189 protein-coding genes, 1 other RNA gene and 1 pseudogene (1 of these 191 running past the window's edge) are annotated in these 202,415 nt (G+C 65.5%); 118 read left to right on the top strand and 73 right to left on the bottom strand.

Annotated features, from left to right (window positions below; genetic code table 11):
* Positions 1 to 110: 110 nt before the first annotated feature.
* Entirely contained in the window at positions 111 to 656 is a 546-nt protein-coding gene (locus tag AC56KW_RS07450; protein ID WP_497170097.1) for an SRPBCC family protein, read from the bottom strand.
* A 231-nt stretch (positions 657 to 887) separates the two neighbouring features.
* Here AC56KW_RS07450 and AC56KW_RS07445 point away from each other — a divergent pair, with 231 nt between their 5' ends.
* The 3 genes from AC56KW_RS07445 to AC56KW_RS07435 all read left to right on the top strand — a co-directional run bounded on the left by AC56KW_RS07445 (position 888) and on the right by AC56KW_RS07435 (position 4,193).
* Positions 888 to 1,289: a GFA family protein gene (locus AC56KW_RS07445; protein ID WP_497170096.1), complete on the top strand. Its 402-nt coding sequence runs from the start codon at positions 888 to 890 to the stop codon at positions 1,287 to 1,289.
* Positions 1,290 to 1,375: 86 nt separating this feature from the next.
* Positions 1,376 to 1,807: a hypothetical protein gene (locus AC56KW_RS07440; RefSeq protein ID WP_497170095.1), complete on the top strand. Its 432-nt coding sequence runs from the start codon at positions 1,376 to 1,378 to the stop codon at positions 1,805 to 1,807.
* Between the two features lie 70 nt (positions 1,808 to 1,877).
* A complete protein-coding gene (locus AC56KW_RS07435; protein WP_497170094.1) occupies positions 1,878 to 4,193 on the top strand; it encodes a UvrD-helicase domain-containing protein in 2,316 nt (771 codons plus the stop codon).
* A 46-nt stretch (positions 4,194 to 4,239) separates the two neighbouring features.
* Here AC56KW_RS07435 and AC56KW_RS07430 read toward each other — a convergent pair whose 3' ends face one another.
* Genes AC56KW_RS07430 through AC56KW_RS07420 form a run of 3 tightly spaced genes read right to left on the bottom strand, consistent with a single transcriptional unit; the run spans position 4,240 to position 6,558 of the window.
* The gene (locus AC56KW_RS07430) at positions 4,240 to 5,019 is read right to left on the bottom strand and encodes a BPSS1780 family membrane protein (protein WP_497170093.1); all 780 of its coding nucleotides are present in this window, start codon (positions 5,017 to 5,019) and stop codon (positions 4,240 to 4,242) included.
* Positions 5,020 to 5,988: a homoserine kinase gene (locus AC56KW_RS07425; protein WP_497170092.1), complete on the bottom strand. Its 969-nt coding sequence runs from the start codon at positions 5,986 to 5,988 to the stop codon at positions 5,020 to 5,022.
* Between the two features lie 60 nt (positions 5,989 to 6,048).
* Positions 6,049 to 6,558 carry a hypothetical protein gene (locus AC56KW_RS07420; RefSeq protein ID WP_497170236.1) on the bottom strand — a complete coding sequence of 170 codons (510 nt, stop codon included), beginning with the start codon at positions 6,556 to 6,558 and terminating at the stop codon, positions 6,049 to 6,051.
* A gap of 197 nt (positions 6,559 to 6,755) precedes the next feature.
* Between AC56KW_RS07420 and polA the strand changes: the two genes are divergently transcribed.
* From polA to AC56KW_RS07400, 4 genes are all read left to right on the top strand, one after another.
* Positions 6,756 to 9,527 (top strand): DNA polymerase I, encoded by a 2,772-nt coding sequence (gene polA, locus AC56KW_RS07415; protein ID WP_497170235.1) that lies wholly within the window; start codon positions 6,756 to 6,758, stop codon positions 9,525 to 9,527.
* An 18-nt stretch (positions 9,528 to 9,545) separates the two neighbouring features.
* Positions 9,546 to 9,959: a PPC domain-containing DNA-binding protein gene (locus AC56KW_RS07410; RefSeq protein ID WP_497170091.1), complete on the top strand. Its 414-nt coding sequence runs from the start codon at positions 9,546 to 9,548 to the stop codon at positions 9,957 to 9,959.
* A gap of 423 nt (positions 9,960 to 10,382) precedes the next feature.
* Positions 10,383 to 11,267: a dienelactone hydrolase family protein gene (locus AC56KW_RS07405; RefSeq protein WP_497170090.1), complete on the top strand. Its 885-nt coding sequence runs from the start codon at positions 10,383 to 10,385 to the stop codon at positions 11,265 to 11,267.
* Between the two features lie 152 nt (positions 11,268 to 11,419).
* Positions 11,420 to 12,154 (top strand): ZIP family metal transporter, encoded by a 735-nt coding sequence (locus AC56KW_RS07400; RefSeq protein ID WP_137175510.1) that lies wholly within the window; start codon positions 11,420 to 11,422, stop codon positions 12,152 to 12,154.
* Positions 12,155 to 12,189: 35 nt separating this feature from the next.
* Here AC56KW_RS07400 and AC56KW_RS07395 read toward each other — a convergent pair whose 3' ends face one another.
* The 3 genes from AC56KW_RS07395 to AC56KW_RS07385 all read right to left on the bottom strand — a co-directional run bounded on the left by AC56KW_RS07395 (position 12,190) and on the right by AC56KW_RS07385 (position 15,163).
* Positions 12,190 to 13,044 carry a sulfurtransferase gene (locus AC56KW_RS07395; protein WP_497170089.1) on the bottom strand — a complete coding sequence of 285 codons (855 nt, stop codon included), beginning with the start codon at positions 13,042 to 13,044 and terminating at the stop codon, positions 12,190 to 12,192.
* 15 nt (positions 13,045 to 13,059) lie between these two features.
* Entirely contained in the window at positions 13,060 to 13,980 is a 921-nt protein-coding gene (locus tag AC56KW_RS07390; protein WP_497170088.1) for a DMT family transporter, read from the bottom strand.
* Positions 13,981 to 14,062: 82 nt separating this feature from the next.
* Positions 14,063 to 15,163 (bottom strand): aromatic ring-hydroxylating oxygenase subunit alpha, encoded by a 1,101-nt coding sequence (locus tag AC56KW_RS07385; RefSeq protein ID WP_497170087.1) that lies wholly within the window; start codon positions 15,161 to 15,163, stop codon positions 14,063 to 14,065.
* Positions 15,164 to 15,518: 355 nt separating this feature from the next.
* On the opposite strand from AC56KW_RS07385, the gene AC56KW_RS07380 reads away from it, so the two are divergent.
* From AC56KW_RS07380 to dxs, 3 genes are read left to right on the top strand one after another with little or no spacing between them, the layout of a single operon-like run.
* A complete protein-coding gene (locus AC56KW_RS07380; protein WP_497170086.1) occupies positions 15,519 to 15,779 on the top strand; it encodes an exodeoxyribonuclease VII small subunit in 261 nt (86 codons plus the stop codon).
* A gap of 11 nt (positions 15,780 to 15,790) precedes the next feature.
* Positions 15,791 to 16,690 (top strand): polyprenyl synthetase family protein, encoded by a 900-nt coding sequence (locus tag AC56KW_RS07375; protein WP_497170234.1) that lies wholly within the window; start codon positions 15,791 to 15,793, stop codon positions 16,688 to 16,690.
* Entirely contained in the window at positions 16,691 to 18,565 is a 1,875-nt protein-coding gene (gene dxs, locus AC56KW_RS07370; protein WP_497170085.1) for a 1-deoxy-D-xylulose-5-phosphate synthase, read from the top strand.
* An 88-nt stretch (positions 18,566 to 18,653) separates the two neighbouring features.
* Here the strand turns inward: dxs and AC56KW_RS07365 are convergent, their stop codons facing one another.
* Positions 18,654 to 19,544: a DMT family transporter gene (locus AC56KW_RS07365; protein ID WP_497170084.1), complete on the bottom strand. Its 891-nt coding sequence runs from the start codon at positions 19,542 to 19,544 to the stop codon at positions 18,654 to 18,656.
* 94 nt (positions 19,545 to 19,638) lie between these two features.
* On the opposite strand from AC56KW_RS07365, the gene AC56KW_RS07360 reads away from it, so the two are divergent.
* A complete protein-coding gene (locus tag AC56KW_RS07360; protein ID WP_497170083.1) occupies positions 19,639 to 20,577 on the top strand; it encodes a LysR family transcriptional regulator in 939 nt (312 codons plus the stop codon).
* Positions 20,578 to 21,080: 503 nt separating this feature from the next.
* Here the strand turns inward: AC56KW_RS07360 and AC56KW_RS07355 are convergent.
* Positions 21,081 to 21,635 (bottom strand): cob(I)yrinic acid a,c-diamide adenosyltransferase, encoded by a 555-nt coding sequence (locus AC56KW_RS07355; protein WP_005668037.1) that lies wholly within the window; start codon positions 21,633 to 21,635, stop codon positions 21,081 to 21,083.
* Between the two features lie 81 nt (positions 21,636 to 21,716).
* Between AC56KW_RS07355 and AC56KW_RS07350 the strand changes: the two genes are divergently transcribed.
* The 6 genes from AC56KW_RS07350 (at position 21,717) to AC56KW_RS07325 (ending at position 27,414) form a co-directional block, all read left to right on the top strand.
* Positions 21,717 to 23,222: an FAD-linked oxidase C-terminal domain-containing protein gene (locus tag AC56KW_RS07350; RefSeq protein WP_497170082.1), complete on the top strand. Its 1,506-nt coding sequence runs from the start codon at positions 21,717 to 21,719 to the stop codon at positions 23,220 to 23,222.
* Positions 23,223 to 23,234: 12 nt separating this feature from the next.
* Positions 23,235 to 24,305, top strand: coding sequence for a glycolate oxidase subunit GlcE (glcE, locus tag AC56KW_RS07345; protein WP_497170081.1), 1,071 nt, complete (start codon positions 23,235 to 23,237; stop codon positions 24,303 to 24,305).
* Between the two features lie 2 nt (positions 24,306 to 24,307).
* Complete coding sequence (gene glcF, locus AC56KW_RS07340) at positions 24,308 to 25,534, top strand: glycolate oxidase subunit GlcF (protein ID WP_497170080.1); 1,227 nt, start codon at positions 24,308 to 24,310, stop codon at positions 25,532 to 25,534.
* Between the two features lie 79 nt (positions 25,535 to 25,613).
* Positions 25,614 to 25,928 (top strand): hypothetical protein, encoded by a 315-nt coding sequence (locus AC56KW_RS07335; protein ID WP_497170079.1) that lies wholly within the window; start codon positions 25,614 to 25,616, stop codon positions 25,926 to 25,928.
* A gap of 104 nt (positions 25,929 to 26,032) precedes the next feature.
* Positions 26,033 to 26,494, top strand: a complete 462-nt coding sequence (locus tag AC56KW_RS07330) for a hypothetical protein (RefSeq protein ID WP_497170078.1) — start codon at positions 26,033 to 26,035, stop codon at positions 26,492 to 26,494.
* Positions 26,494 to 27,414, top strand: coding sequence for a DUF2145 domain-containing protein (locus AC56KW_RS07325; protein ID WP_497170077.1), 921 nt, complete (start codon positions 26,494 to 26,496; stop codon positions 27,412 to 27,414). The genes AC56KW_RS07330 and AC56KW_RS07325 overlap by 1 nt, the downstream gene beginning before the upstream one ends.
* A 19-nt stretch (positions 27,415 to 27,433) precedes the next feature.
* On the opposite strand, the gene AC56KW_RS07320 is transcribed toward AC56KW_RS07325, so the two are convergent.
* Complete coding sequence (locus AC56KW_RS07320) at positions 27,434 to 27,919, bottom strand: glutathione peroxidase (RefSeq protein ID WP_497170233.1); 486 nt, start codon at positions 27,917 to 27,919, stop codon at positions 27,434 to 27,436.
* A gap of 186 nt (positions 27,920 to 28,105) precedes the next feature.
* Here AC56KW_RS07320 and AC56KW_RS07315 point away from each other — a divergent pair, with 186 nt between their 5' ends.
* Entirely contained in the window at positions 28,106 to 30,358 is a 2,253-nt protein-coding gene (locus tag AC56KW_RS07315) for a TonB-dependent receptor domain-containing protein (protein ID WP_497170076.1), read from the top strand.
* Positions 30,359 to 30,471: 113 nt separating this feature from the next.
* A complete protein-coding gene (locus AC56KW_RS07310) occupies positions 30,472 to 32,649 on the top strand; it encodes a TonB-dependent receptor plug domain-containing protein (RefSeq protein ID WP_497170075.1) in 2,178 nt (725 codons plus the stop codon).
* A 476-nt stretch (positions 32,650 to 33,125) separates the two neighbouring features.
* Here AC56KW_RS07310 and AC56KW_RS07305 read toward each other — a convergent pair whose 3' ends face one another.
* Both AC56KW_RS07305 and AC56KW_RS07300 read right to left on the bottom strand, forming a co-directional pair.
* A complete protein-coding gene (locus AC56KW_RS07305) occupies positions 33,126 to 34,262 on the bottom strand; it encodes a PilT/PilU family type 4a pilus ATPase (protein WP_497170074.1) in 1,137 nt (378 codons plus the stop codon).
* A gap of 8 nt (positions 34,263 to 34,270) precedes the next feature.
* On the bottom strand, positions 34,271 to 35,314 hold the full coding sequence (locus AC56KW_RS07300) for a type IV pilus twitching motility protein PilT (protein WP_497170073.1): 1,044 nt from the start codon (positions 35,312 to 35,314) through the stop codon (positions 34,271 to 34,273).
* A gap of 76 nt (positions 35,315 to 35,390) precedes the next feature.
* Here AC56KW_RS07300 and AC56KW_RS07295 point away from each other — a divergent pair, with 76 nt between their 5' ends.
* Positions 35,391 to 36,092, top strand: coding sequence for a YggS family pyridoxal phosphate-dependent enzyme (locus AC56KW_RS07295; protein WP_497170072.1), 702 nt, complete (start codon positions 35,391 to 35,393; stop codon positions 36,090 to 36,092).
* Positions 36,093 to 36,137: 45 nt separating this feature from the next.
* Entirely contained in the window at positions 36,138 to 36,950 is an 813-nt protein-coding gene (gene proC, locus AC56KW_RS07290) for a pyrroline-5-carboxylate reductase (RefSeq protein ID WP_497170071.1), read from the top strand.
* Positions 36,951 to 36,980: 30 nt separating this feature from the next.
* On the opposite strand, the gene AC56KW_RS07285 is transcribed toward proC, so the two are convergent.
* The 4 genes from AC56KW_RS07285 to ubiA are packed head-to-tail and all read right to left on the bottom strand — an operon-like array spanning position 36,981 to position 38,868.
* Complete coding sequence (locus AC56KW_RS07285; protein ID WP_497170070.1) at positions 36,981 to 37,280, bottom strand: hypothetical protein; 300 nt, start codon at positions 37,278 to 37,280, stop codon at positions 36,981 to 36,983.
* On the bottom strand, positions 37,267 to 37,647 hold the full coding sequence (locus AC56KW_RS07280) for a phage holin family protein (RefSeq protein WP_497170069.1): 381 nt from the start codon (positions 37,645 to 37,647) through the stop codon (positions 37,267 to 37,269). Before AC56KW_RS07280 ends, AC56KW_RS07285 begins: the two co-directional genes overlap by 14 nt.
* A gap of 1 nt (position 37,648) precedes the next feature.
* On the bottom strand, positions 37,649 to 37,969 hold the full coding sequence (locus AC56KW_RS07275) for an ElaB/YgaM/YqjD family protein (RefSeq protein ID WP_497170068.1): 321 nt from the start codon (positions 37,967 to 37,969) through the stop codon (positions 37,649 to 37,651).
* 44 nt (positions 37,970 to 38,013) lie between these two features.
* The gene (ubiA, locus tag AC56KW_RS07270) at positions 38,014 to 38,868 is read right to left on the bottom strand and encodes a 4-hydroxybenzoate octaprenyltransferase (protein WP_497170067.1); all 855 of its coding nucleotides are present in this window, start codon (positions 38,866 to 38,868) and stop codon (positions 38,014 to 38,016) included.
* A gap of 309 nt (positions 38,869 to 39,177) precedes the next feature.
* Here ubiA and AC56KW_RS07265 point away from each other — a divergent pair, with 309 nt between their 5' ends.
* From AC56KW_RS07265 to AC56KW_RS07240, 6 genes are all read left to right on the top strand, one after another.
* The gene (locus tag AC56KW_RS07265; RefSeq protein WP_497170066.1) at positions 39,178 to 40,680 is read left to right on the top strand and encodes a PhoX family protein; all 1,503 of its coding nucleotides are present in this window, start codon (positions 39,178 to 39,180) and stop codon (positions 40,678 to 40,680) included.
* A gap of 30 nt (positions 40,681 to 40,710) precedes the next feature.
* Entirely contained in the window at positions 40,711 to 41,283 is a 573-nt protein-coding gene (locus AC56KW_RS07260) for a PEP-CTERM sorting domain-containing protein (RefSeq protein WP_497170065.1), read from the top strand.
* A gap of 214 nt (positions 41,284 to 41,497) precedes the next feature.
* Positions 41,498 to 41,815, top strand: coding sequence for a prolyl oligopeptidase family serine peptidase (locus tag AC56KW_RS07255; protein ID WP_497170064.1), 318 nt, complete (start codon positions 41,498 to 41,500; stop codon positions 41,813 to 41,815).
* Positions 41,812 to 41,967 carry a hypothetical protein gene (locus AC56KW_RS07250; RefSeq protein ID WP_497170063.1) on the top strand — a complete coding sequence of 52 codons (156 nt, stop codon included), beginning with the start codon at positions 41,812 to 41,814 and terminating at the stop codon, positions 41,965 to 41,967. Before AC56KW_RS07255 ends, AC56KW_RS07250 begins: the two co-directional genes overlap by 4 nt.
* Positions 41,964 to 42,176, top strand: coding sequence for a prolyl oligopeptidase family serine peptidase (locus AC56KW_RS07245; RefSeq protein WP_497170062.1), 213 nt, complete (start codon positions 41,964 to 41,966; stop codon positions 42,174 to 42,176). Before AC56KW_RS07250 ends, AC56KW_RS07245 begins: the two co-directional genes overlap by 4 nt.
* A 137-nt stretch (positions 42,177 to 42,313) precedes the next feature.
* On the top strand, positions 42,314 to 44,038 hold the full coding sequence (locus AC56KW_RS07240) for a mechanosensitive ion channel family protein (protein ID WP_497170061.1): 1,725 nt from the start codon (positions 42,314 to 42,316) through the stop codon (positions 44,036 to 44,038).
* Here AC56KW_RS07240 and AC56KW_RS07235 read toward each other — a convergent pair.
* A complete protein-coding gene (locus AC56KW_RS07235) occupies positions 44,016 to 44,963 on the bottom strand; it encodes a hydrogen peroxide-inducible genes activator (protein WP_497170060.1) in 948 nt (315 codons plus the stop codon). The two genes, AC56KW_RS07240 and AC56KW_RS07235, sit on opposite strands and share 23 nt — an antisense overlap.
* A 154-nt stretch (positions 44,964 to 45,117) precedes the next feature.
* Here AC56KW_RS07235 and AC56KW_RS07230 point away from each other — a divergent pair, with 154 nt between their 5' ends.
* Together AC56KW_RS07230 and rfaE2 are read left to right on the top strand one after the other, a co-directional pair.
* The gene (locus tag AC56KW_RS07230; RefSeq protein WP_497170059.1) at positions 45,118 to 46,302 is read left to right on the top strand and encodes a PilT/PilU family type 4a pilus ATPase; all 1,185 of its coding nucleotides are present in this window, start codon (positions 45,118 to 45,120) and stop codon (positions 46,300 to 46,302) included.
* A 17-nt stretch (positions 46,303 to 46,319) separates the two neighbouring features.
* A complete protein-coding gene (rfaE2, locus tag AC56KW_RS07225; RefSeq protein WP_497170058.1) occupies positions 46,320 to 46,793 on the top strand; it encodes a D-glycero-beta-D-manno-heptose 1-phosphate adenylyltransferase in 474 nt (157 codons plus the stop codon).
* A 26-nt stretch (positions 46,794 to 46,819) separates the two neighbouring features.
* On the opposite strand, the gene AC56KW_RS07220 is transcribed toward rfaE2, so the two are convergent.
* Positions 46,820 to 47,734 (bottom strand): LysR family transcriptional regulator, encoded by a 915-nt coding sequence (locus tag AC56KW_RS07220; protein WP_497170057.1) that lies wholly within the window; start codon positions 47,732 to 47,734, stop codon positions 46,820 to 46,822.
* Between the two features lie 97 nt (positions 47,735 to 47,831).
* Between AC56KW_RS07220 and AC56KW_RS07215 the strand changes: the two genes are divergently transcribed.
* From AC56KW_RS07215 to AC56KW_RS07160, 12 genes are all read left to right on the top strand, one after another.
* On the top strand, positions 47,832 to 48,941 hold the full coding sequence (locus AC56KW_RS07215; protein ID WP_497170056.1) for a muconate/chloromuconate family cycloisomerase: 1,110 nt from the start codon (positions 47,832 to 47,834) through the stop codon (positions 48,939 to 48,941).
* Between the two features lie 14 nt (positions 48,942 to 48,955).
* Positions 48,956 to 49,246 carry a muconolactone Delta-isomerase gene (gene catC, locus AC56KW_RS07210; RefSeq protein ID WP_497170055.1) on the top strand — a complete coding sequence of 97 codons (291 nt, stop codon included), beginning with the start codon at positions 48,956 to 48,958 and terminating at the stop codon, positions 49,244 to 49,246.
* Positions 49,247 to 49,274: 28 nt separating this feature from the next.
* Positions 49,275 to 50,195, top strand: a complete 921-nt coding sequence (gene catA, locus AC56KW_RS07205; RefSeq protein ID WP_497170054.1) for a catechol 1,2-dioxygenase — start codon at positions 49,275 to 49,277, stop codon at positions 50,193 to 50,195.
* A gap of 10 nt (positions 50,196 to 50,205) precedes the next feature.
* Positions 50,206 to 51,576 (top strand): benzoate 1,2-dioxygenase large subunit, encoded by a 1,371-nt coding sequence (gene benA, locus AC56KW_RS07200; protein WP_497170053.1) that lies wholly within the window; start codon positions 50,206 to 50,208, stop codon positions 51,574 to 51,576.
* Positions 51,573 to 52,064, top strand: coding sequence for a benzoate 1,2-dioxygenase small subunit (gene benB / locus AC56KW_RS07195; RefSeq protein WP_497170052.1), 492 nt, complete (start codon positions 51,573 to 51,575; stop codon positions 52,062 to 52,064). The genes benA and benB overlap by 4 nt, the downstream gene beginning before the upstream one ends.
* Positions 52,065 to 52,091: 27 nt before the next feature.
* Entirely contained in the window at positions 52,092 to 53,111 is a 1,020-nt protein-coding gene (gene benC, locus AC56KW_RS07190; protein ID WP_497170051.1) for a benzoate 1,2-dioxygenase electron transfer component BenC, read from the top strand.
* A gap of 4 nt (positions 53,112 to 53,115) precedes the next feature.
* Positions 53,116 to 53,901, top strand: a complete 786-nt coding sequence (locus AC56KW_RS07185; RefSeq protein WP_497170050.1) for a 1,6-dihydroxycyclohexa-2,4-diene-1-carboxylate dehydrogenase — start codon at positions 53,116 to 53,118, stop codon at positions 53,899 to 53,901.
* 2 nt (positions 53,902 to 53,903) lie between these two features.
* Complete coding sequence (gene pcaD / locus AC56KW_RS07180) at positions 53,904 to 54,683, top strand: 3-oxoadipate enol-lactonase (RefSeq protein ID WP_497170049.1); 780 nt, start codon at positions 53,904 to 53,906, stop codon at positions 54,681 to 54,683.
* 55 nt (positions 54,684 to 54,738) lie between these two features.
* Complete coding sequence (locus tag AC56KW_RS07175) at positions 54,739 to 55,989, top strand: benzoate/H(+) symporter BenE family transporter (RefSeq protein ID WP_497170048.1); 1,251 nt, start codon at positions 54,739 to 54,741, stop codon at positions 55,987 to 55,989.
* A gap of 45 nt (positions 55,990 to 56,034) precedes the next feature.
* Positions 56,035 to 57,378, top strand: a complete 1,344-nt coding sequence (locus AC56KW_RS07170; protein WP_497170047.1) for an MFS transporter — start codon at positions 56,035 to 56,037, stop codon at positions 57,376 to 57,378.
* A gap of 76 nt (positions 57,379 to 57,454) precedes the next feature.
* Positions 57,455 to 58,540, top strand: coding sequence for a porin (locus AC56KW_RS07165; protein WP_497170046.1), 1,086 nt, complete (start codon positions 57,455 to 57,457; stop codon positions 58,538 to 58,540).
* A 144-nt stretch (positions 58,541 to 58,684) separates the two neighbouring features.
* Positions 58,685 to 59,857: an SGNH/GDSL hydrolase family protein gene (locus AC56KW_RS07160; RefSeq protein WP_497170045.1), complete on the top strand. Its 1,173-nt coding sequence runs from the start codon at positions 58,685 to 58,687 to the stop codon at positions 59,855 to 59,857.
* Between the two features lie 583 nt (positions 59,858 to 60,440).
* Here AC56KW_RS07160 and trmL read toward each other — a convergent pair.
* Positions 60,441 to 60,911 (bottom strand): tRNA (uridine(34)/cytosine(34)/5-carboxymethylaminomethyluridine(34)-2'-O)-methyltransferase TrmL, encoded by a 471-nt coding sequence (trmL, locus tag AC56KW_RS07155; protein WP_497170044.1) that lies wholly within the window; start codon positions 60,909 to 60,911, stop codon positions 60,441 to 60,443.
* 30 nt (positions 60,912 to 60,941) lie between these two features.
* Entirely contained in the window at positions 60,942 to 61,661 is a 720-nt protein-coding gene (locus AC56KW_RS07150) for a ComF family protein (protein ID WP_497170043.1), read from the bottom strand.
* Between the two features lie 60 nt (positions 61,662 to 61,721).
* Here AC56KW_RS07150 and AC56KW_RS07145 point away from each other — a divergent pair, with 60 nt between their 5' ends.
* The 6 genes from AC56KW_RS07145 (at position 61,722) to AC56KW_RS07120 (ending at position 67,648) form a co-directional block, all read left to right on the top strand.
* Positions 61,722 to 62,639, top strand: coding sequence for a methyltransferase domain-containing protein (locus AC56KW_RS07145; protein WP_497170042.1), 918 nt, complete (start codon positions 61,722 to 61,724; stop codon positions 62,637 to 62,639).
* A gap of 350 nt (positions 62,640 to 62,989) precedes the next feature.
* Positions 62,990 to 64,186 carry a cytochrome c oxidase subunit II gene (gene coxB / locus AC56KW_RS07140; RefSeq protein WP_497170041.1) on the top strand — a complete coding sequence of 399 codons (1,197 nt, stop codon included), beginning with the start codon at positions 62,990 to 62,992 and terminating at the stop codon, positions 64,184 to 64,186.
* Positions 64,187 to 64,201: 15 nt separating this feature from the next.
* On the top strand, positions 64,202 to 65,821 hold the full coding sequence (ctaD, locus tag AC56KW_RS07135) for a cytochrome c oxidase subunit I (protein ID WP_497170040.1): 1,620 nt from the start codon (positions 64,202 to 64,204) through the stop codon (positions 65,819 to 65,821).
* A 140-nt stretch (positions 65,822 to 65,961) separates the two neighbouring features.
* Complete coding sequence (locus AC56KW_RS07130) at positions 65,962 to 66,537, top strand: cytochrome c oxidase assembly protein (RefSeq protein WP_497170039.1); 576 nt, start codon at positions 65,962 to 65,964, stop codon at positions 66,535 to 66,537.
* Positions 66,524 to 66,733 (top strand): DUF2970 domain-containing protein, encoded by a 210-nt coding sequence (locus AC56KW_RS07125; protein ID WP_497170038.1) that lies wholly within the window; start codon positions 66,524 to 66,526, stop codon positions 66,731 to 66,733. The genes AC56KW_RS07130 and AC56KW_RS07125 overlap by 14 nt, the downstream gene beginning before the upstream one ends.
* Positions 66,734 to 66,775: 42 nt before the next feature.
* Entirely contained in the window at positions 66,776 to 67,648 is an 873-nt protein-coding gene (locus AC56KW_RS07120; RefSeq protein WP_497170037.1) for a cytochrome c oxidase subunit 3, read from the top strand.
* Between the two features lie 3 nt (positions 67,649 to 67,651).
* Here AC56KW_RS07120 and AC56KW_RS07115 read toward each other — a convergent pair whose 3' ends face one another.
* On the bottom strand, positions 67,652 to 67,852 hold the full coding sequence (locus AC56KW_RS07115; RefSeq protein WP_497170036.1) for a twin transmembrane helix small protein: 201 nt from the start codon (positions 67,850 to 67,852) through the stop codon (positions 67,652 to 67,654).
* Positions 67,853 to 67,885: 33 nt separating this feature from the next.
* Between AC56KW_RS07115 and AC56KW_RS07110 the strand changes: the two genes are divergently transcribed.
* The 8 genes from AC56KW_RS07110 to AC56KW_RS07075 all read left to right on the top strand — a co-directional run bounded on the left by AC56KW_RS07110 (position 67,886) and on the right by AC56KW_RS07075 (position 73,848).
* Positions 67,886 to 68,629 (top strand): SURF1 family protein, encoded by a 744-nt coding sequence (locus AC56KW_RS07110; RefSeq protein WP_497170035.1) that lies wholly within the window; start codon positions 67,886 to 67,888, stop codon positions 68,627 to 68,629.
* Positions 68,607 to 69,224: an SCO family protein gene (locus AC56KW_RS07105; protein ID WP_497170034.1), complete on the top strand. Its 618-nt coding sequence runs from the start codon at positions 68,607 to 68,609 to the stop codon at positions 69,222 to 69,224. Before AC56KW_RS07110 ends, AC56KW_RS07105 begins: the two co-directional genes overlap by 23 nt.
* Positions 69,225 to 69,264: 40 nt before the next feature.
* On the top strand, positions 69,265 to 70,431 hold the full coding sequence (locus tag AC56KW_RS07100; protein ID WP_497170033.1) for a COX15/CtaA family protein: 1,167 nt from the start codon (positions 69,265 to 69,267) through the stop codon (positions 70,429 to 70,431).
* Complete coding sequence (gene cyoE / locus AC56KW_RS07095) at positions 70,432 to 71,325, top strand: heme o synthase (protein WP_497170032.1); 894 nt, start codon at positions 70,432 to 70,434, stop codon at positions 71,323 to 71,325.
* Position 71,326: 1 nt separating this feature from the next.
* Entirely contained in the window at positions 71,327 to 71,941 is a 615-nt protein-coding gene (locus AC56KW_RS07090) for an SCO family protein (protein ID WP_497170031.1), read from the top strand.
* Between the two features lie 29 nt (positions 71,942 to 71,970).
* Complete coding sequence (locus AC56KW_RS07085; protein WP_497170030.1) at positions 71,971 to 73,038, top strand: AI-2E family transporter; 1,068 nt, start codon at positions 71,971 to 71,973, stop codon at positions 73,036 to 73,038.
* A gap of 151 nt (positions 73,039 to 73,189) precedes the next feature.
* Positions 73,190 to 73,624, top strand: coding sequence for a hypothetical protein (locus AC56KW_RS07080; RefSeq protein ID WP_497170029.1), 435 nt, complete (start codon positions 73,190 to 73,192; stop codon positions 73,622 to 73,624).
* Between the two features lie 23 nt (positions 73,625 to 73,647).
* Positions 73,648 to 73,848, top strand: coding sequence for a hypothetical protein (locus AC56KW_RS07075; protein ID WP_497170028.1), 201 nt, complete (start codon positions 73,648 to 73,650; stop codon positions 73,846 to 73,848).
* 23 nt (positions 73,849 to 73,871) lie between these two features.
* On the opposite strand, the gene AC56KW_RS07070 is transcribed toward AC56KW_RS07075, so the two are convergent.
* The 5 genes from AC56KW_RS07070 to AC56KW_RS07050 all read right to left on the bottom strand — a co-directional run bounded on the left by AC56KW_RS07070 (position 73,872) and on the right by AC56KW_RS07050 (position 79,047).
* Positions 73,872 to 74,231, bottom strand: a complete 360-nt coding sequence (locus tag AC56KW_RS07070; RefSeq protein WP_497170027.1) for a hypothetical protein — start codon at positions 74,229 to 74,231, stop codon at positions 73,872 to 73,874.
* Positions 74,232 to 74,259: 28 nt separating this feature from the next.
* On the bottom strand, positions 74,260 to 75,816 hold the full coding sequence (locus tag AC56KW_RS07065; protein ID WP_497170026.1) for a hybrid sensor histidine kinase/response regulator: 1,557 nt from the start codon (positions 75,814 to 75,816) through the stop codon (positions 74,260 to 74,262).
* Positions 75,817 to 75,822: 6 nt separating this feature from the next.
* The gene (locus AC56KW_RS07060) at positions 75,823 to 76,626 is read right to left on the bottom strand and encodes an alpha/beta fold hydrolase (RefSeq protein WP_497170025.1); all 804 of its coding nucleotides are present in this window, start codon (positions 76,624 to 76,626) and stop codon (positions 75,823 to 75,825) included.
* 101 nt (positions 76,627 to 76,727) lie between these two features.
* On the bottom strand, positions 76,728 to 78,080 hold the full coding sequence (locus AC56KW_RS07055; RefSeq protein ID WP_497170024.1) for a hemolysin family protein: 1,353 nt from the start codon (positions 78,078 to 78,080) through the stop codon (positions 76,728 to 76,730).
* A gap of 58 nt (positions 78,081 to 78,138) precedes the next feature.
* Complete coding sequence (locus tag AC56KW_RS07050; RefSeq protein ID WP_497170023.1) at positions 78,139 to 79,047, bottom strand: LysR family transcriptional regulator; 909 nt, start codon at positions 79,045 to 79,047, stop codon at positions 78,139 to 78,141.
* A gap of 118 nt (positions 79,048 to 79,165) precedes the next feature.
* Between AC56KW_RS07050 and AC56KW_RS07045 the strand changes: the two genes are divergently transcribed.
* From AC56KW_RS07045 to AC56KW_RS07030, 4 genes are all read left to right on the top strand, one after another.
* Positions 79,166 to 80,215, top strand: coding sequence for a DUF475 domain-containing protein (locus AC56KW_RS07045; protein ID WP_497170022.1), 1,050 nt, complete (start codon positions 79,166 to 79,168; stop codon positions 80,213 to 80,215).
* 141 nt (positions 80,216 to 80,356) lie between these two features.
* Positions 80,357 to 80,932, top strand: a complete 576-nt coding sequence (locus AC56KW_RS07040; protein WP_497170021.1) for a TerD family protein — start codon at positions 80,357 to 80,359, stop codon at positions 80,930 to 80,932.
* Between the two features lie 72 nt (positions 80,933 to 81,004).
* Entirely contained in the window at positions 81,005 to 81,700 is a 696-nt protein-coding gene (locus tag AC56KW_RS07035) for a TIGR00266 family protein (RefSeq protein WP_497170020.1), read from the top strand.
* A gap of 12 nt (positions 81,701 to 81,712) precedes the next feature.
* Positions 81,713 to 82,297 (top strand): TerD family protein, encoded by a 585-nt coding sequence (locus tag AC56KW_RS07030; RefSeq protein ID WP_497170019.1) that lies wholly within the window; start codon positions 81,713 to 81,715, stop codon positions 82,295 to 82,297.
* A gap of 48 nt (positions 82,298 to 82,345) precedes the next feature.
* Here AC56KW_RS07030 and AC56KW_RS07025 read toward each other — a convergent pair whose 3' ends face one another.
* Together AC56KW_RS07025 and AC56KW_RS07020 are read right to left on the bottom strand one after the other, a co-directional pair.
* Positions 82,346 to 82,645 carry a hypothetical protein gene (locus AC56KW_RS07025; protein WP_497170018.1) on the bottom strand — a complete coding sequence of 100 codons (300 nt, stop codon included), beginning with the start codon at positions 82,643 to 82,645 and terminating at the stop codon, positions 82,346 to 82,348.
* A gap of 16 nt (positions 82,646 to 82,661) precedes the next feature.
* Complete coding sequence (locus AC56KW_RS07020; RefSeq protein ID WP_497170017.1) at positions 82,662 to 84,824, bottom strand: TonB-dependent receptor; 2,163 nt, start codon at positions 84,822 to 84,824, stop codon at positions 82,662 to 82,664.
* A gap of 150 nt (positions 84,825 to 84,974) precedes the next feature.
* Between AC56KW_RS07020 and AC56KW_RS07015 the strand changes: the two genes are divergently transcribed.
* From AC56KW_RS07015 to AC56KW_RS06995, 5 genes and pseudogenes are all read left to right on the top strand, one after another.
* On the top strand, positions 84,975 to 85,373 hold the full coding sequence (locus tag AC56KW_RS07015; RefSeq protein WP_497170016.1) for a GntR family transcriptional regulator: 399 nt from the start codon (positions 84,975 to 84,977) through the stop codon (positions 85,371 to 85,373).
* A complete protein-coding gene (locus tag AC56KW_RS07010; protein WP_497170015.1) occupies positions 85,370 to 86,119 on the top strand; it encodes an ABC transporter ATP-binding protein in 750 nt (249 codons plus the stop codon). Before AC56KW_RS07015 ends, AC56KW_RS07010 begins: the two co-directional genes overlap by 4 nt.
* Complete coding sequence (locus tag AC56KW_RS07005) at positions 86,116 to 87,525, top strand: hypothetical protein (protein WP_497170014.1); 1,410 nt, start codon at positions 86,116 to 86,118, stop codon at positions 87,523 to 87,525. The genes AC56KW_RS07010 and AC56KW_RS07005 overlap by 4 nt, the downstream gene beginning before the upstream one ends.
* A gap of 106 nt (positions 87,526 to 87,631) precedes the next feature.
* A pseudogene (locus AC56KW_RS07000) lies at positions 87,632 to 88,600 on the top strand (IS1595 family transposase).
* A 207-nt stretch (positions 88,601 to 88,807) separates the two neighbouring features.
* Positions 88,808 to 90,430: a methyl-accepting chemotaxis protein gene (locus AC56KW_RS06995; RefSeq protein WP_497170013.1), complete on the top strand. Its 1,623-nt coding sequence runs from the start codon at positions 88,808 to 88,810 to the stop codon at positions 90,428 to 90,430.
* 85 nt (positions 90,431 to 90,515) lie between these two features.
* Here the strand turns inward: AC56KW_RS06995 and AC56KW_RS06990 are convergent, their stop codons facing one another.
* Positions 90,516 to 91,406, bottom strand: a complete 891-nt coding sequence (locus tag AC56KW_RS06990; RefSeq protein WP_497170012.1) for a bile acid:sodium symporter family protein — start codon at positions 91,404 to 91,406, stop codon at positions 90,516 to 90,518.
* Positions 91,407 to 91,612: 206 nt separating this feature from the next.
* On the opposite strand from AC56KW_RS06990, the gene AC56KW_RS06985 reads away from it, so the two are divergent.
* Positions 91,613 to 94,123 (top strand): PAS domain-containing hybrid sensor histidine kinase/response regulator family protein, encoded by a 2,511-nt coding sequence (locus AC56KW_RS06985; protein WP_497170011.1) that lies wholly within the window; start codon positions 91,613 to 91,615, stop codon positions 94,121 to 94,123.
* On the opposite strand, the gene AC56KW_RS06980 is transcribed toward AC56KW_RS06985, so the two are convergent.
* Positions 94,120 to 94,707, bottom strand: coding sequence for a TetR/AcrR family transcriptional regulator (locus AC56KW_RS06980; RefSeq protein WP_497170010.1), 588 nt, complete (start codon positions 94,705 to 94,707; stop codon positions 94,120 to 94,122). The two genes, AC56KW_RS06985 and AC56KW_RS06980, sit on opposite strands and share 4 nt — an antisense overlap.
* 124 nt (positions 94,708 to 94,831) lie before the next feature.
* On the opposite strand from AC56KW_RS06980, the gene AC56KW_RS06975 reads away from it, so the two are divergent.
* Both AC56KW_RS06975 and AC56KW_RS06970 read left to right on the top strand, forming a co-directional pair.
* Complete coding sequence (locus AC56KW_RS06975; RefSeq protein WP_497170009.1) at positions 94,832 to 95,593, top strand: SDR family NAD(P)-dependent oxidoreductase; 762 nt, start codon at positions 94,832 to 94,834, stop codon at positions 95,591 to 95,593.
* Positions 95,594 to 95,611: 18 nt separating this feature from the next.
* Positions 95,612 to 96,580 (top strand): SDR family NAD(P)-dependent oxidoreductase, encoded by a 969-nt coding sequence (locus AC56KW_RS06970; RefSeq protein ID WP_497170008.1) that lies wholly within the window; start codon positions 95,612 to 95,614, stop codon positions 96,578 to 96,580.
* 72 nt (positions 96,581 to 96,652) lie between these two features.
* Here AC56KW_RS06970 and AC56KW_RS06965 read toward each other — a convergent pair whose 3' ends face one another.
* Complete coding sequence (locus AC56KW_RS06965) at positions 96,653 to 97,009, bottom strand: winged helix-turn-helix transcriptional regulator (RefSeq protein ID WP_497170007.1); 357 nt, start codon at positions 97,007 to 97,009, stop codon at positions 96,653 to 96,655.
* A 109-nt stretch (positions 97,010 to 97,118) separates the two neighbouring features.
* On the opposite strand from AC56KW_RS06965, the gene AC56KW_RS06960 reads away from it, so the two are divergent.
* Positions 97,119 to 98,222 carry an alkene reductase gene (locus AC56KW_RS06960; RefSeq protein WP_497170006.1) on the top strand — a complete coding sequence of 368 codons (1,104 nt, stop codon included), beginning with the start codon at positions 97,119 to 97,121 and terminating at the stop codon, positions 98,220 to 98,222.
* Positions 98,223 to 98,226: 4 nt separating this feature from the next.
* Here AC56KW_RS06960 and ggt read toward each other — a convergent pair whose 3' ends face one another.
* Complete coding sequence (gene ggt, locus AC56KW_RS06955; RefSeq protein WP_497170005.1) at positions 98,227 to 99,996, bottom strand: gamma-glutamyltransferase; 1,770 nt, start codon at positions 99,994 to 99,996, stop codon at positions 98,227 to 98,229.
* Positions 99,996 to 100,442 carry a hypothetical protein gene (locus AC56KW_RS06950; RefSeq protein ID WP_497170004.1) on the bottom strand — a complete coding sequence of 149 codons (447 nt, stop codon included), beginning with the start codon at positions 100,440 to 100,442 and terminating at the stop codon, positions 99,996 to 99,998. The genes ggt and AC56KW_RS06950 overlap by 1 nt, the downstream gene beginning before the upstream one ends.
* 136 nt (positions 100,443 to 100,578) lie before the next feature.
* Between AC56KW_RS06950 and pstS the strand changes: the two genes are divergently transcribed.
* The 4 genes from pstS (at position 100,579) to AC56KW_RS06930 (ending at position 106,314) form a co-directional block, all read left to right on the top strand.
* The gene (gene pstS / locus AC56KW_RS06945) at positions 100,579 to 101,607 is read left to right on the top strand and encodes a phosphate ABC transporter substrate-binding protein PstS (protein WP_497170003.1); all 1,029 of its coding nucleotides are present in this window, start codon (positions 100,579 to 100,581) and stop codon (positions 101,605 to 101,607) included.
* A gap of 106 nt (positions 101,608 to 101,713) precedes the next feature.
* On the top strand, positions 101,714 to 102,376 hold the full coding sequence (locus AC56KW_RS06940; RefSeq protein ID WP_497170002.1) for a winged helix-turn-helix transcriptional regulator: 663 nt from the start codon (positions 101,714 to 101,716) through the stop codon (positions 102,374 to 102,376).
* Positions 102,377 to 102,546: 170 nt separating this feature from the next.
* A complete protein-coding gene (locus AC56KW_RS06935; RefSeq protein WP_497170232.1) occupies positions 102,547 to 103,524 on the top strand; it encodes an IS1595 family transposase in 978 nt (325 codons plus the stop codon).
* Between the two features lie 90 nt (positions 103,525 to 103,614).
* Positions 103,615 to 106,314 carry a bifunctional diguanylate cyclase/phosphodiesterase gene (locus AC56KW_RS06930; RefSeq protein ID WP_497170001.1) on the top strand — a complete coding sequence of 900 codons (2,700 nt, stop codon included), beginning with the start codon at positions 103,615 to 103,617 and terminating at the stop codon, positions 106,312 to 106,314.
* 56 nt (positions 106,315 to 106,370) lie between these two features.
* On the opposite strand, the gene yghU is transcribed toward AC56KW_RS06930, so the two are convergent.
* On the bottom strand, positions 106,371 to 107,213 hold the full coding sequence (gene yghU / locus AC56KW_RS06925) for a glutathione-dependent disulfide-bond oxidoreductase (RefSeq protein ID WP_497170000.1): 843 nt from the start codon (positions 107,211 to 107,213) through the stop codon (positions 106,371 to 106,373).
* 214 nt (positions 107,214 to 107,427) lie between these two features.
* Between yghU and AC56KW_RS06920 the strand changes: the two genes are divergently transcribed.
* Complete coding sequence (locus tag AC56KW_RS06920; RefSeq protein WP_497169999.1) at positions 107,428 to 108,468, top strand: GlxA family transcriptional regulator; 1,041 nt, start codon at positions 107,428 to 107,430, stop codon at positions 108,466 to 108,468.
* On the opposite strand, the gene AC56KW_RS06915 is transcribed toward AC56KW_RS06920, so the two are convergent.
* The 3 genes from AC56KW_RS06915 to AC56KW_RS06905 form a co-directional block, all read right to left on the bottom strand.
* A complete protein-coding gene (locus AC56KW_RS06915; protein WP_497169998.1) occupies positions 108,446 to 109,198 on the bottom strand; it encodes an SDR family oxidoreductase in 753 nt (250 codons plus the stop codon). The two genes, AC56KW_RS06920 and AC56KW_RS06915, sit on opposite strands and share 23 nt — an antisense overlap.
* Positions 109,199 to 109,332: 134 nt before the next feature.
* Positions 109,333 to 109,833 carry an Ohr family peroxiredoxin gene (locus AC56KW_RS06910; protein WP_497169997.1) on the bottom strand — a complete coding sequence of 167 codons (501 nt, stop codon included), beginning with the start codon at positions 109,831 to 109,833 and terminating at the stop codon, positions 109,333 to 109,335.
* Positions 109,834 to 109,959: 126 nt separating this feature from the next.
* On the bottom strand, positions 109,960 to 110,934 hold the full coding sequence (locus AC56KW_RS06905; protein ID WP_497170231.1) for a LysR family transcriptional regulator: 975 nt from the start codon (positions 110,932 to 110,934) through the stop codon (positions 109,960 to 109,962).
* Positions 110,935 to 111,239: 305 nt separating this feature from the next.
* Here AC56KW_RS06905 and AC56KW_RS06900 point away from each other — a divergent pair, with 305 nt between their 5' ends.
* A complete protein-coding gene (locus AC56KW_RS06900; RefSeq protein ID WP_497169996.1) occupies positions 111,240 to 111,650 on the top strand; it encodes a cupin domain-containing protein in 411 nt (136 codons plus the stop codon).
* Between the two features lie 49 nt (positions 111,651 to 111,699).
* On the opposite strand, the gene rpoH is transcribed toward AC56KW_RS06900, so the two are convergent.
* The 5 genes from rpoH to AC56KW_RS06875 form a co-directional block, all read right to left on the bottom strand.
* Positions 111,700 to 112,590 (bottom strand): RNA polymerase sigma factor RpoH, encoded by an 891-nt coding sequence (gene rpoH, locus AC56KW_RS06895; protein WP_497169995.1) that lies wholly within the window; start codon positions 112,588 to 112,590, stop codon positions 111,700 to 111,702.
* A 587-nt stretch (positions 112,591 to 113,177) separates the two neighbouring features.
* On the bottom strand, positions 113,178 to 114,107 hold the full coding sequence (ftsX, locus tag AC56KW_RS06890; RefSeq protein ID WP_497169994.1) for a permease-like cell division protein FtsX: 930 nt from the start codon (positions 114,105 to 114,107) through the stop codon (positions 113,178 to 113,180).
* The gene (locus AC56KW_RS06885) at positions 114,104 to 114,775 is read right to left on the bottom strand and encodes a cell division ATP-binding protein FtsE (protein WP_497169993.1); all 672 of its coding nucleotides are present in this window, start codon (positions 114,773 to 114,775) and stop codon (positions 114,104 to 114,106) included. The genes ftsX and AC56KW_RS06885 overlap by 4 nt, the downstream gene beginning before the upstream one ends.
* An 8-nt stretch (positions 114,776 to 114,783) precedes the next feature.
* Positions 114,784 to 115,905, bottom strand: coding sequence for a signal recognition particle-docking protein FtsY (gene ftsY, locus AC56KW_RS06880; protein ID WP_497169992.1), 1,122 nt, complete (start codon positions 115,903 to 115,905; stop codon positions 114,784 to 114,786).
* Between the two features lie 443 nt (positions 115,906 to 116,348).
* Positions 116,349 to 118,049 (bottom strand): thiamine pyrophosphate-binding protein, encoded by a 1,701-nt coding sequence (locus AC56KW_RS06875; protein WP_497169991.1) that lies wholly within the window; start codon positions 118,047 to 118,049, stop codon positions 116,349 to 116,351.
* A gap of 186 nt (positions 118,050 to 118,235) precedes the next feature.
* On the opposite strand from AC56KW_RS06875, the gene AC56KW_RS06870 reads away from it, so the two are divergent.
* From AC56KW_RS06870 to AC56KW_RS06850, 5 genes are all read left to right on the top strand, one after another.
* Positions 118,236 to 119,375 carry a S41 family peptidase gene (locus tag AC56KW_RS06870; RefSeq protein WP_497169990.1) on the top strand — a complete coding sequence of 380 codons (1,140 nt, stop codon included), beginning with the start codon at positions 118,236 to 118,238 and terminating at the stop codon, positions 119,373 to 119,375.
* A 111-nt stretch (positions 119,376 to 119,486) separates the two neighbouring features.
* Complete coding sequence (locus tag AC56KW_RS06865) at positions 119,487 to 119,786, top strand: lysozyme family protein (RefSeq protein ID WP_497169989.1); 300 nt, start codon at positions 119,487 to 119,489, stop codon at positions 119,784 to 119,786.
* 195 nt (positions 119,787 to 119,981) lie between these two features.
* Positions 119,982 to 120,329, top strand: an RNA gene (gene rnpB / locus AC56KW_RS06860) — RNase P RNA component class A.
* Positions 120,330 to 120,445: 116 nt separating this feature from the next.
* On the top strand, positions 120,446 to 121,951 hold the full coding sequence (glpK, locus tag AC56KW_RS06855) for a glycerol kinase GlpK (RefSeq protein WP_497169988.1): 1,506 nt from the start codon (positions 120,446 to 120,448) through the stop codon (positions 121,949 to 121,951).
* Between the two features lie 17 nt (positions 121,952 to 121,968).
* Entirely contained in the window at positions 121,969 to 122,220 is a 252-nt protein-coding gene (locus AC56KW_RS06850; RefSeq protein WP_497169987.1) for a hypothetical protein, read from the top strand.
* A gap of 160 nt (positions 122,221 to 122,380) precedes the next feature.
* On the opposite strand, the gene AC56KW_RS06845 is transcribed toward AC56KW_RS06850, so the two are convergent.
* From AC56KW_RS06845 to AC56KW_RS06805, 9 genes are all read right to left on the bottom strand, one after another.
* Entirely contained in the window at positions 122,381 to 123,148 is a 768-nt protein-coding gene (locus AC56KW_RS06845) for an ABC transporter permease (RefSeq protein WP_497170230.1), read from the bottom strand.
* Between the two features lie 2 nt (positions 123,149 to 123,150).
* Positions 123,151 to 124,377: an ABC transporter substrate-binding protein gene (locus AC56KW_RS06840; RefSeq protein WP_497169986.1), complete on the bottom strand. Its 1,227-nt coding sequence runs from the start codon at positions 124,375 to 124,377 to the stop codon at positions 123,151 to 123,153.
* Positions 124,378 to 124,433: 56 nt separating this feature from the next.
* Complete coding sequence (locus tag AC56KW_RS06835) at positions 124,434 to 125,204, bottom strand: ABC transporter ATP-binding protein (RefSeq protein WP_497170229.1); 771 nt, start codon at positions 125,202 to 125,204, stop codon at positions 124,434 to 124,436.
* Entirely contained in the window at positions 125,204 to 126,289 is a 1,086-nt protein-coding gene (locus tag AC56KW_RS06830) for an acyl-CoA dehydrogenase family protein (protein WP_497169985.1), read from the bottom strand. Before AC56KW_RS06830 ends, AC56KW_RS06835 begins: the two co-directional genes overlap by 1 nt.
* The gene (locus AC56KW_RS06825) at positions 126,289 to 126,843 is read right to left on the bottom strand and encodes a carboxymuconolactone decarboxylase family protein (RefSeq protein ID WP_497169984.1); all 555 of its coding nucleotides are present in this window, start codon (positions 126,841 to 126,843) and stop codon (positions 126,289 to 126,291) included. Before AC56KW_RS06825 ends, AC56KW_RS06830 begins: the two co-directional genes overlap by 1 nt.
* Positions 126,844 to 126,887: 44 nt before the next feature.
* Positions 126,888 to 127,922 carry an AraC family transcriptional regulator gene (locus tag AC56KW_RS06820; protein ID WP_497169983.1) on the bottom strand — a complete coding sequence of 345 codons (1,035 nt, stop codon included), beginning with the start codon at positions 127,920 to 127,922 and terminating at the stop codon, positions 126,888 to 126,890.
* Positions 127,923 to 127,999: 77 nt separating this feature from the next.
* On the bottom strand, positions 128,000 to 128,257 hold the full coding sequence (locus AC56KW_RS06815; protein ID WP_497169982.1) for a hypothetical protein: 258 nt from the start codon (positions 128,255 to 128,257) through the stop codon (positions 128,000 to 128,002).
* A gap of 289 nt (positions 128,258 to 128,546) precedes the next feature.
* Entirely contained in the window at positions 128,547 to 128,912 is a 366-nt protein-coding gene (locus tag AC56KW_RS06810) for a response regulator transcription factor (protein ID WP_497169981.1), read from the bottom strand.
* A gap of 113 nt (positions 128,913 to 129,025) precedes the next feature.
* Positions 129,026 to 129,655 (bottom strand): response regulator, encoded by a 630-nt coding sequence (locus tag AC56KW_RS06805; RefSeq protein WP_497169980.1) that lies wholly within the window; start codon positions 129,653 to 129,655, stop codon positions 129,026 to 129,028.
* 528 nt (positions 129,656 to 130,183) lie between these two features.
* Between AC56KW_RS06805 and mraZ the strand changes: the two genes are divergently transcribed.
* The 18 genes from mraZ (at position 130,184) to lpxC (ending at position 150,144) form a co-directional block, all read left to right on the top strand.
* On the top strand, positions 130,184 to 130,612 hold the full coding sequence (mraZ, locus tag AC56KW_RS06800) for a division/cell wall cluster transcriptional repressor MraZ (RefSeq protein ID WP_497169979.1): 429 nt from the start codon (positions 130,184 to 130,186) through the stop codon (positions 130,610 to 130,612).
* Between the two features lie 7 nt (positions 130,613 to 130,619).
* Positions 130,620 to 131,579 carry a 16S rRNA (cytosine(1402)-N(4))-methyltransferase RsmH gene (gene rsmH, locus AC56KW_RS06795; protein WP_497169978.1) on the top strand — a complete coding sequence of 320 codons (960 nt, stop codon included), beginning with the start codon at positions 130,620 to 130,622 and terminating at the stop codon, positions 131,577 to 131,579.
* A complete protein-coding gene (ftsL, locus tag AC56KW_RS06790) occupies positions 131,576 to 131,848 on the top strand; it encodes a cell division protein FtsL (RefSeq protein ID WP_497169977.1) in 273 nt (90 codons plus the stop codon). Before rsmH ends, ftsL begins: the two co-directional genes overlap by 4 nt.
* A complete protein-coding gene (locus AC56KW_RS06785) occupies positions 131,845 to 133,623 on the top strand; it encodes a peptidoglycan D,D-transpeptidase FtsI family protein (protein ID WP_497169976.1) in 1,779 nt (592 codons plus the stop codon). The genes ftsL and AC56KW_RS06785 overlap by 4 nt, the downstream gene beginning before the upstream one ends.
* Complete coding sequence (locus tag AC56KW_RS06780) at positions 133,623 to 135,155, top strand: UDP-N-acetylmuramoyl-L-alanyl-D-glutamate--2,6-diaminopimelate ligase (protein WP_497170228.1); 1,533 nt, start codon at positions 133,623 to 133,625, stop codon at positions 135,153 to 135,155. The genes AC56KW_RS06785 and AC56KW_RS06780 overlap by 1 nt, the downstream gene beginning before the upstream one ends.
* A complete protein-coding gene (locus tag AC56KW_RS06775; RefSeq protein ID WP_497169975.1) occupies positions 135,155 to 136,540 on the top strand; it encodes a UDP-N-acetylmuramoyl-tripeptide--D-alanyl-D-alanine ligase in 1,386 nt (461 codons plus the stop codon). Before AC56KW_RS06780 ends, AC56KW_RS06775 begins: the two co-directional genes overlap by 1 nt.
* A gap of 1 nt (position 136,541) precedes the next feature.
* Positions 136,542 to 137,711 carry a phospho-N-acetylmuramoyl-pentapeptide-transferase gene (gene mraY, locus AC56KW_RS06770; protein WP_497169974.1) on the top strand — a complete coding sequence of 390 codons (1,170 nt, stop codon included), beginning with the start codon at positions 136,542 to 136,544 and terminating at the stop codon, positions 137,709 to 137,711.
* Between the two features lies 1 nt (position 137,712).
* Positions 137,713 to 139,209 (top strand): UDP-N-acetylmuramoyl-L-alanine--D-glutamate ligase, encoded by a 1,497-nt coding sequence (gene murD / locus AC56KW_RS06765; RefSeq protein WP_497169973.1) that lies wholly within the window; start codon positions 137,713 to 137,715, stop codon positions 139,207 to 139,209.
* Positions 139,209 to 140,426, top strand: coding sequence for a putative lipid II flippase FtsW (gene ftsW, locus AC56KW_RS06760; RefSeq protein ID WP_497169972.1), 1,218 nt, complete (start codon positions 139,209 to 139,211; stop codon positions 140,424 to 140,426). The genes murD and ftsW overlap by 1 nt, the downstream gene beginning before the upstream one ends.
* The gene (gene murG, locus AC56KW_RS06755; protein WP_497169971.1) at positions 140,423 to 141,502 is read left to right on the top strand and encodes an undecaprenyldiphospho-muramoylpentapeptide beta-N-acetylglucosaminyltransferase; all 1,080 of its coding nucleotides are present in this window, start codon (positions 140,423 to 140,425) and stop codon (positions 141,500 to 141,502) included. The genes ftsW and murG overlap by 4 nt, the downstream gene beginning before the upstream one ends.
* The gene (gene murC, locus AC56KW_RS06750) at positions 141,499 to 142,887 is read left to right on the top strand and encodes a UDP-N-acetylmuramate--L-alanine ligase (RefSeq protein WP_497169970.1); all 1,389 of its coding nucleotides are present in this window, start codon (positions 141,499 to 141,501) and stop codon (positions 142,885 to 142,887) included. The genes murG and murC overlap by 4 nt, the downstream gene beginning before the upstream one ends.
* Before the next feature lie 3 nt (positions 142,888 to 142,890).
* Positions 142,891 to 143,862 carry a D-alanine--D-alanine ligase gene (locus AC56KW_RS06745; protein ID WP_497169969.1) on the top strand — a complete coding sequence of 324 codons (972 nt, stop codon included), beginning with the start codon at positions 142,891 to 142,893 and terminating at the stop codon, positions 143,860 to 143,862.
* 6 nt (positions 143,863 to 143,868) lie between these two features.
* Positions 143,869 to 144,717: a cell division protein FtsQ/DivIB gene (locus tag AC56KW_RS06740; RefSeq protein ID WP_497169968.1), complete on the top strand. Its 849-nt coding sequence runs from the start codon at positions 143,869 to 143,871 to the stop codon at positions 144,715 to 144,717.
* Positions 144,718 to 144,730: 13 nt separating this feature from the next.
* On the top strand, positions 144,731 to 145,963 hold the full coding sequence (ftsA, locus tag AC56KW_RS06735; RefSeq protein ID WP_005668243.1) for a cell division protein FtsA: 1,233 nt from the start codon (positions 144,731 to 144,733) through the stop codon (positions 145,961 to 145,963).
* A gap of 160 nt (positions 145,964 to 146,123) precedes the next feature.
* Positions 146,124 to 147,323 carry a cell division protein FtsZ gene (gene ftsZ / locus AC56KW_RS06730; protein ID WP_497169967.1) on the top strand — a complete coding sequence of 400 codons (1,200 nt, stop codon included), beginning with the start codon at positions 146,124 to 146,126 and terminating at the stop codon, positions 147,321 to 147,323.
* 331 nt (positions 147,324 to 147,654) lie between these two features.
* The gene (locus tag AC56KW_RS06725; protein ID WP_497169966.1) at positions 147,655 to 148,158 is read left to right on the top strand and encodes a peroxiredoxin; all 504 of its coding nucleotides are present in this window, start codon (positions 147,655 to 147,657) and stop codon (positions 148,156 to 148,158) included.
* 113 nt (positions 148,159 to 148,271) lie between these two features.
* Positions 148,272 to 149,114 (top strand): DMT family transporter, encoded by an 843-nt coding sequence (locus tag AC56KW_RS06720; RefSeq protein WP_497170227.1) that lies wholly within the window; start codon positions 148,272 to 148,274, stop codon positions 149,112 to 149,114.
* 94 nt (positions 149,115 to 149,208) lie between these two features.
* Positions 149,209 to 150,144 (top strand): UDP-3-O-acyl-N-acetylglucosamine deacetylase, encoded by a 936-nt coding sequence (gene lpxC, locus AC56KW_RS06715; RefSeq protein WP_497169965.1) that lies wholly within the window; start codon positions 149,209 to 149,211, stop codon positions 150,142 to 150,144.
* Between the two features lie 84 nt (positions 150,145 to 150,228).
* Here the strand turns inward: lpxC and AC56KW_RS06710 are convergent, their stop codons facing one another.
* The gene (locus AC56KW_RS06710) at positions 150,229 to 150,720 is read right to left on the bottom strand and encodes a DciA family protein (RefSeq protein ID WP_497169964.1); all 492 of its coding nucleotides are present in this window, start codon (positions 150,718 to 150,720) and stop codon (positions 150,229 to 150,231) included.
* A gap of 196 nt (positions 150,721 to 150,916) precedes the next feature.
* On the opposite strand from AC56KW_RS06710, the gene AC56KW_RS06705 reads away from it, so the two are divergent.
* The 3 genes from AC56KW_RS06705 (at position 150,917) to secA (ending at position 156,497) form a co-directional block, all read left to right on the top strand.
* Positions 150,917 to 152,305 (top strand): MBOAT family O-acyltransferase, encoded by a 1,389-nt coding sequence (locus AC56KW_RS06705; protein ID WP_497169963.1) that lies wholly within the window; start codon positions 150,917 to 150,919, stop codon positions 152,303 to 152,305.
* Between the two features lie 3 nt (positions 152,306 to 152,308).
* Positions 152,309 to 153,547 (top strand): alginate O-acetyltransferase AlgX-related protein, encoded by a 1,239-nt coding sequence (locus AC56KW_RS06700; protein WP_497169962.1) that lies wholly within the window; start codon positions 152,309 to 152,311, stop codon positions 153,545 to 153,547.
* Positions 153,548 to 153,710: 163 nt separating this feature from the next.
* Positions 153,711 to 156,497 (top strand): preprotein translocase subunit SecA, encoded by a 2,787-nt coding sequence (gene secA, locus AC56KW_RS06695; RefSeq protein ID WP_497169961.1) that lies wholly within the window; start codon positions 153,711 to 153,713, stop codon positions 156,495 to 156,497.
* A gap of 66 nt (positions 156,498 to 156,563) precedes the next feature.
* Here the strand turns inward: secA and AC56KW_RS06690 are convergent, their stop codons facing one another.
* Positions 156,564 to 156,914: a Dabb family protein gene (locus AC56KW_RS06690; RefSeq protein WP_497169960.1), complete on the bottom strand. Its 351-nt coding sequence runs from the start codon at positions 156,912 to 156,914 to the stop codon at positions 156,564 to 156,566.
* A 120-nt stretch (positions 156,915 to 157,034) separates the two neighbouring features.
* Between AC56KW_RS06690 and argJ the strand changes: the two genes are divergently transcribed.
* The 4 genes from argJ to AC56KW_RS06670 are packed head-to-tail and all read left to right on the top strand — an operon-like array spanning position 157,035 to position 160,915.
* Positions 157,035 to 158,273 carry a bifunctional glutamate N-acetyltransferase/amino-acid acetyltransferase ArgJ gene (gene argJ, locus AC56KW_RS06685; RefSeq protein WP_497169959.1) on the top strand — a complete coding sequence of 413 codons (1,239 nt, stop codon included), beginning with the start codon at positions 157,035 to 157,037 and terminating at the stop codon, positions 158,271 to 158,273.
* Between the two features lie 4 nt (positions 158,274 to 158,277).
* Complete coding sequence (locus tag AC56KW_RS06680; protein ID WP_497169958.1) at positions 158,278 to 159,192, top strand: ATP-binding protein; 915 nt, start codon at positions 158,278 to 158,280, stop codon at positions 159,190 to 159,192.
* A gap of 1 nt (position 159,193) precedes the next feature.
* Positions 159,194 to 159,610, top strand: a complete 417-nt coding sequence (locus tag AC56KW_RS06675; RefSeq protein WP_497169957.1) for an NUDIX domain-containing protein — start codon at positions 159,194 to 159,196, stop codon at positions 159,608 to 159,610.
* Positions 159,611 to 159,619: 9 nt separating this feature from the next.
* The gene (locus tag AC56KW_RS06670; protein WP_497169956.1) at positions 159,620 to 160,915 is read left to right on the top strand and encodes a D-amino acid dehydrogenase; all 1,296 of its coding nucleotides are present in this window, start codon (positions 159,620 to 159,622) and stop codon (positions 160,913 to 160,915) included.
* Here the strand turns inward: AC56KW_RS06670 and AC56KW_RS06665 are convergent.
* From AC56KW_RS06665 to AC56KW_RS06650, 4 genes are all read right to left on the bottom strand, one after another.
* Positions 160,912 to 161,094: a DNA gyrase inhibitor YacG gene (locus tag AC56KW_RS06665; protein WP_497169955.1), complete on the bottom strand. Its 183-nt coding sequence runs from the start codon at positions 161,092 to 161,094 to the stop codon at positions 160,912 to 160,914. The genes AC56KW_RS06670 and AC56KW_RS06665 overlap by 4 nt on opposite strands.
* A gap of 31 nt (positions 161,095 to 161,125) precedes the next feature.
* Complete coding sequence (zapD, locus tag AC56KW_RS06660) at positions 161,126 to 161,881, bottom strand: cell division protein ZapD (RefSeq protein WP_497169954.1); 756 nt, start codon at positions 161,879 to 161,881, stop codon at positions 161,126 to 161,128.
* A gap of 87 nt (positions 161,882 to 161,968) precedes the next feature.
* On the bottom strand, positions 161,969 to 162,577 hold the full coding sequence (gene coaE / locus AC56KW_RS06655) for a dephospho-CoA kinase (RefSeq protein ID WP_497169953.1): 609 nt from the start codon (positions 162,575 to 162,577) through the stop codon (positions 161,969 to 161,971).
* A complete protein-coding gene (locus AC56KW_RS06650; protein ID WP_497169952.1) occupies positions 162,574 to 163,443 on the bottom strand; it encodes a prepilin peptidase in 870 nt (289 codons plus the stop codon). The genes coaE and AC56KW_RS06650 overlap by 4 nt, the downstream gene beginning before the upstream one ends.
* A 224-nt stretch (positions 163,444 to 163,667) precedes the next feature.
* On the opposite strand from AC56KW_RS06650, the gene AC56KW_RS06645 reads away from it, so the two are divergent.
* Entirely contained in the window at positions 163,668 to 165,038 is a 1,371-nt protein-coding gene (locus tag AC56KW_RS06645) for a hypothetical protein (protein WP_497169951.1), read from the top strand.
* A gap of 349 nt (positions 165,039 to 165,387) precedes the next feature.
* Here the strand turns inward: AC56KW_RS06645 and AC56KW_RS06640 are convergent, their stop codons facing one another.
* From AC56KW_RS06640 to AC56KW_RS06630, 3 genes are all read right to left on the bottom strand, one after another.
* Positions 165,388 to 165,582 (bottom strand): DUF2970 domain-containing protein, encoded by a 195-nt coding sequence (locus AC56KW_RS06640; RefSeq protein WP_497169950.1) that lies wholly within the window; start codon positions 165,580 to 165,582, stop codon positions 165,388 to 165,390.
* A 69-nt stretch (positions 165,583 to 165,651) separates the two neighbouring features.
* Positions 165,652 to 165,897 carry a hypothetical protein gene (locus tag AC56KW_RS06635; protein WP_497169949.1) on the bottom strand — a complete coding sequence of 82 codons (246 nt, stop codon included), beginning with the start codon at positions 165,895 to 165,897 and terminating at the stop codon, positions 165,652 to 165,654.
* Between the two features lie 412 nt (positions 165,898 to 166,309).
* Positions 166,310 to 167,692: an aminotransferase-like domain-containing protein gene (locus AC56KW_RS06630; protein ID WP_497170226.1), complete on the bottom strand. Its 1,383-nt coding sequence runs from the start codon at positions 167,690 to 167,692 to the stop codon at positions 166,310 to 166,312.
* Between the two features lie 166 nt (positions 167,693 to 167,858).
* Between AC56KW_RS06630 and AC56KW_RS06625 the strand changes: the two genes are divergently transcribed.
* Positions 167,859 to 168,323, top strand: a complete 465-nt coding sequence (locus AC56KW_RS06625; protein ID WP_497169948.1) for a cytochrome ubiquinol oxidase subunit II — start codon at positions 167,859 to 167,861, stop codon at positions 168,321 to 168,323.
* A gap of 405 nt (positions 168,324 to 168,728) precedes the next feature.
* Here the strand turns inward: AC56KW_RS06625 and AC56KW_RS06620 are convergent, their stop codons facing one another.
* From AC56KW_RS06620 to uraH, 5 genes are all read right to left on the bottom strand, one after another.
* Positions 168,729 to 169,961: a type II secretion system F family protein gene (locus tag AC56KW_RS06620; protein ID WP_497169947.1), complete on the bottom strand. Its 1,233-nt coding sequence runs from the start codon at positions 169,959 to 169,961 to the stop codon at positions 168,729 to 168,731.
* A 34-nt stretch (positions 169,962 to 169,995) separates the two neighbouring features.
* The gene (gene pilB, locus AC56KW_RS06615; protein ID WP_497169946.1) at positions 169,996 to 171,723 is read right to left on the bottom strand and encodes a type IV-A pilus assembly ATPase PilB; all 1,728 of its coding nucleotides are present in this window, start codon (positions 171,721 to 171,723) and stop codon (positions 169,996 to 169,998) included.
* A 277-nt stretch (positions 171,724 to 172,000) separates the two neighbouring features.
* Positions 172,001 to 172,363: a hypothetical protein gene (locus tag AC56KW_RS06610; protein WP_497169945.1), complete on the bottom strand. Its 363-nt coding sequence runs from the start codon at positions 172,361 to 172,363 to the stop codon at positions 172,001 to 172,003.
* A 194-nt stretch (positions 172,364 to 172,557) separates the two neighbouring features.
* Positions 172,558 to 174,411 (bottom strand): DUF4153 domain-containing protein, encoded by a 1,854-nt coding sequence (locus tag AC56KW_RS06605; protein WP_497169944.1) that lies wholly within the window; start codon positions 174,409 to 174,411, stop codon positions 172,558 to 172,560.
* Positions 174,412 to 174,485: 74 nt separating this feature from the next.
* Positions 174,486 to 174,839: a hydroxyisourate hydrolase gene (uraH, locus tag AC56KW_RS06600; RefSeq protein ID WP_497169943.1), complete on the bottom strand. Its 354-nt coding sequence runs from the start codon at positions 174,837 to 174,839 to the stop codon at positions 174,486 to 174,488.
* Positions 174,840 to 175,134: 295 nt separating this feature from the next.
* On the opposite strand from uraH, the gene puuE reads away from it, so the two are divergent.
* From puuE to AC56KW_RS06565, 7 genes are all read left to right on the top strand, one after another.
* Positions 175,135 to 176,103 (top strand): allantoinase PuuE, encoded by a 969-nt coding sequence (puuE, locus tag AC56KW_RS06595; protein WP_497169942.1) that lies wholly within the window; start codon positions 175,135 to 175,137, stop codon positions 176,101 to 176,103.
* A 108-nt stretch (positions 176,104 to 176,211) separates the two neighbouring features.
* The gene (gene xdhA / locus AC56KW_RS06590; protein WP_497169941.1) at positions 176,212 to 177,675 is read left to right on the top strand and encodes a xanthine dehydrogenase small subunit; all 1,464 of its coding nucleotides are present in this window, start codon (positions 176,212 to 176,214) and stop codon (positions 177,673 to 177,675) included.
* Positions 177,676 to 177,685: 10 nt separating this feature from the next.
* On the top strand, positions 177,686 to 180,013 hold the full coding sequence (gene xdhB, locus AC56KW_RS06585; RefSeq protein WP_497169940.1) for a xanthine dehydrogenase molybdopterin binding subunit: 2,328 nt from the start codon (positions 177,686 to 177,688) through the stop codon (positions 180,011 to 180,013).
* Positions 180,010 to 181,008 carry a xanthine dehydrogenase accessory protein XdhC gene (xdhC, locus tag AC56KW_RS06580; RefSeq protein ID WP_497169939.1) on the top strand — a complete coding sequence of 333 codons (999 nt, stop codon included), beginning with the start codon at positions 180,010 to 180,012 and terminating at the stop codon, positions 181,006 to 181,008. The genes xdhB and xdhC overlap by 4 nt, the downstream gene beginning before the upstream one ends.
* Entirely contained in the window at positions 181,008 to 182,324 is a 1,317-nt protein-coding gene (guaD, locus tag AC56KW_RS06575; protein WP_497169938.1) for a guanine deaminase, read from the top strand. The genes xdhC and guaD overlap by 1 nt, the downstream gene beginning before the upstream one ends.
* Before the next feature lie 71 nt (positions 182,325 to 182,395).
* Entirely contained in the window at positions 182,396 to 183,901 is a 1,506-nt protein-coding gene (locus AC56KW_RS06570) for an adenosine deaminase family protein (RefSeq protein ID WP_497169937.1), read from the top strand.
* 510 nt (positions 183,902 to 184,411) lie between these two features.
* A complete protein-coding gene (locus tag AC56KW_RS06565; protein ID WP_497169936.1) occupies positions 184,412 to 187,831 on the top strand; it encodes a TonB-dependent receptor in 3,420 nt (1,139 codons plus the stop codon).
* Between the two features lie 77 nt (positions 187,832 to 187,908).
* Here the strand turns inward: AC56KW_RS06565 and AC56KW_RS06560 are convergent, their stop codons facing one another.
* Entirely contained in the window at positions 187,909 to 188,886 is a 978-nt protein-coding gene (locus AC56KW_RS06560; RefSeq protein WP_497170225.1) for an IS1595 family transposase, read from the bottom strand.
* Positions 188,887 to 189,117: 231 nt separating this feature from the next.
* Between AC56KW_RS06560 and AC56KW_RS06555 the strand changes: the two genes are divergently transcribed.
* Together AC56KW_RS06555 and AC56KW_RS06550 are read left to right on the top strand one after the other, a co-directional pair.
* The gene (locus AC56KW_RS06555; protein ID WP_497169935.1) at positions 189,118 to 190,800 is read left to right on the top strand and encodes a bifunctional metallophosphatase/5'-nucleotidase; all 1,683 of its coding nucleotides are present in this window, start codon (positions 189,118 to 189,120) and stop codon (positions 190,798 to 190,800) included.
* Between the two features lie 32 nt (positions 190,801 to 190,832).
* Positions 190,833 to 191,894 carry a S1/P1 nuclease gene (locus tag AC56KW_RS06550; protein ID WP_497169934.1) on the top strand — a complete coding sequence of 354 codons (1,062 nt, stop codon included), beginning with the start codon at positions 190,833 to 190,835 and terminating at the stop codon, positions 191,892 to 191,894.
* Positions 191,895 to 192,158: 264 nt separating this feature from the next.
* On the opposite strand, the gene AC56KW_RS06545 is transcribed toward AC56KW_RS06550, so the two are convergent.
* Positions 192,159 to 192,353, bottom strand: a complete 195-nt coding sequence (locus AC56KW_RS06545) for a hypothetical protein (protein ID WP_497169933.1) — start codon at positions 192,351 to 192,353, stop codon at positions 192,159 to 192,161.
* Positions 192,354 to 192,708: 355 nt separating this feature from the next.
* Here AC56KW_RS06545 and AC56KW_RS06540 point away from each other — a divergent pair, with 355 nt between their 5' ends.
* Complete coding sequence (locus AC56KW_RS06540; protein WP_497169932.1) at positions 192,709 to 193,572, top strand: MipA/OmpV family protein; 864 nt, start codon at positions 192,709 to 192,711, stop codon at positions 193,570 to 193,572.
* Between the two features lie 47 nt (positions 193,573 to 193,619).
* On the opposite strand, the gene AC56KW_RS06535 is transcribed toward AC56KW_RS06540, so the two are convergent.
* The 6 genes from AC56KW_RS06535 to AC56KW_RS06510 form a co-directional block, all read right to left on the bottom strand.
* Positions 193,620 to 195,239, bottom strand: coding sequence for a methyl-accepting chemotaxis protein (locus tag AC56KW_RS06535; RefSeq protein WP_497169931.1), 1,620 nt, complete (start codon positions 195,237 to 195,239; stop codon positions 193,620 to 193,622).
* Between the two features lie 248 nt (positions 195,240 to 195,487).
* Positions 195,488 to 196,453 carry an ABC transporter permease gene (locus AC56KW_RS06530; RefSeq protein WP_497169930.1) on the bottom strand — a complete coding sequence of 322 codons (966 nt, stop codon included), beginning with the start codon at positions 196,451 to 196,453 and terminating at the stop codon, positions 195,488 to 195,490.
* A 3-nt stretch (positions 196,454 to 196,456) separates the two neighbouring features.
* Positions 196,457 to 197,551, bottom strand: coding sequence for an ABC transporter permease (locus AC56KW_RS06525; protein WP_497169929.1), 1,095 nt, complete (start codon positions 197,549 to 197,551; stop codon positions 196,457 to 196,459).
* Positions 197,548 to 199,077: an ABC transporter ATP-binding protein gene (locus AC56KW_RS06520; RefSeq protein ID WP_497169928.1), complete on the bottom strand. Its 1,530-nt coding sequence runs from the start codon at positions 199,075 to 199,077 to the stop codon at positions 197,548 to 197,550. Before AC56KW_RS06520 ends, AC56KW_RS06525 begins: the two co-directional genes overlap by 4 nt.
* Before the next feature lie 94 nt (positions 199,078 to 199,171).
* Positions 199,172 to 200,188 (bottom strand): BMP family lipoprotein, encoded by a 1,017-nt coding sequence (locus AC56KW_RS06515; RefSeq protein WP_497169927.1) that lies wholly within the window; start codon positions 200,186 to 200,188, stop codon positions 199,172 to 199,174.
* Between the two features lie 380 nt (positions 200,189 to 200,568).
* The gene (locus tag AC56KW_RS06510; protein WP_497169926.1) at positions 200,569 to 201,507 is read right to left on the bottom strand and encodes an alpha/beta hydrolase; all 939 of its coding nucleotides are present in this window, start codon (positions 201,505 to 201,507) and stop codon (positions 200,569 to 200,571) included.
* A 183-nt stretch (positions 201,508 to 201,690) separates the two neighbouring features.
* Between AC56KW_RS06510 and AC56KW_RS06505 the strand changes: the two genes are divergently transcribed.
* Together AC56KW_RS06505 and AC56KW_RS06500 are read left to right on the top strand one after the other, a co-directional pair.
* Positions 201,691 to 201,993: a YciI-like protein gene (locus tag AC56KW_RS06505; protein WP_497169925.1), complete on the top strand. Its 303-nt coding sequence runs from the start codon at positions 201,691 to 201,693 to the stop codon at positions 201,991 to 201,993.
* A 77-nt stretch (positions 201,994 to 202,070) separates the two neighbouring features.
* Positions 202,071 to 202,415, top strand: partial view of a DUF969 domain-containing protein gene (locus AC56KW_RS06500; protein ID WP_497169924.1) — the beginning only. Its footprint extends 384 nt past the window's final position; only the first 345 of its 729 coding nucleotides appear in the window; its start codon is at positions 202,071 to 202,073; its stop codon lies beyond the right edge, outside the window.

Genomic DNA, 202,415 nt, shown 5'->3' with positions numbered 1-202,415 from the left:
TGTGGTTGTCCCGGCCCCGCCCTAGGGCTAAAACCCCCCGGCGGCTGTCTTCCGGCGGGGGTGGCGTGTGGCCGCCCGGCCCCCCACCACGACAGGGGATCGGACGTCGATCAATGCTGGTCGATCTTCCCGCGCCAGCCGCCAGTCTCGCTGCCACGCTTCTCGAGCAGCTCCTTGAAGTTGGCCAGGTTCGAACGTGCTTCCATGCGCACGGCGCCCAGGGCGTCGCCCAGGGTTTCGAGCGGGCCTTCCGGCTCGTAGTCCATCTGCAACGCGATGCGGGTGACGGTGTCGGAGATCTTGTGGAAGGTGACCACGCCACCGTTCTTGACGCCGGTGACGCTGCGCCACGCGATGCGGTTGTCCGGGATCTGCTCGGTGATCTCGGCATCCCATTCCTTGTCCTCGCCGGCCACGTTGGCCTTCCAGTGCAGGTGCTTGTCGTCCAGCTGGCGAATCTCTTTCACGCTCTTCATGAATTGCGGGAAATCCTCGAACTGGGTGAACTGGTTGTAGGCAGTACGCACAGGCACGTTGACTTCGATCGTTTCGACGATCGACGAGCTGGCGCCAAAGCCACGGTTTTGCTTGAACTTCTTCGACAGCAGGACGCCGCCAGCGGCCAGTGCGGCCACGGTAATTACACGACTCAACATAGTGTTCTCCTTGGTGGTGGGCCGCGACCATGTTCGACCAAGCCAACATGAAACGCAGCCCGTGGAATGCACATACGACGGGTTTCGCGACCTTGTCGCGAATCTGTCATTAAAATAAGCGAAAAGACAAGGGAGGGGCGCGCGGCTGGGAAATGGCATTTGAGAGAAGTTGCGCGATATTAATACGGTTTCCTGAGTGAAATCAAAGACGATGCGGCAGGAGGAGGTCAGATGAGCTTGCAAGGGGGATGCTTCTGCGGGGCGGTGCGCTACGAGGCGCATGGCGACCCTTTCAACAGCACGCTGTGCCATTGCTCGGATTGCCGCAAGGCGTCCGGCGCCCCGGCCATTGCCTGGTTCAGCGTCAAGACGACAAGCCTGCATTGGACCGCCAGCGCGCCGCAGCGGTTCCGCTCCAGCGAGCACGCGCTGCGCAGCTTTTGCCCTTCCTGCGGCACGACGCTCACCTGGCACGATGAACGCTGGCCCGACGAGATCGACCTCGCCACTGCCAGCCTCGACGATCCAGAGCTGGTTCCGCCGGCCGACCATACCTATGCGCGCAGCCGGCTGAGCTGGTTGATGCTGCAGGACGGCCTGCCCCAATACCAGAAGACGCGCGCGGAAGGCTGACAACCTCAATTCATGCGGACGGCATTGTTCTCCGGGAAGCAAGGTGCGATGATGGGATCATCCTGAAACCCCTGAGAGTGACTTCCATGAGCGCAACATCCGCCAACGGCATGCGCCGTCGACTTTGCCTCGCCCTGCCGCTTCCCGCATTGGCAGGCATGGCCGGTTCCGCCGCGCAAGCCCGCCCCTGGCCTCCGGCCGGGATCGGTCACACCAACCAGCATACGGGATTCGAAGTCGCGCTCAAGCTGGACATGTTCGGCGAGGTCAGCGAGCCGGTGGTGGTCGCGCAGAATGCCGAGCGCATCAAGCTCCACGGCGTGCATGCCGGCACGCCATGGAGCCTGGAATTCACGATCGTCCGCGTGGACCATGGCGGCCACCTGCGTGTGCTGACCAGGTTGACCAGCGGCGACGACGTCCTGGCCGCACCGGTACGCACCGCGGTGGTCGGCCAGCGGGTCGTCGTGCGCGCCGATGACGCGTTCAATGTCGCCATGTTGATCAGGCGCGTATAAGCCGCCTGCGCGCCGCTCGCGCAACGAAACTGGATGGGCATACAGTAAATCACGGCGGTATAATGGCCGGATGCAGACCCTCCTTCACAACCTCAATCCCGAACAACTTGCCGCGGTTACACTGCCTTCGCAGAGCGCGCTGATCCTTGCCGGCGCCGGTTCCGGCAAGACGCGCGTGCTGACCACGCGCATCGCCTGGCTGATCCAGACCAACCAGGTCTCGCCGGCCGGCATCATGGCGGTGACGTTCACGAACAAGGCCGCGAAGGAGATGCTCACGCGCCTGTCGGCCATGCTGCCGATCAATACGCGCGGCATGTGGATCGGCACCTTCCACGGCCTGTGCAACCGCCTGCTGCGCACGCACTACCGCGACGCCGCGCTGCCGCAGACCTTCCAGATCCTCGACTCGCAAGACCAGTTGTCGCTCATCAAGCGCATGCTCAAGGCGCACAACGTCGACGACGAGAAGTACCCGGCCAAGAACCTGATGTACTTCATCAACAACGCCAAGGACCAGGGCCTGCGCGCCTCGCAGGTCGAGGCCTACGATCCGATCGAGCGCCGCATGGTCGAGCTGTACGAGTTGTACGACCAGCAGTGCCAGCGCGAAGGCGTCGTCGACTTCGCCGAACTGCTGCTGCGTTCCTACGAGCTGCTGGCGCGCAACGGCCCGCTGCGCCATCATTACCAGATGCGTTTCCGCCACATCCTGGTCGACGAGTTCCAGGATACCAACGACCTGCAATACAACCTGCTGAAACTGCTGGCGGGGCAGGGCGAGACCGGCGGCGGCGCCATCTTCGCCGTGGGCGACGACGACCAGAGCATCTATGCCTTCCGCGGCGCCAACGTCGGCAATATGTCGGCCTTCGAGCGCGACTACCAGGTCAAGAACCTGATCAAGCTCGAGCAGAACTACCGCTCGCACGGCCATATCCTCGACAGCGCCAATTACCTGATCGCCAATAACACCAAGCGCCTGGGCAAGAACCTGCGCACGGATGCGGGCCAGGGCGAACCGGTGCGGGTCTACGAAGCCTCGTCCGACCTCGAAGAAGCGCAGTGGATCATCGAGGAGGCAAAAAGCCTCATGCATGAAGGCATGCCGCGCAACGAGATCGCGGTGCTGTACCGCAGCAATGCCCAGAGCCGGGTGATCGAGCATGCGCTGTTCGCTGCCGGCATTCCCTACACCGTGTACGGCGGCCTGCGCTACTTCCAGCGCGCCGAGGTCAAGCACGCCATCGCCTACCTGCAGCTGATGGACAACCCGCACAACGATTCGGCCTTCCTGCGGGTGGTGAACTTCCCCACCCGCGGCATCGGCGCGCGCTCGATCGAGCAGCTGCAGATGGCGGCCGACAGCCATGGCATCTCGCTGTACGCCGCGGTGCCCTACATGACCGGCAAGGCCGGCACGGTGCTGGGCGGCTTCGTCAAGCTGATCGAAGGCGCCCGTTTCGAGACCCAGCAACTACCGCTGCCCGAGCTGGTGCGCGTGGTGCTCGAGCGCAGCACGCTGCTCACGCATTACGCCAACGAGAAAGAAGGCGCCGACCGCATCGAGAACCTGGAGCAGATGGTCAACGCGGCGACCCAGTTCGTGCAAGAAGAAGGGTTCGGCATTGGCGCCCCGGCCCACCTCGGCCCGCCATCCCAGGCCCAGGCCGGCGAGGCGGTGGTCTACCAGGATGGCATCGAGATCCTCGACGGCGGCGCGCCGCTGCCGACCGTGATGTCGCCCCTGTCGGCCTTCCTGTCGCATGCCTCGCTCGAGGCGGGCGACGCCCAGGCCCAGGCCGGGCAAGAGGCGCTGCAACTGATGACGGTGCACTCGGCCAAGGGCCTGGAATTCGACGCGGTCTTCATCACCGGCCTCGAAGAAGGCCTGTTCCCGCACGAGAGCAGCGCGCGCGAGGCCGAGGGTGTCGATGAAGAACGGCGCCTGATGTACGTGGCGATCACGCGCGCGCGGCGCCGCCTGTACATGAGCTTTACCCAGCAGCGCATGCTGCACGGCCAGACCCGCTTCAACATGAAATCGCGCTTCTTCGACGAACTGCCCGAAGAAGCGCTCAAGTGGCTGTCGCCGCGCGTGCAAACCGCCTGGTTCGGCGGCCGCAAGCAGACAACGGCCTGGGACGACGCCAAGTTCCGCGACGGTGGCAGCGATAACAAGATCGCGCAGCAGATCACGCAAAAATCGGGCAATGGCACCGGTTGGCGCGTGGGCGAGTCGGTGGCCCACGCCAAGTTCGGCGAGGGCGTGATCGTCAATATCGAAGGCGGCGCCGGCGCGGCGCGGGCCCAGATCAATTTCGGTTCGGCCGGCATGAAGGTGCTGGACCTGTCGATCGCCAAGCTCGAGAAGCTCGGCCGCTGAAACGACGCAGGGTCGGCGGCGCAGCCACCGACCCTGCGTCAACCCATCACTTTTCCAGGCTGACCTTGTCGGCGGGCGCCGACTCCGGCTTGCCGAAAATCTCCCGATACCCCGCATACATCGCGCACTGCAGCAGCAGGATGAACAGGAAGATCACCCACATGATCACCACCCGCGCGAGACTATTCCCACCCAGCAGCATGGCGATCACCATGCACACTGCAAAGAAGATCGCGAACCAGGCCAGCAGCAGCACCAGGAACACGCCCGCGCTGCGTTTCACGGCAAAGAAGCTGTAGAACACCGCCTTGAACGGCGGCATCTTCTGCCAGTAGGTCAGCGGGGCCGCGAAGCACAGCGAAATGAGCGCCGCCACGTCGAGCGCGAAGATCAGGAACATCGCCAGTACGTCCGAGCCCGCCAGCACCGCCGGGGTGCCGGTCGTGCCTTGCGCCCGCACCTGCTCCCAGAATCCGGGATCGACGGCGAAGCGGGTGACCAGCGCCAGCACCAGCGACACGCCCAGGTAGACCACGCCGACCTTGCACAGTTCGCGCAGCACCGGCTTGCGGAAACCCGTCAGCAGCACGGCGGGCGAGACCCGCTGGCCGCTCTCGATCAGCGAGCACGCCATCATGAACGCCATCGAGAACGACGGGATCAAGACCACCGCCACCATCGGCCCCAGCAGCGGCACGGCGCTGATCAGGATGCTGACCAGGATGTTGGCGAACAGCAGCGTGGTCAGGGCCGCGGGTTGTTGACGGAACAGGCTGGCGCCGCGTTTGAGCCAGATCCAGCCGGTAATAGCAGGCAAATTGTTCATTTAGGGCAAGTTCGGCGCCGGGCAAGCGATGCGCTCGCGCAGGATGCGTTCGAAATGGGTCGGATCGTGCGGCGTGAGCAGCTCGGCCGCACGGGGAAGATGCAGATCATACAGGCGCGACAGCCAGAAGCGAAGGGCGCCGGCGCGCAGCATCGGCTGCCAGGCGACTTGCTCGTCGCTCGTGAATGGTCGCACCGCATGATAGGCCGCCAGCAGCGCGCGCACGCGGGCTTCGTCGAGAGTCCCGGTGGCCAGGTCGACGCACCAGTCGTTGACGGTCACGGCGACGTCGTACAGCCAGGTGTCGACGCCGGCGAAATAGAAGTCGAAGCAGCCGCTCAGGCGCTCGCCCTCGAACATGACGTTGTTACGGAACAGGTCGGCATGCACGGGACCGCGTGCGAGCCTCGCATAGGTCGCGCCAGCGGCGAATTCGGCCTGGTAGCTGACCTCGCTGCGCAATAGCGCGGCTTCGGCCCCGGTCAGGAACGGCAGGACGGTGGGAGCGGTGTCCACCCACCAGTCGAGGCCACGCAGGTTCGGCTGGTGCAATGCGAAATCCTGGGCCGCCAGGTGCATGCGCGCCAGCATGCGGCCGACTTCGCCACAGTGCACCGGCTGCGGGTCGAGCTGCGAGCTGCCTTGCAGGCGGCTGACGATGATCGCCGGCTTGCCCTGCAGGGTCACGACGAGCTCGCCGTCCACATTCGGGACGGGCGCCGGCACGGGAATGCCGCGCTCGGCAAGGTGGGCCATCAGCTTGACGTAGAAGGGGAGCTGGTCGAAGCGCAGGTTCTCGAAGATCGTCAGCACATACTGGCCGGACTGAGCACCCTGCGCCGTATTCAGGAAAAAATTGCTGTTGTCGATGCCGGAGGAAATGCCTTCGAGCCCGACGGCTTGGCCGAGCGGGTACTGCTTGATCCACTGGTGAAGGTCATCCAGCGAGATCGCGGTAAATACTGCCATGTGCTAGCAAAAGAGTAGGTGAGAGCCCGCCGCCGCGGCCTTGCGCCGCGGCTGTTGGGATCATTGTTTGGTGGTCGGCTCCAGCGCGGGCGGCGGCGGCACGTCGGCGCGGGCGGGAACGCCCGGACGAGCGGGCGCCGGCGCGACCGGCTGCTCGGCTGTGTCCTGCTTCTTGGGATTGCCAAAGTCGAATTCCATCACCGTCCATTGTGGGGCACGGATATTGTTGCTGGTGGCATCGCCGGGTTGGGCATTACCAGGTGCAACGTTAGGCTTCATGATGTAGCGGCTCGGACCGCTCTCTACCTCGACCTGGGTGACCGTACCATCGTTGCTGCGACGCTCGTTGATCTTGGTGCGCTCGCGCGGTGGAATCGTGGTGGCCGGTGTATCGCTGCCCGGCTCGATGCGCTCGAGCTGGGGCGGTGCATCGCTGGGACGCTGCTGGTTCTGCGGCGGCGTCGGCGTCGGTTGCGTCGGGGGCAGCGTCGACTGCTGGGCCGCGGCGAAGCCGGCGTGGGCGAGCAGGCAGAGCGCCAGGAGGGCAAAGCGGGGTGTCGAGCGCAGCATGATAGTCACCTAATGTCGTTTAATCCATTGTAGCAAACAGCGCCGCTTCCCTGTGAAAAGTGTGCCAAAAGCCTATGTTTGCGGCAGCGAAATGACATCAAGGCACAGGCGCGGCCGCTCATGCGGATTCTGCGATAATGAGGGTTACCCTGGCGCCACCAATGGCGCCGCCTGCCGAATCCTGAATGTCACCCCCTATGGACAATACCCTGCTGCTCGTTGACGGTTCCAGTTATCTCTATCGCGCCTACCACGCGCTGCCCGACCTGCGCAGCCCCGATGGCTTCCCGACCGGCGCCATGCATGGCATGGTCAATATGCTGCGCCGCCTGCGCGCCGATTTCCCGGCGGCCTATATCGCCTGCGTCTTCGATGCCAAGGGCAAGACGTTCCGTGACGACCTGTATCCCGAATACAAGGCGACGCGCGCGTCGATGCCGGAAGACCTGGGCAAGCAGATCGAACCGATCCACGAAGTGGTGCGCTATATGGGCTGGCCGATCCTGATGGTCGATGGCGTCGAAGCCGATGACGTGATCGGCACCCTGGCCGTGCAGGCGACGGCGCGCGGCATGAAGACCGTGGTTTCGACCGGCGACAAGGACCTGGCGCAATTGGTCAACGATAAAGTCATGCTGATCAATACCATGACCAACGAGCGCATGGACGAGGCCGGCGTGCTGGCGAAATTCGGCGTCGCGCCGAACCGCATCATCGACTACCTGACCCTGGTCGGCGACACCGTCGACAACGTGCCGGGCGTGGCCAAGTGCGGCCCCAAGACGGCGGTCAAGTGGCTCACCCTGCACGGCTCGCTGGATGGCGTGATCGAGAATGCGGCCAGCATCGGCGGCGCCGTCGGCGCCAACCTGCAGGCGGCCCTGGAGTGGCTGCCGAAAGGCCGCGAGCTGATCACCGTCAAGACCGACTGCGACCTGGTCAAGCACGTGATTTCGTTCGAAGAGTCGCTGGTCGCCCGTCCGGAAGACGCCGAGGCGCTGCGCGACTTTTTCCAGCGCTACGGCTTCAAGACCATGTTGCGCGACCTGGGCGGCGCGAAACCGGGTGACGGCAGCGTGCGTCCGGCCGCCGGCAGCGCGCCGGGGGGCGGGCCGCTGAACTCGCCGGAAGGCGCGGCCACGCTGGCCGGCATGCCGGTCATCAAGGGCGAATACGAAACCATCCTGACCGACGAACAGCTCGACAAATGGCTGGCGCTGGTGAATGCGGCGGCGCTGACCTCGGTCGATACCGAAACCACCTCGCTCGACCCGATGACGGCCGAGATGGTCGGCATCTCGCTGTCGGTCGAGACCGGCAAGGGCGCCTACATCCCGGTGGCGCACCGCTATGCCGGCGCGCCCGACCAGCTGTCGCGCGAGCACGTGCTGGACAAAATGCGCGCCTGGCTCGAGAATCCGGCCAAGCCGAAGCTGGGCCAGAACCTCAAGTACGACATGCATATCTTCGCCAACCACGGCGTGACCCTGAAGGGCATCGTGCACGACACGCTGCTGCAGTCGTATGTGTTCGAATCGCACAAGCCGCACGATATGGACACGATGGCGATGCGCCATTTGGGCTACACCACGATTCCCTATGTGGACGTGTGCGGCAAGGGCGCCAAGCAGATCTGCTTCGACCAGGTCGAGCTGGCGCGCGCCACCGAATACGCGGGCGAGGATTCGGACATCACCCTGCGCCTGCACCAGAGCATGCTGCCGGAGGTCGAGAAGGACAAGGGCCTCGCCTATATCTACCGCGAGATCGAGATGCCGACCATGGAAGTACTGCACAAGATCGAGCGCAACGGCGTGCTGATCGACAGTGCGCTGCTCGACGTGCAGTCGGGCGAACTGGGCAAGCGCATGATGGAGCTGGAACAGCAGGCCTACGAAGCGGCCGGCGGCCCGTTCAACCTGGGTTCGCCGAAACAGATCGGCGAGATCTTCTTCGGTAAGCTCGGCCTGCCGGTGATCAAGAAGACCGCGACCGGCGCGCCGTCGACCGACGAGGAAGTGCTGCAGAAGCTGGCCGAGGATTATCCGTTGCCGAAGATCCTGCTCGAGCACCGCGGCATGTCCAAGCTCAAGTCGACCTATACCGACAAGCTGCCGAAGATGGTCAACCCGAACACGGGCCGCGTGCACACCAATTACGCGCAGGCGGTGGCCATCACCGGACGCCTGTCCTCGAACGAACCGAACCTGCAGAACATCCCGGTGCGCAACGCCGAAGGCCGCCGCATCCGCGAGGCGTTCATCGCCGCGCCGGGACACGTGATCGTCTCGGCCGACTATTCGCAGATCGAGCTGCGCATCATGGCGCATATCTCGGGCGATGCGGCGATGTTGAAAGCGTTTGCCGACGGCGAGGACATCCACCGCGCCACCGCCGCCGAGATCTTCGGCGTTCCGCCAAGCGACGTGCAAAGCGAACAGCGCCGCTACGCCAAGGTCATCAACTTCGGCCTGATCTACGGCATGAGCGCCTTCGGCCTGGCCGGGAACCTGGGCATCGAACGCGCCGCGGCCGCCAACTATATCGAGCGTTATTTCGCGCGCTTTTCGGGCGTGAAGCAGTACATGGACAACACGCGCCTGGAAGCGAAGGCGCGCGGCTATGTCGAGACCGTGTTCGGCCGCCGCCTGTGGCTCCCGGAGATCAATTCGCCGAACGGCCCCCGCCGCGCCGGCGCCGAACGCGCCGCGATCAATGCGCCGATGCAGGGCACGGCGGCCGACCTGATCAAGCTGGCGATGATTGCCGTCCAGGGTTGGCTGGAGGCCGACAAGCTGGGTACCCGCATGATCATGCAGGTGCACGACGAACTGGTGCTCGAGGTGCCGGAAGGCGAGCTGGAACTGGTGCGGGTCAAGCTGCCGGAACTGATGGCGGGCGTGGCCAGGCTGAATGTTCCGCTGCTGGCCGAGACCGGCGTCGGCAAGAACTGGGAAGAGGCGCACTGAGTTCGCCGGTCCGTTCCCATGCAAGCGCTCCCGATTCGCCTTCGCCCGCAACAAGACCTGCGCACTGCGCTCGATGCGATCCTGCTCGACGCAGGGCTTGGCGCCGCGTTCGTGGTGCAGGGGATCGGCAGCCTGAGCGTCGCCCGGATTCGATTGGCTGGCAAGGATGACGCCATCGAATTACGCGGCGACCTTGAAATCCTCACCCTGGCCGGATCCCTGTCGCCCGACGGCGGACATCTGCACGTCTCGGTAGCCGATGCGCAGGGTCGCGTGGTGGGCGGCCACGTGGCGCCAGGCTGCATCGTTCGCACGACAGCAGAGATCCTGCTGGCGGTCTTGCCCGGTGTTCGCTTTGCGCGCGAACCCGATGCCGAGTCAGGCTGGAACGAGCTGGCGATCCACAGCTTGCCCCATGCGCCAGGCAGCTGAATCGTCGTCGCGCGCCGCGTCGAAGCGATGGCGCGGCTGATCGAACATGACTGTCCGGGGAGCGCCGGTGTTTTCTCAACTACTTGTTGGCAGCAGCACTCGACCGTATATGCCAGTTTCATGCGGCGCATCCCTCCCAGGGCTTGATCACGACGAGCGGGACGATGGCTGACAGGCAGCCATGATCCCGGCGCCGGCGTGGCGTGGCGGCATGAACGAGGATGGCATGCACGCGTCCGACGGCGTCACGGTATGCGGCGCGGCGCGATCCCTCGTCGTCGCTGGCGCTGCGGGTGGCGCGCTCCCGCCCCTGGGCCTCTGCATGGACCGGGCTTGTGCCATCCATCCCTGGCGCGCGTACAAGCGCCCACAAGCGATGCTAAACTGGCAAGCCTGTCCAACACTGTCCAGAAGGGGAAATCCATGAAAGATCTCGTCAACGACGGCAACAGCCTGCTGGGCGCCAGCGCCTACGACGACGGCGTGCAGCGGCGCGACTTTTTGAAGGCCGCGGTCGGCGCCGGCTTCGCCGCGGCCGCGCTGCCGGTGGTCGCGCAGACCCAGGTCCAGACCGATACCGAAGGGCTCGATGCGGCCGACAGCATCCTGGTCATCGAGGGCCAGGACGTGCCGGTGTATCGCGCCCAGCCGCGCGGCAAGACCGATGTCCCGGTCATCCTGGTCATTTCCGAGATCTTCGGCGTGCATGAACACATCAAGGACGTGGCGCGCCGCTTCGCCAAGCAGGGCTATATGGCGATCGCGCCCGACCTGTTCGTGCGCCAGGGCGATGCAAGCAAGGTCGAGGCGATCCCAGACCTGATCAAGAACATCGTCTCGAAGACGCCGGACGCGCAGGTCATGTCCGACCTCGACAGGGTCGTCGACTGGGCCAAGCAGCGTGGCGGCGATACCACCAAGCTGGGCATCACCGGCTTCTGCTGGGGCGGGCGCATCACCTGGCTGTACGCGGCGCACAACCTGGACGTCAAGGCCGGGGTGGCCTGGTACGGCCGCCTGGTGGGCGAGGCGACGTCGTTCACGCCGAAGCACCCGATCGACGTCGCCCAGAACCTGAAAGTGCCGGTGCTGGGCCTGTACGGCGCCAAGGACACCGGCATCCCGCTGGAGACGGTCACGCGCATGCAGGCCGCTCTCGACAAGGGCAACAGCCGCTCGACCATCCATGTCTATCCGGAGTCGGGTCACGCCTTCCATGCGGACTATCGGCCAAGCTTCAACGCGGCCGACGCGGCGGACGGCTGGAACCGCACACTGGCCTGGTTCCGCAAGAACGGCGTCGCCTGACGCCTGAACCTGGCCTGTCTCTTCAGCCTTAGACGGCCGCGGGCCGGGAGCGGTACAATGCCCGGTTTGCGGATCGTCGCAAGAACAGAACACGAGGCTTTCAAATCGACCCGCTTTTCGACCCGACCCTGAGTTCCATCCTGCTGGCGACCGTGATCGCCGGCGTCGTCAGCATTTCCGGGGCTGCCCTTTTCTCGTTTGCCCTGCTGTCGAAAGTGGTCGAGAAGATGGTCAGCCTGTCGGTCGGCATCATGCTGGCGACCTCGCTGCTGCACGCACTGCCCGAGGCCTTCGAATCGGGCGCCGACATCAAGAGCCTGTTCGCCACCCTGCTGGCGGGCCTGCTGGCGTTCTTCCTGCTCGAGAAAGTGGCGCTGCTGCGCCATTCGCATCACCACGAAGGCGATGGGCACCACCACGCCCACGGCCATGACGCGCGCGAGGCCGGCAAGTCGGGCTGGATGATCCTGCTCGGCGACGGCATGCACAATTTCACCGACGGCATCCTGATCGCGGCGGCCTTCCTGGCCGACCCGGAGGTTGGCATCGTGACCGCGCTGGCCATCGTCGCCCACGAGATCCCGCAAGAAATCGGCGACTTCATCGTCCTGCTCAACGCCGGTTTCTCGCGCCTGCGCGCCTATGTGTTCAACCTGCTGTGCAGCCTGCTGGCGGTGGCGGGCGGCCTGCTGGGCTACTTCACGCTGGACCAGGCCAGCGGCCTGATTCCCTACGTGCTGGTGTTCGCCTCGTCGGGCTTCATCTATATCGCGGTGAGCGACCTGATGCCGCAGATGCAGCGCCGGGCGACATTGAAGGAGACGGTGCCGCAGGTGTTCCTGATCGGCCTGGGCGTGGCGATCGTGGTGGCGCTGCACGCCTTCTGAAACAACAGGGCTTCACGAAGAAGCCCTTTTGTATATCAATCAGCACCTTTTGCGACCGGCCGCGCCGGATCGCCGACCCACTCGCTCCACGATCCCGGGTACAGGCTGGCGCCCGGCATGCCGGCCACTTCCAGCGCCAGCAGGTTGTGGCAGGCGGTCACGCCCGAGCCGCACTGCATGATGGCTTGCCGCGGATCGTCGACCAGCGCACCGAATTCCGTGCGCAGCTGCTGCGCATCCTTGAACCGGCCATCGGCCTGCAGGTTGTCCTTGAAGAAGCGGTTTTTCGCGCCCGGGATGTGGCCGCCGACCGGATCGATGGTCTCGTTCTCGCCGCGGAAGCGGTCGGCAGCGCGGGCGTCGATCACGATGCGCTGGCCGCTGTCCAGGTTGTCCATCACCTCGCGCACCGTCACGGTCGGCACGAAAGGCGCGCGCACGCTCAGCGAACCGCGCGGCCTGGCGGGGGCCTCGGTCGACAGGGGCTGACCCAGCGCCTGCCAGGCCGCCATGCCGCCGTCGAGCACGGCGACCGCCTCGTGGCCCAGCCAGCGCAACAGCCACCACAGGCGCGCCGCGAACATGCCGCCGTGGGCGTCGTAGGCCACCACCTGCGTGTCGTCGTCGACGCCGAACGAGCGCAAGGCGTCGGCCAGCGCTTCTTTTTCGGGCAGCGGATGGCGGCCCAGGAACACGCCATCCGGGCCGCGCTTGGCGCCCGACAGCACGGTCTCGATGTCGGCGAATACCGCGTTCGGCAGGTGGCCGACGGCATAGCCGTCGCGGCCGGCGGCGAGGTTCATCAGGTCGTGGCGGCAGTCCGCCACGACCCACTTCGGGTCGTCGATGCGGGCGGCCAGCTCGCTGGCCGAAATCAGGGTCTTGAACATGGGTAAGGGCTCCTTCTACGATTCGCTGACCACGGGGTCCTGGTCCTTGACGACGGCGCCGCGCGCCGTCTTGCGGGTATTGTAGAACGTCGCGGCCAGTCCCGAGACCAGGATCACTCCGATGCCCAGCCAGACATGCCAGTCGAAGGCGTCGCCCCACAGGATCAGGCCCCACAGCGTGGAGAACACGATGCCGGTGTATTGCAGGTTGGCCACCACCAGCACCTTGCCGACGCGGTAGGCGCGGGTCATGCACATCTGGGCGATCAGGGCGGCGCCGCCGATCCCCAGCAGCAGCAGGAAGCCATACAGCGTGTGCGCGTGGAACAGGGCGCCCTGCGGGCCGTCGCCGGCCACGGTGGCGAACAGGCCGACCAGGGTCGTGGTCAGCGAAAAATAGAACACCACGCGGTATTCGGGCTCGCCCAACTGGCCAAGTTTACGCACCTGCATATAGGCCATGGCCGAGATCATCGACGAACACACGCCGGCCAGGCCGCCCAGCCACTGGTTGGTCTGGACCGCCGGCTGCAGCACCATCGTCACGCCGAAGAAGCTGGAGGCGATCGCCAGCACGAGCGGCCACTCGGCGTGTTTCGTCCTGGTCCACCAGCCCATCGCAAACATCCCGGCCGCGATCCAGATCGGCGCCATGTAGTTGAGCGTCATGGCGGTGGCCAGCGGCAGGCGGCCGATGGCGAAGAACCACAGCCACAGCGAGACCACGCCGACCAGGCTGCGCCACAGGTGGGCCTTGCCGAAATTGGTCTTGAAGGTGCCGCCCTGGTGGCGCACCATGACCAGCAGGATGAGGGTGCCGATCAGGCCCCGGTACATCAGCAGTTCGGAGGTGGAATAGAACTCGGAAGCCAGCTTCACGCCCGCGCCCATGGCGGCGAACGCGAAGCTGGCGTACAACATCCAGAGGGAAGCCATCGGATTTCCAGTGAAGGACCGTGCGGCCTGGAGGTCGCGCGGTCCGTGGGCGCCGGGGCGGCGCCGGTTTTACAACCTAGGGTTACAACGAGATTTTGCTGCGGTACCACTCATGGAAGTGCTGCATGCCGTCTTCCATGGGCGACTGGTAAGGACCGACTTCATTGACGCCGCGCGCCAGCAGGATCTTGCGGCCGGCGTCCATGCGCAGGCCGATTTCATCGTCCTCGACCGCGGTCTCCATATAGGCGGCGCGCTCGGCCTCGACGAATTCGCGCTCGAACAGCACGATCTCTTCGGGGTAGTAGAACTCGACCACGTTGCGGGTCTTCTGCGGGCCGTCCGGCCACAGGGTCGACACCACCAGCACGTTCGGGTACCACTCGACCATGATGTTCGGGTACAGCGTCAGCCAGATCGCGCCGTACTTGGGTGGCTGGCCGTTGTTGAACTTCAGGACCTGCTCCTGCCAGCGTTTGTACGCCGGCGAGCCGGCTTTCTGCAGCGCGCGGTTCACACCCACGGTCTGCACGCTGTAGTCGCTGCCGAATTCCCATTTCAGGTCGTCGCACGAGACGAAGTTGCCCAGTCCCGGATGGAAAGGTTCGACGTGGTAATCCTCGAGATAGACCTCGATGAAGGTCTTCCAGTTGTAGTCGCACTGGTGGACTTCGACGTGGTCGAGCATATAGCCCGTGAAGTCCAGGTCCTTCGTCACCGACATGCGGCCCAGCTTCTCCATCACGTTGTAGCCGTTCTGTTCGAACAGCAGGCCGTTCCAGTTCTGCAGCGGCGTCCTGGACAGGTTCAGGCACGGCGTGTCCGCGAAATGCGGTGCGCCGATCAATTCGCCCTTCAGGTCATAGGTCCAGCGGTGCAGCGGGCACACGATGTTCTTCGCATTGCCGCGGCCATTGAACATCAACGCCTGGCGGTGACGGCAGACGTTGGACAGCACTTCGATGCCGCCGGCGTTACGCACCAGCATGCGGCCTTCGTGTTCGGAGGCGAGCGTCGCGAAATCACCGGTTTCCGGCACCATCAATTCATGGCCGATGTAGCGCGGGCCATTGTGGAACAGTTGCTGCATCTCGCGCTTGAGCAGCGCATCATCAAAGTACACATTTACCGGAAGCTGTGCGTTAGAGCGCGCCAGCTTGGCGTGGGTAGCCAGATCGGACATCCCAACCCCCCTTTAAGTAAGCTTCCAAAGAAGAGAAAGAATCCAAAGACCAGTATTTAAGTAGAGGAATACGGTATTTCGGACAGAACCGGAGATTATACTGTGGAACAGGCCCTACCGTCTCGGGCCGGCGCGAGATTGTGGTGTGCAGATATTGATATATTGCCCTGAAGGCATCGTTTTCATGATGAAAATGAGCAGGTGAGGGGCGTCCGCCGGATTCTCGACGCGCTTGTTAATTGCGAATGCTGCAATGTGCGCCCCCCGTGGGGTGGGATTGATCTAAAATACGCGATTGGATTGACCCACGGCGCACAACTGGGCGCCCTCACGATACCGACTTATGGCAAAGAATATGACAGCGGACAGCGCGCCGGCAGCAGCGGCTGCTGTGGCAACTGCACCGCAATCCTTCGAGCAGGCGATGGCCGAACTGGCCCAGCTCGTGACACAGATGGAATCCGGCGCCTTGCCGCTGGAAGCCTCGGTCGCGGCGTATGCGCGCGGCTCCGAACTGGTCAAGTATTGCGCGGCGCAGCTCGAGAAAGTCGAGTCCCAGGTCAAGGTACTCGAAGGCGACATGCTCAAGCCATTCAGCGACGAGGAGGCGCAGTGAAGCCCGAGCTGATGATGGCCCAGGATTTCAGCGCCTGGACCCGCGAGGTCCAGGCCAGGGTCGAACAGGCGCTCGAGGCCTTCCTGCCTCCAGCCGAGCGGGTGCCCCACAAGCTGCACGAAGCAATGCGCTACACCACGCTGGGCGGCGGCAAGCGCGTGCGCCCGCTGCTGGCGTATGCCGCCGGCGCGCTGTTCGACGCCGATCCCTCGGCGCTGGCCCGGGTCGCGAGCGCGGTCGAGATGATCCACGTGTATTCGCTGGTGCACGACGACATGCCGTGCATGGACGACGACGCCCTGCGCCGCGGCAAGCCGACGGTGCACGTGGCCTATGACGAAGCGACCGCGCTGCTGGTCGGCGACACCCTGCAGGCGCAGGCCTTCGAGGTGGTGGCCGGCACCGACACCGCGACCGTGCCGCCGGCGCGCCAGCTGACGATGGTGCGCCTGCTGGCCGAGGCCGCGGGGTCGAGCGGCATGTGCGGCGGCCAGGCAATCGACCTCGATAGCGTCGGCCTGTCGCTCACCCGTGAACAGCTCGAGCGCATGCATCAACTGAAGACCGGCGCCATGCTGCGCGTCTCGGTGCTGCTCGGCGCGCTCGCCGGGCGCGACCTGGCGCCGCACGAACGCGAGGCGCTCGATGCATACTCGAGCGCGGTCGGCCTGGCGTTCCAGGTGGTCGACGACGTGCTCGACGCCACCGCCGATTCGGCCACGCTCGGCAAGACCGCCGGCAAGGACGCGGCCGATAACAAACCGACCTATGTGTCGATCCTCGGCCTGGAGCCATCGCGCGCGCTGGCCGAGCAACTGCGGCGTGACGCGCACGAAGCGCTGGCGCCATTTGGAGACAAAGCACAGCGTCTGCGCGAACTGGCAGACCTGATCGTGCAGCGGAAGGCCTAAATGAACCTGCTAGAAAAAATCAACGACCCATCCGACCTGCGCAAGCTGCCGCGCACCCAGCTCACGCCATTGGCGCACGAGCTGCGCCAGTTCCTGCTCGAGTCGGTGTCCAAGACCGGTGGCCACCTGTCGTCCAACCTGGGCACGGTGGAACTGACGATCGCGCTGCACTATGTGTACGACACACCGCGCGACCGCATCGTATGGGACGTCGGCCACCAGACCTATTCGCACAAGATCCTCACCGGTCGCCGCGGCCGCATGCCGAGCCTGCGCCAGCTGAACGGCCTGTCGGGCTTCCCGAAGCGCGACGAGAGCGAATACGACACCTTCGGCACCGCCCACTCGTCGACCTCGATCTCGGCCGCGCTGGGCATGGCCGCCGCGGCCAAGCTGAAAGGCGAGGACCGCCACGCGATCGCCGTCATCGGCGACGGCTCCATGACCGCCGGCATGGCGTTCGAGGCGCTCAATAACGCGGGCGTGCAGGAAGACGTCAACCTGCTGGTGATCCTGAACGACAACGACATGTCGATCTCGCCGCCGGTCGGCGCCCTGAACCGCTACCTGGCGCGCCTGCTGTCGGGCCAGTTCTATGCCGCCGCCAAGAACGTGGGCAAGAGCGTGCTGCCCGCGCCGGTGCTGGATCTTGCCCGCAAGCTCGAGGAGCACGCCAAGGGCATGGTGGTCCCGGCCACGATGTTCGAGGAATTCGGCTTCAACTACATCGGCCCGATCGACGGCCACGACCTCGAGTCGCTGATCCCGACGCTGGAAAACATCAAGAAGCTCAAGGGCCCGCAATTCCTGCACGTGGTGACCAAGAAAGGCCAGGGCTACAAGCTGGCCGAGGCCGAGCCGATCCTGTACCACGGCACCGGCAAGTTCAACCACCTCGAGGGCATCAAGCCGTCCACCGCGCCGAGCAAGATCACCTATACCGAGGTATTCGGCAACTGGCTGTGCGACATGGCCGCCGCCGACAAGCGCCTGGTCGGCATCACGCCCGCCATGCGCGAAGGCTCGGGCATGGTGCGCTTCCACCAGCAGTATCCGGAGCGCTACTTCGACGTCGGCATCGCCGAGCAGCACTCGGTGACTTTCGGGGCCGGCATCGCCACCGAGGGCCTCAAGCCGGTGGTCGCGATCTATTCGACCTTCCTGCAGCGCGCCTACGACCAGCTGATCCACGACGTGGCGCTGCAAAACCTCGACGTGACGTTCGCGCTCGACCGCGCGGGCCTGGTCGGCGCCGACGGCGCGACCCACGCCGGCAACTACGACCTGGCCTACCTGCGCTGCATTCCGAACATGGTCGTGATGGCCGCATCAAGCGAAAACGAATGCCGCCAGATGCTGACCACCGCTTACCACTATCCGGGCCCGGCCGCGGTGCGCTATCCGCGCGGCGCCGGCGTGGGCGCCCCGATCGTCGAGGCCCTGACCTCGATCGAGATCGGCAAGGGCGAAGTGCGCCGCACGGGTAAAGAGGTCGCGATCCTGGCCTTCGGTTCGATGGTGGCGCCGAGCCTGAAGGCCGGCGAGGAGCTCGATGCGACGGTAGCGAACATGCGCTTCGTGAAGCCGCTCGACGTCGAGCTGGTCAAGCGCCTGGCGCAGGAACACGACTTCCTGGTGACGGTGGAAGAGGGCTGCATCATGGGCGGCGCCGGCGCCGCCGTGATGGAAGCGCTGGCCGCGGCCGGCATCGCCAGGCCGGTGCTGAACCTCGGCCTGCCGGACAACTTCATCGACCAGGGCGATCCAGTGGCGCTGCTGGCGTCCGTCGGCCTGGATGCGACGGGCATTGCGGCGTCGATCCGCGCGCGCCTGGTGGCGCAGGGCGAACCGCGGCTGGTGGTCAATAACGGCTGACCGATCTGCTGGATGCAGAGCAGACAAGCCCTTCGTTCGCAAGAACGAGGGGCTTCTTGCTTTTTCAGGCCCCGCCTGGGTAGTTTCTCTACCGCGTGGTACGGGTACAAAAATGCACGGCGGCGGCCGTGACGGCGAAGCCGGCCAGCGTCATGGCCCCGAGCCGCTCGTCCAGGATCACGAATCCCATCAGGGCCGTCGTTCCCGGGACCAGGTAGAACAGGCTGGCGACCTGGCTCGCCTGGCCCTTGCGCATCATGAGGAACAGCAGGCTGACGGCGCCGATCGAGTTGACGATCGACAGCCAGCTGGACGCCAGCAGCAGCGTGGGTGTCCAGACGGCCTGGAAGTCTTCGACCCACCAGGCGAGCGGCGGCGCGACGCCGCTGGCGACGGCCAGCTGGATGAAGCCGCCGGTGCGCAGGTCGGCGTCGGCGCAGAATTTTTTCTGGTAAAGGGTGCCCAGCGTGATCCCGGCCAGGGCCAGGACGAGCGCGCCAAGGCCAAGGAGGCTGGCGCCACCCAGGCGGTCCGCGACCACCAGCGCCACGCCGGCCACGCCCCCGGCCAGGCCGAGCCACTGGCGGCCGCTGACTGTTTCGTGCAGGAAGACGTTGGCGCCAAGCGCGGTGAACAGCGGCATGGTGCCGACGATCAGGGCCGAGACGCCGGCGCTCACGCCCAGCTTCAGGCCGGTGTACAGGCCGGAAAACTGCAGGGCCTGCACCAGCAGGCCGACCACGACCAGGTGCGCCGCAGGCTTCCAGCCCGCCGGCCACGGCGCCCGGGTCACCAGCGCGATCGCCAGCAGCACCAGCGCCGCCAGCGCGAAGCGCAGCAGCAGCAGGGTGAACGGACCGGCGTGCGGCAGCGCCAGCTTGCCGACCACATAGCCCGAGCTCCACATCAGGATGAACAGGAAGGGCAGGGTGGATGCAGGTACTGCGAACCCTGGCCTGGCAATGCTGGATGTCGTCATGGTCTTCTCCGGTAGTGAGAAGACCAGCTTACTGCCGTGTATTTACAGATACAATACATTCAACCGATGACATATTGTTTCCAATGGGGATGCCATGAGCGAGTTGGCGCCGCGCGACTTTTCTGATCTCTGGCCGTTCGTCCAGGTCGTCGACACCGGCAGTTTCTCCGAAGCGGCGCGCCGGATGGGCACGACCAAGGCCAGCGTCAGCAAGGCGGTGGCGCGGCTCGAGAAGGCCTTGCAGGTCAAGCTGCTGAACCGCTCGACGCGCCGCGTCGCCCTTTCTGACGCGGGACGCGACATCTACCAGCACGCGCTGCGCATGATCGAAGAGGGCCGGGCCATCGAGGCCGCGGCGGCGGGCATGCAGTCGGGGCCGGGCGGCACGCTGCGCGTGAGCACCTCGATGGCGTTCGGCAACACGCAACTGGCCGCGCTGCTGCCCGGTTTCATGGCGCGCTACCCCGCCGTGCGCGTGGTGCTGGCGCTGACCGATCGCCACGTCGACCTGGCCGAAGAAGGTATCGACGTTGCGCTGCGGCTGTCGCCCAGGATCGACCTGATGAGCGTCGTCGCGCGTCCGGTGGCGCGGCTGCGCTATGTGCTGGCGGCGTCGCCCGACTACGTGCGGCGCTCCGGCCAGCCGCTTGACGTCGACGCGCTGGCCGGCTTTCGCTGCCTGACCTTCGCACAGGCCGGAACCGGCGCGCGCTGGGACTTCGAGGTGGGCGGTTCGACCGTCCAGTTCACGCCCGCCGGCGGGCTGGCGATCAACAGCAGCCAGGCGCTGCGCGAAGCCATGCTGGGCGGCGCCGGTATCGCGCTGCTGCCGACCTTCGTGGTGGGCGAGGATATCCGCGCCGGTCGCGCAGTGCAGGTCCTGCCGGCGGCGCGGCCGATCGGCATGTTCGGCGGCCAGGTGCTGGCCGTGTATCTCGAAAACCGCTTCTTGCCGCCGAAGGTCAGGGTGTTCATCGACTACCTGCTGGAACAGTGGGGCGAGGATCCGCCCTGGGATGCCTTCCAGGCCTAGGGCCCGGCGCCTATTGCGGCTGGCATTCTGCGGATAGATCTCGGAATGCCAGTGGTGGTAGCCGCCGCTGCCTTGCAGGTATTTCTGCAGATTGATGGTGCCGGGCCGGTACGGCGTGCGCAGCAGGGTGTCGACGCAGGGCGTGCCCACGTCGTCGAAGTTGTCCATCGATAGCGCCGTCGGCACGCCGGTATCCGGATGTTCGAGGGTCGGCGACAGGGAACCCATCAGCAGCATGCGGTAGCGCTGGGCGTAGTCGGCCAGGTGGCGCGTCATCGTCTCGAGCAGCAGCCGGGTGACGTCGTCCCACTCGCGGTGCAGGTTGATGGTGATGTTGTGGCTGTCCTTCTTCTCGACGTCGACGCCGTTGCCGGTGCGGCCGCGCACGACCTTGTCGCTGGCGTCAAAGCGCGCCAGCAGGGCGTCGCACTGCTGCGCCGTCAGGGCATCGTCGTAGACACCGATGAAGTCATCCATCCTGTCTCCATGCTGCCGGCCAGGATTTATCCGCGCTTGCGTTCGTGCTGCCACAGCACGTCGCTGCCGCCCGCGTGGCGGTTCAGCACCCGCGCCAGCACGAACATCAGGTCGGACAGGCGGTTGACGTACTGGCGCGGGTGGGCGTGGATCTGCTCGGCCTTCGACAGCGCCACGATGGCGCGCTCGGCGCGCCGGCACACGGTACGGCACACGTGGGCGGTGGAAGCCGCGCGCGAGCCGGCCGGCAGGATGAATTCCTTCAATACGGGCAGGTCGGCGTTGTATTTCTCGAGCAGGCCGTCGAGGCGCGCCACGTGTTCTTCCTTGATCATCTGGTAGCCCGGGATACACAGCTCGCCGCCCAGGTCGAACAGGTCGTGCTGGATCGAGACCAGCTCTTCGCGCAATGCGGCCGGCATGTCTTCGCACAGCAGCAGGCCGACGAAGGAATTGAGTTCGTCGACTTCGCCCAGCGCGTGGATGCGCGCGCTGTCCTTGCCGGTGCGGCTGCCGTCGCCCAGGCCGGTGCTGCCGTCGTCCCCGGTGCGGGTCGCGATTTTAGAGAGTCGGTTGCCCATGATGTTGTCTTATGCGTTGGTGAGAAAAAACGATGGGACGAGCATACGACAAAACGTGGTGATTGTGCTTACAATCGAATCATGCACGACCTCGTCTCCCATCCAGGCCCTGTCACTACGCGCGACCCCACCGAGCGGCGCGCTCAGGTGGCGGCGGCCCTGCGCGCGCGCCTGCCGGCGGGCTGCGTCCTGTCCGACCCCGAGGACACCCGGCCCTATGAATGCGACGGCCTGGCGGCGTATCGCCAGCTGCCGCTGGTGGTCACGCTGCCCACCGACGAACGGCAGGTGCTGGCGATCCTGGACGTCTGCCGTGAATTGAACGTGCCGATCGTGCCGCGCGGCGCCGGCACCGGCCTGTCGGGCGGCGCGCTGCCGATCCACGACGGCGTGGTGCTGTCGACCGCGCGCATGAGCCAGATCAAACGGGTCGACCAGCTGGCGCGCACGGCCGTCGTCCAGCCGGGCGTGCGCAACCTGGCGATCTCCGAGGCGGCGGCGCGGTTCGGCCTGTACTACGCGCCCGACCCGTCGTCGCAGATCGCCTGCACCATCGGCGGCAACGTGGCCGAGAACGCGGGCGGGGTGCACTGCCTCAAATACGGCCTGACGGTGCACAACGTGCTGCGGGTGCGGGTGGCGACCATCGAGGGCGAGATCGTCGAGCTGGGCGGCGAGGCGCTCGATGCGCCGGGCCTGGACTTGCTTGCCGTATTCATCGGCTCCGAGGGCATGCTGGGCATCGTCACCGAGGTGACCGTCAAGTTGGTGCCCAAGCCCGCGCTGGCCCAGGTCATCATGGCCTCGTTCAACGACGTGGTCACCGCCGGCAATGCGGTGGCCGACGTGATCGCGGCCGGCATCATCCCGGCCGGCCTCGAGATGATGGACCGCACCTCGGTGCGCATGGTCGAGCCCTTCGTGAAAGCCGGCTACGACCTCGACGCCGCCGCCATCCTGCTGTGCGAGGCCGATGGCACCGCGCTCGAAGTGGCCGAAGAAATCGCCCGCATGAGCGCGGTGCTCGAACGCGCCGGCGCGACTGCGCTCGCGGTGTCGCGAAGCGAGGCCGAACGGGTGCGCTTCTGGTCGGGCCGCAAGAACGCCTTCCCGGCGGCGGGCCGCATCTCGCCCGACTACTACTGCATGGACGGCACCATCCCGCGCAAGCAGCTGGCGCGGGTCCTGGCCGGCATCGCCGATATGGAACACACCTACGGCCTGCGCTGCTCGAACGTATTCCATGCCGGCGACGGCAATATGCATCCCTTGATCCTGTTCGACGCCAGCGCGCCCGGTGAATTCGAGCGCGCCGAAGCCTTCGGCGCCGCGATCCTGGCGCTGTGCGTCGAGGTGGGCGGCACCATCACCGGCGAGCATGGCGTGGGCAAGGAAAAGATCGGATCGATGTGCGTGCAGTTCGGGCGCAAGGAGCTCGATGCCTTCTTCGCGGTCAAGCACGCCTTCGATCCGGTCGCGCTGCTCAATCCGGACAAGGCGATTCCAACCCCGCACCGCTGCGCCGAATTCGGCAAGCTGCACGTGCACCACGGCCAGGTCCCGTTCCCCGACCTGCCGCGTTTTTGAACGAGCATCGACATGGGAACGATAGAACGATTCCAGGAGCGTGTACGGGCCGCGGCGGCCGACGGCCAGCCGCTGTGCATCCGCGGCGGCGGCAGCAAACACTGGTATGGCGGCGTGCCGCAAGGCGCCATCCTCGACACCCGGGAACATGCCGGCATCGTCGACTACGAGCCGACCGAACTGGTGATCACGGCGCGCTGCGGCACGCCGCTGGCGGAGATCGAGGCGCTGCTCGCCCGACACAAGCAGATGCTGGCATTTGAGCCGCCGCATTTCGGGCCGGACGCCACCGTCGGCGGCACGGTCGCGGCCGGGCTATGCGGGCCACGGCGCGCCACCAGCGGGTCCACGCGCGACTTCGTGCTCGGCGCCAGGCTGCTGGACGGGAAGGGTGATGTATTGTCGTTCGGCGGCAAGGTGATGAAGAACGTGGCCGGCTACGACGTCTCGCGCATGCTGGCCGGTTCGCTGGGCACGCTCGGCCTGCTGCTCGACGTCTCGCTCAAGGTGCTGCCGCGCCCCTTCGCCGAGACCACGCTGCGCTTCGAAATGGGCGAGATCGAGGCCATTCGCCGCCTGAACGAATGGGGCGGCCAGCCCTTGCCTCTGTCGGGCAGCGCCTGGTGCGACGGGGTGCTGGCGCTGCGCCTGTCGGGCGCCGAAGCGGCGGTCGATGCGGCCGTGCGCAGCCTCGGCGGCGCGACGCTGCCGGATGCGGCCGCGTTCTGGACCGACGTGCGCGAACAGCGTCATGCCTTCTTCGCCGGTGATGGACCATTATGGCGCCTGTCGATGCCGTCCACCACCGGCGCGCTGGTGCTGGGCGGCGGCCAGGTGATCGAGTGGGGCGGCGCCCAGCGCTGGCTGCGCGCCGGCGGCGATGCCGCCACGGCCCAGGAGATCCGGCGTACGGTGCAAGCCTGCGGCGGCCATGCGACCCTGTTCCGGGGCGGCGACAAGGGCGTCGGCGTATTCCAGCCGCTGGCGCCGGCGCTGGCGCGCATCCATACGCGCATGAAGGATGCGTTCGACCCCGCCCACATTTTCAACCCGGGGCGCCTGATGCCGGAAAGCGCCAGCTGATCATGCAAACCCTCCTCGCCGACTTCATCAAGGGCACGCGCGAAGGCGAAGAAGCGCAAGCGATCCTGCGCGCCTGCGTGCACTGCGGCTTTTGCACCGCCACCTGCCCGACCTACCAGCTGCTGGGCGACGAACTCGATGGCCCGCGCGGCCGCATCTACCTGATCAAGCAGGTGCTCGAAGGCGCGGAGCCGACCCGCAAGACCCAGCTGCACCTGGACCGTTGCCTCACCTGCCGCAACTGCGAGACCACCTGTCCCTCGGGCGTCAAGTACGGCCGCCTGGTCGACATCGGCCGCAAGCTGGTCGACGAGCGCGTGCCGCGGCCATTAGGCGACCGTATCAAGCGCACCACGCTCAAGGAATGCCTGCCGCGCGGTGCGCTGTTCAAGCCGGCCTTCAGGGCCGGGCAGGCGCTGCGGCCCTTGCTGCCCGCGAAGCTGCAGGACAAGCTGCAGCCTTCGCGTGCCGCCGGCCACTGGCCGAGGCGGGTGCACGCGCGCAAGATGCTGCTGCTGGACGGCTGCGTGCAGCCGGCGATGGCGCCGAATATCAACGCCGCCACCGCGCGCGTGCTCGATGCCCTCGGTGTGCAGCTGGTCGTGGCGGCCAAGGCCGGCTGCTGCGGCGCGCTGCGCTACCACATGAACGACCAGGACGGCGGCCTGGCCGATATGCGCCGCAACGTCGATGCCTGGTGGCCGTACGTGGAACAGGGCCAGGTCGAGGCGATCGTGATGACCGCGTCCGGCTGCGGCGTCACGGTCAAGGAATACGGCCACCTGCTGGCGCACGATCCGGCGTATGCCGGCAAGGCGCAGCGCATCAGCGAGCTCACGCGCGACCTGTCCGAGATCCTGCCGGAATTCACCCAACAGTTCAAGGCGCGGGCCCAGGGCAGGGGCGGGCCGCGGGTGGCCTACCACCCGCCCTGCACGCTGCAGCACGGCCAGCAAATCCGCGGCAAGGTCGAGGCCGTGCTGCACGCGGCCGGCATCGAGGTGGTGCTGTGCGCCGACAACCACCTGTGCTGCGGCTCGGCCGGCGCCTATTCGGTGCTGCAGCCCGAGATCGCGCACGCGCTGCGCGAGCGCAAGCTGGCCAGCCTGGATGCCACCGGCGCCGAAGAAATCGTGTCGGCGAACATCGGTTGCCTGACGCACCTGCAATCGGGAACGCAGACGCCGGTCACGCACTGGATCGAGCTGCTCGAACGGGTACTGTCCTGAGCATGTTGCGCACGCCCGTGTTAACATCGCGCCGACCCGGCAACCGGCGGGACATCATGGCAACCATCCAGGAACGATCTTGAGCTTTACCTTCCAACTCGTGCGCGACGACGAGGGCGGCCCGGCCGCCGTGGTCTTCGAAGACAGCAGCAGCCCCGGCCTGGTTCCGGTCTGGGAAGCGGCCGGCGTCTACGACGCGCTCTACAACAGCGACGGCCGCGTGGCGCGCGACGTCTCGCGCGCGCTGGCCTACGGCCTCGATCAATTGAACGAAGACGCGTCGCTGGCCGGCCTTCTGCCGCCCGGCGTGTCGATGACGGAGGCGATCCGCTTCCTCGAGAACGTCAACCGCGGCTGTACCATCCACGGCGTGGCGCGCATCCAGACCCGCTGACGGCGAATCCGTGCGTTTGTCACAAGCGGCGGCGACGGCGGTATGGTCATCAAGCGCCAAGGCTTGTACCATGTGAGCGTTCTGCTCGACAATGAAAGCTTCTTATGACCTTGCCAATTCTGCACCGTTCCCTGTCCCTCGCCGTCCTCGCGGCCGCCCTTGCCGTACCAGCCCAGGCCGAAAGCTTCGCTTCCTCGGCGTCCAGCGCCGGTTCGGCGTCGTCGGCCAGCATTTCCGACTCGATCAGCGATTCCAGCACCAGCTCGAGCGGCGACGACAAGGTGGCGGCGGGCGACTATCGCGTGATCGACATCGCGCAGGCCCCGAACAAGGCCGACACCAGCCGCCTGACCCTGCGCGCCGAAGCCGGCCAGGCCCGGACCTTCTTCCTCGACGTGCCGAACCGTGCGCTGGCACAGCGCATGGTGGCCACGGGTGACGTGGTGCGCGTCAACGAGCGCGTCTACGGCTACGAGTTCGCCCACGCCGACACCCAGCATCCATTCTTCCTGGCGCTGCAGGACGACTGGCAGCGCGACCTGGCCTCGCGCAAAGTCACCATCTGATGCTGCTGCAGAGGGCGGCCGCAGCGATCGCGCTGGCGCTCGGCCTGAATGCGATCGCGAGTGGCGCCGCCTGGGCCGGGCTGCCGACCTTCTGCGAACGCGAGGACGACATCACCGCCGCCCAGCAAGACCGTGTGCTGCGCTTTGCCGGCGTGGTGCGGCAAGAGCTCGAACGCTCGGGCGGCAAGGTCGCGCTGATCTCGCGTGCCGGCACCGACCTGAGCCGCTTCGGCCTGCTGTATTCGCACGCCGGCGTCGCCTTGCGCGACGAGGCGGCTGGCGCGTGGGCCGTGCGCCAGCTGTACTACGCCTGCGACGACGCGCGGCCGCACCTGTTCGACCAGGGCATCTCGGGTTTCGCCCTCGGGGCCGATGCGCCGTCCAGCGGCCATGTGTCGCTGGTGTTCCTGCCGGATGACGACAACGCCGAGCTCGAACGCGCCGCGCGCGACAAGCAGCTGGCGCTGGCGCTGCTGGCTGGAAAGTACAGCGCCAACGCCTATGCCTACGGGACCCGTTACCAGAACTGCAACCAGTGGGTGGCCGAACTGCTGGCCGGCGCCTGGGGCGGGGTGGCCGGCGATGGTGTGCACGTGCGCGAACAGGCCCAGGCCTGGCTGCGGGACCAGGGCTATGTCGCCGGCCCGGTGAAGGTGCCGGGGCACATGCTGATGTTCGCGGGCCAGTTCGTGCCGCTGGTGCACACGAACGACCATCCCGTGGAAGACCTGCACGCGCTCGCGCTGCAGGTGAGCTTGCCGGCTTCGATCGAGACCTTCGTGCGCCGGCGCGCGCCTGCGGCGCAGCGCGTGGAGATCTGCCATGACGAGGGCCGCATCGTCGTGCGGCGCGGCTGGGAGCCGCTCGGCGCCGCCTGCGAGGCGGGACCGGGTGACGAAGTCACCACGTTTGCGCCCTGAACTTGCACCGTTGGCGGCGTCAGGCCGCCAGCACCTTTTCGATATCCCCCTTCAGTTCCCCCGGCTTGGTGGCCGGCGCATAGCGCTTGACCACCGCGCCGTCCTTGTTGACCAGGAACTTGGTGAAATTCCACTTGATCGACTCCAGGCCCAATATCCCCGGCGCCTCGCCCTTCAGGAAGCGAAACAGTGGATGGGCGCCATCGCCGTTGACGTCGATCTTGGAGAACATGGGGAAGGTGACGCCGTAGTTCTTTTCGCAGAAGGCGCCGATCTCGGCCTCGCTGCCCTGTTCCTGGCGGCCGAACTGGTTGCAGGGGAAGCCGAGCACCACCAGGCCCCGGTCGGCATAAGTGCGCTGCAGTTCCTCGAGGCCCTGGTATTGCGGGGTGAAGCCGCAGGCGCTGGCGGTGTTGACGATCAGGAGCGCCTTGCCGCGATAGCGGTCCAGGTCGACCGGTTGGCCGTCGAGGGCGGTGGCGTTGAAATCGTAGGCGTTCATGATGGGCTCTCCTGGTGGTTGAATGGTCGAGTTTACGTGAACGCAGCCGAACGCGCACGGCGTATTGACGCGCTGCGCCGGCGTGAATCACATCCATGACTTTTATTTCGTCTTAGCATTTCTTAACGTATTTCGGGAACAGCGCGTGCGACAATCACGCTCGTTTAATTGTCCAGCACCCGGGTTGCCATGCCTCGTCTTCGTTCTTCCGTCCTGCTGCTCGCGCCGATCGTGGCCGGCACGCTGCTTGCGCCCGCCCGCGCCAACGTCCAGCAGGCGCCCGTCACCAGCGCGCCCGTCGCCGCGACGCCGGCGCCCGAGGCCGAAGTGCCGGTGCAGTCGACCGTGTCGGTCAGCGCAGTGCGCTCGTCGAACCGCATCGACCGCCAGGCCTATGACGTCAAGAGCGATTCGGCGTCGACCAACGACACCATCGCCGACACCCTGAACAAGGTGCCGTCGGTCGCGGTCGACCCGGACGGCAACGTGACCCTGCGCGGGCGCAGCAATGTACAGATCCTCATCGACGGCAAGCCGTCGGCCATGATGCAGGGCGAGAACCGCGCCGCCGCCCTCGGCGCGCTGCCGGCCGCCGATCTCGAATCGGTCGAAGTGATCAACAACCCCGGCGCGCAGTTCGGCAACGAAGGCGGCGGCGGCCCGATCATCAACCTGGTGATGCGGCGCGAACGCACGCCGGGCAGCTTCGGCGTCGTCAACGCCAACAAGGGCGCCGAAGGCCGTTTCAATGCGTCCACCTTCGGCAGTTACACGGGCGGACGCCTGAGCGTGCAGGGCGCGCTGTTCGGCCGCCGCGACAGCCGCGGCTCGACCGGGGAGACGACCCGCGAGCGCATCGACCCGGCCACCGGCGCCGTGGCCAGCAGCGTGCAGACCTCGCAGAGCGAGAACGACACCGACGCGGCCGGCGCCAACGGCTCGCTGACGTACAACCTGGGCGAGAAGGATGTCATCTCGGCCAAGGCCAGCTTCAACGCCAACAGCCAGGACGGTGTGTCGTCCGAGCGTTACCGCGGCACCGATGCATTGGGGGCGGTCGAGAGTGACTACCAGCGCTCGACGGTACGCGACACGAACAGCCGCAGCTACAGCCTGAGCGCGGGCCTGGACCACAAAGGAGAACGGCCGGGAGAAATCTTCAAGACCGACCTGCGGCTGTCGGGCACCAGGGGCGAGGGCGATGTCCGCCGGGCCAACGACTACGCGGTGCGACCATTCAACGCGCCCGACGCGCTCACGCGCCAGGACAACCTGAACGAGACGCGCATCATCGATTTCACCGGCGACTACGAGCGTCCGGGCGCGGCGGGCGTGCTCAAGCTGGGCTACAAGGTGGCGCGCAACAGCAGCGTGATCGATACCCGCTTCCTGGATATCGACCCTGCCACGCTGTTCGAAAGCCCCAACGCGGCGCGTACCAACCGCTTCGAGCTGGTCGATACGACGCTGGCGCTGTACGGCACCTGGCAGATGCGCCTGGGCGAGAAGTGGGGCGTGCTGGGTGGCCTGCGCACCGAGTACACCGATCTCGACATGGACCAGGTCACGACCGGCATCAAGGCCGGGAACCACTACCTGGAGGCGATCCCCAGCGCCTTCCTCACCTACGACCTGTCGGACCGGACGGCGCTGCGCCTGAGCTACGCGCACCGCATCCGCCGTCCGGGCGCCTCGGACCTGAACCCTTTCGTGATCTACCGCGACGAACTGAACGTCTCGTCGGGCAATCCCGACCTGAAGCCGACCGAGTCCGATTCGCTCGAACTCGGGGTCGAGACGAAGCTGGGCAATATCGAGACCAATGTGCGCCTGTATGCGCGCCGCGACACCGACCTGATTTCGGAGCGCCGCACCTTTATTTCCGACACCGTCCTCCTGACCACGCGCGAGAACGCGGGCAGCAGCAGCTCGGGCGGCCTCGAATTCACCTTCAGCGGCCGCGCCACGTCGAAGCTGACGATCAACGCCAGCGGCAATATCGGCTACTCGGAGCAGTCGGTGCTGGGCAACCTCGACGACGACAAGCGCAGCGCGACGTCGATCGCGGGCCGTGCGCGCTTGAGCTACCAGTTCGATCCGGCCAACAGCCTGCAGCTCGTGCTCAATGCCCAGGGCAAGACGCTGTTCGGTGAAGGATATCGCCAGCCGACCCGCACCGCGGACCTCAATTACCGGCGCAAGCTGAGCGATGCCCTGAGCCTGGTCGTGAATATCAACGACGTCTTCGATTCGCAAAAATCCGAGTCGATCACCGAGACCGACCGCCTGCGCGAATACAGCCTGCTCCGGCAGGACGGGCGCCTCGTCTACGTCGGCCTGTCGTACCGCTTCGGCAGCTTCGGCGCCGGGCGCGGCCCACGTGGGCCGGGCGGGCCCGGCTTCGGTCCGCCGGGCGGCGGCATGGGACCGGGGCCACGGTAAATACGGCCGGTCAAGACGGGCGATATGCGGCGTGAATAATTCCGGCACGGCGGCTTGCACGGGACAAGCTGTGACAGAATACGGGACTTTTGGCCACTGTGTTCACGATCCCGATGCTCCGACCAACGCTCATCGCGCTGTCCATTTCGTCACTCTTCGCACTGCCCGCCGCCGCCCGGAACACCCCGCCATCCGGGCCGCCGCCGGTCACCGACGAGACCATGCAGAAGGTCGAGGTCAAGGCCGACGCCAATTCCTATGATCCGCGGCGCGACGATACTGCCAGCCGGATGGTGGTTTCCAACGAAGAGATCAAGCGCTATGGCGACACCTCGGTGCTCGACGTCTTCAAGCGCCTGCCGGGCATCACGGTCGGCGGCGGCGGTGGCCGCGGCGGCGGCGAGATCCGCATGCGCGGCCTGGGCGCCGGCTACACGCAAATCCTGATCAATGGCGAACGGGCGCCCAGCGGCTTCGACATCGACCAGCTGTCGCCCGACGTCATCGAACGGATCGAGATCCTGCGCGCGGCCAGCGCCGAATTTTCGACCCAGTCGATCGCCGGCACCATCAATATCGTGCTCAAGCGGGTGGTGAGAAAGGCGCAGCGAGAACTGCGCGTCGGCTACGGCCGGGCCGAGGACGCCAGCAATCCGAGCGCGAGCCTGAACATGTCGGATCGTCTCGATGGATTGTCGTATTCGCTCGGCGCCAGCGTCTGGCGCTATCAATTCGATCGCCCGCAGCCTTACGAGGAAACGCAGCGCGATCCGGACGGCCGCCTGACCCAGTTGCGCCGTACCGATCAGGTCGACAGCGGCAGCCCGCAGGGCTTCAATCTCACGCCGCGCCTGAACTGGACGCTGGAGAACGGCGACACGGTCAGCTGGCAGACGATGGTGTCGTACAACCACAATGATTACCACGGCGACGCCGTGACCACGACCGAGCTCGGCGCGGCGCCGCCGTACGACGCGCGCGACATGAACAGCGGCGGCAGCTTCACCATGTTGCGCTCCGACCTGAATTGGGTGCACGACCTGGAGCAAGGGGCCAAGCTCGACCTCAAGCTGGGCGTGAACGGCACGCGCAACCGTGGCGACTGGCGCGAGTTCGATTACCGGCTGGGCGACCTGGCGCGCGATTCCACCGTCCTGAGCGCAACCGATGAACGTGGCGTGACCTCGGTGGGCAAGTACACGACGCCATGGATGAAGGATCACGCGCTGGCGATGGGCTGGGATGCGGGCTACACGCGGCGCGAGGACGCGCGCGGCGAGAACGAGGTATTCCCGCTGCTCGAGCGCGAGCTGGTATCGAACGAACAGTACGACGCCACCATCGAGCGCCTGGCCCTGTACGTCCAGGACGAGTGGAACGTGACCAAGCAGTGGTCGATGTATGCGGGACTGCGCTGGGAAGGCCTGGAGACGACCAGCGAAGGCAATACGTTCGACACCAGCACCAACCGCGCGAGCGTGTTCTCGCCGCTGGCCCAGACCCTGTACAAGATCCCGGACAGCCGCGACCAGGTGCGACTGGCCCTGACCCGTACCTTCAAGGCGCCGGCCGCCATCAACCTGATCCCGCGCCGTTTCACCACGCCCAACAACAGCCAGACCGAGCCCGACTACCGCGGCAACCCCGACCTGCAGCCGGAGCTGGCGACCGGCATCGACGCCGCCTACGAGCACTGGTGGGCCGACAAGGCGCTCCTGAGCGCCAGCTTGTCGGTGCGCCGCATCGAGGACTACACGCGCCAGGGGCTGATCCTGGAGGACGGCCGCTGGATCCAGACCCCGGTCAACGACGGCGATGCGCTCACGCGCAGCCTGGAGCTGGAGGCGAAGTTCCCGCTGTCGGCGGTGCTGGCCGATGTGCCCGAGATCGACTTGCGCGCCAGCGTGTCGCGCAACTGGTCGGAGGTGGATGCCGTGCCGGGGCCGGACAACCGCCTCGACCAGCAGGTGCCGCTGTCGGCCACGCTGGGCATCGACTACAAGACGCGCGACGGCAAGCTCAGTACCGGCGCGAGCTTCGCGTTCAAGAACGGCGGCCCGCTGCGCGTGAACGAGGAACAGTCGCGCTACCAGAGCGTGCGGCGCGATCTCGATGTGTATGCGCTGTGGAAGTTCAATCCGAAATACCAGCTGCGGCTGGCGGCGTCGAACCTGCTGCGCCAGGATGGCGTCTCGGATTCACGCTATACCGATGAATTCGGCACGCTGCGCCGGACCAGTTTCAGTGAGGGGCAGCCCATGGCAAGGGTGACGCTGGAGTCGCGTTTTTAACCCATCGTCGGCCGAACCTGGGTGAACGGCTATACCGTCCCCGCGTTCAAGTTGCGCCGGACCAGTTTCAGTGAGGGGCAGCCCATGGCAAGGGTGACGCTGGAGTCGCGTTTTTAACCCATCGTCGGCCGAACCTGGGGTGGACGGCTATACCGTCCCCGCGTTCAAGTTGCGCCGGACCAGTTTCAGTGAGGGGCAGCCCATGGCAAGGGTGACGCTGGAGTCGCGTTTTTAACCTATCGTCGGCCGAACCTGGGGTGGACGGCTATACCGTCCCCGCGTTCAAGTTGCGCCGGACCAGTTTCAGTGAGGGGCAGACCATGGCAAGGGTGACGCTGGAGTCGCGTTTTTAACCCATCGTCGGCCGAACGTGGGGTGGACGGCTATGCCGTCCACGCGTTCAAATCACCGGCGCATCGTGGCATCGCACGCTCTGGTTGAACGCGTGGACGGGAAACCCGTCCACGCCCCCGTGGTCAAATCAAGCCAAGCTTCTCGGTCCCGCTGGAAAAATCGCGGTTCTTCGCATGCTTGCTGTTGAGCTTGATGTTCAGTCGCAGGTCGTTCACCGAATCCGCATTGCGCAGCGCGTCTTCATAGGTGATCTTGTCCGCCTCATACAGGTCGAACAGCGCCTGGTCGAACGTCTGCATCCCCAGCTCGCGCGACTTCTTCATGATCTCCTTGATCTCATGGACTTCGCCCTTGAAGATCAGGTCCGAGATCAGCGGAGAATTGAGCAGGATCTCGATCGCCACCACCCGCCCCTTGGCTTCCTTCTTCGGAATCAGGCGCTGCGAAATCAAGCCCTTGAGGTTCAGCGACAAATCCATCAACAACTGCTGGCGGCGCTCTTCGGGGAAGAAGTTGATGATGCGGTCCAGCGCCTGGTTGGCGCTGTTGGCGTGCAGGGTGGCCAGGCACAGGTGGCCGGTCTCGGCGAAGGCGATCGCGTGTTCCATCGTCTCGCGGTCGCGGATCTCGCCGATCTGGATCACGTCCGGTGCCTGGCGCAGCGAATTCTTCAAGGCCGCCTCGAAGCTGTCGGTATCCACGCCCACTTCGCGCTGCGTGATCACGCAGTTCCTGTGCGGGTGGACGAACTCCACCGGGTCCTCGACCGTGATGATGTGACCGTAGCTGTTCTCGTTGCGGTAGCCGACCATCGCGGCCAGCGTCGTCGACTTGCCGGAGCCGGTCGCGCCGACCATGATCACCAGCCCGCGCTTGGTCATCACGACGTCCTTCAACGTATCGGGCAGGTCGAGGTCTTCGAACCTCGGGATCGCGGTGGTGATCACGCGCAGCACCATGCCCACGCAACCCATCTGCATGAAGCTCGATACCCGGAAGCGTCCCAGGTCGCCGGGCGTGATCGCGAAGTTCGCTTCGCGCGTGAGCTCGAAGCCGGCCGCCTGCTTGTCGTTCATGATCGCGCGCGCCAGGTCGGCCGTGTGGCCGGCGGTCAGCGCCTGGCTCGACACCGGCGTCATGCGGCCGTCGATCTTGATCGCCGGCGGGAAGCCGGCCGTGATGAACAGGTCGGACCCGCCCTTGCTCACCATCAGGCGCAGCAGGTCGAACATGAACTTGGATGCCTGGTCGCGTTCCATGACGGTCCTTAGCCGAGGAAGTTTTCCGGGATCTTGGCCGCTGCGCGCGCGGCGCCGGTCGAGATCACGTTGCGACGCACCAGGTCCGTCAGGTTCTGGTCCAGCGTCTGCATGCCGACATTGCTGCCGGTCTGGATGGCCGAATACATCTGGGCGATCTTGGCTTCGCGGATCAGGTTGCGGATCGCCGGCGTGCCGATCATGATCTCGTGCGCCGCCACCCGGCCCGACCCGTCCTTGGTCTTGAGCAGGGTCTGGGAGATCACGGCCTGCAGCGACTCGGACAGCATCGCGCGCACCATTTCTTTTTCCTCGGCCGGGAACACGTCGACGATACGGTCGATGGTCTTCGCCGCCGACGAGGTGTGCAGCGTGCCGAACACCAGGTGGCCCGTCTCGGCCGCCGACAGCGCCAGGCGGATGGTTTCCAGGTCGCGCAACTCGCCGACCAGGATCGCGTCCGGGTCTTCGCGCAGGGCCGAGCGCAGCGCGTTATTGAACGACAGCGTGTGCGGGCCGACTTCGCGCTGGTTGATCAGGCACTTCTTGGAATCGTGCACGAACTCGATCGGGTCCTCGATGGTGAGGATGTGGCCGTATTCGTTCTCGTTGAGGTGATTGACCATTGCCGCCAGGGTGGTCGACTTGCCCGAGCCGGTCGGTCCGGTCACCAGCACCAGGCCGCGCGGCTTCAAGGCCAGGTCGGCGAAGATCCTCGGCGCGTTCAGTTCTTCCAGGCTCAGGATCTTGGAAGGAATCGTACGCAGCACGGCCGAGGCGCCGCGCTCCTGGTTGAAGGCATTGACGCGAAAGCGCGCCAGGCCGGGGATCGCGAACGAAAAGTCGCACTCGAGCACTTCTTCGTACTGCTTGCGCTGGCCGTCGTTCATGATGTCATAGATCATGCCGTGCACGTCCTTGTGCTCCAGCGGCGGCAGGTTGATGCGGCGCACGTCGCCATGCACGCGGATCATCGGCGGCAGGCCGGCCGACAGGTGCAGGTCAGAGGCCTTGTTCTTGACCGAGAAGGCGAGTAGTTCCGAAATGTCCATTTATAATCCCTGTGCCATCGGTCACACGCTTGTCATCGTCATACCGACTCGAAAATATTTCCTAGAGAAAATCATTATGTCCATAATCGCCGCCAACTTGCAAGCTGTCGAAGCGACAATCGGAGAGGCAGTCCAGGCCGCCGGCCGTGCCCGGCACGAGGTGCAATTGCTGGCTGTTTCCAAGACGTTTCCTGCAGAATCCGTGCTCGAGGCGATGGCGTCCGGACAACGCGCCTTCGGTGAAAACTATCTGCAGGAAGCGCTCGACAAGATTGCGAGCGTCGCGCAGGCGCAACCAGCCGGCGACGTCGAATGGCATTTCATCGGGCCGATCCAGAGCAACAAGACACGGCCGATCGCGGCCAGCTTCCATTGGGTGCACACGGTCGAGCGCCTCAAGATCGCCCAGCGCCTGTCCGAACAGCGCCCGCCCGAACTGGGTCCCTTGAACATCTGCCTGCAGGTGAACATCAGTGGTGAAGCCAGCAAGAGCGGCGTCACCGAGGCCGAACTGCCCGAGCTGGCGCGCGCCGTGGCGCAGCTGCCGAACCTGCGCCTGCGCGGCCTGATGGCGATTCCCGAGCAGGCGACCGATCCCGCGCAGCAGCGCGCCGCTTTTTCCCGCCTGCGCCAGTTGCACGACGCCTTGCGCGCAGAGGGCCTGGCGCTCGATACCCTGTCGATGGGCATGTCGGGCGATATGGCCGCGGCCATCGCGGAAGGCGCGACCATCGTGCGCATCGGCAGCGCCATCTTCGGCGCACGCAATTATGACTAACGACTGACGACCGACTCGACTGAATTCGACCAACCAGGAAAGACCATGAAGATCACCTTTATCGGCGGCGGCAATATGGCCGCGGCGCTCATCTCCGGCATCGTCAGGCAGGCAGGTTCCGGCGCCAATATCCACGTCGTCGACCGCAATCCCGACGCACTCGAGCGCCTGTCGCAACAATATGGCGTGCGCACCGCGACGGCGATCGACGAGCAGGTGAGCGAGAGCGAGGTCGTGGTGCTGGCGATCAAGCCGCAGCAGATGCGCGAAGTGGCGGCCGAACTGGCGCCGCTGCTGCAGCGCCAGCTGGTGCTGTCGATCGCCGCCGGTATTCGCAGCAGCGACCTGGCGCGCTGGCTGAACGGCTACGACGCCATCGTGCGCACGATGCCGAACACGCCGGCGCTGATCGGCATGGGCGTGACCGGCCTGGTCGCGCAGGCGGGCGTGAGCGAAGGCCAGCGCGCGCAGGCCGACGCGGTCATGCGCGCGGTCGGCAAGACCGTCTGGCTCGACGACGAAGCGCAGATCGATCCGGTGACGGCGGTGTCCGGCAGCGGGCCGGCCTATGTGTTCTTCTTCCTGGAAGCGATGCAAGAGGCAGCCCGGCAGATGGGCTTGAGCGCACAGCAGGGCAGGGAGCTGGCGCTGGCCACCTTCACCGGCGCGGCGCAACTGGCGGCCCAGTCCGATGAACCGGTCGAGGTGCTGCGCCAGCGCGTGACCTCGAAGGGCGGCACCACGCACGCCGCCATTGCCAGCATGGAGGCCGCGGGCGTGAAGGAAGCGATCATCGCGGCAATGCGCGCCGCGGCCGCGCGCGGAAAAGCGTTGGGCGAGGAGCTGGGCCGGGACTGAGCGCCGCGAATGCGGCGCCCAGGCGCGGGTTCAGTGGATCTCGAACTTGCGCCAGCCCAGCACCGGCAATACTTTCTGCGCCAGCTTGTAGACCGACACGACCCCGGTCACCACGCCCACGACCCACTGCGGCTTGGTGACCATGAAGCCCAGCCCCAGGCCGGCGGCAGTCAGAAAAGCGGTCTTGTGCTGCGCGACGAAGCCGGGGGCGCCCCCCAGTTCGGCCGGGTGGCGCAGCAGCGCGACGTCATGCGCCATCAGCGCGCGCTGTTCGGCGCACTGGGCGGCCAGCAGGCGGCGCCGCGCCGCCAGGGTGTCATTGCTGTTCATCGACTGGTTCTCCCTTGACAGCTTGCGCATCCTTGCGCAGTTCGGCCAGCGTGGCGGCCATCAGCGGCGGACGGATCGCCAGGTCGCCGCGCACCTTGAAGAAGGCCAGCAGGCTACCGAGGGCGAACAGGCCCGTCATGCCGCCGATCGCCAGCAGGCGATGGGTGTCCCAGAACAGGACCAGCACGAACAGGATCGCCAGCAATACCGCGACGACGCCGAAAAAGGCGGCCGCGATGCCCCAGGCCAGATAGCCGAACAGGCGATGCGTTTCCTCCTGCAGCTCGATGGCCGCCAGTTCCAACCGCGTCCGCACCATGGCGAGCAGGTTGGACCCGATTCTTGCGACGGTCGCGGAGATCGTCATCTTATTTACGGACGATCAGCATGCCGATCACGACGCCGATGGCCGCGCCCAGGCCGACCGACTTCCATGGATTGTCCTTGACGTATTCGTCGGTGGCCTTGGCCGCGACCTTGGTGCGCTCGACCACGGTCTCTTCCGCATTGATCAGGCTGGTCTTGGCCGATGCCAGGGTCTGCTCGAACTTGACCTTGGCCGCCTTCAGTTCGTCGCCGGTCAGCTGGCCGCCGTTGCGCAGCCAGGATTCGGCGTCATGGATCACGGTCTTCAGGTCGCTGACGAGCTGGTCGCGGGTGCCGGTCTGGGTCGGGATTTTTTCGATCATGGTGGGCCTCTTGGTGTTGTGGGTGGAATGCCTTTTGGACAATATTAACCTAATGCATAGTTCAGTGCGACACCAATGAACAGTGCGGCCCCCAGCCAGTTGTTGTGGCGGAAGGCTTTGAAGCATTTCATGCGGTCCCGATCGCGGATCAGCGTGTAGTGGTAGAGGGCGATCATGCCCGCCACGACGACGCCGCCGACGAACCACGAGCGCAGGCCCAGCGACCAGCCGCACAGCAGGAAGATCGCCAGCGAGACGCCGTAGCACAGCATGACCGCGGCCACGTCGAAACGGCCGAAGGTGATGGCCGAGGTGCGCATGCCGAGCTTGAGGTCGTCGTCGCGGTCGACCATGGCGTAGGCGGTGTCGTAGGCCACCGCCCAGAACACGTTCGCCACCAGGAGCCACCAGGCCACGGCCGGCACCTGGTTCTGCACGGCGGCGAAGGCCATCGGGATGCCGAAGCCGAAGGCGATGCCGAGATAGGCCTGGGGAATCGCGAAGAAGCGCTTGAAATAGGGGTAGGTGCCGGCCACTACCACGGCAACCACCGACAGTTGCTTGGTCAGCGCGTTCAATGGAAGGATCAGCAGGAACGACACGATCGCCAGCACCGCCGCCACCATCACCGCTTCCTTGCCGCTGATCTTGCCGCTGGTGAGGGGACGGTCGACGGTGCGCTTGACGTGGCGGTCGAAGTCGCGATCGGCGTAATCGTTGATGGCGCAGCCGCTCGATCGCATCAGGGCGGTGCCGACGACGAAGATCGCCAGCACCTGCAGGTCGGGTACGCCGTCGGACGCCATCCACAACGCCCACAGGGTGGGCCACAGCAAGAGAAGGATGCCGATCGGCTTGTCGGCCCGGACCAGGCGGAAGTAGAGCGCCAGCTTGTTCATGGTGAATCGCAACTTGTCAGAGAAGCACTGTTGAGCAGGAAGCAGCGATTCTAGCCCTTTTGGCGATGTGGCGGCTATGTCGCCTTGTGCAGACACGCTCCCTTCCTTGTATGACAGGGCCGTGTATTCATCGCATGGCAAATACATGAATATTGTCTTTTTATCGTCATCAATTTGACATTTTTGTTTGTTTTAATGCATCGGTCCACACCGGGGTGGTAAGGACAGGACGGGCCTGATGCATGGGCGCCGCCAACGACACCAGACGCCGGACCAACGGCTCGATCCTACTCTTTGGAGAAACCCAGCATGAACGAACATGAACTGTCGCCATCACGGCGCAACTTGCTCAAGGGCATCGCCGGCGCTTCCGCGCTGCCTTTCGTCGGCGCCTTCGCCGCACTGCACGCCCGTGAAGCGCTGGCCGCCAGCGGCAGCACCGCCCTGGTCGACAGCCCCTATGGCCCGATCGCGCCGGTCAACGACCTGACAACCGGCCTGCCGCTGCTGCAACTGCCGCCGGGCTTCAGCTACAAGAGCTATGGCTGGCGCGGCGACACGATGACCGACGGCCGTCCCTGCCCGGGCGGCCACGACGGCATGGGCGTGATCGTTACACGCAAGGTCGGCCGCAGCACCGAACAGGTGTTGGTGCGCAATCATGAAATCAGCGGCAGTACCCCTGACAATTTTATCAACGCCTATGGCCTCTACGACACTGGCAATGTGAGCGCCAGCTCGGGCAACCGTTCCTGCGGCGGCACCACCAACCTGGTGTTCCGCGACGGTAACTGGATCAGCATGACCCCGAGCCTGGGCGGCACCCAGCAGAATTGCGCCGGCGGCATCACGCCGTGGGGCACCTGGTTGACCTGCGAAGAGATCGGGTCGGATTCGATCAGCGCCGGCAACAAGAAGCACGGCTACGTGTTCGAAGTGACGGCCGATCCGCTGCAGGTCACGGGCCAGCCGATCGTCAACATGGGCCGCTTCGCGCACGAAGCCGCCGCCGTCGATCCGGGCAATAGCAATGTCTACCTGACCGAGGATTCATCGGGCAAGTCGGGCTTCTACCGTTATATCCCCGACGTCAAGACCGGCGCTCCCGGTTCGCTGGCCATGGGCGGCGTGCTCGAGATGGCCAAGGTCAAGGGCCAGAACAACGTCAACCTGGCCGTGGCCTCGGTCGATGATGTGTATGAACTGGAATGGGTGTCGATCGCCAGTCCGGACGCCAACCGCGGCAGCGGCGTCGGCCTGAACGGCCAGACGATCACCAGCGCCGCCGGGCCGTTCGTGCAAGGCTGGATGAAGGGTGCGCTGCGCATGAACCGCGGCGAAGGCATCTGGTACGCGCAGGGCAAGATGTACGTGATGGATACCTCGGGCGGCCCGGTCAGCCGCGGCGCCATCTGGGAACTCGACCTGGCGCGCCAGACCTTGACATGCATCTACTCGAGCCCGAGCCAGCTGGTTGGCAACATGGGCGACAACCTGACCGTCAGCCCGCGCAATGCGATCCTGATCTGCGAGGATGCGTCGAGCGCCATTACCGACCACTTCGGTTTCGGCCAGCGCCTGATGGGCCTGACCGGCGCCGGCGACGCCTACATCTTTGCCAAGAACAACATCAACCTCACGGCCGCGCAACTGCAGGGCGCGGGCAAGCTGGCCTCGCTCGCCGGTGACCGGCGCGGCAACGAATTCGCCGGCGCCTGCTTCGACCCGACCGGCCGCCACCTGTTCGTGAACATCCAGACCCCGGGCGTGACGTTTGCGATCACGGGTCCGTGGGCCAAGGGCCCGCTGTAACCGCCTCTTTTCTCTATAAGGAATCCGACCATGAGCATGAACAAATTCATCGCCGCCGCCGCTTTCGCCGTGAGCGCGCTGGCCTTCTCGACCTCTGCCAGCGCCGTCGTCCTGACCGGCAGCAGCGGCGCCAACGTCGTGGACGATTACAGCGTCGACGGCCTCGTCTCGTTCGACCTGGACCTGCGCGACTTCAGCACCACCACGCTGAACTTCGTGCTGGAAGAAGCCGACCTGGCGGGCCCCTTGCGCTTCAACGCCATCGTCCGCAACCTGGTGGGCCTGTCGATGCATGAGCTCAGCCTTGGCTTGCAGGGCATCAGCTACGCCACGGCCGGCAGCGTGAACGCGTTCTCGGGCGCCCAGGCCAGCTATTCGAGCCATCACGCCGTCATCAAGTTCGCCAACGGCGAAACGACCGACATCCTGTTCGGCAATCCGACCATGGTGGACGGCCGCAGCGACTGGCTGCTCGACACCAGCGGCCTGTCGGCGGGCGACAGCTTCTCGATCGTGGCGCAGGTGCCCGAGCCGTCGACCGTGGCCATGGTGCTGCCGCTGCTGGCCGGCCTGCTGCTGGCGCGTCGCCGCAAGCGAGACTGAGGGCCTTCGTATTCACGGGCTTCAGTGCGCCGACCACCATCCATCGCCACGACGTGGCCGCGACACGGCGGCCGTGTGGGCGGCGCCGAACGTGGATGCCGACCTCGAACGCATTGCGCTCGAGCAGCGCGTCCATGCGTCGCGCGACGGGTCCAGGGTGCCGATATTCTGATCCGGCGCAGCAACGTGGGCGGCCCCGCGCCGACCCTGTCGCATGGCGACGGCGGTCTCGGCATCGGCATGCTGTCGTTCTACGAACCGAACCTGCTGGCCTGGATCAAGCAGGGCGGGGGCATCGCCAATATCCGCGGCGGCGGCGAGGACGGCAAGGCCGGTACGAAGCGGGCGTCTCGACAACGAGCAGACCCGCTACGACGATTTCATCGCCGCCGCAGCATACCTGCATGCCGAGCGCATCGTGACGCGGGACGGCCTGGCCGTGCACGGCGAATCCAATGGCGGCCTGCTGGTAGGGTCGTCGTCAGCCAGAGGCCCGACCTGTTCGCGGCGGCCTTGCCCGGCGTCGGCGTGATGGACATGCTGTGGTTTAACCGCTTCACGGGTGGCTCCATGTGGCTGGGGGAATTTGGCGATGCGGCCGACGAGGCGCGCTTCGGCCGGCTGCTCGCCTATCCGCCCTGCCACAACGTGGCCGCTGCAAGGCTTATCCGGCCATCCAGGTGACGACGGCCGACACCGACGACCGCGTCGTGCCGGCCCACAGCTTCAAGTACACCGCGGCGTTGCAGAGCCGTGATATCGGGCCGCGCCCGCACCTGCGGCGCATCGACACCCAGGCCGGCCACGGCGCCTGCAAGCCGACGACCATGGCGATCGACGAGATGGCGGGCAAGTGGGCGTTCGCCGCCCACTGGACGGGGCTGAAGGTGTAAACAAGGCAATAGTGTGGAAGCGGGCCTGGCCAGATGCTAGACTTTGCTGAGCGGACATCAAATGTCCGTTTTCATTTTCAGCTTTGTGTTTTTGTACCGCATCAGCCAGATGCCCAGTCAGAGGAGTCGACTTGCTTATGCGCCTCAGTTGCCCAAGCCGTTTCAGTTTCTTGTTCGTGTTCCTGTTCGTGGCCGCCCTGCTTGCGCCACTGTCGCCTTCGGCCTTCGCCGCCGGCCAGGCCGAGGAGGCGCCCGCCGCCGAGGCCCCGCCACCCGATCCGCTCAAGCGCGAGACACCGCGCTCGATGGTCTCGGCCCTGATCGCGGCCCTGGCCGAACCCGACTACGATCGCGCCGCCCAGTACTTCGATACGCCGGCCGGGACCAACCGCCAGCGCACCAACGCCGTCAACCAGGCCCGCAATTTCCACGCACTGCTGGACGAGGGCGGCAAGCTGGCCTCGTTCGTCGAGCTGTCGAACGACGCGGGGGGCAAGTTCGACGACGACTTGCCGCCCGAGCAGGAACACGTCGGCGAAGTCACCATCGACAACAAGAAGGTGCCCATCCTGCTCACGCGCGGCAAGGAAGGCGACCACGAAGTCTGGCGCATCTCGCGCGAGACCGTCGACGTGGTCGCGCAGGCGGCGCGGCGCGCGCCCGTGGCGCACCAGCCGCAGCAGGATGAATACGTCATCGCCGGCGCGCCGCTGAAGGACTGGGCGATGCTGATCGGGCTGGGCGTCCTGATCTTCGGCGGCCTGTGGACGGTGGCGGCGCTGATCGTCGCCGCCATGCGCAGGCTGGTGCCGGATGCGGCGGCCAACGGCTTCGTGCGCTTCATGGAGGCGGCGCTGCCGCCGGCCAGCCTCCTGATCGCGGTGGGCCTGTTCTACAACTGGGCCGAAGAACTGCCGGTGTCGATCGTGGCGCGCCAGACCCTGCTGCGCTATACCGGCATCGTCTCGGTCATCGCCCTGGTGTGGTTCGGCCTGCGGCTGGTCGACGCGTTGTCCGAACTGGCCACCGCACGCATGCAACGCAGCCAGCGGCGCCAGGTCGTCGCCGTCATCACGCTGGCGCGGCGCGCCGCCAAGGTCCTGCTGCTGGTGTTCTCGGGCATCGCGATCCTCGGCACCTTCGGCATCGACGTCACGACCGGGATCGCGGCCCTCGGTATCGGCGGTATCGCGCTGGCGCTGGGCGCCCAGAAGACCGTGGAAAACCTGGTCGGCAGCGTGACCGTGATCGCCGACAAGCCGCTGCAGGTGGGCGACTTCATCAAGGTCGGCGACGTGGTCGGCACGGTGGAAGACGTCGGCATCCGCTCGACCCGCATCCGCACCGGCGAGCGCACCATCGTCACCATCCCCAACGGCGACCTGTCGGCGCGCCAGATCGAGAATTTCGCGGCGCGCGACCGCTTCCTGTTCAATCCGTCCATCGTGGTGGAGCCGGGCACCTCCTCGGCCAAGCTCAAGGAGGCGATCTCGATCGTCCAGCAGGCGCTGACCGAAGAAAAGAACATGGCCGAAGGTCACCGCGCCAGGTTGGGCGGCATCAGCGAGCGGGGCTTCAGCATCGACGTCTGGTCATACATCAACGTGAGCGAATTCGACACCCAGGTCATCATTCGCGAAAGCCTGCTGCTGAGCATCTACGAGCGGCTCGAAGCGGCCGGCGTCAGCCTCGCGTTCCCGACCCGAAAAATCCTGTTCTCGCCCGAGCAGCTGGCCGCGGCGAGGGAACAGCTGGCCGGCCCGGCTGGGCAGGCCGAGACCGACGCCGACGCCGACGCCGACGCCGAGACCGATGCGGGACTGGTGACGCTGGATAAAGCTATGCCGCCGCCTCGAGCATGACCATCTCCACGCCCGGCAGCCGGCATTCGCCCACCGCCCGCACCACCGCATCGATCGCGGCGCGGCGGGTGAAGCTCTTGCGCCAGGCGATTACCACGCGACGCGAAGGCGCCGGCGGCAGGAAGGGCACATAGGTCAGCAGGCCGTTCGGATCGTGCAGGTCGGCCACCGAGGCGCGTGGCAGCACGGTCAGGCCGATGCCGCTGGCGACCATGTGGCGGATCGTCTCGAGCGACGACCCTTCGAAGGTGCGCTGCATGCCGTTGCCCGCCGCCGGCGCCGAGAAGCGCGCCATTTCCGGACACACTTCGAGCACCTGGTCGCGGAAACAGTGGCCGGCGCCGAGCAGCAGCATGGTTTCGCTTTTCAGGTCCTCGGCCGAGATTTCCTTGCGGCCGGCCCACGGATGGTGGCGCGGCATGGCGACAATGAACGGTTCGTCGTACAGCGGCTGCACCGACATGCCGTGGTCGGGCAGCGGCAGCGCCATGATGGCCGCGTCCAGTTCACCCTGGCGCAGCAGCTCCAGCAGCTTGTGCGTGTAGTTCTCCTGCAGCACCAGCGGCATCTGCGGCACGGTGTCGATCAGGTTCTTCACCAGCGGCGGCAGCAGGTAGGGCCCGATGGTGTAGATCACGCCCAGGCGCAGCGGGCCGGCCAGCGGGTCCTTGTTCTGCTTGGCCAGCTCCTTGATGGCGGCGGTCTGCTCCAGCACCCGTTCGGCCTGGGCCACGATCTGGGCGCCCAGCGGCGTGACGGAAACTTCGGAGCCGCCACGCTCGAACAGGGTCACGCCCAGTTCGTCCTCGAGCTTCTTGATGGCAACGGACAGGGTGGGCTGGGCCACGAAGCAAGCCTCGGCGGCATGGCCGAAGTGTTTGGCGCGCGCAACGGCGACAATGTATTTCAGCTCGGTCAGTGTCATGTGATTTGTCTCGGATCCTCACGCAGCGGTCGCCGTCAGGACGGCGAACCGGGGCGGCAGACCCGTTTTTGGCCATGAAATAATAGTTTAGCGAGAATCATAGTCGATATAATTGCCTTGCAGGCTACAAGCCTGCAATTTTTGAAAGGCCTGCATGTCCTCGACGTTCGGCCCGGCGGAAGCCCAGGCCTATATTCACAAGCTGCTGACGGTGATGCACCATCAGGGCGGTTCCGACCTCTTCATCTCGGCTGACTTTCCTCCAAGCATTAAGCACCAGGGGGCGATGAAGGCGCTCAGCCAGCAACGCCTGTCGGGCGAAGTCACGCGCGCACTGGCCCTGTCGATCATGAACGAGCGCCAGCGCGCCGAGTTCGAGACCGAGATGGAGTGCAATTTCGCGATCTCGCTGCCGGGCGTCTGCCGTTTCCGCGTCAATGTCTATGTGCAGCAGCAGAGCGTCGGCATGGTGGTGCGCACGATCGCCTCCGAGATCCCCAATTTCGAGAAGCTCGACCTGCCCGAGGTGCTGAAGGACGTCGTGATGACCAAGCGCGGCCTGGTGCTGGTCGTGGGCGGCACCGGGTCCGGCAAGTCGACCACGCTGGCGGCGATGATCGACTACCGCAACAGCAATTCGGCCGGCCACATCATCACCGTGGAAGACCCGGTCGAGTACGTCCACAAGAACAAGAACTGCCTGGTGACGCATCGCGAAGTCGGGGTCGATACGCTGTCCTGGCACCACGCACTGAAGAACACGCTGCGCCAGGCGCCGGATGTGATCCTGATCGGCGAGATCCGCGATACCGAGACCATGGAGCACGCGATCGCCTTCGCCGAGACCGGCCACCTGTGCCTGGGCACGCTGCACGCGAACAACGCCAACCAGACGATGGACCGGATCATCAACTTCTTCCCGGAAGAGCGGCGCAACCAGTTGCTGATGGATTTGTCGTCGAACCTGCGCGCCATCGTCTCGCAGCGCCTGGTGCGTACCGAGGATGGCAAGGGCCGCAAGGCGGCCATCGAGATCCTGCTGAACACGCCGACCATCGGCGAGATGATCCTCAAGGGGAACTTCCAGAACATCAAGGAGATCATGCACAAGTCGCGCGAGCTCGGCATGTGCACCTTCGACCAGGCCTTGTTCGAGCTGTACAACAAGGGCCTGATCAGCTACGACGAGGCGATCCGCAATGCCGACTCGGCCAACGGCCTGCGCCTGCAGATCAAGCTGTCGGGCGAGCGCCGCGCGCCGGACGCGGTTGCCGCGCGGCCGGCCGAGCTGTCGATGGCGATCGAGGAAGAACCCGACGAAGAACCTCCGAAACACTGACTCTGCTTTAACTACTTATGCCTGCATTCGAAAACAAGATCTGCACGCGCGCCGACCTGGCTGCGCGCATCAAAGCATTGCCGAAACCGGTCGTGCTGACCAATGGCGTGTTCGACATCCTGCACCGCGGCCACGTGACTTACCTGGCGCAGGCGCGCGAACTGGGGGCGTCGCTCGTGGTGGCGGCCAATACCGACGCCTCGGTCAAGCGCCTGGGCAAGGGCGACGACCGCCCCCACAATACGCTGGCCGACCGGATGGCGGTGCTGGCGGCGCTGGAATCGGTGAACCTGGTGGTCGAGTTCGACGAGGATACGGCGCTGGAAGTGGTGCAGGAGGGGCGGCCCGACATCTACGCCAAGGGCGGCGATTACGTGATGAGCCAGATCCCCGAAGGCCAGGCCGTGCTGGCCTATGGCGGCCGGGCGGTGGCGATCGACTTCGAGCATGACCGGTCGACGACCAAGCTGGTGGCGCGGATTCGCGGCTGAGGCGATTGCTCACGCACTGCCAGGCATCACAGCAGGTGCCTGGTATGGGCAATCCCCATCTCGTCATAGATCTCGTAGATCACCTCCAGCATATTCGTCAGCTCCGGCGAGCGGTCCATCTGGCGCACGCTGAACATGATCGGCGACACGGCGCCCGGCTCGTCGAGCGACTTGTACACCACGTCGGTCCTGATCATGCCCTGCAGGCTCTTGGGCACGATCGCCACGCCCTGGCCGGCGCCCACCAGGCCGATCGCGATCTGCAACTCCCTCACCTCGATGACTGTTTGCGGCAGCAGCATGCGCTCGCGGAAGATCGCCAGCACCTGGTCGGCATAGCTCGGGCGCGGCTGCTTCGGATACACGAGCAGGGCTTCCTGGCTGACGTCCGACAACTTGACCGGCCCGTCGCCATGCGACAAGCGATGGCCGACGGGTAGCGCCACGATCAGCGGTTCCTCGCGCAACAGGATGCGCCGGATGGCGTGGTCCTCGGTCCTGAGGCGGCCGAAACCGACATCGATCCGCCCATCTTTCAGCGCCTGGATCTGCTCGATCGTGGCCAGCTCATGGAAGCTGATGTCCAGCGTCTGGTAGCGGGCGCGGAACCGGCGCACGATTTCCGGCAACAGGCCATAAAGTGTCGAGGCGACGAAACCGATCGCGAACTTGCGGTCGATCTTGCCGACGCGCTGCGTCATGGCCTTCAGGTTCGCCGTCTGCTCCAGCAATTCCTGCGCATGCGCATGGAAGAACCTGCCCGCCTCGGTCAGGCGCACCGGACGCGACCCCTTTTCGATCAGCACCACGCCGAGTTCTTCTTCCAGCTGCTGGATCTGCCGGCTCAAGGGCGGCTGCGCGATGTTCAGGCGCTCGGCGGCGCGGGTGAAATTCCGTTCGTCGGCCACGGCGACGAAGTAGCGCAGATGACGCAATTCCATGATACCTCCAGGGTATGAAAACAATACTAAAACGGTGTTGGACCACCATGTTTTATAAGGATATCGTATTCGCACATACCCAATATATGGATTGAGCATGATCCGCGACATCGAAACAAGCCTGGTCGACGTTCCCACCATCCGCCCCCACAAGCTCTCGGTGGCGACCATGCATACCCAGACACTGGTGCTGGTCCGCATTCGCTGCGACGACGGCATCGAGGGCTGGGGCGAGGCCACCACCATCGGTGGCCTCAACTACGGCGAGGAAAGCCCGGACAGCATCAAGGTGAACATCGACCGCCACATCGCGCCGCTGCTCGAGGGCATGGACGCCAGCAGCCCGGCGCGCGCCATGGCGCTGCTGCGCAAGACCATCCAGGGCAACCGCTTCGCCAAGTGCGCGATCGAGACCGCGCTGCTGGACGCGCAGGGCCAACGCCTGGGCGTTGCGCTGAGCGAGCTGCTCGGCGGCCGGGTGCGCGACGCGCTGCCGGTGGCCTGGACCCTGGCCAGCGGCGACACCGCCAAGGACATCGCCGAGGCCGAGCACATGCTCGACATCCGGCGCCACCGCATCTTCAAGCTCAAGATCGGCGCGCGTACGATCAAGGAAGACGTGGAGCACGTGCTGGCGATCAAGCGCGCGCTGGGCGAGCGCGCCAGCGTGCGGGTCGACGTCAACCAGGCCTGGTCCGAACTGGAGGCGGTGCGCGGCATCGCCGCGCTCGAGGCCGGCGGGATCGACCTGGTCGAACAGCCGGTGCGCGCCGACAACCGCGCCGCGCTGCGCCGCCTGGCGGCCCGCTTCGACGTGGCGGTGATGGCCGACGAGGCCCTGCATGGGCCGGTGGACGCCTTCGACATCGCCCGCACCGACGGCGCCGACGTGTATGCGGTCAAGATCGCCCAGAGCGGCGGCCTGTTCCCCGCCCAGCAGGTCGCCAGCGTAGCCCAGCTGGCCGGCATCGGCCTGTATGGCGGCACCATGCTCGAAGGCGGCGTCGGCACCGCCGCCACCGCCCACCTGTGCTCGACCTGGACCGACCTGTCCTGGGACACCGAATTGTTCGGCCCCTTGCTGCTGACCGAGGAGCTGCTGCAGGAGCCGCTGCGCTACCAGGACTTCACGTTGCAGGTGCCGACCGGGCCCGGCCTGGGCGTGCGGATCGATACCGAAAAACTGCACCACCTGCGCCGCAAGTAACCGAGGAGATTCCCATGCTGTTCCACGTCACCATGGAAGTGAAGCTTCCCACCACGATGCCGTCCGCCGAAGCGGACCAACTGAAGGCCGACGAGAAGGCCCTGGCCAGCCGCCTGCAAGAGCAGGGCAAGTGGCGCCACCTGTGGCGCGTGGCCGGCCAGTACGCCAACGTCAGCATCTTCGACGTGGCCGACAACGACGAGCTGCACGCGCTGCTGATGTCGCTGCCGCTGTTCCCCTATATGCACATCGCCGTGACGCCGCTGTGCCGCCACCCATCCTCGATCCGCGCCGACGACCGTTGAGCGCCACCCAAACCACAAGGAGACAAGCATGACGCACCAAGACATCGACCGACTCGTGAAAAGCTGGATCGTCGACTCGGCCACCCGCCCGGCCAATCCCCGCGTGCAGGAAATCGTCCTGCGCCTGGTCGGCGACCTGTGCAAGGCGATGGAAGACCTGGACATCCAGCCGAGCGAATTCTGGACCGGCCTGGAATACCTGACCGCGGCCGGCAAGGCCAACGAACTGGGCCTGCTCACACCGGGCCTGGGCCTGGAACGCTTCATGGACATCCGCGCCGACGAGGCCGAAGCGCGCGCCGGCATCGAAGGCGGCACCCCGCGCACCATCGAGGGCCCGCTGTACGTGGCCGGCGCGCCCGAGAGCACGGGCTTTGCCCGCCTCGACGACGGCACCGAGAGCGAGGAAGCCGAAGTCGTCTTCATGCAGGGCACGGTGTTCGACGCGCAGGGCAAGCCGCTGGCGGGCGCGAAAGTCGAAGTCTGGCACGCCAACCTGCTGGGCAACTACTCGTTCTTCGACGCCAGCCAGTCGCATTTCAACCTGCGCCGCACCATCATCACCGACGCCGCCGGTCGCTACCAGTTCCGCACCATCATGCCGAAGGGCTATGGCTGTCCACCAGGCGGCAGTACCCAGAAACTGCTCGATTTGCTGGGCCGCCACGGCCAGCGTCCGGCCCACATCCACTTCTTCGTCAGCGCCGATGGCCAGCGCAAGCTGACCACCCAGATCAATATCGATGGCGACGAATACCTGTGGGACGATTTCGCCTTCGCCAGCCGCGAAGGGCTGGTGCCGCCGATCGTCCGTGTCGACGCCGCCGCGGCGCTGGCCGCCAAGGGCCTGGACAAGCCGTATGCCTCGATCGATTTCGACTTCCACCTGCACCAGGACATCGCCGCGGCGCCGAGCTGCGACGTCGAACGCCTGCGCGCCGCCGCCTGAGGAGGCCATCATGATTCCTATCCATCCCGTGCCGAACCGGAGCGCCGCCGACCTGGCCGCGCTGCTGGTCGAAGACCATGCGAGCGGCGACCATCGCCTGCACCGCAGCGCCTTCACCGACCCGGAGCTGTTCGAACTCGAGATGAAGCACATCTTCGAGGGCAACTGGATCTATCTGGCCCACGAGAGCCAGATCCCGAACAACAACGACTACTACACGACCCATATGGGACGCCAGCCGGTGTTCATCGCACGCAACCGCCAGGGCGAGCTGAATGCCTTCATCAATGCCTGCAGCCACCGTGGCGCGCAGCTGTGCCGCCACAAGCGCGGCAACAAGGCGACCTATACCTGCCCGTTCCACGGCTGGACCTTCAATAACAGCGGCAAGCTGCTGAAGGTGAAGGACCCGGAAGACGCCGGCTATCCGGAGTGCTTCAACAAGGAAGGCTCGCACGACCTGAAAAAGGTGGCGCGCTTCGCCAACTACCGTGGCTTCCTGTTCGGCAGCCTGAATCCGGACGTGCTGCCGCTCGAGCAATTCCTGGGCGAGGCCGGCAAGATCATCGACATGATCGTCGATCAGTCGCCGGACGGCCTGGAAGTGCTGCGTGGTTCGTCCACCTATACCTTCGCCGGCAACTGGAAGCTGCAGGCCGAGAACGGGGCCGACGGCTACCACGTGTCGGCCGTCCACTGGAATTATGCGGCCACTACCGGCCGCCGCAAGGAACAGGAAGCCCAGCGCGAGGACAAGATCCGCGCGATGGACGCCGGCAAGTGGGGCCGCCAGGGCGGCGGTTTCTACTCGTTCGAGCACGGCCACCTGCTGCTGTGGACCCAGTGGGCCAATCCGGAGGATCGCCCCAACTACCCGCGCCATGCCGACTACACGGAAAAATTCGGCAAGCCGGTCGCCGACTGGATGGTGGGCCGCTCGCGCAACCTGTGCCTGTACCCGAACGTCTACCTGATGGACCAGTTCGGGTCGCAGATCCGCCTGTTGCGGCCGATCTCGGTCGACCAGACCGAGGTCACGATCTACTGCATCGCCCCCAAGGGCGAACCGGACGAGGCGCGCGCGCGCCGCATCCGGCAGTACGAGGATTTCTTCAATGTCAGCGGCATGGCCACGCCCGACGACCTGGAAGAATTCCGCGCCTGCCAGCAGGGCTATGCGGGCAGCGCGATGGCCTGGAACGATATGTGCCGCGGCGCCACCCACTGGATCCAGGGACCCGACGAGGCGGCCAGGGAAATCGGCCTGGCGCCGGTCTTGAGCGGCAAGCGCACCGAGGACGAAGGGTTGTATACGGTCCAGCACCGCTACTGGCTCGACGTGATGCAGAAAGCCCTGGGCGGCAAGGGAGAAGCGGCATGAGCGCGATCGCCATGGCGGACATCGCCGCCTTTTTGTACCGCGAAGCGCGCCTGCTCGACGATGAGGAATGGGACGCATGGCTCGCCTGCTACGACCCCGAGGCGCAGTTCTGGATGCCGGCCTGGGACGACGACGACACGCTGGTCACCGATCCGCAGCGCGAGATCTCGCTGATCTTCTATCCGAACCGCGCCGGCCTGGAAGACCGCGTATTCCGGATCAAGACCGAGCGCTCCAGCGCGACCATGCCGGACACGCGCACCAGTCACAACATCGCGAACATCGAGCTCGAACGGCAGGAAGGAAGCCGGGTCACGGTGCGCTTCAACTGGCACACGCTGAGCCACCGCTACAAGACCGACTTCAGCTTCTTCGGCATGTCGCGCTACGTGATCGACTTCGGCGGCGAACAGCCGCGCATCCTGGACAAGTATGTCGTGCTGAAGAACGACTACATCCACCAGGTCATCGACGTGTACCACATTTAAGCGCATCAATACGCAAGGAGACAGACGATGAGCCATCACATCGCCCTGCAGTTCGAGGACGGGATCACCCGCTTCATCACGTGCAACGAGGATGAAAAGCTGGCCGACGCCGCCTACCGCCAGCGGATCAATATTCCGCTCGACTGCCGCGACGGCGCCTGCGGCACCTGCCGCGCGCACTGCGAATCGGGCCGCTACGACATGCCCGAATCGAGCTATATCGAGGATGCGCTCGAACCCGAGGATGCGGCGCGCGGCTTCGTGCTGACCTGCCAGATGAAGCCGAGTACGGACTGCGTGGTGAAGATCCTGGCAACGTCGGAAGCCTGTAAATCGGGCGCCCACAGCTACCACGGCCGGATCGCCGCGGTCGAGCAGCTGTCGGCGTCGACCATCCGCTTCGGCATCGACCTGGACGACGACGCCGCGCCGGGCTTCCTGCCGGGCCAGTACGTCAACGTGGGTATCCCCGGCACCGAACTGACCCGTTCCTATTCCTTCAGCTCGGCCCCCGGCAGCCGGCGCGCCGAATTCGTCGTGCGCAATGTGCCGGGCGGGCAGATGAGCGGCTACCTGACGGGACAGGCGCAAGCGGGGAGCCCGATGACCTTCCTCGGTCCGTTCGGCAGCTTCTACCTGCGGCCCCTGCAGCGTCCGGCCCTGTTCCTGGCCGGCGGCACCGGCATCGCGCCATTCCTGTCGATGCTGTCGGTACTGGCGGTCCAGGGCTTCGCGCAGCCGGTGCGCCTGGTGTATGCGGTGACCAACGACGCCGACCTGGTCGGCATCGAAGAACTCGACCGCATCGCCGCGGCGCACCCGCAGTTCAGCTACGTGAGCTGCGTGGCGGCGCCCGAGAGCGCGCATCCGCGCAAGGGTTATGCGACCGCCCACGTCGAGCCAAGCTGGATGAACGACGGCGAGGTCGACCTCTACCTGTGCGGCCCGCCGCCGATGGTGGACGCGGTGCGCGGCTGGCTGGACGGCGTCGGTGTCAAGCCAGCCAACTTCTATTTCGAGAAATTCTCGGCCAGCAGCGGAGCTTAATACGATGACGAACCGTGAACGTTTCAGCGAAAAGGTCATCGTGGTCACCGGCGCCGCGCAAGGCATCGGCCGCGGCGTGGCGCTGCGCGCGGCGCGCGAAGGCGCCCGTCTGGTGCTGGCCGACCGCAGCGACCTGGTCGAGCAGGTGGCGGCCGAGGCGCGCGACCTGCAGGCGCAGGTGACGGTGGCGAAGGTCGATCTCGAGACCTATGCCGGCGCGCGCCGCCTGGTCGAGGCGGCCCTGCGCGACTGCGGCAAGGTGGACATCCTGGTCAACAATGTGGGCGGCACCATCTGGGCCAAGCCCTACGAGGCGTATGACGAAGACCAGATCGAGGCGGAAATCCGCCGCTCGCTGTTTCCGACCCTGTGGTGCTGCCGCGCGGTGCTGCCGGCGATGATCGAACGCGGCAAGGGCAGTATCGTCAACGTGTCGTCGATCGCCACCCGCGGCATCTACCGGATCCCGTATTCGGCGGCCAAGGGCGGCGTCAACGCCCTGACCGCCAGCCTCGCGCTGGAACACGCGCACGACGGCATCCGGGTCAACGCGGTCGCCACCGGCGGCACCGAGGCGCCGCCGCGCGCCATCCCGCGCAATCCGACGCCGCTCAGCGAACAGGAACAGCTGTGGTACCAGGGCATCGTCGACCAGACGCTGGCGTCGAGTCCGATGCACCGCTATGGCACGATCGACGAACAGGTCGCGGCCATCCTGTTCCTGGCCTCCAACGAGGCATCCTACATCACCGGCAGCGTGCTGCCGGTCGGTGGCGGCGACCAGGGATAAGCATGGCAAACGCGATCATCAACGGCACGCTGCTGCATTACCGCTGCCAGGGAAACCCGACCCGTCCGACCGTGGTGCTGTCGAATTCGCTCGGCACTGATATGAGCATGTGGGACGACCTTGCCTACGGCCTGGCGCAGCGCTTCCATGTGCTGCGCTACGACACCCGAGGCCATGGCGCCTCGGCCAGCCCCGCCGGGCCGTATAGCCTCGAATTGCTGGGCCGCGACGTGCTGGCGCTGCTCGACAAGATCGGGGTCGGGCGCGCCCACTTTGTCGGGCTGTCGATGGGCGGCGCCATCGGCCAGTGGCTCGGGCTGCATGCGCCAGAGCGGCTGGACCGGCTGGTGCTGGCCAATACCGCCGCGCGCATCGGCAGCGCCGACGGCTGGCGCGCCCGCGCCGAAGCGGTGCGCGCGGGCGGCATGGAAGACATTGCCGCCGGATCGCCGGGGCGGTGGTTCACGCCCGCTTTCATAGAGGACCGGGCGGGGGTGGTGCGGGCCATGCAGGCCACGCTGCGCGCGACCGATCCCGAAGGCTACGCGGCCTGCTGCGATGCGCTGGCCGTGGCCGACCTGGGCCAGGAAATCGCCCGGATCCCGGTCCCCACCATGATCATCGCCGGCGCCTTCGATCCGGTCACCACGCTCGAGGATGCACGCTTCCTGCAGCGCGCCATTCCCGGCGCGCTGCTCGCCACCGTGCCGGCCTCGCACCTGTCGAACCTCGAAAGCCCGGAACTGTTCGCAGAAACAGTCCACGCTTTCCTGCACGGCTGACGCCGGCCGCACTTGCCTGCCTTGGGCAGGGACCGATAACAGAAGGAGACACGCCATGCAGGAACGATCTCATGCCGGGGATGGACACGACGCGCCTCCGGTCCGGCCAACAGCATCCGGAACCCTTGGCGCGGACTGGTCGGCCTCCGCGGTCACCGCCGGCTTTCTGGCCGTGCTGGTGTCGTTCACCGGCCCGCTGGCGATCTTCTACCAGGCGGCGCAGGCGGCCCAGGTCGACAACGCCATGTTCGCGTCCTGGGTGTGGGGGATTTCGATCGGGGCGGCGGTTTCCGGCATCGTCCTGAGCTGGACCCTGCGGGTTCCGGTGATCACCGCCTGGTCAGCGCCCGGCACCGCCTTGCTGATCACGCTGTTTCCCGGGCTGTCGCTCAATGAAGCGGTCGGCGCCTACCTCACCGCCGCCGCCGTGCTGCTGGCGATCGGCCTGTCGGGCAGTTTCGAGCGCGTGATGGCCTGGGTGCCGAAGGGCATCGCGAGCGGCATGATGGCCGGGATCCTGCTGCCGTTCGGCCTGCAGGCCTTCGCGTCGACCAGCACCTTTCCCTTGCTGGCGTTCGGCATGATCGGCGCCTACCTGCTGTTCAAGCGGCTCCTGCCGCGCTACAGCGTCATGCTGCTGCTGGTCGCCGGCGTGCTGCTGGCGGTGGCGAGCGGCGCCAGCAGGTTGTCAGGCATCGCGCTGGAACTCGTCACGCCGCAGTTCATCGCGCCGGCATGGTCCTGGGCCAGCACCTTCAGCCTGGCGCTGCCGCTGGTGCTGGTCACGCTGACCGGGCAGTACCTGCCGGGGATGGCGGTGCTATCGACCTCGGGCTACGGGACCGGGGCCCGTTCCATCATCGGCGTCAACAGCATCGTCTCGCTGGCGGTCGCCTTCACGGGCGGCATCACGATCGCCATCGCCGCCATCACCGCCGCCATGTGCACCGGCCGCGACGCCCACGAGGATCCGCGTCGGCGCTATATCGCAGGCCTGGCCAATGGGGTGTTCTACCTGGCCGCGGGACTGTGCGGCGGATCGATCGTGATGCTGTTCAGCGCCCTTCCGGGCGAACTGATCGCCACGCTGGCCGGACTGGCGCTGCTGGGCCCCATCACCGCCAACCTGGCCGGCGTGATCGCCGCCGACGACCATCGAGAAGCCTCCATCATCACTTTCCTGGCGACCGCCTCCGGCATGAGCTTTCTCGGATTGGGAGCGGCGTTCTGGGGCGTCGTCATCGGCATGCTGGCCTGGCGGGTCTTGCACGGCAAGCGGAAGGAGGGCGCCGGCAACAAGACGTAAGCAGGCATGTGCGACACAACATCGACAATCAAGGAGACACACATCATGCGACACATCGACGTACACAAGATGGCCGACACGGCCAGGTTCAACCGATTCCATACCGCACTACTGCTGTGGTGCGCGGTCATCATCATCTGCGATGGCTACGACCTTGCCGTGGCGGGCATCGCCCTGCCTTCGATCATGAGCGAGATGGGCGTGACCGCCCAGGATGCCGGCTTCATGGTCAGCTCTGCGTTGTTCGGGATGATGTTCGGCGCCATCTTCCTCGGCACACTGGCCGACCGCATCGGCCGGCGCTGGGCGATCGTGATCTGCCTGTTCCTGTTCAGCGTGTTTACCGCAGCCGCCGGCATGGCGAGCGATCCCTACACGTTCAGCGTGATGCGTTTCCTGGCCGGGCTCGGGATCGGCGGCGTGATGCCGAACGTCGTGGCCCAGATGACCGAATACTCGCCCCGGAAAATCCGCGCCACGATGGTGACGCTGATGTTCAGCGGCTATGCCGTGGGCGGCATGCTGGCCGCCGTGCTGGGCAAGGGCCTGATCGCGCAGCATGGCTGGCAATCGGTGTTCCTGGCCGCCGGCGTCCCGGTGCTCCTGATCCCCTTCATCCTCAGGTCGATGCCCGAGTCGATGCCTTTCCTGATCAAGCAGGGGCGGATCGACGAACTCAAGGCCATCCTGGCGCGCATGGAGCCGGGCTACCGCCCGGGAGCGCACGACGATTTCCAGATTCCAGTGACCGAGCGCGCCACGGGCGCGCCGATCGGCAAGCTGTTCCAGGAAGGCCGCGGGTTCAGCACCATCATGTTCTGGATCGCGTTCTTCATGTGCCTGTTCATGGTGTACGCACTCAGTTCCTGGCTGGCTAAGCTCATGGCCGGCGCCGGCTACAGCCTGGGCTCGGCGCTGACCTTCGTGCTGGTGCTGAACTTCGGGGCGGTCATCGGCGCCGTCGGCGGCGGCTGGCTGGCAGACCGCTTCCACATCAAGTACGTGCTGGTGGGGATGTATGCGCTGGCTGCCGTGTCGATCACGCTGCTGGGCTATCCGATGCCGAGCGCCTTGCTGTTCGTGGTGGTCGGCCTGGCCGGCGCCTCGACCATCGGCACCCAGATCGTCACCTATGCCTATGCCGGCCAGTTCTATCCGAGCGCGGTGCGCTCGACCGGTATCGGCTGGGCCTCGGGCGTCGGCCGCAGCGGCGCCATCCTGGCGCCGATCGTGATCGGCACCCTGGTCGGGATGTCGCTGCCGCTGCAGCAGAACTTCCTGGCGATCTCGATCCCGGCCGTGATCGCCACCATCGCGGTGGCGCTGATCCGTCACGAGCGATCGGCCACGATGAAGATCGCCGCCGTACAGGTGACCGAACCGGCTTGACCCCGGCGACCGCCATGGTCCGCCCGGCGCCCGCCGGGCACTCCCCGCAACATACCGATAACAAGCAGGAGACTTCATGAAACCAATTCATTGCGCGCTGGCGCTGGCGTGCGGGCTCGCCGCGCCCGTGGCATCGGCCCAGAGCTCGGTCCAGGTCTACGGCCTGGTCGACAGCGGCCTGGCCCATATCACCAATGCCGATGCCGAGGGCAACGGCGTCACCAAGGTGCCGTCGCTGACCGGCTCGCTGCCATCGCGGATCGGCTTTCGCGGCACCGAGGACCTGGGCAACGGCCTGCAGGCCTTCTTCGTGCTGGAGAACGGCATCTCGATGGACAGCGGCGCGTCAGGGCAGGGCGGCCGGCTGTTCGGGCGCGCCGCCAACGTCGGCCTGAAGGGCGCCTGGGGCACGTTCACCGTCGGGCGCCAGGTCAATATGACCTTCATCTCGTCGATGAAATCCGACGTGATGGGGCCGCAGCTGTTTTCGATCAGCAGCATCGACCTGTACATCCCGAATGCCCGCAGCGACAATGCGATCGGCTACCTGGGCAACTTCAATGGTTTCATGGTGGGCGCCACCTACAGCTTCGGGCGCGATGGCGTCGCCACCGGTGGTCCGGCGGCGACCAACTGTCCGGGCGAAGCGCCCGGCAATTCGCAGGCCTGCCGCCAGTACACGGGGCTGGTGGGGTACGACAGCAAGGCCTGGGGCCTGAACGCAAGCTACGACCGCATGAACGGGAACACCGGCGCCGGCGGCGGCTTGACCAGCAGCGGCAACACCGATATCCGCACGACGGTCAACGGCTACCTGATGCTGGGCGACGTCAAGATCGGCGCCGGCGCCATGGACCGCGAAACCGATGCCGCGACCGGGCTGTCCGAATCGCTTTTGTTCTATATCGGCGCCAGTAAACCGCTCGGCGCCTTCACCGTCGATGCGCAGTTCGCGCGGCGCAATGCGAAGCGTTCAGATGACGACGTGACGCTGTACGTGGCGCGCCTGACCTATGCGCTGTCGAAGCGCACTGCCATCTATGCCTCGGTGGGCCGGATGGACAACGATGGCGCGTCGGCGGTGGCGCTGGACGCGGGCGGCACGGTGGCGCCGGGCGTGGCGCAAAATGGGGTGATGGCCGGCCTGCGTCACAGTTTTTGAGTCCATGCTTTGAGTCCATGCGATTGGTTCCGGGGCACGGCAATGGGAGACCCGGCCGTGCAGCGGTAGCGCAAGTGCCGGCGGCCGGCTTCCTTATAATGAGCGCTACCCCAACAGAATCGACCTTATTCAAGGAATCCCGTCATGACGCTGCCCTTCCATTCACCGATCTCGCCGGACCTGATCCACGGCGCCGTCGAGGTCGAGCGCACGGAGGAAGGCCTGCTGCCGCACCGCTTGCCCGCTTGGGCGCGCGCGCAATGTCCCGACGCGCAATTGCTGATGGCGCAGTCGCAGCCATCCGGCGTGCGCCTGGCGCTGCGCACCGCGGCGACGGTGCTGGAACTGGTCGCGCTGCCGACCAAGCGCCGCTACGGCGCCATGGCGCCGCGCCCCGACGGCATCTATGACCTGCTCGTCGATGGGCGGCTCGTGCAGCAGGCGAGCGCGCCGGGCGGCAAGATCATGGATATCGACATACTGTCCGGCACGGCCAAGCTGCGCCGGGGTGAGCCGCAGCGGCTGCGCTTCACCGGCCTGCCGCCAGGCGACAAGACGGTCGAGATCTGGCTGCCGCATGACGAGACGACCGAGCTGGTGGCGCTGGATGCCGATGCGCCGATCGCACCGCTGGCGGCGTCGGGCAAGCGCCGCTGGCTGCACCATGGCAGTTCCATCAGCCAGGGCTCGAACGCAACCAATCCGAGCGGCGTCTGGCCGGCTGTCGCGGCGCAGCTGGCCGGCGTCGACCTGCTCAATCTGGGCTTCGGTGGCAACGCATTGCTGGACCCGTTCACGGCGCGCACGATCCGCGACCTGCCGGCGGACCTGATCAGCCTCAAGCTCGGGATTAATATCGTCAACACCGACCTGATGCGGCTACGCGCGTTCGGGCCGGCCGTGCATGGCTTTCTGGACACGATCCGCGACGGGCATTCGACGACGCCCTTGCTGGTAATGTCGCCGATCTGGTGCCCGATCCACGAAACCACGCCCGGCCCGACCATGTTCGATGGCAAGGCGCTGGAAAAGGGGCGGTTGCTGTTTCGCGCAATGGGCAACGATGCCGAGCGCCGCCAGGGCAAGCTGACGCTTGGCGTCATCCGCGAGCAGTTGCAAAAGATCGTCCAACAGCGGGCGCGGGCGGATGCCAATCTCTACTACCTCGATGGCAGCGCATTGTATGGGGCCCAGGACAACGCACGCCTGCCGCTGGCGGATGCGCTGCATCCCGACGGCGAGGCGCAGCGCCTGATTGGCGAGCGCTTTAACGAGCTGGCGTTCGGGAGCGGCCCCTTCGGCGAACAACAAGCTTGAGGCAACTGGTAGAACTGTTTCGACTGCGACGCCAAACGTGCTGCACAGCTGAAGCACTGGAACCCGGACTGACCAGTTTGCCTCATCAGGTTCTGTTCTGACCGGCAAACTAGCGCTGCCCCTAGACCGCATGCGAGGATCGGTTCCCTTCACCTGAAGGCAATCCTCATAAAGCAAGACCGGCCGCCGCGCCGCGATTTTCCTGCGCCATGTCGGCACGATGGCCGCCTGACCACGCCGGTGCTGCAAGCCGCGGCCAGCGAAAAGAACCGTGTCAGCTTCGCGCCGATTTTCGACAAGTCCGAAAAGCCGGAGAAGACCGAGCCGCCGGGTGACGCGACGCGTGGACCAGAGCCAGAGAGCGCCGATTGACAACCCAGTCCCGCTTTCAGACGCAACATCACAGAGCGTGACGCGCGTCTGGAAAGCGCAGTGCATCACAGAGCGTGACGCTCGTCTGGAAAGCGCAGTGAACGCCAGGACCTGCCGAATCGGTCATGGCCGGCTCATCGCTTCCGGGAGCGGCGAGGGTCGCCCCATCCAACGCTCCAGCCCGGCAATACTTTCGCGCTGCGCCGAAGTATCAGGCGCCGCCCAGGTAACCGTTCTGGCGCCAGGCCTCGTACACCACGATCGCCACCGTGTTCGACAGGTTCAGGCTGCGGTTGTCGGGTCGCATCGGCAGCCGGATGCGCTGGGCGGGCGGAAAGGTTTCGCGCAACGCCGGGGCCAGCCCGCGCGACTCCGGCCCGAACACGAACACGTCACCCGGCTGGAAACAGGCAGCGGCGAACGGCGAGGAACCATGCGTGGTGAGCGCGAACATGCGGGAAGGGTCGGGTCGGGTGTCGGCGATGAAGGCATTCCAGTCCTTGTGCACCTTCATGGCGGCGTACTCGTGGTAATCCAGGCCGGCGCGGCGCATCTTGGCGTCGTCCAGCGGGAAGCCGAGCGGCTCGATCAGGTGCAGCTGGGCGCCGGCGTTGGCGCACAGGCGGATCACATTGCCGGTATTCGGCGGGATTTCTGGTTCGACCAGGACGACGTGGAACAAGGTGCTTCTCCTTTGTATTTCGGTATCGGGTCATGCATGCGGCGGGGTGCGCGCGAACACGAGATTCGTGACGCGCGCGGCGCCGGCGCGTTTCAGCACCGCTGCAATGTCATTCAGCGTGTGCCCGCTCGACATGACATCGTCGACCACGCCCACATGGCGAGCGCGCACATCGACCGCGGCGTCCACCCCGAACGCCCCGCGCATATTCTTGTGGCGCTCGCCCGGCGCGGCGCCGGACTGCGCCTTCGTCTCGCGCACCCGCTGCAACAACCGCGGCGCGACCGGCAGGCGCAGCGAGGCAGCCAGCGGCCGCGCCACCTCGAGCGCCTGGTTGTAGCCACGCTCGACCAGGCGGGCCGGTCCCAGCGGCACGGGGCACAGCACGTCGGGCAAGGCCAGGCCAGAGCGCACCACGGCGTCGTGCAGCACACGCGCCATCCACGGCGCCAGCGCGAGCTGGGCCCTGAACTTCAGCTGCAGCGCCACGCTGTCGAGCGGCGCGGCATAGTCGCAGGCGGCCAGGGTCGCGTCGAAGGCGGGCCGCTCCGACAGGCAGGCGCCGCAGTGCCGGCCGAGGTCCAGCGCGCTGGCCGGGTTGGCGCAGCACGGACAGCGCGCGACGGGCAAGACGTAGGCCTGCTCGCAGGCGGCGCACACGGCGTCGTGCGCATGGGCGCCACATAGCGCGCAGGCGGACGGCAGCATGGCGCGCAGCAGGCGGCCGGGCAGTGCGCGAATGTCCAGCATCGGCTCGACTTCCCACAACCGGTTAAACTGCCAACATTATCTCATCTCGACTTGCATCTCATGGCTTCTCCTCAATCCCCCTCCAGGCTGAGCGCCCCGATCGACCTGTCCCGCGTGCGCGGGCTGTTTGCGCATCCTGAACGCATCGCCCCGTCGGACTTCCTGCGTCGTGAGATCGCCGAACGCATGCACGAGCGCCTGAGTCTCGTCAAAATCGTTCCCAAGCAGGTGCTGGACGCGGGCTGCGGCGCCGGCGCCGACCTCGCCTTGTTGCAAAAGACATATCCGGCGGCGCAGATCCTGGGCCTGGATGGGGCAGGGGCCATGGCGCGCGCAGCCCGGGGACCGGTATCGCAGGGCGGCGCGCTCAACCAGCTGCTCACCCGCCTGATGCCGGCCAAGGCCGGTGTCGACGTGCTGTGCGGTGACTATGGCAACCTGCCGCTCGGGCCGAATTCGCTCGACCTGCTGTGGTCGAACCTGGCGCTGCACTGGCATCCGCTGCCCGACCGCGTGTTCGCCGAATGGCGCCGCGTGTTGCGGGTCGAGGGGCTGCTGATGTTTTCCTGCTTCGGTCCGGACACCTTCATCGAGCTGCGCAGCGCCTTCGCCGCGCTCGACGCCCACCCGCACACCTTGCCCTTCGTCGACATGCACGATTTCGGCGACCAGCTGGTCGAGGTCGGGTTCTCGACACCCGTCATGGACATGGAACGCATTACCGTCACCTATGACACGCCGCAGGCGCTGCTGCTCGATGTGCAGGCGCTGGGCGGCAATCCGCTCGAATCGCGCCGGCGCGGCCTGATCGGGCGCGCGGCCTGGCGGCGCGTGCTGGACGCCTTCGAGGAGCAGCGCCTCCCCGACGGCAAGCTTGGCCTGACTTTCGAAGTCATCTACGGCCATGCCTTCCGTCCCGCGCCGCGCACCACCGCCTCGGGCGAATCCATCGTGCGCTTCCAGCCCCGCAAGCCCTGAAACCCGTCCTGCATGGCTGAGTTGCCAATAACCCCGATTTTCCTTGAATAAAAATTAGTGCTTTAGATATAATCAATTGCTATTTTTTTCGTCCGACCAATAGAATCGCTTAAAAAAGCGGCAGATTCGGGCGAAAAGTAGAAAAAAGAATTGCAGCAGTCGCAGAGTCGCCCGGTCCTGGCAGCAACGTATTGCCAGGTGGGGCGAGATGGTTTCCCACCATTCCGCAGCGCAATTACGCGGGACGACCCGGCAAGCCCTCTGTGATCAGTACGGAGCGGCAGCGGTTCGTTCACGGAATTGCTGGCCCGTTAAAAATATTCTTATTTTTAGGGTGGTTGGGGACATACATGACATATGCAACGCGACTCAAGGCCGTGCTGTACGGCTGCGCCGTACTCGCCGCAACCGGCGCCACGCCGGCGTGGGGCCAGCAGCAGCCGATCACGGGCCGGCCTCTCGAACACCAGCTCAATATGCAGGCCCCTGTTACCCAGGTCGGCGCCGACATCTATTCATTGCACAACTGGATGATGATCGTCTGCCTGGTGATCTTCGTCGGCGTGTTCGGCGTCATGTTCTATTCGGTGTTCAAGCACCGCAAGTCCCTGGGCCACAAGCCGGCGACCTTCCACGAATCCACCGCCGTCGAGATCGCCTGGACGGTCGTGCCGTTCCTGATCGTCATCGGCATGGCGCTGCCGGCCACCAAGACCGTGGTCGCGCTGAAGGACACCTCCAACGCCGACCTCACCATCAAGGCCACCGGCATGCAGTGGAAGTGGGGCTACGATTACCTGAAGGGCGAGGGCGAAGGCATTTCCTTCCTGTCGAACCTGGCCACGCCGCGCTCCCAGATCGGCGAGCCCGGCGTGCAGCCCACCGAGGCGCGCACCGAGAACTACCTGCTCGAAGTCGATAACGAGATGGTGGTTCCGGTGAACAAGAAGATCCGCATGGTGTTCACCGCCAACGACGTGATCCACGCCTGGACGATTCCCGCGTTCGCGATCAAGCAGGATGCGATTCCCGGCTTCGTGCGCGACGGCTGGTTCAAGGCCGAGAAGACCGGCGTCTACCGCGGCAACTGCGTCGAGCTGTGCGGCAAGGACCATGCCTTCATGCCGATCGTAGTGCGCGTGGTGACCGATGCCGAGTACACGGCCTGGGTCGAGGGCAAGAAGAAGGAAATGGCGGCCCTGGCCGACGATCCGACCAAGACCTGGACCATCGACGAGCTGAAGACCCGTGGCGAGCAGGTCTACGCTGCCAACTGCGTGGCCTGCCACCAGGCCAATGGCAAGGGTGTCCCTGCCGCCTTCGCGGCGCTGGACGGCTCGCCGAACGTGCTGGGCGACAAGGCGCACCAGATCGATATCCTGCTCAATGGCCAGAAGAGCGGCCGGTTCCCGACCGAGATGCCGGCGTGGAAACAGTTGTCCGATACCGAGATCGCCGCGGTGATCACCTATACGCGTAATTCCTGGTCAAACAAGGCTGCGGAAAATATCGTTCAACCGGCCGAAGTCCTGGCCGCACGCAAATAATGCAGGGGTAACGACATGAGCACCACGACGATCGATCACGGCCACGCACATGATCACGACCATGCGCACGACCACGCGCACGACGAACACCACGAGCACCCGCACGGCTGGCGCCGCTGGCTGTTCGCGACCAACCACAAGGACATCGGCAGCCTGTATCTCTGGTTCTCGTTCATCATGCTGCTCTCGGGCGGCGTGCTGGCGCTGATGATCCGCGCCGAGCTGTTCCAGCCCGGCCTGCAATTCGTGCGTCCCGAGTTCTTCAACCAGCTCACCACCATGCACGGCCTGGTGATGGTGTTCGGCGCGATCATGCCGGCCTTCGTCGGCTTCGCCAACTGGATGCTGCCGCTGCAGGTCGGCGCGTCCGACATGGCGTTCGCGCGCATGAACAACTTCTCGTTCTGGCTGCTGCCGCCGGCCGCGCTGCTGCTGGCCGGCTCCTTCCTGGCGCCGGGCGGCGCCACCGCCGCCGGCTGGACGCTGTATGCGCCGCTGTCGACCCAGATGGGCATCGGCATGGACATGGCGATTTTCGCCATGCACATCATGGGCGCTTCGTCGATCATGGGCTCCATCAACATCATCGTCACCATCCTGAACATGCGCGCGCCGGGCATGACCCTGATGAAGATGCCGATGTTCTGCTGGACCTGGCTGATCACCGCGTATCTGCTGATCGCCGTGATGCCGGTGCTCGCCGGCGCGATTACCATGACCCTGACCGACCGCCACTTCGGCACCTCGTTCTTCAATGCCGCCGGCGGCGGCGACCCGGTCATGTACCAGCACATCTTCTGGTTCTTCGGCCACCCCGAGGTCTACATCATGATCCTGCCGGCCTTCGGCATCGTCTCGCAGATCATCCCGGCCTTCGCGCGCAAGCCGCTGTTCGGCTACGCCTCGATGGTGTACGCGACCGCCTCGATCGCGATCCTGTCGTTCGTCGTCTGGGCCCACCACATGTTCACCACCGGCATGCCGGTGACCTCGCAGCTGTTCTTCATGTACGCCACCATGCTGATCTCGGTGCCGACCGGCGTGAAGGTGTTCAACTGGGTCGCCACCATGTGGAAGGGCTCGATGACCTTCGAGACCCCGATGCTGTTCGCGGTCGGCTTCATCTTCGTGTTCACCATGGGCGGCTTCACGGGCCTGATCCTGGCCGTGACCCCGATCGACATCCAGGTGCACGACACCTATTACGTGGTGGCCCACTTCCACTACGTGCTGGTGGCCGGCTCGCTGTTCGCGCTGTTCGCCGGCTTCTATTACTGGGCGCCGAAGTGGACCGGCCATATGTATCCGGAAGGCCGCGGCAAGATCCACTTCTGGCTGTCGCTCATCACCTTCAACGTCACCTTCTTCCCGATGCACTTCCTGGGACTGGCCGGCATGCCGCGCCGCTACGCCGACTACGCGGTGCAGTTCACCGACTTCAATATGATCGTGTCGATCGGCGCCTTCGGCTTCGGTTTCAGCCAGGTGTACTTCCTGTTCGCGGTGGTGCTGCCGACCATCCGCGGCGGCGCCAAGGCGCCGGCCAAGCCGTGGGACGGCGCCGAAGGCCTGGAGTGGACCGTGCCGAGCCCGGCGCCGTTCCACACCTTCGAGAACCCGCCGCTGGTGAAATGATGAGCACGCGCAAGCCAGGGGTGGCCCGGCCCAATAATCTCAGGACCGCCCTGTGGGTGGGCGGCCTGGCGCTGTTCTTCTTCGTCAGCGTGTTCGTCAAGTTCACGCTGCTGAGCTGAGGCGGGCCGATGAGTACGGGGATGAACAACAAGCTGCTCCGCCTCAACCGCACCACGTTCGGCAAGCTGGTCGTGGTGGCGATCGCGATGTTCGGCTTCGGCTATGCGCTGATTCCGGTGTACCGCCAGGTCTGCGAGGTGCTCGGCATTAACGTGCTGACCCAGAAGGGCGAGTTCGTCGCGGCGCCGACCAATACCCAGGTCGACACCTCGCGCACCATCACCATCGAGCTGGACGGCAACTCGCAGGGACCCTGGCGCTTCCGCCCGACCACCCGCAGCATCGACGTGCATCCGGGCGAGCTGGCCACCGTCATGTACGAGGTGGTCAATACCCAGGGCAGGGCGGTCAAGGCGCAGGCGATCCCGAGCTACGCGCCGCAGTCGGCCACCCCGCATTTCATGAAGGTGGAGTGCTTCTGCTTCCAGGAGCAGACGCTTGCGGCGAACGAGGCGCGCCAGATGCCGGTCGTGTTCTTCATCGACCCCAAACTGCCGCGCGAAGTGAAGAACATCACCTTGTCGTACACCTTCTTCGAGATCGGCGGCGCGTTCAAGGCGGCGTCAGCGCCGGCAGCGGGAAATGGAAAAGGATAAGCCGCACCAGCGCAAGGCGAATTTCCTCGCCACGATGAAGGCCGTGTTCTGGTCCTTCTTCGGCGTACGCAAGCGCAAGGATTACGAGGACGATGCCGCCAACCTGAATCCGGTGCACGTGATCATCGCCGGGCTGATCGGGGCCGTGATCTTCATCGGCCTGATCATGCTGGCGGTGCGGTTCGCCGTTTCATAGCTTTTACATTTGCACAAATAATAGATCACGAAGGAGATAAACATGAGTTCGTCACCAGTGAGTTCCCCGAGCACTGCGCCTTATTACTACGTCCCCGGCCCGTCGCGCTGGCCGCTGCTCGCCGGCATCTCGATGCTGGTGACGATGGCCGGCGCATCCGGCTGGGTCAACAGCATGTCGTGGGCGCCGGCCGTGTGCCTGGCCGGCATCGCCGCCATGCTGGTGGTGCTGTATTTCTGGTTCGGCGACGCGATCCGCGAGTCTGAATCCGGCCTGTACGGCAAGCGCATCGATTACTCCTACCGCTGGTCGATGAGCTGGTTCATCTTTTCCGAGGTAATGTTCTTCGGCGCCTTCTTCGGCGCGCTGTTCTATGCCCGCGCGATCTCGATGCCGTGGCTGGGCGACCTCGACCACCAGATCCTGTGGCCCGACTTCTCGGCGCAGTGGGGCAACACGGGCCCGGCGAACATCGTCGACGGCTTCCGCACCATGGGGCCGTTCCCGATCCCGACCATCAATACCGCGCTGCTGCTGACGTCGGGCGTGACCCTCACGATCTCGCACCACGCGCTGCGCGCCGGCCACCGCGGCAAGACCGCGTTCTGGCTGGCCGCCACCATCCTGCTGGGCGCCGTGTTCATGGGCTTCCAGGTGTATGAGTACATGCATGCCTACCAGGACCTGAACCTCAAGATGACCTCGGGCATCTACGGTTCGACCTTCTTCATGCTGACCGGCTTCCACGGCTTCCACGTGACCATGGGGGCGATCATGCTGGCGGTGATCCTGTACCGCGTGATGAAGGGCCATTTCACGGCCGATAACCATTTCGGGTTCGAAGGCGCCGCGTGGTACTGGCACTTCGTCGACGTAGTGTGGCTGGGGTTGTACGTGGTCGTGTATTGGCTGTAAGGTTCAGCGCAAGCCGGTCGGCGCGATCCAGCCCATCTGGTAGGCCGCCAGCAGGCAAAGAAACAGTACGATCGACAATCCTACCCGCATCGCCAGCGCATTGACGGTGCGGTTGCTGCGCCCCTTGTCGCGCATCAGGAAGAACAGGGCCGACCCCAGGCTGGCCAGGATCAGGACGAAGGCGATGGCGACGAAGATTTTCATGATGGACCTGCGCAAGGTTGAGGCTTTATTGTAATGCGGTTCGGCTTCCGTTTTCGCCCCATCGCCTTCGCCGCGGCACTCAGCGTGGCCATCATCGGCATCCTGCTCGGCAACTGGCAACAGGGCCGGGCCGCCTACAAGGCCGAGCTGCAGATGCGTCAGATGGCGCGCGCCGCCGAACCGCCACTCGAGCTCACCCCATCCACACGACTCGGCCCGGACGATGAATTGCGCACCGTGCGCCTGCACGGCGAGTTCGTCGGCGACTGGCCGGTATTCCTTGCCAATCGCCCAATGACGATCCAGTCCAGGGCGCAGTCCGGGTTCTATCTCGCAATGCCGTTTAGAATAGCGGGTTCGGACACGCATGTACTCGTGCTGCGGGGCTGGCTGCCCCGGCCTGCCGGGGCCGAATACGGCCAGCTGCCCGCATTTGCCACGCCCGCCGGTCCGCTCATGCTCAAGGGACGGGTGGTCTCGAGCGCCGGAAAAGTGATGGACCTGGGCGAGGGGGCGCCGCTGGCGCCGGGCGCCCTGGTCCAGAACCTGACGCCCGAGGCGCTGGCCCGGGCCAGCGGCCTGAAGATGCAGCCCTTCCTGGTGCAGCAGACGCAGGCCGCGGGCCGGCGCGATGCGTTGGCCCGCGACTGGCCGGCGCCCGGCGCTGGCATCGACAAACACCGCGGCTACGCCTTCCAGTGGTATGCACTGGCGGCGCTGGCGCTTCTTTTTTATGTGATAACGGGATTCCGACGTGGCTCAAGAACAAATCACTGACCCCAATGCCCCCAACCCCGCGCGCCGCCGCGGCCGCGTGAAACTGTTCGCGGTGCTGCTGGTCTGCGCGGCGCCGATCATCGCCTCCTATCTCACCTTCTACGTGGTCAAGCCGGACGGCCGCACCAACTACGGCACCATTCTCGATGCGCGCACCCTGCCGATTCCCGAGATGGCCACCACCACCCTCGACGGCAAGCCGCGCACCCTGCAAGACCTGAAGGGCAAGTGGGTCATGGTGCGCGTGGGCGGCGGCGCCTGCGACGACGAATGCCAGCGCCAGCTGTACGCCATGCGCCAGTGGCGCACCATGCAGGGCAAGAACATGGAGCGCATGGAGCGCGTCTGGCTGATTACCGACAACGAGCCGCTCGATACCGTGCTCATGCGCGAATACGACGGCATGGAACTGCTGCGTGCGCCCGCCGCCACGGTGGCGCAGTGGCTGCCGGTCGCCCCGGGCCAGAAGCTGGGCGATCACATCTACCTGATCGACCCGCTCGGCAACCTCATGATGCGCTTCCCGTACCAACCTGAACCGGGCCGCGTCTACAAGGATATCGCCAAGCTGCTCAAGGCGTCGGCCATCGGCTGAACCTCGCGCCTGAACCGTTCAGTATTAGTCAAAGAATCACATGGATCTGTCTTCACTGCTTCACCTGCTTCTGATGGGCGTGCTGGTCGCCAGCCTGCCGCTCTCCATCGTCTGGATGTCGGCCGATCCCAATAAATACCGCAAGCTGGTCTGGGTGATGGTCTTCCTCACCTTCGACCTGATCGTGTTCGGCGGCTTTACCCGCCTGACCGACTCGGGCCTGGGTTGCCCGGACTGGCCGGGCTGCTACGGCGAAGCCAATCCCTTCCTGGCCCACGAGCACATCGCCGCCGCCGAGGCCGCGATGCCGACCGGCCCGGTGACGGTCGCCAAGGCCTGGATCGAGATGATCCACCGCTACCTGGCGATGGGCATCGGCGCCCTGATCCTGGCGCTGCTGTTTACCTCGGTCAAGCAGTGGCGCCGCACCCACAACGAGGTGTTCAAGCCGGCCATGCCGCTGGCGCTGCTGGCCTCGGTGCTCGTGCAGGGCGCCTTTGGCGCCTGGACCGTCACCCTCAAGCTGCAGCCGGTGATCGTCACCATCCACCTGTTGCTGGGCATGATGCTGCTGGCGATGCTGGTGTGGATGGGCTGCCGCGAAGACTATCTGCTGAAGCCGCCGCTGCTGGCGCGTGGGCGCGATCTCGTGCGCCGCCTGCGCGGGCTACGCATCCTGTCGCTGCTGGCCGCGATCGTGCTGTTCACGCAGATCGCGCTCGGAGGCTGGGTAAGCACTAACTACGCCACCATGGCCTGCGACACCTTCCCGTTGTGCCAGGGCGCCCTGGTGCCGGAACTCGATGTCGAACACGGCTTCCACCTGTGGCGCGAGCTGGGCATGACCAAGGACGGTCGCTACCTGCCGTTCTCGGCCCTGGTGGCGATCCACTGGGTGCACCGTGCGTTCGCGCTGGCGGTGGTGCTGGTCCTTGGCCTGGCGGCCTGGCGCGCCTGGCGGGTGCCGGAAGTCGGCAAGACCGCGCGCCGGCTGTTGCTGGTCATGGTCGTGCAGCTGTCGACCGGCATCGCCACCGTGTATTTCGACTTCCCGCTGGCCATCGCCGTGATGCATAACGCCGGGGCGGCCCTGCTTGTGATTCTGGTGACCATGCTAAACTACCGGGTGAAGTTCCAACTCGACGCGGCCCGCGCCACCCCGGCGCCCGAATTTGCCGATGCGTTACCGCGCCAGCAAGCACCCTAGATGACGACCCAGACAGCCATCCAAAAAAACCCGAGCCGGTTCTCGCAGTACTGGACGCTGACCAAGCCGCGCGTGACGCAGCTGGCGGTGTTCTGCGCCGTGATCGGGATGTTCCTCGCCACCGACGGCTTCCCGGGTTGGCAGACCCTGGTCGCCGGCACGGCCGGCATCTGGCTGCTGGCCGCCGCCGCCTTCGCGGTCAACTGCCTGGTCGAGGCCCGGATCGACGCGCGCATGGCGCGCACCGCGCGCCGCGCCACCGCCTCGGGCGAACTGAGCCAGTCGCAGACGATCGCTTTTTCGCTCCTGCTCGGCGGCCTGGGCATGTATGTCCTGTATGCCTTCGTCAATCCGCTGACCATGTGGCTGACCTTCGTCACCTTCGTCGGCTATGCCTTCATCTATACCTTGCTGCTCAAGCCGAACACTTCGCAGAACATCGTGATCGGCGGCCTGTCGGGCGCGATGCCGCCGGCCCTGGGCTGGGCCGCGGTGGCCAACGACGTGCCGATGGAAGCCTGGCTGCTGGTCCTGATCATCTTCATGTGGACCCCGCCGCATTTCTGGGTACTGGCCATGTACCGCCGCGACGACTACGCCCGCTCGGGCCTGCCGATGCTGCCGGTTACCCATGGCATGAAGTTCACCGGCCTGCAGGTGTGGCTGTACACGATCGGCCTGGCCGCGACCACCTTGCTGCCGTTCGCGGTCGGCATGAGCGGCCTGATCTACCTGGCGGCGGCGATACCGCTCAATGCGATCTTCCTGCGCCATGCATGGCGCATCCACCGCAACTACAGCGACCTGCTAGCACGCAAGACCTTTACCTGGTCGATCGTCTACCTGTCGCTGCTGTTCGCGGCCTTGTTGGTCGACCATTATTTCAAGTTCTGATATGAAAAAACTCCTTGGCGTAGTGGGCTTCACGGCGCTCGCGCTGCTGGCAAGCGGTTGCGACAAGCTTGGCGCGAAGCTGGGAAGCACGCCGCCGGCCTTCCACAACACCGACGTCACCGGTGTCGATTACGCCAAGGGCTTTTCGCTGACCGACCACACCGGCAAGCCGCGCACCCTCGAGGATTTCAAGGGCAAGCTGGTGGTGATCTTCTTCGGCTACACCCAGTGCCCGGACGTGTGCCCGACCACGATGGCCGAGATGGCCACGGTCATGAAGGAACTGGGCCCGTCGAGCGACGATGTGCAAGTGCTGTTCATCACCGTCGACCCCGAGCGCGATACGCAGGAACTGCTGTCGCACTACGTCCCGGCCTTCGACAAGCGCTTCATCGGCCTGTACGGCGATGCCGCCGCGACCGCCAGGGTGGCCAAGGAATTCAAGGTGTTCTACGCCAAGGTGCCGGGCGCCGATCCAGCCAGCGCATCGACGAACTACACGGTGGACCATACGGCCGGCAGCTTCGTGTTCGACAAACAGGGACGCCTGCGCCTGTTCGTGCGCCACGGCCAGGGTCCGGCGCTGATCGCCCACGACCTGCGCCAACTGCTATGATGGTGTAAACATCATTCACACAGGACGGCATGGAAGCGCGACCCGGCAGAAACTATACCCGCATCGCCATCGTCGTCCTGCTGACGCTGGGCTGCCTCTACGTCCTGCGTCCGTTCCTGCCCGCGATCCTGTTCGCCGCCGCGGTCGTCATTTCGAGCTGGCCGCTGTACCTGCGGCTCCTGCGCGCACTGCATGGCCAGCGCACGGTGGCGGCGTTGACGATGACGCTCACCCTGACACTGCTGTTCATCATCCCCTTGTCGATGGTGGCCTATAACCTGGGTGACGACGTGGCGCGCGGCTTCGGCGAATTGCGGGTGCTGGTCGAGCACCGCGAACTGGCGCCGCCGGCCTGGATCCGCGCCATTCCCCTGGTCGGCGTTACGCTCGACACCTACCTGAACGACCTGATCGCCAGCCGCGAGCAGATGCTGTCGCTGGCCCAGCGCATGCTGGAGCCGGCCCGTCACTGGCTGGTCAAGGGCGGCATCATGCTCGGCACCGGCGTTGTGCAGATGAGTCTGGCTGCCTTCGTCAGCTTCTTCCTGTACCGCGACGGCAATGCGCTGCTGGCCGTGATCGCGGTGACGATGCGCAAGGTGATGGGCGAGGGCGCCGAATCGATCCAGCACACGGTCGGCCAGACCGTGCGTGGCGTCATGTACGGCCTGCTGGGGACGGCGCTGGCCCAGGCGCTGGTGGCGGCGGTCGGCTTCACCATCGCCGGCGTACCGGCGGTGCCGCTGTTGTCGGTGCTGGTCTTCCTGACGTCCCTGGTCCCGCTCGGCCCGCCGCTGGTATGGGGCGGCGCCACGATATGGCTGTTCGCCCATGGCGAGACCGGCTGGGCGATCTTCATGGCGATCTGGGGCACGGTCCTGATCAGCGGCGTCGACAATGTCGTGCGGCCGATGCTGATCAGCCGCGGCAGCAGCCTGCCTTTCCTGCTCACCCTGCTCGGGGTGCTGGGTGGCGTGATCGCCTTCGGCTTCGTCGGCATGTTCATCGGGCCGGTGCTGCTGGCGGTCGGCTATTCGCTGATGAGCGAGTGGACCGGCACCGAGGATCCGATCGTCAAGCACGATGAAGTTGCTTGAGAGCGCTTGCTCGGCAATATGGCCGAGCCTGCTGGACCGGATCGAATGGCGTCTTTCGCATAGCAGACTTGTAATAACTGATATTGATTGGAGGGGGCGGGCGCGTTAGATTCAGTTCTCCTGGAAATAACAATACAGCAGGGGACACCAGATGATCGACGTCGAAAAAGCACCGTGGAAGTATCTTGTCATGTGGCTGCGTTTCTATTACGCGATCCACTTTTTAAAATCCGGCATCAACTACGCGGTATTCGGGGTCATTCCCGACTTCAGCAAGGCTGGGGCCGTTGGTCCGTACCTGGCGGAGATGAACGGCATCGGCTTCTACCCGTTAATCAAGTACCTCGAGATCGTCCTGGGCACGATGCTCTTGCTCAATCTCTTCGTGCCGCTGGCGCTGGCTCTCATGGCGGGAATCGCCTTCCAGATCGTCTACCTGAATCTCTTCATTTCTCCCCATCCGCGGCAATTGTTTACGGGAGTGCAGGAACTGTTGTTGTGCGGACTGCTCATCCTGGCCTACGGAAAGAGCTACGCAGGCCTGTTCGTCGCGAAGGCCAAGCCGGCTTTCCTCTGGAATCGATGAGTACCATGCTGAAAGGAACCACCATGCACACCACAGCCAGGGGCCGCGATATGGCCATCGTCGCCACGGTCGCCACGATCTGGACGCTGATCGTCATCGCCTTTTCGACGACCATGGGCGCGCGTCCGTTGAGGATCTACGATTGGGGCCCGCCCGTGTTCGCGGCCCTGCTTACCCTGTGCGTGATGGTCCGGGACAAGCTGGCGCGCCGCCGCGGCGGCTGACGCCGGGCACCGGGGCGTGCGCATCAGCACGGCCCCAGCTTCCAGACCAGTGGCTTGCGCCCTGCTTCGGACAGTGTTACCTCGACTGCGTTCGACGACGAGCGGCTGATCGTGACTGCGCGCTCGAAATAGCTGTACGCGCTGGTGACCGCATCCCGGCTTTCGGTACGCGTGAAAGCGGCGCGGTCGATCCGCAGGCGCAGGTTCTGCAGGATCTGGGCGTCGGGCCAGCGCGCCGACAGGCCGACGTGGCGGCTGCGGTCGTCGCCATTCGCTTCTGGAAAGCGCCGTTCGCAGGCGGCGGCCGTGCTCGCCTGCAGCGCAGCCAGGAACAAGAGGGCTGCCGCACAGCCCCATCGTCGGGAAAACAAGTGGGTCGTCATGCGTCGTGGCGGAAGCGTTGGCCAGCACTCATCGTAGCAGCAGCCGCAACTGCTCGAAATCGATCGGCTTGGTCAGGTGATGATCGAAGCCCGCATCCAGCGCCAGCATCCGGTCTTTCTCCTGCCCCCAGCCGGTGGCGGCGATGAGCGTCGTGTTCAGGCCGCTCGGCAGTGCGCGCAGGCGCCGGGCGAGCTCGTAGCCGTTGTAGTCGGGCAGGCCGATGTCGAGCAGGGCGACGTCGGGCGCGAATTCGGTCGCCAGTTCCAGCGCGGCGGCGGCGGTATGCGCCACGCGCGTCTCGCAGCCGAACAATTCCAGCGCCAGCGCCATGGTCTCGGCGGTGTCCAGGCTGTCGTCCACGACCAGCACCCGCAGCGGCGTGGACAGCGACGCTGGCACCGCTGTTTCCGCGGGCGCGGCGCAGCCGGCGACCAGCGGCAGGCGCAGGGTGAATTCGCTGCCCAGGCCCGCACCGGGGCTGTCGACCAGAATCTGGCCGCCATGCAGGTCGACGATGCCGCGCGCCAGCGCCAGCCCGATCCCGAGTCCGCCCCTGGCGCGGTCGAGCGCCGGCTCGAGCTGGGCGAACATATTGAATACCGCGCCCAGCGCATCGGCCGGGATGCCGATGCCGTTGTCGCGCACGCGCAGCTCGGCATGCTCGTCCGCACACCCGAGCTCGACGTCGATCCGGCCGCCATCCGGCGTGTACTTGGCGGCATTGGCCAGCAGGTTGATGACGACCTGGGCCAGGCGGGTGGCGTCGCCATCGACCACCAGCGGTGCCTCCGGCACCGACAGGCGCAGCGTATGGCGCGCCGCCGCCATGGTCGCGGCCATGTCCTGGACGGCGCCCCGCACCAGCGAACCGAGCTCGACCGGCGTGCGGCGCAACTGCATGCGGTTCTGGGTGATCCGCGAGACGTCCATCAGGTCGTCGACCAGCCGCGTCAGGTGGTGCAGCTGGCGGTCGAAGGCCTGCATCAGGCGCTCCTCGCCGCCGCTGCCGTATTTGAGCTTCAAGACGTCGAGCGCACTGCGCATCGGCGCCAGCGGGTTGCGCAGCTCGTGCGACAGGGTGGCCAGGAATTCGTCCTTGCGGCGGTCGGCCGCCGTCAGCTGCGCGTTCATTGCCTGCAATTGCAGATCGGCCGTGCGCTGCGCCTCGAGCGCATCCTCGGCCACCTTGCGCGCGCCCAGCAAGGCGTGCTCATAGGCGTGGCGCCCGCTCGACCTGAACACCGCGCAATGGTCGAGCCAGCCGCCACCGGCATTCGGACGGCGCGCGATATTGAGCAGCACCGGCAAGTGGTCGCCGCTCGCGGTGAGCAGGTCGACCTGGACTTCGCCGACCTCGCCCTCGAGCTGCAGCAGCGGCACGCAGCGGGTGTGGTGGAACAGGCGGGCGCCGACCGCCAGCAGGTCGCAGAAACGCATCTTGCCGGCCAGCGCGCCAGGAGGCATGCCCAGCCAGTCGTGAATGGTCGCGTTGGCGCGCACGATCATGCCGTCGGCATCGGTCGCCAGTAACCCGCACGCCGCCTGTTCATAAAGGGAATCGATGGCGGGCAGGGCGGCGTTCATCGGCGGCTAGCGCAGCGTCTGCGCGAGGAAGACGTCGATCGCGCGGGAACTGGCGGTCGGCGCGCTCATGTGGGGGCAGTGGCCGACGTTGTCGATCAACGCCAGGCTGCTGTTGGACAGGTGCCGGTGCAGCCACTCGCCGACCGTGCGCGGCGCGATCAGGTCGTCGCTGCATTGTAGGATCAGCGACGGCACGCTCGATTTCGCCACGTCGTTCCGGTGGTCGGACAGGAAGGTGACGCAGGCGAAGTGGCGCGCGATCTCGGGATCGTTGCGGCAGAAGCTGCTGGTCAGTTCCGCCCGCAGATCGGGACGGTTCGGGGCGCCCATGATGGCCGGCGCCAGGCTTTGCGCCCAGCCCAGGTAGTTCGCTTCCATGGTGTCGAGCAGCTCGCCGATGTCTTCGCGGCTGAAACCGCCGACATACCCGGCGTCGTTGATGTAGCACGGCGAGGGCCCGATCATGAGCTGGGCCGCGAAGCGCTGCGGCGCGGCGATGGTGGCCAGCATGCCGATCATGGCGCTGACAGAATGTCCGACGACGACGACCGGACCGGTGGCGAATTCGTCGACGATCTCGAGCAGGTCGTCGGCATGGCCGTGCAATGACGCATACCTGGCGCGGTCGTACGCCGCCAGGTCGGAGCCACCGCAGCCCGTCAAGTCATAGGTAATGGTGCGAAACCTGTCTTGGTACACGGGCGCAAGAAAGCGCCACATGGTCTGGTCGCAGCCGAACCCGTGGGCAAACACCATCGTGGCCGCGCCCTGGCCGCTCACGTGGACGTTGTTGCGAGTCTTGACGGACATTTAATGCCTTCTATTATCTTTCAGGCAGACATGCATCGAAAAATAACATTTTTCGAACGTAAAGTCAGCAGGGGAGCCATGCGCGCTGAATGGAATATACATCAGTCGCGCTCGTCGTTCTCATTTGCGCGGGTCAATCGCGGTATGACTTTGACCAGCAGGATGCGCGGGCCGTTCATTTTCTTGACCACGACATCGAATTGCGGGAACTCGATGCGCTGGCCCTGCTTGGGAATATCGCCCAGCTTTTCCATCAACAGGCCGCCGACCGACTCCACGTCTTCCAGGCCCATCTGCTCGTTGTCGATGTCGATCCCCAGCAGGCGCTCGAGCGAGAAGATCGGCAGGCTGGCCTTGCCGATCCAGGTGCCGTCGGTCTGCTTGAGCCAGTCGTTTTCATTCATCCGGAATTCGTCGCGGATCTCGCCCACCATGGCCCCCAGCAGGTTGTCCAGGGTGACAAAGCCGACCGGGCGCTTGCCTTTTTCGCCGATCAGGGCGAAGTGCGGTGCACCGCCGCGGAAACGGCGGAAGATATCCTGGGCCGGGGTGCGCGCCGAGATCGACTCGACCGGCCGCAGGAATTGCGTCAGGTCGGTGACCGGGCGGCCCGACTGCAGGGCGAAATACAGGTCCTTCAGGTGGACGATGCCCAGCACCTCCTCGCCTTCCTCGTCGAAATACGGGTAGCGCGAAAAACGGTTGCGGCGCACGGTTTCCAGGTTCTGTTCCAGCGAGCGGCTGGCGTACAGGGCGCTGACTTCGTTGATCGGCCGCATCAGCTCGGATACCTGCAGCGTGCTGAAATCGAGCGACTGCGCCAGGATGTTGCGGTCGTCCTGGGTGATCTGCTCGCCCGGCGTGGTGGTGTTGGTATTGGTGCGCAGGATGAGCTTGAGCTCGTCGAGCGAGTAATGGGTCTCATGGCCGCCGGCGCCGGCCAGGCCGGCCATGCGCAGCACGGTGTTGGCGCTGGCGTTCAAGACATAGATCGCCGGGTACATCGCCCAGTAGAAGCCGTACAGCGGCATGGCGCACCACAGGGCCACCGCTTCCGGCAGCCGGATCGCCAGCGACTTGGGCGCCAGTTCGCCGACCACGATGTGCAGGAACGAGATCACCGAGAACGCCACCACGAAGGAGACGCCGTGGATCAGTTCCTCGGACGTCACGCCGAGGAAGGCGAACACCGGTTCGAGCAGGCTGGCGAAAGCCGGTTCGCCGACCCAGCCCAGGCCCAGCGAGGCCAGGGTGATGCCCAGCTGGCAGGCCGACAGATAGGCGTCGAGCTGGCCATGGACCTTGGACAGGATGCGTCCGCGCAGGCCGGTGGTCTTGGCGATCGCGCGCACGCGGGTCTTGCGCAGCGTGACGATACTGAACTCGGCCGCCACGAAAAAGCCGTTCAGCGCCACCAGGAAGAAGGCGAGAATGACGAATAATAAGTTTTCCATACCGGTTTTGTATTAACAAAAGGCAAAGCCAGGGGGCATTGTACAGCCCAAGGCATCTTTAACCTTCCCCCAGCGCTTCCTTGTGCACGGCGGCCAGGATCGCCTCGACCGCCGGATGCTTGATCTTGCGTTCGTTCGAGATCGCATAGAAGTGCTCGCGCACCTCGGGCACCCGGCCTACCAGGTCGGCGCCGAGCTGGACCTTGATGTCGGCGACCGGCGCCGCCGGGGTAAAGAACAGGCCCAGGCCGCGCCGCCCGAATGTATTCAGCAGGGCGTTGTCCTCGAATTCGCCCACCACGTCGGGCCGGATCGCGTGGCGCTCGAACCAGTCGTCGATCTTGCCGCGCAGGGCATTGTTGCGGGTCGGGAGCAGGATCGGCGCGCCGTGCAGCGAAGCCGGGAAATCCTTGCGGTAGTTCCTGGCCAGCGCCGGGGCGCCGACCACGTACATCTCATTCTCGGACAGCAGGTGGCTGAATACGCGCAGCGTGGTGCCGGTCGGTACCGCGCGGTCGGTCAGGACCACGTCCAGCTTGTGCAGGGCCAGGTCGCCCAGCAGGGCTTCGTACTCGTCTTCATGGCACACCAGGCGCACGGGGATGGCCAGCTGGGTCGTCACCTCGAGCAGGCGGTAGGCGGTGAACTTGGGCAGCGAATCCGAAATGCCGACCGCGAGCCGGATGCGGGCGCTGTCCGAGGCGTCCAGCGCTTCCTGCATCTGTTCTCCCAGCAGAAAGATCTGGTCGGCGTACGACAGCGCCAGGCGGCCGGCCTCGGTCAGGTTCAGGCGCCGGCCTTGCTGATTGAACAGCGCCTTGCCAAAAGCCTGCTCGAGCAGGGTAAGCTGTGTACTGACGGTCTGGATCGCCAGGCCCAGGCGTTCGGCGGCGCGCGTGATGCTGCCTTCCTTGGCCACTACCCAAAAGTAATATAGATGGCGAAAATTGGGTGGCGATTGGTTCATGTCTTCTGTTTTTACGAAGTAATATTTCGATTATCTTCGCTTTTTCAATAAATTGCGAACCGCTACAATACAGTCCGCCGACACCGTTGGCATACAACTTAATAAGAGGGAATAACTTATGAAGTACTTTACCTGGTCATTCATCGTGACCGCAGTCTGCCTGGCGCTTGCCGGCTGGTGGGGCTACGAGCATAACGGCATGTCCGGCCTGGTGACCGCCCTGGGCGTTGCCGCCATCCTGGCGGTGATGGAAGTCTCGCTGTCGTTCGACAATGCCGTGGTCAACGCCTCGGTGCTCAAGAACTGGGACGAGTTCTGGATCAAGCTGTTCCTGGGTATCGGCATCATCATCGCCGTCTTCGGCATGCGTTTGGTGTTCCCGCTGGTGATCGTGGCCGTGGCCGCGGACCTGGGCGCCATGGAAGTGTGGAACCTGGCGCTGACCGATCCAAAGGCGTTCTCGCTGCACCTGACCAACCACCACGCGGAAGTGGCGGCCTTCGGCGGCATGTTCCTGCTGCTGGTGTTCCTGAACTTCATGCTCGACGACGAGAAGGAAACCCACTGGCTGGGCAACTTCGAAGCCAAGATCGGCGCGCTGGGCAAGGTGTCCTCGATCGCCGTGATGATCGCGATCGCCGCGCTGCTGTTCAGCATGACCTATGTCGATGAAGCGCAGAAGATGGTCGTCCTGATCGCCGGCATGTGGGGCATCCTGGTCTACGTCGGCGTCGATATGCTCAGCAGCATGCTGGAAAAGAGCGAATCCGAAGCCGGCGCCGTCGGCGACGCGGTCAAGAAGGGCGGTATCGGCGGTTTCCTGTACCTCGAAGTGCTGGATGCCTCCTTCTCGTTCGACGGCGTGATCGGCGCCTTCGCGATCACCAGCGACGTCGTGATCATCATGCTGGGCCTGGCGATCGGCGCGATGTTCGTGCGTTCGATGACCGTGTTCCTGGTGCGCAAGGGCACGCTGGACGAATACGTCTACCTCGAGCACGGCGCGCACTACGCGATCGGCATCCTGGCCGTGATCATGCTGGCGAGCATGAAGTGGCACGTGCCCGAGTTGATCACCGGCGGCGTCGGCGTGGCCTTCATCCTGGCTTCGCTGTGGAGCTCGCTGCAGTACAAGAAAAAGCACGCCGCGATCGAAGGCGGCGTGTAGGGTGGACGGCTCCACCGTCCACGCGGTGATAGTTGACGGTGGCATGACCACCATACGCAGCAGTACCAGATCCGCGGCGAGCGGCAGAACACCAGCTCGCTGCGTTTGCAACCGGTGTTCATTTATTAGGAGAGTCTCATCATGGCAATCAGTCTGCAAAAAGGCGGCAACGTCAACCTGTCGAAAGAAGCTCCGGGCCTGACCTCGCTGAAAGTCGCTCTCGGCTGGGATATTCGCGCCACCGACGGCGCAGCCTTCGACCTCGACGGCGCAGTGTTCCTGCTCAATTCGTCGGGCAAGGTGCGCTCGGACGCCGACTTCATCTTCTACAACAACCTGAAGTCGGCCGACGGTTCGGTGGTCCACTCGGGCGACAACACCACCGGCGCCGGCGAAGGCGACGACGAGTTCGTCAACATCGACCTGACCAAGGTCCCGGCCGACGTCGACAAGGTCGTGCTGGGCGTGACCATCCACGACGCCGAAACCCGTCGCCAGAACTTCGGCATGGTCGGCAAGGCGTTCATCCGCTGCGTCAACAACGCCACCAACCAGGAAGTCGCCCGCTACGACCTGTCCGAAGACGGTTCGACCGAAGCGGCGATGATCTTCGGTGAAATCTACCGCAACGGCGCCGACTGGAAATTCCGTGCGATCGGCCAGGGCTTCAATGGCGGCCTGGGGCCACTCGCGCGCAACTACGGCGTCAACGTCTGATTGACGGTGACAGCAAGGGTTTGAGGTAATGTAGGGGCGGTCCATGGGGACCGCCTCATGAAAGGAAGCCAAATGCCAGTATTTACCGTGACCGGGGACGTCGATCCCTTCCTGCATGTGTCGATGAAGCAGGGCGAGACCATCTATTGCGAATCCGACGCGATGGTGATGATGGAATCGACCCTCGACCTCAAGGGCAAGATGAAGGGCGGACTCGGTAGTGCGCTGATGCGCACCTTCGCCAACGGCGAGTCGTTTTTCCAGCAGCATATCGAAGCGACCCGCGGCGAGGGCGACTGCCTTCTGTCGCCGACCCTGCCCGGCGCGATGCAGGTCGTCGACGTCGGCCCGAACAACTACATCATCAGCGACGGCGCCTTCGTGGCCGCCACCTCGGGCGTGGACCTGCGGGTGCGCACCCAGAGCCTGGGCAACGCGCTGTTCGCCAATAGCGGGGGCTTCTTCGTCACCGAGACGGGCGGCCAGGGCCAGGTGGTGGTGTCGGGCTTCGGCTCGATGTCGGTACTTGATGTCGAACCGGGCAAGGACGCGATCATCGACAACTCGCACGTGGTGTGCTGGGACAGCACCCTGCGCTACGAGATCTCGATCACGACCGGCACCAGCGGCGGCTTCCTGGGTAACCTGATCAACAGCCAGACCAGCGGCGAGGGCATGGTCCTGCGCTTCTCGGGGCGTGGCAAGGTCTATGTCTGTTCGCGCAACCGCACCGCATTCAAGGCCTGGATGCAGGCGCCCGCAAAATAAGGAGGAATAACAATGTCAGTCAATCTGCAAAAGGGACAGAAGATCTCCCTCGACAAGGAAGCCGGTGGCGGCCTCTCCCGCGTGACCATGGGTCTCGGCTGGGACGCCATCAAGTCGAAGGGCTTCTTCGGCTTCGGCGGCGGCAAGTCCGAAGCCGTCGACCTGGACGCGTCGGTGGTGATGTTCGACGAGTCGAACCGCCCGATGGACGTGGTCTGGTTCCGCCAGCTCAAGAGCCGTGACGGCAGCATTGTCCACACGGGCGACAACCGCACCGGTGCGGGCGATGGCGACGACGAACAGATCGAAGTCAACCTGAACAATGTGCCGGCGGGTGTCAAGGCGCTGGTGTTCACGGTAAACAGCTTCACCGGCCAGAATTTCTCGACCGTCGAGAACGCCTACTGTCGCCTGATCAACGCCGCCAACGGGCAAGAGGTGGCGCGCTTCAACCTGTCGGTGACGGGCTCGCACTCGGCCCAGATCATGGCCAAGCTGTACCGCCATAACGGCGAGTGGAAGATGCATGCGATCGGCGAGAACGGCAATGGCCGTACCTTCGACGACCTGATGCCGCAGATTACCGTGCACCTGTAATCGGCTGCATCGCGTGATACCGAAACCGGGGCTGCGTGCTCCGGTTTTTTATTGCTCGGGCATTCCTTCGCAAATATAGCGGCAGATTTTTTCGGAATCGGCTTCGTACCTGTCGATCAGCGATTCTTCTTCATCCTTGAGCGCCGCCAGCCTCTTCGGATCGCTTTCTGCTTTTTTCTTCTCGCCCAGCTCGGCCATTTTCAGCCGGTGTGCCTGGTTCTTGGCATCGGACGGGCCGACCTCGGCGCAGTTGCGCATGCACTGGGACCTGGTGTTGTAGGTTTTCTGGGCAAATGCGGTGTTCGCAAGCATGCATGCCACTATCCCTACTGCGAGCGTTTTTTTCATGTGTTTCCTTTCTAATTCATAGCGTGGTTTCGAAACGCACCACGATCCGCGCATGGTTCGCGTTCCATGTCGACAGGCGAACGATGCGGCCCTGCTCGAGGTAGTCGTCGATGCGGGCCTTGCGTTTGTCAAGCAGGTTGTCGAAGTTGAGCCGGAGGATCGTGGCCTTGCCGACGTTCCAGCCCGCGTTCAGATTGAGCGTTGGCCGGGCGGACTCGTAGAGGCGCTGGTTGGTGCCAGTGCGCACCCAGTCTTGCGGCAGATAGCTGGCATCGAAGCCGAGTTTCAGCGCCAGCGCTTGCAATGAATAGCTGCCGCCGAGCTTGGCGCGCCAGGGTGACTGTCCGGGAATGTGGTTGTCCGGGCCGGGCAGGTCGCTCAGCGTCGAATCGGCCAGGCCGATGCTGCCGTTCAGTTCCAGGTGCGCCAGCCGCGGCGAAAAATCCTTGCCTGCCAGGCGCGCCTCCAGGTCCACGCCACGCACCCGTGCGCGGCCCAGGTTGGCCTGGCGAACGATGTAGCGCGGCACGCTGGCCCATGGTACGTCGGACAGTACGACTTCATGGCCGGTCTTGTCGCTGATGTCGCGCGCGTAGAACTCCACGCTGATTTCGCTGTCGCGCTTGAACCCATGCGCATACGACAGGTTCAGGCCAAGCGCACGCTCCGGTCGCAGGAAGGGATTGCCGCTGTTGTCGGCCAGGTCGATGGCATTGGCGCCGCACAGGAACGCGCCCGGGCATGGTGCATACGGGTTGATGCTTGGCCGCAGCAGTAGTTCGTCGGTAAATGGTGCGCGATAACTGCGCGCCAGCGACGCCCTGAGCTGGCGCTTGCGGTCGCCGCCGATGCGGTGCGACAGGTGTGCCGACGGTGACCACAGGTTGTAGCGTGGCCGGTTGCCAATCGGCCCCTCGACCAGTTTGTAGCTGCGTCGCTCGCCCGCTGCGCCCAGGTTGACCGCCCAGCGCCGGTCGATCCGCCATTCGTCCTGGATGAACAGCCTTGTGCTGGTCAGGCGGGACGCCGTACCAGGCCCCAGCACGGCCAGGCCAGGATCCGGGAAGCCGTCGATCAGGTCGGTGTAGCGCGTATCGCTTGCATTGCGCGCGAACTTCGCGCCGGCGCTGATCCGGTGGCCATCGTCGGTTTCGGTGACGTAGTCGAGGTCGAGGAACATATTGCGCGTGTTTCCCTCCTGGTCATGCGCGCGCCGGCGCGGGCCGCCCGTCGACCACATCTCATCCCTGCGCAGGCGGCTATACGGACGCGAGCGACTCGCGACCAGTTTGACGGCCAAGCTGCTGTCGGCGTCGATCTTCCAATCCCACAGCAAGGGAAGGTGGACGTTGTTCGCGGGCGCCGCGCTGGTCTGGTTTGCCGACGATCTCAAGCCGCCAATCCAGCGCCGTTGCTCGTGGCTGTCCGCGTCGGTGCTATAGCGGGAGAGTTCCGGACTGAAGGTGAGCGTGTGCTCGGCATCCATCGTCCAGGCCAGCACGCCGCTCGCACTGAACGAGTGGAAACTGCCCGGGGTATGGGCTTCGCCCTCGTATTCCCGGATAGGGACCGCGCCCGGCCGTTCGGTGATCTGGACATAATCGCTATGCGCGGTGGACAACCTGCGCCAGTTCGACAGCGTGAAGGCATAGCTGAACGGGCCATCCGTCACACCGGTGGTCGACCAGGTCAGGTCCATGCCCTTCTTCCCACCCTCGGTCCGCACATTGCCGTGCAGCCGGGACGATGCCTTGCGCCGTGTCTTGCGCAGGATGATGTTGATGGTGCCCGCAATCCCGATCGGTCCGGTGGCGGCGGTGCTCGTCTTGGCAAGCTCGATGCGCTCGACCCGCGCCAGGTCGATGTCGAAGGGATTGGTAGTGGATAAGCCATCGACCAGCACCTGCGTGTAGCCGGGCAGGCCAAGCAGGCCGATGCGGCCGTTCCTGTCGACGCTGATGGCCGGTTCGCGCTGCAGCAGTTCGCCGGTATTCTGCAGGCCGCTGCCGGCGATCTTCCCGGGTCCGATGATGGTTTTCCCGGCGACGACATCCTGGCCCGCCTCGACGTCGGTCTGGGCGCCGCTGACGACGACTTGCGGGAGCGGCGCGCTCGTCTCGGTTTGGGCATGCGCGCAGGTACAAGACAGGGCTAACAGGCAGGCGAAGCGACGATGCATCCGATGGAATCCAATACCAAACCGGTCGATCCTACCAATAAAAGTTCGTTGAATATCCGTCAAATGTCACTGTTGCGCTCGCATAAATTTCAAGTTGACAAAGCGTGATCATGGCCTTAGTGTATCAATCAACTAATACACCAATACGCGATGAGCAACCCTATTCCCCATTTGTTCTCGATCGTACCTGGATCTTCCGAGCCGATCTACCGGCAACTGGTCGACCAGGTGCGCCGGCTGGTGGCCGGTGGCCAGCTGGCGCCGGGCGATGCGTTGCCGTCGGTGCGCGACATCGCGCTGCAGCTCGCCGTCAATCCGATGACTGTGTCCAAGGCTTATGGCCTGCTCGAGCTCGAGGGCGTGCTGGAGCGGCGGCGTGGCGTCGGCATGCTGGTTGCCGACCGCCAGCGCAGCGCCAGCGAGGCCGGCGAGCGCCTCGCGCTGCTGCGCCCGACGCTGGAGCGCGCCGCGCGCGAGGCGCGCGAGCTTGAACTCGATTCCGCCACCGTTCTCTCTCTCTTTAAAACCATCCTGAAGGAATCACCGTGACCGTACTCCCGATCCAGATGCGCGGCGTCGCCAGGCGCTTCGGCAGCAAGACCGTACTCGACGGCCTCGACTGGGAAGTCGGGCCGGGCCAGGTAATTGGACTGCTGGGCCGTAACGGCGCTGGCAAGTCGACCCTGATGGAATGCCTGCTGGGCCTGCGCGAAATCGACGGCGGCAGCATTGCGCTGTTCGGCGAATCGCCTGAGGCGCTGTCGGACGCGACGCGTGCCCGCATCGGTTACGTGCCGCAGAAATCCGACCTGTTCGACTGGATGACGCCGCTGCAGATGCTGGACTATTTCAAGGCGCTGTACCCGCGCTGGAACGATGCCAAGGTCGAGGCGTTGCTGGCGCGCTGGGGCATCGACATCGCCATGTGCAACCAGCCGATCCGGCGCCTGTCGGGCGGCGAACAGCAGCGCCTGTCGATCATCCGCGCGCTGGCCCACGATCCCGAGCTGCTGGTGCTGGACGAACCGGTGTCGGCGCTCGATCCGGCCGGCCGGCGCGACTTCTTGACCGAATTGATCGACGGCGTCATCGAGCGCGGCACCACGGTGGTGTTTTCGACCCATATTCTCACCGACCTGGAGCGGGTGGCGCTGGACGTCGCGTTCATGAAGGACGGCCGCATCGTGCTGGAGGGCGACCTGGACGACCTGCTCGATGGGGCCGCCAGCCACGTGCCGCCCGGCGCGCGCGCGCCGTCGAACCTGGAGGACCTGTTCATCGAGGTGACCCGATGAGTCAGCGCCTTACGCAATATGGCCTGCTGTGGCGGGCGGCGCTGGCGCAACTGCATCCGCGCGTCCACCATGTCCTGCTGTGGCTGACGCCCGTCCTGGCCCTCGCCATCGCGGCGCTCGCCTGGAAAGCGTATGACCTTGCCACCGCCGCGAGATGGGGCCTGAATACGGCGTGCGGCATCGTCCTGCTGGCCTGGACCTTCTGCTACCTGCCCGGGGCCTTCAAGCTCAATACGCCGCTGAATGCGCAGCTGGCGCCGGGCATGCGCGCGCGGCTGCTGGAAATGAGCATGGTGGTATGGATGCTCGCGATAGCCGGCCTGGCGCTCGGCAGCGCAGGCAGTGCGGCAAAGGATGTCCTGACCGTGACCTGGTTCATGTTGGCGTCGCTCGGCATGGGCCTGGCGGCCACCGGCAACGGCATCGGATCCTGGGTAATGGTCCTGATCTGGCCGCTGATGGGATTGCCAACCTTCGTTCCAGAGTCGACGCTTGCCGCCATGGCGCATCCGGCCTTCCTGCCGCTCTTGGCGGCATTGCTGGCGCTGCCGGGCCTGGCGACCATGCGGGCGGTCTTCCCGCGGGCAGGTGACCGCCATTGGCGCCTGCTGGCAAGGCGCACCTTGTGGCGCGACCGGGAAGCGTTCAAGAAGCCCGGCGATAGCGCTTTGCTGCTCTGGTGGCAGGCGCGTTCGCTGCGCCAGGCCAGGAGGCGCCGCGACCTGGGAGGCATGCTCCTGCTCGGCAGCGGTCCAGGTCTGCAACTCGGCTGGATCGGACTCGGCATCGCCGGCATGGGCCTGCTCGGCCTGGCGCTGGTGGCCATCATGCACATGGGCGGCTACCCCCGGGCCGCCGAACTGGCGCTGGAGATGGGCTGGATGTGGAGCTTGCTGCCGTTGTTGCTGTTCCAGATGCACGCGATGCTGCTCGCGAGCCTGGGGGATACGCCCTCCGGCCAATCGCTGCTCAGGCTGGCCCCGGCGATGCCGGCCGCCGCGCCGCGCTTCAACCGCCTGCTGGCATCGACGCTGTTGCGCAGCAGCCTGGCGGCCTGGGGAATGGCGGTGACCACCGCAATCGTGTGCGGCGTCCTCACCGGCGCCGACGCGGACGCACTGCTGCTGGTGGCTTCCCTGTGCGGCCTGGCCCTGCCGGCCCTGGTCTTGCCGCTGCGCGACCATGCACACCGCCCGCGCTGGAATTCCGTGCTGCAGTGGTTGCTGACGGTGGGGCTGGCGGCAGCCTGTCTGTTGGCCGCCTGGCTCATGGGACGGCTATCGGCGCTGCCGGTGTTTCCGACTGCCGCCGGCCTGTCCATCGCATTGACCGTCGTTCTGGTCGCGCGTCGATATGCCGCCATGGTGCGCGCGCCATGCGCTTTTCCTGCCGGAAGGCTGGATTGACTGATCAAAGCGCTTATCAGGCGCTGCACACGTTAACTATCGATGAGGGTTGAACAGTTGAGCCGGCTGGTGGTCCAATTCCTGTCGTCGTCCACGGGAGAGGGGCGTGCAGGCGCCCAGGTTCAGGAAGCTGTTCGCGCAACTGCCGTCGTTGAACCAGCCGCAGCGGCTGCAACTGCCGTTCTTTTTCCATCGAGCAGCCGGGCTGGATCGGGTAATCGCCCTCATTGCCGACATTCGCGCGCCCGGGCGCGGTTGCCCGGATTGTTCCTGCAAGCGCTGCCATCGCCATGGCCAGGCCAATGAGCTGCAACGGTTCCGTTGCCGCCAGTGCGGACGCACTTCAACGACCTGACCGGCACGCCGCCGGCGCGGCTCAGGCTCAAGGGCAAGTGGCGCGAGTATCTGGCGGCGCTGCTCGACGCGCGCACCGTGCGTGGCGCCGCCAGATACGTCGGCGTCCACCGCAACACGATATTTCGCTGGCGCCACCGCTTCCTCCACTGGGTCAAGCATGACCGGCCGCGGCAACTGGTGGGCATCGTCGAGGCCGACGAGACCTTCCTGCTCGAATCCGCAGAAGGGTTCCCGCAAGCCCGATCGTAAGCCGCGCAAACGCGGCGGCAGGGCGGCTCTGCGTGGCATCGCAGGCTACCTCGACTGCATCCTGGTGGCGCGCGACCGTAGCGGACAGACCATCGACGCCGTCACCGGTCGCGGCGCGCCGGCAAAATCCCGGCTGGTCGAGCACCTGTTGCCGAGGCTCGATCCTCGGGCGCCGATGGTCACCGACACCAACGCCGCCTGCCGGGCCTCTGCCCGCGATCATGGCAGCGCGCATCAAGCCGTCAATCTCGCCTCGGACGAACGGGTGCGGGCAAGCAGCAGGGGCGCCATCCATGTCCAGAACGTGAACGCCCATCACCGGTGTTTCAAGGCATGGCTGGCACGGCTTCACGGCGTGGCGTCATGGCGCCTGCCACACTGCCCGGGTTAGTACTGGGCACTTGATGGCGGGCGGGTCACATCTGTTGAGCAATTGCTGGGCATCGCCATCGAACTCATCCATAGGTAACGGTGACAGCGCCCTTTATTCTGTCATGGGCGATTTATTAACTTTGTTATCGGGAGCGAACGGCGATCTCACTTATTGTTGCAGAGCAACAACCAGAATCCCGAATATTTGATACTGGCATTCGGTTTTTGCTGAAAAATAGTCGCGATGGCGCTAAGGTTTCGCTGACGTACTTACTCGCGAACAAACATTATTTTCAAGGCAACCATGCTTTTCCAACTGACACTGCGCGTTCGGCTGATCGCCACCATGGCCATGCTGGGCTTTCTCATTACAGCCGTCGGCCTGCTCGGCATCTACGGCATGCGGGAAGACCACGCGGCGCTGGAAGACGTCTACGCAAACCAGCTCGCGTCGAGCATCGCGATCAATAATTCGAAGAACTTCCTGAATCGCGCGCGCTTTGGCCTCGACCGCGCCGTGTTCCATCCGGACGCGCCCGATGTCGGCAATACCCTGAGCCGCGCCAAGGGCTTCATCGACGATTCCAACAAGGAGTGGCAGCACTACCTGGCCCTGCCGCGCGATGCCGAAGAGGACGCGCTGGCCAAGACCCTGGCAGAGGCGCGCACCCGCTACATCAACGACGGCATGCTGGCACTGGGCAGCGCCGTCGAGCAGATGAACGCCGAGCGCATCGAAGCGTTGGCGATGAAGGAAATGACGGCCCTGTACGGTACCTTCGACAAGGCATCGACCGCGCTCGACAAATACCAGATGGTTACCGCCAAGGCCGGCTACGACGAGAGCGGCCGCCTGTTCGACATCCTGATGTGGGTCTCGGGCGCCAGCGTCGCGCTGGGCGTGCTGCTGGCGGCGGTGTCGTCGTGGCTGCTGCTGCGCGCCATCATGCGTCCGCTCGACCATGCGCTCGGCCACTTCGAGGCAATGGCCCGTGGCGACCTGTCGACCCGGGTACAGGTCGACCGCGCAGACGAGATGGGCGCGCTGCTCAAGGGCCTGGCCACCATGCAGCAGCAACTGGCCGGCACCGTGCGCAGCGTACGCGACAGCAGCATGTCGATCGCGACCGCCAGCAGCGAGATCGCGGCCGGCAATATGAACCTGTCCGCCCGCACCGAACAGCAGGCCAGCAGCCTGGAAGAGACCGCATCGTCGCTCGAGGAACTGACCACCACCGTCCAGCACAATGCGGACAACGTGCGCCAGGCGAACAACGTGGCGCGCTCGGCGTCCGACGTCGCACTGCGCGGCGGCCGGCTGGTGTCCGAAGTGGTGCAGACCATGGGCGCCATCGACGCCTCGTCCAAGCGCATCGTCGATATCATCGCGACCATCGACGGCATCGCCTTCCAGACCAACATCCTGGCGCTGAACGCGGCGGTGGAGGCGGCGCGCGCCGGTGAGCAGGGCCGCGGTTTCGCGGTCGTGGCCGGCGAAGTGCGCAACCTGGCGCAGCGTTCGGCGGCGGCGGCCAAGGAGATCAAGGAACTGATCAACACCTCGGTCAGCAACGTCGAGGCGGGAACGGCCCTGGTCGACAGCGCCGGCACCACCATGGACGAGATCGTGGCCAGCGTGACCCGCGTGAGCGACATCATGGCCGAGATCCTGGCTGCCGGCGAAGAGCAGACCGCCGGCATCCAGCAGATCAACGAAGCGGTCAGCCACATGGACCAGGCGACCCAGCAGAATGCCGCCCTGGTCGAGGAAGCCGCCGCGGCCACCGGGGCCCTGCAGGACCAGGCGCATGCGCTGCAGCAAATGGTGGGCGTGTTCAAGGTCGATGTGCAGGCTGGTACGGCGAATCAGGTGCAGGAACGTGTCCGTGGGCGCGCAGGCCAGGAACGTATCGCCCTGGCCACGTAATCGGGCACGTTGTTCGCGCCTGCACAGGAAGTCGTTGATGCCGATGGCAGGAACGACGGGCGGGCGCCAATGATTTCTTGTCGGCTCAACTCGACGCCGTCGCCACCTTCACCCCCGCCCGCCGGCGCCGCAGCACCAGCATTCCGAACGCGGTCGCCAGCACATACATGCTGATCGAATAGATCGCCGCCGGCACCATCAGCTGGAAATCCCCCAGCACCGACACCGCGACGAAAATCGCCAGCGTCGAATTGTGGATCCCGATCTCGTACCCGATCGCCACCGCGTTCGGCTGGTCGAGGCCGGCGATGCGCGGCACGTAGTAGCCCAGGCCCAGGCTGGCCGCGTTGAACAGCACCACCGCCAGCCCGACCGTGGCGAACGAGCCGGTGAGTGCATCCCACTCCTTGGCGAAGGCGATCAGCGCCAGCGCCGCCAGCACCACCATCGAAAAGATCTTCATCGGCTTGTCGGTGCGCGCCGTGAAACCTGGGGCCAGGCGCTTGACCGCCATCCCGATCGCCACCGGCACCAGCACGATGCCGATCACTTCGACCACCTTGGCGGTCTGCATCGGCACCACCTGGCCGCTGTGCGAAAAGCTGGCGATGGCGAAGTTGGCGATCAGCGGCAGGGTGACGATCGACAGCAGCGTGTTGATGGCCGTGAGCGAGATATTCATCGCCACGTTGCCGCCGAACAGGTGGCTGAACAGGTTGGCGGACACCCCGCCTGGCGACGCCGCCAGCAGCATCAGGCCGATCGCGAACACGGGCGGCACGTCCAGCAGCACGACCAGGCCATAGCACAGCGCCGGCAGCACCAGCGCCTGCAGGGCCAGCGCCAGTACCACTGCCTTCGGATACCCGAGCAAGCGGCGAAAGTCGCCGATCGTGAGGGACAGGCCCAGGCCGAACATGATCAGGGCCAGTGCGCCGATCAGCAGGGTGGGGAGCAGGGTAATAAAATCGGTCATCGCGTCTCCATCATGGTTTTTATAGGGATGGCGGCGCGCCGGACTGCGCGTGCGCCCGCCTTGCCAGTGTAGTCCAGCCAGGAACGAATTAAGCGGTGCGCAGCGCCGATCAGGCCTCGTAAAGGCATTGCAGCACATGCAATAATGTCGTATGAATGAACAATCCCATCTCTTGCCGACGGCAGGCCGGGCCAGGCGGCGATTCCATGCGTAACCCAGGTGGTTTTCCAGCCGCCGGCGGCGCCATGGGCGCGGCGATCCGCGCCCACGACTGGTCCAGTTCGGCGCTCGGCCCGGTCGACGGCTGGTCACCGATCCTGCGCACCAGTATCAACATCGTGCTGGACTCGGCCTTTCCCAGTTTTCTGGTGTGGGGACCGGACCAGATCCTGCTCTACAACGACGCCTATGCCGAGATCCTGTGCGCCAAGCATCCTGCGGCGCTGGGGAAGACCTTCCGCGCCGTCTGGCACGAGATCTGGGACGTGCTCAATCCGCTGGTGGAGCGGACGCTGACGGGCGGCGAATCGTACAAGATGAGCGACATCTCGCTCGTCATGCAGCGCAAGGGTTATGCCGAGCACACCTGGTTCACCTTTTCCTATGGGCCGGTGCGCGACGATATGGGCAGCATCCTCGGCCTGCTGTGCAACTGCATCGAGACCACCGATGCGGTACTCGGCCAGCGCCGCCAGGCGGCCGACGCGGCCGCGCTGCGTGAACACGAATCGGCGTCGCGCGAGGACGCCGAACGGGTGCAGCTGGCGCTGGCCGCGGGCGCGATCATCGGCACCTGGTTCTGGCACCTGCCGACCGACCGCTTCACCGTCGACGAAGCCTTCGCGCGCGCGTTCGGCCTCGACCCGGCCATCGGCCGCACCGGCCTCTCCCTGGCCCAGATCGTGGCCACGGTCCACCCCGACGACCAGGCCGGGCTGGCGCAGGCGATCAACACGGTCATCGCGCGTGGCGGCCACTACGCCCACCAGTACCGGGTACGGCGGGCCGACGGCCGCTATTACTGGATCGAGGCCAATGGCCGGGTCGACCTGGCGCCCGACGGGACCGGTCTCCTGTTCCCCGGCGTGCTGATCGACGTCGAGGGCCGGCGCGCGGTAGAGGCCGAGCGCGACCAGGCGATCCTCAAGCTGCGCGCGCTGAACGAAGAGCTCGAGCAGAAAGTCGTGGCCCAGGCGCGGGCGCGCGGGCGCACATGGCAGCTCAGCCCGGACATCCTGGGCGTGCTCAATGCCGACGGCGTCATGGAGACCTCGAACCCGGCCTGGCAAGCCACCCTGGGCTGGACCGACGAAGAGATCGCCGGCACGCCTTTCCTCGACTTCATCCATCCGGATGACCGCGCTTCGACCGAGATCGTCTGGCGCGATGCGCTGGACCACGGCATCCGGGCGCTGCGCTTCGAGAACCGCTGCCGGCACCAGGCTGGCGGCTGGCGCTGGCTGTCATGGGTGGCGGTGCCGGATGACGGCAGGGTGTACTGTTCGGCGCGCGATATCACGATCGAGCGCGAGCGCCAGGCCGAGCTGGAACGGGCGCACGAACAGCTGCGCCATTCACAGAAGATGGAAGCGGTCGGCCAGCTTACCGGCGGCCTGGCGCATGATTTCAACAATCTGCTGGCCGGCATCTCGGGCAGCCTGGACATGGCGAAACTGCGCCTCAGGCAGGGCCGCGCGGACGAGATCGACCGCTATGTCGCGGTCGCCCAGGGGGCAACCAGGCGGGCGGCCGGGCTGACCCACCGCCTGCTGGCGTTCTCGCGGCGCCAGACGCTGGCGCCCAAGGCCACCTGCGTCAATTCCATGGTCGACGGCATGCTCGACATGATCCGGCGCACGGTGGGTCCTGGCGTCAGGGTGGAACCCGACTACAGCGGGGTGCCCTGGACGGCGCTGGTCGACCAGTCCCAGCTCGAGAACGCGCTGCTGAACCTGTGCATCAACGCGCGCGACGCCATGCCGGAGGGCGGACGCATCGTGATCGCCACGGCCAACCGCATGCTCGATGCGCAAGCGGCGCGCGGTCACGAACTGCCGCCCGGCGACTATCTCGCCTTGTCGGTCGCCGACAGCGGCGCCGGCATGACGCCCGACGTGCTGGCCAAGGCCTTCGATCCCTTCTTCACCACCAAGCCGCTGGGGCAGGGCACGGGGCTGGGGCTGTCGATGATCTATGGTTTCGCCAAGCAGTCAGGCGGACAGGTGGCCATCGAATCGGAAGTCGGGCAGGGCACCACGGTCGCCATCTTCCTGCCGCGCCATCGCGGCGCGCCGGACACCCTGGACGCGGCACCGGCGGCCGATGCCGCGCCACCCGCTGGCCGGGGAGAAACGATCCTGGTAGTCGACGACGAACCCAGCGTGCGCATGCTGGTGGTCGACCTGCTCGAGGAACTCGGTTACACGGTGCTCGAGGCCGAGGACGGCGCCGGCGGACTGGCGCTGCTGCAATCGACCGCCCGTATCGACCTGCTGATCTCCGACGTCGGCTTGCCCGGCATGATGAACGGGCGCCAGATGGCAGATGCGGCGCGCGTCGGTCGTCCCGAACTGAAGGTGCTGTTCATCACCGGCTATGCCGAAACCGCCTTGCTCGACCATGGCCAGTTGGGGCAAGGGATGTCGGTGCTGACCAAGCCGTTCTCGATCGATGCGATGGCGCAGCGGGTGCGCAAACTGGTCGCGCGCCAGGCCTAGGCGGCGCCCGGCCAGGTCGACAGCGCCTGCTCGACCACCGCATCGAGCATGTCGCGCCCGAAACCGGCCTTGGCCTGGATCGCCATGCCATGCAGCAGGGCCATGATGTAGGCGGCCAGCGCTGCCGGCCGGGCCGCGGCGGGCAGGTCGCCCTCGGCCTGCGCACGCTCGAAGCGCTCGCGCAACCGGGTCTCGCCCAGTGCGCGAAAACCGATCAGCGCCTGGCGCACCGGCTCCGACTCGTCCGAGCCGGCCACCGCGCCATTGATGCCGAGGCAGCCGGTGCGGTCGGGATAGCGGGTATTCAGGTCGACCGAGCTGTACAGGATGTGGGCGGCCACTTCACGCGAGGTCGGCTTGGCCAGCGCTTCCGGAATATGCGTCATGAAACGCTCGTCGTAGCGCTCCAGCACCCGCTTGAACAGCGCTTCCTTGTTGCCGAAGGCCGAATACAGGGCCGGCCGCTCGACTCCGGCGGCCTCGGTCAGATCGGCGTACGACGTGCCTTCGTAGCCCTTGCGCCAGAACACACAGAGCGCGGCATCGAGCACCTGTTCCACATCGTATTCGCGATGGCGACCCATCAGCGCACCTCCGATTTTTCAATAACGGCCATTACAAAAAATGCTTGACAGTCCATGGACTGATTATATACTCCTCGTTATCGTAACGACCGTTACGTAAAAACCCGTCTTGGAGGAAATGTGTATGTCGAATGGTTTGAAGGGCAAGGTCGCACTGGTGACCGGCGGATCGCGGGGCCTGGGGGCAGTCATCGCCGCGGCGCTCGCCGCTGAAGGCGCCGATGTGGCGATCAGCTATGTAGCGTCGAAAGACAAGGCCGAAGCCGTGGTCGAACAGCTCAGGGCGAAGGGCGTGCGCGCGATCGCGCTGCGCAGCGACCAGGCCGACCTCACCGCCGCCGGGCCGCTGGTCGACGCCGTCGTGGCGCACTTCGGGCGGCTCGACATCCTCGTCAATAACGCCGCGGTCGTCGCCAAGGGCCAGCAGGTCGACGATCCCGCGCTCGACACCGCCAGCCTCGATCACCAGTGGCAGGTCAACGTCATGGGGGCGGTGGCAACCACGCGCGCGGCGGCACCCAGGCTGTCCGAGGGTGGCCGCATCATCTTCATCGGCTCGCGCAACGGCACCCTGGCCATGATACCCGGCGTGGCCGACTACGCCGGCACCAAGGCCGCGCTGATCGGCTACGCCAAGGGCATCGCCCGCGATCTCGGGCCGCGCAACATCACCGTCAACGTGGTCCAGCCCGGCGCCATGCCGACCGACATGATGGTGGAGGCCCTGGGCAGCACGACCGCGCCCGAGGCCTTCCTCGACGCGCACCCCATCCGCCGCATCGCCACGCTGGAAGAAGTGGCGGCGCTGGTCAACTTCCTCGCCGGTCCAAACGGCGGCTACATCACCGGCGGCGTCATCGACGTGGCCGGGGGCCTCGGCATCTGACATTGACCAGGAAACGACATGAGCACATATTTCGGAGCACACACGACCGCCGATGAGGTATTGGCCGGGGTCGATCTCAAGGGCAAGCGCTTCCTGGTCACCGGCGCATCGTCGGGTATCGGGCGCGAGACGGCGCGTGCGCTGGCCGCGCGCGGCGCCGACATCGTCGGCGCGGTCAGGGACGTCGGCCGCGCCGGGACCGCGACCATCCCTGTACGGGACGCTGCGGCGCAGGCGGGAGGCAGCCTGACGCTGGTCGCACTCGACCTGGCCTCGCTGCAGAGCGTGCGCGCCGCCGGCTCCAGCCTGCTGGCCGACGGCCGCCGCTTCGATGCGATCATCGCCAACGCCGGCGTCATGGCGGCGCCGTTCGGGCTGACCGCGGACGGCTTGGAAACGCAGCTGGCGACCAACCATCTCGGCCACTTCGCGCTGCTCACGCAGATCGCACCGCTGCTGGCCGATGGCGGGCGCCTCGTGGTGCTGTCCTCTCAGGCGCACCGGGTGGCCGACGTTGACCTGGATGACCCGAACTTCGAACGCCAGCCGTATGACGCTTTCGTCGCCTATGGCCGCTCGAAGACGGCCAATGCGTTGTTCGCCGTGGAATTCGACCGCCGCCACCGTGCCCGCGGCGTGCGCGCCGCGGCGGTCATGCCGGGCAACAGCATGACCGACCTGCCGCGCCACCTCGCTCCAGAGCTGTTGCAAGGCCTGTTCGACACCGTGGGCAAGGCGCGCAGCGACGCCGGCCTGCCACCACCGGTATTGAAGTCGATCCCGCAAGTGGCGGCGACCTCGGTGTGGGCGGCAACGGTGGCCGACCAGGATGCCATCGGCGGCCAATATCTGGAAGACGTCGCGGTGGCGCCGGTCAACGACCTGCCGAACCCCTTCGCCGATGGGGTGCGCGCCTACGCGCTCGATCCGGAACGCGCCGCGGCACTGTGGGCCAAGAGCGAGGCGTGGATCGCCGGCACGCGCTGAATTACGGTGGCGGCCTGTACCTGCGTTCTGGTGCGTATGGCCGAGACCGCGAAAAGTTGCGTTGCGCGACGCTCAGGCGTTGCGGATCGCGCGCGCGGAGGAGATCGCGGCGATCTCCTCCATGTTCTCGCTGCCCCATGCGCACAGTGGCTGGAGCGTCGTTGCCAGATTCTTTCCGAACGCTGTCAGCGCGTACTCGACATGGGGTGGCACCGTGCGGAAGTCGATACGCCGCACCAGGCCGTCGCATGCCATCTCCTTGAGCTGCTGGCTCAGCATTTTTTCGCTGACATTGCCGACCAGTCTGCGCAGCTCGCTGAAACGCAGCTGGTCGCCATGCATCAGGTGGTAGACGATCAAGAGTTTCCATTTGCCGCTAACAAGGTCGAGCACGGCTTCCATGCCGCAGTTGAAGGGGATGTCTTTCATGCGCCAACCTCCGTTCCTCACACTTACAAAAAAGTACGTACTGGTGTAAATCCTATCATAGCGGCTACCATCCAGGTTACGCGCTCATGCGCCTCTCGAGGAGTAAGCAATGCATCCCAGCGACATCCTGTTCCAGCCGATCACGATCGGCGACGTCGAACTTCCAAACCGCATCGTCATGGCTTCGATGTCCCGCGCCCGGACCGGGAACCCGGAGCATGTCCCCGTCGCGCTCCAGGCCGAGTACTACCGCCAGCGCGCGTCGGCGGGCCTGGTCCTGAGCGAAGGAACCTGGCCCAGCGAGGAAGCGATCGGCGCCGTCCACGTGCCGGGCCTGTTCAACGAGCAGCAGGCCGAAGGCTGGAAGCGGGTCACCGAGGCGGTGCACGCCGCCGGCGGCCGCATCTTCGTGCAACTCGGCCACTGCGGTGCGGCCTCGCATCCGGACCTGCATGGGGGGCGGTTGCCGCTGGCGCCTTCGGCCGTCGGCCTCGAGCAACCGGTATTCACGCCGGGCGGCTTCAAGACCTCTCCCGTCCCGCAGGCGATGACGCTCGCCGATATCGCGCGCACGGTCGGCGATTATGCGCAGGCGACGCGGCTGGCGCGGCAGGCGGGTTTCGATGGCGTCGAGCTGCACGGCATCGTCGGCTACCTGATCCCCGAGTTCCTGAACGAGACGTTCAATCTGCGCGACGACCGCTACGGCGGCAGCATCGCGAACCGCGCCCGGTTCGTACTCGAGGTGCTCGAAGCGATGATCGGCGCCTGGAGCGCCGGCCGCATCGGCCTCAAGCTCAGTCCGGGCGTGGGCCTCGGCAAGCTGCAGCCGACCGCGCAGACGCTGCCGACCTACGCCTACCTGGTGGCGCAGGTGTCGACGCTGAAGCTGGCCTACCTGCAGCTCTACCATCCGGCCGGCGACCTGGCCGGCACGCCGGTCGCGGCGCTCGCGAATGGCACGGCCGCTTATTTCCGCCAGTTCTACGACGGCGCGATCATGGCCAATGGTGGCTTGACGCAGGCCTCGGCACGCGCCCTGCTCGAAGCGGGTCACGCCGATCTCGTGTCGTTTGGCGCGCCCTATATCGCCAATCCTGATCTGGTCGAGCGTTTCCGGCGCGGATTGCCCCTCGCGCCGGGCGACCAGGAAACGTATTACCAAGTAGGCGAGCGCGGCTATACCGATTACCCGCGCGCCGCCGTCGAGTGAAACGCTAGTGCCCGCGGCGCTGCACCAGCGCCGTGCCGACGCCGTGGCGCTTGCCTTCGCTGACGGCGGTCACGGTGCCGTCGGGGTTGAATACCAGCGCGTTGGCCGCGCCGATTTCCTCGGCCGGGCTTTCCCAGCGCTGGCCGAAGCTTTCCAGGGCGCGCGCCTGGTCGCTGCCCGCGAAGCCCGGTTCGACCGAGGTCTGGGCCGCGTTGCGCTGGCTGATGCGCGGCGCATCGAGCGCCTGGTCCATCGGCATGCCGAAGTCGACGTGGTTGACGATGGTCTGCAGCACGGTGGTGATGATGGTCGAGCCGCCGGGGCTGCCGATGCTGAAGGCCGGCTTGCCGTCCTTGAGCGCGATGGTGGGCGCCATGCTCGAGCGCGGCCGCTTGCCGGCTTCCGGCACGTTCGGGTGCGGGCCGGAGAAGTCGAAGTCGGTCAGCTCGTTATTGAGCAGGAAGCCGTAGCCCGGCACCACGATCCCGCTGCCACCCCAGGATTCGATGGTGAAGGTATACGACACCACATTGCCGTCCTTGTCCGACACCGTCAGGTGGGTCGTGTGCGCGCTTTCCGGGCCCGGCTTGATCGTGGCGGCCGGCTGCGCCCGCAAGGGGATGCTGGGATCGTTCTGGTAACGGTAGGGATCGCCCGCCGCCACCGGCCCCGGCGCCGCCTGGCGCCGGTCGATCAGCGCGCGCCGCTCGGCGGCATACTGTTTCGACAGCAGGCCGGTTAGCGGCGCATCGACGTACTCGGGGTCGGCCAGATAGGCGTTGCGGTCGGCGAAGGCCAGGCGGCTCGCTTCGATATACAGGTGCTCGGCCTGGGCGCGCGGCAGCGACTTCAGGTCGTAGCCCTCGAGGATGTTGAGCGCATGCGCCACGGTGGGACCGCCGCTGCTCGGCAGGGGCATGCCGACCAGTTCGTAGCCGCGATAGCTGCTGCGCAGGGCGGGGCGGATCCGCGCCTCGTAGTTGGCCAGGTCGGCCAGCGTCATGGCGCCGGGCCGTACCTGGTAGCCCTTGGCCACCGGCGGCCGGTTCACGCTGTCGACGATGGCGCGCGCGATCGGCCCTTCGTAGAACGCCTTCACGCCGCCCTGCGCGATCTCGCGGTAGGCGCGCGCCATGCCGGGGTTGCGCAGCAGCGTGCCTTCGGGCAGCGCCTTGCCCTGGTGTAGATACAGCGCGCTCGTGGGCGCGAACTGGCGGAATTTACCCACGTTCCGGCCCACCAGCCGGCTGAAGTTGGCGTTGACGCGGAAACCCTTGTCGGCCACCGCGATCGCCGGCGCCAGCACCTGCGAAAAGCGCATGCTGCCATAGCGCGCGAGTGCCTCGTGCCAGCCGCGCACCGTACCCGGCACGCCGACTGCCGCGCCGCTGGCGACCGCGGTCCCGAAGTCGAGCGGCTTGCCGTCGGGCTGGAACAGCTGCGGCCCGACCCTGGCCGGCGCCGTCTCGCGGTGGTCGATCGTGATCGCGCGTTTTTCGTTGGCCAGGTAGATGACCATGAAACCGCCGCCGCCGATGCCGCAGCTGAAAGGATCGGTGACGCCCAGCGTGGCGGCCGCGGCCACCGCGGCGTCGATCGCATTGCCGCCCTGGTTCAGGATCGCCAGCGCCGCCTGCGAAGCCTGGGCGCTGATGGTGGCGACGGCGCCGCCGGTGCCGGTCGCGACCGGCGCGGCAGTGGCGCCCTGGACAATGATGGTCAGGGCCAGGCCGCATGCCAGTGCGGCCCGCCGTGGCGATTCGGGCGGCCGCATCAGCGGCCGTACATATTGAAGACCACCGGATACGCGGCGGGCTTCGTCTCGGCCATGCCGCGCGGCTGCGGCATGAACGAAGGATCGAGCTCGATGCGCGCGCCGCGCAGGGCGGGCGAGGTATAGCCCGGCTTGCCCTGCACCAGCCAGAAACCCTGGGCCACGTTATTGATGCGCAGCGTGAAGCGGTAGGCGAGCTGGCCGGCCCACATGCAGCGCGCGTTGTCGGGGCAGCGGCTGTCGTCGGCGCCTTCGTACGTGAGGCTCAGGCGCTGGTCGACCGGCTGCGGCGGCAGGGCCAGGGTCTGGCGCTCGCTCAGCGTGTACTGGGCGTCGGGCAGGCGGTCTTGCGTGGCGCAGGCGGAAAGCAGGCCGGCGGCGGCGATGGAGAGGACGCAGGGCAGGGTGCGCATCGGTGTCATCCAGGGTTTGACGAGGAAACCCATGATAGCAAAACCGCAAGGGAGCGGTCGCGTGACAGCGAAAAGACAAGCCATGGTCAAGTCATAAACAGGTCATATTCGGCAGCTATTCTTTTCCTGCAGTCCAAAACATACCCCTTAACCAAAGTTAGGAATAACAATGTTCAAGAAGATCCTCGCCGGCGCTGCCGCCACGCTCGTGATGACGACCTCGTTCGCCGCCGACATTACCGGCGCGGGCGCTACGTTCCCGTACCCGATCTACGCCAAGTGGGCCGAAAGCTACAAAGCCGCCACCGGCACCGGCCTGAACTACCAGTCGGTCGGCTCGGGCGCCGGCATCAAGCAGATCAAGGCGAAGACCGTGGACTTCGGCGCATCGGACATGCCGCTGAAAGCGGAAGAACTGGACAAGGAAGGGCTGATGCAGTTCCCGGCCATCATGGGCGGCGTGGTCGCCGTGGTCAACGTCGACGGCGTGACCCCAGGCCAGCTGAAGATGACCGGTCCGCTGCTGGCCGATATCTACATGGGCAAGATCACCAAGTGGAACGCCCCCGAGATCGCCGCGCTGAATCCAGGCGTGAAACTGCCGGCGCTCGATGTCACCGTCGTGCACCGCGCCGACAGCTCGGGCACCTCGTTCCTGTTCACCGACTTCCTGGCCAAGACCAGCCCGTCGTGGAAAGAGTCGATCGGTTCGGGCACCACCGTCAAGTGGGCCGTGGGCGTGGGCGGCAAGGGCAATGAAGGCGTCGCCGCCAACGTGCAGCGTATCAAGGGCGCGATCGGCTACGTCGAGTGGGCCTACGCCAAGAAGAACAAGCTGTCGCACACCATGCTGCGCAACAAGGAAGGCGTCGACCTGCAACCGTCGGACGACGTGTTCAAGGCCGCTGCCGCCAACGCCGAGTGGGCCCGCGCTCCAGGCTTCGGCGTGGTGCTGACCGACGGCGCCGGCAAGCAGAGCTGGCCGATCACCGGCGTATCGTACATCCTGATGCACAAGACCCAGGCCGACGCCAACAAAGGCCAGGAAGTCGTGAAGTTCTTCGACTGGTCGTTCAAGAACGGCGCGCCGGCAGCGGCCGAACTGGACTACGTCCCGATGCCGGCCAGCGTCGTCAAGCAAGTACAGGACGCATGGAAAGCCAACCTGAAGGATGCTTCGGGCAAGGCCATCATGTAATACGCCGCACGGCAACCAGTCCGGCAGCCACGCTGCCGGATGTTCGTTGGTGCGGTCGCGGGCATCGCGGCCGCAACGATGCAGCACCTCTCTTTTTGGGCATCCCATGACAACGGCGAACACGATCGTCCTGGTGATCGACGACAAGCCGGCCATTGCCGAACTGCTCAAGTTCTCGCTGCACGAGGACGAGTGGGTCTGGCATAACGTACCGAGCCTGGCGCTAGCCTGGGACTTCATCGGGCGCGAGCGTCCTGAGCTCCTGCTGCAGGAATCGATGCTGCGCCACGAAGGCGGCATGCGCCTGCTGGCGCGCCTGCGCGGCGACCGCCGCCTGCGCGAGCAGCCGGTCATCCTGCTGGCGGCCGACTGCGCGGACGGCGAACGTCCCGCGAGCCTTCCGGCCCCGGTACCCCATCCCGAATTCATTCCCCAGGCGCCGGTCGACCGGGCGCGCGAACTGTCGCCCGAATCGCGCCTGCTGCGCTCGGGCCGCCTGGTGCTCGATCCGCTCAGCTGCAGTGTCAAGGTCGGCAACCACAAGGTCGAGGTCAGGCATGCCGAATACCGGCTGTTGCGCTTCCTGCTGTGCCATCCGGGCCAGGTGTTTTCGCGCAGCCAGCTGCTCGAACAGCTGTGGGAAGCGCACGAATCGCTCGATCAGCGCACCGTGGACGTGCATGTGCTGCGCCTGCGCAAGGCGCTGGGACGCGCCAAGTCGCTGATCAAGACCGTGCGCGGCGCCGGCTACATGCTGTCGCCGACCTGATCGTCCCAGGCAACGTCGCAGGGTCAGCGTGGATGGCGGCGCCGGCCACGCTGCGGGATCATCGCAGGCCCAGGTCCCTTTGAGGTTGGCGCTGTTCGCGATAGTTATGCGAACCTTTCCGATTCGCGCCGGTCTCAGCCACTGTCGAGTTAACTCATCAGGTGGCAATGATGCAAGGCTTGGTCTTCGAAGAAGTATTTGCCGCGCTGACCTCGCTGCACCTGCATACCGACGAGGTGGCCAGGCTGCGCGCCTGGATCGCGGCCATTGCCCACCCTGGCGCGTGCCTGCACCTCGTCGCCCAGGCGGCGGGCACACCATGCTGTCCGCATTGCCAGTGTCCGCGTGTCCATCGCTGCGGTGCGGCCAGCGGCTTGCAGCGCTGGCGCTGCCTGGCGTGCCGGCGCAGCTTCAATGCGCTGACGAACACGCCGCTGGCGCGCCTGCGCAAGAAGGCCGCCTGGCTACCGTACCTGCAATGCGTGCTCGATTCGTGCACGGTCCGCGCAGCAGCCGAGCTCGTCGGCGTGCACCGCAGCACCAGCTTCCGCTGGCGCCACCGTTTCGTGCCGGGGGCGGCGCGCAAGCGTCCAGATCGTCTTGAGGGCATGGTCGAGGCGGACGAAACCTTTATGCTCGAATCGCAGAAGGGCTCGCGCCACCTGACGCGTCCCGCGCGGCGGCGCGGCGGCGTGGCGACGCGGCGCGGCATCAGCCGCGAACACGAGTGCCTGCTCGTCGCACGCGACCGGGGCCGGCGGACACTGGACTTTCATACTGGCCGCGGGCCGGTCAGTGCCGTGAAACTCATCGCCTGCCTGCGGCCGGTGCTGGCGCCGGACGCGGTGTTGATCAGCGATTCGGCGGCCGCTTACCGGGTCTTCGCCGACCATGCCGGGGTCGCACACGAGGCCGTCAATCTGCGCGCCGGGGTCAAGGCCCGCGGCGCGATCCACCTCAATAACGTCAATGGCTGGCATGCCCGCTTCAAGAACTGGCTGAAACGTTTCAATGGCATCGCGAGTCGCTACCTGGTGAACTATTCAGGCTGGCAGCGCTTTCTGGATGACGGCGCTTTGCGTACGCCAGCGCAATTGCTGGTCGCAATCATCCAGTGCGCAACGTGCCGTCGGAAAGAAACGAATTAACGCGCACAGCGCCTTGAGGTTTTTCCATGTCACGCCGGTGACATGTTTGCTCACTAGACTGGCGGCAATTTCTCTTCTTCCGTCAGCAGCATGAGCAAACCTCCCGGCCTTGGCCCCTACCCGGACCCGTCGCGCAGCAGCCGCTTCCTGGTCCTGCTCTGGCCATTGCTGGCGCTGGCGCTGTGCAGCGCGCTATGGGTCGCGACCCTGGTGCGGGTGGAGGCCGAGCAGGCGCAGGTCGCCAGCCAGGCGCGCAAGGAAGTGGCCGCCTATGCCGAAGCCTACGAGCAGTACATCACGCGCTCGGTGGCCCAGATGGACCAGATCACGATGCAACTGAAGTTCAGCTGGGAAAGCGCGCGCGAAGCCGACCTGCTGGACCAGATGCGGCGCGACGGCATGTTCACCGACAGCGCCTTCCACGTGGTGGCCATCCTCGACCGCGCCGGCCTGGTGCGCTCCAGCACGCGCGCGGGCCTCCTTGGCGCCGACCTGTCGGCCGGCCCTTATTTCAGGCGGCACCGCGACAGCAACTCGACCGCGCTGCGGGTCGGCACCGCGCCGGCCCATCTCAGCGCGGCCGACGACGTGGTGCTGTTCACGCGCCGGCTCGAGACCGGCGACGAGGAATTCGACGGCGTGGTGCTGATGGCGGTCGACGCCCGCTACTTCACGTCCTTTATCAGCCCGGCCACGGTCGGCGCGGGCGGCATCGTGGCGCTGGCCGGCAGCGAAGGCCGGCTGCGGGTAGAGCAGCGCAGCACCGGCGAGTCGTTCGTGGACGCGGTGGCGCTGCCGCGCCGCGGCGGCGCCTGGTCGGGAGGGCAGGGCGTGCGCCTGGTCGAGGGCGCGGACGGCTTCGTCGACGGCCAGGCGCGCGTGCTTGGCTGGCGCCAGTCGTCCGCCTATCCGCTGGTGGCCCTGGTCGGCCTGCCGCAGACCGAGGCGCAGGCCTCCAACAATGCCTACTGGATCGACAGCCGCGACCGCGCGATCGCGGCTACCTTGTGCCTGCTGCTGCTGGGTGCGGTCGGGGCGGTGCTGGCGCGCCGCGCCGTGGCGCGCGACAAGGAACAGGACGAGGTGCGGCGCGCCTACCGCACCGCCACCGAGAGCGGCAACGACGGCTTCTACATGGCCGCGGCCGAGCGCGCGCGCGACGGCCAGATCGTGGATTTCCGCATCGTCGACTGCAACGAGCGCGGCGCCTTCTTCTATGGCATGACGCGCGATCAACTGGTCGGATCGCGCCTGGCCGAAATCGACAGCGGCCTGTTTGGCGAACAATTGCTGGCGACCTACCGCAAGGCGATGAACAGTGGCTTCCATGAAGACGAGCGCAAGATGCCGGGCGATAACCGGCTCAATATCGGCTGGGGCCGGCGGCGCCTGGTCCGGGTCGGCAACGGCCTGGCGGTGACCCTGCAGGACATCAGCGAGAGAAAAGCGCACGAAGCGCAGCTCGAGCGCCTGGCCAACGAGGATTCCCTGACCGGCCTGGCCACCCGCCACGCCTTCCTCGAACGCATGCCGGCCATGCTGGCCCAGGCGCAGGGAGCGAACGGCGGCGCCGCGCTGCTGTTCATCGACCTGGACGAATTCAAGCACGTGAACGATACGCACGGCCACGCCAGCGGCGACCAATTGCTGAAAGCCGCCGCCGGCCGCCTGCTGTCGCTGCTGCGTCCGAGCGACTTGGTGGCGCGTTTCGGCGGCGACGAATTCGTGGTCTTGTTGAGTCCCTGCGACGGCGAGCGCATGGCCGCCTCGGTGGCGGCGCGCATCGTCGAGTCCTTCGCGGTGCCGTTCCTGATCGGCGACGAACTGCATGCGGTGGGTTCCTCGATCGGCGTCAGCCTGTACCCGCGCGACGGCCTGGACGCCGAAACCCTGGTCAGGCACAGCGATATCGCGATGTACGCCGGCAAGAACGAGGGCAAGGGACAATACCGTTTCTTCGATCCGTCCCTGTCGTCGACCCTGAACTCCAGGGCGCGCCTGAAGCAGCACCTGCTCGAAGCGCTCGAAGCCGACCAGTTCGTGCTGTACTACCAGCCGCGGGTGGACGCGCGCAGCGGAGAATTGCTGAGCATGGAAGCGCTGGTACGCTGGCGCCATCCGACCCTGGGCATGGTGGCGCCGGGCGAATTCATCCCGCTGGCCGAGGCCACCGGCCTGATCGTGCGCATCGGCGAGGCCGTGATCGACAAGGCCTGCGCCCAGCTGGCCGCCTGGCGCGAGGCGGGCGTGGCGCTGGTGCCGGTGTCGATCAACGTCTCGCCCAAGCAGTTCCTGCGCGGCGGCGTGCAGCGACAGTTGAGCGCGGCGTTGCTCAGGCACGCGGTTCCGGCCAGCCTGATCGAGGTCGAGATCACCGAATCGGCGATGATGGGCGACCAGGACGACATCCTGGCCGAGCTGGCGGCCCTGCGCGCGCTGGGCGTGAAACTGCATGTCGACGATTTCGGCACCGGCTACTCGTCGCTGTCGCAACTGCAGCGCCTCAAGATGGACGTGTTGAAGGTCGACCGCGCCTTCACCACCGAGCTGGCAAACTCGAAGGAAGGCAAGGTGTTCTTCCAGGCCATCGTGTCGATGGCGCATGCGCTGGGCATGTCGGTGGTGGCCGAGGGCGTCGAGACCGAGGAACAGCTGGCCATCCTGCGCAACCTCGATTGCAACGAGGTGCAGGGCTACTACATCGCGCGTCCGGTACCGGCCGATGAGATGGCGGTGATGATGGTGCGGCGCTACCTGCTGGATGCCGGGGTGGAGGTGCAGCAGGACTGAACGATGCGTACCCGGGGCGCGGCCCTGGACGCGCCCCATGCCCCCGGGTGAAACGGTCAGTCGAGGTCCGAGGCGTCGTGCCGCTCGTGCACCTGGTCGGCTTCCGGCCCGAATGAACGATTGACCTTGCGCCCGCGGATGACGGCCGGCCGCGCGGCGATCTCGTCGGCCCAGCGTTTCACGTGCTTGTATTCGTGCACCGACAGGAATTCGCCCGCGTCATACAGCTGGCCCAGCACCAGGCCGCCATACCAGGGCCAGATCGCCATGTCGGCGATCGTGTAGTCCTCGCCCGCGACGAAACGCCTGTCGGCCAGGTGACGGTCGAGCACGTCGAGCTGGCGCTTGGCTTCCATCGCATAGCGGTCGATCGGGTACTGCAGCTTTTCCGGGGCGTAGGCATAGAAGTGGCCGAAACCGCCGCCCACGAAGGGCGCCGATCCCATCTGCCAGAACAGCCAGTTCATGGTTTCCGCGCGCGCCACGCCGTGCTGCGGCAGGAAGGCGCCGAATTTCTCGGCCAGGTAGACCAGGATCGAACCGGATTCGAACACGCGCACCGGCTGCGCGCCACTGCGGTCGACCAGGGCCGGAATCTTTGAATTGGGGTTGGCCTCGACGAAGCCGCTCGAGAACTGCATGCCCTCGCTGATCTTGATCAGCCAGGCATCGTACTCGGCGCCGGCGTGACCGGCCGCCAGCAGCTCTTCCAGCAGAATCGTCACCTTCACGCCATTCGGCGTGGCCAGCGAATACAGCTGCAGCGGATGTTTGCCGACCGGGAGCTCCTTGTCGTGGGTCGGGCCGGCGACCGGGCGGTTGATGCTGGCGAAGGCGCCGCCCGAGGAAGCCGGGGGCGTCCAGACTTTGGGTGGGACGTAGGATGCTTGGTCAGCCATGGGTTCTCCTCGGAACTGGTCAAAGAATTCATTCTAGCCAAAGGGAGAAAAACGCGTCGGCGCAAAGGGAGAAAAAGGCGTCGACGCCGCCCGATATGCCCGCGGCCCGAGGGGGCGGGAACGGGATGCCTTGACCTTCCGGATGAGCGCGCCATACTATAGTCGACCCCGGTCGCATTTTCGCGGTCGTTGGGCCGACGATCTACCGTCCACGATGTCCACGCTTCCCGCTTCCGCGCCGCGCAAGCCGCGCCTGATCCTGTTCGTCGGCTTCCCCGGCATGTGCATGCTCGATATCGCCGGTCCGCAGACGGTGTTCTGGTGCGCCTCGAAAGCGATGGAGGAGCGCGGCCTGCCGGGCTATGTGCGGCACACCGTCAGCCTCGGGGGCGGCCTGGTGCAGACCCTCGAAGGCGTTGGCATGCAGACCGAGCGTCTGGACGATTTTTCGCCCTGTGAGGTCGATACCGTGGTCGTGCCCGGTGCGGCCGACATCGTCACCGCCGTCAGGGAGCAGCATGCGCTGGTCGCCTGGCTGCGCCGGCATGCGGGCCAGACGCGCCGTATGTGCTCGGTGTGCACCGGCGCCTTCGTGCTCGCCGCCGCCGGCCTGCTCGACGGCAAGCGCGCCGCTACCCATTGGCTGACCTACGACTTGCTGCGCGCCACCTATCCGCGGGTCGAGGTCGACCGCGAAGCGATCTTCGTGCAGCATGGCGACACCTGGACTTCGGGCGGCGTCACGGCCGGCATCGACCTGGCGCTGCCCATGGTCGAGGAAGATTGCGGGCGCGAGGTCGCGCTGGCCATCGCGCGCGAACTGGTTGTGTTTCTCAAGCGGCCCAGCGGCCAGTCCCAGCTCAGCTGGATGTTGCAGGCCCAGGCCGGCGACGGTCCGCTGTTCGACGACCTGCATATGTGGATCCTGGCCAATCTCGAACAGCCCGACCTGAGCGTCGATGTGCTGGCCGCGCGCATGCGCATGAGCCCGCGCAACTTCAGCCGGGTGTACAAGGACAAGACCGGACAGACCCCGGCCAGGGCGGTCGAGCGCTTCCGCCTCGAGGCGGCCTGCAGGCTGCTGGAGGATTCGGAGCGCCACGTCGACCAGATCGCGCTGCTGTGCGGCTTCGGCGACGAAGGACGCATGCGCAAGACGTTCCAGCGCCACCTGCACGCTTCGCCAACCGCCTACCGGCAGCGGCTAGTGGCGGGCGGCCTGGCGCCGGTCTTCAGCGCGCCCCCTGGGCCCTGAGCCAGTCGTCGACCTTCACCGTGCCCAGGCGCGCTCCCGGGCCTGGCACCAGCGTATCGTCCTGCAGCAGCGCGCCAAAGTAGCGGGCCTGCGGATCGGCCACGACCTGGCGCCGGTCGCCCGTGCATTGCAGGTAATGCTGGACCAGGTCGGCCAGCCGCACCCGCTCGGGACCGGCGATTTCGACTACCCCATTGTGCGGCGCACCGAGCGTGTAGTCGGCCATGGCCAGCGCCACGTCGCCCGATGAGATGGCCTGGATATTCGCCGGCGACAGGCGGATCGCCTCGCCCTGTGTGCCGGACGCCGCGATCCCGCCCAGGAACTCGAAGAACTGTGTCGACTGCACGATGGTATAGGGCAGGCCGGATGCGCGGATCAGCGCTTCTTGCGCGATCTTGCCGCGGAAGTAGCCGCTTTCTGCCAGCCGGTCGGTGCCGACCACCGACAGCGCGACGTGGTGCTTGATCCCGGCCGCTTTCGCTGCCGCCAGCAGGTTGTGGCCGGAGGTCGTGAAGAAGTCCATCACCGCGTCGTCGGCGAACGAGGGCGAGTTGGCCACGTCCACCACGATGTCCGCGCCGGCCAGCGCCTCGGCCAGGCCCTTGCCGCTCATGGTGTCGACGCCAGTGTTCGGGGAGGCGGCCACGGCGTCGTGGCCACGCTGCTTGAGGATGGCGACCAGCTTGCTGCCGATCAGGCCGGTGCCGCCGATGACGATGATGTTCATGATGTCCTTTCGAGTCCCAGTGCGGCTGGGGGCCGTGTGCGACGATGCGCCGCCGGTATCGAGTGTAGGAGCGCGCCCGGGGCGGCGGTAGCCCCATCGGTGGCGGCACGGTGGTGCACGGCAGGCACCAATCGTCAGCGCACCAGCGCCACCACGCAGACGATGCCCTGGCGCGCCATCTTGGCGTAGGGACAGATGCGTTCGGTGCTGCGGATGAGTTCCTCGGCGGTCGCGCGCGGCAGCCGCGGCAGGTCGATGCGGATCTCGGCCATCAGGGTGTACAGGCCGTCGACCGGGTCGCGGCCGAAGGTCACCGCGGCGTCGACGGTGGCGTCCTCGAGCGCAATACCGGCGCGCGTGGCCAGCAGCTTGAGCGCGCCGTGGAAGCAGGCGGCGAAGCCGGCGGCGAACAGCTGCTCCGGATTGGTGCCGCCGCCGGGGCCGCCCAGCGCGGCCGGCAGGCGCAGGGCGAGTTCGAGGTTGCCGTCGTCCGAACGGGCGATGCCGGACGCGCGTCCGTGCCCGGCCTCGCCGCCGCTGACCCGTACCGTGGTCGAGTACAGCGGGTGGAAATCGCTGCCGACGTATTTGTCGAGCAGGGTAATGGGTGGGGGCGCCAGCCTCTGTTTTGTCAACGCAGTCTCCTGGAGTGGTTTGGCCCAGTGTAGAAAGACGCCGCGCCGGCTGCTAGCGCCGCGCTGGTCACCGTCATGTTGCCCTCGGCGCAACAATGGCGCGCCCGGCGCCCTTGCCGGCGCGCGTCAGTTCGTGAAGCTGTCCAGGCAGTGCAGGTCGAGTGCGCGGATGCGCGGCGTGATGTAGTCGATGAAGACGCGGGTGCGCAGTGGCAGGTGGTGCCGGCTCAGGTAGCAGATGTAGTGGCCGCCGTCGTCCGGCGCATGCTGGGGCAGGCAGGCGACCAGGCGCCCCGCGCGCAGGTGCTCGCACACCTGGTAGCCGGCCATCTGCGCCAGCCCGGCGCCGTCGAGCACGGCCTGGAGCACCAGCTCGGCGTCGTTGAAGCTGTGGTTCGCCGCGGGCAGCAGCGCGCGGCGGCGGCCGTTTTCCTTGAATTCCCATTCGCACACCTGGCCCGAGGGCAAGCGCAGGTTGACGCAGCGGTGGCGCGCCAGGTCGCCCAGCGTGAGCGGCAGGCCATGGACGCCGGCGTAGGCGGGCGCGGCGCAGACCAGCATCTGCATCGGGATCAGCTGGCGCGCCACCAGTTGGCTGTCGTCCAGGCGGCCGTTGCGAAACGACACGTCGATGCGGTCGGCGATGAAGTCGAGCGGGCTGTCGTCGAGGATCAGGTCGAGCCGGATATCCGGGTAGCTGGCATTGAAGCCGCGCAGCAGCGGCGCCACGATCTTGCGGCCGAAGTCGCTCGCCGCGTGCAGGCGCAGCTGGCCGCGCGGCACGCCGTGGCGCAGCTCGCGCATTTCTTCCACCGATTGTACGATCCGTTCGACGCCCGGCTTGCAGTTGGCATAGAACAGTTCGCCCTCGCTGGTGAGCGAGGTGCTGCGCGTGGTGCGCAGGAACAGGCGGGTATCGAGCTGCGCTTCGAGTTTCTGAACGCTGCGGCTGACGGCGGAGCGGCCGATGCCGAGCCGTTCGGCGGCCCTGGCGAACGAGCCTTCGTGGACCACGGCGATGAAGGCGAGCACGCCGGCATAGGTGGTGGAAAAGCTCGAGGCCAGCCCGTCCATTCCGGGTGCGGCCGGCAGCGCCGGCATGGCGGTTGGTGACTGCTTGACGAATTCACCGATCGCGAAGCGTTCGTTCTTCATGGCTTCCTCTCAGTTGCTGCCTAGTTGCTGCTCAGTTGCAGATGTGGCTGTGTTCTTTCTCCATGTTAGTTGTGCTTGATCTTTTTCGTAAATGACAAATAGCAGCCGAATCCCGCCAAGGCATGATGTGCGGCGACCGACGACGATTGTTGCGTTCGAGGCAGCAGTCTGGATACCGGCCGGCGCCTGTCATGGAAGCAGGCCGCACCCTACACTGGACAGCATATTCACACCCCATTCAAGGAGAGAACATGTCACGCCTGAGAAAATTCGCCGGCGCCGCCGGCCTGCTGATGACCCTGCCGCTCGCGGCCCCCGTCTGGGCCGCGGCGCTGGATCCGGTCGTCAAGGAGCTGTTCAGCAAGGCGCTGGACGACCATCCCGGCAAGGAAGTCCTGATGATCACCGTCGTGTATCCGCCCGGCGGGGGCGACCCCGTGCACCGCCACGATGCGCACGGCTTCATCTATGTGCTGGAAGGGACGATCGTGATGGGCGTGAAGGGCGGGAAGGAACACACGCTGGGCCCGGGCGAGACCTTCTATGAAAACCCGCGCGACGTGCACACGGTGGGGCGCAATGCGAGCAAGACCAAGCCGGCCAGGTTCCTGGTGTTCTTACTCAAGGACAAGAACAAGCCGTTCTTCATGCCGGTCCACTAGAAAAGCAAAACCCGCCGAAGCGGGTTTTGGGGGAGCGTGACGGACCGGCTTACACGTAAGCCGCCAGCGCGCCTTTCATCTTCTTGAGCGCGGCCGATTCGATCTGGCGGATACGCTCGGCCGACACACTGAACTCTTCGGCCAGCGTGTGCAGGGTCGCGCCCGAACCGTCGTCGTTGGCCAGCCAGCGCGCTTCAATGATGCGGCGCGAACGCGGGTCGAGTTTCGACAGTGCGGTTTCCAGGCCCTCGGAGTGCAGGCGGGTGACCTGCTCGGCCTCGAGCACGCGGGTCGGCTCCTGCTGGTCCGACGACAGGTAGGCGATCGGCGAGAACTTGTCGTCTTCGTCGTCGGTCGGCGATTCCAGCGCGATGTCGCGGCCGGTGAGACGGGTTTCCATCTCGATCACTTCTTCGCGCTTGACACCCAGCAGCTTGGCCAGGTCGTCGACCTGGCCGGGCGACATCGCGTCCAGGCCGGTCTTGTTGCTGCGCAGGTTGAAGAACAGCTTGCGTTGGGCCTTGGTCGTGGCGACCTTTACCAGGCGCCAGTTCTTGAGAATGTATTCATGCATCTCGGCCTTGATCCAGTGCATGGCATACGACACCAGGCGTACGCCCTGGTTCGGATCGAAACGCTTGACCGCCTTCATCAGGCCGATATTGCCTTCCTGGATCAGGTCGGCGTGCGGCAGGCCATAGCCCAGGTAGCCGCGGGCGATCGACACCACCAGGCGCAGGTGGGACAGCACCAGCTTTTGCGCCGCGTCGAGATCGTGGTCGTCGCGCAACCGCTTTGCCAGCGAGACTTCTTCTTCGTGTGTCAGCATCGGCAGGCGGTTGACGGCCGAGATATAGGCGTCGATATTGCCCAGATTGCCGGTGAAACCCAGTCCCAGAGCACGACTGCCGGTCGGAACCAATGCGGATTGTGCGGACATATTCATTTCCCTCGTAGTAATCTTGCTGCATCCATACCGTCAACTGGTGCTTCGTGGCGCCTGTGACGGCTTGCGTTCCGGATGCGTGACTTGAAATTCGATTGCCTTGGACCATATATTAGCACTCCCCCGGGGTGAGTGCCAGAAGTGGTCCGGGCGCTTAAGATTGTCCAAAGTATTGCTCTAGGGAATCGAAATGTCGTCGATTTCACTGTAGAGCAGGACTTGCATGCCCAGTTGACTTGTCTCAAAAGTGAGGCAGGAACGACTGGAAAATAACGTTAGATACAGCTTACGTCCGTCAGGGCACGCACTCTGTTGAATGGCGCACGTAGCCACGGCGCAGCCTGTAGGACTTTTGCGCGTGGACGCGTAGGGGATGGCAGCTAGGCCGTAGGATTCATTGCGTGGTCATGCGGAGTAATCTTGTCTTGTAATAAGCAGGCAGCCGCACGCGACGGCTGCCTCGCCCTGCTATCACACATGGTGACACTTATCGGGTTTTCAACACCTGCCCATGCATTTTTTTGATGGCAAGATTGTAGGAAGGGCGGGCCGGCAGCCGGCCAACGCCGTTCACACCCATATCAGCGCTGGCGCGCCAGGTGGCGCCGCACCGACAGCAGTGCACCGATCAGGCCCAGAGCGGCACTGATCGCCAGCAGCCCGGCGATCTCCGCCGGCCCCAGCGGCATCAGCTGGAAGTTCGACCCGTACAGCTGGGCGAATTCTCCGATCGCGCCATTCAGCGGCCTCAGCGCCAGGATCACCACTCCCAACGCCACCGCGCCGGCGCACAGGCCGAGCAGGGCGCCGGTATAGAAGAAGGGGCGGTGGATGAAATCGTTGGTCGCGCCCAGCAGTTTCGACACCGCAATTTCCTCTTTCTGGGTCAGCACCTGCAGGCGGACCGTGTTGAACACGACCGCGATCACGACGATGCCCAGCGTGCCCGCCAGCAGCAGCAGGGCCAGGCGCAGGATGGCCAGCATCGCGGCCAGGCGCTTGACCCAGGCCGAGTCGACCTGCACCGTCTCCACGCCGGGCAATTCGCCCAGGCGCTCGGTGATCAGGTCCACCTGGCTGGCGGCGCCGGCGCTGGCGAAGCCTTCCAGCTTCATCACATAACTGTCGGGCAAGGGATTATCGCCCAGGGTTTCGAGCACGTCGCCCAGGCCGCTGCGCTCCTTGAGCGAAGCGAGCGCCTGCTCGCGCGGGATGAAAGCGATGTCCGCCGCTCCCTTGCCCTGCGGCGCGACGATCTGGCGGATCTGCGGCGCCAGCGCCTCGGCACTGGCGCGGCTGGTGTCCTCGCGCATGAACACGCTGATCTCGGGATCGACCGACAGTTGCTCGGACAGCGGGCGCACATTGTCGAGCAGGGTGAGGCCCGCGAACGGCAGCGTCAGCGCGAGCGCGACCACCAGTACATTGAACAGGAAGCTGCCGGGCGACTTGCGTACCGTCGACAGCGCGGCCCCGAGGGCGAAGCGGTGCTGGCGCAGCCACGGGCTCATGCCGCACCTCCGATCAGTTGACCCTGCTCGAGGCGGATCACGCGCGCGGCACTGTCCAGCACTTGTTCGTCGTGGGTCGAGATCACGCAGGTCACGCCGGCGGCGTGGAAGGCGCGCAGCGCGTCGAGCACCTTGTCGGCGGCTACCCGGTCGAGGTTGGCGGTCGGCTCGTCGGCCAGGATGATCTGCGGCCGGTTGACGATCGCCCGCGCGACCGCCACCCGCTGCTGCTCGCCGCCCGACAGTTCGAGCGGCATCGCCTTGGCGCGGTCCAGCAGCCCGACCCGGTCGAGGGCGGCGCGGGCGCGCTGGGCGGCGTCCGCCGTGCGTGCCCCCGTCACCAGCAGCGGCAGCATGGTATTGGCCAGGATGTTGCGGTCATTGAGCAGGCGCTGCTGCTGGAAGATGATACCGATATTGCGCCGCAGAAAGGGAATCCCGGCCGGCTTGAGGCGGCCGATGTCCTGGCCGTTGACGATCACGTTGCCTCTGCTGGGCCGCTCGACCGCCGCCACCATCTTCATGAGGGTCGACTTGCCGGCGCCCGACGGGCCGGCCAGGTAGACCAGCTCGCCCTTGGCGATGTCGAGCGAGACGTCGTGCAGCGCGTAGGCGCCCTGGGAGTCGCCATGGGTGTACTGCTTGGATACCGACTGGAATGCGATCATGGGCCCCGTCATCCGAGAAGCGCTTCGACGAATTCTTCGGCGTTGAAGGGCTGCAGGTCTTCCAGCTTCTCGCCCACGCCGATGAAGTACACGGGAATCGGACGGGTGCGCGCGATCGCCGCCAGCACGCCGCCCTTGGCGGTGCCGTCCAGCTTGGTCACGACCAGGCCGGTCAGTTGCAGCGCATCGTCGAAAGCCTTCACCTGCGCCAGTGCGTTCTGGCCGGTGTTGCCATCGATGACGAGCAGCGTCTCGTGCGGCGCGCCATCCATGCCCTTGCCGATCACGCGCTTGATCTTTTTCAGTTCTTCCATCAGGTGCAGCTGGGTCGGCAGGCGGCCGGCGGTGTCGACCATCACGACATCGGTCCCGCGCGCCTTGCCCGACTGCACCGCGTCGAAGGCGACCGCGGCCGGGTCGCCCGACTGCTGCGAGATCACGGTGACGTTGTTGCGCTGGCCCCAGACCATCAACTGCTCGCGCGCGGCGGCGCGGAAGGTGTCGCCGGCGGCCAGCAGCACCGACTGGTCGAAGCCTTGCATGTGCTTGGCCAGCTTGCCGATGGTGGTGGTCTTGCCGGCGCCGTTGACGCCCGAGATCATCATCACCAGCGGCTCGTGGCGGCCGAGTTCGAGCGGCTTTTGCAGCGGCAGGAGCAGCTCGATCATCAGCTCCTTGAGCGCGGCCTTGACGGCGGCGGCGTCGAGCAATTTGTCCTCTTTGACCTTGCGCCGCAGTTCACCCAGCAGGTGCTCGGTGGCGGCCATGCCGGCGTCCGACATCAGCAGGGCCGCTTCGAGTTCCTCGTACAGGTCTTCGTCGATGCGGGCGCCCACGAACAGCAGCGACAGGTTGCTCGAGGTCTTGGACAGGCCGGCCTTCAGGCGCGCCATCCACGAAGTCTTCTTTTCAGCCGCCGTGGTGGGGCGTTCTGCGGTCTCGGGGAACAGGTTGGCGCCTTCGTGCAGGACGCTGGCTTCGGCGGGGGCCTGGGAAACGACCGGGCGCGGCGCGGCAGGGGCCGGGGCGGCCCTGGGCGCGGGCGCCGGGGCCGGCGTCGGCACGGCCGGCACGACCGGTTCCGGCGCCGGGGTCTCGGGCGCTTTTTTTCTCTTGAAGAAGCTAAACATAGTGTCTGGTGGCGGGACTGCGTGCGGACGCCGGCGGGACCGGCGATGAAAAAGCCAGCGAATATTTTACCAGAGCAGCAATACGGAATTGGATTACACACAAGCGTGCACGCGAGCGGCACCATGACCGCACGCGGCTGTCATATCTTCGGCGTCTGCTCGACAGCATGGCGCCAGGGTGGACTGGATTGATGACAGAGAGATCAACGCCGACAACGGACGGGGCACACCGTGAAAACCCCAGCCTTCTTCAGGCGGCTGCCATATGGCGACAACGCCATGGACGGCCGCGCCGGCATCCTGCACCACGGCCGTCCGGGCCTTCATTGCCCTGGTGGCGCTGCTCCTTACCCAGCCGTCCGGCGAGCCGGCCAGCCTGTTCGACCGGCCGGTCCCGCTGCCGGCCGGGCCGGGGCTCGGGCCCGGCCGCCGCCGCTCCAGCGTCAGCGGCCGGCCCTGGCGCTTTGGGCCTGTTTCCGAATCGTGTCCAGCGTGGCGTTCGGGGTGATCAGGTTGCCGTCGTAGCGCAATTCGATCACGGCCGGCAGCTTGTTCTGCTCGGCATGCTCGAGCGCGCGGCGCAGCGCCGGCGCGAAATCCTCGGTCTTGTCGACGATTTCGCCATGGCCGCCATAGGCGCGCGCGAGGGCGGCGAAGTCCGGATTGTGCAGCCCCGTGCCCGAGACGCGGCCCGGATAGGTGCGCTCCTGGTGCATGCGGATGGTGCCGAACATATTATTGTTGAACACCAGGATCACGACGCCGGCGCCGTATTGCACGGCGGTCGCCAGTTCCTGGCCCGTCATCATGAATTCGCCGTCGCCGGCGAAGGTCACCACTGCGCGCTCCGGCCACACGATCTTGGCCGCCACGCCGGCCGGTACGGCGTAGCCCATCGCGCCGTTGGTCGGCGCCAGCTGGGTGCGCATGCCGCCGTAGCGATAGAAGCGGTGCGCCCACGAGGCGTAGTTGCCGGCGCCATTCGTGATGATGGCGTCGTGCGGCAGGGCCGCCTGCAGGTCCTGCACCACCTGCCACAGGTCGAGCGGCACGCCTTCCTGCAATAGCGCTGGCTGCGCCTGCCAGGCGGCCAGTTCCGCCCTGGCTTCGGCCACAGTGCCTTGCCAGGCGCCGGCGTCGACCGGTTCCATCGCGGCCAGCATGGCGCAGGCTTGCGGCATGCCGCTGGCGATCATGAGTTCACCCTGGTAGACGCTGCCCAGCTCCTCCGGGTCCGGGTGGATGTGGACCAGGCGCTGGCGCGGCACCGGTGAATCGAGCAGCGTATAGCCGCCGGTGGTCATCTCGCCCAGGCGCGGGCCGATGGCGATCACCAGGTCGGCCTCTTTTACGCGCGCCGCCAGCGTCGGATTGATGCCGATGCCGACGTCGCCGACGTAGTTCGGGTGGGCGTTGTCGAGCAGGTCCTGGAAACGGAAGGTGCAGCCGACCGGCAAGTGGTTGGCTTCGGCGAAGCGGGCCAGGTCGGCGCAGGCCTGGGCGTTCCAGGTGCCGCCGCCGAGCAGCACGAGCGGGCGCTGGCTCCCGGCGAGCATGGCGCGCAGCTGGCCGATCTGCTCGCCCGATGGAGCGCCGTGCGCCGGCTGGTAGGGGCGGGTGTCGGCGACCGCCGCGGTCGAGACCAGCATGTCTTCCGGCAGCGCCAGCACGACCGGGCCGGGGCGTCCGCTGGTGGCGACCTGGAAGGCGCGCGCCAGGTATTCGGGGATGCGCTCGGCGCGGTCGATCTGGGCCACCCATTTCGCCATCTGCCCATACATGCGGCGGTAGTCGATTTCCTGGAACGCCTCGCGGTCGATGAAGTCGTTGCCCACCTGGCCGATGAACAGGATCAGCGGCGTGGAGTCCTGGAACGCGGTATGCACGCCGATCGAGGCATTGGTGGCGCCGGGACCGCGGGTGACGAAGCAGATGCCGGGTTTGCCGGTCATCTTGCCGTAGGCCTCGGCCATGAATGCCGCGCCCCCTTCCTGGCGGTTGATCACGAAACGGATGTCCGAGTCGTGCAGCGCATCGAGCACGTCCAGGTAGCTTTCGCCGGGGACGCCGAAGGCGGTGTCGACACCGTGGACGTGGAGCGCGTCGACCAGGATCTGGCCGCCGGTGCGGGAAGGGTGCGTCATGTTGAGTCATCCATGTCAGAGAGGCTTGCGGGCATTCTAGGGGAGCGGCCCGGCAGTGGCTTTTGAAATGGCGACATCAAATTACAGAAAAGGAAAGGCGGGTTCATCAGCCGACCGGGACGATCTGTCATGGTCCTATCACCGCGCGCTGCCTGTATGATTTATTTTTTACTCAGGCATTTATTTATGCAACCTGTCGTTCGCAGCATCCTGATCCTGTCCATTGCGCTGCAGGCAGTCCCGGCGTTCGCCGCGGGCAGCGCCGCCGCGCAGTGCCAAGCCGACCTGGCCGATCTAAGCCATTTCATGCAGGCGAACGACGCCGGCGCCAGTGCGCACCTGGCCAGCCATGGTGCGGCGATCGGTGTGGCTGCCGATACGGCGCGCGCGGCGGCAGCCGAGGCGGCGGACGTGGCGGCCTGCGACGGCATCCTGCAAACCTATCTGCGTGCCTGGCGGCCCACCCACCTCCAGCTCATTCCCGCAGCCGGCACCGCGGCCGGCACCGCGTCCAGCGCAGCTTCGGGGCCGAACGGCGTGGATCCGCGCGCGCCCCGGCTACGTATCCTGGACCAGGACACGGTGCTGTGGATACTACCCAGCTTCCAGTACGGCTATGGTCGGCGCATCGCTTCACTGCTGGCCGAACATCGCGCCGAGCTCGCATCGCGCCAGCACTGGATCGTCGACGTGCGCGCCAACGATGGCGGTGACGACGGCAGTTACGCGCCGCTCCTGCCATTTCTGCTCGATGGTTATGTGCACCGCCACGGCGTCGAATATCTCGCGACCCGGGCAAATATCCAGTCGCAGCAGGATGTTTGCGCCTACGTCGGCGCGCCGGCGGCCTGTGCGCAGTGGATCGCGCCGCTGGTAGCGGCCATGCGCGCGGCGCCGATGGGCAGCTTCGTGCTGAGCAGCAGGCAGCGTGTCGTGTCCGACCCGGTCGGCGCCGAGGCCGATCGTCCCGCGCGCATCGCCATCCTGATCGATCGCGCCTGCGCCAGCAGCTGCGAGCAGTTCGTGCTCGAGGCGCGCACGGGCTTCCGGGTCAAGATCGTGGGCCGCCCCACCATGGGCGCCCTCGATTTCTCGAACCTGCGTCCCTACAAGCTGGCGTCAAGCCGGGTCCTGTTCTATGCGACCTCGCGCTCGACCCGCCTGCCGGACATGCACGTCGACGCCGCCGGCATCCAGCCCGACATCCTGCTGCCCGCGCCGCGCGATGCGGCCGGGCGCGATGCCGAGGTGGACACGGTGCGGCGCTGGCTCGCGGGCGATGCAATGCAGCCAGCCGCGTCCCCATCGGGTACGGCGCCGCCATGACGTAGACTGGCCAGTCGCTGGCCTTGTCGCGAGGGCTGGACAGCAGATCAGTCTGGAAGGATTCGGGGAGTTGCTGACTTCGCCAAGCGCTGATTCTGCTGATTGAGGACAATGCATCTTGGGCGCTCGCTGGCCAGCCAATCGGGTCAGGGGGGATCGTCCGTGGAGGAAAGTTGCACCTTCAACCTCGGTATGACAGGCGCGCGGCCAATCTTCAAGCTCGTCAACTCCGGCGATTTGCACGCAGCGGGTGTGCAGATGTGCAAAAGCATAATGGTCAAGGTCAGGAAGAATGGCAAGTTCGTGCTCGTGCTCGTGCTCGTGCGCCAGCGGCTGGCCAATCGTCGTCATGAGGAAAGCCTACCCTTGATGAGTGCACCAGTTCCGCCGACCAGGGAGGTTTCACGATGAGCGCCATCGGTATTCGATCAATCGCCAGGGCCTGTTGCTGGTTTGCCTGGGGCTGGAATGGGCAAGCGCGCGGAGATCGATACCGATCGACCGTCGTCGCCTGCTCATCGCCAAAGACGGAATCTTCTTCGAGGCAATTCGCGTCGGTAAACCGAAGCAGGTCGACGTCGCGCGATCGGGTACAATGGCGCCCGTGAAGCAGGCCAGACAGTCGCTGGTCCACGCCGCAAGGTCGTGGACGGGAGGAAGGTCCGGACTCCATAGAGCGGGGTGACGGTTAACGGCCGTCCGCTGAAGTCCGCTGGCGCAAGCCAGTGGTATAAGGCGAGGAATAGGGCCACAGAGACGAGCGTATTCAGTTACGGTGAAACGCGGTAACCTCCACCTGGAGCAATTCCAAATAGGCACGCGTTGATGTTGCTCGCGGAGCGTGCGGGTAGGAAGCTTGAGCGCTGGAGTAATCCAGCGCCTAGAGGAATGGCTGTCCAAGTGCCGCCGCAAGGTGGCGCTACACAGAATCCGGCCTATCGGCCTGCTTTACTTTTAATTCCTGACGCGCGTGCGCCACATGAGCCACGTGCGTCGTCGACGGTCGTCCCGGACCGCTAGCGGGTGGCGTGCCGTGCCGGCCGCCGCGTGACCAAAGCCCGGAGACGCGATTGACCCACTACATCCTCGCCCTCGACCAGGGCACGACCAGCTCGCGCGCCATCGTGTTCGACCGCGCCGGCTTGCCCGTGGCCAGCTGCCAGCGCGAATTTCCCCAGCACTTCCCCCAGCCCGGCTGGGTCGAACACGATCCGCTCGACATCTGGCACAGCCAGCTCGCCTGCGCGCGCGAGGTGCTGGCGCACAGCGGCGTCAAGGCCTCGCAGGTCGCCGCGATCGGCATCGCCAACCAGCGCGAGACCACGCTGCTGTGGGAGCGCGCCAGCGGCGAACCGGTGGCCAACGCCATCGTGTGGCAAGACCGGCGCACCGCCGGTGCCTGCGACCGCCTGCGCGAAGCGGGCCGGGCGGCCTTCATCCAGGAGCGCTGCGGCCTCGAGCTCGACGCGTATTTCTCGGCCACCAAGCTGCAATGGCTGCTCGAGCGTGTTCCCGGCGCCCGCGCCCGCGCCGAGAAGGGCGAGCTGGCCTTCGGCACGGTCGACAGCTGGCTGGTCTACCGCCTGTGCGGCCGCCACGTCACCGACACCAGCAACGCCGCGCGCACGATGCTGTTCAACATCCACACGCTGGACTGGGACGACGACTTGCTGGCGCTGTTCGGCATCCCGCGCGCACTGCTGCCCGAGCTCGTTCCCAGCGCCGGCACGGTCGGGCTGGCGGCCGAGGAATGGTTTGGCCACGCCATCCCGATCGCCGGCATCGCCGGCGACCAGCAGGCGGCCACCTTCGGGCAGGCCTGCCACCGCAAGGGCCTGGTCAAGAATACCTACGGCACCGGCTGCTTCATGCTGATGCATGCCGGCGCAGCGGGACAGGACCCGCCACCGGTGTCGCACAACCGCCTGCTGGCGACCGTCGGCTGGACCGTGAATGGCCGGACCGACTACCTGCTGGAGGGCGGCGTGTTCATGGGCGGCGCCACCGTGCAGTGGCTGCGCGACGGCCTGGGCATCATCCGCCAGTCGAGTGACGTCGAGGCGCTTGCCACCAGCGTGCCGGACAGCGGCGGCGTGATGCTGGTGCCGGCCTTTACCGGCCTCGGCGCGCCGCACTGGGATCCGTATGCGCGCGGCACCATCCTTGGCATGACGCGCGGCACGGGCGCCGCCCATATTGCGCGCGCCGCGGTCGAGGCCATCGCCTACCAGAGCGCCGAGCTGCTCGCCGCGATGCAGAAGGACGCCGCCTGCGCCGTCACCGAGCTGCGCGCCGATGGCGGCGCCGCGCGCAACGACTTGCTGATGCAGTTCCAGGCCGACCTGCTGGGCTGCGAAGTGGTGCGTCCGCGCGTTCTCGAGACGACCGCCCTGGGCGCGGCCTACCTGGCCGGCCTGGCTTGCGGCTATTGGGAGTCGCTGGAGGCGATCGAGGCGCAGTGGCAGGTCGAGCGCCGCTATGCGCCGCGCATGGATGCCGGCCGCCGGGCCGAATTGATGGCGCGCTGGGGGCGGGCAGTGGAGCATGCCCGTTCCTGGGCCACGCCAGATGATTGAGAAAACGTGGCAGCCATATGACGCCGTTGCATAAAACCTGTAAAACTGAAATGCTCGGCAAGATCGATGAAAGTAATGATTCCGCACGGAAGCTAGGTAGCCTATTTTCCGAGTTGAGCAATTCTGCGCGTCATGGTGAGCGCGTCCTCGACCTACCGGAAATGATGTCGACCTCGAACCGTAATCGCGTATTGGCTGCTGTCCTGGCTGCCGTCATGCCTTTCACCAGCGCCCATGCCGCCAGCCGGCCACCGCCAAGTTCGATGTGACGATGAGCAGCGGCACCGGGACCGGCGCGACGCAGAGCGTCATGATGCATGGCCGCGCCAGCGCGCGCCGACACCGGGAAATTACCGCGACACGATCACGGTGCAGCTGACGTTCTGAGGCAGAAGCAACATTCCCCGCCGGGGCGGGGAGTGGAGGCGATCAGCGTAGCGGATTGGACGGCACCGAATGCAGCCAGCGCGCGTGCACGAAGCGCGCCGCGTAGTCGAGCGCGTAACCGAGCAGGCCGATCAGGATGATGGCGGCCGTCAGTTCGGAATACGCCAGGCGGTCGCGTGTATCGAGGATGAAGTAGCCAAGGCCGGCCGATACGCCCAGCATCTCGGCCGGCACCAGCACGATCCAGATGATGCCGATCGCCAGGCGCACGCCGGTCAGGATCTGCGCCGTGATCCCCGGCAGCACCAGGCGCCAGATGACTTCCCACCTGGTGGCCGACAGCGAGCGCGCCAGCAGCATCCAGTTGGGGTCGAGCTGGGCCACGCCGGCGGCGGTGCTGAGCATCAGCGGCCACACGGCGGCAAACGCCAGCAGGAAGTACACGGGCGCGTCGCCCACGCCCAGCACCATCACCGCCAGCGGCATCCACGACAGCGGCGAGACCATGCGCAGCAGCTGGAACAGCGGCGTGCTGGCCTGGCTGAAGGCCTTCGACATGCCGACCAGGATCCCGAGCGGCACGCCGAACAGGATCGCGAAGCCCAGGCCCACGGCCACCCGCTCGAGGCTGGTGGCCACGTGCAGCCAGATGTCGGGCCCCAGCACCATGACGCGGAAGGCATCGAAAGTCTCCATCGGCGCGAACATGGCCGCGATCGGCGTGGTCTCTTCGAGTCCCTTGACGCCCCAGGACCACAGCAGCAGCGCGATCGCAAAGCCGGCGACCGGCCACAAAAAACGTCCCAGCATCATCAGGCCGCGATGGTTTCGGCGCGCAGCAGGTTGGCCGGCAGGCCAAACTTGGCGGGGCCGCCCACGGCCTGGATCGATTTGCGCACGAAGCGGTCGTCGACCAGGTCACGCGCCACGAACTTCGGATCGAGCTTGGCCAGGAAGCTGGTGTCGCCCTCGACCTTGGTCTGGCCGATGGCGCGCACCAGTTCCTCGGTGTACGAGGCGAACGGGAAGGGCTGGAAGTCGATGCGGCGCTGGTTCCAGGCCGGATGAGTGACAATGCGGCGCTTCTCGTAATCGGCATAGTCGGTGGCGGCCAGCACCTTGGTCAGCGCCTGCAGATTGTGCGGCGTGTACTTGTTGGGGCCGGAGGCGGCCAGCAGCTTGGCCGTCTCGACCTGGTTGGAACGCGACCACAGCTGGGCATTGACGATGGCGTTGGTCACGCGCTGCGACCATTCCGGCCTGTCGTTCAGGTCGCGCTCGGCGAGGAAGGTCACGCAGCAGGCATGGTTCTGCCAGACGTCACCCGAGAAGCGCAGCACCTTGCCGATCCTGGCATTCTCGGCCGCGGCATTGAACGGCTCGGCCACGATATAGCCGGCGATCGACTTGGTCGCCAGCGCCGACACCATTTCGGATGGCGCCAGCACGACCAGGTTGACTTCGTTGGGCTTGATCTCGGCGCCGCGCGCGCGGGTCACGACATTGAGCTTGTTGGCGCCCAGGATTTTTTGCAGCAGGATGTTGTGGATCGAGTACCAGAACGGGATCGCGACGGTCTTGCCGCCCAGCTCGGCCACCGTATTGATCTCGTTCTGCACCGTCAGGGCCGAGCCGTTGATGTGGTTCCAGGCCACGACCTTGGCCGGGAATTTCGAACCGTAGCGCACCCACAGCGTCGCTGGCGACAGCAAATGGATCACATTGACCTGGCCGGCCACGAAGGCTTCGATGATCTGGGCCCAGCTGCGAAACAGGCGCGGCGTCTCGACTTTCAAGCCCTGCTGCTCGAACAGCTTGCGTCCATGCGCCACCAGCAGCGGGGCGGCGTCGGTGATCGGCAGGTAGCCGATCTTGACCGGCTGGTCGTCGCCCTTGAAGTTCTGCGCCATCGCATCGCCCGCGAACAGCAGCGGCGACGCGGCCGCGGCAGAGGTAAGGGCCGACATGCGCAGGAAGTCGCGCCGGGTCATGCCGCAATCGCAGTCGGAGGAAGCGCAGATATGGATCGGGTTGCTCATGGGTTTTCCTTGTTATGGGTGCTTGGTTCAAAACTCGTGGAACGTGTGGCCATGGGTCAGGCGCCGGCGCGCAGCGCCTTGATGATGTCCAGACGCAGCGCGACGACGTCCTCGGCGTGCTCGTGGCGCGGCCGCGGCAGGTCCACCTTCCACTCGCGCACGATGCGGCCGGGCTGGCCCGCCATCAGCAAAATGCGGTCGGCGACCAGGATCGCTTCGTCGATATCGTGGGTCACCAGGAGGGCGGCGGTATGCCAGCGGTGCACCAGGTCGACCAGCAGGGTCTGCATCTCGGCGCGGGTAATCGCATCCAGCGCCGAGAACGGCTCGTCGGCGAACAGCAGCTCGGGCTGGCGCGCCAGTGCGCGCGCCAGCGCGACGCGCTGGGCCTGGCCGCCGGACAGCTGGGCCGGGTAGGCTTGCGCGCGCGCCGCCAGGCCGACCGCCTCGATGGCGTCCAGCACCCGCGACTTGCGCGCCTCGCGCGTGATCGCCGGCTGGCGCGCGAAATCCAGGCCGAAGCCGACATTGCCTTCGACGCTCAGCCAGGGCAGCAGGCTCGGTTGCTGGAACACCAGCGCCGCGCGCGGATGCGGCTCCAGCAGCGGCTCGCCCAAAAAACCGACGCTGCCGGCCTGCGCCGGGCTCAGTCCCGCCAGGCCGCGCAGCAGGGTCGACTTGCCGCAGCCGCTGCCGCCCAGCAGGCAGACGATCTCGCGCTTGTCGATGGTGAGCGAGATATCGTCCACCACGGTCTTGCCGCCGTAGCCGATGCGCAGCTTCGATGCCGACAGCGCGGTCGCGCCTTGTTCGATCGCCTGCGCCATCATGCCGCGGCGTGCTTCGCGAGTTCGACCTGCAACTGGGTCAGGCTCGGGGTAACGATCGGGATGAACGCCGATTCGCGCCAGCGGCGCGCGAAGCTGCGGTCGCGGTCGACCAGGTAGGCGCGGCCGCCGCTGGCCTGCAGCTCGAGCATCACCGCTTGCTGGACGGCTTCGGCCAGCGCGATCCGCAGGCGGAACATCGGCGCCGCCGCGGTCTTGAAACGGCCATCAAGCACGCCGTCCTTCAGCTGCGTCACCAGCGACTCCAGCGTCTCTTGCTGGGCCATGATGCGCTCGATCAGCGGGCCGCGCATGGCGGTGGACAGCGTGTGCGCCGCGCGCAGGCTGGCGCGCGCCAGGCCGATCGACAGGCCGCATTGCAGGCCCAGGAACGATGGACGCACGCCCGGCAGCCAGGCGCGCGCATTCGGATGCAGCACCTCGCCTTCGCCGATCTGCACGCCTTCGATCCTGACGGCGGCGGTGTTGCTGCCGCGCAGGGCCATGAGTTCCAGGTCGGGGCTGCGCGTGACGCCGGCGCTGTCGCTGATGAACGCGACCACCGCCGGGGGCAGGTCGCCGGCGGAGTTGACGGCGGCGGCGGCGATGAAGCCTTCCTTGCGCAGGTTGGTGATCCAGGCCAGCGCGCCGTCCAGCTGCCAGCCTCCTTCGGTCGGGGTGGCGGTGATCTGCAGCGACTCGATCCCGGACAGGAATTTCATCGCGTTCGACAGGCCGGTGGCGCCGGCGAACTCGCCGCGCATCAGCGGGCCGATCCAGCGCGCGCGCATGGCGTCGTTCGGGCTTTGCAGCAGGTATTCGATGAAGGTGCGCTGGCCCCAGAACACGAAGGCGGCGGTGACGGAATACTCCGCGACGGCGGCGATGGCGTCGATCGCATCGACCGTGGCGCCGCCGCTGCCGCCGAATTGCTGCGGGACGCCGACGGCGAACAGGCCGGCGCCGGCCAGGCGCGGCACGACCTCGGACGCCAGTTGCGGCGTGCTGTCGAGCTGGTCGGCGTTGGCCAGCAGCCAGTCATGGAGGTCGGCCGGCAGCCGTGGCGTTTGTTCGCCGTGCGACATCAGATGGCCCCGCTGGCGAAAGGTTGCAGTTGCGGGTTGATCGCGTTGCCTGCCAGGGTGTTGGCGAAGTTGCACAGGGTAGCCAGGCTGATGCCCAGCACGACTTCCAGCGCCTGCTGGTCGTTGTAGCCGGCCGCCTTGAATGCGGCCAGGGCGTCGTCGCTGACGCCGCCGCGGGTGGCGATGACTGCCTCGGAGAATACGCGCACGGCGTCCAGCCTGGCGTCGCCGGTATCCTGGCCTTGTTGCATGGCGCGCACGGTCTCGACCGGCAACTGGGCTTTCTTCAGGGCGATCGCGGTATGGCCGGCGATGCAGAAGTCGCAGCCGTGGATGCGGGCGGCGGTGATCTGCACGACTTCGCGTTCCGGCAGGGTGAGGCTGGTCTCGGCATTGATGCCGGACACCGTCATATAGGTTTGCAGCGCTTGCGGCGAATTGGCCAGCACGCCGATCAGGTTCGGCAGGAAGCCATTGTTGGCGACGGCCTTGTCCACGAAGGGACGGCTGCCTTCGGGCGCGGTTTCTTGGGTATGCAGGGTAAGGCGTGACATGGCGGCTCTCTTCAATAAAGCGTTGGATGACAGGGATGAACTCGTCATTTTAAGGGCGAATGAAAAATACGTTTGGACACACCCGTCCTTGTTTTCTGCTCGGTCGTCCGAATCGGTGGGGTGCCTCGCGTCTTGACATGGATGTGGCGGCTTCGGCGGAAGGTGCCTGGATGCTCGCCCATCACTTTATGGAAGGCGCGCGAGAAGGCGGCATAGGAACTGTAGCCGACGTGCCTTGCGGTGCGCTCGACCGTCGCGCCGCCATGCAGGCGCTGGGCCGCGATTTTCATACGCAGCAGCAACAGGAACTGGGCCGGCGCCTGGCCGCTGGCCTCGCCGAAATGCTTATAAAAGCTCGAGCGCGACATATGGGCCGCGCGCGCCATGTTCTCGGTCGACCAGTCCTGGCCCGGCTCCTGCATCATGCGCTCGAGCAGGCTCGAGAAGGCAGGGCGGCTGGCCACGGCCAGGAGGCCGGTGGCGATGTCCTGCCGGCGCGCCACGTGGCGGATCGCATAGAAGAACATCAGCTCGGCCAGGCGCGCCACCAGCGGCGACGGCGTTTCCGGATCGCGCGCCGGCTCCAGCAGGATTAGTTCGAACAGCGCGTTCAGCGCTTGCAGCGACGGGTCGTCGGCGCGCAGCACCAGACTGTCGGGGAAGGAATCGGCGATCAGGGTGCTCAGTGCGCTGCGCAAGTGGAAGAAGCCGCAGGCCAGCGCCGTGGCGTCCGGCGCCGCCGGACCGAGCCGCTGCATCGGCACGCCGGGGCGGGCCGTGGCCGGGTCGGTGCAGGGATCCGATTCCGGGCTCAGGAAGTGCGGCGTGTCGCGCAACATGAATACGCCGTCGCGCGCGCGCAGGCGGACCGGCGCCCGGCCCTCGACGTGCAGGTAGCACTCGCCATGCAACACCAGGTGGAAGCTGCCCAGGCCGCGGCCGGCGGTGGACGCCTGCCAGCGGCCGCAGTATTGGCCGAGGTGAAAGAGCGTCGCATCCAGCTGCATGCTGTCGACCAGCCAGTGCACGAGACGGTCCGCATCGGCAGCAGGAGCAATGGAATGGGCGGAACGATTCACTCAGCCATTATCCGTGGCGGCCGGCCGGCCGCCTACGAAGAAAAACTGATATGCAAATAAGAAAAACGTCTAGCTGCCTAAAAATACACTGTCACCCGCTTGGCGTCGCCAGGCACGATCCGGTGCGAGGGCGCGCTGGTGTTGTCCACCAGGTAGGGCGTCGATGGGCTGGCGCAGGCGACAGCAACGGCATGGGCCACGCTCACCGAGCAGGCGGCGACCACCTCGAAGCGCGCTTCGAAGCTGGCCGATGCGCTGCGCGCGTCCGCCACCGCCGGCAAGGCCAGGGCGGCGGCGGCCAGGCTGGCCGCGGGGAGACAGGATGCGCGCAACATGGTGAACAAAGCGTAGACTGAGCGGAAATATAGGCGATGAATTCATCATAGCGGCTTTGCCAGAGGCTTGCGCGCGGCAGCATGGATACCGGACTGGCAGGTGTTAGGGCGGATTTCGGGTTTGGCGGGATTGTTGGCGCAGTCAATGTACCACCGCCTGGCCATGGGGTGGATGAATGCCCGTGTATTCACTGAAGAACGGCAGGCTTGCCGGATTTGCGGACTTTGCTATGAATTAGAGGAATGTTTCTAAAGAAACTTTTATTGGAAAATAGAACTTTTTATCCAGTCAGGCGAGCAGGCCCTGCACGGCGTCGAGGAGTTCGAAGGGACTGAAGGGCTTGACCAGGTAAAGATCGGCGCCGGCCGCCATGCCGGCCGCGATATCGCTTTGCTGGCCGCAGGCCGACAGCAGGACGATCCTGGTAGCGGCATTGCGCGGGTCGCGCCTTAGTTCGGCGCATAGATCGAGACCGCTGGCACCGGGTCCGAGCCAGATGTCCAGCATGACCAGGTCTGGCCGCTCTTGATTGAACCGGGCCAGCGCCTGCTCGGCGTTGGATGCTTCGACGATGCGGCCCAGCGATTGCAGGCTGAGCGAGATCAGCAGCCGCAATTCGTCCTGGTCGTCGACCACGAGAATGGTCTTATCCATGGCCGTATCCAGGCCGTGATGGTGGAGCGTCTGCTTGTTGGGGCAAGGATAAGGCGGACACGGGCAATCCTCCGTCAACTCGGGCGCATGGCACCCGATGTCGAGCATAGCAGCTAGGCGCGCGCCAGGCCGCTCTCTACGGCGGCGCGCAGTTCGCCGAACGGTACCGGTTTGGGAAAGACGGGAATGTCGGAGGGCAGGCCCATGGCCTTGATTGTCGCGCCGTCCAGGCCGCTGACCACGATCATCTTCATGCCGGTCGTGCCGCTGTCCTCGCGCAGGGTACGGATCATGCGGAAGCCGTCCATTCCCGGCATGTTCAGGTCGCTGACCAGGAGGTCGGGGCGCTGCTCCCCGATGCGGATCAGCGCTTCGAAGCCGTTGTTCGCCTTGATCACGTCCAGGTCCAGGTCCCAGCCGGTCATCTCGAGCTCGTACAGGCGCAGCATCAGCGGATCGTCGTCGACCACCAGCACCCGCCGTCCGCTCGACATCGGCGCGGCCGGGGCGGCCGGGGCATGGCCGGCAATGGCCAGGCGCCGGCCGTCGACCAGGCGATTGACCGACTGCACCGTGATGCGGCGGTGGCCGCCGGCGGTGCGCCAGGCCTGCAGCGTACCGTTCTCGACCCACAGCTGCACCGTGCGGTGCGAAACGCCGAGGATGGCCGCGGCCTCCTTGGTCGAGCAATAGTCCGCGGCGTTGTAGCTCGATGCCGGCTGGAGGTCGGAAAGGGTTTTCATATTTGCCGATATTACGATTTTAGTTTCCTAAAGTCAAAATAGTTAACTGGAAGTAGTGCGCGGCGCGCCACAGTCGTAAAGCATTTACAGACGAAAACATAGGGAAAAAGACGGTGCCGGCATTGACCAGGAAGTGCTGTCATTCGCAATGGACTGGATGCCCATACAGTGACACAAAAGCCTCACAAGTTGTTTCTTAACGTCAATATTATTCTTCTGATTGACGTTGCTCAAACGTAAACATCGTCATTACAACTCAGGGCTTTCTTTCACTCCTAATGCTAAGTCCCTGATGTAATGAGATATTTTGTTGAGTCAGGTCTCTCTAACATGCATCTAAGTCCTTGGTTTCATTGGCAAAATTCGATTTTCTCAATCGTGAATTCGCTTGACCGCCAATCTTGCTTCCACTAAAGTGGGAAACGGTGTGAAAAAGTGTCGATTTGTGGGAGAGTTGTGGGGTAACTCCCTCGGCTCCCGGCGCCCGACAAACTACGACAAACAACTCTCCAAAAGCTAGGTAAATACGTGTTCCAGGGCGCGTCCGCGATCAATCTCGATGCAAAAGGCCGAATGTCGATTCCGGCCAAGTACCGTGACGCCCTCACGCTTCAATGCGAGGGTCGCATGACCCTGACCAAGCACCCCCATGGCTGCCTCCTGTTCTTCCCGCGTCCCGTATGGGAAGAGCACCGCAAGCAAATCGCTGCCTGGCCCATGTCGGCCAGGGCGTGGCAGCGCATTTTCCTCGGCAACGCCGTCGATGTCGAGCTCGACAGCGCCGGTCGCGTGCTGATCTCTCCCGAACTGCGTGCCGCGGTCGGGCTTGAAAAAGAAGTGATGATGCTCGGCATGGGCACCCACTTCGAAATCTGGAATGCCGCCAAGCTGGCCGAAGACGAGGCCGAGGCCGTCTCCGGCGGCATGCCCGATGTTCTTTCCAACTTCTCCTTCTGAGGCGCCGATGACGGATTCAATGACGGTGCCTGCATTCCAGCATCGAACGGTGCTGCTTGACGAAGCGGTCGACGCGCTCAACCTCGAGGGCGCGCGTGCTTCCGGTATCTATATAGACGGCACTTTTGGTCGGGGCGGCCATAGCCGCCTGCTGTTGTCGCGCCTGGACCCGCAAGGGCGCCTGTTCGCGTTCGACAAAGACCTGCAAGCAATTGCCACCGCAGAACAGATCGGCGATCCGCGCTTCACGATCGTCCACGACAGCTTTGCAACGATGCATGATGCGCTGGCCGCGCGCGGCATCCACCAGGTCGACGGCATCCTGCTCGACCTGGGTATCTCGTCGCCCCAGGTGGACGACGCCAGCCGCGGTTTCAGCTTCCGCCAGGACGGCCCCCTCGACATGCGCATGGATACCACGCGCGGCATGTCGGCGGCCGAGTGGATTGCTACCGCGGAGCAATCTCAATTGGAAAAGGTGATACGCGATTATGGAGAAGAGCGGTATGCTTTTCAGATTGCAAAGGCGATTGTTGCTCGCCGCGCAGTCGAACCAATTTCAAGCACACGACAGTTTGCCGCAATCGTGGCAAGCGCGGTCAAGGGCTGGGAAAAAGGCAAGGATCCGGCAACCAGGACCTTTCAGGCTGTCCGGATTTTCATCAATAAAGAGCTTGAGGACCTCGAGGCAGGGCTGAGCGCCGCCTACGGCATGCTGGCGCCGGGCGCCCGCATGTCCGTGATTTCCTTCCACTCGCTGGAAGACCGCATGGTCAAGCAATTCCTCGCCTCCAAGGCCAAGGTCGAGCAGCCCGACCGGCGCCTGCCGATCCGCGCGGTCGACCTGCCGCAGCCCGAGATGAAGCTGATTGACAAGATCAAGCCATCGGCGACGGAAGTGGCGGAAAACCCGCGTGCCCGTTCGGCGGTGCTGCGCGTGGCCGAACGCCTGGGGACGCCTGCATGAGCGTCAAGCTGAACGTGCTCCTGACCACCGTGCTGGTGGGCTGCGCGCTGTCGGTCGTCAATGCCCGCTACCAGGCGCGCCACCTGCTCATCGAGCTCGAGCGACTGCAACAGCATGCGCGCCAGCTCGACATTGACTGGGACCAGCTCCAGCTCGACCAGTCGCGCCTGGCCAAGAACGAGCGCATCGAGCAGATCGCCCGCTCCCAGCTCGAGATGGCGCCGCTGAGCCCGGCCCGTACCCAGTACTTGACCGAAGGCGCCCCATGACGCGCGGCGCGATGAAGAACAGCAACGCGCGCGTGGCTGCATCGAAGGGCGTGGCTTTCAGCAAGAGCCCGGTGCTGGCGGTGCGCTTGCCCGACTGGCGTTCGCGCCTGGTCCTGTTCGTCCTGTTCGCGGCCTTCGCCGCGCTGGCCGTGCGCGCGGTCTGGCTGCAGGGCGTCTCGAACCAGTTCCTGCAAAAACAGGGCAAGAGCCGCTACGAGCGCACGCTCGAGCTGCCGGCCACGCGCGGGCGCATCCTGGACCGCAATGGCGCCGTGCTGGCGACCTCGCTGCCGGTGCGCGCGATCTGGGGCATTCCCGAAGACGTGCTGAAAGCGCCGCCCGAAAAGCTGCGCGAGCTGGCGCGCCTGCTCGAGATGCCGGAAGCCGAGGTGCGCAAGAAGCTCGACTCCGACCGCACCTTCGTCTATCTCAAGCGCCAGGTCGAGATGCCGATCGTCGACCAGATCCTGAAGCTCAAGATCGACGGCATCGACACGCGCAAGGAATACAAGCGCTTCTACCCGCAGGGCGAAGTGATGACCCACCTGGTGGGCTTCACCAACGTCGAGGACAAGGGCCAGGAAGGGATGGAGCTGCAGCACCAGAAGAGCCTGATGGGCGTGGCGGGCAGCCGCCGCGTGATCAAGGACCGCCTGGGCCACATCGCCGAAGACCTGGGCATGTTCCGCGAACCGCACCAGGGCCGCGACCTGACCCTGTCGGTCGACAGCAAGCTCCAGTACATCGCCTTCACCAGCATCAAGAACGCGGTCGAGAAGTTCAACGCCAAGGCCGGCGCCGCCGTGGTGCTCGACGTGCAGACGGGTGAGGTCCTTGCGCTGGCCAACTACCCGACCTACAACCCGAACGACCGCTCCAAGCTGACCGGCGAGCAGCTGCGCAACCGCGTCATCACCGATACCTTCGAGCCGGGTTCGACGATCAAGCCGCTTACCGTGGCGCTTGGCCTGGAAACCGGCCGCATCACGCCCGATACCGTGTTCGACAACAATCCGGGCTATATGATGGTGACCGGACGCCGCATCCGCGACTTCCACAACTACGGCGTGCAGACCGTCAGCGGCATCATCCAGAAGTCGTCGAACCTCGGCGTGGTCAAGATCGCCCAGATGATCCCGCAGCAGGAAATGTGGGAGCTGTACACCAAGGTCGGCTACGGCCAGGCGCCGCGCTTCGGCTTCCCCGGCGCCGCCGCCGGCCGCGTGCGTCCCTACAAGACCTGGAAGCCGGTGGAATACGCCAATATGGCCTTCGGCCACGGCCTGTCGGTGTCGCTGCTGCAGATGGCGCGCTCCTATATGATCTTCGCCCGCAACGGCGACATCATCCCGCTGTCGTTCTTGAAGGTCGACGAACAGCCGGTCGGCCAGCAGGTGATCTCGGCCAAGACCGCGGCCCAGGTGCGCACCATGCTCGAGTCGGTGGTGGGCCCGGGCGGCACCGCCTCGCGCGCGCAGGTCGCCGGCTACCGCATCGGCGGCAAGACCGGCACCGCCGAAAAGATCGTCAACGGCCGCTATTCGCGCACCAACAATATCGGCTACTTCGCCGGCATCGGGCCGATGTCCAAGCCGCGCTTCATCATCGCGGTGATGGTCGACGACCCGAGCGGCCCCGTGCGCACCGGCGGCTACGTCGCCGCGCCGACCGCCGCCGACCTGTTCGCCAATGCGCTACGGGCCGCCAACGTGCCGCCCGATTCATCGATCACGGACATCATCATTCCGGAAGTTCCTCTAGAGGAGAGCATGTGATGGGCCCGAGCCTGCACGACATCATCCAGTGGACCCGCGCCGCCGCCCCAGGCGGCCGTCTCGTTTCCGACTCGCGCCGCGTCAAGCCTGGCGACGTGTTCTTCGCCTATCCGGGCGAGGCCGCCGACGGTCGTCGATTTATCGAGGCCGCCATCGAGGCCGGCGCCGCCGCCGTGGTCTTCGAGGCCGCCGGTTTCACCTGGGACGCCTCCTTCGACCTGCCGCACCTGGCTGTGCCTGACTTGAAAAAGAACGCCGGCCCGATCGCGCACGCGGTGCTGGACTATCCGGACAGCGCCATGTTCACCGTGGCCGTCACCGGGACCAATGGCAAGACCTCGTGCGCGCTGTGGACCGCGCAGGCGCTGGCGCGCCTGGGCGAAGCCGCCGCCGTGATCGGCACGCTGGGCGTGGGACTCATCAAGGGCAAGACCTCGGCCCAGCCACAGTTCGACGTGACCGGCTACACGACGCCGGACGCGGTGCTGCTGGCCTCGACGCTGGCCGACCTGAAGAAGGGCGGCGCCACCGCGCTCGCCATCGAAGCGTCGTCGATCGGCCTGGTGCAGGAACGCACGGCCGGCATGCACGTCGACGTCGCGATCTTCACCAACCTGACGCGCGATCACCTCGACTTCCATGGCGACATGGAGAGCTATGAGGCGGCCAAGGTCAAGCTGTTCGAATGGGATGGCTTGAAGCAGGCGGTGGTGAACCTCGACGATCCGGCCGGACGGCGCCTGGTGGCGCGCCTGCGCACGAACTTCCCTGCACTGGCGGTCACCGGCTATACGATCGCGGATGCGGCGGCGCCCGAGGGCGTGGCCATGCTGCGCGCGAGCGGCATGCGCAGCAAGAACGCCGGCACCGAGTTCCAGGTCGAGACGCCGCAAGGCAACGCGACCATCCGCACCCAGCTGGTGGGTAACTACAACGTCAGCAATACGCTGGCGGTGCTGGGCGCGCTGCTGGCCAAAGGCGTCGTCCTCAAGTCCGCGGTCGATGCGATCGAGACCCTGGTCCCGGCGCCGGGCCGCATGCAGCAGATGGGCGGGGCGGATGCGCCGATGGTCGTGATCGACTATGCGCACACGCCGGATGCACTGGAAAAGACCCTGCAAGCGCTGCGCCAGGTGGCGCTGGACCGCGGCGGCCGGCTGTGGTGCGTGTTCGGCTGCGGCGGCGACCGCGATCCGGGCAAGCGCCCGCAGATGGGCCGCATCGCGCAGGGCGCCGACCAGGTGCTGGTCACCAGCGACAACCCGCGCAGCGAAGAACCCGCGACAATCATCGCCCAGATCGTGGCCGGCATGGACGCGAACCACCCAGGCTCGCGCCTGCAGACGGTCGAAGACCGCGCGGCCGCCATCCTGCTCGCGGTGAAGCAGGCCGCCAAACAGGACGTGATCCTGCTGGCGGGGAAGGGCCATGAGCCCTACCAGGAAATCAAGGGCCGCAAGATGCCGTTTTCGGACGCCGACCACGCTTCGCTGGCACTGACGGCGCGGCTTACCATGCTGAGGACGCATTGATGCGCGGTACGCTGCAACAACTGGTCGCTGCGATTCCGGGCGCGCGCCTGGTCGGCACTGACGAATCGTTCGACGGCGTGTCGCTAGATTCGCGCAAGGTTGGCGCCGGCGCGCTGTTCGTCGCGCTGGTTGGCGAGACCTTCGATGCGCACGACTTCCTCGACCAGGTCGCGGGACAGGGCGTGGCGGCGGTGGTCGTGTCGCGTTTGCCCGAAGGCTGGACGCTGCCGGCCATCGTGGTGCCGGACACGCTGGTGGCGCTGGGCCGCATCGCTCATGCGTGGCGCGCGCAGTTTGCCATCCCTGTCATCGGCGTCACCGGCAGCAATGGCAAGACGACGGTCAAGGAAATGATTGCGTCGATCCTGGCTGCGGCCGTCGGTGAAGATGCGCGCCTGGCGACCCAGGGCAACCTGAATAACGAGATCGGCGTGCCATTGACGCTGTTCCGTCTCGGCGAGCAGCACCGCGCTGCGGTGGTCGAACTGGGCATGAATCATCCGGGCGAGATCGGCCGGCTGGCCGCGATCGCGACGCCGACCGTGGGCCTGGTCAACAACGCCCAGCGCGAGCACCAGGAATTCATGCACACCGTGGAAGCGGTGGCGCGCGAGAACGGTACGGTGCTGCAGGCGCTGGCAAGCGATGGCGTGGCCGTGTTCCCGGGCGACGATACCTATACCGGCTTGTGGCGCGGCCTGGCCAAGTGCGAGGTCTTGACCTTTGGATTGTCCGATGCCTGCGACGTGCGCGCCACGTACGCCGTTGGCGATTTCGGCAGCGACCTGCAGGTGACGGCGCGCGGCGCGCGATTTGGCGTCAAGCTGGCCGCGGCCGGCGAACACAATGTGCGCAACGCGCTGGCGGCGATCGCCTGCGCGCTCGGCGCCAGCGTCGACCAGGACGCCATCGTGCGCGGCCTGGAAGCCTTCGCGCCGGTCGGCGGCCGCCTGCAGCGCAAGCAGGCTTCGAGCGGCGCGACCGTCATCGACGATACCTATAACGCGAATCCCGACTCGATGCGCGCCGCGATCGATGTGCTGGCGGCCTATCCGGCGCCACGCATCCTGGTCGTGGGCGATATGGGCGAGGTCGGCGCGCAAGGAAAACAGTTTCACGAAGAAATCGGCGCCTACGCAGTAACGCGTGGCATCGAGACCGTGCTCGCGACGGGCGAGCTGGCGCGCCATCTGGCCGCGTCGGGAGCACGGCATTACGAGCAGTTCGACGAATTATTGGCAGCACTGGATGAAGAGCTGGGCGGCAACGCATCAATGACCAATCTTAAGGCGACTGTGCTGGTGAAGGGATCCCGTTTCATGAAGATGGAACGCGTGGTCCAGCACCTGACCGGATCAACCACCATTGGCAAGGACGCCCACTAATATGCTTCTCTGGCTCGCACAATACTTCCAGGACTACATCGGACCGCTGCGCGTGTTCAACTACATCACGTTCCGCGCGGTGTTCGCCACCATCACGGCCATCACGATCGGCCTGGTTGCCGGCCCCGTGGTCATCCGCAAGCTGACCGAACTGAAGGTCGGCCAGGCAGTGCGCACCTACGGTCCGCAAAGCCACCTGACCAAGCACGGCACCCCGACCATGGGCGGCGTGCTGGTGCTGATCGCGATCGGCGTCTCGACCCTGTTATGGTGCGACCTGTCGAACCGCCTGATCTGGCCGGTGCTGGTGGTGACCTTCGGCTTCGGCGCCGTCGGCTGGGTCGACGATTACCGCAAGGTGGTCTACAAGGACCCGGAAGGCATGCGCTCGGGCGAGAAATACTTCTGGATGTCGCTGGTCGGGATCACGTCGGCGCTGTACCTGGCGTTCGCGCTGTCGGCCGCCTCGCCATGGGAAGCGGTGGGGCTGTTCTACGCCTGGGTGCAGTCCGGCTTCTCGATGGACCTGCCGCCCAAGGCCGACCTGATCGTCCCCTTCGTCAAGACCATCAGCTATCCATTGGGCGTGTGGGGCTTCATCGCGCTGACCTATTGCGTGATCGTCGGCTCGTCCAACGCGGTCAACTTCACCGACGGCCTGGATGGCCTCGCGATCATGCCGACCGTGATGGTGGGCGGCGCCCTGGGCCTGTTCGCCTACCTGACCGGCAGCGTGACGTTCTCGAAATACCTGCTGATCCCGTATATCCCCGGCGCGGGCGAACTCCTGATCTTCTGCGGCGCGATGGCCGGCGCCGGCCTGGCTTTCCTGTGGTATAACGCGCACCCGGCGCAGATGTTCATGGGCGACGTCGGCGCGCTGGCCCTGGGCGGCGCGCTCGGCACCATTGCCGTCATCGTACGCCAGGAAATCGTCCTGTTCATCATGGGCGGCATTTTCGTGGCCGAGACCCTGTCGGTGATCATCCAGGTCAGCTGGTTCAAATACACGAAGAAGCGCTACGGCACCGGGCGCCGCGTGTTCCTGATGGCGCCGCTGCACCACCATTTCGAACAAAAGGGCTGGAAGGAGACCAAGGTCGTGGTCCGCTTCTGGATCGTGACCATGATGCTGATCCTGGTCGGCCTGTCGACGTTGAAACTGCGCTGAGATGAACTACGACGGCAAACACGCATTGGTACTGGGCCTGGGCGAATCCGGGCTGGCGATGGCGCAATGGCTGGCGCGCTCCGGCGCACGCGTGCGCGTGGCCGACACGCGCGGGGAGCCGCAACGCCTGCCGGCGCTGCGCGCCGCCGTGGCCGATGCCGAATTCGTGGGCGGCGACTTCAATGCCGCGCTGCTCGACGGCGTCGACTTCGTCGCCGTCAGCCCAGGCCTGGCGCCGGATCGCGAGCTGGCCGGGATCATCCCGGCCGCCGCCGAGCGCCGCGTGCCGGTGTGGGGCGAGATCGAATTGTTCGCCCAGGCGCTAGCGCACCTGCGCGAAAAAACTGGCTACACGCCGAAAATCATCGCGATCACCGGCACCAACGGCAAGACCACGGTAACGAGCATGACCGGCCTGCTGTGCCGCCGCGCCGGCTTGACGACGCGCGTGGCCGGCAATATCAGCCCGGCGGCGCTGGACGTGCTGAGGGAAAGCATTGACGCCGACGCGCTGCCGCAGGCCTGGGTGCTGGAGCTGTCGAGCTTCCAGCTGCATACCACCTTCAGCCTGCAAGCCGACGCCGCCACGGTGCTGAACCTGACCCAGGACCACTTGGACTGGCACGGCAGCATGGACGCCTATGCGGCCGACAAGGCGCGCATCTTCGGTACCGACACCGTGCGCGTGCTGAACCGCGACGATGCAGGCGTCATGCGCATGGCGGCAGCCGAATCGCCGTCCTTCACTTTCGGCACCGACGCACCGGTGCACGCCAACAGCTTCGGCCTGCTCGAAGAGCGCGGCGTGCTGTGGCTGGCGAACGCCGTGCCGGGCGAAGAAATCGAGAAGAAACGCAAGAAAGGCGAGGTCCCCGAGCCGGTGGAGGCGATCGTGAATCGCCTGATTCCGGCCGACGCCCTCAAGATCCGCGGCTTGCACAACGCCTCGAACGCACTGGCCGCGCTGGCCCTGTGCCGCGCCTGCGGCCTGCCGCTGGCGCCGCTGCTGCACGGCCTGCGCGAGTACGCCGGCGAGCCGCACCGGGTCGAACTGGTCGCCACCATCGACGGCGTCGACTACTACGACGACAGCAAGGGCACCAATGTCGGCGCCACCGTGGCCGCGCTCATGGGCCTGGGCAAGGCCTTCGCCGGCGCCGAGCAGCAGATCCTCCTGATCGCCGGCGGCGACGGCAAGGGCCAGGACTTCGCGCCGCTGGCGCAGCCGGTGGCAAGCTACGTGCGCGCCACGCTGCTCATCGGCCGCGACGCGCCGGCCGTGCGGGCCGCCATCGAACCGACCGGTGTGCCGGCCTTCGACCTGGACGACCTGCCGCAGGCGGTGCGCCGCGCCGCGGGCCTGGCGCGTCCCGGCGACGCCGTGCTGCTGTCGCCGGCCTGCGCCAGCCTCGACATGTTCACCAATTACGCGCATCGGGCGCAGGTGTTCGTCGATACGGTCCGCGAGATCGCCCTGGACAGGGGACAGGAAATCTGATGGCCTTCCAGCTCCCTTTCAAATTTTCCGGCGCCGCCTCCGACGCCACCGTCGACGGCCGCAGCAAGCCATCGAAGATGATGGACTACGACCAGCCGCTGGTGTGGGTCACCCTGCTTCTGATGCTGCTCGGCATGGTGATGGTGTATTCGGCCTCGATCGCGCTGCCCGACTCGCCCAAGTTCCGCTACCTGGAAGACCGCAACGAATACTTCCTGTACCGCCAAGCGATGTACATCGTCGTGTCGATGGTCGCCGCCGCCGTCGTGTTCCGGATTCCGATCGCGGTGTGGCAGAAATACGCGCCGATGCTGTTCATCGTCACCCTGGTCATGCTGGTCGTGGTTTTGATCCCGGGCGTGGGCGTGTCGGTCAACGGCGCGCGCCGCTGGCTGTCGCTGAAAGTCATGAACCTGCAGCCGTCCGAGATCATGAAGATCGCGGTGGTGCTGTACGCCGCCGATTTCACGGTGCGCAAGCAGGAATACATGCACAAGCTCACGAAGGGCTTCTTGCCGATGATGGTCGCGATCGGCCTGGTCGGCGCCCTGCTGCTGCTCGAGCCTGACCTGGGCGCCTTCGGCGTGATCGTCTGCATCGCCATGGGCATCCTGTTCCTGGGCGGGATCAATATCGTCTGGTTCGGCGGCATCGGGGCGCTGCTGGTGGTGATCTTCAGCGCGATCATCGCGCTGTCGCCGTTCCGCCGCGCGCGCATGTTCGCCTACCTCGACCCGTGGGAAGAGGGCAACGCGCTGGACAAGGCCTATCAATTGACGCACTCGCTGATCGCCTTCGGCCGCGGCGAATTCTTCGGCGTGGGCCTCGGCGCCTCGGTCGAGAAGCTCCACTACCTGCCGGAAGCGCACACCGACTTCATCATGGCCGTGATCGGCGAAGAACTGGGCCTGGTCGGCGTGCTGGTCGTGGTGGCGATGTTCTACTGGCTGGTCAAGCGCGCCTTCGACATCGGGCGCCAGGCGATCGCACTGGACCAGACCTTCGCCGGCCTGGCCGCGAAGGGCATCGGCATCTGGATCGGTGTGCAGACCTTCATCAATATGGGCGTGAACCTGGGCCTGCTGCCGACCAAGGGCCTGACCCTGCCCTTGATGAGCTTTGGCGGTTCGGGCGTCATGTTCAACTGCATCGGCCTGGCGATCCTGCTGCGCATCGACTACGAGAACCGGGTGCGCATGCGCGGGGGCAGGACATGAGCAAGCGCCTGATGATCATGGCTGCCGGTACGGGCGGCCACATCTTCCCCGGGATCGCGATCGCGCAGACCATGCGCGCGCGCGGCTGGGAAGTGAGCTGGCTGGGCACGGCCCACGGCATGGAGACGGAGCTGGTGCCGAAAGCCGGCATCGACATGGACACGATCGATTTCGCCGGCCTGCGCGGCAAGGGCCTGCGGCATACGATCAGCGGCGCCTTCAAGATGGCGGCCGCTTTCGCGACCTGCCGCCGCTACCTGGCCGCGCGCAGGCCAAGCGTGGTGCTGGGCATGGGCGGCTACGTGACCGTCCCCGGCGGCATGATGGCGCGCGCGCGCGGCGTGCCGCTGGCGCTGGTCAATGCCGATGCCGCGCTGCTGTTGTCGAACAAGACGCTGGCGCCGGTGGCCCAGCGCGTCCTGTTCGGCTTTCCCGCCGACTTCGGCAAGGCGGCCGGCAAGGCGGTGGTCACAGGCAACCCGGTGCGCCAGCAAATCCTCGACCTGGCGCTGCCTGCCGAACGCTTCGCCGGCCGCGGCGGTCCGTTGCGGGTCCTGGTCGTGGGCGGCAGCCTGGGCGCGAAAGTGCTCAACGACGGCGTGCCGGCGGCCCTGAAGCTGATCGATCCCGCACTGCGTCCGATCGTGACCCACCAATCGGGCAAGAAGAATATCGACGCGCTGCGCGCGGCTTATTTGGAGGCCGGTGTCAACGCAAACGTGGTCGACTTCATTGATGACATGGCTGGCGCGTATGCGCACGCCGACCTGGTGATCTGCCGCGCCGGCGCGATCACGGTGTCCGAACTGACCGCGGCCGGCGTGGCCAGCGTGCTGGTGCCGTTCGTGGCCAGCACCACCAGCCACCAGCGCGACAACGCGGTGTGGATGGACGCCCAGGGCGCGGCGGTCCACCTGCCGCAGGGCGAATTGAATCCGCAGCGGCTGAAAAGCCTGCTGCAAACGACGCGCGAACAGTGCCTGGCGATGGCGCAGGCGGCTGCCCGCGTGGGCAAGCGCGACGCCAATGAGGCGATCGCGCACGAACTCGAACGATTGGCAGGGCAGCATCAATGAAACACAAGATCAAGAACATTCATTTCGTCGGCATCGGCGGCAGCGGCATGAGCGGCATCGCCGAGGTGCTGCTCAATCTCGGCTACCAGGTGTCGGGCTCGGACCTGGGCAGCAATGCCGCCACCGCGCGCCTGGCCGGCCTGGGCGCGACGGTGCACCTCGGCCACCAGGCCGAGAACGTCACCGGCGCCGACGTCGTCGTGACCTCGACCGCCGTCAACGAAGCCAACCCCGAGGTGATCGCCGCCCGCGCCAACAAGACGCCCATCGTGCCGCGCGCGATCATGCTCGGCGAATTGATGCGCCTGAAGCGCGGCATCGCGATCGCAGGCACCCACGGCAAGACCACCACTACCAGCCTGGTGGCGTCGGTGCTGGCCGCCGGCGGGCTGGATCCGACTTTCGTGATCGGCGGGCGCCTGACGGCGGCCGGCGCCAACGCGGCCCTGGGCAGCGGCGAATACATCGTGGCCGAAGCCGACGAATCGGACGCGTCGTTCCTGAACCTGTCGCCGATGATCGAAGTCATCACCAATATCGACGCCGACCACATGGACACCTATGAACACGACTTCGAGAAATTGAAGGCCGCGTTCGTGAACTTCACGCACCGCATGCCGTTCTATGGCCGTGCGATGCTGTGCATCGACGATCCTCACGTGCGCTCGATCCTGCCGCAGGTGACCAAGCCGGTCACCACCTATGGCTTCTCCGAACAAGCCGAGGTGCGCGCGCTGGACGCCTATGCCGAAGGCACGCAGATGCACTTCACGGTGCGCCAGGAAGGCTATCCGGACACCAAGTTCGTGCTGAACCAGCCCGGCATGCACAATGTGCTCAATGCCTGCTCGGCGATCGCGATCGCGCGCGAGATCGGCGTCGAGGATGCCGCCACCGCCCAGGGCCTGCTGGAATTCCGTGGCGTCGGGCGCCGCTTCACCCGCTACGGCGAGGTGCCGCTGGCCGCTGGCGGCAGCTTCACCCTGGTCGACGACTTCGGCCACCACCCGGTCGAGACCGAGGTGACGCTCAGCGCCGCGCGCGCAGCGTATCCGGGCCGGCGCCTGGTGCTGGCCTTCCAGCCGCACCGCTACAGCCGCACCCGCGACCTGTTCGAGGACTTCGTGAAAGTGCTGGCCACGCCCGACGTGCTGCTGCTGGCCGAGGTGTACCCGGCCGGCGAAGCGCCGATCGTGGCCGCCGACGGCCGCGCCCTGGCGCGCGCGCTGCGCACCGCCGGCAAGACCGAACCGATCTTCGTGGAAGCGATCGCCGACATGGCGACCGCCATTTTGAATGTGGCGCGCGACGGTGACGTCGTGCTGACCATGGGCGCCGGCTCGATCAGCGGCGTCCCGAACCAACTGACCAACGCAAAAGGCTGAATCGTGACCACCACCCCTACGCTTGACGCAGCGGCTTTCGGCAAGGTCGGCGTGCTGTTCGGCGGACGCTCCGCCGAACGCGAGATCTCGCTCATTTCCGGCTCCGGCGTCCTGGCCGCCCTCCAGAGCCGCGGCATCGATGCCCATGCCTTCGACCCGGGCACGCAAAGCCTGGCCGAACTGGCCGAGCAAGGTTTTGACCGCGTGTTCATCGCGCTGCACGGCCGCTACGGCGAAGACGGCAGCCTGCAGGGCGCCCTCGAACTGCTGGGCATTCCGTACACCGGCAGCGGCGTGATGGCGTCCAGCGTCGGCATGGACAAGATCACCACCAAGAAGATCTGGCTGCAAGAGAACGTGCCGACCCCGCGCTACGTGACCATCGGGCCTGATACCGACCTGGATGCGGTGGTGGCCGACCTCGGCCTGCCGCTGATCGTCAAGCCGCCGCTGGAAGGCTCGAGCATCGGCATCACCAAGGTCACCCAGGCCGATCAGTTGCGAGAAGCAGTCGCGCTGGTGACCAGCATGGACGAAGCGGTGCTGGCCGAGGAATTCGTCACCGGCCGCGAATTCACGGTCGCGGTGCTGGGGCAGGGCGCTGCCGCCCGCGCGCTGCCGATCGTCGAGATCGTGGCGCCGGAAGGCAAGTACGACTACCAGAACAAGTACTTCACCGACGACACCGTATACCACTGCCCGGCGCCGCTGCCGGAGGAGCTGACCCACGAGATCCAGCGCCATGCGGTGAACGCCTACCGCGCCCTGGGTTGCGAGGGTTGGGGACGGGTCGATGTGCTGGTGCGCGAGAGCGATATGCGTCCGTTCCTGCTGGAGGTGAACACCTCGCCCGGCATGACGACCCACTCGCTGGTGCCGATGGCGGCGCGCGCGGTCGGGATCGGCTACGAAGACCTGTGCGTCGAGATCCTGCGTTCGGCGCGGCTCAAGATGGGCCAGAAGGCAAGAGGATAAAACCAGATGTGGCATGACGTCCGGGCCCTCAACGCGACCGCCAGCTTCCTCACGGCGGTGACGGTGCTCGCCGCCCTGATTTCCGGCGTGTGGTGGCTGTCCCAGCGCCCGATGTTTTCGCTCGGCTCGGTGACGGTCGAGAGCATGTACGGGATCGACCTGAAGCACGTGAACGAACTGACCGTGCGTAACGGCGTGCTTGGCAAAATCCGCGGCAACTTCTTCACCGCCGATCTCGAACAGGTGCGCGCGACGTTTGAAACCGTGCCCTGGGTACGCCGCGCCACGGTGCGCCGCGAATGGCCCAACGCGCTGGTGGTCGAGGTCGAGGAACACGAGGCCCTCGGCACCTGGGGCGACGACGGACGCCTGTTGTCGGTGAAAGGCGATGTATTCACCGCCAACGTGGCCGAGACCGAGGATGAGCAGGCCCTGCCGGCCTTCGATGGCCCGGTCGGCAGCGAGAAGGAAGTGCTGGCCCGCTTCAACGACTTGCGCACGGCGTTCGCGCAGGTGGAACTGGTGCCGCAGGAGCTGGCGCTGTCGAACCGGTATGCCTGGACCGTGAAGCTGGACAACGGCATGAGCGTCGCACTGGGACGCGAGCAGGACCGCAACACGCTGCGTAAGCGCGTGCAGCGCCTGGTCGGCGTCTACCCGCAGCTGGTCGCCCGGCTGCGGGAGGGCCGTATCGACACGATCGATATGCGCTATCCGAACGGGCTGGCCCTGTCGTCGGCGGCGCTCACGGTGCCGGTGGACGCGACCAAGCCGGTCAAGGCGGCCAAGCAGCCCAAAGAAGCAACGAACGCTAACAAGCAAGCAACACCCAATAAAACAACCAAGCAAATCTGAGCAGGCAACAGCAATGACAAAAGACGCGAAAAACCTGATCGTCGGCCTCGACATCGGCACCTCCAAGGTGGTGGCCGTGGTCGCCGAGGTGATGTCCGACGGACGCCACGAGGTGATCGGGCTGGGTCAGCACGAGTCGAAGGGATTGAAGAAGGGCGTGGTCGTCAACATCGAGGCCACCGTCGAGTCGATCCAGCGCGCGTTGGAAGAAGCCGAGCTGATGGCGGACTGCAAGATCCGCAACGTCTACGCCGGCATCGCCGGCAGCCATATCCGCTCGTTCAACTCGAGCGGCATGGTGGCGATCAAGGACAAGGAAGTGACGGCCACCGACGTGGCCCGCGTGATCGAGACCGCGAAGGCGGTCAACATCCCGACCGACCAGCAATTGCTGCACACGGTGCCGCAGGAATTCATCGTCGACAACCAGGAAGACGTACGCGAGCCGATCGGCATGAGCGGCATTCGACTGGAAGTACGGGTGCACATCGTCACCGGTGCGGTGTCAGCGGTACAAAATATTGTAAAGTGCGTGCGCCGTTGCGGACTCGAGGTCTCGGACCTGATCCTGCAACCGATGGCGTCCGCCGACGCGGTGCTGACGGTCGATGAAAAAGAACTGGGCGTGGTCCTGATCGACATCGGCGGTGGCACCACCGACATCGCGGTGTTCTCGGACGGCGCGATTCGCCATACGGCGGTCATCCCGATCGCCGGCGACCAGATCACCAGTGACATCGCAATGGCCTTGCGCACGCCGACCGGCGAAGCGGAGGACATCAAGATCCGCTACGGCGTAGCCAAGCAGGTATTGGCCGACCCGGGCGAGACACTCGAAGTGCCAGGTCTCGGCGACCGCGGCCCGCGCGCATTGTCGCGCCAGGCCCTTGCTGCCGTGATCGAGCCCCGGGTGGAAGAACTGTTCGCCATGGTGCACCAGGCCGTGCGCGAATCGGGCTATGAAGGCGTGCTGTCCTCGGGCATCGTCCTCACTGGCGGAAGCTCGATCATGCCCGGCATGATCGAGATGGCGGAAGACATCTTCCTCAAACCCGCGCGCCTCGGCACGCCGGACTATCGCGGCCAGCTGGCCGACGTGGTACGCAGCCCGCGCTATGCGACGGTGCTCGGCCTGCTGCTCGAAGCGAAGAAGCAGTACCTGCGCGGACACATCGTCACGCGCCAGGACGGATCGGTGAAGGCGGTTTGGCAACGAATGAAGGAGTGGATCGCTGGGAACTTCTGATTCATGCACAAATAAAGCACTTGGTAACAATTTAGGTAGCGAAAATTCATCACGGATTACAAGTTTTTACATACAATCGCAGTTACCGGTTTGAGGCAGCGAACCAGCAACGCCAAGGCCTCTTCCCTGGAACCGCATTCTGAAAATTAGGGAGTTCATCATGGAGTTCGATATGGTCGATAACGCAGCACTGGGAACCGTGATCAAGGTCGTTGGCGTCGGCGGCGCCGGCGGCAATGCGGTTCAGCACATGATCAACAAAGGTGTGTCCGGTGTCGAGTTCATCGCCGCAAACACGGACGCGCAGGCACTGGCCGTTTCCAGCGCCAACAACATCATCCAGATCGGCGACTCGGGCCTGGGCGCCGGCATGCGTCCCGAGGTCGGGCGCCAGCTCGCCGAGCAATCGCGTTCGCGCATCGAGGACGCCCTGCGCGGCGCACACATGGTGTTCATCGCCGCCGGCATGGGCGGCGGCACCGGCACCGGCGCCGCGCCGATCGTGGCCGAAGTGGCCAAGACCATGGGCGCCCTGACCGTGGCCGTCGTCTCCAAGCCATTCTCGTACGAGGGCCAGAAGTGCATGGACGTGGCCGAGGAAGGCCTCGAAGAGCTGACCAAGCACGTCGACTCCCTGATCGTCATCCTCAACGAAAAGCTCGAAGACATCTACGAAGACGAATCGATGCTCGACTGGATGAAGCACGCCGACGATGTGCTCAACAACGCGGTGGCCGGCATCGCCGAGATCATCAACGTGCCGGGCCACATCAACGTCGACTTCAACGACGTCAAGACCATCATGGGCGAGCAGGGCAAGGCCATGATGGGCACCGCGACCGCCGCCGGTGTCGACCGCGCGCGCATCGCCGCCGAACAGGCCGTCGCTTCGCCGCTGCTGGACGGCATCGACCTGTCGGGCGCCAAGGGCGTGCTGGTCAACGTGACCGCGAGCCGTGGCCTGAAGGGTAAGGAAATCAAGGAAGTCATGGCCGCCGTGCGCGCCTTCGCGGCGCCGGACGCCTCGATCGCACAGGGTATCGCCTACGACGACGCCATGGGCGACGAGATCCGCGTGACCGTGGTCGCGACGGGCCTGGGCAAGAACAAGAAGTCGATCCAGCTGGTCCAGCCGCAACAGACCATGCGCACCGGCACCTACGATGTGCCGGTGATGCAGGGCGCGGCGGCCGTCGCCGGCGGCCTGACCGCGGGCAAGGCCAGCGCCGACGCCCTGGGCGGCATGAAGCAGCCGGCCGTGTGGCGCCGCGAGCAGGCATCGGAGCAGGTGCAGGCGATGCAGCGCAATGGCGTCGAGACCTATGACATTCCGGCGTTCCTGCGCAAGCAGGCCGACTGAACCGGGACTGTCGTGGTAGTGAAGAGGCCAGCGCAAGCTGGCCTTTTTGTTTGCGAAGCGCCGGCATCACCCGCGACCGGCGTCCTCCAGAGCGTCGTTCCCCGACCCGCGCCACCAGAGCGCCGTTCCGCCCAGGGCGGGAACCCAAGTGTGCACGCGCCGCCACGATCGTCAAACCCCGGCGCATCGCATCGGCCCTGGGTATTCGCCTTGGCGGGTACGACGTGGCGCAGCCGGGGGCGGCCGCGGGCGGCAAGATGCCACCATCGCAGCGCACCCACGTCAGATCGGCGATAATGGCAAGATTCACAAAACATCAACAGGAGCACACATGAGCATTCAGATCGGCGATCGCCTGCCGGAAGGCACCCTCGCGGAATTCATCGAGAACGAAACCGAAGGCTGCAGCCTGGGTCCGAACACCTTCCAGGTGGCGGACCTGGTCAAGGGCAAGAAGATCGTGATCTTCGGCCTGCCGGGCGCGTTCACCCCGGGGTGCTCGGTGCAGCACGTGCCGGGCTTCGTCAAGCACGCCGACGACATCCGCGCGAAGGGCGTCGACGAAATCTGGTGCATCTCGGTCAACGACGCCTTCGTGATGGGCGCCTGGGGCCGCGACCAGAAAGCCACAGGCGTGGTGCGCATGATGGCTGACGGTAACGCCACCTTCACCAAGGCGCTGGGACTGGACAACGACTTCTCGGCGCATGGCATGGGCACGCGCTCGAAGCGCTATTCGATGCTGGTCGAAGACGGCGTGGTCAAGACCCTGGACATCGACGCCAAGGGCATCGATGCCTCGAGCGCAGAGTCGATGCTGCAGAAACTCGGCTGATTCGTTCCGGGTCCCGCCATCGATCAACGGCGCCACGGCGCCGTTTTTGTTCCCATCAAAGAAAGAGGCACGCCGTGAAGCGCCCGTCCGGAAACCTGTACAGCATCTACGCGATGCTGCTCGCCGTGTTCATGTTCGCCCTGATGGACACGGCGATGAAGCTCCTGGCCGCGCGCTATCCGGCGATGCAGGTGGCGGCGCTGCGCGCGATGTGCTCCCTGCCGCTGATCGCGCTCTACGTGGCCTGGCGCGGCGCCTTCAAGGGAATATTCCAGGTGCGCTGGCCGATGCACGTGCTGCGCGGCCTGCTGGGGATCCTGATGCTGGCCTTCTTCGCCTTCGGCCTCAAGAAGCTGTCGCTGGCCGAGGCCTATTCGATCTTCTTCATTGCGCCGGCCTTGATCACCGCGATGTCGGTGCTGTTGTTGAAAGAGCGCGTCAACCTGGCGCGCTGGCTGGCGATCGGCGTCGGCCTGTGTGGCGTGCTGGTGGTGTTGCGTCCGAGCGGCGCCGGATTTCTCACCATTGGCGGGCTGTCGGTGCTGGCGTCCGCCGCCTGCTATGCGGTGTCGGCGATCACGGTGCGGGTGCTGGCGCGCTCCGACCGCAGCGAGCACACGGTGTTCTGGCTGATCGTCATGATTTCGGTTGGCGCCGGCCTGCTGGCGGCGCCCACATGGGTGCCGATACCGGCTGCCGAGATCCCGCTGCTGTGCGGGCTGGCGGTATCGGGTTTCGTCGGCCAGCTGGCGATCACCGAAGCGTTTTCGCGCGGCGAGGCCTCGAGCGTGGCGCCGTTCGAATACTCGGCCCTGGCCTGGGGCGTGGGCCTGGACTGGCTGCTGTGGCGAGCCTTGCCCGACAGCTGGACGCTGGTCGGCGCGGCGATCATCATCGGCAGCGGCCTGTATCTGATCCGCCACGAAAAAGACCACACCGAAGCGGAACATCCATAGCCGGCCCAAGCGCTTTGTCGCTCCCGCGCCACCGGGCCCCAGCCAATCGAGGGGGACGTCAGCGCCCGCGTAAACGCTGGGCTATAATCGGCGAATGCTGAAACAACGAACCATCAAGGAACTGGTCCGCACCACGGGTGTCGGCCTGCACTCCGGCCGCAAGGTCGAGCTGACCCTGCGCCCTGCCGCGCCCGACACCGGCATCGTGTTCCGCCGCGTCGACATGGACCCGATCGTGGCCATCCCGAGCTCCGCCCACGTCGTGGGCGACACCCGCATGGCCTCGGTGCTGATCAAGGACGACGCCCGCGTCTCGACCGTCGAGCACGTGATGTCGGCCTGCGCCGGCCTGGGGTTGGATAACCTGATCATCGACGTCACCGCCGAGGAAATCCCGATCATGGACGGTTCGGCATCGTCCTTCGTGTTCCTGCTGCAGCAGGCCGGCGTCGAAGAGCAGTCGTCGCTGCGCAAGTTCATCCGCGTGCTGAAAGACGTCGAGGTGCGCCAGGGCAGCGGCGCCAGCGAGAAATGGGCGCGCCTGTCGCCGCACAACGGCTACAAGCTCGACTTCTTCATCGAATTCAACCATCCGGCGGTGGACGGCACCATGCAGCGCGCGACCGTCGATTTCGGCGACATCACCTATGTGCGCGACGTGGCGCGCGCGCGCACCTTCGGCTTCATGCAAGATGTGGAAAGCCTGCGCGGCATGGGCCTGGCGCGCGGCGGTTCGTTCGAGAACGCGATCGTGATGGACGAATACCGCATCCTGAACACCGACGGCCTGCGCTACGACGACGAATTCGTGCGCCACAAGATTCTGGATGCGATTGGCGACCTGTACCTGGTCGGTCATCCGCTGCTGGCCAGCTATACGGCCCATAAATCGGGGCATGCGCTCAATAACGACTTGCTGCGCGCATTGCTGGCGCAGCCGGATTCATATGAGATCGTGACCTTCGATGAGCTGGGGACGGCGCCGCCGTCGTATGTGCGGCAGATGACGCGGGAGTGGGCGCAGAGCTGATCCCGCGTCCCGGATCGACGACGACAATGGCTGCGTGCCCCGCCAGGGACACGCAGCCATTGTCCATTTTTCGGACCCTGCCGCTTATTTGCGCTTCGCCGCCAACGCCCTGAGCGCCGCCACCAAAGCGTGATTCTGCTTGGTATCCGGCAGCGCTTGTGCCAGGTCCTCGAACGCCTGCACTGCCGTGGGCGGCAATTCCAGCGTGCGCATCTCTGGCTTGTCGGGCAGGGCGCGCGTTACCTGTAATTTGATCCGGGTCGATTCCACCTGCCAGCCGCGGGCGACCAGCGTTGCCTGCAGCTTGGGCAGCAACTGCTTGAGCCGCGCCGCCAGCGCCGAACTGGGCACGGCCAGGATCAGGACGCCCTCCTGGAACGACAGCACATCGCAATTATGGAAGATCGCCGGCAGCGCCGCCGCGCAGTCGGCCTGCAGGCGCGCCATGCGGCCCACGGCCGGCAGCAGGCTGGCCATGCGGTCGTTGGCGCGCAGGAAATCGGTGGCGGCGTGCGACGTCTTCCGGGTGCTGGTGCCGAAGATGTGGAAGGGCCGGTTGGAAGGAAGGGACGACATTTCCGGGACCATACCACAGTGGGGGCCGTTTGCAATGCCGGACTGTTAACGAATGACCGGCCGGGACGACTCGGCCCAGCCAGCCGGTGTGCCCCGTCGTCCATGTCTCAACTTGTCTTTCGGTAATATAGTTCCTACAATACCGGCGCAGGTTGAATCGATGGCGCGTCGCTGTCGTCCATGCGCGCCCATCCAGATGCTCTTCTCTTCCATCGTCTTCCTGTTCTTCTTCCTCCCGGTATTCCTGGCGCTGTACTACCTGCTGCCGTGGAAGAACGCCATCCTGCTGCTGGGCAGCCTGATCTTCTATGCCTGGGGCGAGCCGGGTTTCGTGCTGCTGCTGATGCTGTCGGCGGTGCTCAACTATGGCGCCGGCATGGCGATCGCGCGCGACCGCAAGCGCGCCAGGGCCTGGCTGGCGGCCGGCGTGACCGTCAACCTGGCGCTGCTGGCCTGGTTCAAGTATGCCGGCTTCCTGGCCGAGGCGATCAAGACCGCGCTCGCCGCCGATTTCCCCGTGCCGCACATCACGCTGCCGCTCGGGATCTCCTTCTTCACCTTCCAGGGCATCTCCTACCTGGTCGACGTCTACCGGGGCGAAGTCGCCGCCCAGTCGAGCTTCCTGCGCTTTGCCACCTATAAAGCGCTGTTCCCGCAGCTGATCGCCGGCCCGATCGTGCGCTACCGCCAGATCGCCGGCGAGATGGGCAAACGCGTGATCACCAATGAACGCATGCTGGCCGGCTTCCAGATCTTCGCGCTCGGCCTGGCCCAGAAAGTCATGATCGCCAACACCCTGGCGCTGCCGGCGGACCGCCTGTTCGGCGCCGTCCACGCCGACCTGTCGGCGCCCACGGCCTGGCTCGGCCTGCTGTGCTACACGCTGCAGATCTATTACGATTTCTGCGGCTACTCGAATATGGCGATCGGGCTGGCCCATATGCTGGGCTTCAGCTTCCCGCCCAACTTCGACCGTCCGTATTCGGCGCGCTCGATGACCGAGTTCTGGCAGCGCTGGCATATCAGCCTGTCGACCTGGTTCCGCGACTACCTGTACATCCCGCTCGGCGGCAACCGGCGCGGCCCGCTGCGCACCTATGTCAACCTGGGCCTGGTGTTCCTGCTGTGCGGGCTGTGGCATGGCGCGGCCTGGACCTTCGTGATCTGGGGCGGCTGGCACGGCCTGTGGCTGATCGTCGAGCGCATGGGATTATCGGACGTGCTGGCGCGTCTGCCACGCGTCGTCGCCCAAGCCTGGACCCTGGTGCTGGTGATGCTGGGCTGGGTGTGGTTCCGGGCGCCGGATGCGGGTTCCGCGCTGACGTATTTCAGCGCGCTGGCCGGCGCCAGCGCCAACCCGCCCGGTCACCCATGGCAGGCCGAGATCGCGTCGCTGGAATTGACCGCCATCGCCATCGGCCTGCTCGGTGCGCTGCTGCCGACCGGCCATGCGCCGGGAGGTTTCGTGCGCCGCTACAGCCATGGAAGCTGGCGCTACCTGCCGCTGGCCGTGGCCAGCGTCGCGCTGTGCGCCTGCGCGCTCGCGAGCGGCACCTATAATCCCTTCCTCTATTTCCGGTTCTGAGCCATGAAAGCGTTCTCACTGCGAAACTCAGTGCGCAAGTGCGCCGCCAGGATCGTGGTCCTCGGCTTCCTGGCGCTGCCGCTCCTGGTGACGGTGCTGCGGCCCGATGCCGGAACGACCGAGCAGCGCGTCCTGGCGCCTGCCCCCGGCGTCCCGGCCACCCTGGACGAGGTGCTCGCCTGGCCGGCCAAGGCCGAAGCCTGGAGCAACGACCACTTCGGCTGGCGCGACAAGATGGTCGAGTCGTATGCGCGCCTGCGCCACGACCTGTTCAAGCGCTTCCCGACGAACCAGATCATGGCCGGGCGGGGTGACCGCATCTTCCTGGCCGCCCACAACGACCGTGGCCAGGGCGCGCCGTACACGGCCTTGATCGCCTGCGGCTGGCAATTCGACGACGGCCCGCGCATCGTGAGGGAATTCGCGCAGTTCGACGACGTCATGAAGGCGCGCGGCGTCCCGGCGCGCATGCTGATCGCGCCATCCGGCCCGGTGGTCTACAGCGACGAGATGTTGCCGTGGCAGTCAGAGCGTTGCAAGCCGGACGAGGTGCCGCTGCGCGGCCTGCTGGCATCGACCGCGCTGACGCCGCAAGCGCGCGCCCGGATCTACTTTCCGCTGAGCGAGGTGTGGGCCATGCGGGAACGCGTCGAGTTCTTCCCGAAGACGCACTTCCATTGGGGCGCATCGGGCGCCGGCGCGGTCGCCGCGCTCACCGAGCGCCACTTCTGGAACCGCGGCGACGAGGCCGGCAAACCTATTCCGTTGTCGGCCAAGGTGGGCCCGTCCGACGTCGCCTATCTGTTCACCGGCATCGAGCGTAACAGCCTGGCCGACACGCCGGATTTCGGCGGCACCACGATCGCGCCGTGTTTCGGCCCGGACTGCTTCCCCGAGATCAAGCCGATGATGGAAAAGCTGGCCGTGGTCGGCCGCTACGTCAACAGCGCGCCGGGACTCGGTCCGCGCCTGGTGATTTTTTCCGACTCCTTCGGTTATATGGGTGCGCCGATGTTCGCGCGCTACCATCGCGAAGTGGTGTACGTGTCGACCAATGCGCTCGCGCGTCTCGACCCGGCCGAAGTGGCGCAATTGCGCAAATTGATGCTCGTGCCGGGCAGCGATGACGAGGTCCTGTTCCTTTATCATGACGCCACTGTCCTGTGGGGCAGGGTGGGCACCGACCTCGCCCTGCTGTTCCCGGAATCCTTCCCGGAGTTTTCCCGAGAAGCAAATAAATAAAGGATTCCTAATAGAAAAACCTTGTTATCTGTGCACCAGTCCCCAAGTGCGTGTCTGGCTTGCATGATAAAATCGGTGGTTATTTGCCTGACGCGGTCTCTGGTGCTTATCACTTTGATATCATCGTGGCTTCTTTTTGCGGCGTATTTTTCTAGAACACAGCATGTCATTCCTGACCCAGATTTTCGGCAGCCGCAACTCGCGTCTGCTCAAGCAGTATCAAAAGACCGTGCGTCAGATCAACGCGCTCGAGCCACAGATGGAGCAGCTCTCGGATGCCGAACTGCAAGCCAAGACGCCTGAATTCAAGGATCGCCTGGCCAAGGGCCAGTCCCTGGACGACATCCTGCCAGAGGCATTCGCCGTCTGCCGCGAAGCGGCCAAGCGCGTCCTCAAGATGCGCCACTTCGACGTGCAGCTGATCGGGGGCATGGTCCTGCACCAGGGCAAGATCGCGGAAATGGGCACGGGTGAAGGCAAAACCCTGATGGCGACCCTGCCGGTCTACCTGAACGGCCTGTCGGGCAAGGGCGTGCATGTGATTACCGTCAACGATTACCTGGCCCAGCGCGACGCCGACCAGATGGGCCAGCTGTACGGCTGGCTGGGCCTCTCCACGGGCGTCAACCTGTCGCAGCTCGACCACGACAGCAAGCAGAAGGCCTACGGTTCCGACATCACCTACGGCACCAACAACGAATTCGGCTTCGACTACCTGCGCGACAATATGGTCTATGACCTGCGCGAGCGCGTGCAGCGCGGCCTCAATTTCTCGGTGGTCGACGAGGTCGACTCGATCCTGATCGACGAAGCGCGTACGCCCTTGATCATCTCCGGCCAGGCCGAGAGCCACACCGACCTGTACCAGCGCCTGAACGAAGTTCCGCCGCAACTGACCCAGCAGATCGGCGAAGAGACTCCGGACGGCAAGGGCAAGATCGAAGTCCCGGGCGACTACCTGAAGGACGAGAAAGCGCACACCGTGCTGCTGACCGAGTCGGGTCACGAGCACGCCGAGGCGATCCTGACGCAAATGGGCCTGCTGCCCGAAGGCGCCTCGCTGTACGACGCCGCCAATATCTCGCTGATCCACCACCTGTACGCGGCGCTGCGCGCCCACGTCCTGTACCACAAGGACCAGCACTACGTGGTGCAGAACAACGAAGTCGTGATCGTCGACGAATTCACCGGTCGCCTGATGACGGGCCGCCGCTGGTCGGACGGCCTGCACCAGGCGGTCGAGGCGAAAGAGGGCGTGCGCATCCAGAACGAGAACCAGACCCTGGCCTCGATCACCTTCCAGAACTACTTCCGCATGTACGGCAAGCTGGCCGGCATGACCGGCACCGCCGATACCGAAGCGTTCGAATTCCAGGAGATCTACGGCCTGGAAACCGTCGTCGTGCCGCCGAACCGTCCATCGCAGCGCAAGGATCGCCAGGACCAGGTCTACAAGACGTCCGAAGAAAAGTACAACGCGATGTTGAACGACATCCGCGACTGCTACGAGCGCGGCCAGCCGGTGCTGGTCGGCACCACCTCGATCGAGAACTCCGAGCTGCTGTCGGGCATCCTCACCAAGGCCAAGCTGCCGCACAACGTCCTGAACGCGAAGCAGCACGCGCGCGAAGCCGAGATCGTAGCCCAGGCCGGCCGTCCGAAGATGATCACCATCGCCACCAATATGGCCGGCCGCGGTACCGACATCGTCCTGGGCGGCAACGTCGGCAAGCAGATCCAGATCATCGAGGCCGACGCCAACCTGTCGCCGGAGCAGAAAGCGGCCCAGTCGCAGCAGCTGCGCGACGAATGGCAGTCGCTGCACGACCACGTGGTCAATGCCGGCGGCCTGCACATCATCGGCACCGAGCGCCACGAATCGCGCCGGGTCGACAACCAGCTGCGTGGCCGTTCGGGCCGCCAGGGCGACCCGGGTTCCTCGCGCTTCTACCTGTGCCTCGATGATGCGCTGCTGCGCATCTTCGCCGGCGACCGCGTGCGCGCCATCATGGACCGCCTCAAGATGCCGGAAGGCGAACCGATCGAAGCGGGCATCGTCTCGCGCTCGATCGAGTCGGCCCAGCGCAAGGTCGAGGCCCGCAACTTCGACATCCGCAAGCAGCTGCTCGAATACGACGACGTCGCCAACGACCAGCGCAAGGTGATCTACACCCAGCGTAACGAACTGCTGGAGTCGGCCGACATCAGCGAGATGATCAATTCGCTGCGCGTGGGCGTGTTCACCGACCTGGTGCGCGACTACGTGCCGGCCGAATCGGTCGAGGAACAATGGGACGTCAAGACGCTGGAAAGCACGCTGTCGTCGGAATGGAACCTGGATGTCCCGCTGCAGCAGATGCTGCAGGATGAGCCGAACCTGAACGACGACGACATCCTCGAGCGCGTGCTGGCCGCGGCCGAGGCTTCGTATGGCAGCAAGGTCGGCGTGGTGGGCAAGGAATCGTTCGGCGGCTTCGAGCGCAACGTCATGCTGCAGAGCGTGGATACCCACTGGCGCGAACACCTCGCGGCGCTGGACCACCTGCGCCAGGGCATCCACCTGCGCGGCTATGCGCAGAAGAACCCGAAGCAGGAATACAAGCGCGAAGCGTTCCAGCTGTTCAGCAGCATGCTCGACCTGATCAAGAACGAAGTCATTCGCACCGTGATGACCGTGCGCATTCAGTCGCGCGAAGAAGTCGAGGCAGCCGAGGCGGCGATGGCGGCCCAGGCCGCGCACCTGGAAAACGTCAACTACCAGCATGCCGACTTCAACCCGTCGGCGGCGCCCGAGGAACTGCTCAATCCGAATCCGAACACCAGCGGCGCGGGCCAGGCCGTGTCGGCCGAGGACCACAGCAGCTATATGGGCGTGAAGGTCGGCCGCAACGATCCATGCCCTTGCGGCAGCGGCAAGAAGTTCAAGCAGTGCCACGGCAAACTGGCGTAAGCCATCGACCGCAGCATGAAAAACGGCCGGGGTGACCCGGCCGTTTTTCATGGCGGCGAGCCTGGGCTAGCCTGCCCAGTAGTCGACAACCAGCGAGCGCGCCAGGCAGCCGCCCAGCGTGCCCACGAAACGCTGGTGTTCAGGGTGGACGAGATAGGCGTCGCGCTCTTCGCTGCTGGCGAAGCTCAGCGTGAAGCAATGGGTAAAGCCGTCGCTCAGCCCTTCGGGGCTGACATTGGTGCCCCATTCGTAGCTCACGATGCCCGGGATGGCGGCGGGCAGGGCGCCGAAAGCGGCGACGATCGATGACACCTGTTCGGCGCTGGCGTCGTCTTTGAACGAGAACAGCACGACATGGCGAAGAAGCGGACGCGCGGTAGCGGACATGATTGCGCCGATGAATGAGGATTGCACCATCTTAGCTGCTGGTCGTGGCGTCCAGCGCGCGTTTGCACGGCAATGCGGGCCAGTGCGGCTCTCAAGGCCCCGCGCTGGCGTTACAATAACGCATTCGACAATTTTTCCAACGAGATCACCATGGCCGTCAATTCCCCCCTGCCAGTCGCCGCCGACCTGAAGCCTGTCAACGGTGTCGAGATCGGCTTTGCCGAAGCCGGCATCAAGAAGCCGAACCGCAAGGATGTCCTGATCATGAAGCTGGCCGAAGGCGCGACCGTCTCCGGCGTGTTTACCCTGAACCGCTTCTGCGCCGCGCCGGTGCAGGTCAGCAAGGCCAATCTCGAAGCCGTCAGGAACGGCGCCGCGCCGATCCGCGCGCTGGTGGTCAACACGGGTAACGCCAACGCCGGCACCGGCGAGCAGGGCCTGGCCAATGCCCAGGCTACCTGCGCCGAAGTGGCCAGGTTGCTGGGCATCGAGGCCGGCCAGGTGCTGCCATTCTCGACCGGCGTGATCCTGGAACAGCTGCCGATGCAAAAGCTCCTGGCCGGCCTGCCCGCCGCCGCGGCGAGCCTGAAGCTCGATAACTGGTTCAACGCCGCCGAGGCGATCATGACCACCGACACCCAGCCGAAAGCGGCATCGACCACCGTGACCATCGGCGGCCACGCCGTCACGATGACCGGCATCAGCAAGGGCGCCGGCATGATCAAGCCGAATATGGCGACCATGCTCGGCTACCTGGCGATCGACGCCAGGGTCGCCCAGCCGGTGCTGGATGAACTGGTCAGGCACGCGGCCGACCACTCGTTCAACGCCATCACCATCGATGGCGATACCTCGACCAACGATTCCTTCATCGTGGTCGCCACCGGCACCGGCGGCCTGGTCGTGGACAGCACCAGCGGCGCCGAGTACGAAGCGCTGAAGGACGCCGTGACCGACATCTCGCGCAACCTGGCGCAGCAGATCATCCGCGACGGCGAAGGCGCGACCAAGTTCATGACCATCACGGTCGACGAAGGCCGCGACGTGGCGGAGTGCCGCAAGATCGCCTACGCGATCGCGCACTCGCCGCTGGTCAAGACCGCCTTCTTCGCGTCCGACCCGAACCTGGGCCGCATCCTGGCCGCGGTCGGCTATGCCGGCGTCGACGACCTCGATGTGACCAAGCTCGATCTCTACCTGGACGACGTCTGGGTCGCCAAGAGCGGTGGCCGCAATCCGGATTACAAGGAAGAAGACGGCCAGCGCGTGATGAAGCAATCCGAGATCACGGTGCGCGTCAAGCTGGCCCGAGGTGACGCCTCGGCCACTGTCTGGACCTGCGACCTGTCGCACGACTACGTCTCGATCAACGCCGACTACCGTTCCTGATTCGATGACGCCGCTGGAGCCACAGCTGGACCGTTTTCTGCGTCGGGCAGAAGCGCTGCTCGAGCGCCTCGAGGCGGTGCTGCCGCCCACCACGGCGCGCGAGCCCGATTGGAAGCGCAGCTTCGCCTTCCGCTGGCGCCGTCGTGCTGTCGGCAGTTCCTTCGGGGGCGGCCACTACCTGCAGCCGGTGCTGCATGCGTCGACCATCTCGCTGGGCGACCTGCATCACGTCGAAGCACAAAAGCGCCAGATCGAGCAGAACACGCGCCAGTTCGTCGCGCGCCGCCCGGCCAATAACGTGCTGCTCACCGGCGCGCGCGGCACCGGCAAGTCGTCGCTGATCAAGGCCTGCCTGAACGCCTTCGCCGACCAGGGCCTGCGCCTGATCGAGGTCGACAAGGCCGACCTGGCCGACCTGCCCGACATCATCGACCTGGTCGCCGGCCGGCCGGAGCGCTTCGTGGTCTTCTGCGACGACCTGTCGTTCGAAGAGGGAGAGGCCGGCTACAAGGCATTGAAGGTCGCGCTCGACGGCAGCATCACGGCGCAATCGGACAATGTGCTGATCTACGCGACCTCGAACCGGCGCCACCTGATGCCCGAGAAAATGTCGGACAACGCCAGTTATCGCCACGGCGAGGACGGCGACCTGCATCCGGGCGAGACGGTCGAAGAAAAGATCTCGCTGTCCGAGCGTTTTGGCCTGTGGCTGTCGTTCTATCCGTTCCGCCAGGACGACTATCTGGCCATCGTCGGCCACTGGCTGGCCAGCTTCGGCTGCACGCCGCAGCAGATCGATGCAGCGCGGCCCGAGGCCCTGCAATGGGCGTTGCAGCGCGGCTCGCGCTCGGGCCGCGTGGCCTGGCAATTCGCGAAAGACTACGCCGGCAAGCTGCCGGATGATGCAAGCAATGGGTAATATGCGTACCAACAAACCGCCGGTCGACGTGGCCGTCGGCGTCCTGATGCGGCCCGACGGCGATGTCCTGCTCGGCCAGCGTCCCGAGGGCAAGCCCTATGCCGGCTACTGGGAATTCCCGGGCGGGAAGGTCGAAGCCGGGGAGGACATCTTCGCCGCCCTGCAGCGCGAGTTCATGGAAGAACTCGGGGTGCAGGTCGTGAGCGGCGAGGCCTGGTGCTGCGTCGAGCACGTGTACGAGCACGCCCACGTGCGCCTGTACTTCTACATCTGCCGCGAGTGGCAGGGAGAACCGCAAAGCCTGGAAGGCCAGGCCTTCGCCTGGCAGGGCGCCTTCGGCGTGAGCCCGCTGCTGCCGGCCACCATCCCGCTGCTCGAATGGCTCGACCGGGTACGCTATCCGGATCGTCAATCTTAAGGAACACGCGTGAAAATCATCATCCTCGGCAGTGGCGTCATCGGAACCGCATCGGCGTACTTCCTGGCCCAGGCCGGGCATGACGTCACCGTGATCGACCGCCAGAGCGGCGCCGGGATGGAGACCAGCTTCGGCAACGCCGGCGAGATCTCGCCCGGCTACGCCACGCCGTGGGCCGGACCGGGCGTGCCGATGAAGGCGATCAAATGGCTGGCGATGCAGCACAGCCCCCTGGTGATCCGGCCCAGGCTCGATTGGCAGCAATGGCGCTGGATCTTGCAGATGCTCGCCAACTGCAACACCAGCAGCTACCAGGTCAACAAGGGCCGCATGGTGCGCCTGGCCGAGTACAGCCGCGACGTACTGGTCCAGCTGCGCCGCGACACCGGCATCGCCTACGACGAACGCAGCCAGGGCACGCTGCAGCTGTTCCGCACCCAGAAGCAGCTCGATGGCGCGCATACCGATACCGAGGTGCTGGAGCGTTCGGGCGTTCCCTACAAGCTGCTCGATCCGGTCGGTTGCACCCAGTACGAGCCGGCGCTGGCGCGCGTGCCGGGCAGGTACGTCGGCGGCCTGCTGCTGCCGAATGACGAGACGGGCGACTGCTTCAAGTTCACGCAGGCGCTGGCCGAACTGGCGAAGGGGCTGGGCGTGAAGTTCCGCCACGAGGTCAGGATCGAGCGCCTGAACGTCGAGGGTGACCGCGTGGTCGGCGTCGTCACGAATAAAGGCGAGCTGAAATCCGAGGCTTTCGTGCTGGCGCTGGGCAGCTACTCGCCGTTGCTGCTCGAGCAGATCGGCATCCACATCCCGGTGTATCCGGTCAAGGGCTATTCGATCACGGTGCCGATCAGCGATCCGTCGGGCGCGCCGGAATCGACCGTGATGGACGAGACCTACAAGGTGGCCATCACGCGCCTGGGCGACCGTATTCGCGTCGGCGGCACGGCGGAGCTGTGCGGCTACGACCTGCGCCTGCACCAGGCGCGGCGCGACACGCTCGAACACTCGGTGACCAACCTGTTCCCAGACGGCGGCGACGTGCGCCAGGCTTCGTTCTGGTGCGGCCTGCGGCCGATGACGCCGGACGGCACGCCAGTGATCGGGCCGACGCCGTACCGCAACCTGTTCCTGAATACGGGCCATGGCACGCTCGGATGGACCATGTCGTGCGGATCAGGAAGGGTGCTGGCGGACTTGCTGTCGGGGCGTCAGCCCGAGATCGGGCTGGAAGGCCTGTTCATGGACCGTTACGGGCGGCGCAACAGGCCGGTGGTGGTACCGGCGGGGATGACGGTCTAACGCTCGTCGGACGGTTCGTCGAGGGGATCGGCCGGCGCGGCGCCGGGGATCACGAACTTCTCTTCGGCCCAGGCGCCCAGGTCGATTTTCTTGCAGCGCTCGGAGCAGAACGGACGGAATTTGTTCGCTTCGGTCCATTCGACTTGCTTGCTGCAGGTAGGGCAGGCTACGACGGTCATTGCACTTTCAATCAAACGTAAAAATCAGCAATCAGAAATTGCAGAGGGTCAGGTCAAACGGCACGTCTTCTTCCAGCGGCTTCGGCTTGCAATCGCCGTCCTGGCTGGTGAAGCGCACCCACAGCATGTACTTGTTGGCCGAGATCTCGGGGATCGCGCCCGTCGATTCGTCCAGGGTCAAGCGCAGCATCTGGTAGATTTTACCCTGTAACATCTGCTGGTAGCTGCCCGCCGAGGCGAACATCTTGACCGGCGCGCCGGAATTGCGCAGCAGGCGCAGCACCAGGGACAGCGCGTCCAGCAGCGGCGCGAGGGGGCCGAACCAGCCCATGATGTCCGCATGGCGCTTCCCGGCCGGGCGCTTTTGCCAGGCGTAGTAGGACGGCAGGTCGAATTCGCAGGCGCCGCCAGGGATGATGGTGCGGCCGCGAATGCTCATCAGCCATTCGTTGTCGCGCACGTTCTGGCCGGTCTTGCCCTGGCTTGCCACCAGGGCGCTGCTGGCCGTGTCCAGTTCGGACAGCACGGCGTCGAGGGTGTCGGTGGCGACCGCGGGATTGCTGCGGTAGGCCAGCAGACTTTGCCTTTGCCGTTCGAGTTCTTGCAGCAGGTCGGATTTCAGGTCGGCGCGGCCGGCCACTTCCAGCATGTCGAAGATCGTCGAGAGGGCGACATGGTGCTGCATCGGGTGTTCTTGATGCACAAAGAACTTGAATTTATCGTACAGGTCCTCCAGCCGCAACAACGTGCGAATCCGCTCGTTGAAAGGATATTCGTAGACGATCAAAATGACATTCCTCTGAATGTAGGCTGGCAAGTAACTTGGTGATTCTGAACTATACGAAGCAAAATTACAAACACTGCATCACTCTTGTTACATACTTAATGCCAGATACCGCTCATGCAAACGGCTTACCTGAGGTAAAAGGGCTTCCAGGCCATCGTCGTTGTCGATCACGTCGTCCGCCGCCGCCAGGCGCTGGGTCCGCGTGACCTGGGTCGCCATGATGGCGCGCACCTGGTCGGCGCTCAAGCCGCTGCGTTGCATGACGCGCGCCACCTGCGTGTCTTCCGAACAGTCCACCGCCAGCACGCGCGATACCCGTTCGCGCCAGGCGCCCGATTCGATCAGGAGCGGCACCGCATAGATCACGTAGGGTCCGGTCGCGATCAGCGCCGCCGCGGCGGTGGCGTCGCGGATGCGCGGATGCAGGATCGCTTCCAGCCGGCCGCGCGCGCCGGCATCCGAAAATACCAGGCTGCGCATGCGGGCGCGGTCCAGCGCGCCATCCGGCGTGGCGAAGTCAGGCCCGAATTCGGCCACGATGGCCGGCATCGCCGCGCCATGCGGGGCGGTCAGGGAGTGGGCGATGGCGTCGGTGTCGACGATCGAGGCGCCCAGCCCGGCGAACAGGTCGGCGACGGTGCTCTTGCCGCAGCCGATGCCGCCGGTAAGGCCGACCGAGAACATCCTGGCGCTCATCCCAGCAGGCCCCGCCCGAACTGGCCCAGCTGCTCGCCATACAGCATGGCGAGCAGGCCCGCCGCCGCGAGGTAGGGGCCGAAGGGAATCGGGTTATTGCGTCCGCGCTTGGCGAACACGATCAGGCTGATGCCGACGATCGCCCCGACGATCGACGACAGCAGGATGATGGTCGGCAGCGCCATCCATCCGAGCCAGGCGCCGAGCGCGGCCAGCAGCTTGAAGTCGCCGTAGCCCATGCCTTCCTTGCCGGTGGCGAGCTTGAACAGCCAATACACCGACCACAGCACCAGGTAGCCGGCGGCGGCGCCGATCACGGCGTCCTGCAATGGCACGAAGGTGCCGTTGAGATTGATGACCAGGCCGGCCCACAGCAGCGGATAGGTGAGGTCGTCCGGCAGCAGCTGGGTGTCGAAGTCGATGAAGGTCATCGCGATGAGTAGCCAGGCGAACAGCAGGCTGCTGCAACCGGCCGCACCGCTGCCGAAGGTCCACACCAGCAGGCCGGACACGATGGCCGTGAACAGTTCGATCGCCGGGTAGCGCGGCGAGATGCGCGTCTTGCACTTGCGGCACCTGCCTTGCAAGGCCAGGTAGCTGACGACCGGGATGTTCTCGAGGGCCGTGATCTGGTGGCCGCAGCAGGGGCAGCTCGAGCGCGGCACCATCAGGTTGAAGCGGTCGGTATGCGGCGGCTCCTTGCCGCTTTCCTGGGCCACGTAATTGTCGGACTCGCGCTGCATCATCTTCGGGATGCGGTAGATGACCACGTTCAGGAAGCTGCCGACGAGCAGGCCGAGCAGGGCGGCCACGAGGGTAGGGCCCAGCAGGGCGGGGGGCGCAAACAAAAGTGATTCCAAGGGCATGTCGATCCGGTCCGATTCGAGGGTGCGCAGTGCGCTGCAGCGCAGTGATTCTTTACATCAACCTCATTGTAGGGGTTTTGCTCCCGTTTGGCGAAGGTGTTGTCCCGAGCCGGGCCTGGTCGCGACGGTGCCAGTGTGGCAAACACCTTCGCACGATTGCGATACCTCATGAATGGCGTGCGGCGTCGGAATAGGCTGAAGCGATCCTTAGACGTCGCCCCGCCATGCCGAGCCCGACCTTTACCTTCCTGAACCACGCCGGCTTCCTGCTGCGCACTGACAGTGCGCTGCTGCTGGCCGATCCGTGGCTGGATGGCATGGTGCTGAACGACGCCTGGAGCCTGCTCGATCGTTCCACCGACACCGCCAAACTGATTGCCGAACTGAATGCAAGCGGCCTGCCGGTGTTCATCTGGTGTTCGCGGGCCCAGCCCGACCGCCTGTCGACGCCTTTCGTGCGCCGCTTCCGCGCCGAGTTCCGCGGCATCGCCACGTTTCTCTACCGCCAGGGCCGCGACTGGCGCCTGCTGGGCGAGCTGCGGCGCAACCGCTTCGCAGTGGCCGAATGCGCCGAAGGGCAGCCGCGCACGCTCGCGCGCGACCTGCGACTCACCGCCTATGCGAACGGCGAAGGCGACTCCTGGTGCCTGATCCGCTGCGGCCGCCGGTCCATCCTCAACCTGGGCGAACGGGCGCTGTCCACCCACGCCGCCTGCCGCGCCGCCGCCGAGCGGCTGCGCCGGGCAAACGTCCGCGTCGACCTGCTGTTGACGGGCTTCGCCGACATGGCCTGGTGCGGCAATCCCGACAACTTCGCGCGGCGCGAAGCAGCGGCCGAGCAGGGGATCGAACGCCTGGCGCTGCAGGCCGACACATTCAAGCCGCGCCTGATCGTGCCGGTCGCTTCGTTTGCCCGCTTCAGCCGGGTCGATAACACCTGGCTCAACCACGGCCGCCGCACCCCGCTGGGGGTGCTCGAGGCGCCACGGCTCGAGGCGCAGCGCAACGTCATCCGCTTCCTGCAGCCGGGGGCGCGCCTCGACCTCGAGTTCGACAGTCCGGCCAGCCTTGCGGCCCAGCACGAGCAGGCGCTGGCGCACTGGATGCGTTGCTGGCGCGACCGGCCCGAGCCGCTCCCGCGCCCGAACCAGGCGACGGTGGCTGAATTGAAAGAAGCGTTCCTGCGGTATCGCGACAAGGCGGGGGCGCGGCTGCATGGCCTGCCGCGCCTGCTCGAGCGCCTGCGCCTGCTGCGCCCGCTGGTGCTCACCTTGCCCGACCTGCGCCAGACCATCGAACTGTCTTACCTGCGCGGCTTGCGCCTGCTGGCGCGCGAGGCGCCGGCCGACGTGGCGATGTGTTCGGGGACGGCGCTGTACCTGCTGCGCGCCGAGGATGGATTCGATACCACCTATGCGGGGGGCAGTTTCTGGATCATGCGGGGCCGCGGATTGTCGGCGTTCGGGCGGTTTTTCCTGCCGCAGCGCATGGGGCGAAGGGGGCTGGACCGCCAACGACCGTGGGCGACGGGAAGCGTGCTGCTGAGGGCGACGCTGGCATGGGCGATGCGGGGAATTCGCGCCGCACTAGGCTGACGACAGCGCTCGTGAGACGCACGCCGTCATGAGCGCCCATGGCCGATTCCTGTAGGAACTCACGATAGCTTGCAGTCGCGTCCCTCTCGCTCCCAAGGATTCTCAGGCATTTCGCAGTGCTTTTTTCTCGTAGAATTTGCGTGCTCGACGTATTCGTCGATGAGCTCGATATGGCCAGCCTGGGTTTAAGTGGGTAGTGCCAGCGAGAGCTGGCCGGCCAATAAACTACTCGACTGTACTGCGGGCCGTGACCGCCGTAGCCGCCTCCGTCCAGTGCGCTCGTCAAGCCGTACAGCGGGGCGTTCGCTCAACAATTGCTCATGTTATTCGCGTCGTGTGGGGTATCTCGTTATGAAATAGCCAGCCGCACCGCCAGCATCAGCGCACCGATGAAAACGGTTAATGCCAGTAGCGCCGCGAGGAACACATAGAGTGGTTTGAATGCGCCTTCCGCATCGATGTCGAAATCCCTCTTGCGGCGAAGGCCGATGAAGGACCAGCCGATCGCAGCAAGCGTCGCAAGGAATGAGCGTTTCTGTTCCATGGCTAACTCCCAGTTAGTTCGACTTCAGCAGCTATTCTTAACATTCAATCGGTCGACTATTTTTTGCAATCAGGGCAAGCTGATGTCCAAACCGAGCTTCCTGACAAGGGCGAAGGCGATGAGCCCCACGACCAGGAGCGATAGCACGAAGATTGCGGCCGCCTTGCCGGCCGCTATCAGCACCTCGCGCCTCTTCTTCGCCCCGTTCTCCTTCTTCCCTTGATCGTAATGCCATTTAATGGCGAAGAACATGCCCACGCCTAACGCGAGAAATTTGAACGTATAGAAAACTGTAGGGAACCATTCCGCCGTCATTTTGGTATTTCCAAGCTATTACTTGACACTATTTAACGTGAGGAGCGACACCTCAAAACGCTGCTTCAACAGCTCCATTTTTGTTCAAGCCTCCGGGAACCTCAGCGGAATGCCGTGCAAGTATCGCCATGCTGCACGTTCTGAGGCATTCTACTCAAAAACAATATCCATACATCGGGACAAACTGTCCCAGTTGATGCCCATGCAAGATGGCAGCGCGCAAATATGGTTGACAGGACTTGCATCGTGGGCCGTTGCGTTTCATCCGGAATCCGGATAGCTGGGCAGAGGTGGTGAAAGAATTGTTCAAGCCGGGAGACCATCTAGGCCCGCAAGGAAGGTTGGCAGTATGCCCCGACGTCGGTGTGAGAATGTCCCGCACATGCGACCGGGCCACGCAGTTCGAATGCGTTCATACAACAGCGGCGTTATATGCATCAGGCCGCCGCGCCAGCAATTGGGATAGGCGCTGCAGACCTATCCGTAAGCGTGAACGGTCCGTAACGCCGCCGAGCGAGATCCGTATCGCGTTCAGGGATTCGCCATCGATCGCGAATGCCTCCGCCGGTGTGACCGTTAGCCCCTCCGCCTCTGCGGCTTGCGCGAGCTGGTATGACCCCCAGTATGTCGGCAGCTCAACCCATATATGCAGCCCGTCGCCAGGTCCAGCATATCGTCCTGCCAGAACATCGCGGGATATCTTGTGACGTATACGTGCCTCGTCTCGCACGGCTAGCATCAATGTGTTTGCCGAGCCGTCGAGGATCCATTGGGTGGCCAGCGCCGCCGTCAGAGGCGCGACCATCAATGCGAAAGACCTCAGGGCCACCAAGAAGCGTTCACGCTCGACCGGGTCACGCATGAGCACGAAAGCAACGCGCAACCCAGGCGTAAGGCATTTCGACAAAGTAGAAATGTAATAGACGTGTTCTGGCGCGTGGGTAGCAATGGGCGGCGGCGGCGACTCCGCGAGCAGCCAGTAAGGGTCATCCTCGATGATCCGCAAGTTGCAGCGTTTCGCCACGACGGCTAATTCCTTACGTCGCTTCCCTGGCATCGTTACTGTTGTCGGGTTCTGTAGTGTCGGGTTAAGGTAGACAAGTCTGGATTGATGCTGCCGGCAGGTTTTTTCAAGAGCCTGAGGTAGCATCCCATGCTTGTCCGTTTCGACCGGAACGACATGGCGTCCGAACTGGATCGCAGCTGCACGCAGCCCAGGGTAACTCGTCGGCTCCACGAGAATGGCATCGCCAGGCTGGGTCAATACCAGGATCAATGCTGCAATTGCTGCCTGTGCGCCAGGGCAGACGACTACCTGGTCCGGTTCCATGCTTCCAAACATCGGCTCAATCCACTTGGTTCCGGCTTCGCGGTCGGAAACGCTGCCGCCGCCTAGATGGTAAGTCATCAGCAGTTCGTTATCCGCCCGCATCAGCACTTGCGCGAGACCTTGTTTCAGCAGGTCGTCGAAGTCGACCCCGTCCGGCGCGGGCGGTGTGTTCATACTCAGGTCAAGGATCGACGTCAGCTCCACCTTCGGCGCTGCAACATAGGTACCACGAGCGCCACGCCCTTCCAGCAGATTTCTGCGCCGGGCTTCGTCGTATGCCCGGGTGATCGTCGTCAGATCTACGTTCAGTTGCGCAGCCAACTCGCGCTGCGGAGGTAGGCGATCGCCGGGCTTGAGCAGACCATCGGTCACTGCCTGCTGCAATGCATCTGCGATCTGGAGAAAACGGGGGCCAGCGCCCGATCGTAGGTGCGGCGGCCATGATGGTACAGATTGCTCTTGCATGGTTTTCAAGTGAGACATTTTGTCCCAATGTATGGAAATTGTTTCGGGGTAGTATGCCGCAGAAGGCGTGAAAGAACCAGTGATACACGTTTCCAACACCCCTCCTCATCTGTGTGTGTTAGGCGAAACCCAACGGGTTCGCCATTGTTATCTCAATGTAGACCTAATGAAAAACGTAAACTCTGTGCAGAGCATCACATCCTTTCCGTCTCATGTGGAAAAGGCAATGACACTTGGCCACTTGAAATCGGTTAAGCGTGTCGGCGCGTATGCCAGCATCGCTATGCTGGGCACTTATGCCGTACAACTAATGAATTCGGCAGGTGGTATTGGTTTCCAGGAAAAGAATTTGATGATCATCGCATCGGCCCTGACGCTGCTGGTGGTCATTCCGATCATTGTCTTGAACATTTATTCAATCTCGCGTCTCAGTGTATCCAACGCGACCACCGAGCACGCATCACGGAATATGGAATCGATCAGGACGGAAGTTAAGGCATGGACCATTCCTATCGGCATCGTCGCTCTAGTGACAGTTCTAGGCTGGGGTGCAATCCACTCGCTCGACCTCTACAAACCAGTTGGATCAAAAGCGGCGCAGGAACGCGTCGCAACCGTGGTGGGCGCCTGAAGCGATGCGACTATGCGTCAGCGGCATGGCGTGCGGGAGCAATATGCAGAGTGCGTCCTGAAAGTCCGCGGGGGGCGCTGTTGAGCACGTCGGTTGGCGCACCAGCCAGCCGTGATGAAGCGCGTTAAACGCTTTACCCAACACTGCCTGCAATGCGTTCGTTTTGCGAAGGTACGGCCACTAGGTCTTGCTTGGGTTGCAGCACAGTCGGCATGGTTCTGTGAATCGCCACGACTATCGTAGACATTCCTGAGCCATAATGTTTGTCAACGGAGACAGGGGTGCTAGGCAGTAGCTCTACGTCAGCTGAGGTAGAGCTACTGCGAACTACTTGAGAGCGGCTGCGAACTCACTGCGAAGTTTTCTGAGACACTGCGAAGTATTCTGAGAACCTACAGCTGGACGCTATACCACCGAGCCCAGCTTGAAGATCGGCAGATACATCGCCACCACCAGCCCGCCGATCAGCACCCCCAGGATGACCATGATCAGTGGCTCCATCAGCGACGACAACGCCGCCACCGCCTCATCGACCTCATCCTCGAAGAAATCCGCCACCTTGCCCAGCATCGCATCCAGCGAACCCGACTCTTCGCCGATCTGCACCATCTGGATCACGAGATTGGGGAACACATCGGCATTCTGCATCGACGCCGTCAGGCTGGTGCCGGTGCTGACCTCGTTCTGGATCTTGCGCGTCGCTTCCAGGTACACCGCGTTGCCCGACGCGCCACCGACCGAGTCGAGCGCTTCCACCAGCGGCACGCCGGCCGCGAACATGGTCGACAGCGTACGCGTCCAGCGCGCGATGGTCGCCTTGCGGATCACGCTGCCGAAGATCGGCAGGCGCAGCAGCAGGCGGTCCATCACCTGCTGCATCTTGAGCGAGCGGCGCCAGGCCTGGAAGAACAGATAGAGCCCGGCGAACAGCGAGCCGAAGATCACGTACCACCATTGCACGACGAAGTCCGAGATCGCCATCACCACCACGGTCGGGGTTGGCAGATCGGCGCCGAAGCTCGAGAACACCTGCTTGAAGGCCGGCACCACCCAGATCATGATGACGGCGGTCACGATCAGGGCGACCGCGAGAATGGCGATCGGATAGGTCAGGGCCGACTTGATCTTGCTCTTGAGCGCCAGCGTCTTTTCTTTGTAGATCGCCAGGCGCGTGAGCAGGTCTTCCAGGATGCCGGCCTGTTCGCCGGCGCCGACCAGGTTGCAGAACAGCGGATCGAAGTACAGCGGGAACTTGCGGAAGGCGCGGTTCAGGCTGGTGCCGGTCTCGACGTCGTTGCGCAAGTCCTGGATCAGCTTGGCCATCGACGGATTGCTGTGGCCCTTGCCGACGATATCGAACGACTGCAGGAGCGGCACGCCGGCCTTCATCATGGTGGCGAGCTGGCGCGTGAACATGGTCAGGTCCTTGTCCGTGATCTTGCGGCCGCTGCGGTAGACCTTCTTCTTGACCTTGGTGACCATGATGCCCTGGCGGCGCAGGGTCACGTTAACGATCGCCTCGCCGCCGGCGCGCACCTCGCCGCGCACGACGCGGCCGGTCTTGTCCTTGCCCTCCCAGGCGTACACATTCTCCTTGACCTGTGCGCCACGGCTCTTGGGTTGTCGGGAAGTTGCCATTGTTCGAGTTCCTGTTTGCAGTTTTACTGCGGTCTTATTCGTTGGTGCAGCCGAGCACTTCTTCGAGGCTGGTCATGCCTTGCTTCACTTTCATCAGGCCCGAGCGGCGCAGCGAATTGACGCCTTCCTTGTCGGCCTGGGCCGCGATCTCCATCGAGTTGCCGTTGGCCAGGATCAGCGCCTCGATCGCCGGCGAGATCGGCATGATCTGGTAGATGCCGACCCGGCCCTTGTAGCCCGAGCCCAGGCAGCGCTCGCAGCCGACCGGGCCATACGGCCGCCAGTCACCGCCCAGGTCGCTGTCGCGGTAGCCGGCCGACAGCAGGGCTTCGCGGCTGATCTCGAGGGGCTGCTTGCAGCTGCACAGGCGCCGCGCCAGGCGCTGGGCCGTGATCAGGATCACCGACGAGGCGATATTGAAGGGCGCCACACCCATGTTCATCAGGCGCGTCAGGGTCGACGGCGCATCGTTGGTGTGCAGGGTCGAAAATACCATGTGGCCGGTCTGGGCGGCCTTGATCGCGATGTCGGCCGTTTCCAGGTCGCGGATCTCGCCGACCATGATGATGTCGGGATCCTGGCGCAGGAAGGATTTGAGCGCCACCGGGAAGGTCAGGCCGGCCTTTTCGTTGACGTTCACCTGGTTCACGCCGGGCAGGTTGATCTCGGCCGGGTCCTCCGCGGTCGAGATATTGATGCCGGGCTTGTTCAGCAGGTTCAGGCAGCTGTACAGCGACACGGTCTTGCCCGAGCCCGTCGGACCGGTCACCAGCACCATGCCGTAAGGGCGGGCGATCGCGTCGAGCAGCAAAGCCTTCTGGTCCGGGTCGTAGCCGAGCGCGTCGATGCCCATTTGCGCCTGGGTCGCATCCAGGATACGCATGACGGTCTTTTCGCCGAACAGGGTCGGCAGCGTACTGACACGGAAATCGATGGTGCGGGTGGCGGACAGGATCAGGCGCATGCGGCCATCCTGCGGCACGCGTTTTTCGGCGATGTCCAGCCGCGCCAGTACCTTGATGCGCGAGACCAGTTTTTCGCGGATCGACAAGGGCGGCATGGCGTGGTCGCGCAGCACGCCGTCGACCCGCAGGCGGATCCGGTAGTACTTTTCGTAGGGCTCGAAGTGGATGTCCGAGGCGCCCATCTGTACCGCATCCATCAGGATCTTGTTCAGGAAGCGCACGATCGGCGCGTCCTCGACGTCGCTCGCGGCTTCGGGCGACGTCGTCGACTGCTGGTCTTCTTCCGCGAACTCGATGTCGGCATCGTCGCCGGCCAGCTCGCTCAAGTCTTGCTCGGCGCCCTTGGCGATCGCGGCCAGCAAGGCCAGCAGGGCGTCGTGCGGCACGATCACCGGCTCGACCGTCGCCTCGCTCTGGAACTTGATCTGGTCCAGGGCCTGGTTATTGGTCGGGTCGGACAGCGCGACCGACAGCTTGTTGCCGCGCTTGGCCAGCGCGATCACGCGCTGGGCCTGCATCAGCTTGGCGTCGATGGCGCTGGTGGGCAGCGACTCCGGCGCGAAGGCGGACAGGTCGAGCAGCGGATAGCCGAAGGTCTCGGCGCAGAACGCGGCGAGCGCGCGCGGCTCGATCGCGCCGCTGGCGAGCACGGCGTCGATGAAGGCGGTCTTCTCCTGGACCGCCTTCTTGTGCAGCATGTCCGCCTGTGCTGCGCTCAGGCGATTGGCCTGTACCAGTGCGCGCGCCAGGCCCGACAGCGGGGTGCCGGTGGTCGTGTTGGGGAGGACTGCTGCCATATGCGTCGTGTGGGGAACCTCAGGAGTAACGACAAGGGCGCCGGGCGGACCGGCGGACCCAACGGATCATGCCTACGGGCACTAAATTTGTAAAGGATTTGGTGCGGTTCAGATGCGTCCGTACCACGTGGACGAATTGGCATGGCGGGCAGGATCGCCCGGAATCGATGCGCGCGGTTTGCGCTGGATAGAGTGATTGCGTTAACCGCGATGAAACAGTCTTGGCAAAGCGTTCACGACGATGGTGTGTCCGACCAGCCGGCCTTGTGTGCGCCGCTTATGGTGCTTCCGCCAGCGCCTGGTCCGATGCGCGGATGATGACCGCCGGACGCTGCAGGGAACTGGCGTCGCCGGGGTTGCGGTGGTTCGTGAGCATGAAGACCGGCAGGCCGATGCGGCCGGCGCCGGCGTTCATGTCGTTCGAGATGCGCAACTGCGTGCAGGCGCGATCCGGTGCGGCACGGCGTTCTTCCTGTTGCTCCTGTCGCACCGTGTCGCGCGCGGCCAGCGATTGCCAGTTATTGACGGCGTAGTCGGCGCGCGGGTCGGGCCTGGCGTCGACCCGTGCGCCGTCTTGCGCGTGAACCGCAGGCGCGAGCAGGGAAAGCGCCAGCAGGGCGGCGCGGAGTGTGTTCTTCATCTGGAGGTGCTGCGCGTATTACGTGGGCTGCTGAGAGAGAGGGCGCTGACCAGGGCAGCAGGCAGGCGCGCCCGTCGTTGACGGCGTGATTCTATCCAGCCGCCAATTTGCTCAGCAATAGTTTTATTACAATCGACGAGATTTATCGCGAAAATGCCAACAGATGTGGTTCCAGCGATACAGATATGCCGGTGTCACTGCCGCTGGCGCGGTGCGTCTTCCTCGAGCAGCTCGTCGTCGACCGCGTCCGGCTCCGGTCCGCACTTCGGCCGGGTGTAGCTGGTGCCGATCACGATCCGCTGGCCGGCGATCTCGAGGTCGGACACGGCAGGCGGGATCGCGCGCATCTGGCCGGCACGCATGGCGTCGAGCAGCGGCTTGCAGGCGGTCAGCATCGCCGGGACGGTGCCGGCGAATTCCCAGGCCTTGCCTTCGCCCTGGCGCAGCACGGCATTGCCGTGGTTCGTGGCGCCGACCAATACGACTTCTGGCCGCGCGTCGCCGCCAAGGTCGATCACGAAGGCGTCGCACATCGTTCCCTGGCGGCGCAGGCATAGGGGCAGGCGATATTGATCCTTGATCGTCGTCCAGGCGAAGCCGACGAAGCCGGCGGGCAGGGAGGTGCCGGCCGGCCATACGCGCAGGTTGGCGGCCAGGTCCGGCACCGCTTGGCCGGCGTCGAAGTCGTTCGGCTGGCGCAGGCGCGCCAGTTCCACCTTCAGCCAGCCGGCGTCGGGACCGCTGGCGGATTTCTCCAGCCGCGCGATGGCGTCGCGGCCGTAGCGCGCGCCGTGGTGGTACAGGTAGGCGACATCGAGCTGCGGCAGCGTGACCTGGCCCGCCGCCAGGCGCGTCATCTGGCTGTCGACCGCGATGCGGCCCGGATCGAGGATTGGCGACAGCAGCAGCGCCAGCACGCCCAGTACCACGAAGGCGGCGGCGATGTTCACGCCGGCCAGAGTGCGCAGCCAGCCGCGGCGCAGCGCCGCGGCCGCGTAGCCGCCGGCATAGCAGGCCGCGACCAGCAGGCAGGCGGCGGCGATGACGCGGTCGGCCGACCAGCCGTGGTCGATCACGCGCAATGCCAGGGCCTGGCCGGCCAGCAGGACCAGCGGCACCAGCAGCAGGCTGGCGATGCGGGCCGAGAGGGCGAGCACGCGCGCCGGCGGGGTGGCGCCATCCTGGTAGGCGGCATTGATCAAGATCACGAAGGCCGCCGCGGCGCCGAGCATGCTGGCGGCGGCGCTGCGCGTGGCCCACAGCGGCTCGAGGCCGGTGAACGGCAGGCTGGCCAGGAAGCCGCCCACCATCAGGGTGAGCACGGGCAAGATCCACGACAGCAGCACGTGCAGCAGGTTGCGGATGCCGCGCACGATGGTGGGCTTGACGTCGGTCAGGTGCATTGCCACTGAGAAGGCGAAGGCGGTCACGGGAATGAAGAACCAGGCCTTGCGGATGGCCTGGCTCAAAAAATCCAGTTTTACGAGGTCGAACAGCGCGGCGCCCAGTTGCAGCACCAGCCAGGTGGCGCCCACGAACACCAGGCAGAACAGGATTTGCAGGTTGAACTTCCAGGCGACCTCGAAATAGCTGGCATACGGCGCGATGCGGCGCCGTTCGCGGCTGCCCGCCAGCACCAGCGCATGGGCTATGAAGAACCCGGCCGCCAGGCAGAAGGCCAGCACGCCGGAGGGCTTCGCGCTGTCCCAACCAGGCACGCCGACGCGGCGCCAGACGTCGTACACGGCCAGCAGCGCGATGACCGCGGCCGCGCACAGCGCCCACGTGAGCAGCTGGCGGCGCCCCATATGGCCCAGGCCGCTGATCAGGATCACCGGCAGCAGCGCGCCGGCCATCACCAGCGGCGCGAACAGCAGCGGCGCGCTCGCCGGCCAGAATTTGTCTTGCGCTGCGGTGTAGAGCAGGTAAAGCAGCAGGCCCTGGGCCAGGCCGATGCCGATGCGCGTCGGGCCGAGCCAGGACGGGACGCCGTCGTCTTCGCCGGCGGGCGAGGGCGCCGGCATGGCGGTAGGCGCAGTGTGCTGCATGGCGTCGCTTTCTTGGTCGTTGTCTTGATGAGTATATTACTTCCGATCAACGACTCATGACGCCCGCAAGTTTGCTAGCTGCCGCGATAGGTCGAATACGACCAGGGCGTCATCACCAGCGGCACGTGGTAGTTCTGGCTGGGGTCGGCGATGCCGAAGCCCAGCGTGATGCGGTCGAGAAAGCGCGGCGAAGGCAGGTCGACGCCGCGCGCCGCATAGTAGTCGCCGGCGTGGAAGACCAGTTCGTACTGTCCCGCCTGCAGCGCGGCCGCTTCCAGCAGGGGTACGGCGCAGCGGCCGTCGTGGTTCGTCAGCGCGCTTTTCAGCAGCGTGCGGCCGTCGGCGCCGATCGTGTACAGCTCGAGCTTGATGCCGGCGCCGGGACAGCCGTGGGCGGTGTCGAGTACGTGGGTGGTCAATTTTCCCATCCTGCCTCCGTTGAATGACTGTTTCGGTATGCATGCGGCAAATGGCATGACGCCGGGTTCGGTGATGATCGATGATAACGCCCTGTTCAAGCGCACAGGGCGTTAGCTCGAATGAGGAACCTGGCAGCAAAAGCCAGTGTAATCATGGTGAATCTGGATTTCGATCGCCTTGACGGGGCCTTGCGCGCATCAAACGCCGTATATCGGCGCGATAAGCCGGCTTATGTGCCCGGTCATATACTATGGTGGGCATTACAATATATCATCAGGCGTATTCTTCCCTTGGAGGGCCGCCATGGCCGTATCCTACCCGCGCGACCTGGCCGGCTACGGCCGCAACCCGCCTCATGCGAGATGGCCGGGCGCCGCGCGCATCGCCCTGCAGTTCGTGCTGAACTACGAAGAGGGCGCCGAGAACTGCGTTCTGCACGGCGACCCGGCGTCCGAAACCTTCCTGTCCGAGATCGTCGGCGCCAGCGCCTTCCCGGCGCGCCACATGAGCATGGAATCGCTCTACGAATACGGTTCGCGTGCCGGCCTGTGGCGGCTGCTGCGGCTGTTCGAGGAACATCGCATGCCGCTGACCGTATTTGGCGTCGCCCAGGCGCTCGAACGCCACCGCGACGCGGTCGCGGCCTTTCGCGAACTGGGGCACGAGGTCGCCTGCCACGGCCTGCGCTGGATCTCGTACCAGCATGTCGACGAGGCCACCGAGCGCGCCCACATGCAGCAAGCCGTCGAGATCATGCGCGGCTTGACCGGCGCCGCGCCGCTGGGCTGGTACACGGGACGCGACTCGCCCAATACGCGCCGGCTCGTGGTCGAGCATGGCGGCTTTGCCTACGACGCCGACCACTATGGCGACGACCTGCCGTTCTGGCAGCGGGTCGAGGCGCGCGCTGCGGACGGTTCCGTCCGCAGTGTGCCGCACCTGGTGGTGCCGTATGCGCTCGACACCAACGATATGCGCTTCGCCACCGCTCAGGGCTTCAATTCCGGCGCCCAGTTCTTCGACTACCTGAAGGACGCCTTCGACGTGCTGTACCAGGAGGGCGACCCCGACGGCCTGGACCGGCCCAAGATGCTGTCGATCGGCCTGCACTGCCGCCTGGCGGGACGGCCAGGACGGACGGCGGCGCTGGCGCGCTTTCTCGACTACGTGGCGCGGCATGAGCGGGTGTGGGTGGCGCGCCGGATCGATATCGCCAATCACTGGAAAACGGTGCATCCTTATGAAACAGGACATTGCGGCGCGCTCCGGTAGTATGCATATCTGATGATAACCAATATCAATTGCTGATTATATGAGGGAGGGCGTGCAATGGTAGCCTTCCGCCCTTGGCGAACAGTGAAACCGCATTCGATAACAGGCATGTCAGAACCGATCCGATTCCTCTTCCGTGGCGAGGTGCGCGAATTGCGCGACGCGCCGCCAACGCGAACCATCCTGCAGCACCTGCGGGAGGACCTGCGCTGCACGGGCACCAAGGAAGGCTGTGCCGAAGGCGACTGCGGCGCCTGCACGGTGCTGGTCGGTTCCCTCGAAGACGGCGAACTTGCGCTCAAGGCGGTCAACGCCTGCATCCAGTTCGCGCCCACGCTCGACGGCAAGGCCCTGTTCACGGTCGAAGACCTGGCGCAAGCCGACGGCGCGCTGCACCCGGTGCAGCAGGCCCTGGTCGAATGCCACGGCTCGCAGTGCGGTTTTTGCACGCCGGGTTTCGCGATGTCGCTATGGGGCATGTACCTGAAGCACGAAGGCCGCGCGCCGCAGCGCTGCGAAATCGACGATGCGCTCTCGGGCAATCTGTGCCGCTGCACCGGCTACCGTCCCATCATCGACGCCGCGCGCCGCATGACCGAGCTGCCGCCGGTCGCCTTCGACCGCGCCGCGCTGGCCGGGCGCCTGCGCGGCCTGCAGCGCAGCAACGGTATCACCTACACGGCCCACGGCCAGCACTTCCATGCGCCGCGCACGCTCGACGAGCTGGTGCGCCTGCGCGCCGACCATCCCTGCGCCGTGCTGCTGGCCGGTTCGACCGATGTCGGCCTGTGGGTCACCAAGCAGATGCGCGAACTGGGCGACGTCATCTACCTGGGTCAGGTCGCGGCGCTCAAGACCGTGACCGAGAACGCCGGCATGCTGGAGATCGGCGCCGGCGTATCGCTGCAGGACGCCTATGCGGCGCTGTGCGAACGCTATCGGCTCGAACTGTCCGCATTGTGGCAGCGCTTCGCGTCGCTGCCGATCCGCCATGCCGGCACCCTGGGCGGCAACGTCGCCAACGGTTCGCCGATCGGCGATTCGATGCCGTGGCTGATCGCGCTGGGCAGCCAGGTGGTCTTGCGCGGACCCGAGGGCAGCCGCGTGCTGGCGCTGGAAGATTTCTATCTCGGCTACCAGCAGAAGGACCTGCGTGCGGGCGAGTTCGTGCAGGCCGTGCGCGTGCCGCTGCCGCGCGCCGACCGGTACTTTCGCACCTATAAGCTGGCCAAGCGCTTCGACCAGGACATCTCGGCGGTGTGCGCCGCCTTTGCCATCACGCTCGATGGCGAGACCATCGTCGAGGCGCGCATCGCCTTCGGCGGCATGGCCGCCACGCCGAAGCGCGCCGCCGCAGCCGAAGCCGCGCTGCGCGGCCAGGACTGGGGCGAAGCGACCCTGCGCGCGGCCATGGCGGCGCTCAGCAGCGACTATGCGCCGCTGAGCGATGCGCGCGCCACCGGCAGCTACCGCATGCGCACGGCGCAAAACCTCCTGCGCCGATTCTGGCTCGAGACGCGCCCCGACAATCCGCTGCCGGCCGGCGCGGTCAATGCCTTCGCGCGCCCATGAGGAAACGACCATGAACGACGCCGGCTTGAACCGTACGGACGCCTGGGCCGAAGTGGGCCGCGCACGCAAGCACGAATCCGCCGAGCTGCACGTACGCGGCCAGGCCACCTATACCGACGACATCGCCGAGCTGGCCGGCACCCTGCACGCGGCCCTCGGCCTGTCGGCGCGCGCCCATGCGCGCGTGCATGCGATCGACCTGGCGAAGGTGGCAGCCAGCCGTGGCGTGGTCGCCGTCCTGACAGCGCGCGATATCCCCGGATTGAACGACTGCGGCCCGATCATCCACGACGATCCGATCCTGGCCGACGGCCTCGTTCAGTACGTGGGCCAGCCGCTCTTCATCGTCGTCGCCGATAGTCACGATAACGCCCGCCGCGCAGCGCGCCTGGCGCTGGTCGACTACGAAGACCTGCCGGCCATCCTCACGCCGCAGGCGGCGCGCGCCGCCGCGTCATATGTGCTGCCGCCCATGCGCCTGGCCCGGGGCGACGCCGCGCAGGCATTCGCGCGCGCGCCGCACACGGTCAAGGGCGAGCTGCATGTGGGCGGCCAGGAACAGTTCTACCTCGAGGGACAAATCGCCTATGCGATCCCCGGCGAGGACCGCGGCATGCACGTCTACTGCTCGACCCAGCACCCGAGCGAGATGCAGCACGTGGTCGCGCATGCGCTCGGCCTGCATTCGCACCACGTGACAGTCGAGTGCCGGCGCATGGGCGGCGGCTTCGGCGGCAAGGAATCGCAGTCGGCGCTGTGGGCCGCGGCGGCCGGCATCGCCGCCGTACGCACCGGCCGCCCGGTCAAGCTGCGCGCCGACCGCGACGACGACATGCTGGTCACGGGCAAGCGCCACTGCTTCCACTACGAGTACGAAGTCGGCTACGACGAGTATGGCCGCATCCTGGCGGCGAAGGTCGACATGGTCACGCGCGCCGGCTACTCGGCCGACTTGTCGGGGCCCGTCGCCACGCGCGCCGTCTGCCATTTCGACAACGCCTATTACCTGTCCGACGTCGAGATCCTTGCCGCCTGCGGCAAGACCAATACCCAGTCGAACACCGCCTTTCGCGGCTTCGGCGGACCGCAAGGCGCGATCGCCATCGAGTACGTGATCGACGAGATCGCGCGCAATCTCGGTCGCGACGCGCTCGACATCCGGCGCCTGAACTTCTACGGCAAGCAGGAGCGCAACGTCACGCCGTTCGGTCAGCAAATCGTCGACAACGTGATCCATGAACTGGTGGCCGAACTGGAGGCCGGCAGCGACTACCGCGCACGGCGCGCGGCCGTCGCCGAGTACAACCGCGCCAGCCCCGTATTGAAGAAAGGCCTGGCGCTCACGCCGCTCAAGTTCGGCATCGCCTTCAACGTCACCCACCTGAACCAGGCCGGTGCGCTGGTGCACGTCTACGTGGACGGCTCGGTGCTGGTCAACCATGGCGGCACCGAGATGGGGCAGGGCATCAACACCAAGGTGATGCAGGTGGTGGCGCACGAACTCGGCATCGACCTCGAGCGTGTGCGCGCCACCGCCACCAACACCTCCAAGGTCGCCAACACCTCGGCCACGGCGGCCTCCACGGGCGCGGACCTGAACGGCAAGGCGGCCCAGGATGCGGCGCGCAGGATCCGCGCGCGCCTGGCGGACTATGCCGCCGGCCAATATGGCGGCGAAGCCAGCGAGGTGCGCTTTGCGGCCGGGAATGTCTTCGTCGGCGGCTTGTGCCTGCCGTTCGAGGAGCTGGTGGCCAAGGCCTACCTGGCCCGGGTGCAGCTGTGGTCCGACGGCTTCTATGCGACGCCCGGCCTGCACTGGGTCCCGAAGACCATGACCGGGCGCCCGTTCTCCTACTTCGCCTATGGCGCGGCGGTGTCCGAGGTCGTGCTCGACACGCTCACCGGCGAATGGAAGCTGCTGCGCGTGGATGCGCTGTACGATGCCGGCCGTTCGCTCAATCCGGCGCTCGACATCGGCCAGGTCGAAGGCGCCTTCATCCAGGGCATGGGTTGGCTGACGACGGAAGAACTGTGGTGGAACCCGGCCGGCAAGCTCATGACGCATGCGCCGTCGACCTACAAGATTCCCGCCGTCTCGGATTGTCCCGACGATTTCCGCGTGCGCCTGTTCGACAACGCCAACGTCGAGGACAGCATCCACCGCTCGAAGGCGGTCGGCGAGCCGCCGCTGCTGCTGCCGTTCTCGGTGTTCTTCGCGATCCGCGACGCCATCTCGAGCGTGGGCGAGCACAAGGTCAATCCGCCGCTCAATGCGCCGGCGACGTCCGAGGAGATCCTCGATGCGATCGCCTTTGTCGAGGCGGCGCGCGCGTCATGAACGACTGGCTGAATCTCTGCGAAGGTGAGGCCGCCGTGCTGGTCACCGTCGCAGCCGTGAAAGGTTCGGTGCCGCGCGAGCCAGGGGCGAAGATGCTGGTGCGCGCCCCCGATTTCTACGGCACCATCGGCGGCGGCCACCTCGAGCATCGCGCGCTGGATATCGCCCGCGCCATGCTGCTGCAGGGCGAAGCGCGCCGCTTCGAGCGCTTCGCACTGGGCCCGGGCCTGGGCCAGTGCTGCGGCGGCGTGGCCTGGCTTGCGTTCGAGCGCGCCGAACCGGCGCAACTGGACATCCTGCGGTCGCGCCGCAATCTCGATACCTGGCGCCTGGTCGCCCTCGATGGCGCTTCGGCGTGGCGCTTGCTCGACGACGCCGGACGCCACCTCGGCGGCGCGGCCGGTACGCCGGCCTTCGCATCCGCGCCCGCGACCCGCGTCATGGAGGGCGAGGACGGCCGCCGCTGGCTGCTCGACGCCGTGCTCGCCCCGCGCGACCACCTGATGCTGTTCGGCGCCGGCCACGTCGGCGCCGCGATCGTGCGCGCGCTGGCACCGCTGCCTTGCCGCGTGACCTGGGTCGATGAACGCGACGCCATGTTCCCGGCCGAGGTACCCGCCAACGTGACGATCGAAGCCACCGACACCCCGGAAGCGCTGGTCGAACGCGCGGCCCCCGGTACCAGCTTCCTCGTCATGACCCATAGCCATGCGCTCGACCTGCGCCTGTGCCACGCCATTCTGGCGCGTCCACTTGGTTCGTCCTGCAGAGATTGGTTCGGCCTGATAGGATCGGGGTCCAAGCGCGGCCAGTTCGAGGCGCGCCTGCGCGAACGCGGCATCGATGCCGGGCGCCTGGCCCAGATGGTCTGCCCGATCGGCCTGCCCGGCGTCAAAGGCAAGGCCCCGGCCGTGATCGCCGCCTCCGTCGCGGCCCAGCTGCTGTCCGTGTGGGAAGCAGCCCATCACCCTGAAGCACAACCGGAATTCACGTAATGTCCACCGTATCACCCCCTCTGCATGCCTACCGTGCGAGCTTGCTGCACTTTCGCGCCGACCCGGCTTTCGACGACCAGGCCGCGCTGTGGCACGAAGACGGCCTGCTGGTCGTCGAGGATGGCCGCGTCAAGGCCGCCGGCGATTACGCCGCGCTGGCGTCGACCCTGCCGCCCGGCCTGGAGCCGGTCGACTACCGCGGCAAGGTGATCGCCCCCGGCTTCATCGATACGCACCTGCATTATCCGCAGACCGACATGATCGCCTCGCCGTCGCCCGGCCTGCTGCCATGGCTGGAAACCTATACCTTCCCGAACGAGTGCCGCTTCGAGGACCCTGCGCATGCGCGCGCCACCGCCGAGTTCTTCCTCGACGAGCTGCTGCGCTGCGGCACCACCACCGCCGTGGTGTACTGCACCGTGCACCCGCAGTCGGTCGACGCCTTCTTCGAGGCCAGCGAGGCGCGCAACTTGCGAATGGTGGCGGGAAAGGTGCTGATGGACCGCAACTGCCCGGACTTCCTGCGCGACCTCGAAGGCGATCTTGGCCAGAGCGAAGACCTGATCCACAAATGGCACAAGCGCGGGCGGTCGCTGTACGCGATCACGCCGCGCTTCGCCCCGACCTCGACCGACGTGCAACTGCGCCTGACCGGCGAACTGGCAGCGCGCCACCCGGACACCTTCATCCAGACCCACGTGTCCGAGAACCGGGACGAGTGCGCATGGGTCGCTGAGCTGTTCCCGCAGGCGCGCAGCTATCTCGATGTGTACGAGCGCTTCGGCCTGATGCGTCCGCGCGCGCTGTTCGGCCACTGCATCTGGCTCGACGACGAAGACTTCGCGCGCATGGCGGCCACCGGGTCGGCGGCCGCCGTGTGCCCGACCTCGAACCTGTTCCTGGGCAGCGGCCTGTTCGACTTCGAGCGCGCCGACAGCGCGGGCGCGCTGCTGTCGCTGGGCACCGACGTCGGCGCCGGCACCTCGTTCTCGATGCTGCAGACCATGAACGAAGCCTACAAGGTGGCGCGGCTGAAAGGCAGCTACCTGCCGGCGCTGCGCATGTTCTACCTCGCCACCCTCGGCGCTGCGCGCAGCATGCGCCTGGAAGACACGATCGGCAGTTTCCAGCCCGGCCTGGAAGCCGATTTCGTGGTGCTGGACCCGAAGGCGACGCCGCTTTTGGCGCGCAGGACGGGTCATTGCAACTCGCTCGAAGAGCAGTTGTTCGCACTGGCGCTGCTGGGCGACGACCGCACCATCGCGGCGACCTATTCGGGTGGACGCAAGGTGCATGAACGCGTATTCGCCACATGAGTTTGGCAATATTGCCATTGGTGAACGAAGCAGTTAGAGTTGCGCGATCATATTCATCCAGAAAGCACACGATGCACACCACTTTGACCGGCAGCACGCTGCTGGCGCTGGCCGTGGCCGTGGCCGCGGTCCCGGCCGCCGCCTGGGCCAAGGAACCCGCCGCCAACCCCAATGAAGCGGCCACCGCCCGCCACTATGCGGGCCTGATCGAAGGCAGCCAGCCCAAACTGTCCGAGCTGACGATGTTCTTCACCCAGATGCCGAAAGGCGGCGACCTGCACCACCATTATTCGGGGTCGGTGTATGCCGAGTCGTATACCGGGTTCGTCGACCAGCAGGGCTTCTGCATCAACACGCAGACCTGGCGCATCGAGACCGACAAGGCGGTGATCGCCGCCGAGCGCGCCAAGCCGGCGCCCCAGCGCGTGTGCAAATCGGGCGCCGAGGTGCGGGCCGACGAAGACACCTGGCGCGAGGTCGCCAAGCGCTGGTCGAACAAGGATTTCCATAACCACACCAACCTGCAGCCGGCGCCCGACCAGCGCTTTTTCCAGACCTTCGGCTACTTCGGCCCGGTGGCTAACGACAACCTGCGCGAAGGCCTGCAAGAGATCAAGCAGCGCGCGATCGCCGAGAACGTGGGCTACATCGAAACCATGTTCCTGCTGTCGCCCTTCGTGGCCAACCCCGACTTCGACAGCCAGGCCTGGGCCGACGCCGGCGACGATGGGGCGCTCGACAAGCTACTGCGCGCCAAGCTGGCCGCGCTGGACAAGGACGCCGCCTTCAACAAGTCGATCGACGATTTCGTCAAGCAGATCCGCGACGCGTCGGAAGGCATCGACGACGAGCGCTTCACCATGCGCTACCAGAACTACACGCTGCGCCTGCTGAATCCGTCGCAGGTGTTCTCGGCGATGGTGTCGAGCTTCAAGGCCGCCGACAAGGGTGGACGCGTCGTGGGCCTGAACATCGTCGGCCAGGAAAGCACGCACGTCTCGATGCGCGACTACACCCTGCACATGAAGATGTTCCGCTTCCTGAAGTCGGTCTATCCGAACGTGAGGGTGGCGATGCACGCCGGCGAGCTGGCCCTGGGCGACGTGCCGCCGGAGGGCCTGAAGTTCCACATCGACCAGGCACTGGCCGTGGCCGGCGCCAACCGCATCGGGCATGGCCTGGACCTGGCGCACGAGGCGAATGCACCGGCGATCATGAAGACCATGCGCGAAAAGGACATCCCGGTCGAGATCAACCTGACCTCGAACGCCTTCATCAGCGGGGTATCGGGCGCGGACCATCCGCTCAACCTGTACCGGAAATACGGCGTGCCCTACGTGATCTCGACCGACGACGCCGGCGTAACCCGCCACACGCTGTCGCATGAGTATGTACAGTTCGCCAGCCAGTTCAAGCCGAGCTACGCGGAAGTGAAAAAAGCCTCGTACGCGAGCATCCGTTATGCCTTCTTGCCCGTGGCGGAAAAGCAACGATTGACCCGCCAGCTGGATCAGCGTTACACGGAATTCGAGGCCAAGATCGCGTCGCTGAACGCGACGGCCCTTCGCGCCAAATAATGTGTGACACCATCGGTCCGGCGCGCGTCGGGCCGATAGCTTGTCATAAATCTTCTACGACTTTTTGGCAATAAGTTAATGCAAAATTAACTTATGTCGCCTTCTCGCTACAAAAATCTTTGTTCCCTACGCACTTCCACTGAATTTTTATCAAAAAAATTCCAGCGAGGAATGCCGCACATATAATCCCGCCTTGTCATATTCCGGTCTAAACGACGCTGATTATGTCGTGTATTGACAACACTTACCCGGGGATTTAGTCGAAAAAGCTCTGAATAACGAAGCCAAATCGAATTTGTCGGCTTGTTCAAAGCTCATGCATATTGGCGGAATTCCGCTGTATGACATCACTCCACCGCGTCATTTTGTTGAAATATTGTGACGATACAATCGCAGCCGCTTGTCGGCTGGAAACGCCGACGCACCAAAGCACAGATTAAGCAGTACATCGTAGGGGAGGGCGCTCGCTCGGGCGCCCAACAATAATTGACGTTCTTTTTGGGGTATTCAATGATCACTCAACAACAGATCCGGCTCACCAAGTTGGCGCTGGCTTTGTCGGTTGCACTGGCGGCGTCGCCGTCGTTCGCACAGAACACCACCTCGGCCATCGGCGGCCGTATCTCGAACGCTGCGGGCGCACCGGCTGCCGGCGCGCAAGTGCAGGTCCTGCACGTCGAGTCGGGTTCTGTCAGCAATGTCGTCACTGACGCGGAAGGCCGCTACACCGCGCGCGGCCTGCGTGTGGGTGGTCCTTATACCATTACCATCACCAAGGACGGCGTCACCGAGACGCGCAACAACGTCTTCGTCGAACTGGCCCAGACCGCGACCGTCGATGCCACCGTCGGCATCCAGACCGTGACGGTGGCAGGTTCCGCTGTCCGTTCGGAGATCTTCTCGAGCAACAACATGGGCTCGGGTACCTCGATCAGCAACACCCAGCTGCAGACCCAGGCGTCGATCAACCGCAACCTGCAGGACTATGCCCGCGCCGACCCGCGCGTGTCGCAGACCGACAAGGACCGCGGCGAAATCTCGGTCGCCGGCCAGAACTCGCGCTACAACTCGATGACCATCGACGGCGTCGCGATCAATGACACCTTCGGCCTGGAGTCGAACGGCAGCCCGACCGCGCGCCAGCCGATCTCGATCGAAGCGATCCAGTCGGTGCAGGTCAACGTCGCCAACTACGACGTCACCCAGAAGGGCTACACCGGCGCCAACATCAACGCCGTGACCAAGTCGGGTACCAATACCTATCGTGGCGGCGTGTACTACGTGTTCCGCAACGACACCATGTCGGGCGACCGCTACAACCCGGTCACCGATGTCTACAGCGACGCACCGAAATCGAAAGAAACCACCAAGGGTGTCTGGGCATCGGGTCCGCTGATCCAGGACAAGCTGTTCATCTTCGCCCTGGCCGAAAACTTCGAGAGCTCGCGTTCGAGCCCTGACTTCGGACCGATCGGCTCCGGCACCGGCACCACCGTCGGCATCACCCAGTCGGCCATCGCCGGCGCGCAGCAGATCGCCCAGGGCTATGGCGTCGACATCGGCACCTCGGCCGTCCCGACCGGCGCCATGCTGACCTCGAAAGAGCGCATGGTGAAGTTCGACTGGAACATCACCGACGACCACCGCGCCAACCTGCGTTACGCCAAGACCACCCAGGGCGAGCCGTTCTTCCCGGGCTTCTCGAACACCGGCGTCGGCCTGTCGTCGAGCTTCTACAACCAGGGCAAGGAAATCGAGACCGTCGTCGGCCAGGTGTTCTCGGACTGGACCCCGAACTTCTCGACCGAGTTCAAGTACTCGACCCGCGACTACGATTCGGCCCCGGTCAACGCGACCCGCACGCCATCGATGGCCCTGCAGTTCTCCGGCGCACTGCCGGAAGGCGCGCCGGCCGGCCTGGCCAGCGGTAACCGCTTCCTGAACTTCGGTACCGAGCGCAGCCGTCACAACAACGTGCTGGGCAACAAGACCACCGACCTGTATGCGGGCGCCAACTGGATCGTGGGCGACCACGAGCTGAAATTCGGCGCCGACCATACCAAGACCGAGATCTACAACGCCTTCCTGCAAGGCGTGTTCGGTGAATACACCTTCGCCTGCCTGGAGTCGACCGACGCCAACTTCTACAGCTTCGGCGCCCTGCCGAGCTGCGCCCGCGCGACCAATGCGCAGGTCGAAGCCGCCGTGCTCGAGAACTTCCGCCGTGGCCGTCCGCTGAGCTACAGCGTGCAGCGCGGCCTGCCAGGCGCATCGATCGAAGACGCAATCGCCCAGTTCGAGACCAAGAACACCGGTCTCTTCCTGCAGGACACCTGGGCCGTCAACGACCAGCTGACCCTGACCTACGGCGTGCGTTACGACCGTAACGACATCGGCAACCGTCCGCTGTACAACGCCGCCGCGGCCCAGCCGCTGGTGGCCGGCAACCCGGCAACTGGCGCGCGCCAGTCGGGTGGCTTCGGTCTGGACAACACCCAGACCATCGACGGCACCGACCTGGTCCAGCCGCGCTTCGGCTTCAACTACCGCTTCGACAAGTCGCCGCGTCCAACCCAGCTGCGCGGCGGTTTCGGCCTGTTCCAGGGTGCGGCTGCCGCCGTCTGGATGTCGAACCCGTTCTCGAACTCGGGCGTGGCTACCGCGACCATCAGCTGCTCGGGCACCGGCGCAACCCGCTGCCCGACCACCGGTGGCCTGTTCAGCGCCAATCCGGATGCCCAGCCGAACGTGTCGGGCGCCGTGCCTGCCGCCAACGTCGACTTCCTGGATCCGGGCTTCCGCCAGCCGGCGATCTGGAAGACCAACCTGGCCTTCGACACCGAACTGCCATGGGGCGGCCTGGTGTTCGGTGGTGAGCTGCTGTACACCAAGAACAAGCACGGCATCTACTACGAGCACCTGAACCTGGGCGCTCCGACCGCGATCGGCGCAGCCGACGGCCGTCAGCTGTTCTGGAATGCGGCCGGCCTGGCGCAGTCGAGCTACGGCGTGACGAACAACGCCGCGACCGTGATCAGCAACAGCGGCGCAACCAGCCGCGCGCTGAGCAACCGCAGCTTCAACAACGTGCTGGTGGCGCGCGATACCGACAAGGGCGACGCGAAAGTGATCACCATGTCGCTGTCGCAGCCGATGACGAAGGGCCTGGGCTGGTCGGTGTCGTACACCTACACCGACGCGACCGAAGTCTCGCCGCTGACCTCGTCGGTGTCGAACTCGAACTTCAACGGCCGTTCGGTGTTCAACCCGAACGAAGAAGTCGCCGCGACCTCGAGCTACGCCATCAAGAACCGCGTGAACGCGTTGCTGAACTTCCAGAAGAAGTTCTTCGACAACTACAACACCCGTTTCGGCGTGTTCTACGAAGGTCGTGAAGGCCGTCCGTACAGCTGGACGTTCAATAACGACATGAACGGCGACAACCTGGCCGGTAACGACCTGATGTACATCCCGACCGCGTTCGGTTCCGGCGAAGTCGTGTTCTACGGCGACACCGCGGCCAACCGCTCGAACGAGCAGCGCTTCTGGGACGTCGTCAACGCCAACAAGGGCCTGCATGGCGCCGCCGGTGGTGTCGTGAAGCGTAACAACAGCACCTCGGAATGGGTCAACACCTTCGACCTGCGCGTCAGCCAGGAAATTCCAGGCCTGTTCAAGCGCAACAAGGCGACCTTCACGCTCGACTTCATGAACTTCGGCAACCTGCTGAACAAGAAGTGGGGCCGTACCGAAGAAGTCGCGTTCCAGTCGAACGGTGGCCAGGCGCGCAGCTTCGTCGACTTCGCGGGTACCGATGCACAGGGCCGTTACGTCTACGTCGTGCGTAACGATGTCGAGCGTCAAGACCTGAAGCAGTCGAAGGGCGAGTCGCAGTGGGCGATCCAGGCAACCCTGAAGTACGAATTCTAAGCAAGCCGAATTAGTAGCATAGGTAGTCAAGTACGGCCGGTGGAAACACCGGCCGTTTTTTTTAGGCGCTGTGCGCGTTAATTCGTTTCTTTCCGACGGCAAGTTGCGCACTGGATGATTGCCGTCAGCAATTGCGCTGGCGTATGCAAAGCGCCGTCATCCAGGAAGCGCCGCCAGCCCGAATAGTTCACCAGGTAGCGACTGGCGATGCCATTGAAACGCTTGATCCAGGTCTTGAAGCGGGCGTGCCAGCCATTGACGTTATTCAGGTGGATCGCGCCGCGCGCCTTGATCCCGGCGCGCAGATTGACCGCCTCGTGCGCGATACCGGCGTCGGCGGCAAAGGCCCGGTAAGCGGCCGCCGAATCGCTGATCAGCACCGCGTCCGGCGCCAGCACCGGCCGCAGGCAGGCGATGAGCTTCACGGCGCTGACCGGCCCGCGGCCAGTATGAAAGTCCAGTGTCCGCCGGCCCCGGTCGCGTGCGACGAGCAGGCACTCGTGCTCGCGGCTGATGCCGCGCCGCGTCGCCACGCCGCCGCGCCGCCGCGCGGGACGCGTCAGGTGGCGCGAGCCCTTCTGCGATTCGAGCAGATAGGTTTCGTCCGCCTCGACCATGCCTTCAAGGCGATCTGGACGCTTGCGCGCCGCGCCCGGCACGAAACGGTGGCGCCAGCGGAAGCTGGTGCTGCGGTGCACGCCGACGAGCTCGGCTGCTGCGCGGACCGTGCGCGAGTCGAGCACGCATTGCAGGTACGGTAGCCAGGCGGCCTTCTTGCGCAGGCGCGCCAGCGGCGTGTTCGTCAGCGCATTGAAGCTGCGCCGGCAAGCCAGGCAGCGCCAGCGCTGCAGGCCGCTGGCCGCACCGCAACGATGGACACGCGGACATTGGCAATGCGGGCAGCATGGGGTGGCCGCCGCCTGGGCGATGAGGTGCAGGCACTCGCCAGGGTGAACGATCGCCGCGATCCAGGCGCGCAACCTGGCTACCTCGTCGGTATGCAGGTGCAGGGAGGTCAGCGCGGCAAATACTTCTTCGAAGACCAAGCCTTGCATCATTGCCACCTGATGAGTTAACTCGACAGTGGCTGAGACCGGCGCGAATCGGAAAGGTTCGCATAACTAACGCGAACAACGCCTTTTTTTACTGTCAAAAGGAAGAGACCAGCTGCTGTAAGGATTTCCTGCGCACAAGCGGCGTGGGATAATGTTGGCTGTCGAGTTCGCTCGAACTCCGTTCTCCGGACCCGCTGTTCGCGCCGGTCCGCATCCATTAAAGGTGTTCCCATGATCGTTACGCGCCGCGCATGCGCCAGTCTTTCCACCCTCACCATGGCGCTGCTGCTGGCCGGCTGCGTCAGCGCGCCCCAGGGCCCGGTCACCCTCAATCTCGTGTCGCTCAACGACTTCCACGGCAACCTCGAACCTAGCCGCTACGTGCTGAAGCACGCCGACGGCAAGGAAGAAGTCATGCGCGCCGGCGGCGCCGAGGCGGTGGCCGCCGCGCTGCAAGCCTGGCGCAAGGAAGACAAGGACCTGCTGCTGGTCTCGACCGGGGACATCGTCGGCGCGAGCCCGGCGCTGTCCTCGCTGTGGGCCGACGAGCCGACCATCGAGGTGATGAATATGCTGAACCTGCGCGCCAGCGCGGTCGGCAACCATGAATTCGACGGCGGCCGCAAGGAACTGCTGCGCCAGCAGAACGGGGGCTGCGATTCGCCGTATCCGACCAAGGCCTGCAAGCTGACGCCGAACTTCGGCGGCGCCAGGTTCACCTACCTTGGCGCCAACGTGATCGACTCGGCCACCGGCAAGCCCGTGATCCCGGGCTTCAAGATCGAAGACGTGAAGGGTATCAAGGTCGGCCTGGTCGGCGTGGTGCTGAAGGACACGCCGAACATGGTGGTCGCGTCCGGCGTCGCCGGCCTGCGCTTCGGCGACGAGGCCGAGGCGATCAATGCCGCGCTGCCGGCGATGCGCGCGGCCGGCGCCCAGGTCATCGTGGCCCTGGTGCACCAGGGCGGCCGCACCGTGGAGTCGCCGCTGCAGGCGGGCTGCTCGCAGCTCAAGGGCGACATCGTCGACGTGGTGAAAAAGATCGACCCGGCGGTCAAGCTGGTGCTGACCGGCCATTCGCACCAGGGCTACCTGTGCGACGTCGATGGCCGCACCGTGACCCAGGCCGATACCGCCGGCCACCTCTTGACGCGCGTGTCGATGCAGGTCGAGCCGAAGACGGGGGCTGTCAGCAACCTCAAGGTGAATAACGTGGTGATGAAGCCGGGCGAGTATCCGCTTGATGCGAAGATGACGGCCTTCGTGGCGCAGGTGAAGGAGCGCAGCGAGCAGGCCTTGACGCGCCCGATCGCCAGGGTGGCGGGGGCGCCGGTGCTGCGCAGGACCAACGATGCCGGCGAGTCGGTGCTGGGCAATATGATCGCCGATGCGGCGCTCGACTCGGTGCGCGACCTCGGTGCGCAACTGGCCTTCATGAACAACGGCGGCATCCGCCGCGACCTCGAGGCCGGGCCCGACGGCACGGTCGCTTTCGGCCAGGCGCAGGTGGTCCTCCCATTCGGCAACACGACGGTCGTGATGGACTTGACCGGGGCCCAGATCCGCGCCCTGCTGGAACGCCAGTGGGCGGGCGGCGTCGATTCGAATTCGGCGGTGCTGCAGGTTTCGGAGGGCTTGAGCTATGCCTGGGATCCGAAGCGTCCGGCGGGCAGCCGCCTGGTGCCGGGCAGCCTCAAGCTGAATGGCAAGGAGATGCAGGACGGCGCCACCTACCGCATCGCCACCAACAACTTCCTGGCCGAAGGCAGCGACGGCTATCCCGAATTCGCCAAGGGCACGGCGCGCGTCGACACCGGCATGCGCGATCTGGACGGCTTCATCGCCTACCTCAAGAAGATCGAAGGGCAGGGCGCCATGGCGCCGGCTGCACCACGCATCCAGAAGATCAAGTAATCCCGCAGCACTGTATTGGACAAGGAATCACCATGAAAAAACTCGCATGCGTGCTGGCGCTGACCGGCGTCTTCACATCGGTGGCCGCGCCCCACGCCGCCGCCTGGGGCCGCGACGGCCACCGCGCCATCGGCGCGATCGCCGACCGGCTGCTCAAGGGCAGCAACGCCCAGAAGGAAATCGCCCAGCTCTTGCTGCCGGGCGAATCGCTGGCCTCGGTCGCCAACTGGGCCGACTGCGTGAAGGGCACCTACTGCGGCCCGCAGACGCCGGAGATGGTCGAGTACGTGGCCGGCAATCCACGCCACAGCGAATACCACTACACCAATGTGCCGTTCCAGCTGGACCACTACCATGAGCATGGCGTGGGCACGAGCGACGTCGACATCGTGCAGACACTGGAGCAGTGCATCGCCGTCTTGCAAGGCAAGCTTGATCCGGCGCTGAACCCGCACAAGTTCACCAAGCGCCAGGCGCTGATCCTCTTGGCCCACTTTGCCGGCGACATCCACCAGCCGCTGCACGTGGGTTCGGCTTTCGTTTCCAGGGACGGCCGGTTCGTGGTGCCGAAAAACCGCGCCGAGATCGACGAGACCCTGGTCTTCGATTCGCGCGGCGGCAACAACCTGCTGCTGGATAACGAGCGCCTGTCGGCCTTGTCGTCGGGCGTGATTCCGGCAGGCGAACCGGTGGTGGTCAAGGAAGGAGTGCCTTCGGCGCTGACCAAGCCGTTCCACTCCTACTGGGACAGCACCACGGTCGATTACGCCTTCCGCCGCATCAAGACCCGCACGCCGGAGCAGTTCGCCGACGTGGCCATCGCGAGCAAGCCCCATATCGCGCGCGCCAAGGGCGATGTCGCGACCTGGCCGGTGCAGTGGGTCGAGGACGGCCTGGTGTCGGCCAAGCTGGCCTACAAGGACGTGGTGCCGGGCAAGCTCACCCCGCAGACCAGCAAGAAGGGCGAGACGTATTACACCTTCGCGTTAGAGGTGCCGCAGAATTATCCGGTGCCAAGTTCCGAGATCGCCAAGACCCAGCTGGTCAAGGGGGGCTACAACCTGGCGGCGATGCTGCAGGCGATCTGGCCGTAATAACGGCGTGTGCGCCGCCCATCGCCGGACAGCTGCGGCGCACACGCATGTTCAAGAACCGGAAATATTGTTCAGGGTGTCCGTGCAAGCGCAATGTCTTGCCAGGCGTATCGGACAACTGCTTCACAGCATCAAAGAAGACGCCCTTCCAAAGCACGACAATGTTGTCGTGCCCCTTGATGAGTGCTTCGGTGCAGGACAGGTCGATGACCGCCACCGTCAGCGGCAAACCCAGTTTCCATGATGAGGCATGGGCTTCCTCGCCTAGTAACGCACGGTATCTTCATGGTGGCGGACAAACTCGGGCTCCTTGCAGGACTCGCCATTGAGCGAGACTTTGTCAGGCTCGACGATAAAGAGTTTCCCGACCAGCCGGGAGGCTTGCGTGTGGTCCGGCGCAGTGATATTCCAAGCATCCAGCATCCAGCATCCAGCATCCTGGTAATCGCCACGTTCCAAGGATATCGTCGTCCCCATGTGCAGTGACCCAGGCCAGGCCGGCGACCGTCATTGTCATGGCGTTGAACAGCCACTTCTCTCCTTCCGCATTCGAAGACGTGGGCCTGTACTGATGTGGAGATGGTCGTTTCCTCCCGCCTCACCGGCCCGGTATTCCTGTCCAACATAGCCATCCCGATCGGACTCGAAGATTTCCCATCTACCGGACGAGCGCCGAAATGCAGTTGAGTACCCTCAACGACCGATAGCCAGGGTCGATGGATCCGGCGCCGCTGACAATTGAATCGGGCGCACGTGCGTAGACTTGCCCCAGCCTCGGATAGAATCGCGTCAACCGACCAGATTCCGAGGCCAAATGCATCCCACCTTCCACGCCGCCATCGCGGCCGCATGCCTGATCCCCGCCGTCCACGCCAGCGCCCAGTCCACCGAGCCGGGTGGCTTGCCACTGTGGGAAGTCGGCGTGGGCGCCTTCGGCATCACTGCCCCGGCCTATCCTGGTGCGATCGAGCGCAATGACCGCATCCTGCCATTACCCTACCTGCTGTACCGCGGCGAAGTGCTGCGCGCCGACCAGTCGGGCATCGGAGCGCGCCTGTTTCGCTCCGACCGGCTCGAATTCGACGTGGGCCTGGCCGGTGCGCTGCCGTCCGACTCGGACGACGTCGATATCCGCGCCGGCATGCCCGACCTGGGCGCCCTGTTCGAATTCGGTCCGAGGTTGAAGATCCGGGTTGCGGACATCGACAGCACCAGCCGGTTACGCGCCGAACTGCCCCTGCGGGCGGTGATCGAAGCGCGCGGCGGGCTGCGGCGCCAGGGCTGGACCTTCGAACCCAAGCTGGCCTATGAAACGCGCGGCGAGCGCGGCTTGTGGAGCGTGGAAGGGAATGTGTCGGTCGTGTTCGGCGACAAGCGCATCAACCGCTACTTCTACGAGGTGCAGCCGCAGTATGCCAACGCGTCGCGCGCCGCCTACGGGGCCGATGCCGGCCTGATGCTGACCCGCGTCGGCCTGTTCGCCACCCGCCAGCTCAATCCCGATGTGCGGCTGTTCGGCTTCGTGCGTGTCGAGTCGTATGCCGGCGGCGCCAACCGCGACAGCCCGCTGCACCTCAAGAATACCGGCACCTCGGCCGGCATCGGCTTCGCCTGGACGCTGGCGCGGTCAAGCCGGCGTGCGGCCGGCTACGAGCCGATCGATCCGGTCACGCCATAAAAAACGCCGGGACCAGCCCGGCGTGAAGAGGAGACAAGCTGTTCGCGTCAGGCGGCCTGGCGCATCGTCAGCGCCGGGCGGGCGGCGCCCTCGAGGGATGGGCGGCCCGCTCGGGCACCGTCCTCGAAGCGGAAGGTCGACACCAGCTGCGCCAGTAACTGCGCCTGCTCGCGCATGGATGTCGATGCGGCCGCCGCTTCTTCCACCAGCGCCGCGTTCTGCTGCGTCACCTGGTCCATTTGCGCGATCGCCTGGTTCACCTGTTCGATGCCGGCCGACTGCTCCTGGCTGGCCATGGCGATGCCCGACATGATCGCCGTGACGCGGCCGATGCTGTCCACGATTTCCTGCATGGTCGCGCCGGCGTCCGACACCAGGCGGCTGCCTTCCTCGACCTTGGCGCTCGAGTCGCCGATCAGCGTCTTGATCTCCTTGGCCGCCGCCGCCGAACGCTGCGCCAGGTTGCGCACTTCGCTCGCCACCACCGCGAAGCCGCGGCCCTGTTCGCCGGCGCGCGCCGCTTCCACCGCCGCGTTCAGCGCCAGGATATTGGTCTGGAAGGCGATGCCGTCGATAACGCCGATGATGTCCGAGATCCTTTTCGATGAGTCGGTGATCGCGTCCATGGTCTGCACCACGCGGCCGACGGTCTCTCCACCGCGGCCTGCCACTTGCGATGCGGTCTGCGCCAGCGCATTGGCTTCGCGCGCGTTATCGGCGTTCTGCTTCACGGTCGAGGTCAGCTCTTCCATCGACGAAGCCGTTTCTTCCAGCGCGCCGGCCTGCTGCTCGGTGCGCGAAGACAGTTCGAGGTTGCCGGCCGAGATCTGGTCGGCCGCTTCGACGATGGTTTCGGTGCCACGCCGCACCTGGCCGACGATGCCCACCAGCTTGTCGTTCATGTCTTTTAGCGCGCCCATCAGTACGCCGGTTTCATTCGTGCCCTGGGCAACGATGCGGCTGCTCAGGTCGCCAGTGGCGACGGTCTGGGCGACCGCCACGGCCTGTTCCAGCGGGCCGGTGATGCGGCGGCCGATCCACCATGCGAAGACGGCGCCACCCAGCAGGGCGGCCGCGGCCAAGCCCAGCTGCAAGCGCAGATTGGCCGCGAAACCGTCGTCGATCTCGGCCGCATCGCTGGCGACGACACCTTGCTGGTATTCGACGATCGCGCGCAGGCTCCCGACATACGCCTCTACCCGGGGCAGCATATCGGCGGCGAGGAATGCATCGACCCCCGCCATGTCGCCGGCGGCCTTCTTCGCGAGCACGCTCTTGCGCGCGGCGCGGTAGCCTTCACGCTGCTCGTCGACCTTGGCGAACAAGGCCATCGCGGCCGGATCGCCGGACAGGTTCTCGACCAGGCCTTTGTGCAAGACGTCCGAGCGCTTGGACGAGGTGCTGATACCATCCAGGAAGTATTTTTCGTCTGCAGCGTCGGACATCTTGATGGCGGCGATCGTGCGCGCCGCATTGGTCTCGATGATGGCCTGCCATTCCTGCAGCATCGACAGGCGTTCCATGCTCTGACCGGTCAGCTTGTCGGTCAGATCTTCCGCCTTTTCCATCTGGACCAGGCCGATGCCGATCAGGAGCAGCATTGCGGCCAGCAGGGTCGCGAAGCCGGTGAAAAGCAGGCTGCGCAGCTTAATATTCTCAATTGCCATTGGTTCCTCTAGGTTTTACGATGCACTTGTCCGTGCGTTGCCGTAAGGAAAGTCAGTATTTTCGCAGAGTTGAGAGGTGCTGCCGAACCTGATTCGACGATTGATGAGAAATCGAACGCGATGCGTGGCGGAATCATCACGTCCAATATCAATCAGTTGATCTATGTGCGGCGTTGCGCGCAAGAAGGTGCCCGCAGAGCCTGAGAAGGACGAGAGCCTGCCCGCGGACGCGGGCAGGCGAGCCGCGTCTAGCGCGACTTGACGAAGGGCTTGCCCAGCGCCTTCGGCGCCACCGACTTGGCCATCAGGCCGGCCAGCACGACCACGGTGACGATGTACGGGATCATCTGGATCAGCGAACCCGGGATGCGGCCCACGACCGGCAGGTCGACGCCTTCGATCTGGATCTGCACGGCGGCGAAGAAGCCGAACATCATGCAGCCCAGCACCGTGTGCAGCGGACGCCAGTTGCCGAACACCAGGGCGGTCAGCGCCAGGTAGCCGGCGCCGGCCGACATGTCGCGCAAGAAGAAGCCGCTCTGGACGATCGACAGGTAGGCGCCCGAGAACGAGCACAGCACGCCGGCGATGATCATTGCCGTGTAGCGCGTGCGCTGGACCGAGATGCCGGCGGCGTCGGCCGCGTGCGGGTTTTCTCCGCAGGCGCGCAGGCGCAGGCCGAAGCGGCTGTGGAACAGCACCCAGTGCACGATCGGCAGCAGCGCGAACGCAAAATACACCAGCGGCGAATGGCCGCCGATCAGGCGCGTCCAGAACCAGCCGAGGCCCGGGATGTCGGCCACCAGGTCCGAGCCCGGCAGCACCACCGCCGACAGGCGCGCCTCACCCAGGTCGGGCGTGCGCCCGCCTTGCTGGAAGAAGTACTGGGCCACGACAAAAGTCAGGCCGCTCATGGCGATATTGATGGCGATGCCAGCCACCAGCTGGTTGCCCTTTTGCGTGATCGACACGAACGCCTGGACCAGGGCCAGCGCGCAGGACGCGAGGATGCCGGCGGCGATGCCGATCCACGGGTCCTGGTAGGTGTAGGCGACGCCGGCCGAAACGAAGGCCGAGGCCAGGATCTTGCCCTCGAGGCCGATGTCGACCACGCCGCTGCGCTCGGCGAACAGGCCGGCCATGGCCGCGAAGATCAGCACCGGCGCATTGCGGATGGTCGAGACGACGATACTGGCGAACTGGAAGTCTTCCATGGCTTATCCCTTGCTGCTACGAGTGGCGTTGATCAGTTTCAGCAGCGCCGGTCCATACATGTTTTCCATGGCGCCGCAGAACAGGATGATCAGGCCCTGGATGAAAATGAAGGTCTCTTGCGGGATGTTCGGTTTTTCCAGCGACAGGTCGAAACCGCCCTGGATCAGCGCGCCGAACAGCACCGACGACAGCAGGATGCCGACCGGATGCTGGCGGCCCATCAGCGCGATCGCGATGCCGATGAAGCCGGCGCCGGCCGGGAAATTCAGGCTCAGGTAATGGGTCGAGCCGAGGATCGAGTTCACCGCCGCCAGGCCGGCGAGGGCGCCCGAGATCAGCATCGCGACGATGATGGTGCGGCTGATGCGCACGCCGGCATAGTGGGCGGCGTGGGCATTCAGGCCGGTCGCCTGCAGCTTGTAGCCCCAGCTCGAACGCGACACCGCGACCCAGTACACGACCAGTGCAACGAGCGCCAGGATGAAGGCCAGGTTCAATGGGGTATTCTCGCCGAAGAACGGCAGCCAGGTCGACAGCTGCGGGATCGCGGCGGCATCCGAGAACACGCGGCTGGCCGGGTTCTGGTCGCCCTCGGGGATCATGTACTTGACGATGATGAAGTTCATCAGGCCGGCGGCGATGAAGTTGAACATGATGGTCGTGACCACCACGTGGCTGCCGCGTCTGGCCTGCAGGTAGCCGGGCAGGAAGGCCCAGGCCGCGCCGAACAGCGCGCTGGCGACGATCGCCAGCGGGATCAGCAGCCAGGCCGATAGACTGGCGTCGAACGCCAGCATGGCCAGGGTCAGGCCCAGGCCGCCCAGGTACATCTGGCCCTCGGCGCCGATGTTGAACAGGCCCGCCTTCATCGCGATCGACACGGCCAGGCCGGTGAAGACAAAAGTAGAGGCGTAGAACAGCGTGTAGCTCAAGCCTTCCGGATTGATCACGGCGCTGTTGACGAGGATCTGCAGCGATTCGATCGGGCTCTCGCCCAGCAGGTGGATGACCAGCGCGGCGACCAGCAGCGCGGACAGCAGGTTCAGGACCGGCAGGACAAAGCCCGAGGCCCAGCGTGGAAGTTCAGTCGTTTTCATGATTTGTGCATCCCGCCCATCAGGAGGCCGATGCGGGTGGTGTCGAATTCGTCAATATGGAGTTCGCCGGTGACGCGGCCGCCCGACATCACGACGATGCGGTCGGCCAGCGCGCGCACTTCTTCCAGCTCGGTCGACACCAAGAGGATCGCCACGCCTTCGTCGCGCAGGCGCAGCAGCTGGGTGTGGATGCTTTCGATGGTGCCGATGTCGACTCCGCGGGTCGGCTGGCCGACCAGCATCAGCTTCGGCGCGCTGGATACTTCGCGCGCGATCACGACCTTCTGCTGGTTGCCGCCGGATAGCAGGCCGATGCGCACATTGGGGTCTTTCGGACGCACGTCGAATTGCTCGAGCAAGTGAGCGCAGCGCTTGGCGATGGCGTCGAAGTCGAACAGGCCGACGCCGCGGGTGACACGGTCCTGGTAGCCGAACACGGTGTTCTGCATGACCGAGAAATCCTTGATCACGCCGTCGCGCAGGCGGTCTTCCGGCACGTGGCCGATGCCGAGGTCGCGAAACGCCGCGGGCAGGCCGTCGGCGTTCGCGCGGCCGGCGAAGGGCAGGGCCTTGCCTTCCATCGTCACGTTGCCCGAGGTCGGCAGGCGCATGCCGGACAGGATTTCCATCAGCTCGCTCTGGCCATTGCCCGAGACGCCGGCAATCGCCACGATCTCGCCTGCGCGCACGTTCAGGGAGATGTCGGCCAGCAGCTGGACGCCGTTCGCGTCCTTCAGTTGCAGGTGTTCGACCTGCAGCACCGGCGCCCCGGGAGCGTGCGGCTTGCGCGGCAGGTTGCCCTCGATCGGGCGCCCCACCATCATGTTGGCGAGTTGTTCCTTCGAGGTGTCGCGCGTGGCGACGGCGCCGGCCACACGGCCCGCGCGCATCACGGTCACCTGGTCGGTAATCTCCATGATCTCGCCCAGCTTGTGGGTGATCAGGATGATGGTCTTGCCCTGTTCCTTGAATAGTCGCAGGATGTCGAACAGCGACGCGATCTCTTGCGAGGTCAGCACCGCGGTCGGCTCGTCCAGGATCAGGATCTCGGCGCTGCGGTAGATCTGCTTGAGGATCTCGACGCGCTGCTGGGCGCCGACCGACAGGGTCGAGATGACCGCCAGCGGATCGACGTCGAGGTGGTAGCGGGTGCAGATCTCGCGCAGCTTGGCCTCGGTCTCGACGCGTTTCTTCGAGAGCTTGAAGCCGCCTTCGGTGCCGAGCATCACGTTATCGAGCACGGTCATGTTCTCGACCAGCATGAAGTGCTGGTGGACCATGCCGATGCCCAGGTCGATCGCTTCCAGGCTGGAGCGGATCCTTTGCTCGGCGCCGTTGATGACGAGCTGTCCGCTGTCGGCGTGGTAGTAGCCGTACAGGATGCTCATCAGGGTGGATTTGCCCGCGCCATTTTCGCCGATCACGCCATGGATCGAGCCCTTGGCGATCGAGAAGCTGACTTCGGCGTTCGCCTGCACGGGCCCGAAGGCCTTGCTGATGTTGCGAAATTCTACGGCTGGCTGCATTGCGATCTGTCGTAAATATATGTGTGCTTATCATTCAAAAGCGCGCCGGGCCGGTGGGAGCCGGCGCGGCGCGCTTCGAATGGAAATAAAAAGATCAGACCGGGCAGCTGCTGCCTGCGCGGTAATCGATGACCTTGATCTTGCCGTTGATGATGTCGGTGCGCACGGCGTTGACGCGCTTTTCGATCTCTGGCGTGACGACCTTGCGGTTGTCCTTGTCCAGTACCCAGTCCACGCCGCCTTCCTTCAGGCCCTTGTAGTGCACGCCCGATTTCCAGGTGCCGTTCTTGACGCCCATGAAGGAGTCGTACACGGCCACGTCGACGCGCTTGACCATCGAGGTCAGCATGGTGCCCGGATGCAGGTAGTTCTGGTTCGAATCGACGCCGACCGCCAGCTTGCCCTGCTCCTTGGCCGCCTGCAGCGTGCCCATGCCGCTGCCGCCGGCCACCGCGAACACGACGTCGACGCCGCGCGCGAACTGGGCGCGCGCCAGTTCGCCGCCCTTGGCGGGATCGTTCCAGGCGGCGGCGGTGGTGCCGACCATGTTCTGGACGATTTCTGCCTTCGGCGCCTGCGCCTTGGCGCCCTGGCTGTAGCCGCAGGCGAAGGCGCGGATCAGCGGGATGTCCATGCCGCCCACGAAGCCGAGCTTCTTGGACTTGGAGGCCATCGCGGCGGCCACGCCGACCAGGTAGGAGCCTTCCTGTTCCTTGAACATCACCGATTCGATGTTCGCGCCTTGCGCGACGCTGTCGATCAGCACGAAGCGCACGTTCGGGAATTCACGGGCGACTTTTTGCACGGCCTGGGTTTGCGAGAAACCGATGGCGGCGATCATGTCGACCTTCTTGCGCGCCAGCCCGCGCATGACCTGCTCGGCCTGGGTATCGCTATTGGCCTGGACTTCGAACACCTTGACGCCGGTCTCTTTCGAGAAGCGCTGCAGGCCCTCGAAGGCCGACTGGTTGAACGACTTGTCGAATTTGCCGCCCGCATCGTAGACCATGCCGAGCTTCGGCTGCGCGATCGGACCTGCTGCCGGCGCGGCCATGGCACTGCCGGCGACGCACAGCGCCGCGATGGTGATGCTGAGTTGCTTAAATTTCATCAATGGGCTCCTGGAATAGCGGTATTGTACCCGCGGCGTGTCGTCCGATGGGTAAGGGCTGCGCAAGTTGCGACCTCGAGCGGTATGGCGGGAGAAGACACTACGCGCTGCGCGATTGTGTCAGCCCGGCGATCCGCTGGGGGTGACGATTTGTTTCTGGCGACTATTTTCTCAGCAGATGGGCTTCTATGTAGCACGGCCACAACGGGCTGCGAGGGTCGATTTGGCTGACGTCGGGTCGAATTTAGCAATAATATGAGCAAACTCACGCCATCTCAGCGCAAGCTGTCGAATATGCATCAACCTACAAGTTGATGACAAATACGATTTTACTAGCCAATTTATTCGTTGGAAATATAACTGCTGACAACTTTCAGCAATTATTTTGTCGCGAGGACAAAGTCGGCCGCTGTGGGAACCGCCTCGGCGGGCGGTTCGGCACTGGCCACGGCGTCGGCCACGGCCGCCGCCGCCGCCGGCGTCACCGGCTGGTTGAACTGGCGCGTGAGGAAACCGGCGATCAGGTCCTGGGTCGCCTGCAGATAGGGGATGTTCATGTGGTCGGAGTCGGGAACGATGTCGTCCGCCACCAACTGGCCCAGCTTGGCCACCAGCAGGTCGGTGTGCGTATGCGGCACCACGTCGTCGCTCGACGCGCGCAGCACATAGGTCGGCGCCTTGAGCGAGGGCGCGTACTTGATCGACTCGAAACGGTGCTGCAGCAGGTATTCGATCGGCATCACGCGAAAGCGCCGCTTGGCGATCGCCAGGATCGAATCGTAGGGCGTGATCAAGACCACCGAGTGGGCCGGACGCTCCTTGGCGACCTGCACCGCGACGCCGGAACCCAGGCTGCGGCCGATCACGGCGATACGGTGCGGATCGACCTGGCCGCGGGTGGCAAGCCAATCGTACAGCAGGCAACCGTCTTCGATCATGTGGATTTCGGCCGGCACGCCCTGCGACTCGCCATAGCCGCGGTAATTCATGGCCAGCACGGTCATGTTGGGAAACAGCTTGCCGGCGTCGCGCACGACCCAGGACACTTCTTCGGAACGGCCGCCGAAATACAGCACCGCCGGGCGCGGACCTGGGATGGTGGGCGTCATCAGCCAGCCGGAAAGGCGGGTGCCGTCAGCGGCGCGCAAGACCACGGGGCGGGTGCGGTGACCGCTGCTGCGCGGGCTTTGCACCTCGCGCTCGAGCGTCGGGTTGAAGACCAGGCGGCGCTGGTTGGCGGCCACGGCAGCTGTCAGGCCCAGCCACAGCACGCTGGCAAAGCCCGTGATCCCCGCCGCCATCTTCTTCGACATATCCATGACCGACAGTCTACGCCAGCTGCTGAGTTTTGTTTGTGTGACACCTCGCTCTGCCGACTCGCCCATGCGGGACGGGTTAAAAGGTTGTTTTAAGCCAACATCGAACCGGTCCTGTCAGGCCGTGCGCGGTGTGTGCGTTTGCGGTTACGATAGAGGCTCGTTGATCACCATCCCGGAGACGCCGTGCATTACCTGTTGACGTATGACCTCGCCCCCGACTACCTCGAACGTCGCGCAGAGTTTCGCGACGCGCACCTGAAGCTGGCCTGGGAGGCGCAGGAACGCGGCGAACTGGTCCTGGCCGGCGCGCTGGCCGAGCCGGCCGATCATGCGGTGCTGGTGTTCGATTGCGAGACGGCCGAAGCGGTGCAGCTGTTCGCGGCGCGAGACCCGTACGTTACCCACGGCCTGGTACGCGCCTTCCACGTGCGCCAGTGGAATACGGTCATCGGCGACCTGGCCAGCAACCCGGTACGGCCGGGCTGAATCTTTACGCGGCCTTGCCGGATTAACACACCACATGGAGTAAGATCCTCGGCTTGTCGAATCTTGCCGGGGAATCCATGCAATCTGCTATCAATCTGTGGCCGCTGCTCGGCGTGGTCGTCGTCGTCGCCGGTTTTTTGCTGCGGGCCAACCCTGTGCTGGTCGCCGTGGCCGCCTGCGGCGTCACCGGCGTGGCGGCCGCCATGCCCGTCATCACCCTGCTCGAGTCGCTCGGCAGCGCCTTCGTCAAGACGCGCAACCTGCCGTTGATCCTGTTGTTGCCGCTGGCGGCGATCGGCCTGCTCGAACGCTTCGGCCTGCGCGAACAGGCGCAATCCGTGATCGCCAGGGTGCGCTCGGCCACCGCCGGGCGCCTGCTCATCGTCTACCTGTTCGCGCGCGAAAGCACGGCCGCGATGGGC

The sequence above is a fragment of the Telluria sp. RT2P19 genome (genome assembly GCF_059685725.1).
The sequence above is the reverse complement of the archived record's forward strand: the minus strand, read 5'-3'. Positions and strand labels throughout refer to the sequence as shown.

Bases quoted from the DNA above. Each gene is read 5' to 3' on its own strand.
- AC56KW_RS06720 (WP_497170227.1), top strand. From the start codon at position 148,272: ATGCTGCTCGCCGTGTTCATGTTCGCCCTGATGGACACGGCGATGAAG.
- AC56KW_RS06870 (WP_497169990.1), top strand. From the start codon at position 118,236: ATGCAACCTGTCGTTCGCAGCATCCTGATCCTGTCCATTGCGCTGCAG.
- AC56KW_RS07130 (WP_497170039.1), top strand. From the start codon at position 65,962: ATGAACAACAAGCTGCTCCGCCTCAACCGCACCACGTTCGGCAAGCTG.
- AC56KW_RS07385 (WP_497170087.1), bottom strand. From the start codon at position 15,163: ATGTCCGATCTGGCTACCCACGCCAAGCTGGCGCGCTCTAACGCACAG.
- ftsW (WP_497169972.1), top strand. From the start codon at position 139,209: ATGGCCTTCCAGCTCCCTTTCAAATTTTCCGGCGCCGCCTCCGACGCC.
- secA (WP_497169961.1), top strand. From the start codon at position 153,711: ATGTCATTCCTGACCCAGATTTTCGGCAGCCGCAACTCGCGTCTGCTC.
- AC56KW_RS07100 (WP_497170033.1), top strand. From the start codon at position 69,265: ATGGATCTGTCTTCACTGCTTCACCTGCTTCTGATGGGCGTGCTGGTC.
- yghU (WP_497170000.1), bottom strand. From the start codon at position 107,213: ATGGCTGACCAAGCATCCTACGTCCCACCCAAAGTCTGGACGCCCCCG.
- AC56KW_RS07265 (WP_497170066.1), top strand. From the start codon at position 39,178: ATGAACGAACATGAACTGTCGCCATCACGGCGCAACTTGCTCAAGGGC.
- AC56KW_RS06935 (WP_497170232.1), top strand. From the start codon at position 102,547: ATGCAAGGCTTGGTCTTCGAAGAAGTATTTGCCGCGCTGACCTCGCTG.
- AC56KW_RS06845 (WP_497170230.1), bottom strand. From the start codon at position 123,148: ATGCTGGGACGTTTTTTGTGGCCGGTCGCCGGCTTTGCGATCGCGCTG.
- rsmH (WP_497169978.1), top strand. From the start codon at position 130,620: ATGACGGATTCAATGACGGTGCCTGCATTCCAGCATCGAACGGTGCTG.
- glcF (WP_497170080.1), top strand. From the start codon at position 24,308: ATGCAAACCCTCCTCGCCGACTTCATCAAGGGCACGCGCGAAGGCGAA.
- ftsL (WP_497169977.1), top strand. From the start codon at position 131,576: ATGAGCGTCAAGCTGAACGTGCTCCTGACCACCGTGCTGGTGGGCTGC.
- dxs (WP_497170085.1), top strand. From the start codon at position 16,691: ATGAACCTGCTAGAAAAAATCAACGACCCATCCGACCTGCGCAAGCTG.
- AC56KW_RS06885 (WP_497169993.1), bottom strand. From the start codon at position 114,775: ATGATCGCATTCCAGTCGGTATCCAAGCAGTACACCCATGGCGACTCC.
- AC56KW_RS06620 (WP_497169947.1), bottom strand. From the start codon at position 169,961: ATGGCAACTTCCCGACAACCCAAGAGCCGTGGCGCACAGGTCAAGGAG.
- AC56KW_RS07115 (WP_497170036.1), bottom strand. From the start codon at position 67,852: ATGAAAATCTTCGTCGCCATCGCCTTCGTCCTGATCCTGGCCAGCCTG.
- AC56KW_RS06605 (WP_497169944.1), bottom strand. From the start codon at position 174,411: ATGCAGCACACTGCGCCTACCGCCATGCCGGCGCCCTCGCCCGCCGGC.
- AC56KW_RS06995 (WP_497170013.1), top strand. From the start codon at position 88,808: ATGCTTTTCCAACTGACACTGCGCGTTCGGCTGATCGCCACCATGGCC.
- AC56KW_RS07365 (WP_497170084.1), bottom strand. From the start codon at position 19,544: ATGACGACATCCAGCATTGCCAGGCCAGGGTTCGCAGTACCTGCATCC.
- AC56KW_RS07310 (WP_497170075.1), top strand. From the start codon at position 30,472: ATGCTCCGACCAACGCTCATCGCGCTGTCCATTTCGTCACTCTTCGCA.
- AC56KW_RS06565 (WP_497169936.1), top strand. From the start codon at position 184,412: ATGATCACTCAACAACAGATCCGGCTCACCAAGTTGGCGCTGGCTTTG.
- AC56KW_RS07080 (WP_497170029.1), top strand. From the start codon at position 73,190: ATGATCGACGTCGAAAAAGCACCGTGGAAGTATCTTGTCATGTGGCTG.
- AC56KW_RS07220 (WP_497170057.1), bottom strand. From the start codon at position 47,734: ATGGAATTGCGTCATCTGCGCTACTTCGTCGCCGTGGCCGACGAACGG.
- AC56KW_RS07325 (WP_497170077.1), top strand. From the start codon at position 26,494: ATGCTGCTGCAGAGGGCGGCCGCAGCGATCGCGCTGGCGCTCGGCCTG.
- AC56KW_RS06665 (WP_497169955.1), bottom strand. From the start codon at position 161,094: ATGACCGTCGTAGCCTGCCCTACCTGCAGCAAGCAAGTCGAATGGACC.
- AC56KW_RS07330 (WP_497170078.1), top strand. From the start codon at position 26,033: ATGACCTTGCCAATTCTGCACCGTTCCCTGTCCCTCGCCGTCCTCGCG.
- ubiA (WP_497170067.1), bottom strand. From the start codon at position 38,868: ATGAACAAGCTGGCGCTCTACTTCCGCCTGGTCCGGGCCGACAAGCCG.
- xdhC (WP_497169939.1), top strand. From the start codon at position 180,010: ATGAACGACTGGCTGAATCTCTGCGAAGGTGAGGCCGCCGTGCTGGTC.
- pstS (WP_497170003.1), top strand. From the start codon at position 100,579: ATGTTCAAGAAGATCCTCGCCGGCGCTGCCGCCACGCTCGTGATGACG.
- AC56KW_RS06875 (WP_497169991.1), bottom strand. From the start codon at position 118,049: ATGACGCACCCTTCCCGCACCGGCGGCCAGATCCTGGTCGACGCGCTC.
- AC56KW_RS07110 (WP_497170035.1), top strand. From the start codon at position 67,886: ATGCGGTTCGGCTTCCGTTTTCGCCCCATCGCCTTCGCCGCGGCACTC.
- AC56KW_RS06725 (WP_497169966.1), top strand. From the start codon at position 147,655: ATGAGCATTCAGATCGGCGATCGCCTGCCGGAAGGCACCCTCGCGGAA.
- AC56KW_RS06970 (WP_497170008.1), top strand. From the start codon at position 95,612: ATGAGCACATATTTCGGAGCACACACGACCGCCGATGAGGTATTGGCC.
- AC56KW_RS06920 (WP_497169999.1), top strand. From the start codon at position 107,428: ATGTCCACGCTTCCCGCTTCCGCGCCGCGCAAGCCGCGCCTGATCCTG.
- AC56KW_RS07125 (WP_497170038.1), top strand. From the start codon at position 66,524: ATGGAAAAGGATAAGCCGCACCAGCGCAAGGCGAATTTCCTCGCCACG.
- AC56KW_RS07005 (WP_497170014.1), top strand. From the start codon at position 86,116: ATGAGTCAGCGCCTTACGCAATATGGCCTGCTGTGGCGGGCGGCGCTG.
- AC56KW_RS06980 (WP_497170010.1), bottom strand. From the start codon at position 94,707: ATGGGTCGCCATCGCGAATACGATGTGGAACAGGTGCTCGATGCCGCG.
- AC56KW_RS07275 (WP_497170068.1), bottom strand. From the start codon at position 37,969: ATGATCGAAAAAATCCCGACCCAGACCGGCACCCGCGACCAGCTCGTC.
- AC56KW_RS06675 (WP_497169957.1), top strand. From the start codon at position 159,194: ATGCGTACCAACAAACCGCCGGTCGACGTGGCCGTCGGCGTCCTGATG.
- AC56KW_RS06705 (WP_497169963.1), top strand. From the start codon at position 150,917: ATGCTCTTCTCTTCCATCGTCTTCCTGTTCTTCTTCCTCCCGGTATTC.
- AC56KW_RS07045 (WP_497170022.1), top strand. From the start codon at position 79,166: ATGAAGTACTTTACCTGGTCATTCATCGTGACCGCAGTCTGCCTGGCG.
- AC56KW_RS06775 (WP_497169975.1), top strand. From the start codon at position 135,155: ATGCGCGGTACGCTGCAACAACTGGTCGCTGCGATTCCGGGCGCGCGC.
- AC56KW_RS06700 (WP_497169962.1), top strand. From the start codon at position 152,309: ATGAAAGCGTTCTCACTGCGAAACTCAGTGCGCAAGTGCGCCGCCAGG.
- AC56KW_RS07315 (WP_497170076.1), top strand. From the start codon at position 28,106: ATGCCTCGTCTTCGTTCTTCCGTCCTGCTGCTCGCGCCGATCGTGGCC.
- AC56KW_RS07040 (WP_497170021.1), top strand. From the start codon at position 80,357: ATGGCAATCAGTCTGCAAAAAGGCGGCAACGTCAACCTGTCGAAAGAA.
- AC56KW_RS06905 (WP_497170231.1), bottom strand. From the start codon at position 110,934: ATGCCGGCGCTGCCGGCCGCACCCGGAATGGACGGGCTGGCCTCGAGC.
- AC56KW_RS06525 (WP_497169929.1), bottom strand. From the start codon at position 197,551: ATGAAAACGACTGAACTTCCACGCTGGGCCTCGGGCTTTGTCCTGCCG.
- AC56KW_RS07360 (WP_497170083.1), top strand. From the start codon at position 19,639: ATGAGCGAGTTGGCGCCGCGCGACTTTTCTGATCTCTGGCCGTTCGTC.
- cyoE (WP_497170032.1), top strand. From the start codon at position 70,432: ATGACGACCCAGACAGCCATCCAAAAAAACCCGAGCCGGTTCTCGCAG.
- mraY (WP_497169974.1), top strand. From the start codon at position 136,542: ATGCTTCTCTGGCTCGCACAATACTTCCAGGACTACATCGGACCGCTG.
- AC56KW_RS06740 (WP_497169968.1), top strand. From the start codon at position 143,869: ATGTGGCATGACGTCCGGGCCCTCAACGCGACCGCCAGCTTCCTCACG.
- AC56KW_RS06555 (WP_497169935.1), top strand. From the start codon at position 189,118: ATGATCGTTACGCGCCGCGCATGCGCCAGTCTTTCCACCCTCACCATG.
- xdhA (WP_497169941.1), top strand. From the start codon at position 176,212: ATGTCAGAACCGATCCGATTCCTCTTCCGTGGCGAGGTGCGCGAATTG.
- AC56KW_RS07090 (WP_497170031.1), top strand. From the start codon at position 71,327: ATGAAAAAACTCCTTGGCGTAGTGGGCTTCACGGCGCTCGCGCTGCTG.
- AC56KW_RS06650 (WP_497169952.1), bottom strand. From the start codon at position 163,443: ATGCCCTTGGAATCACTTTTGTTTGCGCCCCCCGCCCTGCTGGGCCCT.
- AC56KW_RS06965 (WP_497170007.1), bottom strand. From the start codon at position 97,009: ATGAAAGACATCCCCTTCAACTGCGGCATGGAAGCCGTGCTCGACCTT.
- AC56KW_RS07375 (WP_497170234.1), top strand. From the start codon at position 15,791: ATGATGGCCCAGGATTTCAGCGCCTGGACCCGCGAGGTCCAGGCCAGG.
- AC56KW_RS07430 (WP_497170093.1), bottom strand. From the start codon at position 5,019: ATGAACAATTTGCCTGCTATTACCGGCTGGATCTGGCTCAAACGCGGC.
- benB (WP_497170052.1), top strand. From the start codon at position 51,573: ATGAGCGCGATCGCCATGGCGGACATCGCCGCCTTTTTGTACCGCGAA.
- AC56KW_RS07075 (WP_497170028.1), top strand. From the start codon at position 73,648: ATGCACACCACAGCCAGGGGCCGCGATATGGCCATCGTCGCCACGGTC.
- AC56KW_RS06990 (WP_497170012.1), bottom strand. From the start codon at position 91,406: ATGACCGATTTTATTACCCTGCTCCCCACCCTGCTGATCGGCGCACTG.
- AC56KW_RS07435 (WP_497170094.1), top strand. From the start codon at position 1,878: ATGCAGACCCTCCTTCACAACCTCAATCCCGAACAACTTGCCGCGGTT.
- ggt (WP_497170005.1), bottom strand. From the start codon at position 99,996: ATGCGGCCGCCCGAATCGCCACGGCGGGCCGCACTGGCATGCGGCCTG.
- AC56KW_RS06710 (WP_497169964.1), bottom strand. From the start codon at position 150,720: ATGTCGTCCCTTCCTTCCAACCGGCCCTTCCACATCTTCGGCACCAGC.
- murG (WP_497169971.1), top strand. From the start codon at position 140,423: ATGAGCAAGCGCCTGATGATCATGGCTGCCGGTACGGGCGGCCACATC.
- AC56KW_RS07025 (WP_497170018.1), bottom strand. From the start codon at position 82,645: ATGAAAAAAACGCTCGCAGTAGGGATAGTGGCATGCATGCTTGCGAAC.
- benA (WP_497170053.1), top strand. From the start codon at position 50,206: ATGATTCCTATCCATCCCGTGCCGAACCGGAGCGCCGCCGACCTGGCC.
- AC56KW_RS06625 (WP_497169948.1), top strand. From the start codon at position 167,859: ATGAAAAACGTAAACTCTGTGCAGAGCATCACATCCTTTCCGTCTCAT.
- glcE (WP_497170081.1), top strand. From the start codon at position 23,235: ATGGGAACGATAGAACGATTCCAGGAGCGTGTACGGGCCGCGGCGGCC.
- AC56KW_RS07020 (WP_497170017.1), bottom strand. From the start codon at position 84,824: ATGCATCGTCGCTTCGCCTGCCTGTTAGCCCTGTCTTGTACCTGCGCG.
- AC56KW_RS06835 (WP_497170229.1), bottom strand. From the start codon at position 125,204: ATGGCGCAGGCGATCGAACAAGGCGCGACCGCGCTGTCGGCATCGAAG.
- AC56KW_RS07035 (WP_497170020.1), top strand. From the start codon at position 81,005: ATGCCAGTATTTACCGTGACCGGGGACGTCGATCCCTTCCTGCATGTG.
- AC56KW_RS06810 (WP_497169981.1), bottom strand. From the start codon at position 128,912: ATGGATAAGACCATTCTCGTGGTCGACGACCAGGACGAATTGCGGCTG.
- AC56KW_RS06520 (WP_497169928.1), bottom strand. From the start codon at position 199,077: ATGCAGCCAGCCGTAGAATTTCGCAACATCAGCAAGGCCTTCGGGCCC.
- catA (WP_497170054.1), top strand. From the start codon at position 49,275: ATGACGCACCAAGACATCGACCGACTCGTGAAAAGCTGGATCGTCGAC.
- AC56KW_RS07410 (WP_497170091.1), top strand. From the start codon at position 9,546: ATGCAAGCGCTCCCGATTCGCCTTCGCCCGCAACAAGACCTGCGCACT.
- coxB (WP_497170041.1), top strand. From the start codon at position 62,990: ATGACATATGCAACGCGACTCAAGGCCGTGCTGTACGGCTGCGCCGTA.
- AC56KW_RS07015 (WP_497170016.1), top strand. From the start codon at position 84,975: ATGAGCAACCCTATTCCCCATTTGTTCTCGATCGTACCTGGATCTTCC.
- AC56KW_RS07405 (WP_497170090.1), top strand. From the start codon at position 10,383: ATGAAAGATCTCGTCAACGACGGCAACAGCCTGCTGGGCGCCAGCGCC.
- polA (WP_497170235.1), top strand. From the start codon at position 6,756: ATGGACAATACCCTGCTGCTCGTTGACGGTTCCAGTTATCTCTATCGC.
- AC56KW_RS07060 (WP_497170025.1), bottom strand. From the start codon at position 76,626: ATGTCCGTCAAGACTCGCAACAACGTCCACGTGAGCGGCCAGGGCGCG.
- rfaE2 (WP_497170058.1), top strand. From the start codon at position 46,320: ATGCCTGCATTCGAAAACAAGATCTGCACGCGCGCCGACCTGGCTGCG.
- AC56KW_RS06930 (WP_497170001.1), top strand. From the start codon at position 103,615: ATGAGCAAACCTCCCGGCCTTGGCCCCTACCCGGACCCGTCGCGCAGC.
- AC56KW_RS07425 (WP_497170092.1), bottom strand. From the start codon at position 5,988: ATGGCAGTATTTACCGCGATCTCGCTGGATGACCTTCACCAGTGGATC.
- uraH (WP_497169943.1), bottom strand. From the start codon at position 174,839: ATGGGAAAATTGACCACCCACGTACTCGACACCGCCCACGGCTGTCCC.
- AC56KW_RS06940 (WP_497170002.1), top strand. From the start codon at position 101,714: ATGACAACGGCGAACACGATCGTCCTGGTGATCGACGACAAGCCGGCC.
- AC56KW_RS07215 (WP_497170056.1), top strand. From the start codon at position 47,832: ATGATCCGCGACATCGAAACAAGCCTGGTCGACGTTCCCACCATCCGC.
- AC56KW_RS06540 (WP_497169932.1), top strand. From the start codon at position 192,709: ATGCATCCCACCTTCCACGCCGCCATCGCGGCCGCATGCCTGATCCCC.
- AC56KW_RS06805 (WP_497169980.1), bottom strand. From the start codon at position 129,655: ATGAAAACCCTTTCCGACCTCCAGCCGGCATCGAGCTACAACGCCGCG.
- AC56KW_RS07300 (WP_497170073.1), bottom strand. From the start codon at position 35,314: ATGGACATTTCGGAACTACTCGCCTTCTCGGTCAAGAACAAGGCCTCT.
- AC56KW_RS06915 (WP_497169998.1), bottom strand. From the start codon at position 109,198: ATGAACATCATCGTCATCGGCGGCACCGGCCTGATCGGCAGCAAGCTG.
- AC56KW_RS07240 (WP_497170061.1), top strand. From the start codon at position 42,314: ATGCGCCTCAGTTGCCCAAGCCGTTTCAGTTTCTTGTTCGTGTTCCTG.
- AC56KW_RS06950 (WP_497170004.1), bottom strand. From the start codon at position 100,442: ATGGGTTTCCTCGTCAAACCCTGGATGACACCGATGCGCACCCTGCCC.
- AC56KW_RS07085 (WP_497170030.1), top strand. From the start codon at position 71,971: ATGGAAGCGCGACCCGGCAGAAACTATACCCGCATCGCCATCGTCGTC.
- pcaD (WP_497170049.1), top strand. From the start codon at position 53,904: ATGGCAAACGCGATCATCAACGGCACGCTGCTGCATTACCGCTGCCAG.
- AC56KW_RS07420 (WP_497170236.1), bottom strand. From the start codon at position 6,558: ATGCTGCGCTCGACACCCCGCTTTGCCCTCCTGGCGCTCTGCCTGCTC.
- AC56KW_RS07255 (WP_497170064.1), top strand. From the start codon at position 41,498: ATGGCGACGGCGGTCTCGGCATCGGCATGCTGTCGTTCTACGAACCGA.
- ctaD (WP_497170040.1), top strand. From the start codon at position 64,202: ATGAGCACCACGACGATCGATCACGGCCACGCACATGATCACGACCAT.
- benC (WP_497170051.1), top strand. From the start codon at position 52,092: ATGAGCCATCACATCGCCCTGCAGTTCGAGGACGGGATCACCCGCTTC.
- AC56KW_RS07050 (WP_497170023.1), bottom strand. From the start codon at position 79,047: ATGAACCAATCGCCACCCAATTTTCGCCATCTATATTACTTTTGGGTA.
- AC56KW_RS07295 (WP_497170072.1), top strand. From the start codon at position 35,391: ATGTCCATAATCGCCGCCAACTTGCAAGCTGTCGAAGCGACAATCGGA.
- AC56KW_RS07305 (WP_497170074.1), bottom strand. From the start codon at position 34,262: ATGGAACGCGACCAGGCATCCAAGTTCATGTTCGACCTGCTGCGCCTG.
- AC56KW_RS06630 (WP_497170226.1), bottom strand. From the start codon at position 167,692: ATGCAAGAGCAATCTGTACCATCATGGCCGCCGCACCTACGATCGGGC.
- rpoH (WP_497169995.1), bottom strand. From the start codon at position 112,590: ATGTCCGCACAATCCGCATTGGTTCCGACCGGCAGTCGTGCTCTGGGA.
- AC56KW_RS07170 (WP_497170047.1), top strand. From the start codon at position 56,035: ATGCGACACATCGACGTACACAAGATGGCCGACACGGCCAGGTTCAAC.
- ftsZ (WP_497169967.1), top strand. From the start codon at position 146,124: ATGGAGTTCGATATGGTCGATAACGCAGCACTGGGAACCGTGATCAAG.
- AC56KW_RS07165 (WP_497170046.1), top strand. From the start codon at position 57,455: ATGAAACCAATTCATTGCGCGCTGGCGCTGGCGTGCGGGCTCGCCGCG.
- AC56KW_RS07445 (WP_497170096.1), top strand. From the start codon at position 888: ATGAGCTTGCAAGGGGGATGCTTCTGCGGGGCGGTGCGCTACGAGGCG.
- AC56KW_RS07280 (WP_497170069.1), bottom strand. From the start codon at position 37,647: ATGACGATCTCCGCGACCGTCGCAAGAATCGGGTCCAACCTGCTCGCC.
- AC56KW_RS06550 (WP_497169934.1), top strand. From the start codon at position 190,833: ATGAAAAAACTCGCATGCGTGCTGGCGCTGACCGGCGTCTTCACATCG.
- lpxC (WP_497169965.1), top strand. From the start codon at position 149,209: ATGCTGAAACAACGAACCATCAAGGAACTGGTCCGCACCACGGGTGTC.
- AC56KW_RS06610 (WP_497169945.1), bottom strand. From the start codon at position 172,363: ATGAAGAACACACTCCGCGCCGCCCTGCTGGCGCTTTCCCTGCTCGCG.
- AC56KW_RS07260 (WP_497170065.1), top strand. From the start codon at position 40,711: ATGAGCATGAACAAATTCATCGCCGCCGCCGCTTTCGCCGTGAGCGCG.
- AC56KW_RS07235 (WP_497170060.1), bottom strand. From the start codon at position 44,963: ATGACACTGACCGAGCTGAAATACATTGTCGCCGTTGCGCGCGCCAAA.
- AC56KW_RS07380 (WP_497170086.1), top strand. From the start codon at position 15,519: ATGACAGCGGACAGCGCGCCGGCAGCAGCGGCTGCTGTGGCAACTGCA.
- AC56KW_RS06825 (WP_497169984.1), bottom strand. From the start codon at position 126,843: ATGTCACGCCTTACCCTGCATACCCAAGAAACCGCGCCCGAAGGCAGC.
- coaE (WP_497169953.1), bottom strand. From the start codon at position 162,577: ATGAGCGCCAGGATGTTCTCGGTCGGCCTTACCGGCGGCATCGGCTGC.
- AC56KW_RS07230 (WP_497170059.1), top strand. From the start codon at position 45,118: ATGTCCTCGACGTTCGGCCCGGCGGAAGCCCAGGCCTATATTCACAAG.
- AC56KW_RS07185 (WP_497170050.1), top strand. From the start codon at position 53,116: ATGACGAACCGTGAACGTTTCAGCGAAAAGGTCATCGTGGTCACCGGC.
- AC56KW_RS07160 (WP_497170045.1), top strand. From the start codon at position 58,685: ATGACGCTGCCCTTCCATTCACCGATCTCGCCGGACCTGATCCACGGC.
- AC56KW_RS07070 (WP_497170027.1), bottom strand. From the start codon at position 74,231: ATGACGACCCACTTGTTTTCCCGACGATGGGGCTGTGCGGCAGCCCTC.
- AC56KW_RS06640 (WP_497169950.1), bottom strand. From the start codon at position 165,582: ATGGAACAGAAACGCTCATTCCTTGCGACGCTTGCTGCGATCGGCTGG.
- AC56KW_RS06635 (WP_497169949.1), bottom strand. From the start codon at position 165,897: ATGACGGCGGAATGGTTCCCTACAGTTTTCTATACGTTCAAATTTCTC.
- puuE (WP_497169942.1), top strand. From the start codon at position 175,135: ATGGCCGTATCCTACCCGCGCGACCTGGCCGGCTACGGCCGCAACCCG.
- AC56KW_RS07145 (WP_497170042.1), top strand. From the start codon at position 61,722: ATGGCTTCTCCTCAATCCCCCTCCAGGCTGAGCGCCCCGATCGACCTG.
- AC56KW_RS06510 (WP_497169926.1), bottom strand. From the start codon at position 201,507: ATGGATATGTCGAAGAAGATGGCGGCGGGGATCACGGGCTTTGCCAGC.
- guaD (WP_497169938.1), top strand. From the start codon at position 181,008: ATGTCCACCGTATCACCCCCTCTGCATGCCTACCGTGCGAGCTTGCTG.
- AC56KW_RS06975 (WP_497170009.1), top strand. From the start codon at position 94,832: ATGTCGAATGGTTTGAAGGGCAAGGTCGCACTGGTGACCGGCGGATCG.
- AC56KW_RS06570 (WP_497169937.1), top strand. From the start codon at position 182,396: ATGCACACCACTTTGACCGGCAGCACGCTGCTGGCGCTGGCCGTGGCC.
- ftsX (WP_497169994.1), bottom strand. From the start codon at position 114,107: ATGAGCCCGTGGCTGCGCCAGCACCGCTTCGCCCTCGGGGCCGCGCTG.
- AC56KW_RS06680 (WP_497169958.1), top strand. From the start codon at position 158,278: ATGACGCCGCTGGAGCCACAGCTGGACCGTTTTCTGCGTCGGGCAGAA.
- AC56KW_RS06865 (WP_497169989.1), top strand. From the start codon at position 119,487: ATGCATCTTGGGCGCTCGCTGGCCAGCCAATCGGGTCAGGGGGGATCG.
- AC56KW_RS06900 (WP_497169996.1), top strand. From the start codon at position 111,240: ATGTCACGCCTGAGAAAATTCGCCGGCGCCGCCGGCCTGCTGATGACC.
- AC56KW_RS07150 (WP_497170043.1), bottom strand. From the start codon at position 61,661: ATGCTGGACATTCGCGCACTGCCCGGCCGCCTGCTGCGCGCCATGCTG.
- AC56KW_RS06840 (WP_497169986.1), bottom strand. From the start codon at position 124,377: ATGAGCAACCCGATCCATATCTGCGCTTCCTCCGACTGCGATTGCGGC.
- proC (WP_497170071.1), top strand. From the start codon at position 36,138: ATGAAGATCACCTTTATCGGCGGCGGCAATATGGCCGCGGCGCTCATC.
- AC56KW_RS06815 (WP_497169982.1), bottom strand. From the start codon at position 128,257: ATGTTGCGCGCATCCTGTCTCCCCGCGGCCAGCCTGGCCGCCGCCGCC.
- argJ (WP_497169959.1), top strand. From the start codon at position 157,035: ATGGCCGTCAATTCCCCCCTGCCAGTCGCCGCCGACCTGAAGCCTGTC.
- AC56KW_RS07390 (WP_497170088.1), bottom strand. From the start codon at position 13,980: ATGGCTTCCCTCTGGATGTTGTACGCCAGCTTCGCGTTCGCCGCCATG.
- AC56KW_RS07120 (WP_497170037.1), top strand. From the start codon at position 66,776: ATGAGTTCGTCACCAGTGAGTTCCCCGAGCACTGCGCCTTATTACTAC.
- xdhB (WP_497169940.1), top strand. From the start codon at position 177,686: ATGAACGACGCCGGCTTGAACCGTACGGACGCCTGGGCCGAAGTGGGC.
- AC56KW_RS06530 (WP_497169930.1), bottom strand. From the start codon at position 196,453: ATGGAAGACTTCCAGTTCGCCAGTATCGTCGTCTCGACCATCCGCAAT.
- pilB (WP_497169946.1), bottom strand. From the start codon at position 171,723: ATGGCAGCAGTCCTCCCCAACACGACCACCGGCACCCCGCTGTCGGGC.
- AC56KW_RS07175 (WP_497170048.1), top strand. From the start codon at position 54,739: ATGCAGGAACGATCTCATGCCGGGGATGGACACGACGCGCCTCCGGTC.
- AC56KW_RS06535 (WP_497169931.1), bottom strand. From the start codon at position 195,239: ATGGCAATTGAGAATATTAAGCTGCGCAGCCTGCTTTTCACCGGCTTC.
- AC56KW_RS07395 (WP_497170089.1), bottom strand. From the start codon at position 13,044: ATGTTCAAGACCCTGATTTCGGCCAGCGAGCTGGCCGCCCGCATCGAC.
- AC56KW_RS07355 (WP_005668037.1), bottom strand. From the start codon at position 21,635: ATGGGCAACCGACTCTCTAAAATCGCGACCCGCACCGGGGACGACGGC.
- AC56KW_RS06960 (WP_497170006.1), top strand. From the start codon at position 97,119: ATGCATCCCAGCGACATCCTGTTCCAGCCGATCACGATCGGCGACGTC.
- AC56KW_RS07285 (WP_497170070.1), bottom strand. From the start codon at position 37,280: ATGAACAGCAATGACACCCTGGCGGCGCGGCGCCGCCTGCTGGCCGCC.
- murC (WP_497169970.1), top strand. From the start codon at position 141,499: ATGAAACACAAGATCAAGAACATTCATTTCGTCGGCATCGGCGGCAGC.
- AC56KW_RS06645 (WP_497169951.1), top strand. From the start codon at position 163,668: ATGCCGAGCCCGACCTTTACCTTCCTGAACCACGCCGGCTTCCTGCTG.
- catC (WP_497170055.1), top strand. From the start codon at position 48,956: ATGCTGTTCCACGTCACCATGGAAGTGAAGCTTCCCACCACGATGCCG.
- AC56KW_RS06560 (WP_497170225.1), bottom strand. From the start codon at position 188,886: ATGCAAGGCTTGGTCTTCGAAGAAGTATTTGCCGCGCTGACCTCCCTG.
- AC56KW_RS07450 (WP_497170097.1), bottom strand. From the start codon at position 656: ATGTTGAGTCGTGTAATTACCGTGGCCGCACTGGCCGCTGGCGGCGTC.
- AC56KW_RS07055 (WP_497170024.1), bottom strand. From the start codon at position 78,080: ATGGAAAACTTATTATTCGTCATTCTCGCCTTCTTCCTGGTGGCGCTG.
- AC56KW_RS06785 (WP_497169976.1), top strand. From the start codon at position 131,845: ATGACGCGCGGCGCGATGAAGAACAGCAACGCGCGCGTGGCTGCATCG.
- AC56KW_RS07030 (WP_497170019.1), top strand. From the start codon at position 81,713: ATGTCAGTCAATCTGCAAAAGGGACAGAAGATCTCCCTCGACAAGGAA.
- AC56KW_RS06515 (WP_497169927.1), bottom strand. From the start codon at position 200,188: ATGAAATTTAAGCAACTCAGCATCACCATCGCGGCGCTGTGCGTCGCC.
- AC56KW_RS06830 (WP_497169985.1), bottom strand. From the start codon at position 126,289: ATGTCGCACGGCGAACAAACGCCACGGCTGCCGGCCGACCTCCATGAC.
- AC56KW_RS06985 (WP_497170011.1), top strand. From the start codon at position 91,613: ATGCGTAACCCAGGTGGTTTTCCAGCCGCCGGCGGCGCCATGGGCGCG.
- ftsY (WP_497169992.1), bottom strand. From the start codon at position 115,905: ATGTTTAGCTTCTTCAAGAGAAAAAAAGCGCCCGAGACCCCGGCGCCG.
- AC56KW_RS06690 (WP_497169960.1), bottom strand. From the start codon at position 156,914: ATGGTGCAATCCTCATTCATCGGCGCAATCATGTCCGCTACCGCGCGT.
- AC56KW_RS07065 (WP_497170026.1), bottom strand. From the start codon at position 75,816: ATGAACGCCGCCCTGCCCGCCATCGATTCCCTTTATGAACAGGCGGCG.
- AC56KW_RS07350 (WP_497170082.1), top strand. From the start codon at position 21,717: ATGCACGACCTCGTCTCCCATCCAGGCCCTGTCACTACGCGCGACCCC.
- AC56KW_RS06850 (WP_497169987.1), top strand. From the start codon at position 121,969: ATGACGCCGTTGCATAAAACCTGTAAAACTGAAATGCTCGGCAAGATC.
- AC56KW_RS07440 (WP_497170095.1), top strand. From the start codon at position 1,376: ATGAGCGCAACATCCGCCAACGGCATGCGCCGTCGACTTTGCCTCGCC.
- ftsA (WP_005668243.1), top strand. From the start codon at position 144,731: ATGACAAAAGACGCGAAAAACCTGATCGTCGGCCTCGACATCGGCACC.
- murD (WP_497169973.1), top strand. From the start codon at position 137,713: ATGAACTACGACGGCAAACACGCATTGGTACTGGGCCTGGGCGAATCC.
- AC56KW_RS06780 (WP_497170228.1), top strand. From the start codon at position 133,623: ATGGGCCCGAGCCTGCACGACATCATCCAGTGGACCCGCGCCGCCGCC.